The 230,686-nt window shown below is 57.2% G+C and carries 181 protein-coding genes, 1 tRNA gene and 33 pseudogenes (1 of these 215 cut by a window edge); 122 read left to right on the top strand and 93 right to left on the bottom strand.

The window, feature by feature from the left end:
- Together AC1ECK_RS10155 and mdcH are read left to right on the top strand one after the other, a co-directional pair.
- A protein-coding gene (locus AC1ECK_RS10155; RefSeq protein WP_480318492.1) for an AEC family transporter crosses the window boundary here: on the top strand, nucleotides 1-447 show its end. It extends 510 nt beyond the left edge of the window; 447 of the gene's 957 nt are visible here — the last part of the coding sequence; the start codon falls outside the window, past its left edge; its stop codon occupies nucleotides 445-447.
- Between the two features lie 77 nt (nucleotides 448-524).
- Complete coding sequence (gene mdcH / locus AC1ECK_RS10150; RefSeq protein WP_480318490.1) at nucleotides 525-1,457, top strand: malonate decarboxylase subunit epsilon; 933 nt, start codon at nucleotides 525-527, stop codon at nucleotides 1,455-1,457.
- 40 nt (nucleotides 1,458-1,497) lie between these two features.
- Here mdcH and AC1ECK_RS10145 read toward each other — a convergent pair whose 3' ends face one another.
- The 6 genes from AC1ECK_RS10145 to AC1ECK_RS10120 form a co-directional block, all read right to left on the bottom strand.
- The gene (locus AC1ECK_RS10145; protein ID WP_480318488.1) at nucleotides 1,498-2,628 is read right to left on the bottom strand and encodes an ABC transporter permease; all 1,131 of its coding nucleotides are present in this window, start codon (nucleotides 2,626-2,628) and stop codon (nucleotides 1,498-1,500) included.
- Between the two features lie 6 nt (nucleotides 2,629-2,634).
- Nucleotides 2,635-3,771: an ABC transporter permease gene (locus tag AC1ECK_RS10140; RefSeq protein ID WP_480318486.1), complete on the bottom strand. Its 1,137-nt coding sequence runs from the start codon at nucleotides 3,769-3,771 to the stop codon at nucleotides 2,635-2,637.
- Entirely contained in the window at nucleotides 3,768-4,721 is a 954-nt protein-coding gene (locus AC1ECK_RS10135) for an ABC transporter ATP-binding protein (protein ID WP_480318484.1), read from the bottom strand. The genes AC1ECK_RS10140 and AC1ECK_RS10135 overlap by 4 nt, the downstream gene beginning before the upstream one ends.
- Entirely contained in the window at nucleotides 4,718-5,662 is a 945-nt protein-coding gene (locus tag AC1ECK_RS10130; RefSeq protein WP_480318482.1) for an ABC transporter ATP-binding protein, read from the bottom strand. Before AC1ECK_RS10130 ends, AC1ECK_RS10135 begins: the two co-directional genes overlap by 4 nt.
- On the bottom strand, nucleotides 5,659-6,672 hold the full coding sequence (locus tag AC1ECK_RS10125) for an HlyD family secretion protein (RefSeq protein ID WP_480318480.1): 1,014 nt from the start codon (nucleotides 6,670-6,672) through the stop codon (nucleotides 5,659-5,661). Before AC1ECK_RS10125 ends, AC1ECK_RS10130 begins: the two co-directional genes overlap by 4 nt.
- A 63-nt stretch (nucleotides 6,673-6,735) precedes the next feature.
- Nucleotides 6,736-7,914, bottom strand: a complete 1,179-nt coding sequence (locus tag AC1ECK_RS10120) for an alkene reductase (protein ID WP_480318478.1) — start codon at nucleotides 7,912-7,914, stop codon at nucleotides 6,736-6,738.
- 324 nt (nucleotides 7,915-8,238) lie between these two features.
- Here AC1ECK_RS10120 and AC1ECK_RS10115 point away from each other — a divergent pair, with 324 nt between their 5' ends.
- The 3 genes and pseudogenes from AC1ECK_RS10115 to AC1ECK_RS10105 all read left to right on the top strand — a co-directional run.
- Nucleotides 8,239-8,367, top strand: a complete 129-nt coding sequence (locus AC1ECK_RS10115) for a hypothetical protein (protein ID WP_480318476.1) — start codon at nucleotides 8,239-8,241, stop codon at nucleotides 8,365-8,367.
- A complete protein-coding gene (locus AC1ECK_RS10110) occupies nucleotides 8,364-8,894 on the top strand; it encodes a flavin reductase family protein (protein ID WP_480318474.1) in 531 nt (176 codons plus the stop codon). Before AC1ECK_RS10115 ends, AC1ECK_RS10110 begins: the two co-directional genes overlap by 4 nt.
- A 96-nt stretch (nucleotides 8,895-8,990) precedes the next feature.
- Nucleotides 8,991-9,380: pseudogene (locus AC1ECK_RS10105) on the top strand (DDE-type integrase/transposase/recombinase); the annotation flags it as partial.
- 86 nt (nucleotides 9,381-9,466) lie between these two features.
- On the opposite strand, the gene AC1ECK_RS10100 reads toward AC1ECK_RS10105, so the two are convergent.
- Nucleotides 9,467-12,766, bottom strand: a complete 3,300-nt coding sequence (locus tag AC1ECK_RS10100) for a hybrid sensor histidine kinase/response regulator (protein WP_480318472.1) — start codon at nucleotides 12,764-12,766, stop codon at nucleotides 9,467-9,469.
- Between the two features lie 364 nt (nucleotides 12,767-13,130).
- Between AC1ECK_RS10100 and AC1ECK_RS10095 the strand changes: the two genes are divergently transcribed.
- From AC1ECK_RS10095 to groL, 8 genes are all read left to right on the top strand, one after another.
- Nucleotides 13,131-13,670 (top strand): fimbrial protein, encoded by a 540-nt coding sequence (locus AC1ECK_RS10095; RefSeq protein ID WP_480318470.1) that lies wholly within the window; start codon nucleotides 13,131-13,133, stop codon nucleotides 13,668-13,670.
- 101 nt (nucleotides 13,671-13,771) lie between these two features.
- Nucleotides 13,772-14,533, top strand: coding sequence for a fimbria/pilus periplasmic chaperone (locus tag AC1ECK_RS10090; RefSeq protein ID WP_480318468.1), 762 nt, complete (start codon nucleotides 13,772-13,774; stop codon nucleotides 14,531-14,533).
- A gap of 137 nt (nucleotides 14,534-14,670) precedes the next feature.
- Nucleotides 14,671-17,235, top strand: a complete 2,565-nt coding sequence (locus tag AC1ECK_RS10085) for a fimbria/pilus outer membrane usher protein (protein WP_480318466.1) — start codon at nucleotides 14,671-14,673, stop codon at nucleotides 17,233-17,235.
- A gap of 93 nt (nucleotides 17,236-17,328) precedes the next feature.
- Entirely contained in the window at nucleotides 17,329-18,282 is a 954-nt protein-coding gene (locus AC1ECK_RS10080; RefSeq protein WP_480318464.1) for a fimbrial protein, read from the top strand.
- A gap of 100 nt (nucleotides 18,283-18,382) precedes the next feature.
- Nucleotides 18,383-19,060 (top strand): response regulator, encoded by a 678-nt coding sequence (locus tag AC1ECK_RS10075; RefSeq protein WP_480318462.1) that lies wholly within the window; start codon nucleotides 18,383-18,385, stop codon nucleotides 19,058-19,060.
- A 357-nt stretch (nucleotides 19,061-19,417) separates the two neighbouring features.
- Complete coding sequence (locus AC1ECK_RS10070) at nucleotides 19,418-20,083, top strand: HAD-IB family hydrolase (RefSeq protein WP_480318460.1); 666 nt, start codon at nucleotides 19,418-19,420, stop codon at nucleotides 20,081-20,083.
- 534 nt (nucleotides 20,084-20,617) lie between these two features.
- Nucleotides 20,618-20,908, top strand: coding sequence for a co-chaperone GroES (groES, locus tag AC1ECK_RS10065; RefSeq protein WP_007178996.1), 291 nt, complete (start codon nucleotides 20,618-20,620; stop codon nucleotides 20,906-20,908).
- 53 nt (nucleotides 20,909-20,961) lie between these two features.
- A complete protein-coding gene (gene groL / locus AC1ECK_RS10060; RefSeq protein ID WP_480318458.1) occupies nucleotides 20,962-22,602 on the top strand; it encodes a chaperonin GroEL in 1,641 nt (546 codons plus the stop codon).
- A 162-nt stretch (nucleotides 22,603-22,764) separates the two neighbouring features.
- Here the strand turns inward: groL and cysC are convergent, their stop codons facing one another.
- From cysC to AC1ECK_RS10045, 3 genes are all read right to left on the bottom strand, one after another.
- A complete protein-coding gene (gene cysC, locus AC1ECK_RS10055; RefSeq protein ID WP_480318810.1) occupies nucleotides 22,765-23,379 on the bottom strand; it encodes an adenylyl-sulfate kinase in 615 nt (204 codons plus the stop codon).
- Nucleotides 23,380-24,276: 897 nt separating this feature from the next.
- The gene (locus AC1ECK_RS10050) at nucleotides 24,277-25,488 is read right to left on the bottom strand and encodes a chondroitin 4-O-sulfotransferase (RefSeq protein ID WP_480318456.1); all 1,212 of its coding nucleotides are present in this window, start codon (nucleotides 25,486-25,488) and stop codon (nucleotides 24,277-24,279) included.
- A gap of 230 nt (nucleotides 25,489-25,718) precedes the next feature.
- Nucleotides 25,719-26,579 (bottom strand): hydroxymethylpyrimidine/phosphomethylpyrimidine kinase, encoded by an 861-nt coding sequence (locus tag AC1ECK_RS10045; protein WP_480318454.1) that lies wholly within the window; start codon nucleotides 26,577-26,579, stop codon nucleotides 25,719-25,721.
- Nucleotides 26,580-26,862: 283 nt separating this feature from the next.
- Here AC1ECK_RS10045 and AC1ECK_RS10040 point away from each other — a divergent pair, with 283 nt between their 5' ends.
- From AC1ECK_RS10040 to AC1ECK_RS10005, 8 genes are all read left to right on the top strand, one after another.
- Entirely contained in the window at nucleotides 26,863-27,033 is a 171-nt protein-coding gene (locus AC1ECK_RS10040; protein ID WP_480318452.1) for a rubredoxin, read from the top strand.
- Between the two features lie 187 nt (nucleotides 27,034-27,220).
- Entirely contained in the window at nucleotides 27,221-28,618 is a 1,398-nt protein-coding gene (locus AC1ECK_RS10035; protein WP_480318450.1) for a FimL-related protein, read from the top strand.
- A gap of 200 nt (nucleotides 28,619-28,818) precedes the next feature.
- A complete protein-coding gene (locus AC1ECK_RS10030; protein WP_480318448.1) occupies nucleotides 28,819-29,397 on the top strand; it encodes a YqgE/AlgH family protein in 579 nt (192 codons plus the stop codon).
- Complete coding sequence (ruvX, locus tag AC1ECK_RS10025; protein WP_480318446.1) at nucleotides 29,394-29,834, top strand: Holliday junction resolvase RuvX; 441 nt, start codon at nucleotides 29,394-29,396, stop codon at nucleotides 29,832-29,834. The genes AC1ECK_RS10030 and ruvX overlap by 4 nt, the downstream gene beginning before the upstream one ends.
- A complete protein-coding gene (gene pyrR / locus AC1ECK_RS10020; protein ID WP_480318444.1) occupies nucleotides 29,821-30,345 on the top strand; it encodes a bifunctional pyr operon transcriptional regulator/uracil phosphoribosyltransferase PyrR in 525 nt (174 codons plus the stop codon). Before ruvX ends, pyrR begins: the two co-directional genes overlap by 14 nt.
- A gap of 60 nt (nucleotides 30,346-30,405) precedes the next feature.
- A complete protein-coding gene (locus AC1ECK_RS10015; RefSeq protein ID WP_480318442.1) occupies nucleotides 30,406-31,407 on the top strand; it encodes an aspartate carbamoyltransferase catalytic subunit in 1,002 nt (333 codons plus the stop codon).
- A gap of 27 nt (nucleotides 31,408-31,434) precedes the next feature.
- Nucleotides 31,435-32,712, top strand: a complete 1,278-nt coding sequence (locus tag AC1ECK_RS10010; RefSeq protein ID WP_480318440.1) for a dihydroorotase — start codon at nucleotides 31,435-31,437, stop codon at nucleotides 32,710-32,712.
- A 48-nt stretch (nucleotides 32,713-32,760) separates the two neighbouring features.
- Nucleotides 32,761-33,645 (top strand): lysophospholipid acyltransferase family protein, encoded by an 885-nt coding sequence (locus AC1ECK_RS10005; RefSeq protein ID WP_480318438.1) that lies wholly within the window; start codon nucleotides 32,761-32,763, stop codon nucleotides 33,643-33,645.
- A 24-nt stretch (nucleotides 33,646-33,669) separates the two neighbouring features.
- Here the strand turns inward: AC1ECK_RS10005 and AC1ECK_RS10000 are convergent, their stop codons facing one another.
- On the bottom strand, nucleotides 33,670-34,524 hold the full coding sequence (locus tag AC1ECK_RS10000) for a symmetrical bis(5'-nucleosyl)-tetraphosphatase (protein ID WP_480318436.1): 855 nt from the start codon (nucleotides 34,522-34,524) through the stop codon (nucleotides 33,670-33,672).
- 108 nt (nucleotides 34,525-34,632) lie between these two features.
- Here AC1ECK_RS10000 and AC1ECK_RS09995 point away from each other — a divergent pair, with 108 nt between their 5' ends.
- From AC1ECK_RS09995 to AC1ECK_RS09905, 19 genes are all read left to right on the top strand, one after another.
- Nucleotides 34,633-35,562: a GDP-mannose 4,6-dehydratase gene (locus tag AC1ECK_RS09995; protein ID WP_480318434.1), complete on the top strand. Its 930-nt coding sequence runs from the start codon at nucleotides 34,633-34,635 to the stop codon at nucleotides 35,560-35,562.
- 306 nt (nucleotides 35,563-35,868) lie between these two features.
- On the top strand, nucleotides 35,869-36,930 hold the full coding sequence (rfbB, locus tag AC1ECK_RS09990; protein WP_480318432.1) for a dTDP-glucose 4,6-dehydratase: 1,062 nt from the start codon (nucleotides 35,869-35,871) through the stop codon (nucleotides 36,928-36,930).
- Between the two features lie 10 nt (nucleotides 36,931-36,940).
- On the top strand, nucleotides 36,941-37,834 hold the full coding sequence (gene rfbA, locus AC1ECK_RS09985) for a glucose-1-phosphate thymidylyltransferase RfbA (protein ID WP_480318430.1): 894 nt from the start codon (nucleotides 36,941-36,943) through the stop codon (nucleotides 37,832-37,834).
- Nucleotides 37,819-38,370: a dTDP-4-dehydrorhamnose 3,5-epimerase gene (gene rfbC, locus AC1ECK_RS09980; protein WP_480318428.1), complete on the top strand. Its 552-nt coding sequence runs from the start codon at nucleotides 37,819-37,821 to the stop codon at nucleotides 38,368-38,370. Before rfbA ends, rfbC begins: the two co-directional genes overlap by 16 nt.
- A gap of 11 nt (nucleotides 38,371-38,381) precedes the next feature.
- Nucleotides 38,382-39,308, top strand: coding sequence for a dTDP-4-dehydrorhamnose reductase (gene rfbD, locus AC1ECK_RS09975; RefSeq protein ID WP_480318426.1), 927 nt, complete (start codon nucleotides 38,382-38,384; stop codon nucleotides 39,306-39,308).
- A 230-nt stretch (nucleotides 39,309-39,538) separates the two neighbouring features.
- The gene (locus AC1ECK_RS09970; RefSeq protein WP_480318424.1) at nucleotides 39,539-40,954 is read left to right on the top strand and encodes a mannose-1-phosphate guanylyltransferase/mannose-6-phosphate isomerase; all 1,416 of its coding nucleotides are present in this window, start codon (nucleotides 39,539-39,541) and stop codon (nucleotides 40,952-40,954) included.
- A gap of 1 nt (nucleotide 40,955) precedes the next feature.
- The gene (locus AC1ECK_RS09965; protein WP_480318422.1) at nucleotides 40,956-41,774 is read left to right on the top strand and encodes an ABC transporter permease; all 819 of its coding nucleotides are present in this window, start codon (nucleotides 40,956-40,958) and stop codon (nucleotides 41,772-41,774) included.
- 4 nt (nucleotides 41,775-41,778) lie between these two features.
- A complete protein-coding gene (locus AC1ECK_RS09960; protein WP_480318420.1) occupies nucleotides 41,779-42,555 on the top strand; it encodes an ABC transporter ATP-binding protein in 777 nt (258 codons plus the stop codon).
- A gap of 232 nt (nucleotides 42,556-42,787) precedes the next feature.
- Nucleotides 42,788-44,170: a phenylacetate--CoA ligase family protein gene (locus AC1ECK_RS09955; RefSeq protein WP_480318418.1), complete on the top strand. Its 1,383-nt coding sequence runs from the start codon at nucleotides 42,788-42,790 to the stop codon at nucleotides 44,168-44,170.
- Nucleotides 44,167-45,744: a polysaccharide deacetylase gene (locus AC1ECK_RS09950; RefSeq protein WP_480318416.1), complete on the top strand. Its 1,578-nt coding sequence runs from the start codon at nucleotides 44,167-44,169 to the stop codon at nucleotides 45,742-45,744. Before AC1ECK_RS09955 ends, AC1ECK_RS09950 begins: the two co-directional genes overlap by 4 nt.
- Nucleotides 45,741-46,862: a non-hydrolyzing UDP-N-acetylglucosamine 2-epimerase gene (wecB, locus tag AC1ECK_RS09945; protein ID WP_480318414.1), complete on the top strand. Its 1,122-nt coding sequence runs from the start codon at nucleotides 45,741-45,743 to the stop codon at nucleotides 46,860-46,862. Before AC1ECK_RS09950 ends, wecB begins: the two co-directional genes overlap by 4 nt.
- Complete coding sequence (locus tag AC1ECK_RS09940) at nucleotides 46,855-48,105, top strand: glycosyltransferase (protein WP_480318412.1); 1,251 nt, start codon at nucleotides 46,855-46,857, stop codon at nucleotides 48,103-48,105. Before wecB ends, AC1ECK_RS09940 begins: the two co-directional genes overlap by 8 nt.
- Nucleotides 48,102-49,235, top strand: coding sequence for a glycosyltransferase (locus AC1ECK_RS09935; RefSeq protein ID WP_480318409.1), 1,134 nt, complete (start codon nucleotides 48,102-48,104; stop codon nucleotides 49,233-49,235). Before AC1ECK_RS09940 ends, AC1ECK_RS09935 begins: the two co-directional genes overlap by 4 nt.
- 286 nt (nucleotides 49,236-49,521) lie before the next feature.
- A complete protein-coding gene (locus AC1ECK_RS09930) occupies nucleotides 49,522-50,946 on the top strand; it encodes a UbiA family prenyltransferase (RefSeq protein ID WP_480318407.1) in 1,425 nt (474 codons plus the stop codon).
- Nucleotides 50,943-52,265, top strand: a complete 1,323-nt coding sequence (locus tag AC1ECK_RS09925; RefSeq protein ID WP_480318405.1) for an FAD-binding oxidoreductase — start codon at nucleotides 50,943-50,945, stop codon at nucleotides 52,263-52,265. The genes AC1ECK_RS09930 and AC1ECK_RS09925 overlap by 4 nt, the downstream gene beginning before the upstream one ends.
- Complete coding sequence (locus AC1ECK_RS09920; protein ID WP_480318403.1) at nucleotides 52,262-53,002, top strand: SDR family oxidoreductase; 741 nt, start codon at nucleotides 52,262-52,264, stop codon at nucleotides 53,000-53,002. Before AC1ECK_RS09925 ends, AC1ECK_RS09920 begins: the two co-directional genes overlap by 4 nt.
- A gap of 67 nt (nucleotides 53,003-53,069) precedes the next feature.
- Nucleotides 53,070-54,008 carry an NAD-dependent epimerase/dehydratase family protein gene (locus tag AC1ECK_RS09915; protein ID WP_480318401.1) on the top strand — a complete coding sequence of 313 codons (939 nt, stop codon included), beginning with the start codon at nucleotides 53,070-53,072 and terminating at the stop codon, nucleotides 54,006-54,008.
- Nucleotides 54,009-54,021: 13 nt separating this feature from the next.
- Nucleotides 54,022-55,305: an NAD(P)/FAD-dependent oxidoreductase gene (locus AC1ECK_RS09910; protein ID WP_480318399.1), complete on the top strand. Its 1,284-nt coding sequence runs from the start codon at nucleotides 54,022-54,024 to the stop codon at nucleotides 55,303-55,305.
- On the top strand, nucleotides 55,302-55,724 hold the full coding sequence (locus tag AC1ECK_RS09905; protein WP_480318396.1) for a GtrA family protein: 423 nt from the start codon (nucleotides 55,302-55,304) through the stop codon (nucleotides 55,722-55,724). The genes AC1ECK_RS09910 and AC1ECK_RS09905 overlap by 4 nt, the downstream gene beginning before the upstream one ends.
- A gap of 635 nt (nucleotides 55,725-56,359) precedes the next feature.
- Here the strand turns inward: AC1ECK_RS09905 and AC1ECK_RS09900 are convergent.
- Complete coding sequence (locus AC1ECK_RS09900) at nucleotides 56,360-57,499, bottom strand: hypothetical protein (protein ID WP_480318394.1); 1,140 nt, start codon at nucleotides 57,497-57,499, stop codon at nucleotides 56,360-56,362.
- Nucleotides 57,500-58,221: 722 nt separating this feature from the next.
- Between AC1ECK_RS09900 and AC1ECK_RS09895 the strand changes: the two genes are divergently transcribed.
- Nucleotides 58,222-59,124 carry a class I SAM-dependent methyltransferase gene (locus tag AC1ECK_RS09895; protein WP_480318392.1) on the top strand — a complete coding sequence of 301 codons (903 nt, stop codon included), beginning with the start codon at nucleotides 58,222-58,224 and terminating at the stop codon, nucleotides 59,122-59,124.
- A gap of 455 nt (nucleotides 59,125-59,579) precedes the next feature.
- Here AC1ECK_RS09895 and AC1ECK_RS09890 read toward each other — a convergent pair whose 3' ends face one another.
- Nucleotides 59,580-61,121: a hypothetical protein gene (locus tag AC1ECK_RS09890; RefSeq protein WP_480318390.1), complete on the bottom strand. Its 1,542-nt coding sequence runs from the start codon at nucleotides 61,119-61,121 to the stop codon at nucleotides 59,580-59,582.
- A gap of 334 nt (nucleotides 61,122-61,455) precedes the next feature.
- Nucleotides 61,456-61,692 carry a hypothetical protein gene (locus AC1ECK_RS09885; RefSeq protein WP_480318828.1) on the bottom strand — a complete coding sequence of 79 codons (237 nt, stop codon included), beginning with the start codon at nucleotides 61,690-61,692 and terminating at the stop codon, nucleotides 61,456-61,458.
- A gap of 19 nt (nucleotides 61,693-61,711) precedes the next feature.
- Between AC1ECK_RS09885 and AC1ECK_RS09880 the strand changes: the two genes are divergently transcribed.
- The gene (locus tag AC1ECK_RS09880) at nucleotides 61,712-63,226 is read left to right on the top strand and encodes a glycoside hydrolase family 32 protein (RefSeq protein WP_480318388.1); all 1,515 of its coding nucleotides are present in this window, start codon (nucleotides 61,712-61,714) and stop codon (nucleotides 63,224-63,226) included.
- A 40-nt stretch (nucleotides 63,227-63,266) separates the two neighbouring features.
- Nucleotides 63,267-63,404: pseudogene (locus tag AC1ECK_RS09875) on the top strand (transposase domain-containing protein); the annotation flags it as partial.
- 1,128 nt (nucleotides 63,405-64,532) lie between these two features.
- Here AC1ECK_RS09875 and AC1ECK_RS09870 read toward each other — a convergent pair.
- Nucleotides 64,533-65,687: a phytanoyl-CoA dioxygenase family protein gene (locus AC1ECK_RS09870; RefSeq protein ID WP_480318386.1), complete on the bottom strand. Its 1,155-nt coding sequence runs from the start codon at nucleotides 65,685-65,687 to the stop codon at nucleotides 64,533-64,535.
- A gap of 133 nt (nucleotides 65,688-65,820) precedes the next feature.
- Here AC1ECK_RS09870 and AC1ECK_RS09865 point away from each other — a divergent pair, with 133 nt between their 5' ends.
- The 5 genes from AC1ECK_RS09865 to AC1ECK_RS09845 all read left to right on the top strand — a co-directional run bounded on the left by AC1ECK_RS09865 (nucleotide 65,821) and on the right by AC1ECK_RS09845 (nucleotide 69,309).
- Nucleotides 65,821-66,057, top strand: coding sequence for a hypothetical protein (locus tag AC1ECK_RS09865; protein WP_480318384.1), 237 nt, complete (start codon nucleotides 65,821-65,823; stop codon nucleotides 66,055-66,057).
- A gap of 319 nt (nucleotides 66,058-66,376) precedes the next feature.
- Entirely contained in the window at nucleotides 66,377-67,507 is a 1,131-nt protein-coding gene (locus AC1ECK_RS09860) for an IS481 family transposase (RefSeq protein ID WP_480318382.1), read from the top strand.
- Nucleotides 67,508-67,834: 327 nt separating this feature from the next.
- A complete protein-coding gene (locus AC1ECK_RS09855; protein WP_480318380.1) occupies nucleotides 67,835-68,740 on the top strand; it encodes an ISL3 family transposase in 906 nt (301 codons plus the stop codon).
- Entirely contained in the window at nucleotides 68,737-68,859 is a 123-nt protein-coding gene (locus AC1ECK_RS09850; RefSeq protein WP_480318378.1) for a hypothetical protein, read from the top strand. The genes AC1ECK_RS09855 and AC1ECK_RS09850 overlap by 4 nt, the downstream gene beginning before the upstream one ends.
- A 66-nt stretch (nucleotides 68,860-68,925) precedes the next feature.
- Entirely contained in the window at nucleotides 68,926-69,309 is a 384-nt protein-coding gene (locus AC1ECK_RS09845; protein WP_480318376.1) for a transposase, read from the top strand.
- On the opposite strand, the gene AC1ECK_RS09840 is transcribed toward AC1ECK_RS09845, so the two are convergent.
- The gene (locus AC1ECK_RS09840; protein ID WP_480318374.1) at nucleotides 69,255-69,551 is read right to left on the bottom strand and encodes a hypothetical protein; all 297 of its coding nucleotides are present in this window, start codon (nucleotides 69,549-69,551) and stop codon (nucleotides 69,255-69,257) included. The two genes, AC1ECK_RS09845 and AC1ECK_RS09840, sit on opposite strands and share 55 nt — an antisense overlap.
- A gap of 137 nt (nucleotides 69,552-69,688) precedes the next feature.
- Between AC1ECK_RS09840 and AC1ECK_RS09835 the strand changes: the two genes are divergently transcribed.
- On the top strand, nucleotides 69,689-69,961 hold the full coding sequence (locus tag AC1ECK_RS09835; RefSeq protein ID WP_480318372.1) for a helix-turn-helix domain-containing protein: 273 nt from the start codon (nucleotides 69,689-69,691) through the stop codon (nucleotides 69,959-69,961).
- A 132-nt stretch (nucleotides 69,962-70,093) separates the two neighbouring features.
- Here the strand turns inward: AC1ECK_RS09835 and AC1ECK_RS09830 are convergent, their stop codons facing one another.
- From AC1ECK_RS09830 to AC1ECK_RS09820, 3 genes are read right to left on the bottom strand one after another with little or no spacing between them, the layout of a single operon-like run.
- Nucleotides 70,094-71,941, bottom strand: a complete 1,848-nt coding sequence (locus tag AC1ECK_RS09830) for a hypothetical protein (RefSeq protein WP_480318370.1) — start codon at nucleotides 71,939-71,941, stop codon at nucleotides 70,094-70,096.
- 7 nt (nucleotides 71,942-71,948) lie between these two features.
- Nucleotides 71,949-72,341 carry a GtrA family protein gene (locus AC1ECK_RS09825; protein ID WP_480318368.1) on the bottom strand — a complete coding sequence of 131 codons (393 nt, stop codon included), beginning with the start codon at nucleotides 72,339-72,341 and terminating at the stop codon, nucleotides 71,949-71,951.
- A complete protein-coding gene (locus tag AC1ECK_RS09820; RefSeq protein WP_480318808.1) occupies nucleotides 72,334-73,257 on the bottom strand; it encodes a glycosyltransferase family 2 protein in 924 nt (307 codons plus the stop codon). Before AC1ECK_RS09820 ends, AC1ECK_RS09825 begins: the two co-directional genes overlap by 8 nt.
- A gap of 755 nt (nucleotides 73,258-74,012) precedes the next feature.
- Here AC1ECK_RS09820 and AC1ECK_RS09815 point away from each other — a divergent pair.
- Together AC1ECK_RS09815 and AC1ECK_RS09810 are read left to right on the top strand one after the other, a co-directional pair.
- Nucleotides 74,013-74,553: pseudogene (locus AC1ECK_RS09815) on the top strand (integrase core domain-containing protein); the annotation flags it as partial.
- Nucleotides 74,554-74,618: 65 nt separating this feature from the next.
- The gene (locus tag AC1ECK_RS09810) at nucleotides 74,619-74,915 is read left to right on the top strand and encodes an acyltransferase family protein (protein WP_480318366.1); all 297 of its coding nucleotides are present in this window, start codon (nucleotides 74,619-74,621) and stop codon (nucleotides 74,913-74,915) included.
- A gap of 553 nt (nucleotides 74,916-75,468) precedes the next feature.
- On the opposite strand, the pseudogene AC1ECK_RS09805 reads toward AC1ECK_RS09810, so the two are convergent.
- From AC1ECK_RS09805 to AC1ECK_RS09765, 9 genes and pseudogenes are all read right to left on the bottom strand, one after another.
- A pseudogene (locus tag AC1ECK_RS09805) lies at nucleotides 75,469-76,841 on the bottom strand (IS5 family transposase).
- 343 nt (nucleotides 76,842-77,184) lie between these two features.
- Nucleotides 77,185-78,063, bottom strand: coding sequence for a hypothetical protein (locus AC1ECK_RS09800; RefSeq protein WP_480318364.1), 879 nt, complete (start codon nucleotides 78,061-78,063; stop codon nucleotides 77,185-77,187).
- Entirely contained in the window at nucleotides 78,060-78,653 is a 594-nt protein-coding gene (locus tag AC1ECK_RS09795; RefSeq protein ID WP_480318362.1) for a histidine phosphatase family protein, read from the bottom strand. Before AC1ECK_RS09795 ends, AC1ECK_RS09800 begins: the two co-directional genes overlap by 4 nt.
- A 15-nt stretch (nucleotides 78,654-78,668) precedes the next feature.
- Nucleotides 78,669-79,724 (bottom strand): glycosyltransferase, encoded by a 1,056-nt coding sequence (locus AC1ECK_RS09790; protein ID WP_480318360.1) that lies wholly within the window; start codon nucleotides 79,722-79,724, stop codon nucleotides 78,669-78,671.
- A gap of 1 nt (nucleotide 79,725) precedes the next feature.
- Nucleotides 79,726-80,709 carry a glycosyltransferase family 4 protein gene (locus AC1ECK_RS09785; protein WP_480318358.1) on the bottom strand — a complete coding sequence of 328 codons (984 nt, stop codon included), beginning with the start codon at nucleotides 80,707-80,709 and terminating at the stop codon, nucleotides 79,726-79,728.
- A 142-nt stretch (nucleotides 80,710-80,851) separates the two neighbouring features.
- Nucleotides 80,852-81,919: a glycosyltransferase gene (locus tag AC1ECK_RS09780; protein WP_480318356.1), complete on the bottom strand. Its 1,068-nt coding sequence runs from the start codon at nucleotides 81,917-81,919 to the stop codon at nucleotides 80,852-80,854.
- Nucleotides 81,916-84,456, bottom strand: coding sequence for a glycosyltransferase family 4 protein (locus AC1ECK_RS09775; protein WP_480318354.1), 2,541 nt, complete (start codon nucleotides 84,454-84,456; stop codon nucleotides 81,916-81,918). The genes AC1ECK_RS09780 and AC1ECK_RS09775 overlap by 4 nt, the downstream gene beginning before the upstream one ends.
- Nucleotides 84,457-84,460: 4 nt before the next feature.
- On the bottom strand, nucleotides 84,461-86,617 hold the full coding sequence (locus AC1ECK_RS09770; protein ID WP_480318352.1) for a glycosyltransferase family 2 protein: 2,157 nt from the start codon (nucleotides 86,615-86,617) through the stop codon (nucleotides 84,461-84,463).
- A gap of 215 nt (nucleotides 86,618-86,832) precedes the next feature.
- Entirely contained in the window at nucleotides 86,833-87,801 is a 969-nt protein-coding gene (locus AC1ECK_RS09765) for a glycosyltransferase family 4 protein (RefSeq protein WP_480318350.1), read from the bottom strand.
- Between the two features lie 272 nt (nucleotides 87,802-88,073).
- On the opposite strand from AC1ECK_RS09765, the gene AC1ECK_RS09760 reads away from it, so the two are divergent.
- Genes AC1ECK_RS09760 through AC1ECK_RS09750 form a run of 3 tightly spaced genes read left to right on the top strand, consistent with a single transcriptional unit; the run spans nucleotide 88,074 to nucleotide 91,955 of the window.
- The gene (locus AC1ECK_RS09760; RefSeq protein WP_480318348.1) at nucleotides 88,074-89,033 is read left to right on the top strand and encodes a UDP-glucose 4-epimerase family protein; all 960 of its coding nucleotides are present in this window, start codon (nucleotides 88,074-88,076) and stop codon (nucleotides 89,031-89,033) included.
- A gap of 9 nt (nucleotides 89,034-89,042) precedes the next feature.
- Nucleotides 89,043-90,065, top strand: coding sequence for an MraY family glycosyltransferase (locus AC1ECK_RS09755; protein WP_480318346.1), 1,023 nt, complete (start codon nucleotides 89,043-89,045; stop codon nucleotides 90,063-90,065).
- A 12-nt stretch (nucleotides 90,066-90,077) separates the two neighbouring features.
- Nucleotides 90,078-91,955, top strand: coding sequence for a polysaccharide biosynthesis protein (locus AC1ECK_RS09750; protein WP_480318344.1), 1,878 nt, complete (start codon nucleotides 90,078-90,080; stop codon nucleotides 91,953-91,955).
- A gap of 48 nt (nucleotides 91,956-92,003) precedes the next feature.
- Here the strand turns inward: AC1ECK_RS09750 and AC1ECK_RS09745 are convergent, their stop codons facing one another.
- Nucleotides 92,004-93,104, bottom strand: a complete 1,101-nt coding sequence (locus AC1ECK_RS09745) for an MraY family glycosyltransferase (RefSeq protein WP_480318342.1) — start codon at nucleotides 93,102-93,104, stop codon at nucleotides 92,004-92,006.
- 194 nt (nucleotides 93,105-93,298) lie between these two features.
- On the opposite strand from AC1ECK_RS09745, the gene AC1ECK_RS09740 reads away from it, so the two are divergent.
- From AC1ECK_RS09740 to AC1ECK_RS09730, 3 genes are all read left to right on the top strand, one after another.
- On the top strand, nucleotides 93,299-93,685 hold the full coding sequence (locus AC1ECK_RS09740; protein ID WP_480318340.1) for a hypothetical protein: 387 nt from the start codon (nucleotides 93,299-93,301) through the stop codon (nucleotides 93,683-93,685).
- Between the two features lie 183 nt (nucleotides 93,686-93,868).
- A complete protein-coding gene (locus AC1ECK_RS09735; RefSeq protein WP_480318338.1) occupies nucleotides 93,869-95,527 on the top strand; it encodes a methyl-accepting chemotaxis protein in 1,659 nt (552 codons plus the stop codon).
- A 186-nt stretch (nucleotides 95,528-95,713) separates the two neighbouring features.
- Entirely contained in the window at nucleotides 95,714-95,986 is a 273-nt protein-coding gene (locus AC1ECK_RS09730; RefSeq protein ID WP_480318336.1) for a hypothetical protein, read from the top strand.
- 34 nt (nucleotides 95,987-96,020) lie between these two features.
- On the opposite strand, the gene AC1ECK_RS09725 is transcribed toward AC1ECK_RS09730, so the two are convergent.
- Nucleotides 96,021-97,247, bottom strand: a complete 1,227-nt coding sequence (locus AC1ECK_RS09725) for a glycosyltransferase (protein WP_480318334.1) — start codon at nucleotides 97,245-97,247, stop codon at nucleotides 96,021-96,023.
- A 292-nt stretch (nucleotides 97,248-97,539) separates the two neighbouring features.
- Here AC1ECK_RS09725 and AC1ECK_RS09720 point away from each other — a divergent pair, with 292 nt between their 5' ends.
- Entirely contained in the window at nucleotides 97,540-97,722 is a 183-nt protein-coding gene (locus AC1ECK_RS09720) for a hypothetical protein (RefSeq protein WP_480318332.1), read from the top strand.
- A gap of 88 nt (nucleotides 97,723-97,810) precedes the next feature.
- On the opposite strand, the gene AC1ECK_RS09715 is transcribed toward AC1ECK_RS09720, so the two are convergent.
- Nucleotides 97,811-98,035 carry a hypothetical protein gene (locus AC1ECK_RS09715; RefSeq protein WP_480318330.1) on the bottom strand — a complete coding sequence of 75 codons (225 nt, stop codon included), beginning with the start codon at nucleotides 98,033-98,035 and terminating at the stop codon, nucleotides 97,811-97,813.
- A gap of 117 nt (nucleotides 98,036-98,152) precedes the next feature.
- On the opposite strand from AC1ECK_RS09715, the gene AC1ECK_RS09710 reads away from it, so the two are divergent.
- From AC1ECK_RS09710 to AC1ECK_RS09695, 4 genes are all read left to right on the top strand, one after another.
- A complete protein-coding gene (locus AC1ECK_RS09710) occupies nucleotides 98,153-99,022 on the top strand; it encodes a GNAT family N-acetyltransferase (RefSeq protein ID WP_480318328.1) in 870 nt (289 codons plus the stop codon).
- A 360-nt stretch (nucleotides 99,023-99,382) separates the two neighbouring features.
- Nucleotides 99,383-101,452 carry an acyltransferase family protein gene (locus AC1ECK_RS09705; RefSeq protein WP_480318326.1) on the top strand — a complete coding sequence of 690 codons (2,070 nt, stop codon included), beginning with the start codon at nucleotides 99,383-99,385 and terminating at the stop codon, nucleotides 101,450-101,452.
- A 173-nt stretch (nucleotides 101,453-101,625) separates the two neighbouring features.
- The gene (locus AC1ECK_RS09700; protein WP_480318324.1) at nucleotides 101,626-102,111 is read left to right on the top strand and encodes an adenosine-specific kinase; all 486 of its coding nucleotides are present in this window, start codon (nucleotides 101,626-101,628) and stop codon (nucleotides 102,109-102,111) included.
- Nucleotides 102,112-102,219: 108 nt separating this feature from the next.
- Nucleotides 102,220-103,131: an ATP adenylyltransferase family protein gene (locus AC1ECK_RS09695; protein ID WP_480318322.1), complete on the top strand. Its 912-nt coding sequence runs from the start codon at nucleotides 102,220-102,222 to the stop codon at nucleotides 103,129-103,131.
- Nucleotides 103,132-103,148: 17 nt separating this feature from the next.
- On the opposite strand, the gene AC1ECK_RS09690 is transcribed toward AC1ECK_RS09695, so the two are convergent.
- The 4 genes from AC1ECK_RS09690 to AC1ECK_RS09675 are packed head-to-tail and all read right to left on the bottom strand — an operon-like array spanning nucleotide 103,149 to nucleotide 107,815.
- Nucleotides 103,149-103,880 carry an ABC transporter ATP-binding protein gene (locus tag AC1ECK_RS09690; RefSeq protein ID WP_480318320.1) on the bottom strand — a complete coding sequence of 244 codons (732 nt, stop codon included), beginning with the start codon at nucleotides 103,878-103,880 and terminating at the stop codon, nucleotides 103,149-103,151.
- Nucleotides 103,868-105,685: a branched-chain amino acid ABC transporter ATP-binding protein/permease gene (locus AC1ECK_RS09685; protein ID WP_480318318.1), complete on the bottom strand. Its 1,818-nt coding sequence runs from the start codon at nucleotides 105,683-105,685 to the stop codon at nucleotides 103,868-103,870. The genes AC1ECK_RS09690 and AC1ECK_RS09685 overlap by 13 nt, the downstream gene beginning before the upstream one ends.
- Nucleotides 105,686-105,688: 3 nt before the next feature.
- Complete coding sequence (locus AC1ECK_RS09680) at nucleotides 105,689-106,588, bottom strand: branched-chain amino acid ABC transporter permease (protein WP_480318316.1); 900 nt, start codon at nucleotides 106,586-106,588, stop codon at nucleotides 105,689-105,691.
- 33 nt (nucleotides 106,589-106,621) lie between these two features.
- Nucleotides 106,622-107,815, bottom strand: coding sequence for a branched-chain amino acid ABC transporter substrate-binding protein (locus AC1ECK_RS09675; RefSeq protein WP_480318314.1), 1,194 nt, complete (start codon nucleotides 107,813-107,815; stop codon nucleotides 106,622-106,624).
- A 366-nt stretch (nucleotides 107,816-108,181) separates the two neighbouring features.
- Here AC1ECK_RS09675 and AC1ECK_RS09670 point away from each other — a divergent pair, with 366 nt between their 5' ends.
- Both AC1ECK_RS09670 and AC1ECK_RS09665 read left to right on the top strand, forming a co-directional pair.
- Nucleotides 108,182-109,426 (top strand): D-amino acid dehydrogenase, encoded by a 1,245-nt coding sequence (locus AC1ECK_RS09670; protein WP_480318312.1) that lies wholly within the window; start codon nucleotides 108,182-108,184, stop codon nucleotides 109,424-109,426.
- Entirely contained in the window at nucleotides 109,423-110,199 is a 777-nt protein-coding gene (locus tag AC1ECK_RS09665; protein ID WP_480318310.1) for a maleate cis-trans isomerase family protein, read from the top strand. Before AC1ECK_RS09670 ends, AC1ECK_RS09665 begins: the two co-directional genes overlap by 4 nt.
- 78 nt (nucleotides 110,200-110,277) lie before the next feature.
- Here the strand turns inward: AC1ECK_RS09665 and AC1ECK_RS09660 are convergent, their stop codons facing one another.
- On the bottom strand, nucleotides 110,278-111,123 hold the full coding sequence (locus AC1ECK_RS09660) for an urea carboxylase-associated family protein (protein WP_480318308.1): 846 nt from the start codon (nucleotides 111,121-111,123) through the stop codon (nucleotides 110,278-110,280).
- A 206-nt stretch (nucleotides 111,124-111,329) separates the two neighbouring features.
- Between AC1ECK_RS09660 and AC1ECK_RS09655 the strand changes: the two genes are divergently transcribed.
- Together AC1ECK_RS09655 and AC1ECK_RS09650 are read left to right on the top strand one after the other, a co-directional pair.
- Entirely contained in the window at nucleotides 111,330-112,070 is a 741-nt protein-coding gene (locus tag AC1ECK_RS09655; protein ID WP_480318306.1) for a BON domain-containing protein, read from the top strand.
- Between the two features lie 103 nt (nucleotides 112,071-112,173).
- Nucleotides 112,174-112,611 (top strand): universal stress protein, encoded by a 438-nt coding sequence (locus AC1ECK_RS09650; protein WP_480318304.1) that lies wholly within the window; start codon nucleotides 112,174-112,176, stop codon nucleotides 112,609-112,611.
- A gap of 93 nt (nucleotides 112,612-112,704) precedes the next feature.
- Here the strand turns inward: AC1ECK_RS09650 and AC1ECK_RS09645 are convergent, their stop codons facing one another.
- The 3 genes from AC1ECK_RS09645 to AC1ECK_RS09635 form a co-directional block, all read right to left on the bottom strand.
- Nucleotides 112,705-113,826 carry a porin gene (locus AC1ECK_RS09645; RefSeq protein WP_480318302.1) on the bottom strand — a complete coding sequence of 374 codons (1,122 nt, stop codon included), beginning with the start codon at nucleotides 113,824-113,826 and terminating at the stop codon, nucleotides 112,705-112,707.
- Between the two features lie 28 nt (nucleotides 113,827-113,854).
- The gene (locus tag AC1ECK_RS09640) at nucleotides 113,855-114,418 is read right to left on the bottom strand and encodes a hypothetical protein (protein WP_480318806.1); all 564 of its coding nucleotides are present in this window, start codon (nucleotides 114,416-114,418) and stop codon (nucleotides 113,855-113,857) included.
- A 435-nt stretch (nucleotides 114,419-114,853) separates the two neighbouring features.
- The gene (locus AC1ECK_RS09635) at nucleotides 114,854-115,807 is read right to left on the bottom strand and encodes a LysR family transcriptional regulator (RefSeq protein ID WP_480318300.1); all 954 of its coding nucleotides are present in this window, start codon (nucleotides 115,805-115,807) and stop codon (nucleotides 114,854-114,856) included.
- A 550-nt stretch (nucleotides 115,808-116,357) separates the two neighbouring features.
- Here AC1ECK_RS09635 and AC1ECK_RS09630 point away from each other — a divergent pair.
- Nucleotides 116,358-117,479 (top strand): porin, encoded by a 1,122-nt coding sequence (locus AC1ECK_RS09630; protein WP_480318298.1) that lies wholly within the window; start codon nucleotides 116,358-116,360, stop codon nucleotides 117,477-117,479.
- A 174-nt stretch (nucleotides 117,480-117,653) separates the two neighbouring features.
- Here the strand turns inward: AC1ECK_RS09630 and AC1ECK_RS09625 are convergent.
- A pseudogene (locus AC1ECK_RS09625) lies at nucleotides 117,654-118,086 on the bottom strand (UDP-glucose 4-epimerase); the annotation flags it as partial.
- A 672-nt stretch (nucleotides 118,087-118,758) separates the two neighbouring features.
- On the opposite strand from AC1ECK_RS09625, the gene AC1ECK_RS09620 reads away from it, so the two are divergent.
- Nucleotides 118,759-119,127 (top strand): HVO_A0114 family putative DNA-binding protein, encoded by a 369-nt coding sequence (locus tag AC1ECK_RS09620; protein WP_480318296.1) that lies wholly within the window; start codon nucleotides 118,759-118,761, stop codon nucleotides 119,125-119,127.
- Between the two features lie 371 nt (nucleotides 119,128-119,498).
- On the opposite strand, the gene AC1ECK_RS09615 is transcribed toward AC1ECK_RS09620, so the two are convergent.
- Nucleotides 119,499-119,810: a helix-turn-helix domain-containing protein gene (locus tag AC1ECK_RS09615; RefSeq protein ID WP_480318294.1), complete on the bottom strand. Its 312-nt coding sequence runs from the start codon at nucleotides 119,808-119,810 to the stop codon at nucleotides 119,499-119,501.
- 220 nt (nucleotides 119,811-120,030) lie between these two features.
- On the opposite strand from AC1ECK_RS09615, the gene AC1ECK_RS09610 reads away from it, so the two are divergent.
- From AC1ECK_RS09610 to AC1ECK_RS09590, 5 genes are all read left to right on the top strand, one after another.
- Nucleotides 120,031-120,681: a hypothetical protein gene (locus tag AC1ECK_RS09610; protein WP_480318292.1), complete on the top strand. Its 651-nt coding sequence runs from the start codon at nucleotides 120,031-120,033 to the stop codon at nucleotides 120,679-120,681.
- A gap of 258 nt (nucleotides 120,682-120,939) precedes the next feature.
- Complete coding sequence (locus AC1ECK_RS09605; RefSeq protein ID WP_480318290.1) at nucleotides 120,940-121,737, top strand: CAP domain-containing protein; 798 nt, start codon at nucleotides 120,940-120,942, stop codon at nucleotides 121,735-121,737.
- Nucleotides 121,738-122,475: 738 nt separating this feature from the next.
- Nucleotides 122,476-122,760 carry a hypothetical protein gene (locus AC1ECK_RS09600; protein ID WP_480318288.1) on the top strand — a complete coding sequence of 95 codons (285 nt, stop codon included), beginning with the start codon at nucleotides 122,476-122,478 and terminating at the stop codon, nucleotides 122,758-122,760.
- A gap of 121 nt (nucleotides 122,761-122,881) precedes the next feature.
- On the top strand, nucleotides 122,882-124,828 hold the full coding sequence (locus tag AC1ECK_RS09595) for an AAA family ATPase (RefSeq protein WP_480318286.1): 1,947 nt from the start codon (nucleotides 122,882-122,884) through the stop codon (nucleotides 124,826-124,828).
- Nucleotides 124,829-125,001: 173 nt separating this feature from the next.
- Nucleotides 125,002-125,358 (top strand): hypothetical protein, encoded by a 357-nt coding sequence (locus AC1ECK_RS09590; protein ID WP_480318284.1) that lies wholly within the window; start codon nucleotides 125,002-125,004, stop codon nucleotides 125,356-125,358.
- Nucleotides 125,359-126,041: 683 nt separating this feature from the next.
- Here the strand turns inward: AC1ECK_RS09590 and AC1ECK_RS09585 are convergent.
- From AC1ECK_RS09585 to AC1ECK_RS09560, 6 genes and pseudogenes are all read right to left on the bottom strand, one after another.
- A pseudogene (locus AC1ECK_RS09585) lies at nucleotides 126,042-126,446 on the bottom strand (IS110 family transposase); the annotation flags it as partial.
- 116 nt (nucleotides 126,447-126,562) lie between these two features.
- Nucleotides 126,563-128,236, bottom strand: a pseudogene (locus tag AC1ECK_RS09580) (Tn3 family transposase); the annotation flags it as partial.
- A 37-nt stretch (nucleotides 128,237-128,273) separates the two neighbouring features.
- Nucleotides 128,274-128,924, bottom strand: a complete 651-nt coding sequence (locus AC1ECK_RS09575) for a hypothetical protein (protein ID WP_480318282.1) — start codon at nucleotides 128,922-128,924, stop codon at nucleotides 128,274-128,276.
- Between the two features lie 238 nt (nucleotides 128,925-129,162).
- On the bottom strand, nucleotides 129,163-129,831 hold the full coding sequence (locus tag AC1ECK_RS09570) for a hypothetical protein (protein ID WP_480318280.1): 669 nt from the start codon (nucleotides 129,829-129,831) through the stop codon (nucleotides 129,163-129,165).
- A gap of 844 nt (nucleotides 129,832-130,675) precedes the next feature.
- Nucleotides 130,676-130,879: pseudogene (locus AC1ECK_RS09565) on the bottom strand (ATP-binding protein); the annotation flags it as partial.
- Nucleotides 130,880-130,910: 31 nt separating this feature from the next.
- Nucleotides 130,911-131,645, bottom strand: a pseudogene (locus AC1ECK_RS09560) (IS3 family transposase); the annotation flags it as partial.
- A 691-nt stretch (nucleotides 131,646-132,336) separates the two neighbouring features.
- Here AC1ECK_RS09560 and AC1ECK_RS09555 point away from each other — a divergent pair.
- The 8 genes and pseudogenes from AC1ECK_RS09555 to AC1ECK_RS09520 all read left to right on the top strand — a co-directional run.
- A pseudogene (locus tag AC1ECK_RS09555) lies at nucleotides 132,337-132,939 on the top strand (sugar transferase); the annotation flags it as partial.
- A 232-nt stretch (nucleotides 132,940-133,171) separates the two neighbouring features.
- Nucleotides 133,172-135,571: a polysaccharide biosynthesis/export family protein gene (locus AC1ECK_RS09550; RefSeq protein ID WP_480318804.1), complete on the top strand. Its 2,400-nt coding sequence runs from the start codon at nucleotides 133,172-133,174 to the stop codon at nucleotides 135,569-135,571.
- A 6-nt stretch (nucleotides 135,572-135,577) separates the two neighbouring features.
- Nucleotides 135,578-136,786: a GumC family protein gene (locus tag AC1ECK_RS09545; protein ID WP_480318278.1), complete on the top strand. Its 1,209-nt coding sequence runs from the start codon at nucleotides 135,578-135,580 to the stop codon at nucleotides 136,784-136,786.
- A 138-nt stretch (nucleotides 136,787-136,924) separates the two neighbouring features.
- Entirely contained in the window at nucleotides 136,925-138,118 is a 1,194-nt protein-coding gene (locus AC1ECK_RS09540) for an O-antigen ligase family protein (protein WP_480318276.1), read from the top strand.
- A gap of 11 nt (nucleotides 138,119-138,129) precedes the next feature.
- The gene (locus tag AC1ECK_RS09535) at nucleotides 138,130-138,963 is read left to right on the top strand and encodes a glycosyltransferase (protein WP_480318274.1); all 834 of its coding nucleotides are present in this window, start codon (nucleotides 138,130-138,132) and stop codon (nucleotides 138,961-138,963) included.
- Nucleotides 138,960-140,093, top strand: coding sequence for a glycosyltransferase (locus AC1ECK_RS09530; RefSeq protein ID WP_480318272.1), 1,134 nt, complete (start codon nucleotides 138,960-138,962; stop codon nucleotides 140,091-140,093). The genes AC1ECK_RS09535 and AC1ECK_RS09530 overlap by 4 nt, the downstream gene beginning before the upstream one ends.
- A gap of 132 nt (nucleotides 140,094-140,225) precedes the next feature.
- The gene (locus tag AC1ECK_RS09525) at nucleotides 140,226-141,539 is read left to right on the top strand and encodes an MATE family efflux transporter (protein ID WP_480318270.1); all 1,314 of its coding nucleotides are present in this window, start codon (nucleotides 140,226-140,228) and stop codon (nucleotides 141,537-141,539) included.
- Nucleotides 141,536-142,453, top strand: coding sequence for a glycosyltransferase family 2 protein (locus tag AC1ECK_RS09520; protein WP_480318268.1), 918 nt, complete (start codon nucleotides 141,536-141,538; stop codon nucleotides 142,451-142,453). Before AC1ECK_RS09525 ends, AC1ECK_RS09520 begins: the two co-directional genes overlap by 4 nt.
- Before the next feature lie 107 nt (nucleotides 142,454-142,560).
- Here AC1ECK_RS09520 and AC1ECK_RS09515 read toward each other — a convergent pair.
- Nucleotides 142,561-143,389 (bottom strand): annotated as a pseudogene (locus AC1ECK_RS09515) (IS110 family transposase); the annotation flags it as partial.
- 235 nt (nucleotides 143,390-143,624) lie between these two features.
- Nucleotides 143,625-143,810 (bottom strand): annotated as a pseudogene (locus AC1ECK_RS09510) (IS6 family transposase); the annotation flags it as partial.
- A 271-nt stretch (nucleotides 143,811-144,081) separates the two neighbouring features.
- On the opposite strand from AC1ECK_RS09510, the gene AC1ECK_RS09505 reads away from it, so the two are divergent.
- Nucleotides 144,082-144,312, top strand: a complete 231-nt coding sequence (locus AC1ECK_RS09505; protein WP_480318266.1) for a hypothetical protein — start codon at nucleotides 144,082-144,084, stop codon at nucleotides 144,310-144,312.
- Here AC1ECK_RS09505 and tnpB read toward each other — a convergent pair.
- The 5 genes from tnpB to AC1ECK_RS09480 form a co-directional block, all read right to left on the bottom strand.
- Complete coding sequence (gene tnpB, locus AC1ECK_RS09500) at nucleotides 144,309-144,503, bottom strand: IS66 family insertion sequence element accessory protein TnpB (RefSeq protein ID WP_480318264.1); 195 nt, start codon at nucleotides 144,501-144,503, stop codon at nucleotides 144,309-144,311. The two genes, AC1ECK_RS09505 and tnpB, sit on opposite strands and share 4 nt — an antisense overlap.
- Nucleotides 144,500-144,922 carry a transposase gene (locus AC1ECK_RS09495; RefSeq protein ID WP_480318262.1) on the bottom strand — a complete coding sequence of 141 codons (423 nt, stop codon included), beginning with the start codon at nucleotides 144,920-144,922 and terminating at the stop codon, nucleotides 144,500-144,502. The genes tnpB and AC1ECK_RS09495 overlap by 4 nt, the downstream gene beginning before the upstream one ends.
- A 278-nt stretch (nucleotides 144,923-145,200) precedes the next feature.
- On the bottom strand, nucleotides 145,201-146,994 hold the full coding sequence (locus tag AC1ECK_RS09490; protein ID WP_480318260.1) for a flavin monoamine oxidase family protein: 1,794 nt from the start codon (nucleotides 146,992-146,994) through the stop codon (nucleotides 145,201-145,203).
- Nucleotides 146,995-147,773: 779 nt separating this feature from the next.
- Nucleotides 147,774-148,127, bottom strand: a complete 354-nt coding sequence (locus AC1ECK_RS09485; protein ID WP_480318258.1) for a hypothetical protein — start codon at nucleotides 148,125-148,127, stop codon at nucleotides 147,774-147,776.
- A 309-nt stretch (nucleotides 148,128-148,436) separates the two neighbouring features.
- Entirely contained in the window at nucleotides 148,437-149,378 is a 942-nt protein-coding gene (locus AC1ECK_RS09480; protein WP_480318256.1) for a LysR family transcriptional regulator, read from the bottom strand.
- A 137-nt stretch (nucleotides 149,379-149,515) separates the two neighbouring features.
- Between AC1ECK_RS09480 and urtB the strand changes: the two genes are divergently transcribed.
- From urtB to AC1ECK_RS09445, 7 genes are all read left to right on the top strand, one after another.
- A complete protein-coding gene (gene urtB / locus AC1ECK_RS09475; protein ID WP_480318254.1) occupies nucleotides 149,516-150,364 on the top strand; it encodes an urea ABC transporter permease subunit UrtB in 849 nt (282 codons plus the stop codon).
- A gap of 10 nt (nucleotides 150,365-150,374) precedes the next feature.
- On the top strand, nucleotides 150,375-151,460 hold the full coding sequence (locus tag AC1ECK_RS09470) for a branched-chain amino acid ABC transporter permease (RefSeq protein ID WP_480318252.1): 1,086 nt from the start codon (nucleotides 150,375-150,377) through the stop codon (nucleotides 151,458-151,460).
- Nucleotides 151,457-152,167, top strand: a complete 711-nt coding sequence (locus AC1ECK_RS09465) for an ATP-binding cassette domain-containing protein (RefSeq protein ID WP_480318802.1) — start codon at nucleotides 151,457-151,459, stop codon at nucleotides 152,165-152,167. The genes AC1ECK_RS09470 and AC1ECK_RS09465 overlap by 4 nt, the downstream gene beginning before the upstream one ends.
- Nucleotide 152,168: 1 nt before the next feature.
- A complete protein-coding gene (locus AC1ECK_RS09460; RefSeq protein WP_480318250.1) occupies nucleotides 152,169-152,867 on the top strand; it encodes an ABC transporter ATP-binding protein in 699 nt (232 codons plus the stop codon).
- Nucleotides 152,868-152,904: 37 nt separating this feature from the next.
- Nucleotides 152,905-154,125 (top strand): substrate-binding protein, encoded by a 1,221-nt coding sequence (locus AC1ECK_RS09455; protein ID WP_480318248.1) that lies wholly within the window; start codon nucleotides 152,905-152,907, stop codon nucleotides 154,123-154,125.
- Nucleotides 154,126-154,207: 82 nt separating this feature from the next.
- Entirely contained in the window at nucleotides 154,208-155,542 is a 1,335-nt protein-coding gene (locus AC1ECK_RS09450) for an amidase (RefSeq protein ID WP_480318246.1), read from the top strand.
- Between the two features lie 507 nt (nucleotides 155,543-156,049).
- Complete coding sequence (locus AC1ECK_RS09445; RefSeq protein ID WP_480318244.1) at nucleotides 156,050-157,384, top strand: helix-turn-helix domain-containing protein; 1,335 nt, start codon at nucleotides 156,050-156,052, stop codon at nucleotides 157,382-157,384.
- 4 nt (nucleotides 157,385-157,388) lie between these two features.
- Here AC1ECK_RS09445 and AC1ECK_RS09440 read toward each other — a convergent pair whose 3' ends face one another.
- Nucleotides 157,389-157,487: a hypothetical protein gene (locus AC1ECK_RS09440; RefSeq protein ID WP_480318800.1), complete on the bottom strand. Its 99-nt coding sequence runs from the start codon at nucleotides 157,485-157,487 to the stop codon at nucleotides 157,389-157,391.
- Between the two features lie 651 nt (nucleotides 157,488-158,138).
- Here AC1ECK_RS09440 and AC1ECK_RS09435 point away from each other — a divergent pair.
- On the top strand, nucleotides 158,139-158,759 hold the full coding sequence (locus tag AC1ECK_RS09435; protein WP_480318798.1) for a trimeric intracellular cation channel family protein: 621 nt from the start codon (nucleotides 158,139-158,141) through the stop codon (nucleotides 158,757-158,759).
- Nucleotides 158,760-159,102: 343 nt separating this feature from the next.
- On the opposite strand, the gene AC1ECK_RS09430 is transcribed toward AC1ECK_RS09435, so the two are convergent.
- From AC1ECK_RS09430 to AC1ECK_RS09400, 7 genes and pseudogenes are all read right to left on the bottom strand, one after another.
- A complete protein-coding gene (locus AC1ECK_RS09430) occupies nucleotides 159,103-160,176 on the bottom strand; it encodes a zinc-dependent alcohol dehydrogenase (RefSeq protein ID WP_480318242.1) in 1,074 nt (357 codons plus the stop codon).
- Between the two features lie 53 nt (nucleotides 160,177-160,229).
- Nucleotides 160,230-161,186, bottom strand: a complete 957-nt coding sequence (locus tag AC1ECK_RS09425) for a class I SAM-dependent methyltransferase (RefSeq protein WP_480318240.1) — start codon at nucleotides 161,184-161,186, stop codon at nucleotides 160,230-160,232.
- A 120-nt stretch (nucleotides 161,187-161,306) separates the two neighbouring features.
- Nucleotides 161,307-162,208, bottom strand: a pseudogene (locus AC1ECK_RS09420) (IS3 family transposase).
- A 239-nt stretch (nucleotides 162,209-162,447) separates the two neighbouring features.
- On the bottom strand, nucleotides 162,448-163,506 hold the full coding sequence (locus AC1ECK_RS09415) for a hypothetical protein (RefSeq protein ID WP_480318238.1): 1,059 nt from the start codon (nucleotides 163,504-163,506) through the stop codon (nucleotides 162,448-162,450).
- 801 nt (nucleotides 163,507-164,307) lie between these two features.
- Nucleotides 164,308-164,646, bottom strand: a complete 339-nt coding sequence (locus AC1ECK_RS09410) for an IS110 family transposase (protein ID WP_480318236.1) — start codon at nucleotides 164,644-164,646, stop codon at nucleotides 164,308-164,310.
- A 423-nt stretch (nucleotides 164,647-165,069) separates the two neighbouring features.
- Nucleotides 165,070-165,372, bottom strand: a complete 303-nt coding sequence (locus AC1ECK_RS09405) for a transposase (RefSeq protein ID WP_480318796.1) — start codon at nucleotides 165,370-165,372, stop codon at nucleotides 165,070-165,072.
- Between the two features lie 426 nt (nucleotides 165,373-165,798).
- Nucleotides 165,799-167,003, bottom strand: a pseudogene (locus AC1ECK_RS09400) (IS110 family RNA-guided transposase).
- 291 nt (nucleotides 167,004-167,294) lie between these two features.
- Between AC1ECK_RS09400 and AC1ECK_RS09395 the strand changes: the two are divergent.
- The 7 genes and pseudogenes from AC1ECK_RS09395 to AC1ECK_RS09365 all read left to right on the top strand — a co-directional run bounded on the left by AC1ECK_RS09395 (nucleotide 167,295) and on the right by AC1ECK_RS09365 (nucleotide 172,566).
- Nucleotides 167,295-167,498 carry an integrase core domain-containing protein gene (locus tag AC1ECK_RS09395; RefSeq protein ID WP_480318794.1) on the top strand — a complete coding sequence of 68 codons (204 nt, stop codon included), beginning with the start codon at nucleotides 167,295-167,297 and terminating at the stop codon, nucleotides 167,496-167,498.
- Between the two features lie 627 nt (nucleotides 167,499-168,125).
- Nucleotides 168,126-168,401 carry a hypothetical protein gene (locus AC1ECK_RS09390; protein ID WP_480318234.1) on the top strand — a complete coding sequence of 92 codons (276 nt, stop codon included), beginning with the start codon at nucleotides 168,126-168,128 and terminating at the stop codon, nucleotides 168,399-168,401.
- A gap of 22 nt (nucleotides 168,402-168,423) precedes the next feature.
- Nucleotides 168,424-168,685: pseudogene (locus AC1ECK_RS09385) on the top strand (IS6 family transposase); the annotation flags it as partial.
- Between the two features lie 328 nt (nucleotides 168,686-169,013).
- Nucleotides 169,014-170,006, top strand: a complete 993-nt coding sequence (locus tag AC1ECK_RS09380) for a glycosyltransferase (protein ID WP_480318232.1) — start codon at nucleotides 169,014-169,016, stop codon at nucleotides 170,004-170,006.
- Between the two features lie 49 nt (nucleotides 170,007-170,055).
- On the top strand, nucleotides 170,056-171,063 hold the full coding sequence (locus AC1ECK_RS09375; protein ID WP_480318229.1) for a glycosyltransferase: 1,008 nt from the start codon (nucleotides 170,056-170,058) through the stop codon (nucleotides 171,061-171,063).
- A 7-nt stretch (nucleotides 171,064-171,070) separates the two neighbouring features.
- Nucleotides 171,071-171,661, top strand: a complete 591-nt coding sequence (locus AC1ECK_RS09370) for a histidine phosphatase family protein (RefSeq protein ID WP_480318227.1) — start codon at nucleotides 171,071-171,073, stop codon at nucleotides 171,659-171,661.
- Complete coding sequence (locus AC1ECK_RS09365; RefSeq protein WP_480318225.1) at nucleotides 171,658-172,566, top strand: hypothetical protein; 909 nt, start codon at nucleotides 171,658-171,660, stop codon at nucleotides 172,564-172,566. The genes AC1ECK_RS09370 and AC1ECK_RS09365 overlap by 4 nt, the downstream gene beginning before the upstream one ends.
- Before the next feature lie 155 nt (nucleotides 172,567-172,721).
- Here the strand turns inward: AC1ECK_RS09365 and AC1ECK_RS09360 are convergent.
- The 7 genes and pseudogenes from AC1ECK_RS09360 to AC1ECK_RS09330 all read right to left on the bottom strand — a co-directional run.
- Nucleotides 172,722-173,069 (bottom strand): annotated as a pseudogene (locus AC1ECK_RS09360) (IS3 family transposase); the annotation flags it as partial.
- An 8-nt stretch (nucleotides 173,070-173,077) separates the two neighbouring features.
- Nucleotides 173,078-173,429: pseudogene (locus AC1ECK_RS09355) on the bottom strand (IS6 family transposase); the annotation flags it as partial.
- A gap of 62 nt (nucleotides 173,430-173,491) precedes the next feature.
- Nucleotides 173,492-173,709 (bottom strand): annotated as a pseudogene (locus AC1ECK_RS09350) (IS6 family transposase); the annotation flags it as partial.
- 222 nt (nucleotides 173,710-173,931) lie between these two features.
- Nucleotides 173,932-175,467 carry an EAL domain-containing protein gene (locus AC1ECK_RS09345; protein WP_480318223.1) on the bottom strand — a complete coding sequence of 512 codons (1,536 nt, stop codon included), beginning with the start codon at nucleotides 175,465-175,467 and terminating at the stop codon, nucleotides 173,932-173,934.
- 407 nt (nucleotides 175,468-175,874) lie between these two features.
- On the bottom strand, nucleotides 175,875-178,301 hold the full coding sequence (locus tag AC1ECK_RS09340) for a patatin-like phospholipase family protein (protein WP_480318221.1): 2,427 nt from the start codon (nucleotides 178,299-178,301) through the stop codon (nucleotides 175,875-175,877).
- A gap of 303 nt (nucleotides 178,302-178,604) precedes the next feature.
- Nucleotides 178,605-178,796 (bottom strand): mechanosensitive ion channel domain-containing protein, encoded by a 192-nt coding sequence (locus AC1ECK_RS09335; protein WP_480318219.1) that lies wholly within the window; start codon nucleotides 178,794-178,796, stop codon nucleotides 178,605-178,607.
- Between the two features lie 851 nt (nucleotides 178,797-179,647).
- On the bottom strand, nucleotides 179,648-179,929 hold the full coding sequence (locus AC1ECK_RS09330; RefSeq protein WP_480318216.1) for a transposase family protein: 282 nt from the start codon (nucleotides 179,927-179,929) through the stop codon (nucleotides 179,648-179,650).
- 199 nt (nucleotides 179,930-180,128) lie between these two features.
- Between AC1ECK_RS09330 and AC1ECK_RS09325 the strand changes: the two genes are divergently transcribed.
- Together AC1ECK_RS09325 and AC1ECK_RS09320 are read left to right on the top strand one after the other, a co-directional pair.
- Entirely contained in the window at nucleotides 180,129-180,749 is a 621-nt protein-coding gene (locus AC1ECK_RS09325) for a two-partner secretion domain-containing protein (protein WP_480318213.1), read from the top strand.
- A gap of 1,734 nt (nucleotides 180,750-182,483) precedes the next feature.
- Nucleotides 182,484-183,167, top strand: coding sequence for a DNA-binding response regulator (locus AC1ECK_RS09320; RefSeq protein WP_480318211.1), 684 nt, complete (start codon nucleotides 182,484-182,486; stop codon nucleotides 183,165-183,167).
- A 320-nt stretch (nucleotides 183,168-183,487) separates the two neighbouring features.
- Here AC1ECK_RS09320 and AC1ECK_RS09315 read toward each other — a convergent pair.
- Nucleotides 183,488-184,168 (bottom strand): annotated as a pseudogene (locus AC1ECK_RS09315) (helix-turn-helix domain-containing protein); the annotation flags it as partial.
- 345 nt (nucleotides 184,169-184,513) lie between these two features.
- Between AC1ECK_RS09315 and AC1ECK_RS09310 the strand changes: the two are divergent.
- Nucleotides 184,514-184,896: pseudogene (locus AC1ECK_RS09310) on the top strand (DDE-type integrase/transposase/recombinase); the annotation flags it as partial.
- A gap of 59 nt (nucleotides 184,897-184,955) precedes the next feature.
- On the opposite strand, the gene AC1ECK_RS09305 reads toward AC1ECK_RS09310, so the two are convergent.
- From AC1ECK_RS09305 to AC1ECK_RS09275, 7 genes and pseudogenes are all read right to left on the bottom strand, one after another.
- Entirely contained in the window at nucleotides 184,956-185,639 is a 684-nt protein-coding gene (locus tag AC1ECK_RS09305) for a response regulator (RefSeq protein WP_480318209.1), read from the bottom strand.
- 890 nt (nucleotides 185,640-186,529) lie between these two features.
- Nucleotides 186,530-187,171, bottom strand: coding sequence for a YeeE/YedE thiosulfate transporter family protein (locus AC1ECK_RS09300; RefSeq protein ID WP_480318207.1), 642 nt, complete (start codon nucleotides 187,169-187,171; stop codon nucleotides 186,530-186,532).
- Nucleotides 187,172-187,912: 741 nt separating this feature from the next.
- Nucleotides 187,913-188,224, bottom strand: a complete 312-nt coding sequence (locus tag AC1ECK_RS09295; RefSeq protein WP_480318205.1) for an H-NS histone family protein — start codon at nucleotides 188,222-188,224, stop codon at nucleotides 187,913-187,915.
- A 156-nt stretch (nucleotides 188,225-188,380) separates the two neighbouring features.
- Nucleotides 188,381-188,604 (bottom strand): annotated as a pseudogene (locus AC1ECK_RS09290) (IS256 family transposase); the annotation flags it as partial.
- A gap of 431 nt (nucleotides 188,605-189,035) precedes the next feature.
- The gene (gene folE, locus AC1ECK_RS09285) at nucleotides 189,036-189,668 is read right to left on the bottom strand and encodes a GTP cyclohydrolase I FolE (RefSeq protein WP_480318203.1); all 633 of its coding nucleotides are present in this window, start codon (nucleotides 189,666-189,668) and stop codon (nucleotides 189,036-189,038) included.
- Nucleotides 189,669-189,733: 65 nt separating this feature from the next.
- The gene (locus AC1ECK_RS09280) at nucleotides 189,734-190,207 is read right to left on the bottom strand and encodes a hypothetical protein (RefSeq protein ID WP_480318201.1); all 474 of its coding nucleotides are present in this window, start codon (nucleotides 190,205-190,207) and stop codon (nucleotides 189,734-189,736) included.
- An 85-nt stretch (nucleotides 190,208-190,292) separates the two neighbouring features.
- Nucleotides 190,293-190,691 (bottom strand): KTSC domain-containing protein, encoded by a 399-nt coding sequence (locus AC1ECK_RS09275; protein ID WP_480318199.1) that lies wholly within the window; start codon nucleotides 190,689-190,691, stop codon nucleotides 190,293-190,295.
- 177 nt (nucleotides 190,692-190,868) lie between these two features.
- Between AC1ECK_RS09275 and AC1ECK_RS09270 the strand changes: the two are divergent.
- From AC1ECK_RS09270 to AC1ECK_RS09260, 3 genes and pseudogenes are all read left to right on the top strand, one after another.
- A pseudogene (locus AC1ECK_RS09270) lies at nucleotides 190,869-191,496 on the top strand (IS6 family transposase).
- Nucleotides 191,497-191,877: 381 nt separating this feature from the next.
- Entirely contained in the window at nucleotides 191,878-192,468 is a 591-nt protein-coding gene (locus tag AC1ECK_RS09265) for a hypothetical protein (RefSeq protein WP_480318197.1), read from the top strand.
- 492 nt (nucleotides 192,469-192,960) lie between these two features.
- Complete coding sequence (locus AC1ECK_RS09260) at nucleotides 192,961-193,317, top strand: helix-turn-helix domain-containing protein (RefSeq protein ID WP_480318195.1); 357 nt, start codon at nucleotides 192,961-192,963, stop codon at nucleotides 193,315-193,317.
- A gap of 818 nt (nucleotides 193,318-194,135) precedes the next feature.
- Here AC1ECK_RS09260 and AC1ECK_RS09255 read toward each other — a convergent pair.
- The 3 genes and pseudogenes from AC1ECK_RS09255 to AC1ECK_RS09245 form a co-directional block, all read right to left on the bottom strand.
- Nucleotides 194,136-194,251: pseudogene (locus AC1ECK_RS09255) on the bottom strand (IS6 family transposase); the annotation flags it as partial.
- An 81-nt stretch (nucleotides 194,252-194,332) separates the two neighbouring features.
- Nucleotides 194,333-195,451 (bottom strand): bifunctional diaminohydroxyphosphoribosylaminopyrimidine deaminase/5-amino-6-(5-phosphoribosylamino)uracil reductase RibD, encoded by a 1,119-nt coding sequence (gene ribD, locus AC1ECK_RS09250; protein WP_480318792.1) that lies wholly within the window; start codon nucleotides 195,449-195,451, stop codon nucleotides 194,333-194,335.
- Nucleotides 195,452-195,890: 439 nt separating this feature from the next.
- A pseudogene (locus AC1ECK_RS09245) lies at nucleotides 195,891-197,067 on the bottom strand (IS3 family transposase).
- Nucleotides 197,068-197,593: 526 nt separating this feature from the next.
- On the opposite strand from AC1ECK_RS09245, the gene AC1ECK_RS09240 reads away from it, so the two are divergent.
- The 6 genes and pseudogenes from AC1ECK_RS09240 to AC1ECK_RS09215 form a co-directional block, all read left to right on the top strand.
- Nucleotides 197,594-197,670 (top strand) — tRNA-Ile (locus AC1ECK_RS09240).
- Nucleotides 197,671-198,294: 624 nt separating this feature from the next.
- A complete protein-coding gene (locus AC1ECK_RS09235) occupies nucleotides 198,295-198,552 on the top strand; it encodes an ATP-binding protein (protein ID WP_480318193.1) in 258 nt (85 codons plus the stop codon).
- 41 nt (nucleotides 198,553-198,593) lie between these two features.
- Nucleotides 198,594-198,773, top strand: coding sequence for a hypothetical protein (locus AC1ECK_RS09230; protein WP_480318191.1), 180 nt, complete (start codon nucleotides 198,594-198,596; stop codon nucleotides 198,771-198,773).
- The gene (locus AC1ECK_RS09225; RefSeq protein ID WP_480318189.1) at nucleotides 198,703-198,987 is read left to right on the top strand and encodes an ATP-binding protein; all 285 of its coding nucleotides are present in this window, start codon (nucleotides 198,703-198,705) and stop codon (nucleotides 198,985-198,987) included. Before AC1ECK_RS09230 ends, AC1ECK_RS09225 begins: the two co-directional genes overlap by 71 nt.
- A gap of 306 nt (nucleotides 198,988-199,293) precedes the next feature.
- On the top strand, nucleotides 199,294-201,009 hold the full coding sequence (locus tag AC1ECK_RS09220; protein ID WP_480318187.1) for a peptidoglycan D,D-transpeptidase FtsI family protein: 1,716 nt from the start codon (nucleotides 199,294-199,296) through the stop codon (nucleotides 201,007-201,009).
- 316 nt (nucleotides 201,010-201,325) lie between these two features.
- Nucleotides 201,326-201,520, top strand: a pseudogene (locus AC1ECK_RS09215) (DNA-binding protein); the annotation flags it as partial.
- 85 nt (nucleotides 201,521-201,605) lie between these two features.
- Here AC1ECK_RS09215 and AC1ECK_RS09210 read toward each other — a convergent pair.
- Nucleotides 201,606-202,318: pseudogene (locus AC1ECK_RS09210) on the bottom strand (IS6 family transposase); the annotation flags it as partial.
- A gap of 725 nt (nucleotides 202,319-203,043) precedes the next feature.
- On the opposite strand from AC1ECK_RS09210, the gene AC1ECK_RS09205 reads away from it, so the two are divergent.
- The 5 genes and pseudogenes from AC1ECK_RS09205 to AC1ECK_RS09185 all read left to right on the top strand — a co-directional run bounded on the left by AC1ECK_RS09205 (nucleotide 203,044) and on the right by AC1ECK_RS09185 (nucleotide 209,524).
- A complete protein-coding gene (locus AC1ECK_RS09205) occupies nucleotides 203,044-204,465 on the top strand; it encodes a hypothetical protein (RefSeq protein ID WP_480318185.1) in 1,422 nt (473 codons plus the stop codon).
- A gap of 235 nt (nucleotides 204,466-204,700) precedes the next feature.
- Nucleotides 204,701-204,796 (top strand): annotated as a pseudogene (locus tag AC1ECK_RS09200) (IS6 family transposase); the annotation flags it as partial.
- A 75-nt stretch (nucleotides 204,797-204,871) separates the two neighbouring features.
- Complete coding sequence (locus AC1ECK_RS09195; RefSeq protein WP_480318183.1) at nucleotides 204,872-205,477, top strand: transposase; 606 nt, start codon at nucleotides 204,872-204,874, stop codon at nucleotides 205,475-205,477.
- 828 nt (nucleotides 205,478-206,305) lie between these two features.
- Nucleotides 206,306-206,782, top strand: a complete 477-nt coding sequence (locus tag AC1ECK_RS09190; RefSeq protein ID WP_480318181.1) for a hypothetical protein — start codon at nucleotides 206,306-206,308, stop codon at nucleotides 206,780-206,782.
- A gap of 612 nt (nucleotides 206,783-207,394) precedes the next feature.
- Nucleotides 207,395-209,524, top strand: a complete 2,130-nt coding sequence (locus AC1ECK_RS09185) for a penicillin-binding protein 1A (protein ID WP_480318179.1) — start codon at nucleotides 207,395-207,397, stop codon at nucleotides 209,522-209,524.
- A gap of 149 nt (nucleotides 209,525-209,673) precedes the next feature.
- Here the strand turns inward: AC1ECK_RS09185 and AC1ECK_RS09180 are convergent.
- The 3 genes and pseudogenes from AC1ECK_RS09180 to AC1ECK_RS09170 form a co-directional block, all read right to left on the bottom strand.
- Nucleotides 209,674-209,895: pseudogene (locus AC1ECK_RS09180) on the bottom strand (hypothetical protein); the annotation flags it as partial.
- A complete protein-coding gene (locus tag AC1ECK_RS09175; protein ID WP_480318826.1) occupies nucleotides 209,823-210,008 on the bottom strand; it encodes a hypothetical protein in 186 nt (61 codons plus the stop codon). The gene AC1ECK_RS09175 and the pseudogene AC1ECK_RS09180, both read right to left, overlap by 73 nt.
- Nucleotides 210,009-210,675: 667 nt before the next feature.
- Nucleotides 210,676-210,909, bottom strand: coding sequence for a hypothetical protein (locus AC1ECK_RS09170; protein ID WP_480318177.1), 234 nt, complete (start codon nucleotides 210,907-210,909; stop codon nucleotides 210,676-210,678).
- A 769-nt stretch (nucleotides 210,910-211,678) separates the two neighbouring features.
- On the opposite strand from AC1ECK_RS09170, the gene AC1ECK_RS09165 reads away from it, so the two are divergent.
- The 4 genes and pseudogenes from AC1ECK_RS09165 to AC1ECK_RS09150 form a co-directional block, all read left to right on the top strand.
- Nucleotides 211,679-212,149 carry a D-Ala-D-Ala carboxypeptidase family metallohydrolase gene (locus AC1ECK_RS09165; RefSeq protein WP_480318174.1) on the top strand — a complete coding sequence of 157 codons (471 nt, stop codon included), beginning with the start codon at nucleotides 211,679-211,681 and terminating at the stop codon, nucleotides 212,147-212,149.
- Nucleotides 212,139-212,456, top strand: coding sequence for a phage holin family protein (locus tag AC1ECK_RS09160; protein WP_480318172.1), 318 nt, complete (start codon nucleotides 212,139-212,141; stop codon nucleotides 212,454-212,456). The genes AC1ECK_RS09165 and AC1ECK_RS09160 overlap by 11 nt, the downstream gene beginning before the upstream one ends.
- Nucleotides 212,457-213,021: 565 nt before the next feature.
- Nucleotides 213,022-214,437, top strand: coding sequence for a T6SS phospholipase effector Tle1-like catalytic domain-containing protein (locus AC1ECK_RS09155; RefSeq protein ID WP_480318170.1), 1,416 nt, complete (start codon nucleotides 213,022-213,024; stop codon nucleotides 214,435-214,437).
- Nucleotides 214,438-215,417: 980 nt separating this feature from the next.
- Nucleotides 215,418-215,639 (top strand): annotated as a pseudogene (locus AC1ECK_RS09150) (transposase); the annotation flags it as partial.
- 149 nt (nucleotides 215,640-215,788) lie between these two features.
- Here AC1ECK_RS09150 and AC1ECK_RS09145 read toward each other — a convergent pair.
- Complete coding sequence (locus AC1ECK_RS09145; protein WP_480318168.1) at nucleotides 215,789-217,501, bottom strand: ShlB/FhaC/HecB family hemolysin secretion/activation protein; 1,713 nt, start codon at nucleotides 217,499-217,501, stop codon at nucleotides 215,789-215,791.
- A gap of 892 nt (nucleotides 217,502-218,393) precedes the next feature.
- Here AC1ECK_RS09145 and AC1ECK_RS09140 point away from each other — a divergent pair.
- Nucleotides 218,394-218,587 (top strand): annotated as a pseudogene (locus tag AC1ECK_RS09140) (IS6 family transposase); the annotation flags it as partial.
- Nucleotides 218,588-218,654: 67 nt separating this feature from the next.
- On the opposite strand, the gene AC1ECK_RS09135 reads toward AC1ECK_RS09140, so the two are convergent.
- Complete coding sequence (locus AC1ECK_RS09135; protein ID WP_480318165.1) at nucleotides 218,655-221,012, bottom strand: ATP-binding protein; 2,358 nt, start codon at nucleotides 221,010-221,012, stop codon at nucleotides 218,655-218,657.
- Between the two features lie 7 nt (nucleotides 221,013-221,019).
- Entirely contained in the window at nucleotides 221,020-221,667 is a 648-nt protein-coding gene (locus AC1ECK_RS09130; RefSeq protein WP_480318163.1) for a response regulator, read from the bottom strand.
- Nucleotides 221,668-222,210: 543 nt separating this feature from the next.
- On the opposite strand from AC1ECK_RS09130, the pseudogene AC1ECK_RS09125 reads away from it, so the two are divergent.
- Nucleotides 222,211-222,851: pseudogene (locus tag AC1ECK_RS09125) on the top strand (IS3 family transposase).
- Nucleotides 222,852-223,206: 355 nt separating this feature from the next.
- Here the strand turns inward: AC1ECK_RS09125 and AC1ECK_RS09120 are convergent.
- On the bottom strand, nucleotides 223,207-223,428 hold the full coding sequence (locus AC1ECK_RS09120) for a hypothetical protein (RefSeq protein WP_480318161.1): 222 nt from the start codon (nucleotides 223,426-223,428) through the stop codon (nucleotides 223,207-223,209).
- A 188-nt stretch (nucleotides 223,429-223,616) separates the two neighbouring features.
- Here AC1ECK_RS09120 and AC1ECK_RS09115 point away from each other — a divergent pair, with 188 nt between their 5' ends.
- Nucleotides 223,617-224,072: an integrase core domain-containing protein gene (locus AC1ECK_RS09115; protein WP_480318159.1), complete on the top strand. Its 456-nt coding sequence runs from the start codon at nucleotides 223,617-223,619 to the stop codon at nucleotides 224,070-224,072.
- A gap of 83 nt (nucleotides 224,073-224,155) precedes the next feature.
- Here AC1ECK_RS09115 and AC1ECK_RS09110 read toward each other — a convergent pair.
- The 5 genes and pseudogenes from AC1ECK_RS09110 to AC1ECK_RS09090 form a co-directional block, all read right to left on the bottom strand.
- Nucleotides 224,156-224,425: pseudogene (locus AC1ECK_RS09110) on the bottom strand (IS110 family transposase); the annotation flags it as partial.
- A 147-nt stretch (nucleotides 224,426-224,572) separates the two neighbouring features.
- Nucleotides 224,573-224,686: pseudogene (locus tag AC1ECK_RS09105) on the bottom strand (IS5/IS1182 family transposase); the annotation flags it as partial.
- A 137-nt stretch (nucleotides 224,687-224,823) separates the two neighbouring features.
- Entirely contained in the window at nucleotides 224,824-226,260 is a 1,437-nt protein-coding gene (locus AC1ECK_RS09100; RefSeq protein ID WP_480318157.1) for a hypothetical protein, read from the bottom strand.
- Between the two features lie 1,357 nt (nucleotides 226,261-227,617).
- Entirely contained in the window at nucleotides 227,618-227,950 is a 333-nt protein-coding gene (locus tag AC1ECK_RS09095) for a hypothetical protein (protein WP_480318155.1), read from the bottom strand.
- Nucleotides 227,951-227,998: 48 nt separating this feature from the next.
- On the bottom strand, nucleotides 227,999-228,223 hold the full coding sequence (locus AC1ECK_RS09090; protein ID WP_480318153.1) for a transposase family protein: 225 nt from the start codon (nucleotides 228,221-228,223) through the stop codon (nucleotides 227,999-228,001).
- 194 nt (nucleotides 228,224-228,417) lie between these two features.
- Between AC1ECK_RS09090 and AC1ECK_RS09085 the strand changes: the two genes are divergently transcribed.
- A partial coding sequence (locus AC1ECK_RS09085; protein WP_480318151.1) for a filamentous hemagglutinin N-terminal domain-containing protein occupies nucleotides 228,418-230,686 on the top strand: 2,269 nt, incomplete at its 3' end.

The following is a 230,686-nucleotide window of genomic DNA, read 5'->3' as shown; positions in this document are numbered from 1 at the left end:
GCACTCGGACATTCGGTGCGCAAGCCCATCTTCGTGGGACCGATGCTGGGTCTTGTCGTCGCGCTGATCGGCATCAAGCTCCCGGTGCTCGTCGCAACGGCATTGGGGCCGATCACGGCGGCCACGGCCGGCATCGGCCTGTTCCTGACCGGCCTGATGCTGTCCGCCCAGGTGATCAAGATCGACGCCGATGTCACCTTCGGCGCGGCGGTCAAGAACATCGTGCAGCCTCTGCTGGTTTTCGGACTGGCGAGACTCTTTCACTTCCCCGCAACGATTGCCGGCCAGGCGGCACTGCTGACCGCGATTCCGGCCGGATTCTTCGGACTGGTGTTCGGCGCGAGCAGCGGGGTCCGGCCGCCCGTCGCCGGTGCAACGTTGCTCGTTTCTTCGATCTGCAGCGTTGTTACGCTGTCGATTGCGATCTGGCTGCTTGCTCCGAAATAACCCGAAGGTATGCGTATGCGACGGAAACGCCGATAGGGATACTGGATGAGCGACGTCCAACCCAACAGGAACGAATCATGATGAACATTGCATTTCTCTTTCCTGGGCAAGGGGCGCAAACGCCCGGATTTCTGCACCGGTTGCCGACACACCCTGTCATCGCCGCGACGCTTGACGAAGCAGGTGCCGTTCTCGGCATGGATGCTCGCACGCTGGATACCGAGGCGGCGCTCGCTTCGACGGTCGCGGTCCAGTTGTCGGGGCTGATCGCGGGCATCGCAGTGACGCGCGCGCTGAATGCCGAAGGAGTCGAAGCCGATGCGGTCGCCGGGTTATCGAGCGGCGCCTACACCGCCGCGGTCGCGTGTGGTGCGCTGGATTTTGCAACGGCGCTACCGCTTCTCAAGCTGCGCGCGGAACTGATGGAGCGCGCCTATCCGCATGGCTTCGGGCTGGCAGCAGTGGTCGGGCTGGACGAAGCGCGCGTGGCACGGCTGATCGGCGAAATCGACACAGGTGGACAGCCGCTCTATATCGCGAACCTGAATGCGCAGACACAGATCGTGTTGGCCGGCAGCGACGCGGCGCTCGAAGTGGGCATCGAGGCGGCGAAGCGCGCCGGTGCGAGAAAGGCCCAGAAGATGGCGGTCAGTGTGCCGTCTCACTGCGCGCTGATGGACGATGTCGCGGCGAGACTCAGCGAAGCGGTGGCCCGCGTCGAGATTGCGCGGCCGCGGATTCCCTACGTCGGGAATGTCGGCGCGCGTGTGTTGAGAGAGCCGCGGGACATCGGGCGCGACCTGTCGAGCAACGTGGCTCATACGGTGCGCTGGCACGATTCGATGACGGTTCTGTATGAAATGGGCGTACGCTATTTCTTCGAAGCGCCGCCGGGGACGGTGTTGACCGGGCTGATTCACGAGTCCTTCGACGACGCGAAGGCACGTAGCCTGACCGATACGCCGATCGAGACGATCGTCTATCTGGCAAGACGTGCCCGGTCGTACTGAGGTGAGCGTCCACCATCCCCCTGCGAAACGCTTTGCATGTTCAGTCGAGAGATTTGCGGAATCGCAACACGCTGATTGTCAGCATGACCACGCCCAGTAGACCCATTGCCGCGAGTTGCGGCCATAGCACGGCAAAGCCAACGCCTTTGAGGAACACCGAGCGCAGCACGACGAGAAAATAGCGTAATGGATTGATCAGCGTGATCCATTGCATGATTCTGGGCATGGCTGCGATCGGAAACGCGAATCCCGACAGGATGAAAAGCGGGTTGATGAGAAAGAAATTCAGGGCAAATGCCTGTTGCTGAGTGCGCGAGAAGGTCGACAGCAGCAAGCCGAGACCGAGCGCCGCCAGCAGGAAAAGCGATGCGCCCGCCAGCATGACGAGCAGATTCCCGACGAACGGAACGTGAAACCACCAGACGCCGACCGCTGTAACGAGCGCGACGTCGCCCAGACCGATCAGGAAGAACGGCACGGTCTTGCCGAGGATGAATTCGACCGGCCTGATCGGGCTCACCATGATCTGCTCGAGCGTGCCGATCTCCCGCTCGCGAACCACCGCAAACGCCGTGAGGCTCACTACCTGCATCAGCGAGAGCGTGCCGACCACGCCTGGAATGAAAAACCAGCGGTCGTCGATGGCGTCGTTGTACCAGGGACGCTCGCGCAGCGAGACCGCCACGGTGGACCGCGCCGCTCCGGCAGACTGGGGCCAGGCCTCGCTTGTCTGGTCGGTCTGGAATTGCGTGACGATCTGGCTGACGTAACCGAGCGCGATGAGCGCCGTGTTGGAATTGGTGCCGTCCACGATGACCTGCAACGGCGCGCTGCGGCCGTCGTTCAGATATTGCGAGAACCCTGCATGGATCACGATTGCCATCGTCGCATCGCCGGTATCGATGTCATGGGTGATCTCCCGTTCCGTGCCGGCATTGTCCACGACGTAGAATTTGCCGGTGGCGGCGAAGTGAGAGACAAGGCTGCGGCTTGCCTGGCTATGGTCGAGATCGAGTATGGCGAGACTCACATGATTGACTGTGAAGGTCGCGGCGTAACCGTAGACGATGACCTGCAGCAACAGCGGCACGATAAGCCGGAACATTGCCCAGCGGTCGCGCTTGAGTTCGAGAAACTCCTTCATCAGCATAACCTGCAGGCGGTCGAACATGACGGGCTAGTCCAGGTGTTTGTGGAAGGCACGGGCGGCCATCCAGATGATGGCGAGCGCATACACCGCCAGCGCAAGGATCGGCGCGGCAAGCTCGGCAACGGTGCTGCCTTTCAGGAACACCGCGCGCAGGATCGTGATGTAGTAGCGCGCGTAGACCAGCAGGGTCGCAGCCTGAATCGGCGCGGGCATCTGGTCGATCGCAAAGGTGTAGCCCGACAGCATGCTGGTCGGCAGCATGGTCAGCAGCAGCGCGACCTGGCTCGCGCCGAGCTGGCTGCGAATGTGGACCGAGACCAGATAGCCGATGCCGAGCACGACGAGCGTAAAGAGCGCGGTGGTGGCGACCAGCGTGACGATGCTGCCGCGAAACGTCACGCCAAACCAGAAGATTGTGCTGAGCAGGCAGAACGTGGCGTTCGCGAGACCGATCGCAAAGTACGGCAGCAGCTTGCCGAGCATCATTTCGAGCGCGGTGATCGGGGTCGAGATGAGTTGCTCCATCGTTCCGCGTTCCCATTCGCGTGAAACCGTTAGTGACGTGAGCTGCGCGCCGACCAGCGCGAGAATCACCGCGACGACCCCCGGTATGATGAAATTGCGGCTGTCCAGTCCTTCGTTGAACCAGACACGCGGTTCCAGATCGACCTGGCCGACCGTTTGCGGCTGCAGCCCATGCGCCTGGTTCCAGCGGGACTGGAATCCGGCGGTGGTCTGGGCGATTACGCCCTGCGCATAGCCAATGGCGATATTGGTCGTATTGGCGTCGGTCGCATCGAACACGGTTTGCACCGAGGCGACGCCGGTCGTCGTGAACACGCGCGAAAAATCGACTGGAATGGTGACCACGCCGGCACAGGTACCGCGGTCCATCGCGTCGCGCAGCGCGCGCTCGTTGTCCAGAGGGTGGACGGCCGAGAACCACTTCGACGAGACGAAGTTCTGCACGAGTTCGCGGCTGATCTGGCTATGTTCCTGGTCGTCGACGCACAACGGTATGCGTCTGATGTCCAGACTGACGCCATAGCCCAGGAGCACCATCTGCAGTAGCGGCATGAGCAGTGCAATCGCGAGGCTGCGCGGGTCGCGCCAGATCTGCAGCGTTTCCTTATAGGCCATTGCCAGCAGGCGTCTCAGGTTCATTGCGGATGGGCGCCTTTGTCCGTGCGGGAGACAATCCGCACAAACACATCCTCGAGGCTTGGATGGATGGCGCGGGGCGGTGTCGATTCGATGTGCCGTTGCGCCAGTCGCGCCACGAGCCCGGCTTCAGTCATACCGGTGCGCATCAGCACGTGCAGCCGGTCGCCGAAGATCGCGGCGTCGATCACATCCGGCGCCTCGCGTAACGCTGCAAGGGCGGCACCAAGCGGCGCGCAGACCAGTTCGAACAGATTGCCGCCGAGGTTGTGCTCGCGCAGGGCGCCCGGACTGCCGATCGCTACCAGCCGGCCCGCGTCGATCAGCGCAATGCGGTGGCAGTACTCCGCTTCTTCCATATAGTGCGTGGACACCAGCACGGTCACGCCGCTCGCGGCAAGTTCGTGAATCAGATCCCAGAAGCGCCGGCGCGCTTCCGGTTCGACACCCGAGGTCGGTTCGTCGAGAAACAGCACGGGCGGGCGATGCAGGATCGCGCAGCCGAGCGCGAGCCGTTGTTTCCAGCCGCCGGCGAGCGTGCGCACGAGCGTATCGTCGCGTCCCTCCAGTCCCGCCATGGCGATGGCGCGCCGGATCCGCTCGTCGATCTCGGGCCGGGGCACCCGGTAGATACCGCAGAAAAAACGCAGATTTTCGCGGCAGGTCAGGTCGCCGTATAACGAAAATTTCTGCGACATGTAGCCGATGTGGGCGCGCAGTGCTTCGGCCTGGGTACCGACATCGAAACCGGCCACTGATGCCTGTCCGGCGCTCGGCGAGAGCAGTCCACACAGCATGCGGATGGTGGTCGACTTGCCCGCTCCGTTGGGGCCGATGAAGCCGACGACTTCGCCTTTGCTGATGGACAGATCGAGGCGATCCACCGCGGTGAAGGTGCCGAACCGTTTGGTCAGGCCGCTCGCCTTGACGACGGGGTCCGCGGGATTGGTCATGCTGCGCTTCCCGACCCGACGAGGGCGACAAAGACATCTTCGATGCCGGGTTCGACAGGCGTAATCGTCGCGTAGGCGATTGTCTTGCCGGCAAGGAGGGTGCCCAGTTCCGGCGTGCGGCGCGCGGCGTCATCGACTCGCACATGCACGCGGTCGCCCATCAGCAATGCTCCCAGCACACCCGGCGCGTCGACGAGCGCGTCGTGCACCGCGCGCGGGTCGGGTGCGACGACGGCGAGCAGTGCCCCCGGCATGGCTTGCTTGAGCCGCGCGGGCGTGTCGCATTGGCGGACTTCGCCGGCATGCAGCAACGCCAGACGTGAGCAGCGCTCGGCCTCGTCCATATACGCGGTGGACAGCACGATGGTGACGCCGCTTTCACGCAGGTTGTACAGGATTTCCCAGAAATCACGCCGTGACACAGGGTCCACGCCGGTTGTCGGTTCGTCGAGCAACAGCACGCGTGGTGTGTGAATCAAGGCGCAGACGAGACCGAGCTTCTGCTTCATGCCGCCGGACAACTGGCCGGCCAGGCGTTGCCTGAACGGCACGAGGCCCGCCGCCTCGAGGAGCTGGCCGCTGCGCTCGCGCTGCGTCTTGCGCGGCACGCTGAACAGCTCGCCATAGAACGAGACGTTCTCGGCGACGGTCAGATCCTCATACAGGCCGAAGCGCTGCGGCATGTAACTGAGCGCCGCCTTGGCGCGCTCGGGCGCGGCCACCACGTCGATATCATCCAGCCGGATTTCCCCGGAATCGGGGCGCAGCACGCCAGCGAGCATGCGCATGATCGTGGTTTTGCCCGCGCCGTCCGGTCCGACAAGCCCGAAGATTTCCCCTCGCGCGATGTCGAAGCTGATGCCGCGCACGGCGTGCACGGTCCCGAAGCTGCGCACCAGCACGTGCGCGTGGATGGCTGGGATTGGCGGCGTGGTGCTCATTTTCCTGGCGCCAGCAGTGCTATCGACGCATCGGCGGGCATGCCCGGCAACAGTTCGTGGGTTGGGTTGTCGATATCGACACGAATCCGGTACACCAGCGTCACGCGCTCCGCGTGCGTCTCGACGGTTTTCGGCGTGAACTCGGCCTGCGGGGAAATGAAACTGATACGACCGCGATAGGTCTTGCCGGGATAAGAGTCGGTCGTCACGTCGACGGCCTCGTGCAGACGAACCTTGCCGATATCGGGCTCGTTCACATAGGCGCGCAGCCAGACATGGTCCAGTTCGTCGAGCGTAAAGATGGCGACACCGGCGCCCGCAAGCTGACCGAGTTCCGCTTCGCGCACGGCGATCACCCCGTCAAAGGGAGCGCGTAGCACCGTGTAAGACAGCATCACCTGATCGAGCTTGAGCTTTGCGTCGGCGGCGGCCTGGTTCGCGCGCGCAAGTGCGATGTTGTTGCGTGCGACTTCCACTAGTGCCTGATCGTGCGCGAGCGTGGCGGCGGATTGCCGCTCGGCGGTAAAGGCGAGATCGCGCGCCTGAACGGCGATTGCGTTGTTTTTCACAAGGGTTTCGTCACGCGCGAGGTCGAGTTGCTTTTCGGCAAGATCGAACTGGTCGCTGATGACGCTGTTACGAGCGGCGGCTAGTGTGCTTTCGTTTGCACTGATCTGCGCGGTTGTAACGTCCAGGTCGGTGCGGTCAATTTCGGTCTGCTGACGATACAGATGATCGTCGAGCCGTGCGAGCACCGTATCGCGTTTGACGTAGGCACCTTCGTCAAACGGTAGAAAGACAATCGGCGCCTGCACCTGAGTGACGCTCAGAACGCTTTCGTGCGCCTCGATGTTGCCGGATACGATGATCCGGTTGGCGTCCTGAGAGGGGCCGAACAGCGTCGGCCAGCGCCACGCGCCGTAACCTCCGATCGCGACAACGAGAAGCGCGAGCGCCAGCAGAACCTGCAGGCGGTGAGCCGATACCGTAGTGTGAAGTTTATCGAACACTGTTCTTTCGCGTTTTTGTTGTGACGAAACCGTTGGGTCATCCTCAATATCGGCGCCGCCGGATCATCTCGACGTGTCTGCGTCCTCGCTGCTGCCGTACGAGCTCCAGCGCCTCGCCGTGTCGCGCTCGGCCGGCGTCAGGGCCGGATAGTCGGTGTAGCCTGCAGCGCCGCCGCCAAAGAACGTCGCCCGGTCGGCAACGTTCAGCCGTGCTCCGATCCGCAGACGTTCCACGAGGTCCGGGTTGGCGATGTAGTGCCTGCCGAACGAGACGAGATCCGCGAGATTGTGCCGACGCGCGTTCAGCGCCAGTTCCAGGTCATAGCCGTTATTCGCCATGTAGAGTCCCTTGAACGATCGCCGCAGATGCTGGAAGTCGAATCCGTCCGGCTGCTCGCGCGGCCCCTGCGTCACGCCTTCGATGACATGGATATAGGCCAGACCGAATGCATTCAGTTGCCCGGCAACGTACCCATACGTTGCGGCGGGATCGCTGTCGAGAGCCGCGCCGTTGACGGGGCTGACCGGCGACAGACGAATACCGGTGCGCTCGCCGCCGCAGACTTCGGCGACCGCTTCGACCACTTCGAGCAGAAAACGCGCACGGTTTTCCCGCGAACCGCCATAGGCATCGGTGCGCCTGTTGGTGCTGTCGCGCAGGAACTGCTCGATGAGGTAGCCGTTGGCCGCATGGATCTCGACGCCGTCGAAGCCAGCCGCCAGCGCGTTTTGTGCCGCACGGCGATACTGTTCGACGATCTGGGGAATTTCCGCTGCATCCAGCGCGCGCGGTGTCGGGCAGGGCTGGAAGCCCGACGCGGTATAGGACGTAGCATCCGGTCTGAGCGCCGAAGGCGCGACCGGCAGCACGCCGCCTGGCTGCAAGGACGGGTGGGAGATCCGGCCGACGTGCCAGAGTTGCGGGAAAATCCTGCCGCCTCGGGCGTGGACGCCTTCTGTTACCTGCCGCCAGCCTTCGATCTGCATGTCGTCATAGATGCCTGGCGTCAACGCATAGCCTCTTGCAGTGGGCGAGATGTTGACGCCCTCGCTGATGATCAGTCCGGCCGAGGCCCGCTGCGCATAGTATTCGGCAATCAGCGCACCGGGGATGCCGTGTTCGTCAGCGCGGCTGCGCGTCAGCGGCGCCATGACGATACGGTTTGCCAACTGGGAGGGCCCAAGTTGAACCGGTTGAAACAGGTCACTGAGCGTCTGGGCCGTTTCTATCGTGCTTGCCATCGATCTCTCCTCGCGTGCCGCCCGGCGCGGGGCCGGATAGCGGTGGCCGGCAGCGCGTGCACCGGAACACCACGAGCGTAGACCGTCAAGGGCGGGCACCTTTGACCTTGGTCAACGAGGGAATCGATCAATCCACACAGACAAGCGTGTCGCTAGCCGTCGTCACCGGTGATTGACCGGGCTGAACACAATTTGATCCAACGCAAGTCAGGTGCAATCTGTCGAGCGTCTACTTGATAGGCGCGTGGCTTCCTTCCAAGCCATTTCGCCATCGAAAGTGACCGGGAAGCATTTGCTTTCCGGTATTCCTTGAGGAGAGTATTCATGCAGTCCTACATGACCATGACGGCGCTTCTGGCCGTCTCCACACTGCTTGCCGTTGCAACGTTCAGACGCATGACCGTCACCCGGATGACCACTCAAAAAATCGCGGCGCGGCGTCGGGCGCCGTGAAAGATCTGCCACTTGCCGACGTCTATCAGTTGCTGGAACCCGGTCCTGTTGTCCTGCTTACGACCTGTCATAACGGACGCACCAACGTTATGACGATGTCGTGGCACATGATGGTCGAATTTACGCCGCCGCTGGTGGCGTGTGTCGTCAGCCGTGCGGATTACAGTTTCGCCGCGTTGCGGGCGACCCGCGAATGCGTCATTGCCGTTCCGGGGGTGGAGCTTGCGCCGAAAGTGGTCAAGATCGGTAATTGCTCGGGACGCGAGATCGACAAATTCGAGACCATTGGTTTGACGCCACTACCGGCTGAATGCATCTCACCGCCGCTGATCGCGGAATGCTTCGCCAATCTCGAATGCAGGGTAGTCGAGACGCGGTTAGTGAACAAATACGACCTCTTCGTGCTGGAAGTGCTGAAAGCATGGAGGGATCCGCGTCAGCGCAATCCGAAGACAATTCACCATTGCGGATATGGTGTCTTCGTCGTCGATGGCGAAACGATCCGGCTGAAGTCAAGAATGCCGTGACGAATCACCAATCAGGATGGCTCTGTCAGGTTGATGGTGCGGCAGGTTCGCGACGCTATGATCGCCCAGTTGTGCCAAAGCGGTGCGACAAGGCCGCGGGCAAAGCGCTTTTTCAAACGGGTGCTGCGTTCCGCGGCCGCGCCGCGCAAGATTGTCACTGACCAGTTGCGCAGCTACCCGGCTGCGAAGGCGGAGATTCCGGCGCTGGCCGGCGTGAAGCACGTGTTCGTGAAGGTCGCGGCCCGGGTGAACAACCGGGCGGAGAACAGCCACCAGCCGACGCGCGAGCGCGAACGCCGCATGCGCGGATTCCGGGACCCGAGACGTACGCAGGCGTTCCTGTCGAGCTTTGGTCCGATCCGGCAGCATTTTGCGATCGGGCGACACCTGCTTCGCGCTTCGGCTTACCGCAGGCAGCTCGCCGTGCGCTTCGAATCGTGGCACACCTTCACCGGTGTCGCCCAGAATCCGTCTGCCACTTTTTGAATGGCTGTTGTACTTGCCAATGCTGCGGCCTGAGACCATTAACGTGACAAAGCCCGGAGGATAGTCCGGTGCCTGGCAGCTTTATTTTACTCAGCAAGCACACTACGCAACGCGGCTTCCAGCGAATACATCCCGTTTTGCAGCACGCGAATGCCGTCTTGCCGGATATCGTCTTCGAGCTCCGTGCATTGCTTCACAAGGTCGAGATAACGGAAGATACCGAGCTGGCCCTTGAGCGAATGCAGCTCGGCCAGCGCATCTCCTGCGTTTTGTTCCTGCACCGCCTTGCGAAGTAAAACAAGGCTCTCCTTGACCGACTCGTCGAACATGGCCCGCACATGAGGCGGGATGCTGCTCGCCGTTAGGAGCGTCGGCGTATCTTCCCTGGGCGCATCGAGGCGAACGCCCTTCGCACCGGCAACCGGCAGCAGCGCGTCGTATAGTTGGCGCAGCGAAAGCGGCTTGCCCAGTATCTGCGTGATACCCATAGCATTCAGACGCGTGACCTTGTCCGCTGTCACGTCTGCGGTAACAGCAAAGACGATCTGTTCAGGAATCCTTTGCCGTACCGCTTTCGCGAGTTCGTAGCCGCTTACGCCTGGCATCCCCAGATCTGTTAGCAAAACATCCCAGACGCCGGAGTTCAGTGCGTCCAGCGCTTCATCGGCATGCTTTGCGACATGGAACTTGCATTCCAGTGCTGCCAACTGCTCCTCGAACAGTTGCCGGTTTATCGGGTTATCTTCGACCACCAGTACGCGAAGCGGCCTGGCTGTCGGGTGTTGCTCTCTACGACTGACGAGCTTTGCCGGAGAAACCGCGTCGTCGTTTTCCTGCTCGTGCGGGGCAGTGCAAAGCTGCTCGACGGTCGCACGCAGGCCAGTCAGCGAATAGCACGACACGTCAAGGAACGTGCCGCTTTTTACCGGCTGAACGGGTCCATCCTGTCGGCACTCGACGATGGCCTTTGCCTGCTCGACGACACGATTCTCTTCTTCCGGCGTCCATGAGGCCCCGCTGCTGAAGACGATCAGCGCATCTGCGACGGACATCGCATCGTCGGGTATCCGGTCCGGATGCTCGTACCACGTCACTTCCTGTCCCCACGCCTCCAGATGCGGCATTGCCCACGCGCGCCATTCCGGCAGCGCCGACAGTGCGATCCACCGGCAGGCCGGCACCGAGGCTGGCGTCGCCGCGACCGACGGCACGAGCGGCAGGCATATGCGGAACGTGCTTCCGACGCCAGGCGTGCTGTCTACCTCGATGGCCCCGTTCATCACGCGGATGATCCGCTGGCTTAGCGTCAACCCAAGCCCCGTTCCGCCGAAGCGCCGGCTGATCGTGGAGTCACCCTGATGGAAAGCCTGGAAGATGGACGCCTGCTGCTCCGGCGACATGCCGATGCCCGTGTCTTCCACGGAGATGATCAACTGCGCGGCCGTGTCGCCCTCGCGCCGCACTCCGATCCGCACACTCCCCGCATCGGTGAACTTGATCGCGTTGCTGACAAGATTGCCGACGACCTGACCGAACCGGGTCGGGTCGCCGCATAGGGTCTGTGTGACCGGGAGGCTGCATTCGCAGAAAAGGCTGATGCCTTTCTTCGCGGCAAGCGGGGAAAATATGACGAGGAGATTCTCCACCACATCGATCACCCTGAACTCGATGGACTCGAATCGCATCTCTCCCGCTTCAATCTTCGAGAAGTCGAGGATGTCGTTGATGATCGCGAGCAGCCCGTTAGACGACTCCCGGATAATCGAAAGACGATCCCGCTGCTGGGGCGTGAGCTGGCCGCGTGCGAACAGTTCGAGATTCCCGAGAATCGCGTTCATCGGCGTTCGGATCTCGTGGCTCATCGCAGCCAGAAACGCGGATTTCGATGCGTTCGCGAGATCCGCTGCGAGCTTCGAATCGTGCAGTTGTTCTTCGAGCTGCTTTTTCTCCGTCACGTCGACGAACGACGACACGATCACATCCTTCCCTTGGTAGCGACCGAGAACGTTGCTGACGGAAAGGTGTACCGGCCTGCCGTCGCTCGTAGGCAGCGTGATTTCCGCCGCCGCGCCGGAATAGCCACCCGGCCCGTCGCGCTGCGTGATGACGGACGAAAACGGGACGCCGTCCGTTACGGCACGGGAAGCCGTTTCCGTCATCGCCGCATTGGCCAGCAGCGGCATCCTGGTCTCCGGCGAAATCAAGGCCAGCCCGGTGGTAGCCCGCTCGATCAGCGTGCGGCTTAGCATCTCGCTTTCGAACACGCGCCGGGATTGCCCGAGCAGCGGTGAAAGTACCTTCCGGTTGATGGTGAACAAGAGGATCCAGAGCACTGTGAGCACGGCTGCTGCAAAGAGCGTTTCCCGCAGGATCTTGTACTGGATGCTGGCAACCACGGTTTCCCGCGAAAAATGGTAGGCGAGTTGCCAGCCTGTCGTGCCGAGAGACTCCTGAATGACGAGATTGCCGTCGTCGGGGTCGCGCGAGCCGAACGGGAACAGGAGGTAAACCACCCGTGCGATGCCCGGCAAGGTTCGGCTGGGCGGTACGTAGGACTCGCCGTCTGCCGTCGCGATGACGGCACGGTCCGAGGCAACCAGCACAAAGCGGCCGTTGAACTGCGTCGCGCCCAGTGCCGACAGGATGTCCGATGGCTTCAGCCCCACCACCAGCACGGCAAAAGGCCGGTCGTCATGGAACGCCGTCGCCGCTATCCGGACCATGGTTTGCCCCGTCATCGGATTCGTGAATGGCGCAAACCATCGAACGGGCCTCGGCGCGGGCCTGTTCGCCGGTTCGTCCATCGGCACCTTCAGCCGGTCGAGCAACGCGCTTCTGTCGCTCCGTCCGACCGACGCCGGCATGGTAGCGTCCCCGGGTTGAACGACGGTCGCCAGCGGATCGGTCGTGCTGTAGAAATAGCCGGTCGGCGGACGGTCTTTCGCGAGGGCGTTCACGACGCGGGTTCGTATCAGCTTGCGCGACAGTTCGAGGTAGCGGCCGATTCGCTGCCGGTCCAGTTGTTCGCCGGGCAACCCGATCACCCGGTAGGCCGGCGTAAACCGCGTCGCTCCGACGTTTTCCACAAAGCCATTGTCGATGAATCGCTGGACGGAGGCCGCATCTGCGCGGTCGTCTTCTTCGCGCGCAAGTTCGGCGCTCGCCACCGCCGCCCGCAAGGTCGTCTCGTCGACCTGGAGCCTTGCTTCGAGCAGGTTCTTTGTTACCGCATAGGTCTGCCGCTCCTGGAGAATCGACTGGCGTATTTCGAATACGACGCTGAATGCGAGACCCAGCAGCAGAACTAGTGATGTAAACGCGCCGCCGCCGAAGAGCATGATCTGCTGCGAGTGGCGCAGTCTCGTCAGTGTTGTGGGGCTTGACATCGACTCTCCAAGTCGCCGTGAGGCTTTCTGTTATTGGCGCCTTTGCTCTGCACCTGGCAATCGCAAGCCATCGGCAGGCCGTGCGCAATGCAACGCGAATATCGGACCGGGCACCAGACGCATCCTCCGCCGCAGCGGAAAGCGGCGCGTGCAGGGCGGATGAATGCGCAACTCCTCATAGTACGACCCTCCATAGCGATCACGCGGGAAATAGCCTTCAGACAGGTCGCAGAAGAAATAGGACTAGTCCTATAAGTTCATTGGCGAATTTAGGAAGCGTTTTATTTCCTCCGAATGCCTCGCCGGGCAACATATCGCCTGTGCATTCGGCACATATCGAAACTATCAAGATTTAAATGACATCATGAAAAGTAAAATTCTCTTCACTGCCCTGTTACCTGTCGTTGGCGGACTCATGGGATTTGCCCAGTTGGCCCAAGCCGCGGACGGCACCATTGAAATCACCGGCAACATCACCGCGCAGACCTGCAACGTCACCAACGGCGCAAACGGCCTCGTGAACGTAGCGCTGCCCACCGTATCGACGTCCGCACTCAGCAAGGCAGGCGAAGTTGCTGGCCGGACTCCGTTCACCATCAGTCTCAGCGGCTGCGAATCGACAAGCGGCACAGTCGCCGCCAATTTCGAAAACGGCAGCACGGTCAACATGGAAACTGGCCGCCTGATGGTGGACAGCGACGGTGCGGGAAACGTCGAGATTGGCTTCCTGAACGATGCGCACGGCAAGATCGCTATCGGCGCGGCGGACCAGAACTCCAAGCCTGTCGCAATCGGCGAGGACGGCAAGGCCAGTTTGACGTATTTCGCGCAATACGAAGCCACCGGAGCCGCTACGGCCGGCGCAGCCAAGTCGCGCGTCCAATACTCGCTCACCTACCAGTAAAGCGCCGGCTACCTCGCGCCGGTCTTCGACACCCGTCCGATGCCGTTCGCCCACGTCGGCGTCGGGCAGCGAGGTCTTTCAGGACATCTTGGAGAGTTGCAATGAGTCTGATATCGCGAAATGCATGGATGGTCGTCGCGGCCGCCGCATGCTTTGCCGTTTCGCCGGCACAGGCCGACGTCGTGCTGGGTTCGACGCGCGTGATCTTTCCCTCGACCGAACGCGAGGTAACGGTTCGTGTAACGAATGAAGGCCCTGCGCCGAGACTCGTCCAGGCGTGGCTCGATACCGGCGACGCGCAGATGTCGCCCGATGACATCGAGGTTCCGTTCGTGATCACGCCGTCGATGTTCCGGCTGGACCCGAAGAAAGGACAGGCGCTACGCGTGCTCTATTCTGGCGCCCCGCTGGCGAAGGACAAGGAGACGCTCTTCTGGCTGAATGTGCTGGAAGTGCCACCGAAACCGAAGGCGGATTCGGACGTACCGAATCACGTCCAGCTTGCCTATCGCACGCGGATCAAACTGATGTTCCGTCCTGCCGGCCTCGCGGGAACGCCCGCAGAGGCTCCCGCGCATGTTTCGTGGTCACTCGCGCGTCAACAGGACGGCCGGTCGTACCAGCTCGAAGCAAGCAACCCGACGCCCTACTACGTGAACCTCGGGCACATCGAGGTGCGCGCCGGCGGCAAGACCTATCCGGTCGGTGCGGGCTTCGTCGCGCCCGGAGAAAAGCAGCGCTTTGCGGTACGTGATCTGGGCGAGCCGCCGCGGCACGACGCAACGGTCGAATACAAGGCCATCAACGATTTCGGCAGCAGCACGAGCGCTACGGCGCCGCTGCAAACGCCTGCAGCGCCATAACGATATCTCTCTAGCCAGAGCAAACATTCACACCCGCCACTGATATTTCATGTGTAGGTGTACGAAACACTTGAGCCAACAAGAAGATGCAACCGTTCCCGACAATCCAGGCGTCCCCGCAAGACGGATGCCTTCGCATGAAGCCGATCGCCTTCCTCGTGACGGCCGTCGTGCTCGCGTATGCACTTCATGCGCCAAACGCATGGGCATCGGCCGGTTCGACGGATCTGGCCAGTGTCGAGTTCAGTGACGATCTGCTCGTGACCGGAGGCGGCCGGTCGGTCGATGTCTCCCGTTTTGCGAAAGGCAACGCGGTCGCGCCGGGCACGTACAGTGTGGATGTGTTCGTCAATGGCGGCTGGAGCGGGCGTATGCGGATACCGTTCAGAAGCGTGGACGACCGAACCGATGCGCAACCGTGCTTCGATAAAGAATCGCTGGAGAAGATCGGCGTCGCACCCGACCACCTTTCCGCATCGGCTGTCGACACGCTCGCGTCGGATGCCGCGTGCGTGCGTCTCGATGAAGCCGTTGCCGATGCAACGGCAACCTTCGACTTCGGCGAGCAGCGTCTCGACCTCGGCATTCCGCAGGTTGCGCTACGCCGCTCCGCGCGCGGCGCTGTCAGCCCGGAATACTGGGACGCCGGCGTCACCGCAGGCATTCTCGGCTACGACTTCAACATGTATCGCTACGGCGGCAGCGGCGGCGCGCAGACGCAGGGCTACCTGGGGCTCGCCGCGGGCTTCAATGTCGGCCTCTGGCGGTTTCGGCACAACGGCTCCTATAACTGGAGTTCGACCGGCGGCAACCAGTATCAGATCATCTCGACTTACGCGCAGCGCGACCTGACGGCATGGCGAAGCCAGCTCACGATCGGCGAGTCGTACACGCGCGGCGACATCTTCGATTCTGTCGGGTATCGCGGCGCGAGCATCGCTTCCGACGACCGCATGCTGCCCGATTCGCTGCGCGGCTACGCGCCGACCGTGCGCGGCGTCGCGTATAGCAACGCAAAGGTGACGGTCCGCCAGAACGGCATGGTGCTGTACGACACCACCGTTGCGCCGGGTGCGTTCGAGATCGACGACCTGTACGGCACCGGGTATGGCGGCGACCTCGAGGTCACCGTACTCGAAGCCGACGGCCGCTCGCACACGTTCACCGTGCCTTACGCGGCCGTGCCGCTTGCGCTGCGTCCGGGCACCCACCGCTTCAGCGCGACGGCCGGCCAGGTACGCGACCTCCGCCTGTCCGGCAGCCCGGTGTTCGTGCAGGGCACGTGGCAACAGGGCTTCACCAACGCGATCACCGGTTACACGGGCATGACCGCCGCCTCCGGCTACGGTTCTGCACTGCTCGGCACGGCGCTCAACACGCCGGTCGGAGCGCTCGGGCTCGACTACACCCACGCGTACACCCACCTTCCCGGTCAAGGCAGCCAGAGCGGCGGCAGCCTGCGTCTGAGCTACAGCAAGCTGCTCTCGCAGACGGGGACGAACTTCACGCTGGCCGCTTATCGGTACTCGACCGGTGGCTACTTCAGCCTGAACGATGCGATGCTCGCGCGCGAACGCAGCGAACGCGGAATGTCCACCGTGCGGCAGAAGAGCCGGGCCCAGCTCACGCTGAACCAGAAGCTCGGTGCGAAGGGCGGCCAGCTTTATCTGACCGCCTCCATGATGAATTACTGGAATCAGGGCGGCGCCACCGTGAACTACTCGGCTGGCTATAGCAATACGTTCAGGACGCTGAGCTACAGCGTATCGGCGAGCCGGCAGTACGTCCCGTCGGGCGGAAACGATACGCTCATCTTCGCGAGCGTTTCCATTCCTCTTGGCAAGACGAAGCCCATGACGCTCTCCACGAACCTTTCGCGGGACAGTAGCGGCCGCGTCGCTACGCAGGCCACCCTGTCGGGCACCGCCGGGCAGGACAACGCACTGTCGTACAGCGTGACCGCGAACCACGCCACCGGCGCGGGCTACGCGCCGCAGATGGGCGGCAGCGGAAGCATGCTTTATCGCGGCCGGACCGGCGAGTATTCGGCCAACCTCGGCACGAGCACGGATCAGGCCTTGCAGGCCGGCATCGGCGTGCGCGGCGCGGTGGTCGCGCATCCCGGCGGCATCACGTTCTCGCAGCCGGTTTCCGACACCATCGGCATCGTTCAGGCTCAAGGCGCGGAAGGCGCGCGCGTGACCAGCGCGACAGGTGTGCAGCTCGATGGCAGCGGAATGGCGGTAGTGCCGTACCTGACGCCTTACAGCCTCAACGCGGTCGAACTCGACCCGAAGGGCTTGCCAATGGATGTCGAACTGCAGACGACGAGCCAGCAGGTTGCGCCGCGCGCTGGCGCGGTGGTCATGCTCAAGTATCCGACTGTGACGGGACGGACGGCCATCATTCGGGCGTTACGGCCCGACGGCAAGCCGCTGCCGTTCGGCGCCGCGGTGCTAGACGAGCAGGGCACCGAAGTCGGCACGGTCGGACAGGGCAGCAGGATCTTTGCACGCGGGTTGCAGGAGCAGGGCTTCCTGACAGTGAAGTGGAGCGAGAGCGAAGGTTCAGTGTGCCGGATCGCGTATGCGACGGATGCCGAAAAAGGGAAGAAACGGGATGCTGCGCCGGAGCAAATTTCCGCGAGTTGTATGGCGGTGGCGATGGAAGCGGCGATGCCGGTTTCGGAAGTGCGTGAGTAAGGAAGCTGCCGTCCTGAAACGGTGGGTACATCAGAAAAGGGATTTTGCGGAGAACGTCGCTCGCTCGGGGACGTCCCGCTCTGGAGCTGGTCAATGGCAAAAATGGTCAAATGGATATTGGGAGTGATCCTGCTTTTAGGTGCTGGCGTGGCCCAGGCCGGTGCCTGCTACACGAATATTCCGAATGCCTTTTATTTTAATTTCGGAACTGTCTATGTTTCACCTAATCTCCCGGTCGGGAGCACGGTGAAGTCACAATCGCTCCTCTACACACTGAATTGTTCCGTGGATGCCGATGAGTGGATGTCGGTTAGACTTTCCAATGTAGGGGACTTTTTTAGCAATCTTGGTAACGGGCTTGGCATTCAAGTACGGGTCGACAACGATGTTCCTCTGAATCTCCCAGCGAATACTGGCACGGATTTGATTGAGCGCGAACTGGTCATACCCGGCCGTTGGGTATACGCGGCTAATCTTATCGTCGACCTGGTAAAGACCGGAGAAGTTACTCCTGGGGACTCACTACCCTCCGGAGGGAGTTTGAGTTTGGCGAGTATTGCCAGCAACCCTGAGGACTCCACGCAAGGCGATCTGTTTCTTGGACCGATCAGCGTACAGACGTCTGCCTGCATCGTCACGACGCCGTCCATAAGCGTCCCGATGCCTGATGTCAAAGCATCGGACCTGAAATCGGCAGGCAATACAACCGGAAACACGGGCTTCAACATTGGACTGCAGTGTTCCGCCGGAGCGGCGGTTTATATGACGCTCACTGACGCAAGCGACCCGGGAAACACATCAGATCAACTTACCTTGTCGAATAGCTCGACGGCTGCCGGCGTCAAACTGCAGGTACTTCGTTACAGCGTACCTGTGCACTTTGGCCCTGATTCAGCCGACCCAGGAAGTCCCGGTCAATGGTATGTGGGCTCGTCCGGCACCCTGACAAACATTCCGTTGACGGTTCGATACATCAACGCGGGAACGGAACCGGTCAAGGCCGGGACCGTTCGCGGAGTCGCCACCTTTACGATGAGCTATCAGTAGCAGCGGGCAATCCGCGGGCGCGGCATCAGATAACACGTTCCCTGGCGAAGAGCCAGGGGGCACCTATACTGCAATTCGTAGTTTTCACTGGAGAGCAACAATGAGCCTCATCAGGATAGCGTTGGCCGACGATCATCCGGTGGTCGTTGCAGGCCTTCAACACAATCTGGCGAAGCTTCCCACACTAGAAATCGTCGGGCAGGGCAATGACTCCACGGAAATTGTCGAACTACTTTCCAGCAAGCCTTGCGACGTTCTGGTGACGGATTACGCAATGCCAGGCGGAAAGTATGGCGACGGACTCAGTTTTCTCCAGTTTCTCCGGCGCCTGTTTCCGACGCTCAAAATCATCGTGTATACGGCTTTTAACAATGCACTCATCCTGAACGAACTCAAACGAACAGGCGTGAATTCGATCGTCAACAAGTCCGCCGAGTTGAAAGATCTGATCGTGGCGATACACGCCGTTTATGGCGGCGTCGAATTCTTCGACCCGGACCCGCGACTAACTTCCGATCCGACCACGCAGCGCGGTTCGGGCGCCGAAGGTCTCGACAGGCTAACGCCAAGGGAGCTCGAGGTGATGCGGTTCTACCTGAACGGTATGTCGATCAACGAGATTGCCCACAAGCTTAACCGCGCTAAAACGACGATCAGCGCACAGAAAATGAGCGCGATGAAGAAGCTGGGCGTCGCGCGCGACGTCGATCTCTTCCGGCGTGCCCGGGAAACCGGCCTCGTCATCGCCGCGGAGAGCACGCCTAGCCCACAGTTATAAGAGCCGGCTCGATATCATCCGGGCGGCCTGAGCCCGATGTGGCGATGAGACCGGGCTGGCGTGAAGAGTTGATTTTCTTGCCTCATTTCGCTAGCGTGTCAATCCTTGCAAAAGTACTGGACTTCCTGTTGCTGGACTTGAAAGCAGCAGCGAGCGATTTTCGTCTGGAGCAAACGAAGCCGAAAAGATCGGCGCTCGATGCGAAGCAGCTATTCGCGCGTCGATGGCCGCCGGCAAGGTGGACCTTCCGCTCGCGGGTAGCGCGGTGACGCGATGGGCGGTTGTGGGGTACTCCAAACTATTCACGCGGCCGATCGCCCTTGGCTGGCTGCGGCGCTGACTGCTACTAACCAGGCAATGCAGAGCAATCAAATTATCGCTGCCTTCGATTTCGACGGCACCATCACCACGTCGGACAGTCTGCGTGACTTCGTGGCTTACGCGGTCGGTCGCGGCTGGTTCGCCGTTGGGGTCATGCACGCATCGCCATGGCTCATTGGCCTGCTGGCTGGCGTTTGCGATCGAGGCTCCGCCAAGGCACGTTTCCTTGCCGCGACGATTGGCGGCATGACTCAGCGCGAACTTGAGGAGGCAGCGCAGCATTATGCCGCTCGCCGGCTGCCGAACCGGATCCGCCCCGAAATGGCCGAGCGGATCCAGGAGCATAAGCGCCGTGGCCACCGGCTTGTGCTGGTCAGCGCGTCTCCCGCGCTCTATCTTCGGCATTGGGCCGCGGGCGCGGGTTTCGACGCGGTTCTCGCGACGGAACTCGAATTTCGCGACGACCGGTTCTCTGGCTGCTTCGCCTCACCGAACTGTTGGGGAGTGGAGAAAGTGCGGCGGCTGCAACACTGGTTCGCCGACGATTCGCCAGAAGTGCTGTATGCGTACGGCGACAGCCTGGGCGACCGTGAAATGCTCGCGCTTGCCGATCATGCATGGCTACGAGGAGTTGGCGCAATGCCTGAGATTGATGGATGGCAGGGCAAAACGTCGGCGCAGTCGACATGTGACGGCTCCTGAATCGCGTAGGATACGCAGGCCGTACTCGTGCCGTGCGCCGTTGACGCTCCCCTTCAAGATCCCCGAGCGTCAGCCCGTATTCCTCCATCTGGCTGCTGTTTTCAACCGACGTATTTCAGCGACGACGCTACCGAGCCAAGTCATGGCATAGGGGCTTTCCCTGGGTATCGAGAGCCGCTAGAACGCACGAACGAACGCCGTCAGATCGGGCGTATCATCGAACTTTGCGTGCAACGCAGTTGACCCCGGATTCGACTCCAATTCATTGTTTCTGATGGAAATTTCCCGCCGGGTTGATGGTTGGACGCGGCTCAGCAGTTCAGACTTATGTGAACAAAGTTCAAAGTCAGGTGAATCTCGAGACTCGACACCGACCCCCCCGTAAAAATTTCCCCCTCCCTTCCTTCTTGAATTTGTCACCGCCCGTCCATATAATTAGCACTCGCTGCACGAGAGTGCTAACAACATCGCCGGTTGGCTTGTCCAGCCGGGTTTTCTCAGCGTTCTTCAGTCTCAATCAAGAGAGGAGTATGTATGAACCTTCGTCCTTTGCATGATCGCGTGATCGTCAAACGTCTGGATCAAGAAACCAAGACCGCGTCGGGCATCGTGATCCCCGAAGCCGCAGCAGAAAAGCCGGATCAAGGCGAAATTCTGGCAGTCGGCCCGGGCAAGCGCGACGACAAGGGCGCACAAATCGCCCTCGACGTGAAGGTCGGTGACCGCGTCCTGTTCGGCAAGTACGCTGGCCAGACCGTCAAGGTCGACGGCAACGAACTGCTCGTAATGCGCGAAGAAGACATCATGGCCGTGGTGCAGAAGTAAGCGCAAAGCGCTACTTTCCCGGTCATATCCCAGAGAATTCAAGGAGTTGGAAGATGGCAGCTAAAGACGTCGTATTCGGTGATTCCGCCCGTGCCAAGATGGTCGAAGGCGTGAACATTCTCGCGAACGCTGTGAAGGTCACGCTGGGTCCGAAGGGCCGCAACGTTGTCCTGGAACGCAGCTTCGGCGGCCCGACGGTCACCAAGGACGGTGTGTCGGTCGCAAAAGAGATCGAACTGAAAGACAAGCTCCAGAACATGGGCGCACAAATGGTCAAGGAAGTGGCTTCCAAGACCAGCGACAACGCAGGCGACGGCACGACGACCGCAACGGTTCTCGCGCAATCCATCGTCCGCGAAGGCATGAAGTACGTCGCATCGGGCATGAACCCGATGGACCTGAAGCGCGGCATCGACAAGGCTGTCGGCGCAGCGATCGAAGAACTGCGCAAGATCAGCAAGCCCTGCACGACCAACAAGGAAATCGCTCAAGTCGGCGCGATCTCGGCGAACAGCGATTCGTCGATCGGCGACCGTATCGCTGAAGCGATGGACAAGGTCGGCAAGGAAGGCGTCATCACCGTCGAAGACGGCAAGTCGCTGCAAGACGAACTGGACGTGGTTGAAGGCATGCAGTTCGACCGCGGCTACCTGTCGCCGTACTTCATCAACAACCCGGACAAGCAAGTTGCTGTGCTCGACAACCCGTTCGTGCTGCTGCACGACAAGAAGGTGTCGAACATTCGTGACCTCCTCCCGGTCCTGGAACAGGTCGCCAAGGCTGGCCGTCCGCTGCTGATCATCGCAGAAGACGTCGAAGGCGAAGCGCTGGCTACGCTGGTTGTGAACAACATCCGCGGCATCCTGAAGACGGTTGCTGTCAAGGCTCCTGGCTTCGGCGATCGTCGTAAGGCCATGCTGGAAGACATCGCGATCCTGACCGGCGGCCAGGTTATCGCTGAAGAAACCGGCCTGACGCTCGAAAAGGCAACGCTGGCTGAACTGGGCCAGGCGAAGCGCATCGAAGTGGGCAAGGAAAACACCACGATCATCGACGGCGCTGGCGAAGCTGCCAACATCGAAGCACGTGTGAAGCAGGTTCGCACGCAAATCGAAGAAGCAACGTCGGACTACGACCGTGAAAAGCTGCAAGAGCGCGTGGCCAAGCTGGCCGGCGGTGTTGCAGTGATCAAGGTCGGCGCTGCGACCGAAGTCGAAATGAAGGAAAAGAAGGCACGTGTCGAAGACGCACTGCACGCAACGCGCGCAGCTGTGGAAGAAGGCATCGTGGCTGGCGGCGGTGTTGCACTGATCCGCGCTCGCACGGCAATCGCTGGTCTGAAGGGCGCTAACGCCGATCAAGACGCAGGTATCAAGATCGTTCTGCGCGCAATGGAAGAGCCGCTGCGCCAGATCGTCACGAACGGTGGCGAAGAAGCCAGCGTCGTGGTGGCAGCAGTTGCAGCAGGCAAGGGCAACTTCGGCTACAACGCAGCAACCGGCGAGTACGTCGACCTGGTTGACGCAGGTGTCGTGGACCCGACGAAGGTCACGCGCACGGCACTGCAAAACGCAGCATCGGTGGCAGGTCTCCTGCTGACGACCGACGCAGCTGTTTGCGAACTGCCGAAGGAAGACGCTCCGATGCCTGGCGGCATGCCCGGCGGCATGGGCGGCATGGGCATGGACATGTAATTTCGAAGAAGCCTCGCTCGCGGGGCTTCAGGCGAAACGCATGGGGAAGCGCGCTGCGAGGCGTACTTCCCAAAAAAGAAAACCCGCAGCGATGCGGGTTTTTTGCATTTCAGCGCCGGCGCGAGGCTGGACACGCTAATGGGCACTAATAGGCGTTTGGGCCTACTTCATCAAAACCGTCTCGCGCAAGTAATCGAAGACGCTCGACACGCTCGCCTCTTTGCTCTGATTGGCCGTATCTACATACAGATCCGGGTGGGTGGGCGGCTCGTACGGCGCCGACACGCCGGTGAACGCAGCGATCGCGCCTGCTCGTGCCTTGGCGTAGAGGCCTTTCGGATCACGCTGTGCGCAGTCGTCCACCGAGGCCGCGAGATAGGTTTCGACAAACCTATCGTGCCCGATGATCTCACGCGCCATGGCGCGGTCTTCGTCCATTGGCGAGATCAGCGCGGTAATCACGATCAGCCCCGCGTCGTTCATCAACTGGGCTACGTGGGCGACCCGGCGGATGTTCTCATGCCGGTCGTCCTTGGTAAAACCGAGGTCGCTGGTGAGGCCGTGCCGGACGTTGTCGCCGTCGAGCACGTAGCACGCGTGGCCGAGCGCCATCAAGCGGCGTTCCAGTTCATACGCAATGGTGGATTTTCCTGCCCCGGACAGGCCGGTGAGCCAGACTGTTACCGCCTTCTGCCGAAACATTTTGGCGCGATCGTCGCCATTTACCACACCGCCGACACGTTGCAGGAAAGGTTGTACTGGCTTCGTTGTGGCGATTGGTTGGCGTACTTCAGGGGCTGGTCGAGCGCCGTAGGTGTTGTCTGGGAAGTCCGGGTTGGCGTCTTGAAGAGAGGGGACGTAGGCGTTCGAATTATCCACTTTAGGGATTCCCACTCAGGTCGATGCCGGTTAAGGGGCTGAGGCGCCCTACCTCATTTTCGATGCAGTGGGAACGGATCGCGTGTGCTCGATCACATACCGGCGAATGAAACGGTAGGGTCCATCGGGGCATAAGCTGTAGTACATGCTTGCGACATTACAGTTCGTAAATTCTACTGTGTAATAAGTATTTCGGGTGTAACGTTTAATTACGCTTGTAATCCGGGTGTCAAAGAATCGTCCCGAAGCCCGCGTGCTATGGTTGGTGTGTGATCTTTCGTAAAGTGATGACTTGAACGCTAAGCAAATCAGCTGCAAGTTGCGATAGCTCTTCGTGCATTTGCCGCATCTCAGCACTATGTTGACGATTCGATAACGTTTGCTGGCGAAAGATGATGCTTTTTGGTGCAGCGCGGCCGAGGCTGACACGAGCGCGATATTTTCGGGGGAATTGGCGAGGGCGTAAGGTGTCAGTGTCCGATAAGAGCCTGTGGCACATGCGAAGCGAAGACTATCGACGATGTGGGCTGCACGGAATTAGCCAACGCCCCTACGCTGGCGAAAGATTCATGTTGGCATCGAGTAAGGTCGAGTGTGCCAGTTTACGCGGCGGAATTTAGCCATCCGGTCAATGCAAGTCCGTCGACAAGTCCTGAGCTTGTTCGAGCCGGCGAGTGCTCTGGTCCGGGTGGGTTCTGACCTCTGCTGATCCGCGTGCTCGATTGCCGTAGATTATCGTGCAGGCAAAGCGAAGGGCAAACGCGTCACTACACACAGCGTGGGGGCGCTGGAGCCTCAGATGCGGTGCCAGCCTTGTCGCCAGATCCCACTGTTTTGCAACGATTCCTGTGAATCTGCAATGGTTACGCGAAATCCTTCCAACGCTTGTTCTGGCAGAGTAATCGAAAATCCGGAGTGGCTCGTCTGATAACCTGCCTCATGAACGTCGGGCCTGTTCTCCCCGCTCCAGCCCGTTGCCACAACCTCATCTCCTACGCGGACCTCGAGCAAGACGGGTTTGTCCGGCTTGCTAAGATTGACTGCCCAACCACTCACCACGCCATCACGGACTGAATCGACAAATCCATCGTGCATATCAGATGTTTGCACGTGTTGAGTTTGTGCAAACTGGATGTATTCGTCGATGGGGCGGAGATCGAACCTACAAATCAGGCTGCGAATCTTCGAGAGGTAATCCGCATCGAATCCAAAGATTGTCGAACTATGGAGGTACGGATTTTCGAGCTTATTGATTTCTGCCTGTACCGTGTTGACCACTTCCATGGCTTTGGTGAAAGTGCTGCCTGCTTCCTGTACATCATGCGCAGCATCTAACGTGACATCATTTACGAGTTCATAATCGAGATGGTTCTGCTCGATGAATTTCGTTCTGGCAGACTCGCTCAAGACGGCTTCGTTTCGCGGTGAATGTTCCGTTTTGTTTGTTTCGAAATAAAACGGCAGTTTTAACCCCGCTTTGCCGCACAGGCGAAGAAGGAACTCGCTCATGTTCTCGCATAAACCGGCGACCTTAATGTGCTTGCGAAGATTGGCTCGAGCTATTTCCAGGCTGCTTGCGTCAGCCGTCGGTTGACCACTGAGCATGTGGACGAATAGATTTTTTCCGGCATACGATTCACTTATCCATTCGTCGAGTGAGATCTCTCCTCGCCGCACCAACGCTTCAACAGCCGAGACGCTGGCGCCGCGAGCAATTTCACCGTTCTTTCCGTTGAATGCGTACCAATAATGCGAGATTTGACGCGCGAGCGGATCTCGCAAAATGGTGCAGTAAGTCAGCGGTGTTTTCAGGCTTCGATGGATGCCATATGATTGGTGACCACCTCCAACGCCAGTTTCCCAAAGCCTCGCAAGGTTACTGTCCCAGCCTTGCCGATCCCATTCAAAATTAATGAATTGATCCTTTCCCTGATTTAAATCAAAAAATGAAATAACAGTGGATCCCCCACTCTTGGGTGGATGAATGAAAAAGATTGGAGGACGCATCGGATCAAGTTGCAAAGTGATAATTTACAAATTTTACACCGGACTGGACAAGGTGGTTGTAACACCTAATTACGGATGAAAGCAGGCTGGGAGTGTGCGTGGATTGGGCCGCGACGATAGACGAGAGAGGGCTTTCGCGGTGTCGCTCCCGTCCACTGTTGTGTGAGGGGGAAATGATAAATATCTCGCCCCTGTTGTCCGCAGTAGCGCTACTTTTAGAATCAAAACGCTCAATGCCGTGCCTCTCCCGGCGGCGCATCCTTGCCGCTACCGAGCGGCGTGTCTTCGTCGCTGCTGCGTGCCCAGAAGAACCGGTCCGGCAGATACGCACCCATACCAGGGCGAAACGCACTGCGCATCGCCTGATACAGATACTCCTGCGCTTCGCGCACCGCCTCGGCCGGCTCCTGGCCGTTCGCGAGCAGCGCGGCAATCGCCGCGCCGAGCGTATCGGTCAGGCCCATGATGCGGTGCGCGCCGCGGTCCCACATATCCTGGCGCAACTGGCCGTCGTCGCTGAACAGCGTATTGACGAGGCGGTGCGTGCCGGTTTCCGTGGACAGAATGTACTCGCAGCCCTGCGACAGCAGATGCGAAATTGCGGCATCGAGGCTTGGAGCCTCGGCGTCGCCATCCGGCTGGGCGAGCGCGAGCAGCGTAGCGTGATCGGCCACCAGCAGTGTGGTCTGCGGCGCGAGCAGGTCGGCAATCGCTTCGCGCAGTTCGTCGGCAGCGAGCACGTGTTCGTCGTCGAGCGTGAAGTCGGGGGCGAGAATCAGCGGAATGTCGTCGTAGTCGGCCACGACTTCGGCGATCGCGCTCACCACTTCCGCCCGCGTGGCGGCGCCTACCTTGAAGGCGGCAATGGGCATGTCTTCCAGCAGCATGCGCGCCTGGGTGGCGACGACTTCCGGGTCCAGCCCGGTAACTTCATCGCAGCTCGCCGAATCGCGCACGGTGTAGCCGGTCAGCACGCTGACGCCGTGGCAGCCCATGCTGGCTAGCGTCATCAGGTCGGCTTGCAGGCCGGAGCCGCCCGTCGGATCGGAGAGGCCGAAGGTGAGAACGATCGGAGGAGTGTCGCTGGGCATGAAAATGGTGGGCAGGAAAGGAGCGAATGTAAGCGCGCACTGGGCACGTAGTCGGCTCAATTATGCGGCCTAAAGTGCGCCTGGGGCGTTTTTTCGCATCCGCGAAGGGCTTTACGCACAGACTCGGGGCATCGCGCCGTATCTTGTCCGGTTCCTTGTCCGGCGTCGCGGGCAGCGCGCCGCGGACGCGTTACCATGGCGACTTTCGATTGCTAGGCATTGGGGCGGCAACACGGTACCATCATGGCTCTCGTTTCAACGCCCTTTTTGACGCGACACAAGAATGGAACATAGAAGCTGGATGTGCCTGATCTGCGGCTGGATCTACGACGAAGAAGCCGGTTTGCCAGATGAAGGGATCGCGCCGGGCACGCGTTGGGAACATGTTCCCATTAACTGGACTTGCCCGGAATGCGGCGCCCGCAAGGAAGACTTCGAGATGGTCCAGATCTGACCATCGGGAGAGTCGCGCGTGTCGGCGGCGGCGTGAGCGCGCGCGTCGGCCGTGCGTTGCTGCAGCGCGGCGCCAACCTGTTGGTGCGCTGTCGCAACGGTAGTTCGTCATCGTACTGTCGCGGGCTCGGGCGCTCCTTGGCGCGCACGGCCGTGCGCCGGCCTGTCAGTGTTCATGCCGCTTGCCCATGACCCCTCGATCCGCATCTTCCAGTTCTTTCGAGGCACTGCCGAACCCGCGTGGCGGGTCGGTGCGTTCCGCGGAACTCGCGCTCGCCGAAGCGCAGCTGGCGCTCGAGCAGCGCACCAATCCGGCGGCTCCGCTGTTGCGGGCAGTGCATGCGCTGCGCGAAGCGGGCTGGCTCGGCGCGCAGCGGCTGGCGGATGCGCTGCTGCTGGCGTCGCCGTTGACTGCAGTCGAACTGCCTGACGAGTCCGACGCGCGGCGCTTGTTCAACGCGGCCCTCAATGATTTGCGGGCGGCGATCGGGCGGCGCAATCTGCGCGAGCTGTCCTGCTCGCCCGCTCTCTTCGCGCATTACCACGCTCTCAACGCGCTGATTGCTCAGCACACTCCCGGCTACGCCGTCACCTTCGAAGATCTCGCGCTGGCCGCGAGGCCGTTGCCGCCGGTATCGTTCAGCGCGCAACCTGCGCAGCGGCTGACGCATTTGCGCGCCCGCTATGAGCGCGCCTTGCTGCCGGTGTTGCGGGCGCATTCGAGCGACGGCGCCGCCAGCGCTGCAGCCGCCGCGCTGACGCGCGCAGCGCTGGACGAACTGGATGCCTGCCTTGCCGAACTCGCCGGTCCCGATCCCTACGACTTCTGGCGTCTCGCTTCGGCGTGTGCTAACTCGCTGCGCGTGAGCGGTCACCTGGTCGGGGACGCGGACGCACGGCGTTTCCACGCGCGCTGCAATCTCGCGCTGGCCGATCATGCGCGCGGCTTGCCGTTGGCCTCGCGCTCGCTGGTACGCGCGACGCTGGCGCTGCTGTGGCGCGACTACGCCTTGTTCGGCGCGGCTGCCGAGGATGCCGAACCGGTCGCCTTGCTGCGCGACTATGGTTTGACGGTCGACTGGCACGTGGCCGGCACGCAGGAATCGGAAGCGCTGTGGGAGGAGGGCGCGGCGCAGGAACCGGGCTTCGGCGCCGGTTTGCGCGAATCGCGCACGCGCGAACTGGGGGTGTTGACCGTCAACGCCCATGCGTATGAAGATTTCCTGCAGACCGGAGATGCGGCCATCATCGCGCTCGCCGAGCACGCGCGGGGCACCGGTCATCCCGACAAAGCCGATCCTGGCGAAGCGCTGCAGGCGGGCGATGCCGCTTACCGGCTCGGCGCGGCTGCGTGTGCCCTGGGCCTCGGCCATGTTGCGCTGCTCGCGGACGCGCTCGGGCTGGCATGGCGGCGGCGTGCCTACGCTGGAATCTCGACGCCGGGCAGCGGCGCGCCGGACGCGGCTGCGCTCGAACAAGGCGCCGAAGCCTTGCGTGCCATGCTGCATACGATCGCCGCAGGAGTGGCGCCGCTGACTGCGGGCCCGGCTCTAGCCGCGCTGACACGGGCGATCGAGCAAGCTTGAGCGCACGGCTCCGGTTTGCGGAACAGCGACCCGGACGTCAATCTGGTGCATGCCCGGATGCGCATCCGAAAACCCACCGTTGGCAACGTGTAAGCGCGTGATAGAGTGGCAATATGATCCCCCGTTCATGGATCGCGGCGAACCTGACTGCCCACGCTCAAAGCCCGCCATTCCGCATCGTCTTTGCTAAAATCCGAACTATGTCCAAGAGTACCGATCGCATCAATCTGACCAACCAGTTCCTGATCGCCATGCCGAACATGGCGGACCCCACGTTTTCAGGAACGGTGGTCTACCTTTGCGATCACAGTGAGCGCGGTGCGCTCGGCCTCGTGATCAACCGGCCGACCGATATCGATCTGGAAGCGCTCTTCAGTCGCATCGATCTGAAGCTGGAGATCGAACCTCTGCTGCATGTCCCCGTGTACTTCGGCGGCCCGGTGCAAACCGAGCGTGGCTTCGTGCTTCATTACCCGAAGGACGGCAGCCCGTACACCTCGTCGATGTCGGTGCCCGGCGGCCTGGAAATGACCACTTCGAAAGACGTGCTCGAAGCCGTAGCGAGCGGCACCGGCCCGGAACGTTTCCTGCTCACGCTCGGCCACGCCGGCTGGGGCGCCGGCCAGCTCGAAGAAGAGATCTCGAAGAACGGCTGGCTCACCGTCGAAGCCGATCCGAAGATCGTGTTCGACGTACCGGCTGAAGAACGTCTCGAAGCGGCCCTCGCGCTGCTCGGCATTTCCCTCTCCATGCTCTCGGGCGAAGCAGGTCACGCATGAGTAGTCCGGCCGGACGGGCGGCAACGCTGCTGGCGTTCGACTATGGCGAAAAACGCATCGGCGTGGCGGTCGGCAACTCGCTGACCAAAAGCGCGCGACCGCTCGTGGTAGTACAAAACCGCAACCGCGAGTATCGCTTCGAGGCGCTCGGCAAACTGATTGCCGAGTGGAAGCCGGATGCGCTGGTAGTCGGTTTGCCGATGCATCCCGACGGCGCGCCTCACGAAATGACGCAACTCGCCAAACGCTTCGGCAACCAGCTCAACGGCCGCTTCAATCTGCCGGTGACGTGGGTTGACGAACGCTATTCGTCGGTCGAGGCGAAGGCCGAGATTCGCGCCGGCAACGGCCGCGCCGACATGCTCGACGCCGAAGCCGCCTGCATCATCCTCCAGCAATATCTAGACGGACTTTCCGACGATCATGAGTTCCCTTGACGCGGAGGCGCTGTATCGCGCCTTGCTCGAACAGATCCGTGCCGCGTACGGCGGGCAATTCAACGGCGGCCCCGATGCTGTCGGGCTGGCCGGCATCCATAGCGGCGGTGCGTGGCTCGCGCAGCGTCTGGCGCGCGACCTGAACGCCGGCAGCTTCGGCGTGGTCAATGTGGCGCTGCATCGCGACGACTATGCGAAGAAAGGCCTGCACGCGCAGGCGAGCCCGACATCGTTGCCGTTCGAAGTGGACAAGCGCCGCATCGTGCTGGTCGACGACGTGCTGTACACCGGCCGCACGGTGCGCGCCGCGCTGAACGAGCTGTACGACTACGGCCGGCCTGCTTCGGTGGAGCTGGCGGTGCTTGCCGATCGCGGCGGCCGCGAGTTGCCGGTGGCGGCGCGCTTCGTCGGTGGCGTGGTGGACGTGCCGGCCGACGCCACGCTCGTGCTCGCACGCGATCAGAGCGGCGGCGAGCGTTTCACATTTCATACCGAAGCACGCGCCGATTGAGCGCGACGTGCGCGCTCTGCCTGCCAGGGCGCACGTACTGAAAACCACTCAGGTCACCCCATGAATACCGCTACCCCGTCGCCGGACCGCTTTCGCTACGGCTTCCTGAAGGGCAACCCGCAGCTCACCAAAAACGGTGAGCTCAAGCATCTGCTGACCATCGAAGGCCTGCCGCGCAAGATCGTCACGCACATTCTCGATACCGCCGAGCAGTTCGTCAGCGTGACGGACCGCGAGGTCAAGAAGGTGCCGCTGCTGCGCGGCAAGTCGGTGTTCAACCTGTTCTTCGAGAACTCGACGCGCACCCGCACGACCTTCGAAATCGCGGCGAAGCGCCTGTCGGCGGACGTGCTCAATCTGAACATCAACGCCTCGTCGACCAGCAAGGGCGAGTCGCTGCTCGACACGATCAACAACCTGTCCGCGATGCATGCCGACATGTTCGTGGTGCGTCATGCATCGAGCGGCGCGCCGTACCTGATTGCCGAGCATTGCGCGCCGCATGTGCACGTGATCAACGCCGGCGACGGCCGTCATGCACACCCGACCCAGGGTCTGCTCGACATGTACACGATCCGCCACTACAAGAAGGATTTCACCAATCTGCGGGTGGCGATTGTCGGCGACATCCTGCATTCGCGCGTCGCGCGCTCCGACATTCATGCCCTGACTACGCTCGGCGTTCCCGAAGTGCGCGCGATCGGTCCGCGTACCTTGCTGCCGGGCGGCCTCGAGCAGATGGGCGTGCGGGTGTTCCACAACCTCGACGAAGGCCTGAAGGACGTCGACGTGATCATCATGCTGCGTCTGCAGAACGAGCGGATGAGCGGCGCGCTGCTGCCGTCGGCGCAGGAGTACTTCAAGAGCTGGGGGCTGACGCCGGAGCGTCTCGCGCTGGCGAAGCCCGATGCCATCGTGATGCACCCGGGCCCGATGAACCGCGGCGTCGAAATCGACTCGCAGGTGGCCGACGGTCCGCAATCGGTGATCCTGAATCAGGTGACGTTCGGCATTGCGGTGCGGATGGCGGTGATGGGCATCGTGGCCGGGAACAATGACTGAGACGACTGAGTACAACAAAGGCAGCGCATGAAGATTCATATTCAAGGCGGCACGCTGATCGACCCGGCAGCCGGCACCGAACAGCGGCAGGACGTTTTCATTGCGGCAGGCAAGATCGTCGCGCTCGGCGCCGCACCCGCGGATTTCCACGCGGAGAAGACTATCGATGCCACCGGCCTCACGATCGCGCCGGGCCTGGTCGACCTTGCCGCGCGGCTGCGCGAACCGGGCTACGAGCACAAGGCGACGCTCGAATCGGAAATGGCCGCTGCGCTCGCGGGCGGCGTGACAAGCCTCGTCTGCTTGCCGGATACCGATCCGGTGCTCGACGAACCGGGCCTCGTCGAAATGCTGAAGTTTCGCGCGCGCAATCTGGACCAGGCGCACGTCTATCCGCTCGGCGCGCTGACGGTGGGCCTCAAGGGCCAGGTCATCACCGAGATGGTCGAGCTGACCGAGGCGGGCTGTATCGGCTTTTCGCAGGCCGATGTGCCGGTGGTGGACACGCAGGTGCTGCTGCGCGCGCTGCAGTACGCCAACACCTACGGCTACACCGTCTGGCTGCGTCCTGTGGATGCGTACCTGGGCCGTGGCGGCGTCGCTGCCAGCGGGGCGCTGGCGTCGCGGCTGGGGCTTTCGGGTGTGCCGGTCGCAGCCGAGACCATCGCGCTGCATACGATCTTCGAACTGGTCCGCGTGACCGGAGCGCGTGTGCACCTGTCGCATCTGTCCTCGGCGGCGGGCGTCGAACTGATGCGGGCGGCGAAGGCCGAAGGCCTGCCGGTGACGTGCGACGTGACCGTGAACCATATCCACCTGATCGATCTGGATATCGGCTACTTCGACGCCCAGTTCCGCCTCGATCCGCCGCTGCGCTCGCAACGCGATCGCGAAGCGATCCGCGCCGGGCTTGCCGACGGTACGATCGACGCGATCTGCTCCGACCACACTCCCGTCGACGATGACGAAAAGCTGCTGCCGTTCGCAGAAGCGACGCCGGGCGCGACCGGGCTGGAACTGTTGCTGTCGCTGACGGTGAAGTGGGCCGAAGAGGCGGGCGTGCCGTTAGCCAAGGCGCTTGAGCGGATCACCGGCTCCCCTGCTGGGGTGCTGAAGCTGGACGCAGGGCGCATCGAAGTTGGCGCCAGCGCCGATCTGTGCCTGTTCGACCGCAATGCTCACTGGCGCGTGGAGCCGCGTGCGTTGAAGAGCCAGGGGCACAACACGCCGTTCCTCGGCTACGAGTTGCCGGCGCGCGTGCGCGCGACGCTCGTCTCCGGACACGTTGCGTTCGAACAGCGTTGAGCCCCCAGTTAACTTGCCCGTTACCGATAGACACGGAAAGCTGCAACCATGAAGCTCGCATTTCGCAAGGCCTGGTTGATCGTGCATCTGCTGCACGGCATGTGGACGGTGGCGACGCGCTTTCCGCGCGCGAGCGCCGCCGAGCGCGAAGCGCTCAACCGCGCGTGGTCGCTGAAGATGCTGCGGCTGTGCGGCATGCGCCTCGTGGTCCACAACGACAGCGCGCGGCTCGATGCCGGCGCGCTGGTGGTGGCGAATCACATCTCGTGGATCGATATCTACGTCATCAACGCGTGGCGGCCGACGCCGTTCGTCTCGAAGGCCGAGATCCGCAAATGGCCGGTGGTGGGCTGGCTCGCACAGCAACTGGGCACGGTGTTCATCCAGCGCGAGAAGCGTAGCGATGCCAGGCGGATCATGCATGAACTGTCCGACCGGCTGAGCGCGGGCGAGCTGATGTGCGTGTTCCCGGAAGGCACCACCTCGAACGGTCTCGCGCTGCTGCCGTTTCACGCCAACATGTTTCAGGCCGCGGTCTCGGCGGGCAGTCCCGTGCAGCCGGTCTGCCTGATGTACGAAGACGCGCAGGGCCGGCAATCGACCGCGCCGGCCTACATCGACGACGTTTCGCTTGGTCAGTCGCTCGACGCGCTGCTGCGCGGCGGCCCGCTGACCGCGCACGTGTATGTGGGTGAGGCGCTGACGCCGGGCGCCGACCGGCGCACGTTGGCGGCGCAGGCGGAGCAGTCGGTCGGGGCGGCCTTGCGCAGCCTGCAAGGTGCCGGCGCGCCGGCCCTGGCTGCAGCTGTGGCTCCCGCGCCCGGGAGCGGAACGGACACTGCGGCGGGTGTGACGAGGGCTGCGGATGCCGTGGCGTCTCAGGAAAAGCGGCTGATCGACGACGGCATCGATCAGCACGGACGCTCAGCTTAGCCTGGCCGAGCCAAGGAAGGCGGTCTACTCCGCCGAGGCGCGGCAGCCCGCGCATTCGACCTGGGTGAGGGTGCGTTCAGCCGGATTGGCCGAGAGCAGCACAGCGGACAGCTTTTCACCCCACACGCAGCCTGAATCGAGACCGATCAGGTTGTCGCGCATCATCAGGCCCAGCGCGGCCCAGTGACCAAACACCACGGTGATGTCGGCGGTCTTGCGCGACGGCACGTCGAACCACGGCATGAAGCCCGGCGGCGCCGAATTGAGGCCGCCGCTGGTGCTGAAGTCCATCACGCCATCCGAATTGCAAAAGCGCATGCGCGTGAGGGCGGTGCAGGTCAGCCGCAGACGGTCGATGCCCTTCAGACCAGGCTTCCACCGATTCGGCTCGTTGCCGTACAGACCCGCCAGCGTTTCCTTCCAGTTCGGCGCCCGCAGCGCGCGCTGCAGTTCGTCGGCCAGCTCCAGCGTCAGCGTCACATCCCATTGCGGCAATACGCCTGCATGCACCAGCAGCATGTCGTTCTCGACGTACACGAGCGGCCGGTGGCGCACCCAGTGCAGCAGGTCTTCCGCATCGGGTGCGGCGAGAATCTCGTCGATCGTGTCGCCTTTTTTCGATTTGCGAATGCCCGCGGAAACCGACAGCAGATGCAGGTCGTGATTACCCAGCACCGGTTTGGCACGTTCGCCCAATGCGATGATGTCGCGCAGCGTAGCGAGCGACTCGCCGCCGCGATTAATAAGATCGCCGGCGAACCACAACGGCGTGTCGGGCGACGGCGCGGCCTTGGCGAGCAGTTGCTGGAACTGGGTGCGGCAACCTTGCAGGTCACCGAAGGCAAGGGGTGCGGAATACGACGGGCTGGAAACGGTCATCTGGGGCGGAATCAGGTACGGACAAGCGGAGGAAGCTACATGGTAGCGTGACATAATAGCCCGATTGATGCGACGGTATTGCGACGCATCAGGCAATGGAGAATGTGGGTGAACGAAGCAACGACGAAGCCAGCGAAACACGCTGAACATCTGGCACGGACACTCGTTACCGGCGCCAGCGGCTTTACCGGCGCCTGGCTGATCAGCAATCTGCTGGCCAGCGGCCATGCGGTGACCGAGACCGTGGCCGGACAGGGCGCGCCGGAAACGCCGTCGCGGCGCCGGCTCGATATCACGTCGCTCGAACAGTGCCGGCGCGTGATCGACGAGGTGCGGCCCGATTACATCGTGCACCTGGCGGCCATCAGCTTCGTCGGACACGACGATCTGCTCGATTTCTACCGCGTCAACGTGCTCGGCACACTGAACCTGCTGCAGGCCTGCGCCGATGTTGGCCATACGCCGCGCAAGATCCTCATTGCGAGCAGTGCGAATGTTTATGGCAACGTCACCAGCGAGGCGATCGACGAGAGCTTCCCGGTGGCGCCCGTCAACCACTATGCGGCGAGCAAGGCGGCGATGGAATCGATGGCGCGAACATGGTTCGACCGGCTGCCGATTCTGATTGTCAGGCCGTTTAACTATACCGGCCGGGGGCAGAGCGCGAATTTCCTGGTGCCGAAGATCGTCGAGCATTTTGCGCGGCGCGAACCTGAGATTTCGCTGGGCAATATCGACGTGGCGCGGGATTTTTCGGACGTGCGGTACGTGGTACGGGCCTATGAGGCGCTGCTGGAGTGCCCGGCCGCCGGCGAGATTGTCAATGTTTGTACCGGGCAGCCTTATACCTTGCGCGAGATCCTCGCGATGGCCAGCGAAATTACCGGGCATGAATTGCAAATTCGCGTCAATCCGGCATTCGTGCGGCCGACGGACGTGAAGGTGCTGGTGGGGGCACCCGCCAAGCTGCGCGGACTGGCGCCGGAGGTGGAGGCGATCGGGTTCAGGGAGACGCTGGGTTGGATGCTGGCGGCTTGAGGGGATTTTCCTCAGATTAATCTCATTGGAACCGATTGCCGTGGAACCAGCGGGGGTCACGAGCAGTTTTCTCTATTTTTCCTGCATTCGTTAGCGATCCTTGTCAAGCTGTTTCAAGTTGTTAGGGCTCTGGTTTTTACCTGCCGCCGCTTTATAATCGGGGCATCATAAAATTTGAGCTTTTGAGCGCCCGTTTTAATATAGGACGCAGCCGTAAGGTAATTAGAAGCGTCGCAAACCAACCATACGGGTGACCGGATCGACACGTCAGGTCGCATCGGCTACGAACATCTAGAAAGGAACTCCATGATCCTGGTAACGGGCGGTGCCGGCTTTATCGGCGCCAATTTCGTGCTTGACTGGCTGAACGCTTCGGACGAACCGGTCCTCAATCTCGACAAGCTGACCTACGCAGGCAATCTGCGCACGCTCAAGTCGCAGCAGGACAACCCGAAGCATGTGTTTGTGCGTGCCGACATCTGTGACCGGGCGGCGCTAGACGCGCTGTTCGCTGAGCACAAGCCCCGTGCCGTATTGCACTTCGCCGCTGAGAGCCACGTCGACCGTTCGATTCATGGCCCGGCAGACTTCGTACAGACCAACGTGGTCGGCACGTTCACGTTGCTGGAAGCGACCCGCTCGTACTGGAACACGCTGAGCGACGCGGACAAGGCAGCTTTCCGCTTCCTGCACGTCTCGACCGACGAGGTATTCGGCTCGCTGTCGGCGACGGATCCGCAGTTCTCCGAAACCACGCCGTATGCACCGAACAGCCCGTATTCGGCAACCAAGGCCGGTTCCGACCACTTGGTCCGCGCGTACCACCATACGTACGGCCTGCCCACGTTGACGACGAACTGCTCGAACAACTACGGCCCGTACCAGTTCCCTGAGAAGCTGATTCCCCTGATGATCGCCAACGCGCTGGCAGGCAAGCCGCTGCCGGTGTACGGCGACGGTCAGAACGTGCGCGACTGGCTGTACGTGGGCGACCACTGCAGCGCGATCCGCGAAGTGCTGGCGCGTGGCGTACCCGGCGAGACGTACAACGTCGGCGGCTGGAACGAGAAGAAGAACCTCGAAGTCGTGCATACGCTGTGCGACCTGCTCGACGAGCAGCGTCCGAAGGCCGCCGGTTCGTACCGCGAGCAGATCACGTATGTGACGGACCGCCCCGGTCATGACCGCCGTTACGCGATCGATGCGCGCAAGCTCGAGCGCGAGCTGGGCTGGAAGCCGGCCGAGACTTTTGAGACAGGCATGGCTAAGACGGTGCGGTGGTATCTCGACAACCAGGAGTGGGTTGACGAAGTCGCTTCGGGCGAATACCGCAAGTGGGTTGAGACCAACTACGCGCAGCGCGCGTAAGGGCAACGTCATGGCGCGCAAAGGCATTATTCTCGCGGGCGGTTCGGGTACGCGTCTGTATCCGATTACCCACGTCGTATCGAAGCAACTGCTGCCGGTGTACGACAAGCCGATGATCTACTACCCGCTGTCCACGCTGATGGTGGCGGGGATTCGCGACGTGCTGATCATCTCCACGCCGCAGGACACGCCGCGCTTCGAGGCGATGCTCGGAGACGGCAGCCAGTGGGGCATGAACATCCAGTACGCGGTACAGCCTTCGCCGGATGGTCTCGCCCAGGCGTTCATCATTGGCCGCGAGTTTGTGGGCAACGATCCGTCGGCGCTGATTCTCGGCGACAACATTTTCTATGGGCACGATCTCGCCAAGCAGCTCGATCGCGCCAATGCGCAGGAAGACGGCGCCACGGTGTTCGCGTATCACGTGCACGACCCGGAGCGTTACGGCGTGGTGGAGTTCGACAAGCAGTTCCGTGCGCTTTCGATCGAAGAGAAACCGGTTAAGCCGCGTTCCAACTATGCGGTGACGGGGCTGTACTTCTACGACAAGCAGGTCTGCGATATCGCCGCCGATATCAAGCCTTCGCCGCGTGGCGAGCTCGAGATCACCGATCTGAATTCGCGCTATCTGTCCGCCGGCCAGTTGAACGTCGAGATCATGGGGCGCGGCTATGCGTGGCTCGATACCGGCACGCATGATTCGCTGATCGAAGCGGCAACCTTCATCGCGACGCTGCAAAAGCGTCAGGGGCTGGTGGTGGCGTGCCCGGAAGAGATTGCCTACCGGCGGCAGTGGATCGACGGTGAGCAACTGTCGGCACTCGCCAAACCGCTCGCGAAGAACGCCTACGGCAAGTATCTGCAAAACATTCTTACGGACCAAGTCGCATGGCCATCCAAGTAACCGCAACGGCGTTGCCGGAAGTCAAGATCATTGAGCCGAAGGTGTTCGGCGATGCGCGCGGCTTCTTCTACGAAAGCTTCAACGGACGCGAGTTTGCCGAACATGTCGCGGTGGGCGTCGAGTTTGTTCAGGACAACCACTCGCGTTCGGCGAAGGGTGTGCTGCGCGGTCTGCATTATCAGATCGAGCACGCGCAGGGCAAGCTGGTGCGTGTCGTGGAAGGGGAGGTGTTTGACGTTGCGGTGGATATTCGCAAGAGCTCGCCGAACTTCGGTAAATGGGTTGGCGTGATTCTGTCGGAGGAGAACCATCGGCAGTTGTGGGTGCCGCCGGGGTTTGCGCATGGGTTTGTGGTGCTGTCGGAATCTGCGCAGTTTCTTTACAAGACCACTGACTATTGGTACCCGGAGCACGAGCGTAGCATCGTCTGGAACGATCCGGATGTCGGCATCGAGTGGCCGATTGATTTCGAACCGCTGCTGGCTGCGAAGGATGCGGCTGGGAAGCGGTTGGCTGATGCTGAAACGTTCGCCTAGGAGATCGTCGCATGAGTGCGCATGATGCGAAACGGACGATTCTCGTCACCGGCGTAAGCGGCCAGGTCGGCTTCGAGCTCGCGCGGACGCTGCAAGGGCTGGGGCAGGTGGTCGCGGTCGACCGCACGACGCTGGATCTGTCCAATCTGGATCAGGTACGTGCAGTCGTGCGTGAGGTTCGCCCAACGCTGATTGTGAACCCTGCCGCTTATACCGCAGTCGACAAGGCGGAGAGCGAGCCCGAGCTCGCGATGCGCATCAACGGCGAGGCGCCGGGCGTACTTGCCGAAGAGGCCGGGAAGCTTGGTGCTGCGCTGATCCACTATTCGACGGATTACGTATTTAACGGCGATAAAGACGGCACCTACAGCGAAGACGATGCGACCGACCCTCAGAACGTGTATGGGCGAAGCAAGCTGGCGGGTGAGAGCGCAATCGCGGCGACCGGCGTCAATCATCTGATATTCCGGACGAGCTGGGTGTACGGCACACGGGGCAAGAATTTTCTGCTGACGATGCTTCGCCTCGGCGCCGATCGGCCTGAGTTGAAGGTCGTTGCCGATCAGTTCGGTGCGCCTACGTGGAGCAATACCATCGCGACGCTGACCGCACACGCGGCCGCACAAGCGTTGGCCGCCGGCGACGCCGCGGCCTGGTGGCACGAGCGCAAGGGTGTTTATCACCTGTGCGCCGGCGACGTTACGACGTGGCACGGTTTCGCATCAGCGATCTTTGAGCTTGCGGACCTAGAAGCGCGCCCCACGGTGTTGCCCATCCCGGCATCCGACTACCCGACGCCGGCTAAGCGTCCGTTCAACTCAAGGATGTCGAACGAGAAACTGGCTCGTGTGTTCGGCCTCGCTGCCCCGCATTGGCGTGACGCTTTGCAGCTGTGTCTGACAGATGCGTTTCCGAAATCTCCGGCGGCCCGCTCTTGATCTCCTGAACTTGATAGGAGCGGGACCTTGCTTCAAGTGGCTGCGCCCGCGCTAGCTGAGGTGTGCAAAAGGGGCAGGGGTAGAATATTCAGTATGCGACGACCAGCAGGCAGGAGTTGCATGTGGTTGCCGGGGATCCGTCTGGGTCGAGTTATCAGCCTGTTTGAGGATGGTGCGGACCGTCGATGGGCGGCGCATTTGCCTGGTGAGCAGGATACCGAGGGGACTCTGTGAGTTTGTTGCCAATTATCCTGTGTGGTGGAGCGGGTTCGCGGCTCTGGCCGGTTTCGCGAGAGTTGCATCCTAAGCCGTTCATCCGTCTTTCGGACGGGGAGAGCCTGTTGCAGAAGGCTTTCCTGAGGGCAGCCGCGTTGTCCGGCGTGAAGGAGGTGCTCACGGTAACGAACCGGGAGCTTTTCTTCAAGACCGAGGACGATTTTCGCGAGGTTAACGCGAAAGGATGTGCGACGTCTTTCATTCTTGAGCCTTTCGGCCGTAATACGGCTGCAGCGGTGGCTACAGCTGCCTTACATACCGCGAAAGTACACGGCGAGCAGACAGTCATGCTCGTGCTCGCCGCAGATCATCTCATTGCTGACCAGAAGGCATTCGCTAGCGCCGTTGCTGCTGCGCAAAAACTTGCGCAGGCGGGCAAGGTCGTGACCTTCGGGATGCGTCCTGAGACACCGGAGACCGGCTACGGGTATATCGAGGCGGATGGCGAAGCGGTGGTGCGTTTCGTCGAAAAACCATCCTTGGAAAAGGCTCGCGAGTATCTTGCATCGGGCAAATTCCTGTGGAACTCGGGGATGTTCTGCTTTACCGCACGCACGATTCTGGATGAGATGAAGCTGCACTGTCCGGAAATCCTCAGCGCGGCTACCGAATGCATGGCGAAATCGCCTTCCGCTGAAGGCAAGGACGGCGCTCAGGTGCGGCTCGATCCGGGCAGTTTTGGGGCAGTGCCTGAACTGTCGATCGACTACGCGGTGATGGAGAAGTGCGAGCACGCCGCAGTGGTTCCCTGTGATATCGGCTGGACGGATGTCGGCTCCTGGACCGCGCTCAGTGATCTGTCTCCGCCTGACGGCAGCGGTAACCGCGTGGAAGGCGAGGCGCTTCTGGTGGATGTAAAGAACTGCTACTTGCGTGGCGGTGCGCGGATGATCGGCGCTGTGGGCGTCGAGAATCTGATCGTCATCGATACGCCCGACGCGTTACTTGTCGCAGACAAGGAGCGGGCGCAGGACGTGAAGCAGATTTATGCGGAGCTGAAGACGCGCGGTCACGAAACCTACAAGATACATCGCACAGTGCACAGGCCGTGGGGTACCTACTCGGTGCTCGAAGAGGGCCCCCGCTTCAAGATCAAACGCATAGAGGTCAAGCCGGGCGCGAGTCTCAGCCTGCAAATGCATCATCACCGTAACGAGCATTGGGTTGTGGTGAGCGGCATGGCGAAGGTCGTCAACGGCGACAAGGAGTTCTTCGTCGCGACCAACGAGTCGACCTATATCCCTGCCGGCCATAAGCATCGCCTTGAAAACCCAGGGGTGGTCGAGCTTGTGATGATTGAAGTGCAGAGCGGCGAGTATCTGGGCGAAGACGACATCGTCCGCTTTGATGACATTTACGGACGTACATAAGATGGATATTGCATTTGTAAACGACACCGAGGACCTGACCCGGCACAACGAACATGACGATCTGCTGGTCGGCATGAAGTCGGTGCGGGTTTGGGGAACGTTGGGTTGGCATGACATTCGTCAACGGTACCGCCGCTCCGTGCTTGGGCCCTTTTGGTTCACGCTTAGCACCATCATCATGGTGGTCGTGCTTGGTGCGCTGTATTCGACGCTTTTGCATCAAGAGATTGCCCAGTATCTTCCGTACCTCGCGGTAGGTTTGGTCGTCTGGGCTTATTTGGCATCGGTCGCGAATGAAGGATGCATAGCCTTCATTGGCGCGGCTTATCTGATCAAACAAATTCGTCTGCCACTCACGATTCACGTGTGCAGAATCGCATGGCGCAATTTTGTGATCCTGTTGCACAGCCTGCCGGTGGTCGTTGTGTTGCTGTTTGCCTTCGGACACTGGCCGGGTTGGGAGTTCGCCCTGGTTCCACTGGCTCTTTTTTTACTCCTGTTGCACGGTGTCTGGCTTGGCGTAACGCTTGGTGTGCTGTGCGCCCGGTTTCGCGACATCCCCCCTATCGTGGCCAATCTGATCCAGGTGGTGTTCTTTTTCACCCCCGTCATGTGGTCACCGGAAATTCTGAAAGATCGCGCGTGGGTTGCCGAGTACAACCCGCTCTATCATCTGATCGAAACGGTCCGTGCACCGCTTACTGGTCGTCCGACACATTGGGAATCGTGGGCATGGTCGATCGGCTTGCTGATCGTGGGTTTTGCGTTTGCGCAGTTTCTGATGCAACGTTTTCGTAACCGCGTTCCTTATTGGCTTTGATATCGTGAGTTCTTCATCGATTACTGCTCGTAACATCTCCGTCGAATTTCCGATCTATGAGAACTCTCATCGTTCGTTGAAAAAGGCGGTGCTTAACCTTACGACAGGCGGACGCATTGGCCAGGACGCAGGTCGCCATTCGATCGTCAAGGCACTGGACGATCTGAGCTTCAGCTTCACAGAGGGGGAGCGGGTCGGTCTCGTTGGGCACAACGGGTCGGGCAAGACTACTTTGTTGCGGACCTTGTCGGGCGTATATGCACCGGTTCGCGGTGAACTCAAGGTCCACGGCAAGATCGCGTCACTACTTGATGTTTCAATGGGCCTCGATCCCGACGCGACCGGCTTCGAAAATATCTATTTGCGGGGCATTCTCGACGGGCTGAAACCGGCGCGCATCAGGAGCAAGATTGACGAGATTGCCGATTTCAGCCAGCTCGGCGATTATCTGAACTTGCCGGTTCGGACTTACTCGAGCGGGATGATGTTGCGGCTGGCATTCGCCATTTCAACAAGCGTCGAAGCAGACATTCTGATCATGGACGAATGGTTGAGTGTCGGTGACGCTGAATTCAGTGTCAGAGCGGCTGAGCGTCTGGAGAGCCTGGTTGGGAAGGCTGCGCTTCTGGTGGTGGCATCGCATGACCCGAAATTGGTCGCCCGTGTCTGTACCCGTAAGATTTCGATGGTGCACGGGAAAATGATCTCCGATGAAGCAGTGATTCCACCCGAACCGACCGATGAGCCGTTAATCAGCACCACCTCGCGGGTGCCGCACTGATGGCAAGGTTTTGTGCTGGACTCGTCGCGTTGCCGCTAGGTTTGACGCATAGACTTGGGTCACGACGAACGTCAGAGCAGTAAGGCCGCTGCATTCTCCTCCACAACGGAGCGCGCGTTTCGATCTTCGAGAAACATGCTCGCTTCAATAAGTGTGTACCGCTGACTTTGCGATCTCAACCGGGGTGGCTTGGTCAGTGGACGTCAGACAGGCGCAACAAGGTTCGAATTTTATGCGAGCTAATCATCCGTTCCTTCGTTACTCAGAGTCTTTGCTGGTGTGGCAGCCGTTTCGCACGCTCAAGGGTTTCGCGGGTGGCTATATCGCTTATCCCATTGCGGAAAGCAAGGAAAAGCGCAGCGTCCGTCCCAAGATTGCCGAGTTGCGGCAGCACTATCAATTATCCGTGCCGGAGCGCCGCCGCATTGCGCTGGACCGGCTGGCTGGGATGCTTGAATTCGCGGGCGCACAAGTTCCGTACTATCGGGACCTGTTTGGCGCGAAGCAATTCGATCCGGCAAAGGTAAGGCAGGACGCGCGTTACTTGGAAGAGCTTCCCTATCTGACAAAGGACATCATTCGCGAGCAGGGCCCGCGCATGCTGTCGGGGCCGCTCGAAGCAGGCAAGCATCACGCGTGTAAAACCGGCGGCTCGACGGGCCTCGCATGCACGATCTACTACGATCAGGAGGGTGCCGACTACTCGTCGGCGGTGACCTCCTATGCGCGCGAACGTATCGGCAAGTTACGTCATCGTTCGGAGCTTCACTTTGCCTGCCGCTTCCCCGATCAGGTGATCCCTGAATGGCCGTCGCGCGAAGACTTCAAATGTTTTGCGATGAACCGCAGCAACATTTTCTTCGATCGTATCGACGACCAGGGTCTGGAGGAAATGTGGCAGACGCTCAAGCGGCGCAAACCCTACCTGGCGCATTCGCATCCGTCGACCATGTATGCGCTCGCCTGCTACGTGCAGCGCAAGTACGGCGGCGGCAAGGCGTTCCGGGTGTTCGAGTCGAGCGGCGAGTTGCTCGAGCCGTATGCACGCGAAGCCATCGCATCGGCGTTGCGTTGCCGCGTGATTGACCGCTATGGCCTCGCCGAGCTCGGCGTCATGGCCTATGAACTGGATGGACACGAGGGCGGTTTCCAGATTCTCGAATCGGAAGGTTGGCCGGAAAGCCGCCTGTCGGAAGGGAATCCCGACGGGGCGCACGAACTCGTATTCACAGGTTTTCGTAACCGGCTGATGCCGCTGATTCGTTACGCAACGGGTGACCTTGCGCGAGTCGAAGAGAATGAGAAGGGCTTCTTCCTGACGGACGTGGTCGGCCGTATCCATGACATTGTGCCAATCAACGGCGTGGCGCACCCCACGCACCATATTCAGGACATGCTTGATCACCGTGTTGGAGGTATCCAGGAGTTCCAGATCGATCTGCGAACCACTCCGCCCACACTGCGAATCGTGCTTGAGCCGTGGGCGAATCCAGAAGAAACGACCAATAAGCTGCGCAACTACTGGCAGGACGCTTTTACGATTGCTTACGTTGGACACGACGATCTGGTGCGCGTCGGTAGCCGGGCCAAATTTCGCCACGTGGTGACCGCATGATTGGAATCCTGTTTTCGGGAACATCGACCGAAGCCGGCCAGTATGTGTTGGCAGCGGTCCAGCGCTCCGTTAGTGCGACCCAGGCACGGGCGATTTCGCGCAGCGTGTTGCGTTCAAACGCACCGGACCTGGTCGTCGCTGTCGACGCGCCGGACGGCTGGAGTGCGGACCTGCTCGCATGGTTGAGCGTGCGACCGCGCAAGCTCGTCGTGTTCGGCCGGATGCCGGCAGCGCTCGCGGACTATCTGAACTACCAGGTGTCGGAGTTTCCGGTCGGGTTGGAGGGCGCTAGCCGCAGCGAATCGGCGCCTTCGGGCGAAACGCGTGAGAGTGCCGCGGAGGTGCGTTATAGCGAATTGGCGAAGGCATTGGGTGGCCAGCCATGGCATCGCCCGTTCGAACGATTCGACTTCACCGACGAGTGGAACAACCTCGGTTTCGGCGCGATTCGTAGCGACGGCTCGATTTGGGCAGTCGCGCAAGCCGCCCATGTGCCCGCCAACGCCGAAGTCGCGGCTGTTACCGTAACCGGAGAGCGGCAGTTCTCGTACGCCGCGTTGTGGGACGTCGGCGCCTCAAGTGTGCTGTGGTTCAACCGTCCGGTCGGCCCGTGCGACTCGTTCGAATGGCGAATGGTCGAGAATTTTGTGTCGGGCTACCGTTCGGACGCGTTGCCGTGTCAACCAGTGCTGAGCGAGTTGCCGTGGGGTTACGACGCGGCTATCACCTCGCGGCTCGATTGTGACGAAGACGTCGAGTCGGCGCGTCCGTTGTGGCAAACCTATCAGCGCCTGGGTGTGCCTTTCACGTTGGCGGTTCACACACAGAACCTTGCTCGCGAAGAACATCACGGCATTCTTCGTGAGTTGCTGGCAGACCGGCAACAGGGCGCGGTGCTGTCGCATACGGCGACTCATGCGCCCAACTGGGGCGGCAGCTATGAACACGCTCTCGCGGAGGGCGGTCATTCGGCGCACTTGATCGAAGCGGTGACGGGCGTCCCGGTTCGTTACGCGGTGTCGCCGTTTCACCAGTCGCCGCCCTACGCAATGCGAGGTCTCGTCGACGCTGGTTACGAAGGCTGCATCGGCGGGATCATCCGCAACGATCCGGAGTTTATGACAGCGCGTGGCGGCGCATTGGCCGGATTGCCGGCAGGCTTCATCGGGCACAGTCAGCAGTGCATGTTGCATGGTGAATGTATGCTCAACGAGGGCGACAGGCTTGCCATTTTCAAGCGGGCTTTCGACTACGCTTACTCCACCAATACGCTGTTCGGCTATCTGGACCATCCGTTTTCCGAGCGCTATGCGTACGGCTGGTCGGACGAGGCGTCGCGCATCGACGCCCACGAAAAATTCATCGAGTACATCAGAAGCAGGGCCCAAAATCCTCTCTTCATGCACGAGGAAGCGGCGCTCGATTTCCTCAAGTTCAAGTCACTGACTCAAGTATTCGAAGAGGGTGGCGTATTTCGCATCGAGACTCCGTCCGGCGACGCGACGCCACTTACGCTAGGCGTCGAATTTCGCGGGGCGCATGTTCAGGTTGAGGCCGGGAAGCCATTGCAATGAAAGTCATGGTTGTCATGGGCACGCGCCCTGAGGTCATCAAGCTCGCTCCTGTTGTGGCAGCGTTGCGCGCCGAGGTCGAAACGATTGTCTGCTCCAGCGGCCAACACAAGGAGATGCTCGCTCAGGCGCTTGAGTTTTTTGGCATTGAACCGGATATCAGCCTTGACGTGATGACCCCGGGCCAGACGCTTAACTCGCTCTCTGCGCGACTGCTGTCAGCACTCGATCAGGCTATGGAGCAGGCGCGTCCCGATTGGGTACTGGTCCAGGGTGACACCACGACGGCTTTCTGCGCGGGCCTTGCAGCGTTTCATCGGGGCATTCCGGTGGGGCACGTGGAGGCCGGACTGCGTACTGGCGATTTGACGAGTCCCTTCCCGGAGGAGGCTAATCGTAGTTTGCTCAGTCGGGTCGCGACGCTTCATTTCGCACCGACTGAGCTTGCGCGCCAACACCTGCTGAGCGAGGGCGTTTCTGCGGAGCAGATCGTAGTCACAGGCAATTCTGTGGTGGATTCGATTGCGGCCGTGCGCAGTAGCTGGCAACAGACGCCGCCGGCCAGCCCGCTGCCGGAGTGGAATGGCAAGGAGAAGCAGCACATTCTCGTGACTTGTCATCGCCGTGAGAATTTCGGCGATGTGTTGCAAGGCATCTGCCGAGTGCTACGCGATATGTGCCAACGATACAGCGATTACCGTTGGGTCTTCCCGGTTCATTTAAATCCAGCAGTGCGTGGTCCTGTGCTTCGCGAGCTTGACGGCATTGCGAACCTGGCCTTGATCGAACCGGTCGATTATCCGACCAGTCTTTATCTGATTAGCCGCAGCGCGCTGGTGGTCAGCGATTCGGGCGGCATTCAGGAAGAGGCGCCGACCTTCGGTGTGCCGGTGGTCGTGATGCGCAATCACACGGAGCGGCGCGAAGGCGTGGATGCGGGCTTCTCGACGCTGGCCGGTCAGGCGGCGGAGAGCATCGAGGCCGCCGTCGTGGCATGGCTCGACGATCCGTCGCGTCGACAGGCGCTTCGTAACCGTCCGAATCCGTACGGCGACGGTCTGGCCTCGCAGCGCATTCTCGATAGCTTGCTGGGTCGTCCGGTTGAGGTGTTCAGTGGTTGAGCGGGAGGACGATGCGGTTGCCGCCCGAGACTGCGTGCTGTTTTCGACGGCGGATTGGGACGAACCCTACTGGACTAACAAGCAGCATACGGCGAGTATCCTGGCCGAACGCGGCTGGCGGGTGCTGTATGTGGAGAGCGTCGGTTTCCGGTCGCCGAAGGTGGGCAGCGGGCGCGACTGGGCGCGCTTGTGGCGTCGCCTGTGGCGCGGCATGCAGTCGCTCGTGCTTGGCCCACCCCGGCGCGCGGAGAACATCTGGGTGCTGTCGCCGCTGATGGTGCCCGCCAAACACCACTGGCCGATTGTGCGCGCGCTAAATCAGGCGCTGCTGCGCTGGTCGGTTGGCCGGTTTGCCAAATCGCATCGGTTCATCGAACCCGTCGTTTGGACCTACCATCCGTTCATGCTCGATGCAATTACGACGCTTGCGCGCGGACCGCTCATTTATCACTGTGTCGATGATATTGCTGCGATACCAGGCGTTGACGTCGTGGCGTTCGGCAATGCCCAGAAAGCGCTGCTCGCGCAATGCGAAGCGGTGTTTACGACCGCAACGTCTCTGAGGGAGCAATGCCTGCAGGACAACCCGAACACCTATTATTTCGGCAATGTGGTCGACGCTGGGCACTTCGGCCAGGCGATCGAAGAAGGGCCGGTGCCTGCGGAACTGGCCGCGATCCCAGAGCCACGGCTTGTCTATCACGGCGTATTGTCGGATTTCAAGGTGGACTTTCCGCTGATCCTGAAGACCGCACAGGCGCGGCCCGAGTGGCATTGGGTCATTATCGGTGAGCAACGGGAGGGGCAGCGCAGCGAGTTGTTGGCGCAACTGTCCCAATTGCCCAACGTGCACTTGCTTGGGTATCGCAGCTATCGGAGCTTGCCGCAGTATTTGCGCGCCATGCAGGTTGGCGTACTGCCGACCTTGCTGAACGAGTACACCCGTTCGATGTTCCCCATGAAATTCTACGAGTACCTGGCGGCTGGTCTTCCCGTGGTTTCGACTCCGCTGGACTTCGCGAAAGAACCGCATGCCGGACTTGAGGTAGGCGGCGATGTCGATGCGTTTGTTGCGGCCATCGAGGCGCAGCTGCGGCGCGGCAAGCTGACGGCGGAGCAGGCACGTGTGGCGGTGGGCGAAAACACGTGGCAACGTCGTCTCGACAAGATGCTCGCCATCACCTTCCATACTGGCGACCGGAACGACCCTGGTAAGCCGACCTCGTTGGGCGCGGCTGCATGAAGGTTCTCCACATTTACCGTACCTATTTCCCTGATCCGCCCGGTGGTCTGCAAGAGGCCATCCGACAGATCAGCCTGTCCACGCGCGCGCGTGGTGTCGATGCGCGGATTTTCACGCTTTCACCGAATCCGATACCGAGGGATCTCCAGTACCCGGAGGGTATCGTGACGCGTTCCCGATCATGGGCGGCTCCCGCTTCGTGTGATCTTGGGGGCTTCGATGCGCTGCGGCAGTATCGGGCGCAGGCCGACTGGGCCGATGTCTTGCACTTCCATTTTCCGTGGCCATTTGCGGATGTTCTGCACTTGCTCGGGGGCAAAAAGAAACCCTCGGTCATGACCTATCACTCGGACATTGTGCGTCAGCGCGCTCTAGGCTACGTTTATGGACCTCTGATGCGCTCCACCTTACGATCGATGTCGGCTGTCGTCGCCACGTCGCCCGAATATGCGCGCACTAGTCCAATTCTCTCGAGCGTGGTCCAGCCGGAGCGGGTCAAGACGATCCCGTTGGGAATAGCGGACTATCGCGATGAAATGATCGACGGTGCGGACGAAGCTGATTTGCCAGGTCGGCTGATGATCGGTGACGAGCCGTTTTTTCTCGCCTTGGGTGTGTTGCGCTACTACAAGGGCTTGCACACATTGATCGAGGCTGCGCCATCGATCGGGGCAAAAATCGTGATTGCCGGATCCGGGCCGGAAATGAGCAATCTATCGGCCCTTGCCAGGGAGGTCGGGGCCTCCAACGTCGTGCTGGCCGGACAGGTTTCGCATGCCGAAAAGGTGGCATTGCTCAGGCGCTGTCGCGCTATGGTGCTCCCGTCACACCTACGTTCCGAAGCGTTTGGCATGGTGCTTGTCGAGGCTGCGATGTTTGGAAAGCCCCTTGTGTGCTGCGAAGTCGGCTCGGGAACCTCGTACGTCAATGAGCACGGCGTGACGGGATTTGTGGTTGCCCCCGAGAGTTCGGAACAATTGAAAGAGGCCCTGAACACCCTCCTGGCCGAGGATACCCTAGCTATGCGGATGGGGCTCGCGGCGCGCGAGCGCTACGAGCGTCTATTTTCCGGTCCCGCTTTGGGACAAGCATACGAGGCACTGTATCGACAAGTATTGTCTGCTGAGTAACGGTGCGCCTACAGGATTGACGTATATTCCGCTGGGTCGGCCGTTGGGACTTTTGCTGTGTTGGGGGGCGTTCTTTCCATGGCAAATCGAAAGCGTCCTGTTACACATTGCTATAATTAGAAAGTCTTTCTTGCCTATTTGCAGTAATAGACGGAAAGGGCAGGCTGTGAGGCTGGAGGGATCTTTGACGGAGCGACCACAGTGTGCAATTCCGCCGCGGTTCGAAGCCTCGGCCTGTCTTTGGCGACCCGTCTGCCTATTCTGACGCTTCAGCGGATAAACTTGTATGCAATGCAAAACACTGGCTGTGGATCTCGACGGCACATTGATCCAGTCGGACATGCTGATCGAGTCAGGCTTCGCGTACATCAAGAAGCAGCCTCACCGTTTTTATCGTCCGTTGATGTGGCTTGCGCGCGGCGGTAAAGCGCATCTGAAGGCGAAGCTCGCCGAATCGACCAACGTCGATGTTACAAGCTTGCCGTACAACGGGGAAGTGATCGCGTGGCTAAAGCGGGAGCGCGAATCCGGGCGTTCAATCGTTCTCGCCACCGCGAGCGATTCGCGCTATGCAGAAGCGATCTCCGGGCATCTTGGTCTCTTCGACAAAACGCTCGCCACAGACGGCAAGACCAATCTCTCTGCCGACAAGAAGCGCGACGCGCTCGTGCGGGAATACGGGGATAAGGGTTTCGACTACGCGGGAAATTCCCACGACGATCTATCGGTCTGGCGGGCTGCGGAGCGTGCCTATGTCGTGAATTCATCAAGACGAATCGAGCGCAAGGCTCAGGCAATCGGCAACGTCGAAACTGTCATCGATACGCGTAAGAGTTCGCTGCGCATGTGGGCTAAGGCCTTGCGTGTGCACCAATGGCTCAAGAATCTGCTGATCTTTATTCCGTTGCTGGCGTCGCATCAGGTATCGTCGCTGTCCCTGGACCTGCGCGGCATGCTCGCATTTGTTCTTTTCGGCCTATGTGCGTCGAGCGTCTATCTGCTCAATGACCTGCTCGACCTCGATGACGACAGACATCATCCCACCAAGCGGCGCCGTCCGTTCGCGTCGGGTTCGCTGTCGATTGTCTGGGGCATGGCGGCGTTTCCGGTCCTCGCAGTCGGTGCTTTTGCCGGAGCGCTCCTCTGGCTCCCGTTGCGCTTCACCTTGGTCCTCGCTGGCTATTACGTGCTAACGATGGCCTATTCGTTCCTGCTGAAACGTCGCGTGATGCTGGACGTAGTCGTATTGGCGATGCTTTATACCGCGCGAATCATCGCGGGAACGGCAGCGTTCAAAATGACACTGACCTTCTGGTTGTTGGCATTTTCGATGTTCCTGTTTTTGAGTCTGGCGCTTGTCAAACGCTATGCGGAACTGCATGCAACACGGGCGGCGGGGCGGGCGAAAGCGCGGGGCCGCGGCTATGTCGCCGACGATCTGTCGATGATCGCACCGCTTGGCGCTGCGTCCGGTTATCTCTCGGTGCTGGTGCTGGCCATGTACATTCAGGATGGCAATACCATGCACCTGTACCGCCATCCGCAGGTGATCTGGCTCGCTTGTCCTCTGCTGCTTTACTGGATCAGCCGCACATGGCTTATCACGCACCGCGGGCTGATGCATGACGATCCGGTTGTCTTTGCAGCGAAGGACCGCGTTAGCCTCATGGTTGTTGCTCTGATCGGTCTCGTGTTCTGGTTGGCGATATGACGGCCAACACGGTTCAGTCGTGGGGGCGTTACCCATATCATCCGCAGGTTGCACATCCGGTGGACTGGCGCGATCAATTGCCGGTTGCATGGACGAATGTTGCAAACGCCAACGGAACAACTCTGGCGTATGGTAATGGCCGCAGCTACGGGGACAGTTGTCTGGCTGCAAGTGACCATGTCGTGCATACACGGCGGATGAACCGCTTTCTGGCTGCCGACTGGCAAACCGGGGTGCTGCGTGCAGAGGCGGGCGCCACGCTGGACGATGTTCTTCAGTTGGCTGTGCCTCGGGGCTGGATGTTGCCGGTTACCCCAGGGACGAAATTTGTCACTCTCGGCGGCGCAGTGGCCAACGACGTTCACGGCAAGAATCACCACGTGCGCGGCACCTTTGGACGTCATGTGCGCCGCTTTGAGTTGCTGCGCTCCGAGCGCGAGCCGCTCGAATGCTCGCCAACCGAGAATGCCGAATATTTCGCCGGATCGATCGGCGGGCTGGGGCTCACCGGTGTCATCGCGTGGGTGGAAATCCAGTTGATGCCGATTCGCTCGAGCCGTGTGTCGGTGAAGAGTATCCGCTTCGACAATCTCGACGAATTCATTGCACTGTCTGACGAGCTCGACAGCCAGCATGAATACAGCGTCGCCTGGATCGATTGCCTGAGCCGAGGCGCGTCGCTTGGGCGCGGCATCTTCATGGTCGGGGACCATGCTCAGGACGGTGGGCTGGATCGCCCGTCTAGGAAGACGCGCACGGTACCTGTAACACCACCGATCTCGCTGATCAATCCGTTGACCTTACGTGCCTTCAATGCGCTGTACTATAACCGTCAGCAAAGTAAGGCTGTGGAGAGCGAAGTCGACTACGACAGCTATTTCTATCCGCTCGACAGCTTGCTCGAATGGCACCGGATTTACGGCAAATGCGGGTTTCAACAGTATCAGTGCGTCGTGCCTCAAGCTAATTCGCGCGACGGCATGCATGCAATACTGGAGGCGATCGGAGCGAGCGGGACGGGTTCTTTTCTGGCCGTGCTAAAACGTTGTGGCGAAGTGACTTCACCCGGGTTGTTGTCTTTTCCGATGGCGGGCGCGTCGCTTGCACTGGATTTCCCGCAGCAGGATGAGCGAACTCTCCACCTGTTTGAGCGGCTCGATGCAATTGTCCGGGAAGCTGGCGGACGACTGTATCCAGCGAAGGATGCGCATATGTCGGCAAGCGATTTTCAACGCGCTTACCCTGCATGGCGGGACTTGGAGGCACTGCGCGATCCGGCGCTGATGTCGCGTTTTTGGCAACGAACAACACAAACATGAAAAGAGTCCTGATAGTCGGTGCGACCTCCGCGATTGCCGGCGCGTGTGCGCGCCAATGGGCGTCAGAAGGCGCGACGCTGTTTCTGGTGGGACGGCAAGCCGAGCGCCTTGAGCAAATCGCTGCGGACCTCGTGGTGCGCGGCGCGAAGACTACGACGCCCTACGTGCTCGATATGAACGACTTTGACGCACATCAGCCAATGCTCGATGCCTGCGTGGCTGCACTGGGTGGTATCGACATTGTCTTGATTGCACATGGCACCTTGTCGGATCAGAAGGCGTGCGAGGCGGACGCGAAGGTAGCATTGCGCGAACTTTCGACCAACGGTTTGTCCGTGATTGCATTGCTGACGCCACTGGCGAACCTGATGGAAAACGCAAAGAGCGGCGTGATCGCGGTGATTTCGTCGGTGGCTGGGGAGCGAGGACGGCCCTCGAACTATGTCTACGGAACCGCGAAAGCGGCTGTTACGACGTTTTGTGAGGGGCTGCGCGCACGGATGTTCAAGGCTGGTGTGCACGTGTTGACGATCAAGCCGGGGTTTGTCGATACACCAATGACCGCGGGTATGCCGTTGCCTGGTCCGCTCGTTGCAACCCCTGAGCGTGTGGCGAACGATATCGTGCGTGCGATCGCCAAGAAGAAGGATTCGATTTATACGCCCTGGTTCTGGTCTGGGATCATGTTGATCATTCGATCGGTACCAAGGTTCCTATTCAAGCGCGCGTCTCTATGACCCGCCGTTCGGTGATGGCCTTTCCCAGGCCGCTCGCCATTCGACGATTAGCTTTAACGACAGATTAATGAACGATACTCGCATCATTCTTCCCGGTGGCGCAGGTCTGGTTGGTCAGAACCTTGTGGCCAGACTCAAACAGCGTGGATACACGAACCTGGTCGTGTTGGACAAGCATCGCGCCAATCTCGAGGTGTTGAGAAGCGTGCATCCGGACATCACGATTGAATACGCCGATCTTGCTGAACCGGGCGACTGGTCGCGTTATTTCGATGGCGCGGAAGTAGTCGTGATGTTGCAAGCGCAGATTGGCGGTCCCACGATCGAGCCGTTTATTCGCAACAACATTACGTCAACCGAACGGGTGCTCGACGTCATCAAGCAATACAAAGTGCCCTATACCGTGCACATCAGTTCGTCGGTGGTGAATTCCGTTGCCGACGACTTTTATACGGATACGAAGAAGAAGCAGGAAGAGATCGTGCTGACATCCGGCATCGAATGCGTCGTGCTGCGCCCAACGCTGATGTTCGGCTGGTTCGACAGAAAGCATCTGGGCTGGCTGTCGCGCTTCATGCAGCGCGTGCCGGTTTTCCCGATTCCGGGCAGCGGTCGTTACATGCGTCAACCGTTGTATGCGGGCGATTTCTGCAACGTGATCATCAGTTGCATCGAGTCCCGTATGCGCGGCCAGGCGTTCAATATTACCGGGCTCGAGCGGGTGGACTACATCGACATCATCCGGCAGATCAAGCGAGCCACCAAAGCTCGTTGCGCGATCGTGCGCATCCCATATGGTCTTTTCTATGTCCTGCTGAAGATCTACGCCTTGTTCGACAAGAATCCGCCGTTTACGGCTGATCAGTTGAAAGCGCTTACCGCCGGCGACGAGTTTGAAGTGATCGATTGGGAAGGTATTTTCCATATCAAGGCAACGTCGTTCGCGGATGCTATGGACGAAACCTTCAACGATCCGGTTTACAGCCAGATCGCGCTCGAATTCTAAACTGAAGATGAGCATGGAAAACGAAAAAATCGCCGTACTGGGCGCGGGTCCGATGGGTCTCGCAGCCGCGTATCAACTGGTCAAGGATGGCCGCAAGCCTGTGATTTTCGAGGCGGATGATCGCGTTGGTGGCATGGCCGCGTGTTTCGACTTTGGTGGGCTGTCGATCGAGCGCTATTACCACTTTCACGCGATTTCTGATCATGCGTTCTTTGAGGTATTGCGTGAACTTGGTATCGAAGACCAAATGAAGTGGGTCGAGACCAAGATGGGTTACTACTACCAGGGGCATGTGCAGGCCTGGGGTAACCCGATCGCGCTGCTCAAATTCAAGGGACTGAGTCTGACCGCAAAGATTCGCTATGGTCTTCACGCGTTTCTGTCGACCAAGCGCAATGACTGGCGTCCTTTGGACCACGTCGAAGCGTCTGGTTGGATTCGCCGCTGGATTGGCGAAGAAGCATGGGAAGTGTTGTGGCGCAAGCTGTTCGACTACAAGTTCTACGACTACGCGTACAACCTTTCGGCTGCATGGATCTGGAGCCGTATCCGGCGTATCGGCCGGTCGCGCTACGATTTGTTCCGGGAGAAACTCGGCTATCTTGAGGGTGGCTCAGACACGCTGCTCGAAGGCATGCGTCGCTATATCGAGGCGAATGGTGGTGAGTTTCGTTTGCGGTCTCCCGCGCAAAAAGTGGTCATTGAAGACGGTGCGGTCAAAGGCGTAGTGGTCGACGGGCAAGTGCTTGCCTTCGATAAGGTCATCAGTACGATTCCGCTGCCGTACGTTCCGCTTGTCATGCCGGATCTGCCGGCAGAACTGTTGACAGCGTTCAGGAGCGTAAAGAACGTGGCCGTGGTCTGCGTGATCGCGAAGTTGAAGAAGGCCGTGACGCAGAATTTCTGGCTGAACGTTAACGATCCGGATATGGATATCCCCGGAATCGTTGAGTATACGAATCTGCGACCGCTTGACGAGCACATTGTCTATGTCCCCTTCTATATGCCGGGTGAGCATGCAAAGTACCAGGAGGCTGACAGCGTGTTCATTGACAAGGTGAAGCGGTACCTGATGCGGATTAATCCAGCCTTGACTGAGGCCGATATCATTGATGTTCGTGCCAGCCGTTACCGCTATGCACAGCCCATCTGCGAACCGGGCTTCCTTGACCGCTTGCCTCCGATTCAGTTGCCGGTGAAGGGCCTGCTCGTCGCCGATACGTCTTACTACTATCCTGAGGACCGTGGCATCTCCGAGAGCATTGGGCTCGCGCGGAAGATGGCGCGAATGGTATGACGGTCGCTCGTACTGGTATTGGGGGTGGTTTGATGTCGCCACGCTTTCTGAAGTTCCTGGTGGCTGGGGGTGTGGCCGCGGCGGTCAACTTTGGAAGCCGGATAGTGCTCAGTCGCTGGCTGCCGTTTTCAACGGCGATCGTGCTGGCTTATATCGCGGGGATGATTACGGCTTTCGTGCTGACGAAGATGTTCGTATTCACTGAGAGCGTTCAGTCGACATCGAAGTCGGCAGGGTTCTTTGTTTTGGTCAACCTGGTCGCTGTGTTACAGACTTGGTTGGTCAGCGTGATTCTCGCGTATTACGTGTTGCCCTGGATGGGCGTGACTTGGCATACGAGGGAAATTGCGCATTTTTTTGGCGTGATCGTGCCGGTTTTTACGAGTTATGTGGGGCATAAGAAGTGGTCGTTTCGGTGAGTTGCGAATCGTGCGATTTGCGGCGTTTGCCCGAAAATCCAGTATTTCAGTTATTCACGGTCTTACGAACTACGTCAAACTTGCGCAGATTTGCAACATAACTTGAGTGATTTGGCTAAAAGCGGTCCACGTTTTGATCGGCGCCTTGTGTAGGGCTCGATGCCGCGATGATTGCGGGTGCGCCAGCAAATCCCAGAGCTAACACCAGTCGCACCCCGTGGAAGTTGATTAGGTCAGATCTCGACTGATACCGTTGGTGGTTGCGTGGGTGTTTCCTAAAGTCTTGGAAACATGAGTAGGGCGCCCCTCGCGCCAATCGTCATGCTTCCAAGTTGACGTGGCTATCAGCGTGAAGTTTCCCCTGATTTGATGGGTGTAGGTAATTGCAAGGTTCGTGCAGCGTTTACGTTCCAGAGACATCGTCTTTTGATTTACGGTTGCCTTGGTGAGGCGCTCAGTATTAGGCGGACGTTTAAATTTTTTCCTAAAGAAGAGTGAAATGACGATCAACTTTCGGGCGATGTGAGATTTGAGCGCCGAGCCGCTTGTTGTAATCGCGGCTCTGATAGTCGCTGGATATTGTGTTGTCGTGGTGGAGCGCCTCATCTGCAAAAATGAGGTGAAACACCGTAAAGTCAACGCGAGATAGATACTTTCCAGTTGGGAGGTACAACAATTTCGTAAGACGTCGGCATCGCAGAAATCTGCCATGAACCCCACTGACTGAACTCGAATTGAGATGCGCTCGCGAGAGCTATCAAAACTGCAAAAGCCGCAGCAGCGTAGGCGATAGACTTACTTCGAGCTGTGTGGAAGGAAAGCATTGACGCCCACCAGAACATCAGTAATGGGATGTAAAGGTAGCGACTTCCGGTTCCATGCCAAGAAAAGTTAGGCGTGTAATACTCGGTGCGATGTGCGCCAAGCGCCCATATGACAATTCCTGCTGTACAGAGAAAGGCTCCCACGGACACCGATTCACTTCCGACGATCACCACAGTGAGCCACATTGCCAGAGGAACAGCCGTCCACAATGGGGCATCGCCAGGCAGCAGGTCTGAGAACAGCTCTTTCGGAACGCGGTGCGCCCAGTCCACAGGCCCTGGTGCATGCAATGGCGCCGGATATTTGTGCATCATCAGCGCCTGAAGTGCAACGGATGCCGTAAAGCTGGCGAACCATATAATCTGACCGCGGCTCAGAGAACGGATGCGATACGCTGCCACCACGAACGAAGGCCCCCATAGAAGCACACCGAATGGACCGGTCAGTCCGATAGCGGCACTCGCTAGCGCCCGTGGCCAGATGCGTTGCGGTGCTTCAAACAGGCATTGCCAGAGCAGGACGAGCAGTAGAGGAAACACGATCCATTGCAGATTCGTGATGGACAGGAACACTTCTCCGTTCTGCGGGACCAATACCGGTGTTAATCCCATGAGCAGTGCCAAGGCCGACGTGCGTATTGTGGCCGCGATATAGGCGCCAGAGGCTGCCGTGATCAGAAGGCTTGCGGTGCAAAAAATCCATGGAGCCCACTGGATTGGGGTCAGTATGAATTGGGCGTAGGCAATGAATCGAGGTAATACGTGCAGATAGCCGTTGTATGTATGAAAGATCGAGTGCTTTCCGAGCGTGTGGGCGTCGAGCATGAATACACCTGCATCCTCAGCCCACAGGAAGCCGTTCACAAGCCTCTCGGGTGCTCGATACCAGAGGATGGCGATGGACAGAAAAAAGGCTAGAGCGGCGCGGGCGCGTGGATTTGTAATATTCATGAGCGCGAAGATATCAAACCATCGCGGCCACGTCTATCCAGGGCCAACGGTGAGCGATGGTGCTACTGCGTGTTCCTGATGAGTGACCACCGTTTCGGGAACGTGACCGAGCGGACCGGAAGGCAGGTTTCCCGTTGTGCAGAAATCAACCATGCGAGCCTTGCTCGCTGGACTTTGCCGGAGAGAACATACCCGCGCAACGGATGAACGCGCGCATGGTCAAGGACGTCTTATGAGTTCAATTGGACGGTGGCTTCTCCACGATTGGATCGCCGTATCGCTGGGGATTTCAAGACCGTGGTAACGAAGTCCGCCGGCCTGGCCGGTGTCGCTGGGCTGGATTGTGTGAGCGCCTGCGACATGGACGAAGGTGAACACGAGCGGCGGTTGCTCGGCACATCCACAGGAACAGCCGCCTACGCGTAGCTTGACCACGGGCGGATCCACTAGGAACTGTGGGGTAGAGGCGTGAAGCTCACAGCTTTATCGTGGCTATGGGCGTATCGAGCCACGCATTCACGTGTGCGACGCCGGTCGAGACGAAGGGGGGCCGGCTGGGCGACATGCACGCGTTAACCTTCTATGGCGGTGTACTGCTGGAGGATCTTTGGGATAGCGTGGGCCAAAACATTCCGTGGCTACACGCCGCGGTCAAAGCTTTCGACAAATTACCCAACGGTAAGACTTGGGGGTAATATGCGTAGCGTCGAGAATCTGGAGCTATGCAATTGAACGAAACACAGCTGGACCACTACACAGAAGAGGAGCCGAGCCCCAAGCTTGCCTTCGAAATATTCGAAGGCGCTTGGTCGTCGAATATTCCAGGATTCGGATTCGGCAAAAGTGCGCTTTTCGAGGATGTTCGTGTCCGATGGCTGGAACAGCACTGTGGGGGATTTGCGGGAAAGACGATACTGGAGCTTGGGCCCCTCGAAGGCGGTCACACTTACATGCTGTCAAGAGGCGGCGCCAAAAAAATCGTCGCTATTGAATCGAATTCAAAGGCGTTTCTAAAGTGTCTGATAGTGCAAAACGCGTTCAAATTTGAGGCCGATTTCCTGTATGGAGACTTTCGAAAATCGCTTGCAAAGCGAGACCAGAAATTCGACTTGGTTTTTGCCTGTGGCGTGCTCTACCATATGACCGACCCGGTCTCTCTCTTGGAAGATATGGCGCATGCCGCAGACTCCCTGTGTATCTGGACGCACTACTATGATCCCGAGGTTGCCAAGAAGAACGAGCGGATGAAGCGCCACTTGAGCAACACTCCTACCGTCTCAGAATTCCATGGCAGGACAATCAACACCCACCGGAACGAATATCTCCAATTCCTGAACGATCCGAAATTTGCAGGTGGAACTGCGCCGTATAGTCAATGGATGACTCGCGAGAGTTTGCTTGGAGTTCTCGAAGATCTAGGAATGACTATTGTCATAGGAGCCGAGGACGATGATCATGCCGCTGGACCATCGATACTGATCTATGCGACACGACTTTCTGGATACGATGAGGCATCATATCTTGCCCGTAACCCTGACGTTGCACAAGCCGTCGAAGGTGGTCAGTTTAAGTCAGGGGCTGAGCATTACATTCGCTTTGGCAAGAAGGAAGGTCGAGTCCTATAGGTTTTCCTGCGCAGACGATGCTGGCAAGCACGATCCCTGTCGAGGCGAGGTGTGCGTCGCGACGGCGGCGCTAAGCAATTACCCTCGGCGTCGAAGGTTTGTAAGTGCCCGGCCATCCTTGTAATTGTTCACGAGTTTTCAAATCTGAAGTACAACGTAAGCGGCCAGCAAACCCGTCTTGACAGATTGGGTTAGTCGGTGGCCACAGGCGGATTTGTTGACCGCCTACGACGCCACCGCAGCTTCGGGGGCAACGCGATGGTCGAAAGCGATACCCTCGGTCCTTCAGGTTTTCAGTAAGCGGGCTTTAAAGTCAATTCTTGCGAGACGACATTTTTTCTTCGATAGTGTTCACTTGCCTACCTATTTGGGGTTTAAGTGAATACCATGCCTCAAAACCTTCAACACAGCTCAAGACGGGATGGCCGGGCCCTTACTTTAACTTATGGCGCAGTTCACTTCGTCGCTAGGCGTGGGTAGAAGTAAAGACCGTCAACGTGCGCGGCACTAATCAAGCTGCCTTGGGGCGACGTAGATACAAGATAACGTGTCTTGGCTCGACCGAGCTCATCTGCTGTACAACGGGCTTGCTGGGTGAAGACAATTTGCCAGTTCTCCGCGATACAGAACGGCACAGAACCTCGGCGCTTTGCGTAGGCTTCGATGCCAACCAGAGTTGTCCACAGACGCTCCCAATTCGATTGACTGTCGAGATCGAACACTAGTGGGTCGTTTCCGATCTGTTGTATCGCAGCGTAAGCGGAAGGAATCTCAGGGTCGTTGTATTGGGCGGCGTACTCTGGCGCTTGGTGGATTCGAGTGGCCGTAAAGACGCTTGCTAACAAGCAAACGAGTGCCGTCGCAAGAAAGCCACGTTGGGTTGTCAGGTACCCGATAGATCGCGCCAACAAAAGCACAACGGCGAATGCAGGAGCCGAATAGTAGAAGATGCCGATGTAGGTGAACGAGAGGTTATCGACACCAAAGACCGCATAGAGCAGAAAGGCAATTGAAGCACTGACCAAAGATAGCGCAATCGCTCGATCCGGATCGAGGTGATGCGAAGTTTCGCCTGTCGCACTGCTCGTCACGAAAACTAGGCAGACGGCAGCCCCCAACAACAGGCCGAACAAACCGTTGTTCCAGAAGAGTCCGACGAAGTGTATTGCGTCGCCGAGACGGTTCGGATGATGAGTGTGTCCAAAAGCTGCGTACTGTGCAACAGGCCCGGGAAAGTGAATGATGGTTTGTACGATCAGTGGGGTGAGAAATATTAGTGCGATTGCCACTGCAGGCAGGATCACACATGAATTCGTCGAAAAATATTCACGACTCAGCACCCAGTCTCGCCTTTCAATGCCACCGGTCATGTGCAGGCCAGTATTTGCCGCGAGCGCGCATAGAAGCATGATCGCTGAGATACCGACAAAGGACACGTGCCCATTCACGAGAAACCCCCAACTGATGGCCAACAGGATGAGTCCGTCCCTGCGTCCCATGATCAAGGTTGCAATTGCGACTGTGAAGGTGGCGAACGGGAAGTAGTAAAGATGTGGAAACCAAGGACCCAAGAACGCTTGAAAGTTAAGGTAGCCGGTGGTACCCACAAATAGTGCGGTCGTAAGGATGCCTCTGGAAATCGACGCTTGCAGCCGGCACATAAGCTTACCGATCGATGTGATCCAGAAGGCGGAGAGCAGTGCGATAGCAAGTATTTGTCCCGAAAGCGCTGAGCCCACGATTCGGGTGAGATCAAAAAACACGATCTCACCAGCCGCTAGCACATAAAGAAACACAGGCCCGGGGTGATTGAAACCAACTCGAGAATAGTTGCCAACGAGTAGGTGGAGATGCTTGGCATCCTGTATGAGCAGCGAATTTGCAGCAAAGTCGCCTACCTCATAGAGTTGGTTGGATGCGAACGTTTTCCCGAATGCAATAATGAATAGCGCAATGCAGATCGTGGCAGCGAAGGATGCCAAAAGTCTTTTCGGCACGAGGATTCCTTGACTCATATTGTTTGACTAACCTACTGCCTCTTGACATACAGCTTGGAGGATGGAGTGTTCGATTCCTCTGGGCAGATGGGCCGGCTTTTGAGGGGCCGGTGCTCGATGGTTGCGGGTGTGCCGGCAAATCCCAGAACTATCGCTAGTCACACCTCTTGTGTTGGTTCGAATGCGTCTCGATTGAGACCATTGGTGGCCGGTTTGGGTGCTTCCCAACGGTCTAGGAAACATGGATAGGGCACCCCTTACGCCAACCCAACCGTATGCACCTAGGCTGACGTGACTGCTAGTGTGAAGTTTACACTGATTTGATGGGTGTGCTCTATACGCTGGGTGGGCTGGCTTGCAGACGTATAACGTAGTGGTAATTTCCGGCTATGATCCACGCGAGCGCAGATTCAATCAGCAGGCCGGGCGGGATGATGCGCGTCGGCGCTGGCGTGACCTTGACGCCTAGGTCGCGGGACGGGCAGGTGTATTTGAAGCGCTGATACTGGATGACGCCAGAGGTGGCGCGAGTAGTCTGAAAACGGTCTGCTATGATCGCTGCGATCTTCATGTCCGCAGCGAAGCCACAAATGAACATTGCGCAAATGCTTTTCCGGGCCGTGCTCATCACCGTGCTTTTCGCATCGGGATGCGCACATGCACAGATGGACCATCCGACCTATCACTTTGCTCCAATACGCGGCTGGATCAATGATCCCAACGGGCTCATTCAATACAACGGTCAGTATCACCTCTTCTACCAGTTTTATAACGGTGGATGGGAACTAAAGGACGGTCGCTATAGGGATCCATTGGTCTGGGGGCCGATGCACTGGGGCCACGCAGTCAGCAAGGACTTGGTGCATTGGCAGAATTTGCCTGTCGCGTTGTCCCCGGACAAAATGGTGAATCAAACGGACGTTCAAGGGATGATCTTTTCGGGCAGCGTTGTTTTTGATCGAACTAATACCAGCGGTTTAGGAACACGGAGGCATCCGCCGCTGGTTGCAATATATACGCTTGCTGACACCTTTGGACCCGGCAGTGGTCAGCGACAGGCAATTGCCTACAGCCTGGATGGCGGCACCACGTGGACAAAATACGCCAAGAACCCAGTGCTTCCATATAACAACACCGATACCTTCCGCGATCCGCAGGTCTTCTGGTTTGGGCAGAGCGTCGGTTGGGCGATGGTCATTTCTTGCGGAGACCATGTTTGCTTTTACAACTCTCCGGATCTGCGGCATTGGACGCACGTAGGAGACTTTGGTCAAGCTGAAGCGAGGATAGGGATTCCATGGGAATGTCCGGATCTGTTCCCCCTCGAAGTTATGCGAGATGGAAAAATTGAGACGAAGTGGATCTTGATTGTGAGCGTCCAGCATGGAGCGCCGTCCGGCTCATTCGGGAATCGATATTTTGTCGGGAGCTTCGACGGGAAGGTTTTTACAAATTCTGCGCCCCCGTCTGACGTGAAATGGCTCGATTACGGAAGTGACTTTTACGCAGCCAAGACATGGATCCCAGAGAGTAGTTCGCTTCAACATAGAGTACTGCTTGCCTGGATGGCAAACTGGGAGTACGCCAAAGAGACCCCCGCTTCGACATACCGTGGAGAAATGATTGTCCCGCGCGAACTTTCTCTACGTTATGGTGATTCTGGCTACTTTTTGGAGCAACAGCCAGTGAAGTCTGTACAGTCGATGCTCGCGCGAGATCGTATCGTTGTGAAGACTGACGCGATGCGGGGAATCCAAAGATTCAAGACGAAAACGGCTCAAGAAATTGACGTTGATATCCCTGATAGAAAGGCAGATCCCACTGTCACTGTGAACTTATTTGATACCGGGTCGAGGCATATCGCGTTGAGGCTCGTTCCATCTACCTCAACGGTCCAGATTGATCGTCGCGGCTATGATGGCTATCAGTTTCCGACTGATAAGACCCCTTACAACATCCCGGTCGTCGCAGACCATGGTCGTATCCGATTACAGATCCTGCTTGATCGGGATTCGTTCGAGCTTTTCGTGGATGGTGGTCGCGAGACGTTCTCAGGGCTTGCGTTCCCAGCAAAGCCAACGTTCGCGACGATCTTTTCTTCGTGACGCCTGTTTCGTCTTTATTGCGCCGGGAATTCGGACAGGTCAGGCCCGTAACGTCGAGCCCTACGCATACCTCGTGGATCTGCTAACCGAATTGCTGCAGCGTGCACCGGATGCCGATGTCACCGACCTGTTGCCCTTCAACTTCGCGAAGCTCGCAGCTGTCGCACGTCTCTCTTGATTCAACCCGGGCATTGGTGTTAGCGTCGATGTAAAAATGACCCACCGGGTCAGATTTCAACCGGCGTTGACACATGGTGCGAAGGTCATCGATTGACGTGTTGTCGTGAGGTGCAATAGGTATACGCTAGATTGCGCGCTTACCTTGAGCAGAGCCTGGTAGGTAACTTTGCCTGTGGTGTCTTTACCATCCTGGGGGATCAAATTCGAGGGGAGAGGTAAGCGAGCTTACACCTCAGACCTAGACACGTGTCTTACACGAGACCGTGAAGCCGCCTTGAAAGGAACCGATGTACGGCTGAGTGATGAAGTTGTCGGTGGCGGTTACAGTCCTCCAGTCGAATCTCCGACCGAGCAGGCTGTATCGTGACTGGTTCGGGTAGCGCCGGTCGAAATGGCAGCGCTTCACAGGCGCTAGCTCACTTGGCCTAAACCTCCGACGAGTCCTTTTCGACGGGCTTAGTGGGGTTATCGTTGGAGTCGTGATGTGGTGTTCGAACAAGGCACAACCACACCACTAACATAAAGGCCCACAACCAATGCATGTGCATCTCCGCTCCATCGCCAACTTACCTATAGATCATAACTGGCGACGAACGAAGATAGATTTCAGCGTGGGCCTTATCTCTTACCTTGAACTACACGTCTTGCGGTAAAAATTCAGTAAAGAAACCGTAAATTTCTATCAGACCGTAGCGGGTGTCCAGCGATGAAGTGGCAACGTTGAGCGGCTTCACAAAACCATGCTCATCGAGTTCTATCGCCAGGAAGCTCTACGACTCGATCGCCCCCCTGCAGGCCGATCTGGCGCTTGGCTTGACCAGTACAGCAATGAGCGCGAACATCAAGGGCCATGATGCTATGGCAAGACGCCTATGCGTACCTTCCTCGGCACATTTGAACTCTCTAAGGAGAAACTGATTCCTCGCTGATCACCAAGTGGCAAAATACCTGCCGACCGAATTGCTGAACTGACTGAACTCACACCTCTGTCAGAGGAAATTGCGAGCAACTTCGACGAACTGAAGGGATGGATCCGGCATCGCGACTGGAAGATCGACAAGACTCTCGTTTATCTTCGCAAACGCTTGCTGGCGCTCGCGGCGTTCTGAGCCGCGAGCTAACGCTATTATTTCAGCGATCGCCCCTCTTTGTACCCGTGCATTCGATAATGGGTATAGGCATCCAGACCAGCTTCTGCGACGTCGGGATTGGCCTTCAGATAGCTCTCCGAATCAAACTCACCCGGTACGCGGCCCTCGTATCTTCCAGTCGTGAAGTAATGGTGTCCAGCGTCCCATCCCGACTCTGCAACGTCCGGATTTGATTTTAAATATCCTTCGGTATCGAACTTGATGTTCATGACCGATGCTGGCATACCAACCAGATCGTGGTAACAGGTGCATCCCTGCGCAAAGAAATGGCACACCAGTGCTTTTCGGCTTACCTGCTTTGTATCTCGCAGTTTGCTACCGCCATGCAGGAGGTTGGCATGCCACAGCAGCACATCCCCTTTTTTGGGGAGAAAGTAACTGGTTTCAAGCTTGTGCTTGACGATCAGATCCTGAATGGCCGGCTCGTAGATGCTGCGATATGCCTGATAACCAACGTCGAACGGAATGCTCAGATCGTCGGCCATCAAGTACGGCAATTTGTGGCTACCGGGGTGATAGACGAGCGGACCGGAGTCGGGGTGGATGTCTTCGAAGGCAATCCAGTTTGCCACCAGGTATCCGGTGGGATAGGTTGACATGTGGATCGAGTCGGAGTGTTGCAACTGCTCGCTACTCTTGTGGCCGCTGATGGTCTGATACGGCAGTGCACGCGTGCCGAGCAGAAGACTAACGATATCGCCCATTTTCTCGTCGAAAAGCATCTTCTTTATCTTATCGACGGAGAAATGAGGATTGAGAACGCGACCGGGAATGGTATCGCCGTCGAACAGTGGTTCATGCGGCGGTTTGACCTTTCCGGATGCAATGTCGGCCTCATACTCGGCCCATGTGGCATCAAGCTGTTCATGGCTAAAGAAGCCGTTGAGGATAACGTATCCATCGCGCTCCCACTTGCGGCACAGCTCAGCTTCTTCTTCGGTGATTTCCTGTGCGCGCAGTCGAGCATCAATCTGCTCGTGTGCATCCGGACGGTCGAGCCACGGATAAGGTCCAGAGTCCGGAAAATCCTTGTGACGGAAATTTTGAGTTGCAAGGTTTACGGGAATAATCGGAGCCACGGTACGATCATAGAATCGCTGTAGTTGCTCTTTCTTGGTTTGGTCGTTCACGATGAGTTTTTCAGAAGGGTTGCAGCCACATTAATTAGTAATCTTTTCGAGGCGGGCGGAGCTTATTTTTCTGAATATAACAGAAATTTACGGGTATCCGGTTTACGCGGTTGATTCCCGATGAGGTGCGCCGATGGAAATGCCAAACCTACAGCCTGGCGATCGCGTAACGCGGAGTTTCAACGCCCCAGGCGGATACGGGTATGTGATCCCCGTCGCAGCCGTCGTGCTGAATCTCACTGCGTCCCGTGCGCGAATTGCGGTCGCGCCAAAGATCAACGGTGAATGGGTTCGGGAAGAAAAGACCGTTTCACGTGAGAAGCTGACACCGCGCCTTGTTGCGGTGGAAGTTCTCGGCGAAGTCAACTAGGTAGAAGCAGCATGTCAGCGACGTACTACACGGACTGGAAGGCAATCGATTTCGAGCGGGCGAGGAAAGTCATTGAGCGCGGTGGAAAGTTGTTTGCGCTGCCTGGTTCGTTCTATCGTTGCGGCGGCTCGTACCGGCGAGGCCTGTCGACGAAACGGGGAGCGTGCTATCTCGTGAGCGACTACGTTTTTCGCGGTTTGGAATGCATTGTTGATCCTGCGACCGGTGAGTACCTTGCTTGTATAGACCGGGGACATAGCTGACAGGTGTGCGGGGACATGGTTGACACTTCCGGGTATCAAAACGCCCGGTCCCGACCATGCCCTGGAACGCAAGAGACACCATGAGCCTCCGACAGGAATTTGTTCATCTGGCCAGTCACGACACGCTGACGATCACCGAGTTGTGCCAGCGTTTCAACATCAGCCGGCAGACCGGCTACAAATGGCTCAAGCGTGGCGGGAACGCGCTGTCAGACCAGTCCCGGCGCCCGGCCACCAGCCCCCTGAAGACTCCCGCTGCGATGGAGCAGGAAGTGGTACGGCTGCGCCAGGCACATCCGCGCTGGGGCGGGCGCAAGATCAGCCGGCGCCTGCAGGATCTGGGCTTTGAGGCGGTGCCGCAGCCCAGCACCGTGACCGGCATCCTGCACCGGCATAACCTGATCCTGCCGGCCGATTCAGCCATGAGCGAACCGTGGAAGCGCTTTGAGCACGAGCAGCCCAACGTACTCTGGCAGATGGATTTCAAGGGGCACTTCGAGACGCTCCAGAAGCAGCGTTGCAGTCCCCTGACGGTGCTGGACGACCACTCGCGTTTCAGCATCCTGCTGCGTGCCTGCGGGCCGACAGACACCGCGACCGTGCAGGCGGGATTACGTGAGGCGTTCGGGCATTACGGCCTGCCGTTGCGCATCAACACCGATAACGGTTCGCCGTGGGGTTCGCCCGGCAGTCCGGGGCAGCTTACCGAACTGGCCGTCTGGCTGATCCGGCTGGGTATCCGCATCAGCTACAGCCGGCCGTATCACCCGCAGACCAATGGCAAGGATGAGCGGTTTCACCGTACGCTGAAGGCTGAAGTGCTGAACGGAAGAAGCTTCGCCACGCAGGAGCACGTGCAACAGGAACTGGACCGCTGGCGCACCGTGTATAACTGCGAACGCCCGCACGAGGCGATCGGCCTGGCCACGCCGGTCAGCCGTTACAGGCCCAGCCCCCGGGCGTATCCATCGATCCTGCGGGAACCTGAATATGGCCCGGACGACGTGGTGCTACGGGTCAAGTCAGATGGCCAGCTACGCTTTAAAGGCCAGAAACTCAAAGTCTCAAACGCACTTTATGGCCTGCCGGTTGCGGCATGCGCGAAGGTGGGCGAAGACGGTGTATTTGAATTCTGGTTTGCCCATCACCGCATCCTCACCCTTGACCTGAGGAACGGGAATCACTGACCATAAAGTGTCAACGATGTCTCCGCACGTCTGTCAACCATGTCCCCGGTCTATACACTTGCTACAACCAAATGAGCGGAAACGGGTACCACGGGACGGCGGCATTCCTTCTTAGTCCGATACTGCCGGAAGGATACGGGGGATTCATGAAGCCGCACCTGGGGCAATGCTCTGTGTGCAGTCGACGCTTGGTGACTGAGTTGAAGTTCGGAAACGGAACGTGCGGTGAGGTTCACCTGTGCGAAGCGAAACGCAAGGAACTTGCGATAGAGGACAAGCAGTGCGCGACTCGACGCCGCTGCGGTTCCTTTGCGCCGGCATCGGGTGATGCATGAGGTCCACCATGACGAAAGCCATGCCAGACGGACGCAGCAGTATCATTCCGTTCCCCGCCACCTCGAACAAGAACATGCCCGCGAACAACTGAACCTGGCTGCCTATGTCGTTTTGGTAGTCGATCACGACGACCATAATTACCACGTTAGCGTCCAGGTCATCCAGCCGCCTACGCATTGCCCGATTTGCAACTCTGACCGCTTGGTCGGCTTCGGCCGCCGCGAGCCGCTCGTGCGCGATCTGCCGATGCACGGCCGACGCGTCGGGATGTACGTAGGCACGCGCCGCATGCGCTGCCAGGCGTGCATTAAGACCTTCAGCGAAGCGCTACCCGACGTCGACGAGAGGCGGTCGATGACAGCACGCCTCGTAGCCTGGATCGGCAAGCAGGCGATCAAACGGACGTTCGCCAGCCTGGCCGAGGAAGTCGACATCAACGAGAGCACCGTGCGTTCGGTGTTCCGCGACTACGTGAGCGGGCTGCAAAAGCACATCAGGTTCGAGACGCGGAAATGGATGGGCATCGACGAGATCCACCTGATCCGCCCGCGCGGCGTCATCACGAATATTGCCAACAACACCATCGTCGAGTTGCTGCCGAACCGTAACAAAACGACCGTAGAACGGTACTTCTACGGGCTAGAAGGCTGCGACAAGGTGCAGTACGTGGCGATGGACATGTGGCGTCCGTATCGGGACGCTACGCGCGCCGTGCTGCCGCAGGCGACGATTGTCGTGGACAAGTTCCATGTCGTCCGGATGGCGAATGACGCCATGGAGTCGGCCCGCAAGGCAATTCGTGCCAACCTGACGACCAGCCAGCGGCGCGCCTTGATGCATGACCGCTTCGTACTGCTCAAGCGCGAGCGAGACCTGACCGATCAAGGCGGCTGTTGACGGACGGCTGGACGAAGAATTACCCGCTACTCGGCGACGCTTACAGACTCAAGGAAGCCTTCTATGGGATCTACGACAGCGCCACGCCGGGCGACGCGCACGACGCTTACGGCCACTGATTCAAGTCGATCCCGCACGGCTTGCACGGGCGCTTTGAGCCACTGACCAAGGCATCCCATAACTGGATGCCGGAGATTCTGACGTATTTTGAACATCCGATCACGAACGCCTACACCGAGTCGCTGAACAACCTGATCCAGGTGATGAACCGGCTCGGCCGGAGTTACAGCTTCCACGCCCTGCGGGCGAAGATCCTGTTTGCTGAAGGCGCGTTCAAGCGAACGAACAGTCGGCCGAAGTTCGAGCGGCGAGTCAAACCGCGCGAGGTGAACGACATGTTGCGACACGGCTTGCTGGATGACGCGATGGGTATGGGCCTTGCAGACCTGCTGGTGGTCGACAAGCCAGCGAAGGAGCCGCGCGCTCGCCCGGCATCAACACACGATCCAAAGAACTACGGCGTGGACATATCAACACTGGCGCGGCTGATTGAAGAAGGCAAGATTTGACCCGTTTCAACCACGAAATACGGATACCCGATATTTTCACATGCGTCGGAGACCACGGCGTTCTGGTCGATGCCCATGAGGCCGAATACTGGTAGCCACTGCACCGGGACTGCCATCGGCTCTACTCGCCCGCCCTGCACCGTGCCGGCGGGCAGGCCATGCTCGATCACGGCGTTGATTGCCGCGACCTGAACATGGTAGCTGCTACTGGCTTCTGCGATGCAGGCTTGAGGTGCAAGCACGGGTCAAGGGCTGCTCTGAATTCCGTATAATAGTAACTATACGGAATTTGCAAAACAAAACTTGTACTAGAGCAAATTTTCGTCGCATTCGTGCGACGTCCCGATTGCGACAATATGGCCGATGAACTCCGGCCAGAATGCCCAGAGAGAACAGCAAGAACTTTGCCTTCGGTAGGGCTTTGCGACGTTTGCGCAAAGGCAAGCACACGACTCAGCACGACCTGGCTGTGTTCGCACGTCTGGATAGGACGTTCATACCCCTGCTCGAACGCGGTGAAAATTCCCCGTCTCTGCGTACCATGCTTACCCTGTGCCGAGAACTCGACATAACGCTCACGGAAATGGCAGAGGCCATTGAGGCCGAACTATCGGAACGGGCGGCGGAGAATGGCCCCACACGGTTCGCATGACACTGGGAAGCTCGCCCCTCCTGAGGGCCACGAAGCTCCTTTCGTCACCTTGGTTTTCCAGTGCCCCAAGTAAATCCGCGCCGCGTTCGCCAGCTAGTCGAAGGCGATAGCGCGAAATCATTGAGATATCGCTTACTGGAGCTCTATGCGGCACCATTGATATGGGAATACGCCCTGCCCCACGTAGGCGCGATGCTGTGTGCACGAGCCCGCGTCGACCGTAAAGCCGTGCCGCTCCAAGATCGCCCTAGCCCCCTCCACGAGGCCGGCATTATCGTTACCAATGTCGCGCACGTCGTCAGCGCGCAATTGCAAGTGACACACGCTGTTGTCCCCCCTATGCCGTATCCAGTCGACCGAGGCGTGCAGACGCAGCCGCGCGATCGCGAAACGCATAGCGTTGCAGCCCTGCACACTGTCTCGGAGCCCCAGTTGGCCCGCAAGCGTGTCCATCTTCGCAACGTTCTCGATACGCCAGTTGTATTTGCCCTCTATTACCCCAAAGGCGGGGCCGCCTCGCGCGCGGACCATGTCATGGACATGCTGATCATAGAGCGGCGTGAATGGGAAGCTACCGTCAATCTGGGTGAATGCCAAAGTCGCCGGAAAGAACTGCGCAAGCCATCCCCATGCGGGGTTACCACCCACGAGAACCACAGTCGCTCTCTTCGGCTGCGCGATTGCCGGTACGTCGGCGCTATACGCATGCCATGCCCACCGCTCATGCCCCCAGGTCTCGACGCCACCCGCGAGCACGACCAGCGTGGCCGCGGAGAGCAGCCAAGCTGCCGCGCGCCTCGCGTGTGCGTAAGGTATCGCCTTGGTCAACAGCAGGTATACGACAAGGGGCGTCAGTGTCTCGATGGGGACGATATAGCGATAAATGCTGAAGACGATCATCCACAGCAGATAGCCGATCGCGACGAACCCGATGACATAGCGCGCCTTGCCGTCAAATAGAGCTTTATCCGGCTTGCGTAGGAGCCCCGCCGCGCGGGCTGTCGCCACAGTCCAGAAAAGCACATATACGAGCGGCCAGATGATCTGATGGAGCCGCGCCTGGCCGACGCGTTTAGAGTCTAAAGAGAAATAAAACGGCCATAGCAGGTATTCCGCGGGGTTTGTCGGCAACCAGGACTTGTCCGACACGCCCACTGACGGCGTAAGCGGATTCGGAAAAACGGAGCTGAACTGTGGGAAAAACGGATTGCGAAACGTGTCCCACATCTCCACCATCCACGGGCCACCTGCAGCGACAAGGCCAACAAGAGCGCCGACGCCGAAGATGAAGGCGACTCGAATCCGGAATTCAACCGTGCCCGGCACAAGCAGAAGTGATATGCACAGAGCAAGCGCATAGGTAGCATTCGTGAGCTTGAGCCCCATGCCAAGTCCGGCTAGGAGCCCGGCCGTCGTCGCTACGCTGATCGAACCGATCCGTTCCCAGCCGCGCAACAGCACGAGCAGGGATGACAGGATGAGCAGCGCCGTCGTATCGTCGCCCATCGCGTTTCCAACGCCCGAGAGGAAGTTCGCTGTCAGGACGCCTGCGATGGCGAGCAGCAGCGGCACTCTGTAGCGATCCTCTTCGGGAAGGTCGGCCAGCACACGCCGGATAACTGAATGCAGAAGCGGGAAATTCAACCCGTGCAAGGCACCCAGCGCGAAGCCGATGAGCGGAGCCGGAAGCCACTTATACAGGAGGAAGATTGCGGTATCGAGTGCAGGGTTAAAGTATGATTGCATTCCAGCGGCCGCAAAGTCCAGATGCAGCTTGCCATGAAGCAGAGCAAAAGCGTTATAAAGGTGGTAGTTGAAGCTGTCCCAGTTGCGGTCCTGTCCGAGCAGAAGCGACCAAAGACCGAATAGCAGCGGTACCCATATTCGCGCGAGCGTCGTTGTCCGGGACGAATTCAGGTCTATCGATTTAACGCGTCGCCAGAGCGACACTCCTTGCAGTGATTGTTCCGTTACGTTCATATGATGTTCAACGGTGTTTGAAGACCCACAGTTTTGCGCCGACGAAGTTGACGACAAGGCCCGCGATTGAGCCAGATGCAACGGAGATGAGTGGCAGGAACGGCATGCCCCGCAGCGAGAATACGGCGGCCGAGTACACCGCATAGTTGACAGTCCCACCCGCAGCCATCGCGAGCAGGTATCGCCACCATTCCAGCCACAGCGAACCATCTGCCGGCGCAAAGGTGAAGCGTCGGTTGATCTGCCAAGTGCAGCATACCGCGCACAGAAACGAGACGGCCCGGCCGAGGAAATAGCCGAGTCCGATCGCCAGACACCCGTACAACACGCCGGCGTCGACGGCAAAGCCGGCTACGCCCGCGACGCCGAACCGTAGGAACTCGCGATGCGCGCTATTCACGGGACTTCCGGCCCGGCGCGGGCACGCGCAGATATGCAAAACGCTTCGCCTCAGAACGTCCACGCGTCACGGTGTCGAGCACGATCCCACAGACGAGCAGTATTGAGCCGAACAGCATAAGTGCGGCGCACAACAATGCCGTCGGCAGGCGAGGCACGAGCCCCGTTTGCAGATATGTGTCCAGCAATGGCACCGCGAGGATCACGGACAACAACGCGCAGACGACGAAACCGATCGAGAAGAACAGGAGCGGCTTCTCGGCCTTGAACAGGCGCAGGATCGTCATCAGTATCCGCACTCCATCGCGGTACGTGTTCAGCTTGCTCTCAGAACCTTCCGGCCGCGAACGATATACGGTCGGCACTTCAGCCACTGGCATGCGCAGCTCCAGCGCATGCACGGCGAGTTCCGTTTCTGTTTCGAATCCTGACGAATGCGCTGGGAAGGACTTCGCGTAGCGACGGGAAAACACCCGGTAGCCGGACAGCATGTCGCTGAAGGTGCGGCCAAAAATCGCCGCTGCAAATCGCGTGAGCAGGACATTGCCGAACCTGTGGCCAAGTCGGTATGCTGCCTCTTCGTTGGATTCGCGTGCTCCAACCACCATGTCGAGCCCCTCATCCAGCAGCAGCCCCACTAATTGCGGCGCGACCGTCGCATCGTACGTATCGTCGCCATCCACGAGCACGTATACATCTGCCTCGACGTCGGCGAACATGCGACGAATGACGTTTCCCTTGCCTTGATAATTCACCGCACGGACCGTCGCGCCACATCGCGCTGCGACCGCCTTCGTCGCGTCAGTCGACTTATTGTCGAAGACATAGAGGCGCGCGCCCGGTAGTGCCGTACGAAAGCTTCCAATCACATTGGCGATCGTCTGCGCTTCGTTGTAACAGGGAACCAGTACGGCCACATGACCGAAATCGTTATCCAGTCGGTGACCTGGACTATCGAAAAATTGTGCTTGCACGTTGAACGCGGTCCTTCGTCGTTTCTTGCTGTATTTGATCGAAGCTGGCTCGATCACGGATTTATCCAGTTCTTGGCGTATGCTTAGCGATGACGCTGACGTTACCGCAGTCCTCTCTTCGGCATGCCGGCCCAACGTCGTGGCTAACGCATAATCATCGAATGTTTCGCATTATCTCAGAGCCGCATGCCGCGAGCCCCACTTGTAGCCTCGCGCCTTTCGACGGCGTTACAGGCGCACGTCCCACCGCGCGGCTCCTATGCGACAGCGTTAATCGAAAACGCAGCGCCATATTGCCACGGTGCGCCTCGTATGCCAAAAGCGATCGACACCCCTTAATCGGGAAGACTGCCGTGCAAGATCGCGATTGGGGATGCTTACGCATCTCCTGTCGCTCCATCACCGGCTCATGCTGACATGCCGTTTCGGTTCGGCCCTGCGGGAGAGTGGCAACTTGCCGATTTTGCGCCATCGCAAAAAAAGCCAGGCAATTGCTTGGCCAAAATCCCCGAGAGGCTGCGGGGCTTGAGAGACGGAAGAATTTACCTGCCAAAAGGGGGCTTGCTGCGCTAAGATCTGGCGCAAAAATATGCTTTGCTCCTATTTGGTCCGGCGCGTCTAATACTACTATGTGGGTCGGTCAGCGCAACACGCCCGTTCTGGATGGCACGCCTCTCGTCACCGAGTTGCGAGAACTGGTTGCCGATCTACCTATATATGGCTACCGACGTGCATGGGACGGGATGCGCTAGGCCAGCCTCGTGTCGATGCAAAATGGGTTATCGAGTCATGTGTCGCTACGGCCTGCTGCCCGAACGCGCCCAATTTACGCGTCGGCGGGATGCTGTGGACAGGAGCAACGTCCGCTGGAGTTCGGACGGTTTCGAATTTCGCTACGGCGACGGTGTCCTGTTTTAAAGGCCGATAGCGAAATCGAATGACTCAGCGACAACAGTTCCTGCGGCATTGCTGAAGAGACGCTCACGTTTTCGTAGCAAATCGGTTTGAAACCCGTCACGACACGCCGGTCAGGAGTCCGTAGAGCAACGGGATGGCCGAGAGCTTCGTCAAAACGATGAGGAGATGGGAGGTTTCGTGTATACCTAAGCCGGACGCGAGAACGGCATTGCAGAGCTTGGCCATCGCGTTCCACTATAACGAGTCGCGTCCGCACAGTGCCTGAAATACCGCTCACCACGTGAGTTTTGCCAACTAGCAAATTCACCAACCGAAGCATGACTGAATATCCGGTCATGCTGAGGCATGTCCAAGTTGAGCTGAATTAAATTTTACGGAGTGGTCAAATGCTCGGCGTTTATCGCCTCATCTTATCGATCATGGTCGTGGTCTCTCATCTTGGAGAGGGACCTGCTTGTATCAGTCAAATTGGAATATTTTCAGTATTTGGCTTCTACACCGTCTCAGGATTTCTGATCACACTGATACTGAGGAACAACTACGCCGCAGACTCATTGGGTTACTGGAAAAATCGCTTCCTCAGGATTTACCCACCATATTTCGTGATTGCCGCTGCAACGCTCGTATGCCTCTATGCGACACCTGATCCGCAGGCTTTTCATCCGGTCTGGGTAGTGAGCTAGCGATTTCAGGACTGGCTCGGAAATTTCGTTATTTTCCCGTTCGTCGCCGGGGACGAGCGCTTCCGGATCATTCCTCCCGCGTGGTCGGTAGCGGTGGAAATCGTCAACTACTTCCTGCTTTGGGCGTTGATCGCGCGAAACAGGACGACAACTTTCTGCGTACTTATGCTCTCCACCGTGTGGCACGTATTCTCGCTCGCACATGGTGCGCCATGGAGTGATCGCTACTTTCCCTTCTATGCAGCGACGCTACCTTTCTCACTTGGCGCTAGCATCTACTGGATCAGGGACGGTAGTTATCTGAAATGGAACAACCGCTCTTATGTTATCGCCACTGCCATATTGGCAGGCCTTTCAGTGACGAATACCGCTCTTGCAGGCTGGTTCGGAGGAACATCGGGGCGCCATTTTAATGCGTCTACGCGAACACTATTTTTATGTTCCTGCTTGTCGCCGTTTGCTCGAAGATTTCGCCGACAGTTAAACTACGTCGCATCGACAAGTGGCTCGGCGACTTAGGTTATCCTGTTTTTCTCGTACACTGGCTCGTCGGCTACGTTTTGTCGATGGTGGCCTTCCACAGTGTCGTTACACGCGGATAGGCGTTTGTCGCTGCTTCTCTCCCAGCTGTTTTCGTTTCGTCTCTAGCGATTAATACGATGACGAATATCGTCATAGAGCCGGTCAGAAATGCAATTTGTGGCCGGCGCCGCAAAGCACGGCATTGATCGCATCACCCAGCGTTCCCTTCAGCCAGTTCCTGTCGAGTTTGCCATCTGCCTTCATATGACCGATCGCTGGCTCGATCGCGCTGCGCCGCCGGATCATGGCGCGCAGCGTTCGCGTGATGCCACGCCGCAGACCGGGGTGGTAGACCTTGACGCCATCCGGTTCGGCGCCCCGATAGCCACGATCGACGATGGCGATTTCCGCTTTGACGTCACTGAGAATCGCCGCCTGCTCCAGCGCTTCTTCCAGGGTATGGCCGTCATACGGGTTGCCGGGCATCGAGCGCGCGCCCACCACCAGTCCTTCCCGGTGCGTCGTCGTGATCGACACTTTCACCCCGAATTCGTACGGTGTTCGCGCTTTGCCTTTCGCCAGACACTCGACTTCCGGTGCGTGCAGCGCATACAGCTTGTTTTTGTCCTTCGTCTTCTGCGTCAGGATCCGTCTGGTTCGGGCGATCAGTTCCTGCAACTCTGCCCGCTTGCCACCAGCTACCGCGCCGAGTTGCCGCTCGACATCGCGCATGACCCGACCCACGCGTGAGCGCAGGGTACGCAGCGCCTTTCCCATCCGCCGGTATTGCTTCGCATGTGCGTAGCGGCCGATCTGCGTGGCCAGGCGCGGCGCCTCGCGGTTGTAGTTCTGCCGCAGTTTCAGGCCGTGCCGCGCAGCGGCCTTCACCAGATGTTCACGACAACGCTCCAGCAGCCGCGAGTCAGTCGGATGTGCAATCGCCTTTGGCATCACAGTTGTATCGACGATGACCCGCTTCGCGCTCGACGCCTTGATCACGCCGGCACGCTTCGCCGCCTCGATCGTCTCGGCGAGCAGTTCCTCGACGCCGGCTTCGCCAAGCCGTTTGCGCCACCGCGTCAGACTCGATGGATCGATCGGCGGGTCGGTCTGCAGATACGTCTCGCCCGTAAAAACCTGCCAGTACGGGTTTTCCACCCATTGCCACACCACATCCTCATCAGACAGGTCGAAGGCGTGCTGCAGATACAGCAGACCGGCGATCAGTCGCGGTGATGTCGCTGGTCTGCCTTTACCCGAGACAAAGCTCGCGCTCATCGAAGCGCCGAGCCGTTCCCAGTTGATCAGCTCGGCCAGGCGTACCAGCGGGTGCTTGAGGTTGATCTGTTCGCGCAGCGGATGCCGGAACAGATCCTTCTCCGCTACAGGTGCCTTTGGACCCATCTGAACCTCGTCAGAATTTGCAGGCTTCACGCAGTAATATGCCTGGCCTCTGCAATTCCAACAACACGATTTCTATCGGCAAGCCCCGCTGCTTAAGGCTCCACGGATTGTTCAGGACGGACTGATTAACGTCACTCGGCTAACGCCGAGTATTCTGGATCTGACTTGGACGTTTCCTATTCGCGATCAGCAGCCAACCACCGGGTTCGATGGCAACACCACCGGATCATTGGGGGAATAGGGGCTGATCACATAATATGTCTTGTATATTGAGCGTAACCTGGCAGAGCAAATTTGATATCGCTCAGTGTCGCCGCATTCGCTTGCTTTGGCGATAATTTGGTCAATCCATCCGAACCGGATTTCCCGTATGGGGATGTGGCCGAGTCTCATAGAAATCGAAGAAGTGCTTCTGCCATAACGCACATACCGTGTCCATTTGATCCACTAATCGTGTATCGAAGGTGCCGGACGCGTCTGCGTCGTCAATCTTTTTCCGCATGCGCTCAAACAGCAATTTTTCAAAATCGTTAATGCAGTAACCGGATACCTCTTGCATGCTGAATGGGTAAGCTGCTCGGGCCAGTTCAGGATGCAGCGACATATAGGTGCTAAACAGCCGTTCGACGATGAAGGGTAGGAGCGGCGCTGGGTCGGTGTGGGTAGTGTCAAGCATAGCGGCGCGCGCCGCTTCATGGGACGGATCATCTTCGAGGAAGTCGGCAATCGGAATCAAGACGCCGCCGACATATTCGTCCCAAAACCGCTGCGATCCTACCCAGAAATTGCAGTACGCTAGCAACCCCGGCCCGTGACGCGGCGTGTCACCAATCGTCCAGTGCAGCCCGCTGGCGTCTAGGAGTGTCTGCGCTGCCTGCGTCAAGCCAGGATGCGCATGCTCACCCTGCATCCAGACGTTATACGACCAGTACGCAAGCTGTGGAAACGGATTGATGAAGCAGACATCCGAGCTCAAATGGTTTCGCACAAAATCGATAAACGCTGCGCCGGAAATCTTCGATTTCAGAGTGAACTTCGGCGAAAACACGCCAGTATAGTCGTGCCGAAGATGCTCACCATTCCGGTACATATCGATCAAAATCTTGAATTCGCGCCACTCGGGGCGCGAATTGTCCTCGCGTACCAGCGGCAGAAACTCGCCGCAGGTCAGCGTCTGATCGGGTGAGTAGATCGGCTCGAATATCGCGACGGTTTTGCTCATACGTGACCTGCACGTTCGAGGCAGAAGCGATTCAAATCGGCGCGCCACTTTAGATAGGTAAATGACGCGTTCGGCACAGTGAAGCTGGGATAGTGGGTTTCGATCGGAACCGCCAGGAGGTGTTGGACTACCACGCTGATCGGGCCACCATGCGCGACCGCAATGATCAATCCTGTTTGTTGAGTCTTCGGCAGAACCTCTGAATTGACCCACGCCTGCACCCGCTCGGCCATATCCAGATGCGATTCACCTTCTTCATAACGGTTTCGGATGTCCTTGTTGAAATCCGGAAACGACCGATTGAAGTCAGCTTCGAGCCACGATCCGTATTTACCGGGATGTGTCTCTGCGAGCCGCGCATCGAACGTCATGGGCGTTGACTCGCCGAACACCAGTTCGGCTGTCTGACGTGCTCGTGCCCATGGGCTGCAGTAAATCTGCGCCGGCTCGAAGGCGAATCTATCGAGCGTAGCTGCGAGATTGATCGATTGGGTCTTGCCGAGCTCGGTTAGACCGTCCTTGTCGGTCGAGATCAGTAATCCTTTTTCATTGGCAACCGATTGGCCATGCCTGATCAATAAGAGATCCATAATAGTGTGCCCTGTTTAGACTGGATTCTCGCCTCTCACGAGTTCAAGAAATGTCTTTGCCGGTCCGGCGAGACCGAATCTCTCGTGAGCGTCGTCATAAGCTTTGCGCCGCAACGAATTGCGCAGTTGCTGATCCTGATATAGCTCTTCCATCGCGCTGGCCCACTCTTCCGCAGTGTTATTCACGAGGAGACCGGTATTGCCATGCGAAACTGCCTCTTCGTATACAGGCGATCGTGAATAGATGCCGGGGATGCCTAGGCTGCCATAGTCGATGTATTTGATGCACGACTTGCAGCTGTTGAAGAACAGCGCATCGGGATCCTCACGTCCGCCTAGTGGCACGATCGAGAACATATAACCTGCGTCCCGAATGGCGGCCTTATACGCTGAATTCTCCAGAAAGCCCTTTGAGACTAGCCGCGGAATTCGTGACATCTCGGGGAACCCATCGCCCCAGAATTCAAAGGCAACATCAGGATGCCGCTGCAAGAAATCGATGATGACCCTGAAAAATTCCTTCCTGAACTGGACAAGCTTGATGCCATCCGTGTTCGAGAACAGGATCTTCGGCGGGTTCGCTTCATGCCAGCTTGATGGGTCAGACGGCAGTGCCTGATGATCGAAGCCGTTGGGGATGACGACAACCGACGGCCTGATTCGCCGCAACTTGTTTCGCAGGGTTTCGTTCGAGACAGTGGCAATCGACGCTTGCCGGATGAGCCAGGTGATGTTTGCCAACAAGTCGTCGTTCAAATCGGTGACGCTGTACATCGGCAAGTCTATGATCCAGTCGTCCATATCGTAGATGGTGCGCAGTCCAAGATCGTTGGCCATACGCATCACGTCGGTGGCACGGTTCGAGCTATGCTTGTTGAACAGCACAGCATCGAAACGCCGCAACTGCCCAACAGTCACGTCGCTTTCGACAATCTCTTCCCACTCAAGCATCCCGTTGTTGGCCATGTAGCCTAGAAGCGGGCCAAAGCGGGCAGCGATCGACCGTGACATCAGTCTGTCGTGGGAGAGCGAGATTCGCTGAACAACTAGTAGACGCGGAATCTTCGGCATTTCAAATACTTTCTCGTGCAAGCAGGTCGGCGATTTGCGGGCCGATGATCGATGCTGAATGACGTGCCATCACGCGGTCATAAGTCGTTGCTACCTTTGCATCGCGGTCGGGGTCGTTGATCGCGCCCGCGATCGCGGATGCTATTGAGCTCACGGAGTCTGTCGATGTGTACCACACGCCGGCTTCAAAATGCTCTCGCTGCCAGGGGCCGTCGGACATGATCAAGGGCTTCTGCATGATTGCGCCCTCTAGGCTCGACCGGCCTGGCGGATCGATACTCGGCTCAACCATCACGTTGCAGTTGGCAATGATCGATCTGAGCAGGGCGCTGCAAGGCTGGACGAACGGCAGAAAGCTGATGCCAGGATGAGCTTCCGCGACGCATTGCCGATAATAGTCGTCGTCACGCGCGCCTCCTACAAACAAACCATCTAGCTTAAGCTCATTCAAGGCCCTGATCGTGTTTAGCTGATTCTTGATTGGCTCGATCAGGCCTAGACACAGTGCGAAGTCGGTACTATTTGAAACCGTCGACAACAGATCTTTGTCGGGCTGCGCCAGAAAACGGTTCGATACGCAGGTGGGCAGGACTTCGATTTTCTCTGCTGGCACCTGAATGTATTGCGTAAAATTTTCGAGTTCCGCGTGCGACTTGAATAATAGCTTGTGCGCGATACGCGTAATTTCCTGAATGCGCTCGACCTCACCGGCCGGAATGGGGCCGAGCCACCAAACGTTTGGCCAGAGGAAGATGCGCTTGTTTCTGATTGCCGCTTCACGCAATATGGCGTGGCTGTCGGCATGCACAGAGAAATGAATCACACCGTCGTAGAAGCTGAGTGGACGGCTACCAATACCGTAGATGTCAGTATGGACGCCAGACGCCTTGAGAATCTCGGCAACCTGCACGAGTTCCGATTCGCCACCGCCACTGACGGTAAACGCGGTGCTGTAGGTCGTCAGAATGAATTTGAGTCCGGTCATACGTTTCTCCCCGATACGCCAGCATCAACAAATGCGAGGATGCGGTCTTCGCCGAAGGGAGCACGCGACCTGACGCCCTGCACGAGTCGGACCTTGTCTCCGCGCGCGGGGAGAGGTGTACAGAAACTGTTCAGCAAAACAATCATGGCGCGTCAGCTCCTCGAAGGGCTCGGTCGAAGACCTTCTTCCAATGCTGCGAGGACGCGAGTTCCAGTAATACGCTTGCCCGCGAGCGCGCGCGGTGTGTCAACGCGTCCCAGCGGGAGGCATCATTGTGTAGCGCGATAATCTGATCGGCTATATGGTCCGGTGTTTCGCGTTCGCCGATGACCAGCCCGGCATCGCTTACCACTTCAGCGGCTGCATGACCGGCCCGTACCACTGCGGGAATACCGCGGTACATAGCCTCGAGTGCGGGGATGCAAAATCCCTCATGGCGGCTCATCGAAAGCAGCAGCGAAGCGCGGTCATAGCTCGACAGCAGATCTGCATCGTCGACCATTCCCGTGAAATCAATACGAGTCAGCACACCCAGCGCGCGTGCACGTTGGAGGAGGAATTTGCTGTAGTCGTAATTCGGCATACTGCCGACTATTGTCATCGTTGCGTCGAGACCTCCATCGACTACCCGGGCGAGTACATCGATGGCATCTTCGACTCGCTTGTGCGGCACAACCCGACCAAGCACCAGCATCTTTAATGTAGTCGGGTTGCGGTGTTCGATCGCGTTGTTCCTGAATGTCGGCAAGCTTTCGAAGACAGGGGGGATGATCACAACACTCGAAACGTCGACATAGGGTACGAGATCGCGAGCCACGTGCATCGAGTTGGCGATGATGACATCGAACCCTGCCAGCTGTGGCAATTGCTTCATCGCCAGTTCGCAAAGGTCGGCCGTTACAGGTTCGAACTCACGCAATAAAGCCGGATCGGTGACCCCGTGGAAATAACAAATCTTTCTGCACGGCAAGGCTAGTAGCCGATCCAGAAGTGGGTCGACGATCGAATAGCTAACAAACAGCAAATCTTTGCTTGTCGCCTCCGAAAAAAGCGATTCAATCGGCTGCACCTTCGATACTGAGGTATCGAAACGTTGGGCGTACGTTTTTGAATCCCACCCTGAATGCTCGGCCATAGCAGCTAGCCCGAGACAATGGTTGCCGACGGCGTCGCCTTCGAAGATGTCGGGTGCACAGATCAGCAGTCTCATCGTTCGTTCACCGACTGTCGAATTTCATCCAGACGTTGCGCATAGGCGCGTGCCACCGCCGCCATCGAATAGTCTTTTTCGATGCGCGCACGACCCGCCTTGGCAATACGCTGGCGCAGGTCTGCGTCGCCGAATACACGCGCAATCTGGCTGGCGGCAGTCCCTACGTCAGGATCACACCAGTATTGCCCCTCATGGAACATATAGTCTCCGGGGCGTAGCGGTACCAATTCGCCGTCGACCAGAAACGCGGTCTGTTCGTCGCAAAAATCGACGTTGCCCGAGAAATTGGTTGCGACGACAGGCTGGCCCAGCACCATCGCCTCTGCAATGACGCGGCCAAAGCCCTCGCTCCGATGCAGCGAAATATAGGCATCGCAGCACGCCATGAAATCGATCGTGTCCTGCCGGTCCAGCCGCTCGGAAACGATATGGATGCGATCGTCTGCCGTCGCGAGGTCGAGGACTTGTCGCCACGTAGGATCGTCATCGCGGGCGTTCATTGCCTTGATGACAAGACCGACACCGATGGTTTCCTTCGCGAAAGCCTGTTTGAATGCCATGATCCCTGCCACGGGATTCTTGCGTGTCATCCAGGAATTCCCGTCGAACATCAGATAGAACAGGAAGTCGTGCTCAGGAAGGTTGTAGCGCTTGCGGTCAATCTTTTGCGGTGCTGGAACGACCACCGCCATGGGCATGTGCCGCACTTTGGTTTGGTCAAACCTCGCGTACACGGCCTCCACGAAGCGGCTCTGGGCCCAGATCTCGTCCACGAACTCGTGAACTTGCCCGAACGCGCTCGGCCAGTGAGGCAATTCCCACGGCCACGCCCCGATCCTGTAGGTGTCAGACTCAATCAGTTTGCGGCCACCCTCTAGGGTCAGCCGCACCATTTCGGGCGGCGGCAGGCAGAACAGACTGACTTGATACGCGAGGTCGTTGCGCAGCAGATGGTTGGCTGACATGTCGAGCCGAGGTGGTCCGCTCATGGGTGCGTTGATCAGTGCGGCCTCGAAACCGCCGAGTTGCATCGCCTGTGCGGCCATCCGGGCGTCCTCGCCAAGCCCAAGCACGCCTTGGGGAAAGCCCACGATGTTTACGCCGAACGGCCGTGCTGAAATGCTTGCCTGTTGGTTCCTGCTCAATTCGAGGGCCTGCTCGCGTACCTCGGCTGGGACGAGGCGAAGGTGTCGGAACTCTGGGTACTCACTTCTGCCATGTGCTTGCCACCATGAGATAAGCGCCAAGGCACCCTGGGTAGTGCAGATGTCGAAAGCTGTAGTCAAATCGGGGCGGCTCTCACGGATCAAGAGCAGGAGCCGGGGGAGCGCCATTGCTGCGGCAGGTGCGCTCTCGATTAACATCAGGTCGCTCAGGCTTTCCTGGAGTTTCCATTGGAGGCTCGGATATTCCCGTTGGCCGGACCCGATCCACCACTGCATCGCACTCAGTCGACCCTGAAAGGTTTCGAAATCGTATAGCGATTGAAGATCCGGCCGGCTGTCGACCAGGTGTGGCAAAAAATGCGGTACACGGAAAAGTCCTTGCTTGTCCCCGTCGTCGAATTCATTGAGCCGGTCAAATATCTTCGCCGTTGACCAGTCCAGACGGCGGTATTCGCGTTTGCCGTGCACGTCCCACCAGAGCAGCATGGCGAATCGGCCATGAAAGCTACCAAGATCGATCTCGTGGCTCAGATCCGGTCTGCTCGCGACGAGTGGCGCGAGAAAACGCGGAATATCGATCAGTGTCCCGTTCTCATCCTGCACGATCTGGTTCAACTGGTGGATGACGGGCGAGGTTTGCCATACCAGTCTTGGGTACTCGAATTTGCCGTGCTCGTCCCACCAGACCAATGCGCCGAAACGCCCAGCAAACGTGGTCATGTCCAAGCTGGCGCGTAGGTCATGGCGGCTATTCACGAGCAGTTCGAGGAATGCCGGAACGCTGATCAAGGTTGCCGATTGCTCGCTGCCCAACTCGTTCAGGTTGTCCCACACCGAGTTGGGTGACCATGAGAGCCGGGGATATTCAAACTGACCGTGCGTTTCCCACCAGCTTAATGCGCCCAGTTGTCCAGAGAAGGATCCAAGATCGATATGGGCGCGCAAATCCGGTCGCGCGTTCACGAGCAGTGCAATGAAGCGTGGCAGCCGCGCACGAGTCGGCCCGATCACTATATCGTTACCAAGCAGCGTATCGAGCAGCGATTTTTCGTCCAGAATATCGAGGCCGTTGCCGGCAAGCCAGAAGCTGATTGCACGCGGATATTTGTCGATCAACGTCGCTGGATCGAATTCCGTCGCATACGCAACCTCTGATTTATTCAGCACCCACTCGAAATCCGGATAGTCGCGCTCGCCGTAAGCCTTCCACCAGAAATACAGCGTTATCCGGCCTCCAATGGTCTGATGTTCGAAGGACGCAAGGTCGGACCTGAACTTCAACAGGAAATAGATTGCGTTAGGGAGCGCAAACAGCACATCGGGAGATGGATGCCGACATTCCGTTGCCCAGTCTTTTGTTAGTGACATGGTGTTATTGAGCCTTCGCAAGACGCGGATTCATTGTCATCACGAATTCTGTCGAGTCGATGGAAAGATTCGGAGAGTAGTACGGGTCGTTCCACAATGCGTCGCCCCAGCGCTTCTTTACAAAGTCGATTTCATTGACGAAGCGGGCCGCCTTCTCCGGCGTATCTTCATAACCGCGCGAGGCGGATTCGTGATGGTACAACTCGGCAAATGGAGTCCATACGTTGCGATAGCCTGCTTCACGTACGCGCAGGCAAAAATCGACATCGTTAAAGGCTACGACCAGGTCCTCGTCGAGCCCACCCACTTCACGATAGATGCTCGTGCGGATGACCAGACACGCCGCCGTGACCGCGCTGACCGCATTGCGCAGGACAGCCCGGCTGAAATACCCCGGTGCATTGCGTGGCAGGTACTTGTGGCCGTGGCCGGCCAATCCACCCATGCCGAGATACACGCCCGCATGCTGGATCGTGTCGTCAGGGTAGAGCAACTTGGCACCCACTGCACCGACGCTGTTTTGCAGAGCGATGGAAACGAGTTCGCTTAACCAATCCGGAGTGATGACTTCGATATCGTTGTTCAGCAGACAGACGAGTTCGGCCTGACTCGTCAGCGCAATGCGATTGTTAAGCGCGGAATAATTGAATGGAGAATCGTCACGAACCACTCGAATGCGGGAATCGCCTTCATAGCTTTTAAACAGATCAAAGGTTTCAGGTTTCTCCGAGCCATTGTCGATGATCGTAATCAGGTAGTTCTGGTACGTAGTGCGCTCCCTGATGGAGTCGATACACTGCTTGACCAGGTCGGCCGCGTCGCGGGTCGGGATGATGATTTCGACAAGTGGCTCTTTCTCAGGCAAAGCGTAGACGACCCGCTGATACATCACAGCATCGTCGGCAGATTGCACTTTCGCTGCGATATTGCAGCGCGTCAGGTGCTCCTTGATTGCCCGGCTAGCGGCAATCACCGCGTAGGGCTTCGCATCCGCACTTGACGCGGTACTTTCAGGCGTTACGCGCCAGTGATACAGCACGCGCGGGATATGGCGGATTCCCTGAGCACCAATCGCTTCCATCACACGAAGCGCAAGATCGTAGTCTTGGGAGCCCTCCAGCCCCTCACGGAATCCACCGATCTGCTGAAGGATAGACGTTTTGTACACGCCGAAGTGCGAAACCATGTTCTGGCCAAGGAACAGGTCGTAATTGAAATCGCACTTGAAATATGGCTCGTATCGACGACCATCGACTGTGATCTTGTCCTCGTCGCTATAAATCAGGGCGGCTTGTGGATCCTGCCGGATCAGGTCCACAACGTGGTACAGCGCTAACGGATGCAACTCGTCGTCATGGTCGAGCAGGCCAGTGAACTCGCCGGTGACCAATGCCAGCGCACTATTGCTTGCCGCACTTATATGGCCATTGGTCTGGCGATATGTCACCTTGATGCGCGGATCACGCGCCGCATATTCGTCCAGCGTTGCTTTCACATGGGGCTGCGTGGACTTGTCGTCCGCAATGCAGAGCTCCCAGTTTGTATAGACTTGCTTAATTACTGAATCGATTGCCTTGCGGAGGTACTCGTCGGGCGAGTTGTAGGTAGGCATCGCCAAGCTGATGAGCGGCTGATAATCCCATGTCTTAACGGTATCTGCCAAGCTCGAATAGCGATCCGGCGCCACCTCGTTGAGTGTTATCCAGTTCTCGTAGGTAGCCGCGAGCGCGGTGCCGGATGCCGCGGCTGCATCAATCTGCGCAAGTGCTGCATCGTTTGCCTCGCCGAATGGCAGAGAATGCTCATCGACGACCAGCGCGAAGTCTTTCAGTGAGAACTGCCCTGCAAATGCGATGGGATCAAAGCGCGCCGCACGGAGCGTCCATGGGAACGAGATGGTTTGGTTCACCTTCCCGCTGGTGTCTACGCGCAGCCAGACAGCGGCTTGTTCCGACATGCCGTCGCCATTGTCGACATAAATCATGCAAGGTGTCTTTGGCATCGTGCTTGTCTCAAGCAAAAAAGACAGGTGCACCGTGCGCCCGCGCATGTTTTCCCAACCCACAATGGCAAACTGCGGATCGTTTGTCGTCGCGGTCCATTGGTATGCAGCACCCGAAAATGCTTCAACGTTATTGAGCGGTTGCAGTTCAAGTTTCATGTTGGATGACGGGCTGTAGATATATCTATGATGGACGGCATTATCGAACGCTAAGCAGGCACGCATTAGAGGCAATGTCGAACGACGTGCAGGTGATGCATCCTGACGGGCACCTCTGGCCAATCAGTTCAAACTGTGGATCGGCGTCGTTCGCCGATTCGGGATCCATGTAACCCTGATTAGGCGCGATGTTGTGAATGTAAAAAACTCTAAGATCATTTCGTCGATAAGGATGCGTAAACTTCTTTCAACGGCGAGAGCACGGCTTGCCAGTGGAGATTTCGTTCAGGCCGCGCAGCGGCACGTTCAATTGTCAACGCTTGCCGAATTGACTGCGCGATGCTGGCGATGTCTTCTGGGGAGAGATAGGCGACATGATTCCCGAAGTATTCTTCCGTCGAGCCTACGCGTGTGACGGCGATACGCGCTCCGGCCGCATGCGCTTCGAGTGCTGCGAGCCCGGGTGTCTCGAGGGTGCTTGGCAAACAGAATACCTCGCATGCAGCATAGGCTGAGCGCAGGAGTTGCGACTCATGCGGCAGGGGGCCAAGGTATGTGACCTGGCTGCCTCCCGCTTCGAGGCACGCACGGGCATACTCAGGGTCACGCTGATGGCCGATCAGCACCACCTTTAGCTTCGGAATAGCCTTCATTGCATGCATGAGCGCCAACTGGTTCTTGCGCGGCTCAATATTGCCGACGTTCAGCAGGAATGGCTCGCGAATATTGAAGTGGTCGCGGAAAAGCTCCGGCGACACCGGCTCGTAGAACATCTCTTCGACGCCGTTATAGACCGTGACGAATTTCTCGCGGGGCAATTGGAATACCTGCGCAAGCGTCTCACACTCGATGTCGGAATTCGCCACCACGCGATCGGCCAATGAGAACTGATGCCTGATCTCGTCAATCGGATAGAGATGCTTGGTTGCCTCAGTGACCCATAGACTGGAGGACACAACAAGCGGCAAGCCTAACTGCTTGACGAAATTGCAGAAATGTACCGATCCGCCGACGCATGAGAAAAAGTGCACCACGTCGTGATCGAGAAAACGCGGATTCCATTGATCGAATAGCGTGACATCTACGCCGTGTGCGGGAAGATGTTTGCGATACGCAAGTAGCTGTATCTCCCCCCCGCCGGGTGTGTGGAAGGCCATAGGGTACGTTGCAAACAGCACTTTCATAATAGCTTTATATGCTCGAACTCTTAAACTTCCCGGCAACGCTTGCCATGGAGATAACCCGCTTACAATATGCGGCCCGGACTTATGGCGATTGTGCCGCCCTCGACCATACAAATGCCGTATTGTACCTTGCTTCGTCTACCATTCCGGCCGTGCCCCGAGGGCATGTGCGGGTTCCAGACGCGTGATGGGATCGCACGGTCTACGCTGGACGCCAACTGGCTCGCCATGCCTAAAAGTACACATCCTGGTCGCCCCACGCAGATAGAGTTATGAGTCGAATGGTTTTGATTACCGGCGCCAACGGTTTCGTCGGCAAGGCAGTGTCTAAAGCATTGCTGCAGCGCGGAGACAGCGTCACCGGTCTCGTGCGTCGTCCGCAAACGACCGCTGAAGGCGTCAGCGAATGGCTCTTCGATGCGAATGACTTCGAGGGCATTGACGAACGGTGGCCGGCTACGCTGCACTGCGACTCGGTCATCCACCTCGCGGCCCGAGTCCACATGATGCACGAAACGACGGTCGATCCGCTTGCGTCCTATCGCGCAACCAACGTCACAGGCACGCTGCGGGTTGCGCAGGCGGCCCGCAGCGCGGGCGCCCGGCGTTTTGTTTTCGTCAGCAGTATCAAGGCGGTCGGGGAGGACAGTGCTGGTCGACCGATCAGCGAGCGCGATGCCCCTGCGCCCCGCGACCCCTACGGTATTTCAAAGCTCGAAGCCGAGCAGGCACTGCTGGAATACGGTCGCGCGTCCGGCCTTGAGATTGTGATCGTCCGCCCGCCGTTGGTCTACGGCCCTGGCGTGCGTGCGAATTTCCTGCAACTGATGCGAGCCATCGCAAGTGGAGTGCCGCTACCTTTCGGAGCCATTACAGCGCGTCGCAGTCTTGTCTTTGTTGATAATCTGGCTGACGCAGTTGTTCACTGCGTGTCCAACCCGCACGCTGCCGGTCAGACTTTTCATGTTACGGACGGCCGCGATCTGAGTGTCGCCGAGCTAGCTCGTGCGCTAGCCAAACAACTTCACGTGCCGGACCGCCTGTTACCCGTGCCGGTGCCGTTGCTTCGCCTTGCCGGACGTCTGACCGGGCGCTCGGTTCAGGTCGACCGGTTGATCGATGAGCTTTTGCTCGACAGTTCCCACATCTGCGATGTACTTGGCTGGCGTCCCCCATATACCGTTGAGCATGGCCTGCTGGAGACAGCAACCTGGTATCGCTCGACACACTGAATCGACCTCATGCCGTTCGACTTACTATCTGTCAGCTTCATCGTGCGCCCAGTTATCTGTGCTTTGATCGCCGCTTGTTTGTGTGGCGGGATTATCTGGGCGCTGCTTAGAACGGGCCTCGCATGGCGTCTGGCAACCGACATCCCAAACGACCGCTCTCTGCACACCCGTCCGACGCCGCGTGTGGGGGGCTGGGGCATTGTGCCCGTAGTGGCGCTTCTGATCTGGATAGCTGCACCTCGTCTTTGGTTGCCGGCGCTCGAAGCGGTGCTTCTTGCCGCTTTGTCTCAAATTGACGATCGTCGAGGCTTGCCTGCGCGCGTGCGCTTTGGCGGACATGTCGTAGCAGTTGCCGCGTTGCTGGCCGCTTACCCGGCGGATGTTCCATGGTGGGTGCTTGTAGTTATTGGATTTTTACTCGTCTGGCTGGTCAATTTGTACAATTTTATGGATGGTGCCGACGGGCTCGCGGGTGGCATGGCGCTATTCGGCTTCGGTGGTTATGCGCTCGCCGCTGTAATTTCTCCTCACCCGGATTGGTTCCTCGCTATAGCTTGTGCATCGGTGGCGGGCGCCGCCGCCGGTTTTTTGCTGTTTAATTTCCATCCGGCCCGGATTTTCCTTGGAGATGCGGGCTCGATTCCATTGGGTTTTCTGGCAGGTGCTTTCGGCTACTGGGGCTGGAGAAATAATGTTTGGCCATTCTGGTTTTCTGCGGTAATTTTTTCTCCGTTCATTGGTGACGCCTCCGTAACTTTACTGAAACGCCTCGTTCGTGGGGAAAAATTTTGGCAGGCGCATCGTGAGCACTATTACCAGCGGATGGTGCAATCCGGTCTGGGTCACGCATTTACCGCGCGAATTTGGTATTTGTTTATGATGGCGGGCATAATGCTTGCAACCTGGGCGATGGGCTTTGCTCCCGCCCAACAATGGCTTGTGGTTGGTGTTTGGGCCATTGTCCTCGTGGTGGCTGGAGTTTACGTCGACTTGCGCTGGCGTCGTCACTTGTCCCGTTCTGAGCAACCCTGAGGTTCCGCGCATATGAAAACCTTTAAAGCCCGGTGGCTTTCGTTCAGTGCGTTCATATTCGACCTGTGTGCAGTCCTCGTCGCTTGGCTGCTGGCGTACGTAATTCGCTTCAATGGCCCGGTACCGACCGCGTTCTGGGACAGCGGTACGCATGCGTTGATGTGGGTACTCGTTATTTACGGCGTGATGTTTCGCAGCTATGGCCTGTATCGCGGCATGTGGGTGTTTGCCAGCCTGCCGGATCTGGTGCGAATTGCCAAAGCGGTTTGCGTCGGCGCGGTCGTGGTTGTTATATGTTCGGTGCTACTGCAGCCGCAGCCGGTTGTACCTCGTTCAGTCCTGATTGTGTCGCCGTTGCTTTTGTTTCTGGCTATGGGCGGTTCACGCGCCCTGTATCGCGCCGCCAAGGAGTTCTACCGGTATGGCGGACTGGTCGGGCAGGGTAAGCCGGTGCTGGTGCTTGGTGCAGGGACGGCGGGCGCAAGTCTGGTTCGCGAACTCAAGCGCTCAGGCGAGTGGCGTCTTGCGGGGCTGCTGGACGACGATCCGGTCAAGCAAGGCCGGGAGATTTACGGGTGCCGCGTTCTGGGCCTAATCAGCGACTTGCAGAAGATTACGAGCGATTTGAAGGTCGAGCACGTGATTATTGCGGTGCCGTCGGCTTCGGTGGAAGCTCATCGTCGAATTGCCACACTGTGTGTGCGAGCAGGCGTACGTGCGATGGTTCTGCCCGCGCTCACCCCGCTTACTCAAGGTCAGGCCTTCCTCTCGCGGGTCCGCCAGATCGATCTGGAAGACCTGCTAGGCCGTGAGCCGGTCACGATCGACACCGCCCACGTGGATGAGCTGCTAAGAAACCGTGTCGTCATGGTAACGGGTGCCGGCGGTTCGATCGGTTCGGAGCTTTGCCGACAGATTCTGCGCTTTGGACCTGCCCAGCTGATAGCGTTCGACGTTTCCGAATTCTCGATTTATCGACTCAACGAAGAGCTCAGCGACAAGTATCCCGAAGTGTCGGTCGTACCCACGATCGGCGACGTGAAAGACTCGCTGCTGCTGGATCAGGTAATGGGACGCCACTGCCCCCACATTGTGTTTCATGCCGCGGCGTACAAGCATGTTCCGCTCATGGAAGAGGTCAACACCTGGCAGGCGGTGCGCAACAACGTGCTGGGTACCTATCGCGTAGGGCGTGCCGCGATCCGTCACGGCGTTGCACATTTTGTGCTGATTTCGACTGACAAGGCGGTCAACCCGACCAACGTCATGGGCGCAAGCAAGCGACTCGCCGAGATGGCCTGTTCAGCACTGCAGCAGAACAGTGGGCGCACTCACTTCGAGACAGTGCGCTTCGGCAACGTGCTGGGTAGTGCGGGTAGCGTGATTCCCAAGTTTCAGGAGCAGATTGCGCGTGGCGGCCCAGTGACGGTCACGCATCCGGAGATCACTCGCTTCTTTATGACCATTCCTGAGGCTTCGCAACTGGTCTTGCAGGCATCTTGCATGGGACAAGGCGGCGAAATCTTCATTCTGGACATGGGGCAGCCGGTTCGGATTGCAGATCTGGCACGCGACCTGATTCGCCTTTACGGCTTTAATGAGGAGCAGATCCGGGTGGTATTCACGGGCCTGCGACCTGGTGAGAAGCTCTACGAGGAGCTCCTCGCATGCGACGAGACAACTACGCGCACTCCACATCCCAAGCTGCGTATCGCCCGGGCTCGGGAAGTTTCTCAACATTTGCTGGATGATCTGCTGCCGTGGTTGATGCAGCATCGTGTACCCGGAGATGATGAGGTGCGAAGGGATTTGCGCCGGTGGGTGCCTGAATACCAGCCAACGGCAACGCCAGCTCTACGCAGCGTACAGGCCGCCATGCGTGCGTCGTAGGGATCGCTACGACGCTCAAGTAAAAAAGGCGCCTAGGCGCCTTTTTTGTTACCTCCGCCCTTTCCGCACCACCAACCACCTAGGCGATTTGAACCGCACAATACTCACATACAACCAGACATAAGTCGCCGCAAACACCATCACAAAGCAGAACAGGTGCAGCGTATGCCGCCAGAACAACGTCGCCGGAATCACAGCCACCAGGCACAGTAACCAGAGGTAAGGTGAGGTCAACGAATTGCGCCGCGTCAGCTCCCTTGCCGTCCTCGCTCCCACTGCCCAGTGCATCAACCGCTTATACACCAGCATATGCAGGTGCACGCCGTCCGGAATCCCAGGCGACATCCCACGAATGAACTTCTTCCGGTAGATCGAGAAGCACGTCTCGAAGATCGGGTACATGAACAGCAGCACCGGATACCACGCCGATACCTCGCGGTTGCGCATCACCAGCAGGATCGACAGTTCGGCGAGCATGAAGCCGATGAAATACGCGCCGCCGTCACCGAGAAAGATCAGACCGGCCGGAAAATTCCAGATGAAAAAGCCCATCACCGCGCCCATCATGATTAGCGACGCGGACAGCACGACCGGGTCGGATACCTCGAAGGCCACATAGGCGAGCGAGGCGAACATCATGAACGCGACCATCGAGGCGAGCCCGTTGAAACCGTCGATGATGTTGACGGCATTTGCTAGCGCCGCGACAGCCAGCACAGTGACCGCGCAAGAAATCACCGCATACGACAGCAGAAAATCGAGCGGCGGCACACTGATGCGCGTCACTGCGATATGCAGCAGGAAGTAGGCGAGGGCGGCTGCGGCCATGGTGCAGACGAGCCGTGCGAGCGGCGAAACCCGCTTGGTCAGGTCTTCGACGAGTCCTGAGCCGAATGCCGGCAGGCCACATGCCACAAGACCCAGAATCCCACCGGAGACGGCGGGATAGGCATGATGCAACTGCAAGGCCGACACCACGAGCCCGACCAGAATGCCCGTTCCGCCGATCCGCGGTACGGGTCGTACGTGAAATTTCTGTACGCCGGCGAGGTCGGTGTCGGTCGAGAATCTTTCATGCAGATGCGCATAGCGCACGATCAACAGGGTGACCAGCAATGAGACGAGAAACCCGAGTGCGAAACTAAGCATGAAAGTGAGCCTGAGCGAAGACGCCGAATTATACAAACGAAACGCTCAGGCCTCGAAAAGCCGCCTGCCGGGGTCTAAAGTCTCAATGAACGAATCCTTCGGCGGGCCGCCAGGCGGCCCTGTGCCGCTCGGCTGAAAAGAATCGGCGCTTCATTCATACTGCTAGTCTTTACTTCTAGGATTAAGCGACTCGCATGTTCGGCAAGTTGACCATTGCTTTCATTCTGTTTTCTGTTGCCGACGGCGCCTTCGCCGATGGCTATGCGCGGCCCGTCGTAATGACCGGCGTCACGCAGATGGCGGATACCGCCGAGCTGCATTTCGACCCCACCCCGGCGGATACCGGCACGCTGGTCATTCACGGCGATCACTCGAAAATGCCCGAGCAGACCTATCGGTTCGTCTACAACGTACCGGCCGAGCAACACGGTGCGGTGGACCCGGCCGTTAACATCAATTTCAGCGACAAGCAGACGCTGACCATCCTGTGCGATCCGCGCTCGGATAACTGTATGTCGACCGGGTACGTGACCTTGGGGTCGAGTACGTTCTCCATGCTGTGGAAAGTCACCCAGCAATAACGCCGCCTCCGGTCCCAAATAGTGACCCTGTAACACCCCGTAGGCCGGCCCCCGCAAACCCTTGCCTGTCATGGATTCCCCCTATCCAGCTCAAGTCTCGAAAGGCCGATAACCCGGAAGGGGCAGAGTGCGAACGGGGATCCCTGGGTTCGCGCTGCCCGGCCAGGACGTTACGGAGAGACAATGCTAAATCACATCACCATTCGGGGCGGGTTGACGCTGGTCATCGGCGTGTTCGTTGCGTTTTTGCTAACCGTGATCGGAGTCGGCTACGGCGCGCTCAAGCTGGCGAGCAACGGTTTGCAGGACGTACAGCGCAATTCGGTGGCACTGACGCATCTGAACGCGAGTTCTGCGAAGCTGCTGCAGGTGCGGCTGGCGCTCGGCAGCTACGAGACCTTGTTCAGTGTCGGCAAGCAAACCGACGATCTGCTGCCGGCGGCTCACAAGGTGCTGGTCGAATCGAACAACGACTTCCGCACGTATGCAGACGGCCCCTTCAGCAGCGACGAGGAGGCGCAGCTCGCCCACGCCGTGGCGACGGCTCGCACGGCGCTGGTTGACCAGGCCATCGAACCCGAATTCAAGGCGCTTGCCGACAACGATTTCAATACCTTCCGCAATATCCAGGGCGAAACCGCCAACCGTTTCTACGCCAGTTACGCGAAAGCGATCGATGCGCTCGAGCAACTGGAAACCGGCAACCAGCAGCGTCAGGCCGACACCGCTACCTCGCGTTTTCGCATTGCGACGCTTCTGTTCGGCGCGATCGGCGTGATTTCGCTTGTGATCGGAGTGATGGCGCGCGTTGGCCTCTCGGCTGCCGTCATCAAGCCGGTCAACCAGACCATTCGCCATTTCCAGCAAATTGCGGCGGGCGATTTGACGATCGCTGTGAAGGGGAAATCGCGCAATGAGATGGGGCAGTTGCTCGGCGCCCTCACGCAAATGCGCGACGGCCTCGTCGATACGGTATCGAAGGTGCGCGGCAGCACGGGCTTGATTACCCAGGGCGCCAACGAAATCGCCTCCGGCAATGCCGATCTGTCGCGCCGCACCGAACAGCAGGCGGCTGCGCTGGAGCAGACGGCGGCGAGCATGGAGGAGCTGTCTGCGACGGTGAAGCAGAACGCCGACAACGCGCAGCAGGCCAACCGGCTCGCTCATGGCGCTTTGGAGACGGTGACGCGCGGCGGCAGCGTGGTGGGTCGGGTGACTGAGACGATGGAGGGCATCACGGCTTCTTCCCACAAGGTGGCCGAGATCATTGGCATGATCGAAGGGATTGCCTTTCAGACCAACATCCTTGCCTTGAACGCCGCCGTCGAAGCGGCACGGGCCGGCGAGCAGGGACGTGGGTTTGCGGTAGTCGCCTCGGAGGTGCGCAGCCTCGCGCAACGCTCCGGCACGGCTGCAAAGGAAATCAAGGAGTTGATCGGCGAATCGGCTACCAAGGTCGAGCAAGGGGCGTCGTTGGTGAATGAAGCCGGCAAGACGATGCGCGAAGCGATGCAGTCGGTCGAGCGTGTGACGGGCATCATGGGCGAGATCGAAGCGGCGGCGCTCGAACAGAGCGAAGGGATCGCTCAGGTGAACAAGGCGATTACCCAGATCGACGAAGTCACGCAGCACAACGCCGCGTTGGTCGAAGAGGCCGCTGCGGCCGCGAAATCGCTGGAAGAGCAGGCGGCCGTGTTGAGAGACGCGGTGGCTGTATTTCGGCTTGAGGAGGATGGGGGGCACTCAGCGACAGTCGCGGGCACCGGATCGATTCGGTCAAACGCCGGCAACCCGTTGTCCGAAGCGCTCTCTCATTCTTCCCTCACGCTGCATTCGACATAACACGTTTGTCGTTGTGCACAGGTAAGGCTGGAGTTTTGATTCGATACACATTTCGACGATTTCAGCCTATACAATCGCGTTGTCTAAGATTGTTGGTCCCTGTCCGCACAAAGGCGTAAGGCGCTCGCGTATCGACGAGCGCCCAGGCTGCGCGGGTTATCACATGCCTCGCCTTGGAATACTGTTATGAAAAGCAGCACGCTCCTGGCAAGCATCGGCTTGCTGTCCGCATGCACCGCTGTCTCACCCGTCGACTCGCGTCAAGACGGTCATCTGGCGGTGACGAGCCGGGCTCGCTGGAGCTTGACGTCCTGGAACCATGTGAAAAACGTCGGCGTGAAGCACGCAGCCGCGTACTGCAAAGCCCAGGACAGGCAGTTGCACGTTGTCGCAGTGCATACCCAAGGCGTAATGGGCGTGACCGACGATATGGTCGAGGTGGTGTTCGATTGCTATTGAAGCGCGGCCGGTTCTGACTTCGGCCTGCCGTCTGTCAAGCCGCTGCGGTTGCTTCAATAAACGCCATCAGGCGGTCGTTGCTTTCCTTGATGCCGTAATAAGCCGCACGGGTTTGGGCTTCGGCTGCCGCAGCATTGCGCACCGCGCTGTCCGTCAACAGCCTCTCCATCGCATCCGCCATCGCACCGGCATCGCCAACCGGCACCAGTGCTCCAGCCTTGCCGCCATCCAGAATCTCCCGCGGGCCGGTCGGGCAGTCGGTTGCGACAATAGCCTTGCCGATTGCGAGCGCTTCCAGTAGAACCATCGGCATCCCTTCGTATTTCGAACTCAAGACCAGCACCGATGCGCCCGCCACGATGGGATGCGGATTGTCCTGGTGGCCGGCAAAATGCACGCGGGCGCCTATACCCAGGTCGCGTGCCAGATTCTCCAGTTCTTCGCGGTAGGCACCGTTTCCGACGATCACCAGGTGTTCTTCAACGGAGTCACGCTGCAACAACTCAGCATAGGCTCGCAACAGGGTTCGGTGATCCTTTTGAATCTCGTCGAGACGGGCGACCGACACAATGTAGGGCGCGTCGTCGGGCGTGAGCTTGATCGCGTCGCGTGGTGCAGCGGCGCGTTCGCGGATCGACGCGATATCGAGCGCGTTCGGCAGCACGATCACGCGCTCGAGCTTGCCTTCGAAAATCCGCGCTGCTTCGTCGGCCATATGTTGATTCAACGCAGCCACGCCATCATAGCGCCGGTATTGTTTGAGAAGCCGCTGCACCTTGCGAGGCCTGCCGCCCAGCCGAGCCTCGAAGCTAAAGTGATTCACGCCGAGCCAGGTCACGCCGAAGCGCCCGGACAGGCGTCGCAACGACATGTCGAAATCGACGATCACGTCAACATCTTGCGCGAGCTTTGATATACGTTCCGCTACGTGCGGCCGCACGGCCAGCGTGTTATGGACGTCGCGCGCCACCCGCCCCAGTTTGCTCAAACGCCGCTCGTAGCGTTTTGTCTGGAAATACTTCAGCCACGGACGGTCCACCAATACCTCGACCTTCACATCGGAAGGAATCAATGCGCGAAAACGGCTTTCGAGAGCCGGTGAGCTATGCATTACAGATAGCGCGACTTTAAAGCGGTTCCGGTCAAGAATGCGCAGCCATTGAATAATGGATGACTCAATGCCACCGTCGTTGAAGTCGGTAATGTGGAACAGAACGCGGACGCGTTCATCGGCTGAAACGAGGCGGGCATTGGCGGACATACGCTTGATAGAGCAGGCTGCAAGGCAATGTAAGACTTTAACATTGCGAGTGCCTTGACGGGCGGGGCAATTTGCCGGGCGTCGCAGAATTCGGACAGAATTCCCTGTTGTAATAGACGTGTCGAATTTGGATGGAATGGAGAATTACCAGTCAAAATTCGCGGAGTCGAGGGGGCAGCGGATGGCGCAACCGCTATGCCGTCAATTTCGATCTGCGATTGTGCGGCCGGCAACATTGCCGATCCGCGCGGCGTGCACAATGTGATCTCGTCTTCACCACGGGGCACACGCCATGGAAAACGCAATCTACTGGCAAGGTCGTCAGGTTGGAATCGAGTGCGATGGCCAAATCTTATGGTTTTCATCGGCGCCGAAAGAGGCGATCGACGCATACGGGCCGCAGGCACTTGCAGCGGGCAAACCATTGATCGAGAACGACTGCATCGCTCGCAACCTCTTCAAGGTTGCCAGATAAGATCTCGGGAGATCCGATCTCGCATGATCGCAATGTCGGGAACGGCCTAAAAAGCGCCGTGACCGCTGCTCAGGCACAAGCCAATAGATTAGTCTTCCGAAATATAAATCGCGATGGCCTGAGGATGGCTGAACTGAAACGTGCAGACTCTCGCTGCGCGTACATCGAGGATAAGCCGGTCGAGCAGATCGATTTCGCGCCGTGCAGATGCGCGGTCCTCATCGCGCATGGCGTCAATCTGCTCTAACGAGCGGCGGCGTCGATCCAACAGGTATGCGACGGCGCTGGCTCGCTGCATAAAGAAGCGCTCCATTCGGCATGCATGTCCATCATTGTTCAGACAAAAACATAGCATATCTACGGTGATGGTGTACTCTAGGTTGGACGCTTTGCCGCGGGCACGCGCGGCGGGCCGCTGCGAGAGGCGCCCATGATTCCGACGATTCCAACCCCTCCCATACCTGACGAGTTCGCCGTCCGGGTCATGACGCCGGCCGAAGTTTCCCTCTCGCTCGACTGGGCTGCAACGGAGGGCTGGAACCCCGGCAAGCATGACGCACCCTGCTTTAGAGCGGGTGACCCAGGCGGCTTCTTCATCGGTGTTTTGCGGGGCGAGCCGATTGGCTGCATTTCGGCAGTTGTCTACGACGACGCTTTCGGCTTCATTGGCCTTTACATCGTCAAGCCCGAATTCCGCGGCATGGGGTTTGGCTTGCGCCTCTGGCAACACGCGGTGGCTTACCTCGGCAATCGCAACATCGGTCTCGATGGGGTGGTCGCACAACAGGAGAACTACAGGAAGTCGGGTTTCAAGCTCGCCTACCGGAATATCCGCTTCCAGGGCACGATCTCAGGCGAAGCCTGCTCCGACCTCAAGGAGGCCGCCGCGCTACCCCTCGACCAACTACTCGCCTATGACGCGCGTTTCTTCCCGGCGCGGCGCCCGCAATTCCTCGCGCACTGGGTGGGGCAAGCCGACGCGGTCGCGCTGGCGGCCGTCTCCGAAGCTCGCATCACGGGCTACGCGGTCCTGCGCGCGTGCCGGGAAGGGTACAAAGTGGGCCCGCTGTTCGCGGACGACGAACAGATTGCCGGACACTTGCTTGACGCACTGGCCGCCAGATTCCCACCGGGGCAACTCATCACGCTCGACGTTCCGGAAATCAACCCGGCCGCTGTCGCGCTGGCCGAGCGGCGCAGCATGACCCGTGTCTTTGAAGCGGCGCGGATGTACACGAAGGCCACACCCGCGATCGAACTCGAGGGTGTCTTCGGCGTGACTACCTTTGAGCTTGGCTAGTGATTAAATGTGCCGTGCCAAGTATGTTTCCGATGTCGCCATCTTGCACGCCATCATCCTGAATTGATGAGTGGTTCGACGCCTGCCAGTGTGTAAATCGCTCGCTTGGCAGCGCCAGCGATCCGAACCCATCCGCTCGATCCCGAACTCCGCTCAACACGCGAGCAACTTCGCCGCCGCCGGATCCGTATAGCACGAAGCCACATCTGGCGGCCGCAGCTTCCGGGCAAGGTATCATCCCACTCTTTTGCTTACGGATTATTTTCTTCCGTTCAGCGAAAACGCAGGAAGAGCGTTGCCAGAGCCCCGGGACACCCCGTACCCAGATGGTCTCCGGTCTCCCTGCATTATCCTTACTGAATGCTACAAAAAATAATCCTCGATCAGAGGATCTGGATCCATGCTGCCACTCGCAACCAGACTCGCCACCTCTCCCCCGCTTATCGGCCGGACATTGACGGCCTTCGGGCTCTTGCCGTTCTCGCCGTGATGTTGTGTCACGCAGGCTATACGGCGTTCGCGGGTGGATTCACAGGCGTGGATGTGTTCTTCACGATCTCAGGTTTCGTCGTCACAACCTCGATTCTCGGCGATCTTGCTGCGGGCACGTTTTCCTTCAAAGGCTTCTACGCGCGCCGCGCGAAGCGTCTCGCTCCCGCGTTGTACCTGATGCTAGCAGCGACCTTCGTTTTCAGTCTGCTGTTCTGTTTCCCGGATGACACGTTTCATCTGGCGAAGAACATTCTCGCTGTCTCCACCATTACGTCGAACATTTTTTTGTCGAAGCAGACGGGTTACTTCGACCCGGCAGCGGCAGATCAACCTCTTCTGCATACCTGGTCGCTGTCGGTCGAGGAGCAGTTCTACATCGTGCTGCCGCTGCTACTGGTCTGGCTGTATCGCAAGGCCCGGCACTGGCTCGTGCCGGCTTTCGCCGTACTAGCCGTGCTGTCGTTCGCCTGCGCACTGATCGAGGCGCACCGCGGCACAACGGGCGCCTATTATTTCGCCCAGAATCGCGGCTTCGAATTCCTGCTCGGCACCTTGCTTGCGCTGTTCGAGTTCAAGCGTACGGCGGGGCGGTCGCGCTGGTTCGACGCAGTGTTCGTTGCTGGTATTTCGGTTGTTCTGCTGGGGGTATTGGGACTCAGCAGCACTTCACAATTCCCCGGCATAGGTGCAATCATTCCGTGCGGAGGAGCACTGCTCATTATTTTCGCCGGTCGCCGTTCAACCGGCCTCGATCGCATCCTGTCGAACGGGCCAGTGGTCTTCATCGGCCGCATTTCCTATCCGATGTACTTGTGGCACTGGCCGCTGTACTTCGCGGCTCGCCAGCTCGGCTTGGCGAGCACGACCGGCTACGCCATGGCGATCCTGGTCGCCACTGCACTATCAGCGCTGACCTATTGGTATGTCGAGGGCGCCGCGCGACGCAGCGCAATGCCGACACGCAAGGCTTTGCTCTGCTTCCTCGCCATTCCGCTGGCCGCTTCGGGTGCGCTGGCAGCGACCGGCAAATTGACGGACGGCTTCCTGTTTGCGTATCCGGCCAAGATCCGCGATGACGTTCGTTGGTCGGGCGACTCGTTGTTCGATATGCCGCGCGGCAAGAAATGCTGGTCGCAGGTGGCGGTCACGGATGAAAAGGCCTGCTCGCTGGGCAATCCCGAATCTGAAGATAAAGCGATTCTCTGGGGTGACTCCCACGCGTATCACCTGATTTACTTCTTTGACCGTCTGGGCAAAGCCAGAAACATGTCGATTCACGACGTTGGTTTCACGTTGTGCCCTCCCATCGAAAACGAGCCAGCGAAACCTGGCAACATGGCGTATCTGGATGACCATCTTCATTGCGTCGCGCATGACAAGGCCGTGATGAACTTTGTCATGTCGCGGCCGGACATCCGGACCGTTTTCATGGCGTCGGCCTGGCAGAACTATCAGAACCTCGCCACCGGTGCTCAGGCTGCGCCCAACGGTCACGGCTTCCTCCCGGGTGAACTCGAGGGCGATTTGAACGACACCATTGCGAAGCTCACGGCCGCAGGCAAGCACGTGGTGCTGATGAACGACGTGCCAATGATTCCGATGGAGTTGATTAACTGCAACTTCAAGAACGATCTGCTATTCCCGGTGCATCGTCGTGCCTGCCAGTTCGACGCGAGCATTGCACGCGCGCAACACGCGCCGATTGGTGCGATGTTGGAGCGATTGAAGGTTCTGTATCCACAGGTCGAAATCATGCATACCTATGACGTGCCCTGTACGGCGACGGTGTGCTCGCTCAACTTCGACGGGCTACCGATCTATCGTTACGACGACTATCATCATCTGAGCGCTGCTGGTAGTTCGCTGCTGTTTCCGAAGTATATGGCACGCCATCCCGGTGAGCTGGATGCTGTGTTGCGTGGTAGGGTAGGGAAGTGAGTAAGGCGGGGAGCTTCAGCATCCGCTCTCGCTTCCACTGATGCCCGATTCATACTAGGCTATGAAGATAGTCAACGCAGCCGCCGTCTCGCGCACCCGCATGCCAAACTGACGCCGCCCGCCGCCGACCTTCCGTCTCCCAGTGTGTTTCCCGCAACACAGCGAGGCCCAACATGGAATTCCTCACGGTAACAATCGCCAAACCCGAAGCGACCAACTTCGTCCTCGGGCAATCTCACTTCATCAAGTCGGTCGAGGATCTGCACGAGGCGATGGTGGGCACGGTGCCCGGTATCAAGTTTGGTCTGGCCTTCTGTGAAGCATCGGGCAAGCGTCTAGTACGCCGCTCCGGTACCGATGCCGGCCTGATCGAGTTGGCGTGCCAGAACGCCATGGCCATCGGTGCGGGACACAGCTTCGTGATTTTTCTGGGAGATGGCTTTTACCCAGTCAATGTTCTGAACACGATCAAGGCCGTGCCGGAGGTGTGCCGGATATTCTGTGCCACCGCGAATCCCACCCAGGTTCTGCTCGCCGAAACGGATCAGGGGCGCGCTATCCTGGGTGTCGTCGACGGCGCTGGGCCGCTCGGAGTGGAAAACGAAGAGGACGTTCAATGGCGCAAGGATCTGTTACGTGCGATTGGCTACAAAGCGTAGGCGCTGAGGCTTTCACCGCGGGGCTCGTCCGCCGGAGCCTGATCTCGCCAGCCCCCGCGTGCGCGACGGGTCGCGTTGTTCGTCTTCACGTGATGATTCTGGCGAACCATGGAACGCCTACTCCTTAAACCCGGCACCCTGTGGCCGGCTATCCTGCGTCAAACGGAGCATGCGCTGCGTTGTGGTGCGCTGCAGCCAATCGATACCACCGAGGAGCTAATCGAAGACGCAGGCATGCGCTTCGTCGTCCGCCAGGTCTCGAGCCTTGCTCGCAAGGAAGCAACCCGCCAGACGAGCAAGACCAAAGTGGCGGAACGCAGTGCGGTCAATCCTTTCCTTCCTTATGACCCAGACCTCTTTGTTGCCGATCTCTCGGACACACATGTCGCCTTGCTCAACAAGTTCAATGTCATCGACCATCATCTCCTGATCGTCACCCGTAGTTTCAAACGTCAGGAAGCGCTGCTCGAACTGGCTGACTTCGCAGCGTTGGCCGCCTGCATGGCCGAGTTCGATGGTGTTGCTTTCTACAACGGGGGCGCAGCGGCCGGAGCGAGCCAACCACACAAGCATCTGCAGATGGTGCCGCTACCGCTTGAAGGCTCGAAGGCGCGTCTGCCGATTGAATCCGTTCTTGCTCACGCGCGCATGGAAGGTCAGGTCGGTACGATACCTGCGCTGGACTTTCGGCATGCATTCGCCCCTCTCGAACTGGGATCTGCCGCCTCGCAACCTGCAGCGCAGGCAGCATTCGATTGCTACTGTGCGTTGCTTGAAGCGGTCGGCCTGCGGGCGATCGAGACGAACGGCGAGCCGCTCCAGTCGGCGCCCTATAACCTGCTTGTCGCGCGTCGCTGGATGCTGCTTGTGCCGAGATCCGTCGAGTGTGTCGAGGGCGTTTCGGTGAACGCGTTAGGGTTTGCGGGATCGCTCTTCGTGCGCAACGCTGCGCAGATGCAGGTCATCAAGACGCTCGGCCCGATGACGGTGTTGCAGCGCGCCGCAGTTCCGGCCGTCTAAAAGATTACGCAGGGGTATCACTCCGGGGCAAGCGCACTGCCGCCCAGATACGCTGCGCGGACCCGATTATCCTGCGCCAGTTCGTGCGCCGCGCCGGCGAGCGCGATGCGGCCGCTTTCCAGCACGTAGGCGCGATGCGCAATGCGCAGCGCCTGGCGCGCGTTCTGCTCGACAAGGAGGATCGAGGTGCCTTGCTTGCAGATATCGGAAATCATGCCGAAGATCACGCGCACCAGCTTCGGCGCCAGTCCCATGGACGGTTCATCGAGCACGACGAGGCGTGGCCGCAACATCAGGGCGCGTGCGATCGCCAGCATCTGCTGTTCGCCGCCGCTTAGTGTTCCCGCCAACTGGCTGCGTCGCTCGCCGAGGCGCGGGAAAGTCTGGTAGACCTCCGTGATTCGCTGTTCCAGCACCGCGCCGTCGCGCCGGATCAGATAAGCGCCGAGCCGCAGATTTTCCTCGACCGTCAGCGCTCCGAACATGCGACGGCCTTCGGGCACATGCCCGAGCCCCAGCGCCACGATCTGGTGGGCGCGCAAGCCGGTGAGCGGGTGCCCGGCCATCATGATCGCTCCCGCGCGGGGGCGAACCAGGCCCGAAATGGCGCGTAGTGTCGTGGTCTTGCCGGCCCCATTGCTGCCGAGCAGCGCCACGATCTCGCCCTCGGCGACCTCCAGCGAGACGCCGTGCAACACCTCGACGTTCCCGTAGCTCACATGCAGGTCGCTTATTTCTAGGAGTCCCACAGCGATTTCTCCCCGCCGGCATCGTCGGTTGTTTCGTCGGCGTCGGCTGTCCCCAGATAGGCGTCGATGACACGCGGGTCGGCCTGGATTTCGGCTGGCGTTCCCTCGGCAATGATGATGCCGTGATCCATGACGATGATCCGGTCCGACACACCCATCACCAGCATCATGTCGTGTTCGATCAGCAGGACGGTCACGCCGAGATCCCGGATACGCCGGATCAACTCCATCAAGGCATGCTTCTCGGTCGGGTTCATTCCCGCCGCCGGTTCGTCGAGCAGCAGCAGATGCGGGTTGCTGGCGAGCGCACGGGCAATCTCCAGTCGGCGCTGATCGCCATACGGCAGGTCGGCGGCGCGTTCGCCCGCGCGCGCCGCAAGGCCGACAAAACCGAGCCAGCGCAAACCTTCCGCCGCGTGATCCGCTTCCTCGGCGCGAGCGGAGGGCAATGCCAGCAGTTCGGTGACGAGCGGTGTGTGGAGTCGGTGATCCATGCCGATCAACACGTTTTCGAAGGCCGTCATGTTGGCGAACAGGCGAATTCCCTGGAAGGTACGCGCCATCCCGGCATGGACGATGCGATGCGGCACACCGCCGGCGAGCGAGGTGCCGCGCCACAGCACCTCGCCGCCGGTCGGGCGGATCACGCCGGTGAGGCAGTTGAACACCGTTGTCTTGCCGGCCCCGTTAGGACCGATCAGGCTCAGAATCTCTCCGTTGCGCACTGTGAAGCTGATGCCGCCCAGCGCCAGTACGCCGCCGAAGCGTCGCTGCATGTTGCGCACCTCGAGCAGAACTGCGTCGGCGATATTCTCGCGGGGCCGCGGCGTTTCGGGGCCTGCACCACCTTTGGCATCAATAGGCGGCAGCACCACGCGCCGCAGCGGCGCCGGCCACAGCCCCTGCGGCCTGAGCAGCATGAGGATGACGAGTCCGATCGCGAAAGCAAAAATGCGCCAGAGGTTGAGAAACCGCAGCATCTCAGGCAGGCCCGCGACGATGACCGCGCCGAGTATGACGCCCGGAATGCTGCCGCGGCCCCCGAGTACGACGACGATCAGGATCGTCACGGACTGCAGATAAGTGAAGCCGGTCGGGTCGATGGTCCCGAAGCGTGCGGCGAACAGGCTGCCAGCCAGACCGCCGATCAATGCGCCCATCACGTACGCCAGCATCTTGACGCGCAGGGTCGGCACGCCTACCGCTTCCGCGGCCGCCTCGTCCTCGCGGATGCTGGTCCAGGCGCGCCCGAGCCGCGACTTGCCGAGCCGGATGGCAAACACCAGCACCAGCACGAGGAACGTGATGCCCAGTTCGTAGACCGCCCGCGGCGAGCTGATTTCAAAACCGAACAGGCTCGGACTGGCGATGCCGTAGATACCGTTGGGGCCGCCCGTGATGTTGAGATTGGTGGCGACGATGCGCGTGATCTCGCCGAAGCCGAGCGTGACGATGGCCAGATAGTCGCTGCGCAGGCGCAGGGTAGGGTAGCCGATGACGATACCCGAAACCCCTGCAAACGCGAGGCTAAACGGCAGCGTTTCCCAGAACGAGAAGTGCAGCAGCGTTTCCAGCAGCGCGGTCGTGTAAGCGCCAATCGCAAAGAAAGCCGCGTATCCCAGATCGAGCAAGCCGGCATAACCGACGACGATATTCAGCCCGAGTCCCAGGATCGAATAGGTGGCAATGGTCAGGCCGACATCGACGAGATAGTTGCTGGCGATAGCCGGCAGCCCCGCGGCGGCCACCAGAAGCGCGACGCCCGCAGGGCGAGACCAGCGCGATGCCGCCCGCGTAGTGCTCATGAGCTACATTCTCTCGACGACGCGTTCGCCGAACAAACCGGTCGGCTTGATCACGAGTACGCCGATCAGTACGCCGAACACGAGCACGTCGGTCCACCGCGAAGAGACATAGCCGGCGCCGAACGATTCGAGCAGGCCGATCAGGATGCCGCCGGCCATCGCCCCCGGAATATTGCCGATGCCGCCGAGCACCGCAGCGGTGAAGGCGCGCAGGCCGAGCACGAAGCCCATGAAGAAATTGATCTGTGTGTAATAGAGCCCTTCCATGACGCCTGCCACGGCGGCCAGCGCCGATCCGAGGAAGAAAGTGAGCTGGATCAGCCGCTCGACGTCGATGCCCATCAAACGCGCCGCGTCCTGATCGATTGCCAGGGCGCGCATCGCGGTGCCGATGAAGGTGCGGTGAACGAAGAAATATAGCCCGAGCATCAGCGCAAAGCTGGCCGCGATGATGCCGATCTCCGCAAACGTGATCTGCACGCCGTCGAAAAAGAGTCCTGCCTGGCTGAGCACGTGGGGATAAGTGTTGAAACCGGCCCCATAGATCAGCAACACGCCGTTTTCCAGCGCCAGCGAAACGCCGAGTGCCGTGATCAGAATGGACAGCCGCGGCGCGCGCAACAGCGGTTGGTAGGCAATTCGCTCGATTGCGAGGCCGAGCGCGCCCGTGACGGTCATCGCGGCCACCAACGCGATCAGCAGCGCGAGAGCGAGCGGCAGGTGCGCCGCGGCCAGCACCGTCAAGCCGGTCCAGCCGATGAACGCCCCCACCATGAACAGGTCGCCGTGTGCGAAATTGATCAGCCGGATGATCCCGTAGACCATCGTGTAGCCGAGGGCGACGAGCGCATAGAACGAGCCGATCGTCAGCCCTTCGACAACGAACTGGAGGAAGGTGCTCATGGCGGGGCGGGCCGAATCGGGCTGGGAGCGGGTCTATTTCATCGCCATCCAGTGTCCGGCGGCATCCTGCCTCTGATAGGGCGCGAAACTGTCGCCGCGAACGATGATGGTGATGTACACCGCCACGCTGCGATCGCCCTTGGGGTTAAAGCCGATCGTCCCGGTCGCGCCCGCGTAGTTCGAGATCTTGTGCAGCGCGGCCGTGATTGCGGCAGGCGTCGCTGACTTCGCGTCCGCGATCGCTTTCGCCGTCACGCCGACGGCATCGTATTCGTAGACCGAATACGGTCCCGGCCCTTGCCCGTAGGCCTTCGTATAGTCGTCGACGAAGCTGTGCGCGCCGCTCAGGAACTGCGCGAGCGGCGCAGTCGTAATGATCATGCCGTCGGCCGCCGGGCCCGCCGTCTTCATGAGCGTCGGGTCGTTGGTGCCGTCGCCGCCCATCAAGGTCATCTTCAGCCCCAGTTGCCGGGCTTCCTTGACGATCAGGCCGGCTTCGGAGAAGTAGCCGGTGTAGTAGATCACGTCCGGCTTCAGCGAGGCGACATGGGTCAGGGTTGGTGAGTAGTCCATCTGACCGGGCGTGATCGCGTCGTCGTAGACGACGTCGACACCGTCCTTTTTCAGGGCCTCCACGGTATTGTCGGCGAGGCCCTTGGCATAGGTCGTGTTGTCGTTGATCACCGCCGCGCGCTTCACGTGCAGCGAATTTTTCATGAAACTGGCCGCAAACGGTCCCTGCTCGTCGTCACGGCCGATCGTCCGGAAGACGTTGTCGTAGCCCATTTCGGTCAGTTTGGGATTGGTCGACGCGTCCAGCACGTAAGGAATGCCGGCGCGGTGAAAGGTCGTCAATTCCGGCAGCGCCGCACTGGAGCAGTAACCGCCGGCCACGGCGACGACCCCAGCGTCGACCAGCTTCTGCGCCGCCTGCACGGCCGTCTGCGCGTCGCAGGCGTCGTCCTCGGGCACCAGTTCGATCTGCATGCCGAGTACTCCGCCCGCCGCATTGACTTTGGCCGCGGCAAGCTTGGCGCCATTGAGAATGTCCGTGCCGGCATTGGCGGAACTGCCCGACAGCGGCACCGGCACGCCGATCTTGATGGTCTGGCTTAGCGCCGAACCGGGGGCCATGCCGGCGAGCAGGGCCCAGGCGGTCAACGCCGCGATTGTGGTTCGCCGCAAAACGCAACCCGCAACGGGCGAGCCATTCTTCTGATCAATCATGTTAGTGACTCCTTAGTTATTGTGAAAGGAATCGACCGGGTCCGCCACGCGGAGCAACCGGCGACATCAGAAAACGTTTGGAAACGCGGCTCGCATGCAAGTTGTAAGCGGTCAGGTCGAGTGCCTGACTATCGGACTCCGCAGCGCTACCATAAAAGTGTTTTTTTCATGATAGGTCCCGCCGCACATTTGGGCGGTATAGGGTATGCGCGTATAGAACACCATACAAAAAGCGGCGGCAACTTCGCATTTTCTGAACGGCAGGCGGCTTTGCATCGGACAGCTTTGCATGGGACCAGAGTAAGCGCTAAAGCGCCAACTCTGATCGACAGCTAAAGCGCCAACTCCGGTCGACAGGAGTCAGGCATGAAAACGGTTGTGCTGGGCGGCGGCATCGCGGGCGTTACGGCGGCGTATTACCTCGCGAGAGACGGCCGCGAGGTGACGGTAATCGACCGCCGGCCCGGCGTCGCGCTCGAAACCAGCTTTGCCAACGCGGGTCTCGTCGCGCCGGGTCATTCGTACACGTGGGCGTCGCCGCGCACGCCGAAAATCCTGCTCAAATCGCTGTTCGTCGAAGGTCAGGCGCTGCGGCTCAAGCTCAACGCCGACCCGCACATGTGGGCCTGGTGTCTCCAGTTCCTGCGCAACTGCACAGCCGAGCGCTCGCGCCGCAACACCACGCGCAAGGTGAGGCTTTGCCGCTATGCACAAAGTCAATTGCAGCAACTGAGCGCTGCCGAGCATCTGGAATACGACCGCATCAGCCGCGGCCTGTTGTATCTCTATCGCGACGAAGCGTCTTTCGCGCGCGGCACGCAGAACATGTCGATCCTCGCGGACAACGGACTGCCGCTCGAAACGCTGGATGCGGCACAGGTCGTGGCGCGCGAACCGGCGTTTGCCGGGGCGCGCGACAGGATCGCCGGCGCGATCTATTGCCCGACCGACGAAAGCGGCGATGCGCATCTGTTCACCCGGGCGCTGAAAGAGGTGTGCGAGCGCCTCGGGGTGCGGTTCGAGTTCGATACCGCGATCAGCGCGATCGAGGCGTCCGGCGATCAGGTCATCGGCGTGCGTACGCCAGCCGGACTCGTGGGCGGCGACGAGTTCGTTCTGGCGCTCGGTTGCTGGTCGCCGATTTTGGCGCGGCGGCTCGGTTATCGGCTGCCGGTGTATCCGGTAAAGGGCTATTCCGCCACCTTTCCGGTTGGGCCGGAGCACCGTCCGCCGGAGCTGGGCGGCGTGGACGAGAACAACCTGGTGGCGTGGGCGCGCTTTGGCCAACGGCTGCGCTTTACCGCGACCGCCGAATTCGCCGGTTACGACACGCGCCACACACCCGCTGACTTCGGGCCAATGCTACAGGCCGCCCGCGAGTGGTTCCCGGACGGCGCCGACTATGGCCGTCCCGCTTACTGGGCGGGTTTGCGTCCGATGACGCCCGAGGGCACGCCACTGATTGGCCGCATGCGGCACCGCAACTTGTATCTGAATACGGGGCACGGACACATGGGATGGACCATGTCGTGTGGAACCGCAAAACTGCTGGCCGACATCATGGCCGGTCGCCAGCCCGAACTCGACATGACAGGGATGACACTGACATGAGCACGATTCCTTCTCAGGACGATACGTATGTCAGGCTCGATTTCGCAATGGACGACGGCATTTGCCGGCGCGCCGCGATCGGGCTGGTGGTGCTCGCCACCGATCACACGATCGAACACGAATGGCGCAAGCTGCTGACGCAAGATGGCGTAGCGTTCTACGAGAGCCGCATACTCAACTCGCCGGACATCACGCCCGAACGGCTCGTCGAAATGGATGCGCGCATCGCGCCGGCGGTGGCGCTGATCCGGCCTGGAGAGCGCATCGATGTGGTGGCGTTCGGTTGCACGTCGGCGTCGATGGTGATCGGAGAAGAAAACGTCTTCGCGCGCATCCGCGAGGCGCGCCCAGGCGTCGCGTGCACCACGCCGATTACCGCTGCGCTTGCTGCACTGCGCGCACTCGGCGTGCAACGCGCCGCACTGCTGACACCCTACGTGCGCACGATCAACGACTACATGCGCGGCTATATCGAGGCACGCGGCGTGCATATTACGCGCATGGCGTCGTTCGAGCATGCCAACGACAACGAGGTCGCGCGGATCGACAAGGTATCCTTACAAGCTGCGGTCGAGCGACTTGGACAGAACCCCGACGTGGAAGCGGTTTTCGTCTCGTGCACCAGCTTGCGTATTGCCGGCTTCGTTGCAGAGCTTGAAGCGGCAATCGGCAAGCCGGTGATATCGAGCAACTTCGCGATGGCTTGGCACGTGTTGCGGCTGGCGGGTGTGGAAGACCGCGAGCCGGGGCGTGGGCGGCTATTTGCGCTGTAACCGGAAAATACCTTGCGACGCTGGGATTCCTGAAGCCGTAATAGTGCTGGCGCTGCCCACGCTATGCCACCCCCAATCTCATTTCCATTCCGGCTGCTGCAGCGTCATCCCATGCTGCCCTTTATATGCAGCGACCGCAGGCGGCGTCCAGCCGTCCAGCATCTGCGGTGCGAGCCGGTAGATTTCGATGCCGAGCGGCCGGCACACCTCCAGTGGATCGCGCGCATCCGGTCCCCACATAGGCAACGAGAGATCGCCGCCCGGACAGGTCGACAGCGCGCACAGCAGGTCGATTTCCGCGAAAAATTCGAGGTAGTCGCCCTTCTTTGCCGGGCATGCCTTCATGAAGTATTTGTCTTCGAGATTGAGGCCCGTGCACTGGAACACGTTGAGCACGTCGTGCACGTCGTATTCGGTCAGTCCGTATGGGGCGATCGCGCGGGTCAGATTCGAGTGGCAGTGGAAATGAAAGTCCTCGCCGGTCAGCATGCGGTTGACGTAGGGATCGCAACGGGTGCCGAGCAGGTCGTGAACCCGGCCGCCATGTTCGTCGACGCCGTAGCCGGCTAGGCTGTCGTCGATGATCGTCACCATCGGCCGCAGGAACGGTAGCGTCGACCAGAGCCGGTCGAAGGTGCTGACGTGCGCCTGCTGTAGCTGGCGCGTCCGCGATGCCCACATCCGCTCGCGCGGGTTATGCTGGTTCCACATGTTCAGGTCGGCTACCTGCGGACCTTCGATCGTGACGATCCGGAACACATGGCCGGCCGGCACCGTCCAGGCTTGACCTGACCTGATCGGCACGACGATCGATTCAACCAGCGTGCGCGTGTCGTGCTGCGTTGCGATGCGCTGATAGAACGTCTTGTCGACGTCGAGTGCGGAACCCTTGGTGGACTGGTAGGCGGCGGGGTAATTCAACATGGCGGAGGCTCCTTTATCTGGCCGGCGGACGGCTCGCGCAGAGGGACGCCGCCGTTTCGCTGTTGATCCCTGCGATCCTGGCAGGACGCCTGCGGCCCAGTGCCTATAATTGACTGAGCGGAGCTGGCCGATTCACAGCGGCGCCAGCTTCGCGAGGCGGTCCATCGGATGAACTGCTCCATCAGATTTCTTGCGGGAGGCGGATCATGCAAGGCGGAGACGCGGTCTTGAAGCAGGTGCTGGCGGCTTTCGAGCACGAATCGCACCTGAATCTGCACAATCATCCCATCCATATGAGTTTCAGCGGCGGCGCCCTGACCGTGGCGGGCGAGGTGCCGGATATCGCGTCCAAGAAACGCATCGTCCGCCTCGCACACGCTTTCAACGGCGCGGCGGAGCTGGTGGACCGTCTGCGCGTGAGAGTCGAGCCGCCGGTCGGCGATGGCGCGCTGCGGGACCGGGTCTGCGAGCGGCTTTTACAGGCCGTGGACTTTCGCAACTGCGTCATCTGCGCATGCGTCAAGGGGCAGGTGGAACTGCTGCGCGGCGCCATGGACGAGGCCGGCAATGGCGATGGCAGCGGCGCCGTCGAGGTCACCGTTCAGGACGGCGTGGTGACGCTGACGGGACAAGTGATCAGCCTGTCGCACAAGCGTCTGGCCGGCGTGCTTGCCTGGTGGGCCGGCGCTTGCCGCGAAGTGGTGAACCTGCTGGATGTGTCTCCCGCCGAGGCAGACAGCGACGACGAAATCGCCGAAGCCCTGCACCTGGTGCTGGAAACCGATCCCTGTGTGCGTGCCGAGCAGATCGTGATCAAGTCGCAGGACCACAGGGTGACGCTCGAAGGTTGGGTGTCGAGCGAGGCTGAGCGCAGGCAGGCGGAACAGGACGCCTGGTACCTCGATGCGATCGACCAGGTCGTCAACCGCATCGATGTGCGGGCCTGATAGAGTCCGTTGAATTTCATGCTCATTGCAGGCTGACATGGCCTGAGCGGCAGGCCCCGAACAGGATGTCAACGTGTACACGCCTGGCCGCGGGGAGAAACGTATGTTCAAGCACTTGCTCGTGTCGACCGACGGCTCGGTCCTCTCGGAAGCCGCCATTCAGATGGCAGTCGCGTTCGCCAAGGAAAGTGGCGCCAGAGTCACGGGGCTCCATGTCATCCCGGAGTTTCACGTTCTCGCGTACGGCACGGAAATGATCGCCGACGAAGAGGATCGGGTCATTCAGTCCGCCCGACAGCGCGCCGATGACTACCTCGCGGTTTTCACCAAGGCGGCTGCGCAAGCGGGCGTCGAATGCGCGACGGTGGCGACGAGCCACGCCCACCCGTATGAGGCGATCATCAACGTTGCCGGAGAACGAGGCTGCGATCTCATCGTCATGGCGTCGCACGGGCGGCGCGGCATGCGCGGCCTGTTGCTCGGCAGCGAGACGCAGAAGGTCCTGACGCATAGCCGGATTCCGGTTCTCGTGGTCCGCTAGCCGGTGCAAACCGGTGAACACGGCACAGCGTGATTCACTCGCAGCCCAGGTTGGATGTCTGCGGACGTCCAACCCGGGTGCGCAAGCGGATCTTCAGAACAGGTGACGAATGCCGATCTGCACGCCGGTTTCGCTTTGACCCGCGCCCGGTGTCAGGAACGATCCGGTGGTGATGCTGGCGCCGGTCATCTTGAACTGCGCCGTGTTGGAGTTGTTCAGCCTCGACACGACACCGTAAAGTCGCGTCGCCTTTGACAGATCATAGTTGACGATGCCGCTGAACTCGCGTGCCGTGTTGTCCAGCGAAGAACTATCGGTGATGAACGCGTACCCGGCGCCCACGCTCAGGAAAGGACTGAAGCGGTAGTCGGCGGAAAACGACCAGGTGTTGTGGTAGTTGCCCGCGACATTGCCGACCGGACCCACGGTCGGGTTGTATTTCCCGGCGGGGTTGGACAAGGCATTTCCGGTCGTGGCCGAGATGATGTCATTTGCCCTGAAGAAGCCGAGATAGACTTTCCCCCACCCATAGTCGACGTTTCCACCTGCCATGATTTCCTGAACACGAACGGTGTTCGTGGCGTTGGCTGCGTTCAGATAGGCCAGTGCAAGATACACCGGGCCAAGGTTCGACTGGACGCCGACCTGGTACACGGCATTTCCTGCCAGTGTCCCCACTTGCCCTCCCACCGAATAGTGAAGCTCGATCTGGGTGCCCGAAATCTTCGGCGAGATATAGGCAATGTCGTTATCGACCCGGGCTTGCCAGTTGGCAAAATTGTTATACCCGGAGCCATACGTTGCGGCACTGAACGCGTCCAGATTGCCGCTCCAGGCGAACATGGGCGTGTTTTGGCGGCCGAACCGCACTTCACCGTACGGCGCCGAGATACCTACCCATGCTTGCCTGTCGAAGAACCGGTAGGAATTCTGTACGTTGCCGGTGCCCGGATCGAAACCGTTCTCGAGGTCGAACGTGGCGCGGTATCCGCCGCCAAGATCCTCGGTCCCGCGTATCCCCCAACGGCTGGTGAGTTCACCATTGTTCCCGAGGGTGGTCAAAGACGTGTTTTTTCCACCCACCTTGGTCGACTGGTAGCCCACAAACTCGTCGAGGACCCCGTATAAAGTGACTGATGATTGAGCTTGCACCTGTTCGGCGGATATCGCTCCAAGCGTCAATATAGTAAGCAGTGCTATTTTATGTGGATTCATTTTTCTCGTCTCCTCTTGTTTTGGCGCGTCAGACGGGATTCGCCGGACTGCTCCCCGGCTGCGGCGCCAGCAGTCTCTTCACGGTCAGAGCGAGCGGTACGGTGAAGCAGAAGTGCGACATGAAGCCGCCAATGATGACGTTTGGATCGTAATAGTTTGGGTGATTGTCCGAGGTGATCATGATCGCCACGTGCATCACGATCCAGGCGAGGATGGCGTAAAACAACGCAACGAAAGTCGCCTCATAGCCGCGTCGACGGAAATATGGCCAGATCAACGCAAACAGGATGCCCCAGCCAATCGCGAAGAAAAAGTGAATCGCTGTCCCCAGCAAATAAGCCCAGATGCCGATCGCTTCCTGAAAAGCCTTGCCGAAAACCAGGCCGGTGGCATTGCGTGGAATGCCCGCCAGAGGCATCAGGTGCTGTGCCCCAACCCAGATCAGGGCTTCGTAAATCCAGATGCACACTGCGCCGGTCAGGCCACCGATCGCGCCGGCACGAAGGATTGCGCCTGGATACGGCTTGTCTGACGCACTCGACGTCGAGCCCTTATCGACGTCACGACCGCTGATGCTGAAGTTGCCACCCATGTTTACTCTCCTCTCCTCAAGAAACGCACATAGCGAACCCGATGCCGCGAGCGGTTCAAACCACTTCGCGTGCCGGACGTCTTCATTGGATATGTTGTTATCGCTGAGCGACCACGCGAGGTGGTCTGTTGGGACGCCAAGATATAAAAAACGAGGAGCGTGTCGAAAGTTGGGGTTAACCAGCCGGGAACCGCAAGAAATCCCGGACCAGCACCCGTTTTGTGCTTGCCGCCGGATGATGTAAGACGCGGGAAGCCTTGCCCTGTAAGGATCCGTTGGTATCCCGAAGCTTTGGCGAATGCGTACGGCAGGAACCATGCGTCCCGCTGGTCATAAAAGAATCAGATGGCAAAAGAACGAAGTCGCAAGACCCCGGCAGCGTTCCATGGGGGCGCGACTTGCCCAGTCACTTGGCGTGCCACGCACGGCACTGCGTTATGCGCTCAGGATCTGGCCGTATCCGAACGCCGCGAGCTCCTGATCCTGTGCATCGAGCGAAAGCGGCACTTGTTCCCGCAGGAACTCGACGAAGGTCTTGATCTTGGCGTCGAGATAGCGTCTCGATACATACAATGCGTAGACATTGTTTGCGCGCAGACGGCGCTCCGGCAGCACACGCACGAGGCTGCCGTCGCGCAACGCCGGTAGCGCGACGGCGATAGGCAAGGGCCCGATGCCCATGCCTTCGCGAATGGCCTCGGCCAGCGCTTCGGCGACATTGATGGTGAGCGGCGTGGGCCTGGCATGACGAAAGACCGCTTCGTCCGCGCCTTCGAAATGCCATCGTCCGAGCGGCACATCGGGTAGAACCAGTTGCAGGCAGGTGTGTTTGTGCAGATCCGCGAGGTTCAGCGGCGTGCCATGCCTTTCCAGGTAGCGCGGAGAAGCACAGAGAATCGTGTAAACGCTACCGAGGCGTTGCGATACCAGGGCGGAATCAGCCAGTCCCCGCGCCACCACGACCGAGACGTCGAAGCCTTCTTCGACCATATCGGGCACCCGTTGCGCCAGTACCAGTTCGATCAGCACTTCCGGAAAGCGTCTGTTATACCGGGCAATCAGCGGCGCCAGATGATGCTGGCCAAAGCTGGTCGTCGCATGAACCCGCAGCTTGCCCGACGGCTGGCCACCGGTACCCGTCGCTTCCGCTTCCGCCAGATCGACCTGAGCGAGAATCTGTTCGCAATGCTGCAGATAACGTTCACCGGCCTCGGTCAACGACATGTGCCGTGTTGTTCTGTTGAGCAGACGTGTATGCAGCCGGGACTCCAGGTCGGTGATCGCCCGCGACATCTGAGGCGTGCTCACGGAGGCGAGCGACGCAGCCTTTGTGAAGCTGCCGGCCTCCACGACTCGAACGAACATCCGCATGCTGTCCAACGTGTCCATCGTAATCCTGACCACAGAACAAGGTTGACGCTTCGGGAATCGACCCTTTCGAAAACTTACCCGATTGTATCTTGATGGCGATTTCTTATATTGATGCGAAATCTATCAAAACAGTTTTGCATTAATGGAAAAAATGGTGATTCTAAATTGAATGTCATCAGAATTGTAAAATATCTATTTCTAAATTGGAAATTAAGTTCTCGTCGAAATTGCGTAGGCCTTCGATTGTTGGTGAATACAATAATCGCTTGTTTCCGGATTTCATCCTAATCGCCACAATGTGGAAAATTTCATTGATTCAACTCGCGAGCGTCCTGTTATGTGGAAAGGTATGGCCCGTGGCTGGGCGATGACATGGGGAGTTGCTTTCAATCTGTTTATGTTGCGGCTTGGAAGCGTGGCTTAAAGGCAGTCTGGATTGTTGTGTCTGGCGAAATGAATTTTGGTAGACTGGTAACCAAAGTAGTAAAAGAAACCCAATTAAAAGTAGTTTTGCTCCGCCCATTGGGTGGACTGCTTCCTTTAAAACGGTATGGAGGAGATGATGAGAGTGAAGAAGTCTTTGCTTGCCGCTGCGTTGATGTCGGCAGGCGTGGTCGCGCACGCGCAAACCAGTGTGACCTTATATGGTCGCCTGGATGCCGGCATCGAGTATATAAATGGCTTGCCGAACAATGCCGGCACCGGTTCCACCTCGCGCTGGCGGCAGGAGAGCGGCGACTGGGGGACAAGCCTGTGGGGTATCAAAGGCTCAGAGGACCTGGGTGGCGGAAACAAGGCCGTTTTTCAGTTGGAAGGCGGGTTTAGTACTGCGAATGGCTCGTTTGGTCAAGCAGGTTCCATTTTTGACCGGATTGCAAATGTCGGTCTGTCCAATGACCAGTTCGGTACGATGCTGTTAGGGCGCCAATTGCAGATCGCCAACGGCGACTGGGATTTCGATCCCTTTGGCCAGTCGAACTGGTCGTCGGCTTCGCTGGTTCGAGGCCGCAACTGGGAGCACACCAGCAACAACGTTTCGTACCAGTCGCCGAAACTCTATGGCTTCGACATGTACGGCCAGTATGGCCTGTCGAACTCCACAAACTGGAATGCCGGCGTGCCGGGGGCAGCAACCGGCCGTACCGACGGCCTGCAGCTCACGTATACCAATTCGTTGTTCCAGTTGCGTGGCATCTATGACGAAATTCGCGATCCGCTCAACGGCCAGCTCGACAATCCGTTCACGGCCTCGCGTGAATACTTTGTCGGCGGCAACCTGTTCCTCGGCCGCTTCAAGGTGCAAGCCGCTTATACGGCTGAGCGCACCTCGGGTGGCGTCGTCACGCCGGCAGGTTCGCCGACGGAGCCGACTACCGCCGATCTCGAATGGGGCGGCGTGACGTGGCAAGCCACGACGGCAGCCGCCTTGATTGCCGCGGTCTACCACGTGAACGCGAACAACGGCGGCGGCAACGCAACCATCTATACGGTGGGCGGCACCTACAACCTGTCGAAGCGGACCTTGCTCGATTTCCAGATTGCGACCGTGCGTAACAGCAGCACGGCCAACTTCGGTCTCGATGCCAACAATGAAGGTCCCGGCGGCCTGAGCGACGGTGTGTACAACGAGAACCCGCTGCAAGGTCATACTCAGACCGGCGCATACGCGGGGATTCAGCACTCGTTCTGACGCCACGTCGCAGGGGCAGTCGGGCGGCTGGTTCGTTTCACGTTGCCACGAGAGGCACGTCCTGGCGCCATGCTGCAAAGCATGGCGCCGCTTTTTGACTGCTGCCCGGCCTAGGCGGCGCTTGCCCGGGGGAAGCCACCTGGCAGGCCGGGCTTCCGAACGGCCCGCTGACGGTCAGGTCGCGTTAAACCCCCGCGGATTCTTCTCCTGCCACCGCCAGTGATCCGCACACATGCGCTCGATCCCGAACTCCGCTTGCCAACCCAGCAGCTTCGCCGCCGCTGCCGGGTCCGCATAGCACGAAGCCACATCGCCAGGCCGCCGCGCCACGATCTCGTACGGCACCGGCCGGCCCGACGCCTTTTCGAACGAGCGCACCACATCGAGCACGCTATACCCCTGGCCCGTGCCCAGATTCACCACGAAGCTCGCGTCGTGCTTCGACAGCGCGTCCAACGTGGCCGCGCGCCAGATCGATCCCTTGGATGAAGTCGTGCGCGCCGATGCTATCGGGTGTCTTGTAGTCTCCTCTGAATGAGCAGTTAGTCACCCGGGGCGCATGCCGCATCACGTTGTTTGGAACGTCAGCCGTATCTTCCTCAATCAGACTGCGCCCGCCAGTATTAATAACTGGAGCCGCGTCGACTTGCATTGGTCGAGTCATGCGTAAAACTAGTTTTGTGATTTCGCTCCCCGCCCGCGCAAATCACAATCAATTTAACGCAACTCTGGAGAACGCTCATGCAAGACCGACAACGCTCCCTGCAATGTGCTCTTTGTCGACGATCTCATTGCGATGCGACTCGTCCGAATCGCTAATTGCTCGACGGCCTACGTATATTCGTTTCGATCATGGCGTTCGCGCTGTCGCTGGTTGCCTGATTTCGGTGTGTATGGAACATCGAAAGGCAGCAGTCGGAGATCGGGACGATAGGCGCTGGCGCAATGTACATGCTCAGGCCAGGCTTTCTGCTGGACTTCAGTTGTCCCGAGACGAATTGAACGTCGAGTCCTCCAACTCACCTGCGACTGCTGTAAGCATGTGTGGCGGCGCGATTCGCGATAGATCGTCGCTGACATCTTCCGGCTGGCTGGTCTTGAAAATTTCCGTGCGACGCCCCTGCGTCGTTCCCACGGAATATGTCTGGACCGTTTTGCGTAGCACCTTGACATCAGCACGAAAACGTATCCGGTTTGCGCTCGCCAGCAATCCGGGGCGGCGCCAACGCATCAGGAATTCGCCGCACTCCGGCGTGCATCATTCCATAGAGAAACGACCATGAGACTACTTACGCTTCAGACGGTTTCATCTAATTGCACGCAAGAACGGATGGAGAGGATCTCTGTCAGCCGATATCCCGGTTCCATCTCTATATTCTTTGAGGAGCCCGAGAGTTTGCTTAAGGCAATGACGGTAGATCGCATCCAGATCATCCGGCTGCTGCGAGACGTGGGACCTTTGACGGCAGATGCGATTGCCGAGAGTCTTGATCGCGACAAGGTGATGGTGCGCCGCGATCTGGAAACGCTTCTGGACCTCGAAATCATTGATCTCGAATGTGACGCACGTTACCTGTTTGATTTTGATGATATCGAGATCCGACTACAATTCGCTGCGCTTCCTGAACAAATGGGGGACCACAATTGAAGACAGCCGCGTGCGCGATCACATTTGCACTCGATACTTTTGGGACCATGCGGCGCAACCGTCTGGAATACACATCGGTGTGGGAAAGCGGGATGCTTCCGTCAGGCGCATTCATCGAAGTTGAGAGCCGGTACCTCATTAGCGCTCCCGGAGGCGACATCGATATGGACGGATTCACGCGCAAACCGGCTCATTGAGCGGTCTGTCTTTTCCCGTATGACGCCAAAGGCAACGTTGCCGGGCGGTTCATGGCTTTCGATAGCCGCGCCGGACGCGTCGCGGTATTTATTGGGAGGCAGTATCTCGACAAATGGTGTTCTGTCGCTGTACTAACGTACGCCGCGATGACGCCACGGCTGTCTTATGTCGGACTACTCGCTACGGGCAATCTCAAGGAGTCGAGCCCGCGCTTTGCGCGATAGCTTGCTCAACAGGAGGATCAATTCTGCCAGCTCGTCGTCGTCGGCGTAGAAGTAAGCCACGGGTACAGACAGCACTGCTGCAAGTTTGCGGGCAAACGGATAGTCGACCTTGTGAATGCCCAGTTCATAGCGGTTGATACGGGTGCTGGCCACGAAATCATCGAGGCCTGCGTCAATGCCGAGCTGCTTTTGTGACAACCCGGCACGGAGGCGCGCTTCCTTCAGGCGCGCTCCGAAGACAGAGTTCCCGGTCGCCAGCATATATAGCCCCGTATTGACAGGGCTACGAATATCGTAGCAAACTTGCATGCGCGATACTACGAAGTTCGTAGTTTTTCGCGGGCAGACACTTCGTGGGGTGCCAGATCAGAGTGAAACCGGCGGCAATCTGCTGCCAGGCCAACGATCGAATTGCAGTCAGATATAACAAGGGCCAGCCATTCCATCGGGAACGGGCTGGCCGGTCAACACTCGGGGCAACATGAAAAAAACAGTGATCCGCACTGCCATCGTTGCAGGTGCGTTATGGATGACGGGGTGTAGTGACAGGAATGCGGCAAACGAGGCCAACTTCAAGGCGGCCATAACCGAGGGCGTCAGGACACAGAAAGCGTGCCTCTCGCTAGATGGTCCACAGGCCAACCTTGCACAGGGCATTCCTGTTGTTCTTGCGCAGGGACATCCTTCCGATGATCAGGTTATCGCACAGAAACCCCTGCTCAAGGCGCTCGCGACGGTTGGACTGGTCACGCTGCATGTTGTCTACAAGGAGCAGCCAGGCCTCCCGATGTTTGGCTCCTACAAGGCGCCGTTCATCAGGATTGAGGTGTCCGACAAGGCGAAGCCCTATTTCCAGAATGTGCCTGCCAGCGGACCATCCCTGTGCTTTGGCCGCTTCGTTGTTGACTCGGTCGACCGGTTTTCCCAGCCATCATCCGCGACGGAGCGGACCGTTTCGCAGGTGGAATACACCGGGCACCTCGAGGACTTTCCCGACTGGACCCACGCCCCCGAATTGATAGCGCAGTCTGAATGGCTGCGCGGAATCACCACTCCCCGGAAGTTCACGGACAAGGCAGTCCTCGTTCTGACCAACAAAGGGTGGGAGGACGAGCGCGTGGCGGGTTTATGACATTGAAGATGAATGGGGATAACAATGAAAGGTACGATTACGAAGTGGCTGTTCGGCGGTGGCGTCACTGCGGTGCCCCTGATGTTGCTGCTTGCTGCATGCGGTGGTGGAGGCGGAAGCAGTAACCCGACCAGTGCCGCGTCTGGAGCGAGTTCCGCGTCCCCTGCATCTTCGGCGCCGGCCAGTTCGGCTAGTGCAACCATCGCGGCTACGACCGCCAGTACACCAGAGTACGCATCGGGCAGTGTTGAGCTCGCCATGCTCAACACGCTCAACCAGGCCCGTCAGGCCTGTGGCTTTCCAGGACTTCAGGACAACACGCTCCTTGACAAGGCCGCGGCCGCTCACGCGCAGTACATGGGCCTGAACAATGCGGGAGGCGACAGCGAGACATCCGGCAATGCCGGTTTTACCGGCGTAACGTATCAGGACCGGGCCGTCGCAGCAGGCTTTCCATCCGGCGCGGGCGGGGCTGGAGTCAGTGCGGCGGACTACTCGGTCCCGGCCCTGACGAATACCCAATATGGCCAGAATCTCGTCAACGAGTGGCTTGCCGGGGCATACCACGGCCCGGCTGTGCTCACCCCGTCTGGAGTCGTCGGTGTCGGTACCTACCAGACGACCTACAACGGCTACCCGGAGGTGTGGGGGTCCATGAGCCTGCTGAACACGACCTTCGGGCACACTTCCAGTAATTCCCCGCTGACCTATCCATGCCAGGGCGTGACCGGCGTCTTGTATTCGATCGTGGGTGAGCAACCCGCGCCACCGAACACATCCGGCAGTTGGGGCACACCCATCGCGGTGGTGGGCAATACTACCGATACGATCACCCTGACCGCAGGAACGTTGACGGCCCCGGGCGGAACGGTCATCAACCTGCAACTCCTGGATTCGGCCAGCGACCCAAACCGGATCCTGCAGCCGTACACGGCGTCTGCCTACCCCACGACACCTCTAAGCGCCAGCACCGCTTATACGGCGTCTATCACCGGAACGGACAATGGGGTGCCCTTTTCACGCAGTTTCAGCTTTACCACGGCTGCAAGCGAGTAATCCGGATAGGAGAGACGAAACCGCGGATGACCAGGATTGACCGGTCTTGGCGCCCACCAGATCTGGATGCAACCGGGAACGTAAACGACTCCCCGTCGTTCCTCACAATCTTGTCGGATACCTAGGCAAGACTCTCCGCCTTTCCCGCACCTGAGCCATTGACTCAGCCATATCGTGGATCTGGCTGAGTCGCGTATCCGCACGTCGTTCCTATCAGGCGTGGTTTGTTGCTTTTTCCTCTACTACTCAACCCCTGGTTGCATTGCTTCAACCACGTGCGATTCTGGCTTCGTGTTCCCGCTCAAACAGGCGGAGACATAGTGATCGGGGGGGGGGGCGCATGCACATGCCTGGTGTGCCCAGTAGTTGTCCGATCTTTCGAGCAGGCGCGCGTGGTGCGCGTCGACGCAACCTCACGCGGTTGGCCATGTTGACACGAAAGACCGGCTGGTCAACGTCTGCGCACCTGGCGCGTCTGCATTTTTGCGGATCAAGGGTCAATCCTGTGGCCCGACCTTCACAAGGACTGGAAATGAGCAACACCAAACCACTGTGCCGAATCTTTCTGGATGAAGTCCGGGAATGTCTTCTCGACTATGTCAGGCCGCTGATACACCTCACCCGATGGATACGCCAGTGGCGTCGGAGCCGTGAGTGATCCTGCCCCCCCCCGAGCGACCCCGTTCCGCCACAGAAAACTGTGGCGGCGATCGACCAGATTCACTATTGGAACTGCAAATGGGAATCAAACGTTTCACCTTCGAAGCTAACGGCGAGGAGGTCATTCAGGTAACGGACGGCCGGGTTACCGGCTATGTCGCGGCCTCCATTTCGCTTGACGTGCTTCAGGCCTGGTATCGGCACTTCACCAGACGATGGAAGCACGGGAGCCGGCTCAAGTTCCGTGTGCGGCTGGGAAAACGTTCCAGATCAAAACCGGCTCGCCTACGCACACGCCGGCAGCGCCCGCAGAAGCGCCATCGTGGCCGACTGCGTTACTGGACCGATGCGCCGCGCCGGTAGCGCATGCGCTGGCCTGCACCTATTTATGTGCCCCTGGGCATGACCTTGTGGCAGCGTGTCCCGCATCGCCGGTGTCGATCGCTGTCCCGAACCGCCTTCGGACCAACTTCCTAGGATAAAAATGAACCAACTTTACACGCCGGTGTTGCTCATCGTGCGCTGGACGTTTGTGGGGATGTTTGTGGTTGGGGTCATGGGATCCCTTCACGCTGGTTTCCACGTGGGAGCGGACCAGTTTCACGTACTACTGGTTTGGACTCTTCTGGCGGCGGCCGCCGTATGTCTCCAGAATCCGGGGAGCGACCGCTGGATCGGGGCAGCTTTCCTTGTATTCAGCATGGGCATGCTGCGGCTCGTGTTTGCATTTAACGTGTACAGCGCATACGCCATCGCCATCTGGAGTATTGCTGCGATCGGCATGATCATGCGGCGTCGCCATCTGGCCGCGGTGGCCAGTTCATCAGAGCGTACTGTGAACGGCGGAGCCGTGGTGCAGGCCACGCGTCACCCGGCCCAGCCACCTGCACCGGAGTACTCGTTCAGTCAGAACGTGCGACGTGCCCGTTACTCGTTTGCTGATCTTGTCGGCATGAGCGACACAAAGAAGCGCCTCTCCGCAGCGGGGAAGACCATCATCGGGAACGAGGGGTCGAAGCGCAACGGCATCCTGCTCTTTGGCGAGCCCGGCAACGGCAAGACGATGTTTGCCGAGGCGCTGGCTGGCGAGCTCAATGTACCGTTCTTCCCTGTCACGTATGGCGATGTGGCGTCGAAATGGATCAATGAGACACCGCAAAAGATTGAGGCCGTGTTCAGGCAGGCCCGTCAGTTTGGTCGGTGCGTGCTGTTCCTCGATGAATTTGACTCTTTCGTCAAGGACCGCGATGCTGCTCATGCAATGGACAAAGATCTGTCCAACGTCATGCTTACGGGCATCAACAGTCTTCACGGTACACAGGTCGTGCTGGTGGCGGCCACCAATTTCGTCGACAACCTGGATTCCGCAGCGATCCGCGAGGGGCGCTTCGATTTCCGCGTTGAAGTCCCGCCTCCGGACCTCGAAGCTCGCCGTGCCATCCTGCGCAAATCCATCGGCGAAGCAGTCGGCTATGGCATGATCGACAGTCGGCTCGTCGCGAGCCTCGCCATACGATGGGAAGGTTTTAGCGCAAGCCGTCTCGCCAGTCTGGGTGGGCCGCTTACCGATATGCGGCGTGACGGCCTAATTGGAACCGGCCGCGTCACGTTCGATCATGGCATGCAGGCCATGCGTCTGTTGCAGGGGCGTCGTGGCCGGCTTCCGGAAGGCGTCAAGTCCGTTGACGAGATCATCATGCCCCCGGCTTCCCAGAATGTGCTGCGTGACCTCGCATTCAGGATGAGGCAAGTTCACCGGTTGGAGCAGATCGGTGGCAGCCTGCCCACCGGAATTATCTTCTTCGGGCCGTCCGGAACCGGCAAGACCCAGGCGGCGATGGCGCTCGCCCAGGCGAGCGGGTACGCTTTCCTCAGGATGACCGGCACCACCCTCATCGGTAAACCCGACCTGTGGGACAGACTGGTGCGTGAGGCGAAAGATATCCGCCCGGTCATCGTCTTCATTGATGAGGCGGACGACGTTCTCCTGAAGCGCCGGTACTCGAACGTCCCGTCACTCACCGCCAAAATCCTGACCACGCTTGACGGAGCCGATGGCCGGATTCGTGACGTGATCTACATCGCGGCTACAAACCATTATGACCGGCTCGATAGTGCGGCTGTCCGAGGCGGTCGGTTCGAAGAAAAGATCCGGTTCGATGTACCGGGGCGTCAGGCGATGAAGGCGTATGTAATGTCCAGCCTGCAGAAGATATCGGATCAGCGCTACACGATCCTGAGCGGTGTAACCGAACGCTGCCTGTCCGTTCTCGCTGGCCGCTCGATCGCGGACGCCGACGCCGTGCTTGGCCGGGCAGTCAACCTTGCCGCTGTTCGTGCGCTACAGGAAGACGCAGCCGAGCTTCGTCCGGCCGATATCTCTGTCGCAGCCCAAGCGGTATTCACTGACGGAATCGGCGCAGTAAACTGAGCGAAGAACCTGTTTCTTCGCTGCAGGACCAGAAGGCAGAACGGTGACCGCAGTGCATCTAAATTTGCATTGCTAATCGATTGATTTATCCTGGAATAGAACTGAATCAAAGGCGCGGAAAGATCCAGTTCCCATTCAGCAAGTCTGAGATGAACCACTTACAGGAGAACAGCATGAAACGCCAGAACAACAAACCCGACCTCAGGATCATTGACGAAAGCTTTAATCTTCCGCAGCCCGTGGTCGCGATACTGAATCTCGTCGGCTACATGACCATGGCTCTGCCATTTTCCACGATCCTGATCGGTCTCTTCCTGGGAATGTGGGGCGTGAACCAACTGAGCGACGTCATGGCAGTCACGCTTCCCGGCTGGACTGCCTTGGTGGTCGGTGTGGCCAAAGGCATCAAGCTGCTCATGATGCTTATGGCTGCCCGTACGGTCTTTTTGACGCTGACCGTTTTGCCGCCCTTCCTGCCGGACCTTATTGAGTTCGTGCGACGCGAATTTCGCAAAGACTTTGACCTGTAATTGTTCATCAACGACGACGAGAGACGCTCATCGTCTCTCCGTCAGAATATGCCACATAAGTTCAAAGATTTACGGGGGCTCGTCTTTTTCAGTCCATCGCGTGGCCCATTCATCGAGTATCTGGGCTTCTGCGTGGCAATCGCCGAGGCGGCTTGGCGATGCACTCACAACAACGGATATACGCATGGAACTAAACGAAATGACTCTGAGTGTCGACATGTACCTAGATACGTATGTCGGGGCCGTGATCAGTGGCGATTGCAGAATGGTACCTAAACAGAGGCAGAACGCAAAATAATTCCATGTCAAATGGCCGATGGTTTATCTTAACGGTGAAGGCTGCAGATCTCGACGGATGTTGGTCGTTTCGTTATTAATTGGCCATATACTTGGAAAATGGAGATCTTGTCTTCTTGTTAGCCGAAAATTTTCCGATTAAGGTTTCAAAGGCGGGGGGAGGGATTGGTATTTGGCAATACCACAGCAGGATAAGCTTGCGCTGGATATTTTCCGGACAGCAGTAGCGAGAAGAACCCAACCGAGAGCTGGGTTTGTCCGCAAGCGTTGGGTCGCTGTCGTCCGGTTTGTGGAATTCATGGTAGTTGAGTGTGCAGTACAGTCGATCACGGACACGATCTCACGTGATCTATCCAGATCTCCTCCACGCTCCCGTATCATTGCCCCACGCGCGCGGATCGGGCACCGGCCCAGCCGAGCCGCTTACGGTGCAGCGCCAACATCGCCTGTTGCGTCTCGGTCTTCACAGCGACCGGCTTGCCTGGTTGCTGAACGGCAAGCCAGATGGCGCGTGCGTCAGCGGCATCACTCTTGTTGCGGATGCTGAAAGCCTTGGCGAATTCCGCTGGTATCAGTTTGACTTCGTGCCCTATCTTGATTAGCTGCCGGGCCCAATGATGCGTACCTCCATATGCATCCATTCCGATGAGACACGGCGCACGATTCGCAAAGTGTTCAAGAAACATCGCTCGCTTTATCGGCTTGTTCACGATCACTCCGCTTTCCGGATCGACATAGTGCACCTGGAAAACCTGCTTGGCGATATCAACGCCTACGGCCATACTGTTCATTGTGGATCCTCCAGTCACCGGGAAATGCGTGCATTTTCCACCTGGGCACATCGATGCCATTGGCACGTGAGGATCCACCGCCCTCGCGCTCATGGGCGGGACGAGTTCATTTCATTCTTGCTGCTGCCCCAGAATTTCGGCAGCGCGAATTGATTGTAGGCATCGATTACCTTATAGAGCCGCTCTTCCGTGGCGTGCTTCAGATTGAGCAAGGCGACTCGTTTGCGGCTGAGGCCTTTGATCGAGCGCGCTGTTTGGCTGGGGTCGAGATTGCATCTGTAGCAGAACAGCGTACTGATGAAGCGCTTGCGCTGGTCGTCGATCTTAGTGTCGAATCCAGATAACGACCCGAACAGTTTATGGAACTTGAGCCACTGCTCGGTTTCAGCGAGAAGATCCAGGATACTGATCGGTGGCATTGACGCGGTGATAGCCTGATCGATCAACGTGCTGTCGGGTGACTCGGGTTTCTTGCCCTGCTTGTGAATGTGAATGATCAGCCCGTTCGCATCGATCTCGATGCTGTCGTTTTCCGGGAATCGCGCGTTGGTCTCGTCGAGCGCAGCACTGAGCTGTTCATGCAGATTCTTCGTGAAGGCCTTGCCTTCCATGGGTAGTCCGACGATTTCACAATAGCGTGGCAGCTCGCGCCGGAATTCTTCATTGGATACCTGATGGATACGGTAATCGTCGAAACGGTCGCTGTCTTCCACATAGAGATTGCCCGAATTGAGTTCGCGCATGATCTGCTGGAGCGCGCGCAGTTCGAGGGAACACCGATATAGAATGTAACTGTCGCGGCCGTGTGGAAAGACGGCTTTCTCCCATTTCTCTGGCAATCAGTCCAGCGGTAAGTTCGCAAGATCGTTGTCGGTCAGCAGCAGATATTCGCAGTGTGAGTTGCGGAGACCCTTCAGCCACGTGAGCGAAACCAGCACCGAGCGGTTCTGGGCGTTCGATTGCCGTGGCAACACGTTCAGACATTGAAATAACAGAGAACGCTGCTGACGGTATGGCACCGGCATGAACGGTAAATTGAAACTGCCCGCATAAGCGATGAGTTTGTTGCATTGCTTGAGGGATGAGGTCGGCTCACCGAGCGCTTCGCGAATCTTCGATAGCCGCTCGCGTTCCGGAATCTCTTTACCTTGCAGGATTTGCAACATGTTCCGGAATTGCCCGGCGAGACTTTCCAGTGCGTCTGCGTGCGCGAATTGATATTTCTGCAACCGGGTCTTGGCGTAGGACTCCAGCTTGCGCATCACCTTGATGAAGATCTCGGCGACGTCATCAAGCGCCTTCTGCAATTTCGCCTGGATGAACAGCAGGGTGAGCGCATAGCGCTTGGCTGGCCTGAGCGATCGGAACTCCGCTACGTCGAGGGCACGTGCCTCAATCACCAGTTGGGTCCGCTTGCTCATGCAAAGCATCGCCAGTGCCTACGGCAATCCATCGGCGAGCTCGCGCAGTGCACGCATGTGTTTGAGGAAACTCGCGATCGCGCGCACGGAAGGCCGCTGCGGTTCGCGTTTCAGCTCATCCCGGCTCGATTTTCCGGCTCTGGCGGTAAGGAGCACATCGATTCTCGCAACGAGTGATGTGTCAAGCACATCCGCAATAGACCAATAGATCGTTTCGTTGACGTCCGCGCGGGCCTGTACAGCAATACGCTGCAGCGTTGCCAGCGACGGGAGCTCGTAGCGATGGCGAACGAGCTCCTCGATTAGTACATTGGTGATATCAGGCAGTTCGACCTTCGTTTTGGCTTCCTCATGTGCAAGATCGGTCAGTCATGCTACCTGCTCCTGTACGGAGATCGCCACTTTTTCAGGGAACGATGCCCCGGGCCACGCATGCCTGATCAACCGCTTCTAGGAACGCCGAGCGCCCGCCTCTACGGGAAAAAACGCACGTGACATAGTCGCACGCCTCATTGATTTTTAGTTTTTCAATCCCACCAATCAAGAGGCTCAACGGGCTCATTGGGACTGTTCCCGGGTGAAACCCGAATCGGGGGTGGTCAGTCGGGATGCCATCTGCGATCCTGAAAAATACGTCGGACAGGATGGTACCAAGCGATGGAAAATCTGGCGTGGCGATGAGCAGTTCCGGGTGGCGGAATACGATCTTCGGAATGAATTCGACGCGAATGGCATTCAGCCGCTGTGCAGGCATTTCCCAGCACTCGTGGAATCCCCACGCTAGCATGGAGCTAGTTTCAATCCATTGGGTTGAATGGCGATGTTTGAATACGCAGGCCTTGGCTGGAGGGCGGTCCTCACACTCTGGCAGAATCCGTGATTCGAATGGGGAGGGAGGTCGTTCAGCAAAGTGTATCTGGTCGTCAGCCGCGATCGCACGCTCATATGCCTCAGGCAATGGGCCGATCCCATGTTCTCCATCCAGATGAATGACGAGGGTGTCCAGGACATAGAGAATTTCGGGACTTGCGTGGTGCACAAGGCGTGTGGCAATCATGATTGTTACTCCAGGTAATATGAATTGCTGAATCGGATCGGAGAATATCTTTCTCTCCTGGAGCCGGCAAGGTGTGTGCTTTTAGAGGACACCTTGCCGGGCGGTGTTGACTAGGCACCGGGCGCGGCGGGCGTGCTCAATGCGCTGATGTCAGGCTATGCAGGCGCGGCTCATCTGAACCTCGCTGCGGGAGGCCATTGAGCTGCAGCTGGACGAGGACATTTTCGATATCGATGCGTCACGCAAGGAGTGAGCGCTGTGCGATCAGCTTGGTTGAAATGTCCCTCAGTGTGCGCTCGTCTTCGCCACGTTCGCGGGCCTGCCCGAGCAGGACCTGGAAGTCAGTTTCGCCCTTCAGGATTGCTGCGACTGCAAGCTGGTGATCGCAGACGCGTGTGAAAGCTGCCGACTGACTAAGCACGGCCGCGGGCGGGATACCAGCGTAGTGCTCCTCCTTCAGGCAGGTGAAGAGATGCTGGTATGCGACGTCTATCGGTTGTTCAGGCGGCGCTTGTACGGCAAGAATACGCGCATGGTCGGGGGCCACGCCAGCTCGTGTGAGGCCGTCCAGCGTTTCGATCAGCCGTTCCTGCGAGTCTTTTTCGCTTGTTGTGGTGAATACGACTACTTTGAAGTCCTGGATTGTTCCAGGGCAGTCGTTCACGAATTGGATGAGCATGTTCGAAGCGTCGGAAGTGACCTGCACGACGCAAGTACCCGATGAAGCTGCAACCGCAGCATAAATCTGGTCGGGTTGCTCCGGGCGCAAGCGAACGGTGTCTGGTCCCGGAGGCGCCGACGTCTTGCGCGAATCGACGATGTGGAGCAGGCCGCCAATCCCTGCCTGGACAAGGCCGCCGACGCAGCGTTCTGCCGGGTCTTGACTGCTGTTGAAGTGCCTGTGCATGCTGGTTCTCCTGTTGTCGAACAAAGATGGTTCGGGCTGGCCGGAACTTCAAAGTTTCCTGTGATTGACGAGTACATTTGTTAGTGAGGGCCTGCCACTCCAGACCACTCTCTTGACCGACCGGTGGCGGTTTTTTCAGGCTGGATTCGGACTGCGAGTGGCAAAAATCCAGTCGCAATTCCGTCGCTGTTCAGCGTATGGCCTCGCACTTGATAGACCATTCTGTTTTTTCCGCGAGCAAGTTGGTATAACGCTAGTTTGCACCAATCGCAGATGTGTCCCGGTTCGAAAGGACAGGGAATTTGGGCTGTTTTTGACGCCAGGTTTGGGCAACTGCGTTGGTAAGCCTTGGGGGCGAACCGTATATTGGAATGTGTTGCAGGGCAGCTTCACTTCGCTACCGCCGCTTACGCTTGAATGCTGTTGTCGGTGGACGGACCGGTCGTGTCTTGACGACTGCACATCTGAGAAGTTGCGGCAGTCTGTTATGTGTGCCGCCGCTGTTTTTTCGTCGGACGAACTGACGCTGCAACGTATCAGGCCCAACTCCCGTGCCCTACAACCCGTCGCGGGAATGGAACGGTTGCGCACGAAAAATCCTTTATGAAGCAATGGCACGTTTGTCTCATCGTGCGACAAGGCATTGTCAGGCATGCCTTCCGGAGAAACCGGTGGCGACAATCGGCCAGTAATCCGTCTTGACCGGCTGGGTAGACAGCGTCAAGCAGCACGGCCGGTCAGCGACAACTATCTTGGCCGGTCAACGGGTCGTTGTCGCTGGCTATGAGGTCATATTTGACGTTGCTCCTTCGTAGTTGTCGTTGGGTAAGCAGGCCACGGTGAGTTACTGCGTAGCGTTGCCGTCATCAGGCAGTTGACCGCTAAAAGGGTTTGCAGCGTTGTCGTCGTGTAATTGACGCCGCCGTGAGTTCTGTTTGTCGCCGGCCTTTCGGCGGCGGTAGCTTTCGACGTTGAGCTCGAAGATCGTCGAGTGATGCACAAGCCGGTCGATGGCGGTGACCGTCATGCCGGGGTCGGGGAACACATCTGGATTTGCCCCCGTGCCTCCGGACACCATCTCACACTAAGGTCGATGAATCGGTTCTCCGCCGGAACTCGCGCGGTGAGCGGTATTTCAGCGCACTATGCGGATGCCTTTCGTTGTAGTGTTCGAACGCGACAGCCAGATTGCGTACAGCGGTCACCGCGTCAGGTTTCGGCATGAACGCGACATAGTCGCGCTTCATCGTCTTCACGAAGCTTTCTGCCATGCCGTTGCTCTGCGGGCTACACACGGGCGTCGTTAGCGGCTTCAGACCTATGTCCGAGGCGAATGCGCGAGTCTTTTCGGCAATGTAGCCCGAGCCGTTATCGCTGAGCCATTCAATTTGCGCAGGTGCCTTCCGAACATTCCCGAAACGATGCTCGACAGCCGCCAGCATGACATCACGCACCACGTCACCGCTGTGACCGCCGGTCGTCGCGGCCCAGTTCATGGCCTCGCGATCTCAGCAGTCAAGCGCGAAGGTCACACGCAGTGGCTGCCCGTTATCGCATCGAAACTCGAAGCCGTCGGAGCACCAACGCTGGTTGCTCTTTAGCACCGCGACCTTGCCGTCATGCCGACGCTCGATGCGCGACCTCGCCGGCCTCCTGTGAAGCAGCAAATCGTGCACGCGCATCACGCGATAAACACGTTTGGCATTCACCGGAGCCTCACATCGAGATTCCCGCGCGCTTCGCAACAGACCCCAGACGCGTCGATAGCCGTAGCTCGGCAAGTCAGCAACGAGCAACCGGATTTCGTCAACGATGCCTGTATCGACCGGTTGAATCCGCCGCCATCAAGGGAAACTTTGCCTTGCGGACCAGAAAATGACGTAGTGAGCGCGAGTGATCCATTGAAAGACATCCCTCGTGCTCCAGCGTCGACAACCTCGATTCGCTTGCGCTCCGTGATTGCCACGTATCGATCGCAAAGTAAGCTTGACTTACGGCACGTCATTTTCTGTAGCGGAGTGCTAGTTCGCTCATCAAAATGGCAACGCTAGCAATCCAAAAAATTGAATCCTTATTCGCGGTAAAGAAAGATCAAGGGTGCAGATCTGAGCGAAACCAAGATCAAGCAGCAATATTAAAGAACAACGCCATCGAAAGAGATGAGAATTGTCTTGGCGTGATGCGGCGCGTAAATATTAAGCATTACTGATTTGTGAGTTAGCAAGACGTTTCTTGTGGCAATTTGCGGGGGGGGGGGGGGGATAATGCAAAACGGGCTAACCCAAAAGATGGCTCATCCCCGTTATCGGCAATTGGGTGGGGGCGAATCCCGATTCCGTTAAATGGATGCTTAGGTTTAACTCGGAGGCAAGGAAGAGGTGTTGCATTGATATGACCAAGATTGGTGAACTTATACCGGTGTCTGGTTCCTCGCATATTGATTTTGGCTGTGCGTCTCAGTGGTGCGATGAGCTTCGAAATATTTATTTGGCCCGTTGGTATATTCGCTTCGCGAAACGGTGCTTTGACGTGGTGGGGGCGCTAGTGATTCTGCTACTACTTTTTCCATTGTTGCTGTTTATTGCGGGGGTGGTAAGCAAGGATGGGGGCGGCGCGATATATGGTCATGTTCGCATTGGGCGACATGGGCGCTCTTTTCGTTGTTACAAGTTTCGCTCGATGGTTGTCGACGCAGATGTGGTGCTCTGCGAAGTGCTTTGGCGCGACCCGGGGGCTCGTAAGGAATGGGAGTGCAGCGCCAAGCTCAAGAGCGATCCTCGCATTACGCCGCTCGGTCGGTTCTTGCGGCGCACGAGTCTCGATGAACTGCCGCAACTCTGGAACGTGTTGCGTGGTGACATGAGTCTTGTCGGTCCGCGGCCAATCGTCGAGGCGGAACTTTCTCGCTATGGTGGCGACAGTTTTTACTATCTGATTGGACGGCCGGGAATGACGGGGCTTTGGCAGGTTAGTGGGCGAAGCGATGTTGGCTATTCAGCGCGCGTATCTCTTGATGTGTGGTATGTGCGCAATTGGTTATTCCGGCGAGATATCTCAATTCTTCTCAGGACTGTGCGAGTGGTTTTCGGGCGTAATGGAGCCTATTAATTGACGCGTGTTCAGAGATTTCTTGGTTGGTGTGTGGTGTGGGAAGGTTTTTGGGTGAGAGGGTCGCGCGTTGGGTGTTAGAGCGGAGCAAGCTATTTTTAATTGCCAGGGAATGTCGTTGTTCAAACCAGAAATGCGATTCGCGAGACTGCAGATCCTTCTGCCGGAAACGCGCCACGGATACACGATCGCGAGCCGCTTGCTGTTGATTGCGGTGACAGTCGCGCAGGCAATGTTCCCAGTGACGTCATTTGCGCAGAATGATGGTGCGTCTTATCCACCGATTCCGCCGTGGGTGCAGGGCGGCCCGAGCGCGGCGAGTAGTGTCGCCGTGGCGCCCTCACTCACGCAAATGCCGTCGGCCAGTGCCATGGCGGCGCCGTCGCTGAACGTGCCGAGCATGACGTCGCTGAATGCGGGCGCGCCGGGCGGCAACTCGATCGGCGCGAACGACGTATCCAACCCTAACGATATAGGCGGCGTGTCGTTGTCACCCGGCGCTGGCGACGCAGTGACGCGGAATGCATCGCCGCTCGGAAAGATGGGTGCTGCCGCTGCGCCGGGCATCGAGCCCGAGCCGCCGACTGCATTCCAGCGTTTCGTCGCCGACACGGCCGGACAGCGGTTGCCTGTGTTCGGGCAGAACCTGTTCACGAGCCCAAGAGTCGACATATACGCACCGGTCAACAACGTGCCCGCTCCCAGTGACTACGTTATCGGACCGGGTGACGAAATCCAACTGCAAGTGTGGGGTGGTGTGGACGGTAACATGCGTCTGAACGTCGATCGCAACGGACAGGTCAACATTCCGAAGGTGGGCGCAGTGACCGTTGCCGGAGCGCGGGCTTCCGAGTTGAGTGGTGTGCTGAAGCGCCAGATCGGCCGCGTGTTCAGCAATTTTCAGGTGAGTGCGACGCTCGGGCAATTGCGTTCCATTCAAGTGTACGTAGTCGGCCATGCCCGACACCCGGGCGCCTACACGGTGTCGAGCCTGTCGACGCTTGTGAACGCACTTTTCTCGAGTGGCGGCCCGGCGCTCGACGGCTCGATGCGCGCGATCCAGGTGCGACGTGGTGGTCGCCTTGTCACGACGCTCGATCTCTATGGGTTCATTACGGAGGGCACCGCTGACGGCGATACTCATCTGCTGCCAGGCGACGTGATCGTGATTCCGCCGGCAGGTCCGCGCGTCGCGCTGCTTGGTGCGCTCGACACACCTGCGATCTACGAGCTGAGAGCGCCTTCTGAACCGCTCGGGCGGGTTCTAGGTTACGGCGGCGGCACGACCGCGTTGACCAGCACCGACAAGGTGACGATTGAGCGCGTCGCCGACCCGATGCTCGACCAACCGTCGCGTCGTGTGGAGGAACGCCGGCTCGACAAAACGGGGTTGGCAAGTGCGGTGAGGGACGGCGATGTAATTACGCTGCAGCGGATCAATCCGTCGTTTGCGAATGCCGTGACATTGCGCGGCAACGTAGCGATGCCGCTGCGCTATCCGTACACGCCTGGGATGAAACTTTCCGATCTGCTGCCGGAACCGGCTGCGCTGCTGACGCCCGATTACTTCCGGCGCAAGAACGTACTTGTGCAATTGGACCAGTCAGACCGTCCGGCTGCCGGCGTGCAGCTTTCGAAGGAGGCTGACCATGTCCGGAGCCTCGTCGACGAGCCGAACTGGAATTACGCGGTGATCGAGCGGCTGGACCCGAAGAGCCTGACCACGCAGCTGATTCCGTTCAACTTGGGCGCGATTGTGCACAAGACGGATCCGTCGCAGGACCTGAAGCTGCAGCCGGGCGACATAGTGACGGTCTTCGGGAAGCGGGATATGCGGCTGCCGCAGGCGGATCACACACGGCTGGTGCGGGTGGAGGGCGAAGTGCTGGCGCCGGGGGTGTACGAGTTGCAGCCGGGGGATTCCGTGCAAGGCATCTTGCGGCGCGCCGGAGGGCTGACGGCGCAGGCGTATGTTTACGGCATCGAGTTCACACGCGAACAGACCCGCGAGGCGCAGACGAAAAATCTGGAGGCGGCCATCGCTCGTGCTGAACAGCAGTCCGGCGCGAAGCTTGCCGCGGCAATCGTGAACCTGCCGACATCGACCGATAGCAAGGGGGTGCAGGATCAGATGGCGCAGGAACAGAAGGCGCAGCTTCAGCGGCTGCGCGAACTGAAGCCGTCGGGGCGAGTATCGTTCGAACTGTCTACAGACGCGCAAGGTATCGGCGACCTTCCGGACCTGTCTCTAGACAATGGCGATGCGATTTACATTCCGCCGCGCCCGTCGTTCGTCTCAGTCGTGGGGGCAGTCGACAACGAAAACGCGCTGATCTGGAAGCCGGGGCGCACGGTTAGCGACGCAATGCGCGTGGCTGGTGTGCAGGCAGATATAGCGGAGCCTGATGCGGTCTTCGTGTTGCGCGCGGACGGCAGCGTGGTGAATCGAGATTCGACTCACTGGTTGAGTTCGTTTGAGTCGACGACGCTGATGCCGGGCGATACGATCGTGGTGCCGGAGAAAATCGATCCGCGTTCAAGAATGACGAAGTTCATCGCGGGGTTGAAGGATTGGTCGCAGGTGCTCGCCAACTTTGGCCTTGGCGCGGCAGCTATCAAAGTGCTCCAGTAACTCGTCATGAACGATATGCAAGTTAATCATACGAGCACGCAGTGCGCCTCGAGCGAGCCGTTGCACGCTACCGGACGTAGCATCGATATCGTCGAGGTGCTTGTCGCGCTCGGCGAGCAGAAGAAGCGTTTGTTTTTCGCGACTGTGATTGGTGCGTTGTTCGGAGTTGCGGTGAGCTTCGTGTTTCCGGCGCTCTATACGTCCACAACTGTACTATTGCCGCCGCAGCAGCAACGAAGCAGCCTTAGCGCCATGGCAGAGTTGGGCGCACTGTCGGAACTCAGTGGTGCGGTAGGCATCAAGACGCCCGATGAAATGTACGTAGGATTTTTGAAGAGCGATTCAGTCGCGGACGATCTTGTCAAACGCTTCAATCTACGTGATCGATACGACGAAAAACTCATGCGCGACGTCCGGGACCGCCTACGGCATTATGTATCCGTCACGAGCGACAAGAAGACAGGTTTTATCACAGTCGAGGCTTCGGACCGTATTCCGGAATTTGCAGCGCAACTCGCGAACGCCTATGTCGACGAGCTACGTCTTGCGCTGGATCGGCTCGCAGTGACAGATGCCCAGCAGCGTCGCGTGTTCTTTCAGCAACAGATCGCCAAGACGCTGGATCGACTCGGCGAAGCGGAGATTGCGTTTGACGAAGCGCGTCGTAAATCAGGTGTGGTCAGCTTGGATGGACAGGTTGCGAATACGATTAGGACGTCGGCGGAACTGCGCGCGCGTATTGCCGCGACACAGGTGCAACTGCAAGCGTTGCGGACCTACGAAACCGACGGGAACCCCGATGTTCAGCGCGCGCTTGCAACGATCGACGCCATGCAGATGCAATTGCAAGCGTTGGAGCAGGGCGGCAACGATGCCGCGCAGGGTGCAGCAAATCGCGACTCGTCCGCGCTTGCAAACATTCGGGCCTATCGTGAGGTGAAGTACCAGGAAGCGATGCTTGATCAGTTGCGCAAGCAATTGGCGCTTGCCCAGGTAGATGAAGCGAAGGAGGGGCCGCTCGTGCAGCAAATAGACGTCGCAGTCCCTCCGGAAAGGAAGTCATGGCCCAAGCGCTCCGTCTTTGGGGTGATTGCTGGACTGGTGGGCCTGCTGGTCGGCATTGCGCCGATCGTTGTCCGCCAAGCTTTGAGCACAAATCAGCACCTGCTCGACGACCTGTCGAGACTAGGCAGAGCATGGCGACTAAAGCGTTGAATGTTTGATGAGCCGAGTCGATTTCGATTCAGGCGCCGAGGCGGCGTCTCGGGGAGCGCTGCAGCGGCGATGCGTCGATTACAGCTTCCTCGTGTGTAGCCGCCGCAGGCTTGGACGGGGCGGGCATCGCAGCCTTGAATGTATCGCGTACCTGTTAGATTGTTGCCTTATTTCATGATCGGCCTTTTCTATATATTGCTGTCGCTCCAGAACCTGACGCTGCTGCCGATCGGAGAGAACGGATTCAAGGCCTTTCATGTCGGAGTGGTCATACTCTTTCTGGCTGCTCTCGTGCGACTCCGCAAGACGCGCGATCTCGCATTCCTTTATCGCTACCTCACCGTCGTGATTTGTGTTTCGCTGATCGATTATGTTAGTGAGCCTGCGAACGCACTGATCGCAAACTACGTCCTCTGTTACGTCCTTGTATTGTCGGTCAATTCCCTGTATGCAGAGGCTGACTACCGATCATTACTGAAATCGCTCCAATGGGGGGCGATTGCTATTCTCGCCATTTCAGGTACCAACGTCCTCCTCCACTTCAGCGAAGTGAGTGCCGTCCAGTCCATTGACGCGGACGAAGGAGTTCGGCCTGAACTCCCCTTTCTTGTCTACGCTGGTGGCGCGAATCTGGAGGCTTCGTGGATTGCTCTTGCAGGCGCTTTCTTTGTGCGCGAACGGCGCTTAGGCATGCTCTACCTTCTGGCTTCGATTTTCATTGACTATAGCTTCATATCTCGATCAGGTTTTATTGCGACCATCCTGATTGCGGGAGTATGGTTCTATCATAATATCAAGTCAAAGAAGATTTGGATATTTGCGGCACTGATCGCTATATCCTCTGTCGGCGCAGTGAGCAGCGACACACTAACATCGTTTGCTTTATTCGATCGCTTCTCGAATATCGGCAGCGAGCCAGGGAGTCTGGGGCGTCTCTTGATGTGGTCTTATATACCTGAGGCGATTATGAAGCGTCCATTTTTTGGATATGGCGCGGGCAACGCAATCACTGCTACTCAAGATCTGGGCTTCGGTGGACTTGAAAATAATGTCCATAACTATCTTTTTCACAACGTGCTCGAGTTTGGACCGATGGGTTTGATTTGTTGGTTGCTAGTTGCTCTCGGTGTTGTTGGCATCCGCGGAAAATCGGAACTAAGAATATATTTCTGTGCTTTCTTCGTATTAAGTATGTTGGAGTTCCGTGGTGCTGAGCCACTGCTCTATTTTGTATTGGCAGTGCTGATCGTCGGAAGGCAGCCTAACCGCAGAGAGCAGAATCTGCTAGCAGGGCAGTCAGGAGCGCCTGATTTGACGGAAGCTTGCAGTTAAAGCAAAAAGTCATGAAGAAATGTTGTGTATTGATTCCCTACTACAATGCGGGCGACGCACTGATTGCCGCCATTTCGTCAATTGATTGCGCGATAACTTTACCTGAAGTCATCGTGGTGGATGATGGAAGCACGCGGCTGCGCGCGAAAGACGTACTGGACCGGTATGGGGGGGCATTAGCTATCAGGCTCGTTGAGTTGACAAAAAACGTAGGAATCGAGAATGCTCTCAATGCTGGATTATTGGCATACGGTCGTGAATACGAATTTATCGCGCGGCTTGATTGCGGAGATCTATGTATCAACAACCGCATTGCCAAACAAGTGGCAATGCTTGAAGAAAATTCGCATATTTATTTGGTGGGAAGCTGGGTTGAATTTGTTAATGCGGAATGCGTAATGCAATACGAGCTTAGGCATCCGGAAAGATTTGAAATTATCAAGAAAAAGATGTTTCTGAATCCGACGTTCACACACCCGGCTGTCATGTTCCGTAGCTCAGTCCTCGATTCAGTGGGGTTATACCCGACGAATTTCAAAGCGGCGGAGGATTACGCGTATTTTTTTAACATCATCTCCAGGCATGAGGCGACAAATATTCCGGAGTCACTTGTCCGTTGTTTGATCGATCTGCATGGCATTTCTACGAAGAAAAGAAAGATACAGATCATCAATCGCATAAGAATAATATTGACAAATTTTGAGCCAGATCCGTGGGCCATATACGGCCTTGTGCGTTCGATGATTCTATTGATGACGCCGCGCAGTTTTACCGTGTTCCTGAACTCCATACGGAGCCGACTGGCAGGCGGACACCGACCCGTAGCGGGGGCGCCGCGTCGATGAAAATCATGCACATTATCGAGGCGACCGCGACGGGTACGCTCTCCATGGTCGCGCTCCTAGCGAACGGGCAGGCCGCTGCGGGACATGCAGTTGAGGTTATCTATTCTTTGCGCCCAGAAAGCCCGAAGGAGGTTTCTGCAATGTTTCACGCTGAAGTTTCACTTAAGAATTTGCAGCTTTCCAGTTCGACTGAAAAGCTGTTCGGGTTTTTGCGCATCCGCCGTACTCTGCTCGGCTCGGAGCCCGATGTTGTGTTCATGCATTCATCATACGCGGGATTTATTGGACGTGTCGCAGCGCTAGGCGCATTGATCAAGACAAGGTTTTACTATATTCCACACTGCATCTCGTTCATGCGCGCCGACGTCTCGAGAATAAAGAAGGCGATGTTTATCCTGTTGGAGAAGATCGCATCGCTGAAGCGCTCGGAGTTTGTCGCATGCTCCAGAAGCGAGCGCAACGAAATCGAAAAATATATTCGCTTTCGTGATTGCCGACTCATAGAAAATGCAACAGATTTCAGTAAGGCATTCAAATGGAGAGAACGTCTCGAAGGGGCGCCTCATATCATTGTGACGACGGGGCAGATCCGACGGCAAAAGGGCCCGCGGCAGTTCGCTCGTATTGCGGCCGCGGCGCGAGAATCACGGTTGAATGTCTCGTTTGTCTGGATCGGGGATGGCGAGCCGGAGTTTCGTTCAGAACTGGAAGCATCGGGCGTGCTTGTCACTGGCTGGATGTCGCGATCGGATGTCATTGAGCGACTCAAGCAAGCGCACGTTTATATGTCTACCTCACATTGGGAGGGCATGCCGGTTGCCATGATAGAGGCGATCGGAGAGTCTCTGCCTGTTGTTGCATCAAACTGTGCAGGAAATGTCGACGTCATAGATCACGGACGCACCGGTTTGCTATTTGATGATATTGCAGAAGCGAACTTGGCTCTCCTTTCTCTCATCGAATGTCCGCAGTTCGCGCGTGACCTCGCGAGTGCCGCGTGGACTGAGTCGCGACTCCGCTTTGATCGTAAACGGTATCTGGCGGAATTTTCAAAGCTCATACAGCCATGTGCTCACGAGGATGGTGATAGCAGGAAAGTATCTGCCGGCCCAGGATCGATTGTGCATTGATGGAAGCTGAGTTATCGATGGGATACTCAGAATGTCACGTCTTCGCTAAAACGTCACAATGCCCTAGAATGCTGTGGCGCGCATTTTGGGGGGGCAGCAATAATTGCGCTTGCAGACCACGGATTTACAGATATGAAAGCACTGTTTGCTGGAGCGCACGCCGGAGATCATAATTTTCAACGTATCCTGACGAATATCGGGTGGTTATGTTTCGAGCGTTCCTCACAGATTGCCATCGCTGTGCTGATCAGCGGCATATTCGCGCGCTATTTTGGGCCAGAAGTCTTTGGAAAGTGGCAGTACGCTAATACGTTGCTTGCTGTAATCATACCGGTCACGTGGGTGTGCGGCGCTGAGATTCTCGTTCCGACGATGGTCAAGGTTTCTCCGAGCGAAATTGGTGTCGTGTTAGGTAGCGCCTCCGCGTTGCGGATGAGCGTGTCGTTCGTCGCACTGCTCTCGACATGGGCCTGCATATGGATGCATCTTACAGATCCTGTGGTCGGCTCGATTCTGGTTGGGTTGGCGGTCTCGATGCTTTTTCGCGAGCCAATTGTCGGCGTGATAAATGCGTGGCTACAGAGCATTACGTTTGGCCGCCCTCAATTGTTGGCGAGCGTACTCGCGGCGGTAGCGAAGGCGGTCGCCGTTTATGCACTAGCGCACATGTCTTTCGGAGCACCATGGTTTGGCTGGCTCTGGGCGCTGGAGTCAGCTGTGATCTCCAGCGCGATGGTGGTCTATTTCCGCTCTCGTCACGGTGGTGCGCTTGGTTGGAGTGTGGATAGGGGTTTGCTTCGGCAGTTTGCAAAATCCGGCCTTGTTTTCTGGCTCGGTCTAGTTTGCATGTATTTATTTCTAAAGACTGATCGGCTAATGCTCGCTCGCGAAGTGTCATTCGTCGAATTAGGAAGGTACTCAGCAGCACAGCAGTTGAACGAGAGTTGGATTGCGGTGACGTTGATGCTTGCGCAAACGGTTGCGCCGTCCTTTGTTTATCGCGTCCAACAAGTCGGACAATTGCGTCGCAATATGATTAGACTGTTCGCGATGACTATCGCATTAATGAGCGTTGGCGCCTGTGTATTGGATTTTCTAGCGCACACCATTGTTACGAAAATCTTCGGGCCGGCGTATCTAGAGTCAATAAGGATTTTTCGCTTGGCCGTCTGGCTCGCATTGCCGGCTGGCTTAGAAACGATGGGCAATCTCGTCCTATTAAAATATCAGGCGAAATTTGTCGTGCTGGTAAAGTGGGTCATCGCTCTCGCTGTCGCGTATTTCATAAATCGTTGGTCGATTCCCCATTATGGTTCGGACGGAGCGCTCATGGGTCTTGCGTTGGGATACGTTTCTGCACTATTCGTCAACGTAAGTTATATAGTGTTGCGCCTTCGCGCAAAGCGAGAGCAACAAGAAGTGACCAAAAAAAACGGAGAACAATGAAGATGCCGTTGGTTACAGTCCTGATGCCGGTCCATAACGGAGAAGCGTTTCTGCGACTGGCAATTCAATCGATACTTGATCAAACCTTCAGGGACTTTGAGTTTCTGATCATAAACGATGGATCGATCGATGGTACTGCTGAAATTCTCGCCTCCTTTGAGAGCACAGAAGGGCGTGTGCGCGTCATAGCACAGCAGAACGCAGGTATCGTCGCTGCCCTTAATCGAGGGATGGTTGAAGCTCGTGGCGTCTATCTTGCTCGAATGGACGCAGACGATATCGCGGATCCTAGGCGTATCGAGTTACAACTTAGGGAATTTGAACGCGACGCGCATCTCGTTGCGTGTGGGACCGATTTCATCAAATTTGGCGTAGCGACGCGTAAGGTCAAGATGCCGAAGACTGATGCGCAGTGCTATCTGTTTCAGTTGATCAAGCCATGTTTTGCTCATCCGAGCGTCATGTTGCGCATGGATGTTGTGAGAAAGAATGCGCTCTCTTATGCGTCTGACTACGCATACGCGGAGGATTACAAGCTATGGTCGGAGCTGGCTCATTTAGGGACGTTTCGTAATATTTCACGTCCGTTGTTACATTATCGGTTGCATCCCAACCAGATCGGGTCTACGAAGATATTACGTCAACGGGCGATTCACCTCCGTGTTGCCACAGAGAACTTTGCGCGTTTCGAGGTTGCGGTCGATTCGACGGAACTTGAGGCTTTCCTATGGCCGACCGGAAAGGGAGTTCAGGATGCGGTGCGTTATCTTTTGCGTACGAGTCGATTTGTCGGCTCCCTGCTTATGCATCGGCAACTCCGAGATGTGTACTTTTTGCGTGTTCTCTCGCGGGTATTTCTCGCGAATTTGTTACGCGCAGTTTTCAAATCGGTTTCGATGCAGAGCTATCGTTGAAAGTGGTGTGCGCGTCGCCGGGCGGAGGCAGGAGAAGGCGGTGGCGATTGAAGGAGAATGTTGCTTCCCACGGTAACACTTCCTCAATCGAACTCCACCACCATGGCGCTGGTCAGGACCGGCCAAAGAGGGTGTGCGTGCACCAGGCCTTCAGCGTCCTCGCGTTGCTTGCGCAAGGACGCGAGTTGCTGGGCAAGACGCGGCATGACGATGGTAGCTGCCTGAGTACCGGGCACGATCACAGCCTGTTCGCTGAGCGCTTGGACGATTTCGGCAGCTAGGCTCTTGCCCATGCGAGGTGCGAGTTTGGTGAGGCGGTTGGCGAGTGTTTTCTCGCTGGCTGAGGCGAGCTCGGCGGGTGACGGGTATCGCTCAAGCAGATCGAGCACGGCCGGATGGTCGAGGCGCGGCCCCAGGACCCGTTCCAGCGCCGGATGGATCTGGGTGAGCAGACCTCCGAATGCGGTTGCTGGTCTGCGTGATCTGGGCTGCGAGGTCGTCGTCGAAGCCGCACAGCATGGTGAGTTCGGCGAGTGGTTCGTCAGCCAGTCGAAGTGAGCGCAGCGTATGCGGCATTGAGCGCGCAGCTTCAGCAATGATGGCGGCATCGCGGGCATCGGTCTTGGTTTCACCAGCGTGCAGGTCAGCGATGCGGCGCATAGCCAGACCCGGTAGATATGTGACCAGAATACCTTCATCACGGACGACTGCCGCGGGCAGCGCGCCAATGGTGGCGGGCTGATCGACGACGAACAGAAGTTGGCCGTGTGTCTTGAGCTCCGTAACGAGCGCGCGCAATTTGGCTTCATCGTTGGGCAGCGCCTTGTTGTACAAGCGCTTTCCGTTCCGATCGAGAGCGACGGCATGATGGTGGCCTTTGCCGACATCGACGCCAACGAATACATCGACGGAGCTATGTTGTTGGTTTTCTTGCATCGAAGGTTTTGCAGGTTGAGCGGTTTGGTCTGCAACAACGGTGGCAAGTCTTGGCATCCACGTTACGGACGGCCTCAAGATACTCCGGCCGAGCCCCTATTAGCGATCACCAGCTAACCACCAGGCCCGGTGACAACCCTCCCCGGATCATGACTGCGACTGGGGCGAGAATCATGGCGGGCCTGGCTGGCCAAATCCTCAATTGTCGAGGAACGAAGATAGTAACGGGGGCGAAGCGGTTCCAGCGCTTGACGAACTCCGGCGTAAAACGCTTTACCCAGCGCATGATCGTCGTATGCGCCAGCGACAAACCCCGCTCGGCCATCATCTCGACAAGATCGCGCAGACTGAGCTTGTAGCGAAGGTACCAGCGCACACACAGAACAATGATCTCCCGATCAAAATGCCGTTCATCGAACATCCCCTCCACACCTTTCCGCTTGCTTATCTCCGGCCACCGATTGATTAGATAATCACTTTAACCGATCCAATAGATCTATTTGCGCCAGAACCCAGGGCATCATAGGACTTCGGCCCGTGTATGGAAAATTCTGTCCTGCCTGGAAGTTTGCAGGCCGCATAGAACAAGAAAATTCGTGCAGGTAACCTGGTTGCGATGCGCTTAAAGTTGGAGCTAACCAATCGGGGATAAGCGCATGTGACACGTTTCAGTTGCAGGTGGACTCTCCGGGGTGCCCGAATGGTTTGCTGATGATTATCGGCGCATGCATCATGCTGACAGCCAGTTCGACTTATCCGATTCCGGCTCGTCGCTTTGTGGTGATGCTGTTAACTTTCCCGTCTTTTGTTTTGATGCGAAATGGCGGATTTCGGTTGTTTCAATCTGGAGATTTGTGATCTTCTCGCCATCGGCCTGCGGCCAGATGAAGCGGCCGCGTTCCAATCGCTTCGACAGCAGCTAGAGCCCGTCGTCGGTAGCCCAAAGCAGCTTCACGAGATCGCCTCGACGTCCGCGGAAGATGAACACGTGGCCACCCAGCGGATTCTCCTCGAGCGCCGCCTGTACCTTCGTGGCAAGGCCCCGGAAGCCGCGGCGCATGTCCGTGACGCCCGCCGCAAGCCAGATGCGGGTGCCGGCCGGTAATGTAATCACTTCAGGCACTCCTGCAGGAATGCTTCGGCGCGCTCGGCAGACAGCCCACGAATCCGCACGAGCCGTTTGCCGACCTCCACTTCAATTTCGCACACGGGCATCGGTGCGGGAACACCGCTTATCACCTTTGACGTCGTGTTTCCTGTCGGCTGTGGCGCCGGCAGCATCAACGCGGAATCGATCACGTCAACTCTTAGCAACTCCGTGCCTGTCATGGCCGATGGCGCAGCTTCCAGTACCGGCAGCTCCAGCTTGCCTTCCCGATATTGCTTGCGCCACCCGAACACGACGTTGGCGTTGATGTCGTGCCGCCGCGCGACGATCGACACCGACATGCCTGGTTCCAACGTTTCCCTGATCACTTGCTGCTTGAATTCCCGCGCATATGTGCGATGCGCCGGGCGCGCTGCATTCGGCATAGCTGACCATCTCCGTCAATCTAAACGCGATGATCGTGCGCCGGGAAAATCAGCATCGGGAAACGGTCGGGCCGAGTCGCTTACAGTAGATCCGCTCTTGTAGCACTATCACTTGTGTCGAACTCTATCGTTCGTTCACATTCGTTTATCAACGATTTTCTCGGGAGGCACGCCGGGCGCCCACTACGCCCTGCGCGCCCAGGTCGCTCAACCCTAACTGATCTAAAATTAACGAGGGGTTGGGGCGCTCGAAATTTCCCGGTTAAATTACTTGAAATTTATTGCGGCTTGAAAATCTCCCATTTATCCAGTGGCCCAGTACTTTGGAACGAAGTTCCTCCAAATTCTTTAACAATGGCATTGACTGCATTCAGACCTGTCGTAATCGCACCCTCGGCCCATCCCCCAGTCCACGAAATATCATCCCCAGCGAGGATAAATCTGCGTTGCTCAGGTGTAGATGACTCCGCAAATCTGGAGAATAGTTGTCGCTGATATTTATAATGACCGGGAAGGTTGTTTTTGAAGGCGCCAATATAAAATTTATCAAGATCCCATGCAACAGAAATGTAATCCTTGTTGAGATGCTCATCCAGTTTTATATTGGGATAAATTTCTTTCAGAGCCATCAGTCCTTTTTGTGCTCGCTCTTCAGGAGTGAAAGGTAAAAATTTTAGGGCATCGTCGTTCCATGTGTATGTCAGACATACCGCAGCCTTTCCTGCGTAGTTTAGGAGATACGTCCCTCTGGTCAGGCGATCCGAAAGAGTTGTGCTCATCACATATTTTTCTGTCGTCGGATCTTTTTCTGTCCAGAATGCGGTTTTTGCCGAGACGAAAGTTTTGCCTGATTGCATATAGTGCGTATATTCGATTGCTTCCCATGTATCCTCATCAAGCAGTCTTCGCATTTTTGCACCCAGTTCCGATGTGTCTCGCATCATCTGGAGTACACGTACATGTGGTGTGTATATAACTGCATCCATTGACACTTCATGCATCTTCGTATCTTTGCTGATATATCTGATTGTGTAGTTTTTGCCGATTCTGTCATAGGCAATATCATGAACAACGTTGCCGTAAATATCAGATCCCGGATCTTTCAGGAAGAAATCCTTCGCAATGGACTCAAGGGTCTTTGTGCTGATCTGATGTGACGTGCGAGTCTGAAATACAGCATCTTCAAAATCAACTGGATTTTTGGTAAATAATCTCTTCGGGAGAGTATCGACACCATCCAGGCATAGTTTGTGGTTCGACTCCATTTCGGAATAGGCGACTCTAAGCAATTCGAGAAAGGAGTTTGTGTAATTGGTATTCCAACCTCCAGATCCAAATCCAACCTGTCCGAAAAGTTCTATTTCTTCAAAGCTCCATTTCGCATTTTCCACAAGCACTTGATGAAAGCTTTTGTTATCCCAGCCATCATCTAAAAGATTTTTCCAATGTTCCTTTATCTTCGCAACATTTTTTTCTGGATCGGAAAGGTATTCCTGCATCTTGTCAATCAATATCGGTGGTGAATTTAGAAAATTTTTCCACTTTTCGGAAAGTTTCTTATATTTTTCCTGTAGTGGATATTTTTCATTATTGACGTCATAATAATCAGGATTGTCGCGATAGTGGATGAGAGTTCCGGGCGATGCTTTTGTGCCTGGGTTGGGGAAATCGGCCATATTGGATATCATCCCGACTTTCTCGAAATAATGGAAGAGTGTTTTGCAGCTCGGCGGAAATCGCATGGCTCCTAATTCTGCAATGCTATCATTTGTTAATTTATGGGAATACATTCGTCCTCCGATTCGTTCGCTGGCTTCGAATATAATCGGTTCAAATCCGGCGCGCAGTAATTCATATCCCGCCACGACTCCACAAATTCCTCCGCCTATGATGGCTATGCGTTTTGAATCTGCATCCACTGGTCCAGAAAAAGGAGTTTTTAATTGTTTTTTGGCATTATCTAGAAATTTAGCGTAGTCAAACGGAAAATCAGGCATTGCTGCTGTTGTGTTGGCGACTGGATTCTCTGCGCCGGAAGCCGGTGCGATCATGGAGGGTATGCTAGCTGACATGATATTTGTTCCTTAACCAAGTGTGAAAGTTATGTTACGTAGGCTGGTGCGTTCTGACTCCTGTCCCAATGCGTTGGGGCAGTGGTAACAGCTTGCCTCCAGCGAAACAGACTTCATATCGCGAACCTTTTAAGTTCACTTCATCAGATACTGATGCTTGGCCGTTGGGGGACGAGCAAGCCTATGCTTGTACGGAGGCGGCGAAACTCTTTAGCGGGGTGGGATATTGGGCATGGTACACACGCGGAAGAATTGATGACAGTCTTTCAGGCGAGTGCGCTATGGCTGAAAATCTCGGGCTGAATAAGCTGCGGTCCGATGGCCGAGGCGTGGGCGAAGCGGTTGTGTAGGTGGTCACGACTCGTGGCAGCGTCCGATTACCGGATGCGTTGGACGGGAGGGCGTTCGTGCGAGAAGCGAATTGTGCGTTCGACGTTGATAATCAGGTGATATTGTTCCCCAGCAGTGACTAGGGCAATTGTTGCTGGTAATCTGCTGAGGCTGCGCTGTTGGTAAATTTGCCTGCTGATCGCGAGTGGTCGACCTAGTGGTATCGGCACAGAGAGGTAGTGGTCGGTCGCGATAGCGAAGTACTTGGGGAGGGCCCGCGACCAGTGAATCTCTGCGAGTCTACACACAATAAGTGACGAGCGAACAGTCCCTTGCTACGCAGCAATAGGATGCTTGCCAATATTGTCGATGGTACGACGCGACGAATTCAGTGCAAGACTGAAGGCATTCTTGATGCGCCTCGATGCGTTACGCATATCTGCCCCGTACTAACGTCGTAGTAACACATCCGCGCTGCGAGCGGCGTCCTCAGGCAGTGCATCCTCGGCTTCATTGTGACTTAGGTCGCCGATGCATGGAATGCGGATCATCGCGGTCGGGCAATGTTTCGCGACGCGAATCGCATCATGCCCCGTGCCGCTAACGATTTTCTGGTTCGGATAATCGAGCGTATCGTCCACGCAGGTTTGGTCGAAGGGTGTTGGCAGGCTAATCCAGTGCCGACTGATCTTTGCTGAAACCCTGCGTTGTGTGGCGACGGCGCGGAAGCGAGCGCATGTCTCGCCTTCCATCTCCATGATCGAGGCGTCGGCCGGATGGCGGAGATTAACCGTGAACGCCACGTCTCCGGTGATCGTGTTACGCGATGGGTTGATTTGCTTGAGACTGCAGTGTAAGTCGGGCTGCGACGCGAGTGAGTCAAACGTGGCGCTGGCTCGAAACTCAAGCCAAGCAAAAACTCGTTAGCTACCACGAACCATCGTTGAATCACCTGGCGCACTAGGTGCGACGCAATCTGTCCTGCTTGCCTTCTCAACCGGTGCCATGCGCGGTTTGGCTACAATTCAGCACGTACAACATCGCATCGTCATCGGCCTTTAGTGCCAAGGGGGAACGCTTCGCTTATGATACCCGGGTATAACCGAACCCCGTCATATCGACGTTCCGATCTGGAATGGCTCGCACCCGAGTTCCGCACGTGTGGCGATGAGTTGCCGGATGAAGGCGTTCAACAGATTACTTCGCGCTCCCTTTTTTGTGATCAGTTCATAGAGGGACCAATAGCCAATTTTGTCCGGCAGAATAGGGCGAATTTCATCGGGCATCGTCCAGTTTTTTGCATAGTGGTCGGGTAGGTATGCAGTGTACTTTCCAGACAGCACAAAGTTGACTAGGCCTTCCACCGCCGAGGCTGAAGCTCCGACGCGAAAATTTCGTTCAAATTCAGGAATCTGGGCGCTGGAAACGTACCCCCGTGCAGCGTGCTCTGAAGCCAGGACATCTTCAAGCGTCAGGTTGTCAGGTGCCTGCTCAAACAGGGGATGACCTCGTCCGCAATAGAGGTTCATGTGCGACGTAAAAAGTGGTTCAAAATCCAAGCTTTGCCGCCGGGTCGGAAAGAACCCGATTCCGAGATCGCAGGCACCATCGAATACCATCTGCTCCACGTCGTTGGGGGTCACGACGTAGAGAATTACCTCTGCATCACGACCGTCTTTCTCCTTGAAATCACGAATGGCCTGATGCAAGCGGAAGGTCGGGTTGAAGATGGAATTATCGATCACACTGATGTGGAGCCGTCCCGTTACCCGCCCCGCCGCAGATGCAACCGATGATCGGAATTCGTCCATTGAACGAAAGAGCGTCTGGCAAGACTCATGGACCGCTTTGCCTTCATCAGTCAACCAGAAGCCTGAGCGGCCGCGGTGGCAGAGTCGAAAGCCCAAGCGCTCTTCAAGCTGCCTCATTTGCATGCTGATGTTCGCCTGACTGACATTCAGCGCCTCCTGGGCGGGGGCGAATCCGCGATATCGCACCACGGTCATGAAGACGCGCAGCAGGCGGAGGTCCACGTCTGACACGGCACCGATCATATCACCTCCATACTTCAGGAAAAACTGAAGTGAAAGTAAATAACTTACTATAGATCGAGATAATTTCGCGTGCAACCATGCAGTAACTCGCTACCACCACGACGTATCCTCCACCGTGACGGGAAAAGGAGCCAACTTTGTCAGCTTTTATCGCATTGGTGCTCAACGGACTAACGCTTATTTGCATCCTGATGTTGGTTGCTCTAGGACTGGCCGTCATTTACGGGCTTATGGGGGTGATTAACCTCTCTCACGGTGAATTCATCACCGTGGGGGCTTTCTTTTTGTCTTTGGTGCAGGGGCTCGGTGGGAGCTTCTGGCTGGCGCTGGTCCTCGTGCCACTGGTGGGTGCGCTGCTCGGTTTTCTGGTCGAGCGAATGCTAATCTGTCACCTGTATACGCGACCTGAAGCAACCGTTCTGGCCACTTGGGGGCTCAGTCTGATCATTCAGCAGTTACTGCAGTTGATCTTTGGGGCAGCTCCCCAAAAGGTAACAACGCCGTTGACGACAACGGTCCAGATTCTGGGGGCTGTATATCCTGTCTACCGGCTCGTACTGATCGGACTTGCGGTGACGATCATCGCTGCGTGCTATGTGCTTATGCGCAAAACGGCCTTTGGCCTGGATCTGCGTGCCATGATTCAAAACCGTGAGATGGCCGATGCGTTGGGAGTAAACACGAAGCGTGTGAATACCATGGCTTTCGTATTGGGTGCGGCGCTGGCGGGTATTGCGGGAGTGTTGATTGCGCCACTCACCGCCGTGGTTGCACAGATGGGTGTCAACTATCTCGCTCGTTCTTTCTTCGTCGTGATTGTCGGCGGTGCAGGCAGTATTCCCGGCGTGATAGCTGGTAGTACGGTTGTCGGAGGCTCAGAGACTCTCCTTGACTACGTTATCCCGTCGACGCTCTCGCAGGCACTCGTATTGGTGTTTGCAATTGTTATCGTGCGCCTTCGTCCGAACGGTCTGGTATCTGCTTAACCATGAGATCATGATGTCCAGATCAAACTTCCCTTCAGTTCGTGCGCAGACGCTATCGCTGATCGGTACGTATACTTTCGTTGCGATCCTCATTGCATCACCATACCTGTTTGACTATTACACTGTTTCCCAGATCCGGGACGCCCTTTTGTTTGCAATGCTGGCGTTAGGGTTGGATTTTCTCTGGGGAAAGACAGGCATCCTTAGTTTTGGTCACGCTGCATTCTTCGGTGCGGGTGCCTACGGCGTCGCTGCTGTCTCGGCTCACGCAGGTCTGGACCCGGTAGTCGCACCGTGGGTTGGGATTATCGTGGGTTTGACCATGGCCGCCCTGGTCAGTCTGATTGTCGGCTATTTCCTGATTTACAGCGAGGTGCGAGGGCCATACTTCGCGATCGTGACATTGGCGCTCGCCGTGATTGCGGACCATATCGTGGTGGGTTGGTCGAGCATGACAGGCGGCAACGCAGGTTTGCTGGGGATACCACCTTTGCAATTCCCTTTGATTGGAGGTTGGGCGCCGTTGGGTCCGAACGGCCAATACTGGTTCATCGCAAGCGTCACTGGCTTGACTGCCTTCGTGATCTGGAGCTTATGTCGAAGACGCTATGGAATGATCCTGTTGGCGATGCAGGATAACGAGTTGCGGGCGCGAGCGCTTGGACACGATACCTCATTGCATCTGCTGGTTGTGTTCGTCGCGTCAGCTGTGATTGCCTCCATTGGGGGGGGGCTTTATGCGACTACCGTCGGTTTTGTCGCGCCGGATTCCATTGGATTGGTATTGTCCACTCAAGCGATCATATGGGTTGCAATCGGTGGGCGCGGCACGCTGATTGGACCTATTATTGCAACGATACTGGTGATATGGTTGGAACAAAAGGTAAGTAGCTTCGATACCAAACTCTGGCCATTGATTATTGGCACAATCTTCATTCTCGCGGTCTTTGTTTTTCCCGACGGGATTCTGCCGAAGCTCGGACGAGTGGTCGATAGAATTCGCCCGCCGTCTCCCGATGGAGATGCTCACGCAACAAAAGGTCCGATCGGGAAAAGTGTCCGAGAGACTAGTGGTGAAGAGGGGTTGTGGAAATGAAGGCGTTGCTATCGGCGAACCATGTAAGCAAGCGATTCGGCGGCGTCGTGGCAGTCAAAGATGTCACGATTGAGATCGCTCCTCTGGAGGTTAAATGCATCATTGGCGCGAACGGTGCAGGCAAGAGCACGCTTTTCAATATCCTGTGTGGCTCGATCAAAACAGATACTGGCAGGCTCCTGTTTGAAGGAGAGGATATTTCGAGGTTACCGTTGCACCGATTCTCGAGAATCGGGATCGCACGGAAATTTCAGATCCCCAGTGTTTTCAATTCGCTGACCGTTGAGCAGAATCTGTCGATCGGGCTGACTCGGAATATGACGAAAGTCGACGCCTGCGAACGTGTGGAGCAGGTTCTATCGCTTATCGGCCAGGATCACCTGTGCCGTCAATTGGCCGGTAACCTGGCTCATGGCCAGAAGCAATGGCTTGAAATCGGAATGGCATTGGTGGCGAAGCCAAAACTGCTACTTCTGGATGAGCCGACGGCAGGCATGACGCCAGACGAAACCCAACGGTCTGCTGACTTGATCTTGCGCATGGCGGCCCATACTGCCGTGGTTGCTATCGAGCATGACATGAGTTTTGTTAGGGCGCTCGGTTGCCACACCTACGTTATGCATCAAGGAAGGTTATTGGTGGATGGTCTGTTTAGCGATATAGAGCGAAACAGCCTTGTTCGAGACGTTTATCTAGGCAAGGCATGAAATGATCGAGATAAAAAATCTTCAGGCAGGGTATGGCACTATACCCGCGCTCCACGACGTTTCGTTCGCGATAGACAGCGGTGAAACACTTGTCTTGCTCGGGCGCAACGGCGTTGGGAAAACAACATTGCTCAGAGCCCTCATGGGTATATTGAAGCCCACGTCCGGGCAGGTTCTGCACAAAGGTATTGACATCACAGGCTCGGCTCCACATGAGATTGCGCGCGCAGGTATCTCCTATGTTCCGCAGGGCAGAGGAATATTTCCGAAGCTGACCGTTGAAGAGAACCTGCTTGTGGGGCTTCGTGCCCGGCGAGACAAAAAGAAAGCTATACCGCCTGAAATCCTCGATTATTTTCCGATCCTTCGCGAGCGGTTCTCCCAGCTGGGAGGAACATTTTCTGGCGGCCAGCAGCAGATACTCGCTCTTGCCAGAGCGCTTTGCGGAGCACCAGACGTTTTACTCCTTGACGAGCCGTCAGAGGGTATCCAGCCGTCGATTGTCCAGCAGATAGGTGAGTTGATCAGGACATTCAACAAGGATCTTGGCCTGACCGTGTTGCTGGTCGAACAAAACCTGGAGCTTGCACGGCAAGCCGCCGCGCGATGCCTCGTTATGTCCAGAGGACGTATATCCGGGGCGCTGGATATGAAGGATCTGCATGATGAAGAGAAAGTCTTTGAAGCGCTTGCAGTTTGACCATTGCCAAGACCCGATTGATGGAGAGGGGAAGTAAATGTCAGATAACCAGTTCGATAAACCCAACAACGGAATCCAATCGCAGAAGCGGCGATCGCTGTTGAAGGCCGGAGGGGGCCTCGCAACGCTAGCTAGCGCAGGAACGCTTGGATTCCCGGGGTTGTTGTTTGCAAAGGACAAGGTCAAGATTGGTTTTCATTCGGCTCTCACCGGTCTGGAGACAATCCTCGGCGAGACGCAGCTCGCATGTTTCAAGCTTGCCGTCGAGGAGATCAATGCTGCGGGAGGCATTGGTGGGCGAGTGGTCGAATATGTTGTGGAAGATAACCAGACAACAACGCGCGGTGCCATCGACAAGACCCGAAAATTTATCTATGAGGACAAGGTCGACGTCATCATCGGCATGATCACCAGCTTGGAGCGTCAAGCGACGTTAAGCGTGTCAGCGCCAGCCAAGAAGCTGGTGATCTATCCTACCTACTATGAAGGCGGTGAGTGCAATCGTTATCTGGTCTGTACCGGGCAAATTCCCAATCAGTCTGTCGATCCCCTCGTTCCATGGCTCAAAAAGAATGTCGGAAAGTCGGTATATATCGCCGGCTCCGACTACATTTGGCCTCGCAAGACTTCCGACGCAATCGAAGCTGCCTTTGTCAAGATGGGGGGCACGGTGTTGGGGAAGGAATTCTTTCCGTTTGGCACGCAGGATTTTGCCCCGGCACTCGATCGCATCCGTGCTGCGAAGCCCGATGTCGTATGGGAACTTTTCGCCGGCGCCGATGCGGTGTCGTTCGTGAAGCAATTCGCGAGCTTCAAACCCGGTGGTCGCCTTGTCAGCAACGGAATCGACGAACTCTTCACAACCTCTGTTGGCGGTTCGGCAGTCGAAGGCCTGATCGCAAATCAATCATATTTCACAACACTTGATCTGCCTGCGAACAAAACGTTCCTTGAGAAGTATCGTGCGAAAAACGGTCCGACTGCATTGGTCAATGCGATTGCCGAATCCACCTACGTGGGGACTTGGTTATACGCAAAGGCGGTAGAAAAAGCGGGCAGTACCGAGACAGAAAAGGTGATCAACGCGTTACGTTCGGTTTCCTTTTCGGCTCCCCAAGGTGATGTGCGCCTGAATGCGTCGAATCAGCATTTGATCGCCAGCAGTATTGTGGGATCTTGCCGCAAGGATGGGCTATTTGACATTATTGAGAACTTCGGGCCGATCAATCCGCTTGTTCCGGAATGTAGATTGGCTTGAGAAAAATTTCATTCAATTGCGTTGTTTGGCCGGATGCGCGAGTGCGCACGCCGTCATGCTCATCTGAATAAGTCGTAACGTCGTGACATATCTCTCCTCATCTATCTTGGCGCTGCGCGAAAGTATCATCCGAGGCGAGCTTTCCGCAGAGAGTCTTTGTAAGGCTGTGCTTGGACGTATTGCGGTTGTCTCTCCCCGGGTGGGGGCGATGTGCGACGTCACGGCAGCTTCCGCACTCGAGGAGGCTATCAAGATTGACCGCGCGGTTGCGCAGCGTGAACCGGTCGGTAAACTCGCTGGAATTCCGATTGCCGTCAAGAGCAACATTGATACGGTACCAGCGATTTGCAGCGCTGGGCTCCCCCATCTGCAAAACTATCGTCCGATTACGGATGCGACGGTTGTTGCTCGTGTCCGGAACGCTGGAGCAGTTGTCATCGGCTCGACCGAGACGGATTGTGGTGGGTTCGGTGTCGTGTCGCCGGGTGTTTTGAATCCGAGCTTTCCGGACAAGATCACGGGAGGATCAAGTGGTGGGTCCGCCGCGGCAGTGGCTGCAGGCTTTTGTAAAGCAGCTATTGGGACTGATACCGGAGGTAGCGTCCGCATTCCTGCAGCTTGTTGTGGAGTCATCGGATTTAAGCCCACACGAGGGAGAGTTTCTACCCATGGCGTCCTTCCGCTCGCGGGTTCGGTCGATCATGTTGGAGTTCTGGCGTTATCGGTTGGCGACATACGATCGGTGATGGAGGTGATCGATCCTGCCTTTGCTTCGATGTCACATGAGAGGCAATCCCGCATGCCTGTTATAGGTATTGCAAGGGCATATGTCGCTGATGCTTCGCCGACCGTTGCAGATATGTTCGGTGAGCTGATCGAGCGGTGTGCGACTCTCGGTTACGGCATTCGTGAGGTAGATGTGCCTCGGCCAGATGAGATTATCGGAAGCCACCTGGTTCTTTCGCTGACGGAGGCAGCGTGCTTCCATCTCGACAACAGGACTGTGCAAATTGACCTGCTCCCGGGAGCTGCGCGCGAAAGCCTTCTGCGTGGCCTGGAATACAAGGGTTACGAATATTTTCACGCGCTTCGAGAACGGAAGAATTTTGTGAACCGGATGCAGGAGGTGTTCTTGCAGGTGGACTTTGTCGCGCTCCCGACCATACCGGTTCTCCCTCCCGACCGGGATAGTTCAGTCGAAGTTGTTGACAATGCCAAAGTGAATCTGCTCGAGGCATTGATTCGATATACAGCGCCGTTCAATCAAAGTGGTCATCCTTCTTTGGCAATGCCATGGCGGCCACCGGGGCAGCACGAAGTCGCCAGTGTCCAACTCGTCGGTCCGTTAAATTCTGACAGTCGGCTGCTTGATATGGCGGAGTTTCTGGAGCAGCGGATCAATGGGTTTGGAAAATGATTTCACTATTGAAAAGGTAACGGTTTATTCATTTCGCATGCAGCGGAGTACTTGTGTAGCAAACGCGATCGAACATCATTCGTAAGCTCTATGTTGGATCCTCTGTGGTTGGCATGAACGCAAGACGCAAGGTTTCCGCGGTCCAGAGAACACGCAGGCATTTTCCTCACGCTTTGGTTGGATTCATCACCATTTGGCGTTACCGCGACACTGGATGACGGCAGTCCACTATCGTGCACAACTCGCTGCGCGTTTGATGGAGTGGGAAGGTGGGAGAAACATACAATTCTGAAACGCTATTAATAAGGATGACTTATTTTACAGGTGATTCGAAATCAATTTTTCTCAGCTCGACAATGCCATTATCTTCTGCCAGATAAAGGGCCTTAGAGATATGTGGCTATGGGATTTGTGCAAGTCTCGGACCTTGGTTCAGTGTGTGCTCCGGGATCCTGTTGATTCCAGATGCGATGGCGAGCGTAGCAACGTTTCAGAGGCGGCTAGACCATGAGAGATCATCAGATTCAGGAGCATCGGCTGGATAGTAACGACCGGGACGAAATCAGCAGTTTCATCCGGTCAAGATATGCCGACAATCGCTTTACGTCGCTAGGTGCCACGAAAAGCACCTGCACCATGGTCGGGCTTGAATGGCATGGCGTAGCGATCTATGACGTCAATCACGAAGAGCCATTTTCCCTGTCGTTCGAAGACGGGCGAGGCAACTATTTGATTATGTCATGCAATCGCGGCAGATCAACGTTCACTAACTCTGAACGGCGCGCACAATGTATGGCAGGGGATGTCATGCCGATCTCGCTATCTGGGAGCGCGTCATGTTTGACTCAGGAGGAAAGGTTTGCTCATCTTTCGATCGTTGTCGATGCAGGGAAATTCTCCGGCTTCATGGCGCAGTGGATCGGTCATCCGGTTACTGAACCGATAGAGTTTGACCTCCAGCCATTGCCTCAACAAGCCGCCAGACAATGGAATATGACGGCGAATTGCCTGCATCAGATGATGCTGATGCAGCCGCTACCGGACACAGCGGCTCAGGCATTGATCGAACATATGTTAAAAATACTGGTGATGGGACATCCCAACAGCTATAGCTCCTTTCTTTGCAGCGACCACTATGTTGAAGAGCGGTATGTGCGGGCCGCGGTTAATATGATCATGAAGGATCCGATACGATGGAATACCTTGATCTCGATCGCGTACGAATTAGGATGCTCGGCGAATGCGCTTGAAAAGGGAATTAGGCGCTTGACTGGTCACAATGCCATCGAGATCTTTTACGATGCCCGGCTGACCTGCGTCAACCGCACGTTGGCTAGAGGAGAAGGGGGAAGTTTCGTCAATACGCTACGGGCATACGGGTTTTCCGTCTCAGAGCGTTTTGTTCAGGACTATAGTCTTCGCTTCGGAGAGCCTCCCAGTGCAACGTATCGACGAAATCCTAATGCAGAGGATGTCGGCTCCATCTCGTTTTCGCCCATGGACGCCATGTGCGAGCAGTCGATCAATCGCTTCATTGATGCCTCACTCGGCCAGCCCATCAGCCTCGCCGATCTTGCGCAACTTCTCGGCATGACTGAGCAAGCAACCATCACGGCCTTCAAGAACCGGTTCTCGCGAACACCCATGCAATACGTTGTTGAGAGAAGGCTGGAGCGTGCACGATGGCTACTGAGTGATACTTCGGCCAGTATTCTCTCAATCGCACTCGAAACCGGATTCGGCACCCAGAGCTACCTCACGACGACGATGAAGAAGTATCTCGGCACTACGCCACGGCAGGTAAGGGCCTCTGCTCGCACGTCCGACACCGGATCAAGGTAAGCGTTCAATCACGCTTGCAGTTACCCACTTCGGCATACGCAATCCAAGTTTCGCCCGCGTCTGTCGGCCCTGCGAGAATGATGTCCTGTGCATTGTGGATCAAGTCAAAACCAGTGAGCGTCGCGACGACGCGCCGATTCGACGACCATACCAAAGCGCTCTTCGAACGACAGACTCGCCTGTTACTCGAGCGCGCGAGCCATGCCGTCGAGCTTCAGGTGGTTCACGAAGTCCCGCGCCGCTGTGCAAGCTCGCAGGGGCGCACCCAAGGCGACTTTTGCTCACGGACGCTGTGATCGAAGGTGGCCGGGCAAGCAGATTCACCTGACGAAAAACTAGATGACGCAGACGGCCGCGAATCCGACTATCAGAAGCATCACGGTAGTTGCTGTTACGAATCCTGTGATGAAGCAAAGGATAGATGCGGCATTGGGGTCTATATACCTGAGAATGGCTTGATTGCCCGAATTCGCATCGTGTCGGTGTCACTGGGAAGCGTCTTGTCGATAACGGGCGTTTAGTGTGGCATGGTTGGCACTTCTCTGTGTTATTTTCGTCCCAACTCATTCATGCACGAGTGCGAAGTCTTGAGTCCGTTGTTGGTGTCATGCGATGGTGCGGCGTCTGCCTAATGTCGAGGCGGCGCGGTGATTGTCATGCGTATCTAGGGGGGGCGTCTTTTCTTGAGGGAAGACGTGCTGCCATCCCTTCTGTGAGCAGGAAGGTCTTTTTTGCAAGAGGGCAGATCATGTGGTTGCATGTTATCTATATTATCGCGATTTCAGCGGAAGCCATGTCGGGCGCCTTGGTCGGCATGAGGCGTGGATTTGACCTGATTGGTCTGTGTGCAATCGGAATGGTCACGGCGTTGGGCGGCGGGACTGTTCGCGACGTCTTGCTGGGACACTATCCGCTCGGCTGGGTCGCGCATCCGGAATATCTGATTTTCACGATCGGCGCGGCCTTGCTGACCGCGCTCGCTGCGCATGTGGTGGTACGGATGCAGCAGGTGTTTCTGATGGTCGATGCGATTGGTCTCGCGGCCTTTGCCGTTATCGGGTGCAGTGTTGGGGAGTCGCTGCAGGTGCATCCGGGTATTGCGATCGTTTCAGGCGTGGTTACGGGCGTGGCGGGTGGCGTGATGCGTGACCTGTTGTGCTGCGAGGTTCCCTTAGTGCTGCGCAGCGAATGTTATGTCAGTGTTGCGCTTGCTGTGGCTGCGATTTTTATGGGGCTCGAAAGACTGGGCGCGAGTTTTGATCTGGCTGCGCTTGTGGCGATCGTGATTGGCGTCGGTCTGCGTGTGCTGTCGATACGGCTGAACTGGAGTTTGCCCCGTTCGCTACAGGGTAAGCGCAGAGGGGGATTTCAGTGAGTCTACCGTTGTCGTGGCGACAATCTTGAGGGTCTATCAGAGGACTCTTGTTTTGTTGATGGAGTTGGTTGAATAGGATCGCTTAAGTGCGTTTATCACTTTGGGCGTAAGGTGGAGTAAAGATGGTCTCGTGAGTGGCATGGAAATTATTTATCGTTCAATGCTTGCCGACTTGATTCAGTTTAGGCGATTCATGCGTTTTCACACACTCTCGACCGACATGCGCCCTGACTGCGACCGACTAATTGGTTTGCAATTGTGAAGGCAAGCCAACAAATTCCCCCGCCCGAGTCGAGCGACTACGTACTGATATTGCCGGCATTGATCTGGGCCTGATATTTCACTACGTGTGAACCTGAACCTTGATGGACTCCGAACTTTTGTCGCAAGCTAAGCGGAAAGCTTCTTGGATGTCGTCCAAGCACAGATTGTGCGTGATCATCGCGCGCAGCATGTCGCCCTTGCGCGCAAGCAGATCGATAGCAAGCGCGAAGTCGTGTTCATTGTCATTGCAGCCGTAGCAATTAGGCAAATGGATTGTTAGCTCCTTGATGTGAGGCGCGATGATTTCAATACCTTTGAAACCGTGCTCGAAGGCGCCGAGCACGCCGACCTGACCAAGCGGGCGAACGAGCTGACATGCGAAATCGAATGTGTCGGCTGTTCCTCCGACGGCTTCTATTGCATAGTGTGCACCCAATCCGTCTGTCATCTTCTGGATCATGCTGACCGCTTCCGCGTGATTGGCCGGCAAGATGGCGGTGGCGCCTATTGCCAGTGCCGTTCTCGCCTGAGCCTTATGTCTTGCCACAACATAGACTCTTTCGCTACCTGCGTCCAACGCGGCAGTTGCCGCCGCGAGACCGATCGTGCCTGCACCAACAATGACTCCGATCATGCCTGGTGCGATGCGCATTTTGCGGCACGCGTGGATGCCAACAGCAATCGGTTCGACGATCGCACCCAGATGATCGTCCACTGCGTCAGGCAGAGGAAAAACGCCTGCCTCTTTCGTGCGGACATATTCGGCAAAACCTCCGCCGAATGGAAATTCACGGGCACGGCAGTGAATCGGAGTACCGAGTTTGCAGTATTCACAGATGCCGCAGGCCGTCCCGAGTACCATGTCGATCGTGACTCGCTGACCGATGCGTACTCTCGTCACGTCTGTACCTGTTTCGACCAAGGTGCCGCTCAGTTCGTGACCGCCGGGAAAGCTCTGATGAGCGTCGGCATTTCTGTAGGCATGCAGATCGCTGCCGCAGATGCCGGCATTCGCAACCTTGACAATGACAGTGCCGGGTAGCAATTCCGGTATCGGTATGCGAGCTACGGTCATCGCGCGAAGCCCGTTCTGCAACGCGGCCCGCATGGTTGCGCCTTCGGTGCGATGCGCCAGCTTTTTCGTCGAGGTCATCTGTCGATCTCCCAAGATGCTATAAAAAGTAGTAAAAATATAGAGCGGCGCGCTTAGCGAGTCTTTCTAATCCAGAAGCTTGCGCCGGGGTTGCGCATGAATAGCGGCATCCGCTCGTTCATCAAGGCAGCGTGAAAGTAGCCCATGAACGTATTCATGAGTACAACTTCGAAAGCGTTGTTGTACTGCAGGAATGCGCGCAGAAGATAGGCTTCATTCCAGGCGCGGCCTTCGTAGATCCATTGGGGAGGGTACTCGAGCGGAAGGAAAACGTCGTGGAAATGGATGTGAACACCTTGGGCTAGCATTGGCAGTATTTCGAATACGATCCGGTTGACGTCACTGCCGATCTTGCTCACATGTGAGGAGTCGACAAACAAGATGTCGTTTTCCTGTAGTTCAGCGAACACCGAAAGGTCGACCTCTTGGACCTGTGACCTCACAATTTTCGAAGTCACTTTGTCTTTTTCCGTGAGAAGCGACAACAACCGCTCGCTGTTCGGCTCGACAAAGGTGCACTTGATCTGACCGTCGAAAAAGAGGTCGTTCGTATCGAGAGAAACGGCGGAGGAAAATCCCGAGCCGATTTCGACAATGCGGCGTGGTCGCAGATACCGGATCATGCAATACAACGACGTTGCGTCACCGTACGAGAACATGACGTTTTCGAAATAAAAGCGCAGGTCAGCTTTCTTGTGCGGATCGAATGGCATTTCGCCGTAGTATTTTTCCGCGAATTCCTCCACGAGTCGAACCTGCTCCGGCTCCTTGATGTCGATTCCGGGCAACGTGCGCGAAATATTCCCAAAGAGGCGCGCCTCGTCTTTTCGGACGTCTGGGATAGAGGGGATCGGAGAATAGTAATGGCCCGGCGGTACGTCGCCTAGGTTGGAGAAATGTGGGACGTGAGTGCGAAGCTCCTCGCGGTACTTGTTCCGTTCGAATATAAGGTTTGCTACTTCCGGATATTGCGCTGCTAGTGAATTGAGAAATTCTGTCGATATGGACATCAGGCATCTCCTGCGATGGGCTATTGCGATGGTACTTCCCGGGTGGGATCCGAACGTTAACGACCAAGCTTGTTAGACTTATCCGATTTTTGACCCTGTCTCGTTTCCACGTATAGCAAGTCATGCGATGATCAACGCGGCCTCGTAGTCGACAGGGGTAGGTGTGCAGGCGTTGTCGATTGTAATAGCCTTCGATCCAGTCGACGATGTCCAAGGAGCTTGGGCACGTGTTTCATAGTGGGCCTGATAGATTCTTTCGACTTTCAGCGTCTTGAAGAAGCTCTTCATCGTAGCGTTATCCCACGCATTCGCGCACCGGGCTCATCGAGATGTTTAACTTGAAGTCGGCGGCCTGTTAGATTCGGCGCCACCGGCAGGCGATGCGTCGAATCCGTCGTGACCCGCTTGTAGATCGGGCGCAGCCCTTGGAGTTGCAAGCTGCGACGTACGCGTTCTGCGCTCGCCAGCTGACCCTAGGCATGCAACTGCCGCATGATATGAGGACGGCCGTAGCTGCCACGACTCGACCGGCGGATGATGGCAGCGACCGTGGCGTCCAAGGCTGCATTGGCCTGAGCGTGTGCGCCTAAGCCACGCCGAGGCCATTGGCCGCTGCGCGACACATCAACTATTCGGTACAAACGACTGACGCTGTACCGGTCGCGGTAAGTATCGATCCTGGCGTACTTCACCGCGCCCCCTTCGCGAAGTACACCGTTGCTTTTGAGAGAATTTCGATATCGAGTTTCGCGCTGGCCAAATCTTGGCGTAGCCGACTGTCTTCCGCTTCCAAAGTTCACTAATCGGCGAGCTGTGCGTGCCGCGACCACCTCATGACCACCCGCCTCGCCAACGCTGTCGGGGGGGGGGGGGCGACTACGCCGCCTCCAGTTCCCTAAAGTCGCGACTGGCCCCCCGAGCCGGCGCGCGGCTTCATGCTGACCGACTGATTCTGCAAGCCCGCTGGCCTCGATTTTGGACTCGTCCGTGTATTGCTGTTTCGGCGCGGACTTTTCTGACATGAAACCCCCCGTACATACAGGAAATTAACAAAATTCCTGCTGTACGCGAAATCGAGGCATGGTTACCCGAGATCTGGGTATTTCGGAGCAGGAGCTTCGCAACTGGATGAGGGCGGAGCAAGTGGTCACGCTGAACGGCATGAGAGCAGATGGAGCGGTGCTGTCAAGTTGTTATCGCAAACTATTCACGCCAACTTGACGGCACCGACCAATGGGTGTTGCCACCCAGTAGCTAGCAACTAGCGGATGCCATACAGTCGGAATGTTCCCCTGACAACATTAGCATCCTTGGCGGGATCGGCATTCGTAGGGGCGCTAAAGAATAAGCGGATACAGTTATATGGTTGGCCCACCGTGTCGACCACGCAACCCCCTTCGCTTCGCGCGTTGTCGCCATTGCTCAGTGCGGCTACGGTATCCATCATAATGTGATGGCTAGTGTCCTTCTGAGAGGGCTCAAACATGTGAATCCTCCCTGAAACAGCTGTCCGCTTTAGACTGCTTTGCCCGCCCTGCAGGGTAATTGCGACTGCAGCTTTTGCGTCCTGTATAGAGTTTGAATTGCCGAGGCTACCTGTTTGATATACCCCGAGCGCGTAACCGTCTTTCTTCCATGTGAGGCCATTGTCATAGGAAATTTGCATCATGAAATACTGATCGGTTGTACTGTCTGTGCGTACCGTGCTGAATTCCAACTCATAGTCCAAGTATCCGCCAGGGAGCTCAATTTTCACTTCCGACATCTTACCGCTGACATCGAGTCTGGATAGCACCTTTTTGCCAGTATAAGCAAGAAACCGTTCGATGAACGCATCATCAGTTATTTCTGTTATTGATTTTTTAACTCTTTCATCTAGTTCGCTTTGTGATATGGCTGTATTGAGACCAGCTTTCACTTGTCCTTGGAGGGCTGTAAATTCTGTAAGATCGACCTTCTTCGCCAAATCTTTTTCGGTAACACCCAGGGCGACATGGATGGTATCCTGTAAACTAGCCGCCCAAGTATTAGCTCCGGTGACGGTCAGCACTACCGATTCCCCATGCTTCAGTGCATTCTTACCCTCCTTCATCTTATTGATTGTGCCGCTACTAGCCTCCTTCAACGCTACCTCTCCTTGGCCGGCGTTATATAGCAGGAGAAATGATCCGATCTTCGCTGCTACGGCTTTGGGCAGTGTGGCAGTAATGTCAGTGTTACTGTTGAAAGTAACCTGCTTGCCGAAATTTTCTTCGGCGATCGCTCCTGTCTGGGTTATTGGAGTGTTGTTGATGGAATCTAAATCTGCCAGAAGTGCCATGCTAGGTCCTTAAATGGTTGCTTAATTAATAAGTGTTCACAATATCGCCGCGACGACCGCTGTTTCAAACATCACATGATTCTGCGCCTCCACACGTAGGCTACTGAGTCTTTGCAATGTCTATGCCTAAGCAAGGTATGGCGAAAGACACCTACAAAGGACAGAAAGCTTTATTTAAGAGTGTCATGGTACGGCGTCGCTTGATATAGGATTTGTCTTGCATGCATTTATCAATGATGGGCACTCGTCGGTAGGGATGGCGCGGAGGGTCGCCAACGGTCAGGCATTTATATGCTATGGAAGTGGTTTGCGAGTCGACTTTCGTCCGTTGTGCGGGGTCAGAGTCTTGTCAAGTGGGGGACATTGCTGGCTAGAGAATTAAAAGACCTATTTAGGACGGGCCTACGGAACCCGCGCGACGCTGATCGTAAAATCAGCCGTATGGCTGTTGCTCGCCGTCTTGCGATTGCGCTGTGGCGCTATTTGCAGAATGGCACAGTACCTGAAGGTGCTCAGTTAAGCCTTCGCAGGAAGGAGGAAACGGTTTGTGACCCAGCTACGCAAGTCAAGGCGGTCTGTTGTGCACGCGTCCGTGGGAAGTCCTGGTTGCCGGTAGCGTAACCGGTTGAAAGATGGGGCGCGTGCCCGGGAAGTATCTGGGCGAGGAAGGAGTTGGTCACACCAATGGCCAGCGGATGGAAGGTGAGTGCAGACCTCGAGTCTCATGAGCGCGATGATCGGCCTCAGATCGGTCACGCAAAGGTGTGGTGGGTCTTGAATGTAAACAACGTTTCCTTGTGGCTAACTGCAGTTCATAAAATTGACAAATGGCTCTTCATGGAAGGGCTTCCCCGTTCCGAGGCTGCGGCGGAAACCTCGAGTTGGCATCCATGTGGCGGGACGAAGTAGTTGCGAACACTCATCGGCACCAATGAGAGCGCGCAGCCTGGCTTCGTCGTTGGGGAGCGCCTTATTGTGCAGGCGTGTGCTGTTCCGACCCAGTGCTACGGCGTGATGCTGGCCTTTACCAACGTCGATACCGATGAAGATATCGATGGCTTCATGTTGTTGGATTTCCTGCATCGGAGTTTGTGCAGGCTGAGCGGGTTGGCCTGCAACATCGGTGGCAAGTCTCAGCATCCACGTTACGGACGGCCTTGGAATATCCCAGCCGAGCCCCTATTAGCGATCATCGGCCACCCACTAGGCCCGGTGACAACACGCCCTATAAGGGCCTCCTCATTATTGCAAGTCGTGGTTTAGCGGTTCATGCGTTTGGCTCCTGCTTTTGCTGTTACGGAGGCCAACAGGAACATGGGCCGGCGACTGGGGCAGACTGCACGCCTATAAGCGGCCTTATGGGGCAGGTGGTTGCCGGGCCCGGATAGTAACCGCACAGCAGGACTCCATCCGGATCGCGGCGAATACATGCGATGTAGCGCCTGAGGGGTGTTCGAGTTCGCCTACTGCCGGTCTGACCTGTCGTTCTATCCTTACCTGTTGCGTCTTCGACTACACATCAATTCATGGTGAGGTGGAAACCTTCCGCTTTCGCGGGAGGTTTCAGGAATCCGTCGCCATTCTCGTGCGGACGAGCGCGTAAGGCGAATCGAATTGCTCGCCCCTAGTCAGTACGGCCCACAGAATTCGTGCGTGCTTGTTGGCCGCTGCGATCAGGGGCTTGTAGAAACCCACACGTGCTTGCAACTGGACGATCCGGCGCGAGGGCCGGTCGTTGCGTCTATGGTTCGTTATGGCCGTGGAGCGTGCGTCCTGAAACAGCAGGCTTCTCAGATAGGCGTCCCCTTGTTTTGTGATTCGCCCGAGCCGCGACTTGCCGCCGTTGCTGTTCTGTCTGGGCGCGATGCCGCAACCATGTGGCCATCTGCTGGCCGTTCTTGAATTGCCTGGCGTCGACCACCGTTGCTACTGCAGTCGATGTCGTGAGCCGACCGACGTCGCACATCCCCATGCAACGTTGGGCTTGCGGGTCGTGAGCGGCGTGTTCGGCGATCTGTCTTTCAAGCCACGCAATTTGCTCATCCGGCACCTGGCATTGCGTCCAGCCACGCATCAACGCCAGGCGCGCGGGTCCTGCCAGCTCGTTGTTGCCGTCCTCAACGTGCTTGACGAACTGCTTGCGTAATAGTCAGTGCCTTGCGGCAGGAACACGTCAAACTCGGCTAGCAATCCGCGCATACGATTGATCAATGCAGTGCGCTCTTCCGCGAAGCCTGTTCGCATGCGGTGCAGCACCAGCACGCTTTGCTGGGGGAGGGGCTATGTCCTTCGTCAAGCGTTAGGGGCTGACTTGGGTTGGTAAATGGTTCCGTCGCGCAGCATGGCAAACAGGACGTCACAGCGTCGCCGAGTCAGAGCGATAAGAGCCTGGTTGTGCCGTTTGCCCTGCTGGACCTTGCGCGCGTAATAGGCGCGCGAGATCTGGTCCCGTAGTGCAGCGAAAGCGGACAGGAATAGGGCGCGCTTGAGAACCTTGTTACCGCGCCGGGATGGATGCTCGCCCCGGATGGAAGAGCCGGAGCGCCGAGTCACTGGTGCTAGGCCAGCGTAGGCTGCGAGGTGAGCGGCCGAAGCGAAGGCCTTGTGCGCACCTCGGTCAGGAGTCTGGCGGCGGTCCTGACGCCGACTCCCGGCATGCTGGTCAGGACCGGCCAAAGAGGGTGAGCGAGAACCAGACGCTCGACTTCGGCGGCGACCTCGTCGCGTTGCTGGCGCAAGGCGGCGAACTGCTGAGCCAGGCGCGGCATGACGATGGTGGCAGCCTGGGTGCCGGGCACCGTGACGGCCTGCTCGCCAAGTGCCCGAACGATCTCGGCTGCCAGGCTCTTGCCCATGCGGGGTGCGAGCTTGATCAGCCGGTTGGCGAGCGTCTTCTCGCCGGTCGCCGCAAGTGCGGCGGGCGACGGATAGCGTTCGAGCAGATTGAGCACAGCGGGATGGTCGAGGCGGGGGCCGAGCACCCGCTCGAGAGCGGGGTGGATCTGGGTGAGCAGGCCGCGGATGCGGTTGCTGGTTTGCGTGATCTGGGCAGCGAGATCGTCATCGAAGCCGCAGAGCATGGTGAGTTCGGCGAGCGGTTCATCGGCCGGTCGCAGTGAGCGCAGTGTGTGCGGCATCGAGCGAGCTGCTTCGGCGATGATGGCGGCGTCACGGGCGTCGGTCTTGGCTTCGCCCGCATGCAGGTCGGCGATGCGTCGCATCGCTAGGCCGGGCAGATAGGCAACCAGTATGCCTTCGTCCCGGGCGACTGCGAGCGGAAGAGCGCCGATGGTAGCGGGCTGGTCAACGACGAACAGGAGACGACCGTGCGCTCTGAGTTCGGCGATAAGCGCTCGCGGCCTGGCCTCGTCGTTCGGCAGCGCCTTGTTGTACAGGCGTTTGCCGTTGCGGTCGAGGGCAACGGCGTGATGCTGGCCTTTGCCGACATCAACGCCGACGAAGACGTCGATGGTGTCGTGTTGTTCGGATTCTTGCATTGCAGTTTGTGCGGAGTGAACAGGTTGGCCTGCAAAAACGGTGGCAAGTCTCGGCATCCACGTTACGGACGGCCTGGAATATCCCGGCCAGACCGCTATCAGCGATCACCAGCCACCCACCAGACCCGGTGACAACCCCCCCCCGGATCATGGATGCGACTGGGGGTAGCAATCATGCCGGGTCTGGCTGGCCAAAGCCCCGATCATCGGGGCGCAAACATAGTAACGGGGCAAAGGGCTGGAGTTCGTCAGCAAGGAGCTCGATGCATGGACGCATGAAATGTGTAGTTCATCCGACCGTCCAAGCCAGTGGATAGCGCCCATATCGACAGCTTCAACGGTTGGCTATGCGAAGAATGTTTGAACCAGCATGCGTTCGTCGGTCTCGATGATGCTCGCAAGAGAATCGAAACATGTGTGCGGACTGCAACTCGGTGCGCCCGCATAGTGCCTTGGGGCAACTGGTGTCGGACCAATTCTGGCAACTGCTATTAACCGAAAAACGGTGAGCCTACTAACTTTCGAAGGTGTGCTCGGCGGGATAAGGTCTCATCGGGCTGAAGCCGATTAATTTTCTCTGGGCGAGACTATTCTTGTTCCATTCGTCCTTTCTGGGTGGCACTCTTAAATTAATGTGGCAGTTTGCTGTTGAGAAGGGTGATTGTGGGTTGCTGCGGCAGTGATTTGGTTTCATCTGTCTGGTGCTGGGTTGATGTGTCATGGTCCAATAGTCTTGGGTGTCTCAAAAAGGAGGGGCTCCAGTTGAGGTGGGAAGTGGGCAAGCGAAGCGCCAGCTATGGCAGTCGCAGAATGGTCTGTGCATTCCGCACTAAGGCCGTGCGATTGGTCGCTGCCGCGCCTGATCGCTGATGCGCAACTGGTCGTGGTCCGGCCGCGAATGCGCTGCTGCTGCAAGCCGACGGTGAAGATCTGGTGGCGCTCACCCTGCTTGGGCGTTGGTTTGAGTTCCTATTGAACAATCGGGTGCGGGCGGGTGATGTCGCGTACGTGAGAACGCCTCGGGACTGCTCCTATCTGGCCAGTAGTCGCGCTTCAGTGCCTGTATTTGGCTTGAATTCTTGTCGTTGCGTAAAAAATGTGGCCATGATTTATATAGGAACGATGAACCAGTCACTTCCAAGTAATATTGTGCTCTTGGGTCAATGGCCGCTGCACGTGCATGACTCGTTTCGTTGTGCGCAGATTCGTGTGATGCTGGACACGGTCATGATCGATGCTCTGAGCGAGTGGCGATGTGCGCCGTGCAAGACATGGGATGACATCAAAGCGCTTGTGCTAAGCCAGATGTCGACACTGGATAGGCTTTATCCAGAAGCAGGAATTTTTGATGTAACTGTGTGGCGGGTTGTGGAGCAGTTCTTCGCGGGGCGGTGTTAAGTCCAGCGCGGGGCTGATTAGAATGTCGGGGAGAAAAAAGAAAAAGAACAGATCACCTCGGCATGGGTTGCGTTTGCTTGTCGCGGTTGTTGGCTGCGCAGTACGCTGGTACTGCCGCTTCAATCTGAGCCTGCGTGACATCGAAGAGTTGCAACTTGAGCGTGACGTGCGAATCGGTGTGTCAGTGGTGTGGGTGTTTGGGTGTGCAGTTTGCGCATTGCGCGGGAGCTACTCGCGGCAGGCCGGGCACTAGGTGGCATCTTGATGAGGTGTTCGTGAGGGTCGGCGCGCGGGTCAACATGGGTGCTCTGCGGGGTAATCTCGTATCGAGGTAGCGGAAGGCTGCAATGCAGTCCATCGCCAAACACCTCTCGGCGTGACCACGTTGATCGTGGCGGTAACCGAAACATTCCGGACCGTCTCGCGAGGACACTGTTCAAGCTTGGTCGCGAAACTTGTGCGACCACGGCTTACCTAGTGATTTGGCGTAAAGTTTGAGGCCTACCGATAAGCGATTTGGGGCCTGTTTCACTGATAGCCGCAATCATCGCTGCCCATGCGCACAGCGCCAGTACTCGCGACACTGAACGAACTGGGATGGAGCCAGCAATAATGCATTTCAAGATTCTCCTGACCACTCACAGTACCGCGTTCATGACGAGTGGCGGTGGTGAGTCGGAGCTCGTGCAGATTGCTGAACTGCTCAACGATGTTGGTGTCCAGGCCGACATTTATGGGATCCGTAGCCGACCACTGCGCTTTTACGATACTGTGATGCATTTCTCCGTTCATGCAGACGGTGAAGCGATTGTTCGCGAAATCGTCCGTCATGGCAAAAAACTTTTTCTCTGGCCGAATGTCTGGTGGCTGCGTTCGCTTGGCGCAGCCGAAATTGCCCGGATCGAAGCCATGGCCCAGCATGCGGATCGTCTGCTGTTCAAGTCGGTTACCGAGTTGGATCATTTCAACGCGCGCATCACGGTCGATCCCGGCAAATGCATCGTGGTCGGGGCTGGCATATCTGACCGACTCCTTCTGCCTGCCGATAAAGATTTACTGCCCACGGTTTGCGAAGTGTCGGACTATGTTCTGTGTCTTGGCCTGATCGAACCGGTCAAGAACCAGCTCGAACTCATCAGAGCGCTCAATAGTCTTGAGGTCAATGGCTTGATGGTGGGCGGATTTAGGGACGAGGAATACTACAAGCAGTGCGTCTGCGAAGCGCATCACGGCATTCGCTTCCTGCCGTTCATGCAGCCTTGCAGCGCAATTCTGAGGTCCGCGCTGGCCAACGCGCTGGCGGTGGTGGAGCCGAGCTTCGATCCACCGGGACGCTCGTGCCTTGAAGGCGCGTTCATGAAGAAGCCACTCGTCCTGGTAGATGGAGATTGGCAACGCGAACACTTTGGTGACAATGTTTGGTACGCCGCCTCCACGAACGCGTCAGATATCGCTTCCGCCATCCAGGCCGCGTTGGCCAACAAGGGGGAGCAGGACGAAAAGATCGAAAGCAATTACGAACGCGTCTATGCACGACACTCGTCGGGCACGGTAGCAACAGACTTAATCAGACATCTGATCGATGCAGTCCCCGTACATTCCTAAGATTCCCCGTCTGCTTGTAGTTCATCGGCGCTCCATGACAGATGGGCGAATGAAGTCTCGCACGATTGGTGCGAGATTTGTACCTTTGCTTTCGTACATGCAGCGGCATCAGCTTATCGAATGGGAGCAGATATCGGAAGAGGAAGTCGGGATCAACCATCTGCATCGCTTCGACGTGGTGTTGTTCAACAAGCATGTGTCGAATCTGTCGTTAAAGATCATGCGCATGGCGAACGAACTCGGTCTCCACACCATCTACGATCTGGACGACTGGCTGCTCGATCTGCCGTCGTGGAGTGTCCTCGAAATGAGCGAGGATGGGTTTTGCAACATTTTGGCCATGATTCGCGAAGCGAGCGTAGCGACTGCATCGAACCAGTTGTTGCAGGAGCAAATGCGCAAAGTGCGGCGTTCAGATGTACTGATCATTCCAAATGGTTTCGATCACCAGGCTTTTGACCTCTCACCTGAGCTCTGGATGGAAAATCAGCCACCGAAAATAATCTTCTCCAATCTCGATGGCGTCAAACTGATCAATTTCAGAAAAAATTTCTTCGCGACGCTCTGCGGTTTCCTGACGCGATACGAAAGCGTATTGATTGATTTCTGGGGTGATCCGTTTCCGGAGCTGAATTCGATTCCTCGGGTGATGCATCGCGGGAGTCGTGGGAATATCAAGTACAAGACGGCCATTCGCGACGAAGGCTATATTTTCGCGATTGTTCCACTCGGTGCGGAGGAAGATCCCGACACGCTGTTCTTCAACTCATGCAAGTCGCCGATCAAATATGCGGACTACGGAAGCCTCGGAATCCCCAGTATCTACTCCGATTGTCCGACTTATCGGGAAAGCGTGAGGCATCGCGAGACGGGATACATCGCCTCGAACAATGCCGAAAGCTGGCAACGGGCGCTTGAAGAAATGCTTCATGATTCAAATCTTCGGCAGACGATTCGCGTCAATGCGTATGCCGACGTAATCGACCGGTTCAGTGTCCGGCGTATTTCCGACATGTTTCTGAAAGCACTGCCCGCCCCCATGTCCTCACGCAGCTAGGCTCACTATGGATCTTCTTTTAATTCGCCACGGCCAATCGTTTGGCAACGTTTCCGGACTGCTGAATTCAACCGAACAGGACGGCTTGACGGAACATGGCATGCAGCAGGCTAGGAAGCTTCGTTCACTAATGGAAACCCTCGGGCTTATTCCTGACCAGGTATTTTCCAGTCCGTGGCTGCGTGCGCTGCAAACCACGGAAGTGCTCTTCAAGGACAAAAGCGATTGGACTGTCGATAGTCGTCTAGGCGAAACCAATGCCGGAAAGTTTGCGGCGTGGAAAGCGGAGGATTTCCGCCTGAGCTTCCCCGAATGGGGGAAGCACCTGTCGGATCGTTATGAAGGAGGGGAGTCACACCTCGACTTGGCTGCGCGCTCCGTCAATTGGCTCGAGGAGGAGTTCCTCCAGCATGCGGATACGCCAGGCTTGATGGCCGCGGTATGTCACGCGGGTCCGATATCGATGATTTCCCAGTACCTTCTGAGCATTCCGCTATCGAAGTTCCCGAATGTGTTGGTGCCGAATGCTTCCATCACGGTATTCCGGCAAAACGAGCAGACAAAGAATTTCTACCTTCACATCGCAGGGTTGTCATGAGCGAATCCATCAAGATTTTTGAGCCGATCTATGCGCCGGCACAGGTTCTCTCTGAGAAATCTTTCTACCCGCTAGTGTTGCGTAAAAATACTCATGCTGCTTGGCGTGAATTCTATATTCTGGTCGACATGTACCGGAAGGGAATGCACATGCAGCAGAAGTTCACAGGGCTGTTTTCTCCGAAATTTTCGCTGAAGGCGCGTATCGACGGTAATCGGTTTCTCGCATTCGTGGAAGCCAATATTGATGCCGATGTTTGCTTCATTAACCCATTTCCTCAACTAGCCTATTTTTCGTTCAACGCCTGGATGCAGGGCGAGCATGCTCATCCTGGGCTGGTGGAGCGTAGTCAACTACTCCTCGACGCGTGCGGGATTCCTTGGACGCTGCGTGACGTGCCTCGTCAGGCGGCGGACACGCTGTGTTATTGCAATTTCTGGGTGGGCACGGAGTCGTTCTGGGAGAACTATGTCGGCAAGATTTTGCTCCCGATTGCCAGCTTCCTTGAAACGCAGGGCGACGATGAAGCTGCGCGTGCAGTCCTGGAGCCAACAGTCCACTCGGATGACGCGCCGTTTCTGCCATTCGTGGCTGAGCGTCTGTTCAGCACATATCTTTCGTTGAATCCAAACTTGAAGATCGCTGCGTACCCTATTGAAGGCGACAACGTTCTTGACTATTGCGTTAGCGATTTCGAGAAGAGTATCGTGAGATATATGCAAACGCCGATCGATGCTGCGGATAAGGAAGCTGCCTTTCCGGTCGGTCAGATTGCGCTGATGGATTTGTTGTGCACGCTTTCGCAGAAGTATGTTCGTGCGCACTTTTCGTTCAACCTACATCCACATACCGGACAGCTGATCGATTTCGACAAGAAGGGTAAGCGGTCAGCAAATCCATCTTGACGGGTTGAGCTAGCCGACGCTCACAGTTGGTTGCCAGCGATGCGGCAGCAATGCCGAGAGGTCGCTGGGAGCTAGCGTTGAAAGTGGTGTACGCAGCGTAGGGATGAGGCAGGAGACGACGGTGGTAGGGGATGCGGAAAGAATCTTGGACTGGTTTATGCTGCAATTCCGAGGCTCTCCCGGTATTCGAGCGGGCTGAGTAAGCCGAGCGAGACCCTTGATCCTCTTTGCGTTATACCAGCGAATACAGGAGCCGACTACCTCAATGAATTGGTCAACAGTGGTAGCCTGCCAGTTCCGGGAATAGAACAATTCCGTTTTTAACCGCCCGAAGAAGCCTTCGCAGGCCGCGTATCATGCGAGCAACTCTTGCGCGACATCGAGCGAATCAGCCTTGCGTCGCGTATCCGCGAGAGCCATCCGGGCCCGCGATCGGAGTGGATCACAGGCCGGTCGTTGCTGTTGACCATCGTCTCGATGCCAGCATCCAGCATGGTATCTACACAGTGGTCTTGTCCCGATGGGCGTGTAGCAGAAAGTCAATGGCATTACCGTTCTTGTCGACGACCCGGTAAAGATACCGCCATTCGCCCTTGACGCGAATGTATGTCTCGTCCATCCGCCAGCTCTTTCCGACTGGCTACTTTGCGGCGGCGGAACGCCTTCTCCAGCACCGGCAACAGCTTGATCGCCCAGCGATGCACGGTCGAATGATCAACGCAAATGCCACGCTCGGCGACCATCTCTTCAATGTGATGAAGGCTCAGCGGATAGGTCACCCAGTGTACGCACATCAGGATCACATCAAGCGGGTAATGCAGGCGCTTGAGCACTCGGGCCACCGCCGGATTCAACGTCGTCATCAAGCTTTCAACCGTTCATGTTGTTCCGCACATCATAGTGGATCGTCTTATTGCAACAGATCCTTGCGCCGCACTGCTTCTGCACGCCGGGCGAAAGCGGCGCCAAACCTGTCGCACCAGCAACGGATTGCCTCGTACGTCACCACCACGCCGCGCTCGGGTAGCAACCTCCCGATTCGCGCAGACTCAGGTTGAAGCGGAAATACCAGAGAACGGCGCAACTGATGATGCTACGCGCGGGGAAGCACTGGCCGTGGAAAAGCGACTTCATTCTCTTCATCGCCTTATTTTGCCGCACGGTGATCGTCAACCTGACAACGCCCTTGAGGCTTTCGAATCCGTGTCTTACCCCCGACTCCTTTAGCTGATCCGAGACACTCCAGATCAACGTGACGTTTTGTGTGGCACTGGCTTCCAGTGGAAATTGTCTCCAGCCTACTTGCGGGGAGGCGAGGAGGCATCCTATTACAACCCCCCTCACAGGTTTTTTTGAACTGACCTCTTACAGGGTGGGTGTAGGTTTTGCGGCCGGACTGACGGCAAGCCAGTGATCCACGAAGCGTTTTATGGACATGGGCTGATCGAACAGATACCCTTGCAGATAGTCGATACGATGCTGAGCCAGATAGACTGCTTGTCTTTCTGTTTCAACCCCTTCCGCAATTGTTGTGACGCCAAGGCGCTGGGCCAAGTCAAGAACATTATCGATGATGTGTTCGGACAAAGCCTCCGAACCAATCCGGCTAACAAAACTTTGATCGATCTTAATCAAATCAACTTTTAACTTCCGCAAATAAGCCAGCGTGGCCTGCCCTGTGCCGAAATCATCCATCGCAAATTTCACACCGATTTGCCGGAGTTGAGCAACAATCTGATTGGCCGGTTCATGAGTGGGTAACACGTCGCGTTCTGTAATTTCAAGGACAAGGTCGACCCGGCCAGTCGGAAACGAAGCCAGAAAGCGCGTGCACTCCTCGACCAATGCTATATCGTCGAAATTCCGGGCACTGACATTGAATCCGACATGAAATCCGGGAGGAAGCTGTGCTGCGTGCGGAGATAAGGCATGTGCAGTTTGCTGCATGAGTAAGTAGGTCATCGGAACAATGAGGCCAGTTTCTTCTGCAAGCGGAATGAATTGCGTTGGCGGAATCAGCCCGCGAGGGTGCTGCCAGCGAACCAGCACCTCACAGCCGGTCAAGCGAAAATCGTCGCTACGTACCAACGGCTGGAGAAACGGTACAAACTCTTGCCTGTCAAGGCCTCCGCGCAGCAATGACTTTAATGTCCGACGTTGCCCATTCCACCAGTATGTCGCAATACCGATGAGCACCGCCAATACGAGAAAACTCGGCAATACCGGCGCCGCATAAAAGAGGATGGCCGCTAGGTCGAGGGGCGGAAGGGCGGCTGTAAGTAGATGATAACCATACCTGCTGCTTGACGGACCTTCAGTTTGCCCTTGCTTTGGGACCAGTCGGCCTTCTGCATCGATTTCATATGCTCCAGCGACAAAAGTGACACGAGAGGGTTCGCGCTGGCTATCGAGTATGTTATATAAATAGTAGCCGTCGATGCTAATCAACACCGACCCCGCTGTGCTGGATTTGCGGTATACAAGAAACGGGTGGTTCGGCACCTGTGTTGTCCCCGCGATCAGGAACAGGGAGGACATCTCAGCGAGCTGGCTGGGTGCACTAGCTCCGCTCAACGAAGTGCAATAGACCAAGTTGCCACGAGCCAAATCGATACTCCCCACGTTGGGCGTAATCATGAGTACACCGCGCAAGCGGTGAATTGTATCGTCGTCGCAGGGACGTCCCACAGTCTGATAAAGGCTGGTCGCTGCACGGTCGGCATTCACAAGTAACCGATCAATTTGCCGGGTAATATTGACGACCTGAGTGTGTTGGCGCTGCTGCATCGCGTAACGAGCTTGCCATGCGGCGACAAGAATCCCGCCAAGCAAAACCAGCAATGTGGTGCCCAGAGACCATCCGATACGCGTCCTGACGTCATATCCAAGTTCCGAATACATAAATCTCCTAGGAGTATTGTCAACTTGTTCGGTAGACTGACGAGCGAGGGCGACTGGAATGGGTAATCGATCGGCTTAAGCGGCCATGCGGACTCACGAAACCCTTTCCTAGGTCGCGAAAGCTTGGACGCGTGCCTCGCGTTTGTGCTGCGCGTTGCGGTGGTAGCAGCAGCCAATGAACAGACTGGAAACCTGTCCATGAGCAGGGGTGAATCGTTGCAGCCGGCGCGCCGACTCGAAACGCCGCCTCATCGATGGTTCAACGGAGAGGGACGCTTTCTTCATGCCACATTATATTCACCGACTTCTGCAAACAACCTGACAGTACCTCTACTCCGGGCTCGTCAACTTGACAGCGTCCTCCATGCTCTTATTCTAGCCTTCTCCTCGTTGAAGCTGACATGCCGTCAATATGTGTGACCGAGCTGGATGTAGAAGTTGTGGCTTCCGCCAGGCGCGAACGCCACACCCAGATAGATCGGTCCGAACGAACTGGTCGCGCTGGTAAAGAACGTGATGCTTCGTTTGAGTGGTCCGCCGCTGCTTTGAATATCGTTGTCCCAGACGTTGCCGGCTTCGAGGCTCAGGCCGGCATATAACGCGTGGATAGGTGAGACGGTAAACGTCGCCAGTTGATTCATGTACGTGACCTGACCGTAGAGCATCGAGTTGCCTGCCAGCTGATCCACCGCATAGGCGGACAGATGCTGGAACCCGCCCAGCATGAAGCCGAACGGATTGACCGGGTTGGTGTTCTCGAAGTCCTTGCCGGCCTCGATACTGGCGTTGATGCTTTGACGGCCGTAGCTGGCGGCCACCAGGGCCTTGCCGTAGACCTCGGTGAAGGTGTTCTGCGGTTGCGCGAACAGCGACCGTTCCCCGCGCAGCTCCAGGTAATAGCCCTTGCGCGCGAACAGCGGATCGTCGAGCTGGTCGATGACGAGACGCGCACGTGCCGTGAACTCGCGGCCGTAGATGTCGGGATACTCCAGCTGGAGATTGCCGTTCTGATCGTAGTACTGTCCGTTGTATTGCGGCGATGCAAAACCATGCGCATACGCCACACCCACCCGGAAGTCGCCCAGGTTCGCGAGCGGCAGGCCGAAGTCGAGGCCGGCGCGCTCCGTCTGCTGCTGGTACTGCGTGAGCTTGATATACGGATCGTCCTGGAACACGTTCGCGTAGCTGCGCTGGAACTCCACATAGGGCGCGACGTAGTAGCCGAACGAGTACGAGAGTAGCTGGCGCAGCTCGGCGTGCAGCGCGAGCATGTCGTTGCCCACCGTGCCGTCGATCAATCCTTCGAGCCCCGATGACGTCAACCATGGCCGGCGGTAGCCCACATGCAGGCGGAAACCGCCTTCGTTCGAAGAGCTGGCCGACAGGCCGAGCCCGAACAGCAGGAAGTTGGGTCCCCACGACTTGTCCTGGGCATCGACGATCAGGGTGTGCTGATCGCCGTCGCTGACCAGCCGCTGCGTCACGTTTTCGAAGTCGCCTGCCGTCGTGAGTGCGAGCAGGTTCCTGTTGAGCGCTTTCGGATCGTAGAGATCGCCGGGGTGGACGTGCAACGCCTCGACAATGCGCCGCTCGGGTACGGCGCCGTGCGAATGCACCACGATGCGGGTGATCCGTACCGGTTTCGCCGCGGGCGTCATGTGCGCGGCGCGCCAGGCGGCGTATTGTTCCGGCGTGAGCGCGAGGTGCTGCAGCCTCGGCAACGCGGCGCGGGCGGCGGCTTCTCCGGCAGCAATCGCCTGGGGGGCGTTGGCGAAGTCAGTGAAGCTCAACGGCCCGAGCGCCGGTTCGATCAGCACGTCGTCGGCGCCGAGCTGTTCGCGCTGGCGCGCCACGTTCTGATGAATCAGGATGCCGATCATCTGCTGCATGACGTCGGCCGGGGAGGCGAGTGCGTCGAGCGATCGCAGCGGCGAGCCGATGTCCACTGCGATCACTTCCTGCGCGCCCATCTCGTGAGCGGTTTCGACCGGCAGATTGCTGACGAGGCCGCCGTCCACCAGCGTGCGGCCGTCCACCACGGTCGGAGCGAACAGGCCCGGTAGCGCGATGCTGGCGCGAATGGCCTGTGGCAGCGAACCGTGGTCGAGCACCACCTTCTGGCCGGTTTGCAGATCCGTGGCAATCGCGCGGAACGGGATCGGCAACAGGCTGAACGAGGTGTCGCCCGGCACGGCCGTGGTCCAGTCCTGCAGCAAGGCCTGCAGGCGATTGCCTTGCACGAGCCCCACCGGCAAGCGGAAGCCGTTATTGCCGAAGCCGGCCGAGAGGCTGCCCGCGTAGAGCTGCCCGTCTTCGCGTTGCGACTGGGGCAGATCGGCGCGCTCGGTTACGTCGAAGGCGATATCGGCCAGGTTGATCTGGGCGAGGCGCGTTTCCATCTCCTGCGCAGTCATGCCGCTCGCATACAGGCCACCCACCACCGACCCCATGCTGGTGGCGGCAATGCAGTCTACCGGGATGCGGTTTTCTTCGAGTATCTTCAGCACACCCAGGTGAGCGTAGCCGCGTGCGCCTCCGCCGGACAGCACGAGCCCGACCGAGGGACGGCCTGCCGGTCCGCCCGCCACGGTGCAGGCGGTGTCCGCTGCATGGGCGGATTGCAGCAAGGCCGTCACGCCGAGTACCAGCAGTGCAGTCGTGCAATGCAAGCGGTGTTTCGGATGGCTGGGCCTTATGTATGCCGCCGTTGCTGATTGTTTTTGGCTCGCCAACGCTCGGATCATCCGCTTCACGACTAGAGGAAAAACCGAGAGATCACATTTCCATTGCATTACGAGGTGTTGCTCGCAATGCAACACGATGACACATTCCATCCACCGAAATCCATCCTCGATTGCCTTACGGACCGCATGGAATCTTGGCAAGTGGTTGAAGAGCGCCCCATCATGAAGATCGAAGCATTGTTCACGAGGTTTGCAGATACGATTTGTCACGAATTTCGGGGCTGTTGGATAGTTTTTGCGGGCAACGCGCTTTGTAGTCCCACGCTTAGCATTCGCACCATACAGGTCATGTAGTCCCCCCGGGTGCGAAAAAATCTGCTCAGCGATACGAACCATACTCTCCGGAGCGCCCAGCGCCGCCGGCACATCGTCCCCGTACCGTATAGCAACTACTCACGCAATCCGTCTAACCGGATTGCGTGAGTAGTTGACGACTGACTTGGCCTGGACGAGGCTGTTCGGAACGAAAACACACACGTTGTCGGAGCATTTGATACGTGTCGAGAAGAGGCCAATTTCTTCGACTGTCCCGAACCCGGCGAGCCCGGAACACTCAATTACATAGCCGACATGCGCATGGAGCAAAAGCAGCGCCCGCGATGTCCTGGAGTGTCCCCTGTAGTGCGAGCTCGATAACGAGCCCGGCTGCGCCGAGCAATATCAGAAGATTCGCCGTCTGCACGCAGTGTCGCATTGCTCAAAACACTGGCGCCAGCGTAATATCTTCCCGGATGCGAAGCGCAACATTGCGCACCAGACGTGCGCCGATTCTGGACGGTCTCCAGCTGGCGAAGAATACAGATAACGCGATGCAAAGCCTGCTCAGGCCTGCCTGTATGGCCGACTATCCAAGGCGGCTGATATCCGGCCAGTCGGCTGAAAGTACCATTGTGGACACTCAGGCGGCATACTGGAGGGTAAGCCGTGCATCGAAGCTGTAAGTCCGTCAGAGACGGGCTCCATCGGGGTATCTCTGAGTACTGATTCTATGTTTTGCGATGCGCACCGGATACAGGAATATTCCTGTATCCGGTGCGATCATTGATAAGTTGCCGGGAGCAGTGAACGGCGCCCGCAGAACACGCTGGCCAGAAAATCAAGCTTCCTAATGAGAAATTTCTCAAAGTCGTTCGGGGTGCGCTGCCTTACCTCTCGGCACCTATCGCGTCAGCTTGGGTCTAGGGGGGGCAAGGCAACTTCTGTCTGGACTCGTCCCATCGCCACCGAACGTAGCCCAGGCCGGCGATGCGGGGCATCGAGCAGTTCCGGGATCGTCGTGATTTCATTCATTGGATTTTTCCGCCGTGCGCAGTTGCCCGGGGGGGCACCCAGCCCGCAGCCATAGGCCGAAGAAACCAGGTGGATGGCCTGTTCGCCACGGTGATGCGAGCTGCGCGCCGTCTTGCCGTCGATGGTCAGCGCCGGGCACGCGCTGCTCATCTGGCGGATAAAGCATGCTTCGAACTGAGCGGTGAGAAGGCCCACCCGAAAGTATCATGAGAAGGAATACCTTGCTCAAGGGGAATATGGCGGCGTAGCCAGTCGAGCTTCTCTTCGTCCCGCAGTTGGATGGCGCCCCAGTTGTTCGTGCCGCAGAGAATCGCGCACAACGCCACCACCAGCATTTCAGTCAGATCGTAAACAGGCGTGCGGCTGCGTGGGTCGCGCAAGTTGCCAAGCGCTTCTTCGATGCTCAGGATTCCTTCGTCTTCTATCATTTGTGCCACGCAAAAGATAGAAGTAAACCCGCAAAACATCCTTGCTTACAAGTCCCTGTGTAAGTGCTTGATAGTTAGCGGCCCTTCATGCAATCGCCCTAGGCTTTTGAGGTAATAAAGCACAAAGCAAGACGTTTCTTATATCTCTTGGTTGGGGGGGGAATCATGGTCATGATGATATTGATCGCTTATTGCTGATATGAAGTCAAATTTTCTCACTTTCTTTCGTTTCCTGTTCCACCGTCGTCGCGCAAAGCCGGTATCGCCTTCGCGGCTGTTGCTCGCGTTGTCTTTCCGTGTTGCATTGGTTGTGGCGTCGGCTAATGCCGTGGCGGTTGGTACTGGCAACGTGGTTCAGGGTAAAGCCTCCATTCAGGGTGGCGCAGGGGCGCCAGTGACGACGATTAACCAGTCAACAGCTCAGGCGGTGATCAACTGGGACAACTTCAATATTGGCGAGCAGGAGTCGGTGACGTTCAATCAGCCGAATGCGAACTCTGCCGCATTGAACCAGGTCATGGGCCCGGATGCGACGCAGATCATGGGGGGGGCGCTGAAGGCCAATGGCCGTATCTTTATCGTTAACCCGAGCGGAGTGATATTTGGTCAGGGGGCGCAGGTTGACGTGGGTGGGTTGGTCGCGTCTTCACTTGGCATCAATAGCAACCTTCATGGAGGGCAAGGGCACGCTGAGCTTTGCCGCGGGTTCGACGCAGCCGGGGCTGGTGCAGGTGCAGGCCGGCGCGAAAATTACGGCGCAATCATTTGTGGCATTACTCGGCAACTCAGTATCGAATGCGGGGACGATCACAGCGGGTGAGGATCCGAACGCGGCCGGCCGCAGCATCTCGCTGGTGGCAGCGAATGCCGCGACGATCCAGGTCGGTAACTGGAATGTGGTGATTGATAAGCCGGCAATGAATGCGCTGGTGGAGAACTCGGGCAGCCTGGTGATCGGTGAATCGCAGGCGGACGGTTCGATCCAGTTGAATGCGGCTGGCACCAACGCTCTGATGGGGGTGTTGCTGAGCAACACGGGCACGATCACAAACCAGAGCGAAGGGGAGGATAGTTCCACATCCCTGATTTCTTCTGCGGGCATCTCCGTTGGTGGGCAGATTAATGCAGCAGCAGGCGAGGTCAACATTCTGGGGCGAGACATTTCGCTCTCCGGTGATATAACCGTCGGTAACGAAGGCGCTTCAACTTCGGCTATCGTTAATATTGGCGATTCCTCAACGACCAATACTGTAACGCAAGCCGTGGATAGCACGGTGACAGCGAGCGGGCTGGATTCGTCGATCAGTATTGCTGCGCAGAACGTGTTGGCATTATCAGGTGCGCTTCTGGCGCCAGACGGACAGATTGCGTTGGCGGCGAAAATCTACAATGTTCCCTTGTTGGTGGCGATAGGGAGTTGCCAGGAGTGCGTGAGTTTCGATCCGTCCGGAGTTCAAGTTTTAACGCAGTTGACAAGCTCGCTTGGGACTGTATACGCGGAAGATGGTTCTGCCGTGTACCTCGGACAAGATGGCAGGTTTTATTCGTCCAATGGTGTGCCCCTCGGTTTTGATGCTCCTTTGTACTTGGATCAGCAGGCAACAACGTACGCTGGAACTGTGCAGAGCGCACTTGTGGACATGGGGGGATGGGACACAGAGCTATAACTATGCTTCCGCTTCCCCCTCCACTACAACACCAACAAAACAGATGCTGGTGCCAAGCAAGCTTGATCTTGCAGGACTCGCAGGACATGGAAGCGAACGTATTTGTGTATGGATGGAAGGTACAGCTTGGAAAATACAGCTTGGAAAAAAATGCTCGCGCACGCGGCGCGAGCATAAAGGGGTCGAAGACTGCAGGCTATCCCGAATGGAATGGCCTACGGTCCATGGTTATTAGCGCACAAACATCATCCTGGTGTGAATGAGAAATTTCTTGACGTGCGGTGAAACATGCGATTCGCGTGCTCCTGCCGTTCACGTCTCTCCGGCAAAAAAACACCGCGGGAAGGGTGGGTGAAAGATGGCGACGGATGAGGCGTCCGTCCTGGCTAGCTGGGAGAGACTTCACCTACGTAGCCATCTGACCGATACAGAAATTTTCCTGCCACGTGTGACTTAGCATCTTCGAACGACTGTTGGCCAGAAAAAAACCGTAGCCACCAAGGAAGGGTGCGGCAGATGAGCCTCTCTCATCAGAAACGCCAGAATGGCCCACCGGTCTGTGTGCCCGGCTCCCAGTTGTGTTCATTGCCGCGCGGTTCGTCGCGTGCGTGTACGAGTCCTTGGCGTGGGCGGTCAACATCATCCGCACTGCTTCCCGAGTGACTGGGGACATGCCGAGCTTGTTAGGCCAAAGTCTCAATCGTTGAAAAGGGGGCAGAATCTCGAGGGGGCACGGTGGTTCTGGACATCTCAATTTTTCGAAAAATTATTGAAATAAATCTAAAGATATCTGGCTGGGCTTAAATAAAATTGAAGTGTACGGGACAGGAAGCATTGGTGCTATTGGCGGTTATCTGCGTACTATTGCAACATCTCGAGGAGGGGGTATGGGATATCCACTGTTACGTGCATTGCGAATTGCGGTGTTCGACAGCAGTCCGGTGACGGCCTTGGGGTTTGCCTCATACTTGCAGGGCAATCTCGGATGTCAAAATGTTCGTGTGCTTTCGGGGGCGGACGAGTTGCTTAGAGTCGCTGGCGGAGGAGATGTGGATTGCGCTTTGGTAGATTACGTATTCGAGCGCAAGAGTGGGCGCTGTGGTAGTGATTTGATAAGGGATGTCAGGAGTGCAAGTGAGGGCGTAAAGATCATTGCTACATCAATCCATTTCTCTGACATCGTAGTAAATGCAAGCCTAAAATCTGGCGCGAATGGGTTTTACGGGAAGGGTCAGAGTTTGGCGGACCTTGCAAGTGCGATGATGCGAACTGTAATCGGCAGCAAAAACACATATCAAAGTGAGAGAAACCCTCGACAGGGGGGGCGTGCATTGTCTCCATGCGAAGCGGATGTTTTGTTGGGATGCATTGAGGGTTTAACCATAGCGGAAATTGCAAGAAAAAAGGGGAAGAGTGTTAAAACCGTTAGTGGGCAGAAAAGATTGGCATACCAGAAATTGGGAATATCGAGCGATTTTGAACTGTTTAGAGATGAGCTGGGACTTGATGTTTCGATGTGGAACAATATTCGTCATACATCAGGAAATGCATTGTTGTGCGATAGTGTTTGATTGCATCCGCAAAGGTGTAAAATGGCGCGCGTTCAATATGGTAATCAAGTCAGTCTTAATTGATAGGGCCGGGGCTTGGAAAGCATTTTCTGGATCGTGCTCTGAAGGAGTGGGCTTTTTAAATTTGTATGGTTCGTGATTTTGAGAGCATGACGAGAATCATAATCGTCACCTCGGGAGATCGTCAGCGCTTCCGTATGCTCAAAGCACGCTCGAAGGATTCAAAGCTTGCCGATTCGCACGTGCTTGACCGATGACGAAGTCGCGTGGTTCACCGTGCAGCACTTCCGCTTCCCCGGCGTGGAAGCGACGGTCGGGGGGCGGTTGTGCGAGAGCTTCACGCCGAGGCGGATCAGCCAGATGCCCGGTGTGGTGAGCTGTTCTGGCTGCGAGGGACTTCTCCACGGCGCGTCGTTGTCGGCAAGCCAGTAACGACGGAATGCCTCGTGCAGCCGTCGGGGTACGGCCTGCGTGTCGGTTGGCCCGCACGCACGCATCGAGCACGATGCTGAAGCGCGAATGGTCATTGAGCACCGTTAGCGGCGAGCCGCACCGTCCATCGGCCAGTTCGATCCAGCCCTTGAAGTCCATCTGCCAGAGATCGTTAGGCTGCGCATGCTCAAAGCGCTGCCAAGGCGTAGCTGCCTGCGACGCCTGGGGTCCGATCAGGCAGTGCCGATGCCATGGTACGCGTGGTGGTGGGCACCACCGGTTCGCCCAGATCGCGTAGGCGCCGCTCAAGCTTGCGTCTCCCCATCGATGTTCGCTACGCAAGGCAACCACATGCTGCTCAACCTCAGCGGCGGTGCGGCCTAGACTGAGTGAACGGTCCTGCAGACCGGCTTTCTGCGCTGCTGGTACCGCCTGAGCCACTTGTAACCGGTCTTCGCTTCGCGCTGATGCCGTAACGCTGGCAACCTGCGCGGGTTGACGCCCTCCTGTAGGGCCAGTTGAACAAATTCCAGATGTAGGTTCATGGTGTCTCTCGGGTTCCACCACATGGTCGACTCCGGAAAAAACGCTTCTAGAGTGTTACCCATGTCCCGGTTCCATACATTGATCAATTGAATTTTGTACGGCCGGCTATATACGTGCCTTGATACTTCCAGATCTGTTAGCGAAGGCAGGTGATTTGCCCTCATACATGCTCAACGGGTAAAAAAAGCCAGCACCGGGAAGGTGCTGGCAAACGGGGTTTCGACTAGGACTGCGTCCGTATCCGGGTAGGGCACGGACAGCCATGCAGCCCGACAAGATTAGACCGTGACAGCACGCTTGGTGGATATGGGAAATGTCTGCCGCCTGAGCTTGAGATGGCGGTTCTTTAGCCCGGCTCCTGCGCGGCCATCAGTTGCGCAGTACGCTGGTATTACCGCTTCAATCTGAGTTGCCTGACATTGAGACGTTGCTGCTCAAACGCGGCGTGACCGGTGACTTACGAATTGGTGCATCTGTAGTGTGAGCGTTTTGGCGTGCGCGAGAGCTATTCGCGGCATCTCGATAAGTTCATGCTGAAGCTGCGTGGTCAGCACGTAAGTGCTGTGGCGTGCAGTCGATGAACACGGCATGAATCTCGATGTACTGTTGCCGAAACGTCACGACAAGGCTGCGGCGAGACGCTTCTTCATGAAGATACGGCACTCACTCGTACCCGGCGCCCAGGAAGATCGTCACCGGCCAGTTGCGCCGCGATCCGGCAGAGAAGGTGCAAGTACGCGGACTGGCCGGCAACACATCGTACGGCACAGCACTTCGAACCATTGAAAAATACCCTCTGGCTTTTATAAACTAGTTACGTATGCAACGGGTTGCAGGATCACATATACGCTCATCTCTAAATAATTCGAAATCACTTGATATCCCAAGCTTTTGATAGGCAAGTCGTTTTTGGCGACTAACCGTCTTTATGCTCCGCCCCTTGCGTCGCGCAATTTCCGCAACCGTTAAACCATCCAGGCAACCCAGCAGAACATCTGCTTCACATGGAGAAAGTGATCGCTGCCCGGGAATTGCGTGCACAGCCGCTTCTTTAATAATGTTATTCGCACGTGCGCCCCGTGAGACGCGACTTATAAGCTGCAGCAAATCATTCAAACCACCTTTTTTTCCATAAAATCCATTGGCTCCAGACTTAAAGCTGGAAGTCATTATAAGCTCTGAAACATGCGACGATGTAACGATAATTTTTATTTCATGATAAGTGTTCTTTATTTCTTTGATCAATGCATTTCCACACAATCCTTCTGCGCTTCCCGTTTCGCAATCTAATAGCACGATATCGACAACATCAATCTCCAGGAGAGCCAGTAATTTTGCGGAATCGCTATAGACCCCTGCAACGTGACAGCCTGCATTTTTCGACAGATAAGCTGCAAAGCCGAGAGCAGCGACCGGGAAGCTATCTAGAATCGCCACCCGTAAGGGACGCGGCATCATGTGAGCCATATTAACCATAAAATCGTAGGCTTTCAAACCAAGCCGCCATCGACAAGTGAGTTATGCACTCTTAACCAGACCTTTCGACTCGATGCCCGGACCTGACTACTTACTGTTTATATAAATTTCATCTATTCATTTTATTTCCGTCTGCATCTCTGCTCGGATAAGGAAGTAATAAACTCCCTTCCCTTTTTCGTTAACTCTACGCCTGCTCCTCTCCTTGATGGCCTAACCAAGCCGCTATCCAGAAGTTCTATAACAACGTGCCAGCCTATGATCGGTTGAGGCAGATCTTCGTCCAGAGCAAGATACTCCAGCGTCCACGCGGCCGATCCAGAAAGAAAAATATGGCCTCCCATGACATCTGCCTTCATATCCTTGCCTCTGCTCTGGCTAGCATTATTTTTCAATTTGATGAGTCCCAGCTGAAAAATTCAGCCATAAGACGCTCCCAGCAGGATTTTTACCAATGCTAGTGATAAGCATCGTTACGACACATGAAGCACATATTTAATAATTGGCGCAGCGAGTGAACCTTGCCTGATAACATCGTCGTTTCGATCCCTTCTACAGTTTCCCTGCCATGTATCAGATACGATGCTAGGTGAAGTAATTGGCTAAATCTTTCAAATTCCCACAATTTCTCAACACTTGGCGCAACGCCCATGAAAGAAAAATTCTCGTCGCCTCGAAACTCAATACCGGAAAATGACGATATCAAGCTCAGCGCGGGGCTGGTGAGTCGAACCAGAACAACCCAGAAGTCCCTGTGTGGGCTGACGGCCAGAAGTCGATGAGATCGACAGCGTGCACGAATCCTGATTCTCCTCCACCGTCAGCGCCTGCCGGATAGCATGGTCTTCTCGTTGACCGACTGGCCGCAAACGTGTACCAGCAACGCTGTCGAAAAAAGCACAGATGGCTCATAGCCAGCCATGCAGGCTGCCCGAGACGACGCCGCTAAAATATGCGCCGATATTGCAGCCAAACGAGAGCCTCGCCCCGTATCTGAGCAGCAAGCCGCCACCGATGGCTGCTACCAGTGAGCCGCGCGGGATGCGCCAACTCGGCTCAAAGTGGCCAGCGAATGCGGATGCCGCTAGTGCGCCAAGCATGATTGCGATGTTCATGATCGTCGTCACGTCGAACGACAGTGGCTCAAACTGCATGCCGACACCGAAAAGAAACGAGCGGATCACGAGCGCGGTGCCGGAGGGCAAGACGTGTCCGACCACCGGGTGGCCAACTGATAGCGCGGGAAAGAACAGCACGACGCCCAGCGCGAGCATGAGCATGAGCATGAGCATGAGCATGAGCATGAGCATGAGCATGAGCATGCAGGGCGCCACGTCGATCCACGATGAAGTGGCGCCATGCGAAGGTGAAGCCAAAAGCTGCGTGCTAGAACACGAAACCAAGCAGAGCGCCGACCACCCAGAGGGCCGCTTGCTGACGGTTGCATCGAGATAGACGGCACCTGCGAGGAAGGCGAGTGAAGCGAGGGCAAGCACTCCTGCATGGTACCTAGAGCGCGGCGCGACGGGCGGCGCGGAGACATCGGACATGGACACGCTCCGAAACGAAAATTAAATGACAAAAGTGCTCATGCACATGTGCGACATCCACCAAGCCTCGTACTAGGCCTCTGTGCGTCAAGCCGGGGCCGTATGCAAATCAAGACACTCACTACCTAGTGGCGACGCAGTGTCTTTTCACTGGTCCTCTCCGCGCCAGACTGGTCAGATTAAGTCACAAGGACGGCCCGATGGATGCGCGAAATTTCTCGAAACTCGGGCAAATGGCTCGGAAACGGGAATATCAAGTTAGTTGAATTGACAATTCCCCGTTTTTCACGCGGTTCAGAGGTAGAAACTAAGCGGCCATCGCCAGCCGGTGTTTGGGCGTAAATCCGCTTAGGGCCATGTTCGGGCGGCCGCGATTGTAAATCCACATCCAGTCTGTCGCGAAACGCCGCACGTGATCCATGCGCGTTGTGCAAATACAGTCCTCCCAGTGGTACTACGACAGTCATGTGATGATCCAGTGAATTCCTGCTCACGTCATAGTGGACGGAAAGACGATGGGCACGAAGATGGACGAAGTGGGTACGCTGGCGTCGAGCGGATTGACACCTGCGAATCCGCTCGACGCATATAGCGTCTTCAGGGCATGACCATAGTCAATCACGTCGCGTCGAAACCTGCGAGATAGATCTGTTTGCAGCGTCCGGCTACGGCGACAGCATCGCTCTCGAACTCGGTCCAGCCTACCGGTTTGCGCCTCAATCGACAGGCGACTGTGTTCGCTTAGTTGTTCACTGCGACTGGCCCAACCAATTCCTTGATGCGAAAGTCTTCAAGGTCCTTGCCTTTGAGCCAACTCGGCTGCCGACCACGCCCGCTCCACGTGTTACCCGTCTCCGGATCGCGAAAGCGGGGTGCGATGCTGTGGGTTTTCGGTTTGCGCAGACCGCGGAACACATCGTTGGGCGTAAATCCGAAATCGGAGACGATTTTGCGGATGCCATCGAGAGCGACCGTCGCCTCGGCGTTTCGTGCACGTTCTATTTCGGCGTCTAGTTTCTGCCGCAGTGCAAGCAGTTCCTTGTAGGTTGTCACGGTTGTGCTTCCCCTTTCGTTGTAGGTGGTTATCGATCCTTGGCAATGTCGCAGCGGGAGAATCGTCGGTGCTGGATTTCCAACTCGCTCCCGGCATCGTTACTTTGCCCCGTGCCCGCAAAGGGCAATTTTGTTTGGAATGGCCTGTGCCTGATGCACCTTGACCAGCATAGGGCCCGCCGCCGTAAGGATCTCGTGCTCTGGCGGGTAGTCGTTACGCACGACGACCCGTCGGCCATCTACTGCCTTTACATTCGAATACTGCTAAAGCATTGCCACCAGTTCCGCTCCGATTGTCTGCTGGATGATCCGTCGCACCCCTTGTGTATCAGACCGGATGTGCTCTCAAATTGCATCTCTGCTGTTTGTTTCCTGCACATGTTTCGCCATGGTGGTGGAGTTCGATTGAGGAAGTGTTACCGTGGAAAGCAGCATCCTCTTTTAATCATCACTGCCTTCTCGTGCCTCCTCCCTACGTCGCGCGCACCACTCTCAACGATAGCTCTTAAATGCAGTGGACGAAGCATGGTCCGCCCAATAAGTCCCTTCAGTTCGGCATCGCCAATACGATAGTCGCTATCGAAATGCTTGATCGACCGGCGTTTTTCCACTGCTTCAATAACCTGCATAAACAAGTCCTATGGTTGAAAAGGTGGCGCATGTCGCCGTGCGTGAACACCATGCGGGATTGCCCGTAGGATGTCAGGTTGTGTCTTCGGCTATAGCGGTGACGCATGTATTGCGATTGCTACAGCGGCGGGACGCGTGGTCGGTGGATTTGCAGACCACTATGCTGGCCGGTCGTATTGGTTTAACGTTCGATGGTACGCAGGAATTCGTTTCGCGCTTGGGCATTGTGCTCGAATTCGCCTGCGTAGCACTGAGTGATAACACGTTCGTCGCCGCGTCGGTTTTCACCCATCAGTAGACACAGTTGCTCAGCTTCAATCAGGCAGGCTGCTCCGCGCGCCTGACCGCAAATGATTAAAGCATTTGCGATCTCATCTGTTATCCATTCCTGGTACGTATAGCGATGACTGATTGCATCGATCATCCGGGCGATACGACCAAAGCCGTGAAGCCGTCCATCGGGGAGATAGGCAACATGTGCTACACCACGAAACGGCAATAGATGGTGAGGGCACACGCCATGCACGGCAAGGCTGCGAATAATGACCATATCGCGGCGAACATCCTCAAAGCCCCCGCCAAGTGCCTCAGCAGGATTCGTGCCGTAGCCGTCCAGCAACCGCTTCTGCCAGAGTTCCCGTACACGTTGGGCCGTGCCGCGTGTATGTGTCGTGTCTATTTCGATGCCACTTGCCTCAGGCATGTGCACGACAGACTGCTCAAACGCAGCGACGTCGAATGGGCGAACATGCCGGATGCCGATGCCGGACAGGTTTTGTGGGGCTGAATGGCCATGATTGTCAGAAAAGGGCATCGTGCCTCCACGATATTGAATTGAATGGCTGCGACACTCCTGTCACGATGAACAGGTTATTCACTTCACACCTCTTTACCAGGCATTAGCTCGATCATCCGGTTGTCGTTACAGCCTCTTGCCCGGCAAACGATACAGGAGTAACTGCGCAGATGCTTCCCCTGACGCAGGTGAAATTCGGACTGCAGAGTCGAGCGTATGCCGCTGTCGTAGCATGGACCGCAGAGGTATCTGGCGTGGATGATGCGGGTGAACTCAGGCGGTATATTCCGCACTGACTGTATCGGACTGCACTGCTGCGCCTCTGCGGCCTGCCGTTCAAGCTGGGCGACCTTCGCCCTGAGTGCATCGAGCTCACCCAAGAGCGTTGTACAGTATGTGCGCGCCTGAATAAGATTCATCTGGCCAGTTATGATCGTGCCTCTCAGCTGCGTCACGGTGGTTCGCGCCAATGCACTCAATTTTCCTTCCAGCAGATCTTGCGCAAGACTAATGCTTGTGCGAAGACTGTCAAATGCATCCTGAAGTACGTCATTCATTGGTCAATCTCCCGAAGGGAAAAGGCAGTAATTTCACATCAGACAACAGCAGCTTCCAAAAGAGTGTCGCTATGGCAAGGAGCGGTTAGGCTGCAGTCGCTTCGGCGTAGCGCGACTCGATGTGTGTCGCAAAGAACTCGTCGGGATAAGGGTTGGTTATGAGTTTCCGGTACAGTTCTGCCGGAACGCAGACATAGCGTCGGCAACTGTTATCAGCAAACCGGAGTTCTAGGGCCTGCAGACCATCGACGTAGGCTGCAGAACGGACTTTGACGCCGGGGAGCGAGATGTGCGAAGGTTGCGGAAATTTCGATGGAGGCAAGTCGTAGTCACTGGCGCTGGGATGAGCAATGCCATACATGTGTCCGAATTCGTATCGGTCGGATTCTGCGATGCGTTCAACGAAGACTCGGTGCAGATAGCGGCCAAGCCATTCGAGGACCCCAAAGAGTCTGGCCGTAATTATTGAAGAAAAGTGTCGCATGTGTTTATCCCTCAGGCGCAAGATTCCACTTTGGACGATGTGCAATCGAGTTGTCTCCGGGAATCTTCTTGTTTGTGTGGTCTGCTAATTTCCACGCTTAATGGCAATCGCAAGTCCTCGGACTGGTCAGCGTGATGGTGCTGTCAGGTTGCGTAATTCAACGGATAAGATCGTGCGATGAAGAAATCGCAATCGCTCTATCATGGTCACCGTTTCCCGGCTGGTGTCATCAGTTGCGCCGTTCGATGGAATTTCCGTTTCCAGTTGAGCCATGCGTGACATGGGAGAACTGCTTTTCGAACGCGGCGTGATCGTGGCATGCGAGACGATCCGATGCTGATGTGACAAGTTCGGTAAGGGCTTTGCTCATCGAGTGAAGGCGGTGCGACGCAAGCCACGTAGTGCGTGGCACGTCGACGAGCCTGGCGCAGGACTCGACATAAAAGCGGCACGATAAAGCCGTTGCCAAACGTCTTTTCAAGCGTGCACTGCTGTGTTCGAGCGCGGTTTCCGCGCAAGGTCGTCACCGATCAGTTGCGCGGCTATTCGGCGGCAAAAGCCGGGATCCTCGAACTTGCCAGCGTGAAGCACTTGTGTCGCCCGACTGAACAACCGCGCAGAGAATAGTCATTAACCGACGCGTGAACGCGAGCGTCGCATGCGAGGCTTTCGCGACCCGAAACGCACAAAAGAATTTCTCTCGCGCTTTGGGCCGATCCGGCAACATTTCGCGCCCAAGCGGCATCTGCTGTGCGCTTCACTTTATCGCCAGCAACTTGCTGCCCGGAGCCTTGCATGGCGCTAATTCACCGAGCTCACCCACGATCCGTCGAAAGCCTTCTGATCTGGCGACAAAGCTGGCAAAGGAACCCGAAAGATGACGAAGAGAACCCGACGCATGCACTCAGCGGTGTTCAATGCGAAGGTGGTGCTGGAGAACGATTTTTTAGAAGGCGGGCTCACCAAGGCGGGATTGCTGGGCGAAAAGCGATGATTGACTGTACACATGCGCTGCCGGTTTCGCGGCAGACGCGGCTGGTTGGCATCGCGAGATCGAGTACGTATTACCGACCGCAACCAGTGAGCGAATCTGCTCAATTGTTGAGGCGCCGCATCGACGAACTGCGCATGGAGTTCCCGTTTGCCGAGGTACGGATGCTGGTGCGCCTGCTGCGCCGGGAGGGCCATGAAGGAAGTTGGTCGCCGTCGCGTGAGCGCGCTGATGAAGCGCATGGGCGACGCTGTACTGCAAGCCGGACACGAGTCGGCGCAACGCGCAGCACAAGGTCTGGCTGTACCTGCTGCGCGGCATGAAGATCGACCGCGCCAATCAGGTGTTCGCACTCGACACGACGTACATTCCGATGGCGCGCGGCTTCGTATATCTGACAGCAGTGGTGAGCTGGGCGAGCCGAAGATATTCCCGCGCCGTGTCACCATTACGCTGGAGGCTGTACATGCCGTCGAGGCGCTGGAGGATGCGTTCTCCCGCTACGGGCTGCCGGACATCGTGAACACTGATCAGGGCAGCCAGTTCACGGCGGGCGTGTTCACGCAGGCCGTGCTCGGACGAGGCGTGCGGCTGTTGATGGACGGCAAGGGAAGCTGGTGCGACAACGTGTTCGTCGAGCGGGTGTGGCGCAGCACCAAGTATGAAGAGGTCTACGCTGAAAGCGTACGAGTCGGTCTGCCATGTCCTGAGCTCCATCGGCAAATACATCGAGCTGTACAACCAGAGACGGCTCCATTCGAGCTTGGCGGATCAGGCGCCGGATGAAGCTTACTTCGCGACGCTGCCTGCGATCAAATCGGCGGCATGATTGCCTCGGATGTTCCACTTAAAAATCTCAGAAAACTGTCCGAACGAGTGAGGCCGCCTCTCGCCCGCCGTCGTGCCCCCTCACTTTCGGCAAGTTGACAATGCCTGCACAACCAGTTCGGCAATGTGACAACGCCCTGCAGAGTGATGTGAAGCTGCGGCATTTTCGGCGTTTTGGTGCCGGAGAGAGAAATTTCTGATGGCTAAGCGAAAATGGGTTGCTTATTATTGTTCTTCTCAAATTGAGTTGTGTGATCGACTTTCATTTGCTTGCTCCTCTTCAGTAGAAAATAGTGGTGGATCTTCATTGTAATCATTCGATCTGGCGTCATCGGAATCTCGATGGATATTCCTCTGGGGCAGCTAGCTTAGAAGAGCTGCTAGAAGGAGAGTTTGCGGGGGGTATAAGAAAATTCTACTGGAAATACAATTGCTACTGGTGAGCGGCGCATGAGCAGTGATGGGCGGAAGTTGTTAAGTGAAAACGAATTGAAAAAGGTGGTTGAATATGTCGGAAATAATCTTGACGCGAATCTAAGGGTGGCTAATCTGGCAGCAATGATTGGTATGCGTGTAAATGATTTTTACGCAAAATTCAAGAATACATGCGGCATAACGCCATTTCAATATGTTATCGATGTGCGATTGAGTAAGGTGTTGTGGCTGCTGGCGAATACGGACGAGTCGATCATGCTCATCGCCTTGGAATGTGGCTTCCGGTCACAGAGTCACCTGACAACCATGATGAAAGGTAGATTCAACGAAACCCCCTTGCAGTATAGGCGCCGCTTCAAGTTCGGTGTGTAAGACATAGTTTGCAGTCGGCTTTGTTTGCCGATAAATCAACGCTTGTATGGAGTGGTGCAGCAAATTAAAGGTGGGTCAGAATCTTCTAGCGGAAATTCTAGATGAATTGGGTAAATATTATAACTTTCGTTTCGGCTATAGAGAGAAGAGGGTGATGAAACTGAATGAGGTGCAGAGAAAGAGGTTGATTAAATCTGCGGAGCTTGGTCCTAATCATATCGATTCCGTGATAAAGAAGCTGAGGGCTGAATGCCCAGATGCATTTCATACAGATGTGACACTCGAAACGCGGAGATTTCACCACCAGCCTAATGCTGACATTCCTTGCTGCAACTCGTCCTGAGCGGTTCTTGAAGCCGTACTATTGTGTATAAACTTTCGCAGTATATAAATCAGTTGACCGCATTGTCGGCTTGCTGGTGGTATTCGTTGTCTTTGTGTGTGTTCGACATAAGTCAGACGACTGTCGACGGAAGATATTTATCTAGACTATCGCGCGTCTGGTGACTTAAGTCAATTGATCTTTCGTGCACCGTGCAGTCGGGTGCCTCTTTTCCCTGATGGGGTAACGGTGGAACTATCGGGCTGTGCCGTGCAATGAGAGCGTCGATGAAGACGCTGAACCGAGTGTTGGCCGAGGCACGGAAGCGCCTACACTATCCGCCCGAAGGAGATGGCGAAGTTGGCGGGAAAGGGCTGGGTTCCAACAATAAAATTAGGCAGCCTGATTAATTAGGAATTTTGCACGTCTGCCCGGTTGTACCGTGCAAGTAAATGCGCGGTGAGTTATGCCAACTGCTAGAGACCGCGACCACCCGGTGTCTGGGTAAAGTGATGTGTCGACGAATCGGGCCGAAGCGAGAGAGAAATGTCTGGGTTCGCTGTGCTGACGTTCACGCCCACGCGTGGGCTGATGATCGTTTTCGACGCGGTTCAATGAGTTGTAGGCGTTGTCATGTTGCTGAATTGGTCGTGTAAGATCGCGCGATGAAGAATGAGAACGCAAAATCGCGCTTTACCGCGGCTTTAACGTGACAGGGTTGGAAGTAGGATGCGGCGCGAAGCGCGCCAGAATCCGCAGGTCGTCGCCAATCCGGTCGACGGCGTGGAAGTTCAGTAAGACACGGCCCTCGAGCGTCGGCGGTGCGACGAGGTTGAACATGCTCATCGAATCGGTACCGAGCAGGCTCGGCGCCAGATAGACCAGCAGTTCGTCGACGCAGCCTTCGCGCAGCAGCGAGCCGTTCAGCTTGTAACCCGCTTCGACATGCAGCTCATTGACGTTGCGTTCGCCGAGCGCCTTCAACATGGCCGGCAGATCGACCTTGCCCGCCGCATTCGCCATTTGCACGATTTCCGCGCCCCGATCGCGTAGCGCGTCGGCGCGTTCGGCGTGACGTTCGTCGAGGTTGCCGCAAAAAATCAGCGTCGGCGCACCGGCCAGAATCTGCGCGGTGGGCGGCACGTCGAGCTGGCTGTCGATCAGCACGCGTTGCGGCTGGCGCGTCGTCTCGACGGCGCGGGTCATGCGTGGATCGTCTCCCTTGACCGTGCCGATACCCGTCAGAATCGCCGACGCGCGGGCGCGCCACGCGTGGCCGTCGGCGCGCGCCGCCTCGCCGGTGATCCATTGGCTCTCGCCGGACGGCAAGCCGGTGCGGCCGTCGAGCGTGGCCGCCACTTTCATGCGCACCCATGGCCGGCCGCGCGTCATGCGCGAGACGAAGCCGATGTTCAGTTCATACGCTTCATTAGCGAGCAGGCCACAGCGCACTTCGATGCCGGCATCGCGAAGCATCCTCAGGCCACGTCCTGAGACCTGCGGGTTCGGATCTTCCATGGCCGCCACCACGCGTTCCACTTGCGCCTCGATCAGCGCGTTTGCGCCGAAGTGGCTGCACGGCTCAAGCGTGACGTAGGCGACCGCACCGCGTAAGTCGTGGCCGCGCGCATCCCTTATAGCCCGAATTTCAGCGCAGTCTCGACTGGCCGACTGTGTGAAGCCTTCCCCGATTACCACATCGTTCTTAACCAGCACGCAGCCGGCGCGCGGACTCGGGTCGATCATATAGGCACCGCGCGACGCGAGGGTGAGTGCACGTTCCATTTGAAGAAAATCGGTTTGCAAGAACATGTGTTTCCAACTCATCGACGTCACCTGAGAGAGTGAGTAACAACAGCGGTAACATATCGCGAGCCTATATTGGCAGTTCAAATTTAAACACCGGAAAAGTCTTGGCTTGACTACCCGGAGGGGGGCACTCAGGCGTCTGAACGTGGAGGTGGCTCTGATTGTGGAGTTGGTCCTGTAACTCGGGACATTCGGATACGGTTAGATTGATGATGCAGCGGTTCACCGGAACTCCCCGGGGAGATCGGTATTTCAGTGCCTTATGCTGGGATTATTTTAAAGGCCTCGGGCGGATGCGAGAGTGCCGCTAGCACGCCAGGTGTGTGATCCACACACATCGTTTTAACTAAAATGAAGCGATGAACCGCGAGATTGCGATTCGGTTTCGTATGCGCGCGGTGTGGCTCGAGACTGACCCTGTCTCGTTTCCACGTACAGCAAGTCATGCGGCGATCAACGCAGCCTCGTAGTCGACAGGGGTATGGAAGTCGATTGAGGTGTGCAGGGGTTGTCGATTGTAATAGCCTTCGATCCAGTCGACGATGTCCAGGCGTGCCTGGACACGTGTTTCATGGCGGACCTGATAGATTCTTTCGACTTTCAGCGTCTTGAAGAAGCTCTCCATCGTAGCGTTATCCTACGCATTCGCACACCGGCTCATCGAGATGTTTAACTTGAAGTCGCGGCCTGTTTCCGGTAGGCACGGCTTGCATATTGGCTTCCGCGGTCGGAATGTAGCAGTAGCCCCGGTGCCGGTTTGCGTTGCCAGCACGCGCTGCGCAGTGCCTGGCAGGCCAGGTTGGCGTTGATTCGCTTGGACATCGACCAGCCCACGATGCGCCGGCTCGCCAGATCCAGGATCGCCGCCAGATATAACCGGCCTTCGCCGGTCCTGACGAACGTGATGTCGCTGACCCATGTCTGATTGGGCTGCCAGCCGTCGAAACGACGATCAGGCAGATTCGGCGTCACCGGCAGGCAATGCGTCGAATTCGTCGTGACCCGCTTGTAGATCGGGCGCAGCCCTTGGCGTTGCCGGCTGCGACGTACGCGTTCTGCGCCCGCCGGCTGACCTTGGGCATGCAACTGCCGCATGATATGAGGACGACCGTAGCTGCCGCGACTCGACCGGTGGATAGCGGCGACCGTGGCGTCCAGGGCTGCATTGGTCTGAGCGCGTGCGTCTGGGCCACGCCGACGCCACTGGCAATGGCCGCTGCGCGACACATCAACTATTCGGCACAAGCGACTGACGCTGTACCGGTCGCGGTAGGTATCGATCCAGGCGTACTTCACCGCGCCCCCTTCGCGAAGTACGCCGTTGCTTTTGAGAGAATTTCGATATCGAGTTTCGCGCTGGCCAAATCTTTGCGTAGCCGACTGTTCTCCGCTTCCAGTTCACTAATCGGGCGAGCTGTTTGTGCCGCGACCGACTCATGACCACCCGCCTGGCCAGCGTCGTCGGGGCGGCGACTACGCCGCCTCCAGTTCTCTAAAGTCGCGACTGGCACCCCGAGCCGGCGCGCGGCTTCATGCTGACAGACTGATTCTGCAAGCCTGACGACCTCGCCTTTGGACTCGCCCGTGTCTTGCCGTTTCGGCACAGATTTTTCTGACATGAAACCCTCCGTACATACAGAAAATTAACAAAATTGTTGCTGTACGCGAAATCGAGGCATGGTCACTTTTGCCCTGAACTCCACTGAGTGCGTCCGTCGGGTTCTCTTCGTCATCTTTCAGGTTCCTTTGTCAGCATTATCGCTGGCTCAGGCCTCGGCCAAAATCACTTATCCGACTGTCTGGGTTTGCGCGGTCACCTCTCATCCGGCAGGCGCAAGAATCACAACGACTGCGACGATGGAAATGCCGTAGATAAATTTCATAACGTAACAAATTAGCGAAAAGCATCAAATCTGCCCTGACAACAGGAGTGGGCAGCGACTCCTCTCGCAAGAAATTTCCTATTGTCGATCGACTGCAAGCTGAATACATTTGGGTTGCAAGTTGATATCAAAACGTTTTTCACGACAGGCGTCGCGGGTTAGACGGTCGAGCAGACGAGCGACTCGCTTTTTGGAAGGTCAGTCGACGACTGAGGTTGGCTCGTGAGCGCGGCTCTTTTGATAGCAATTGTGCAGTCTATCAGGGCCCGTAGCTCAGTCGGTCAGAGCACTCGACTCATAATCGATCGGTCGCCGGTTCGAGCCCGGCCGGGCCCACCAGTTGTGTTTGCCGTCTGTATCTGTCAAAGCCGAAGGGAGAAGGATGTTCGTGGGAAATCGTATCCGGCGCTGTGGTTTGTCTTATTTCCAGCGTTAGCCTATCTACTGTGGCACTGGAGTTGCTGATGATTATCTGTGCTGGTGTAATCCGATTTATTCGGCGACGTTGCCTACTTGCGCCTTATGCGGCACACCGGTCGACCGCTATCGGCTTGCTAGTGGCATTCGCTGTTTTTGTCGCCAGCATTGGTGTGCTCGACATGATCAGCCAGACTGTTGGTGGGCGATTTCCAGCTTATTGCATTAACGCGGTCAAGTAGAATCTGTCGAGCGTCAATGCATGACAACAAAGACGAACGCACCACACGTGATGCTACCATTTGCCTAGCCTACTGTTTGCACGTGACCGGAGGCACTTAGGCAACTTGCCATTCTTGACTTTCGTTGTGCTGGCAACAGTCATGTTTTGCGAAACTCCTTGGCCCTTGTCTGACGTCAGTTTTTCCTAGACTGATAATTGCCACCAAGGCAGACGTGAGTCCAATATGGCATGCTTGATCCTGATGGATATTTGGTGCGCCCCGGTTTACGCCCAACTTGAGAAAACGGCCCGATGTGAGTCCTGTGGCAGGAAATTGGAGCGAACTCACCGGTCTGCATGGGGGCGACATGCTTGAGCAGCGCGACTGCCAGGCCATCGACGGGCAGCTCGCCCGCGCCAGTTTCGCGCTGGGCGAGACGCTCGAGGGTTTCAACTTCGACCTGTTGCCCAGGCTCAATCGAGCGCACATTCACGATCTGGCCACGGGCCACTACATTGACGAGAATATCTGCATTCTGATGGTCGGCCAAACGGGCATCGGCAAGTCGTACTTGGCTTAAACCCTAGGTCACTGCGCTGCCCATCAGGGGGGGGCGACGTATTGTTCATCACGCAGGCTGGCCTGCTCAAGAAGCTGTGCGCGGCGCGTGCCACAGGCCTTTACGAGCGCAAGTTCCAGCAGCTCGTGCCCTTGCCCCTGTTGATCATTGATGACTTCGCGCTCAAACCCCTTCATCCCCCCCGACGAAAATTTCCACGATTTGATCGCCGCCAGGTATAAGAGGGCTGCGACGGTCTTGGCTTCAAATCTCGACTTCAGCAAATGGGGCGATGCGTTTACCGATAACCGCATTCTTGGCGCTGCCACGCTTGACCGGCTACGCCACGGCGCCTATCGGGTAGTGATCGAGGGTGAGAGCTTTCGCAAGCCCAAACCAGTGCCTGAAAATAGCGGAAACGCCATTGAAAAATCTAGCATAAAACCGCATTCTTGAGTCCCTTCGAAATCGCGCTTCGGGCCACTCCTGGGGGCTTCACTTATGCTGATCATCACCGGTTAGATTGCGCCGATCCGCGACATGAGGTGCGTTGTCCTTGCCAGCAAGCAACCGACTCGCCTTTGATCAAGAAAAGTCTTGCTTCGATTCGGGGTGGAATGCTGTTACCCTCTAATGCCTCGCTAGACTCGCTTCCCAATTGCGCCATAATGGCAGCTTCCGTTGGAAGCGTCAGTGCTGGGGATTTGTTCTGGGTCGCAGCTCGCTCGCTGTAGTGTCAAGGTTTAAAATCATATCGGCCGAATGAGAAAGGATAAAAGTAGTTCAGCTGTTTCGGTAATTCATAGTCCCGTGTTACGAGAAGATTTGCCAAAATGGCGTTCAAAATTTGTCGTTTTTCTCATGTTTTGTGCGTTTGCGGCTCTGGCCGCGCGCGCATTCTGGGTACAGGTGGCGAATTGTGATTTTTACATCGGCCAAGGTGAGAAGCGGTATCAGCAGACAATAAGACTCGGCTCGATGCGTGGTTCTATCTTGGATCGTAACGGCGCACAATTGGCAGTGAGTTTGGTTGCAAGTGAAGTCTGGGCCTATCCCGGACAGGTCGAGGAGGGGGCATATGCTCCACTCTCTCGGCTGCTTGGCATGTCTTCGGTCGAATTGCGACGGCGCTTGGCAGTCGGTCATTCATTCGTATTGCTTAAACGTCAGGTGGACGCAGCGACGGCGGCATGTATTGACAAGCTTCATCTTGTTGGCATCAGGCAGACATATGGATCGAAGCGCTACTATCCGGAGGGTGAGTCAGCTGCACATATTGTCGGTTTTACTGATATTGAGGATCACGGGCAGGAGGGGATCGAGCTTTCAGAGGATGGGGAACTGTCGGGTGCATCGGGTCTGCGTCAGGTGATACGTGATCGACTTGGCCGAGTCGTCGCAGATGCGCATCCATTTGTGCCGGCATTGTCAGGAACGACACTCAGACTGACGGTTGACCGCCGGATTCAGCAGTTCGCGTACGCGCGATTGAGGGAGGCAGTGGAAAAAAATCGAGCGGAGGCTGGCAGTGTCGTCGTGCTCAATGCGACTAACGGCGAGATTCTTGCGCTGACGAACTATCCTGCTTTCGATCCCAACGATCGCAGGAACCTGACCGGCGGGCAGCTGCGCAATCGAGCGTTGATAGATACGTTTGAGCCCGGCTCGACAATCAAGCCCGTAATTGTCGCCTTGGCGATCGATGAGGGAAAAGTGCAGCCGCAGACAGTCATTGACACGAATCCTGGCACATACCGGATAGGCACCGCGGTAATCCACGATACATCGAACCACGGTTCAATAACGGTTGCGCAGGCGCTGCAGATGTCGAGCAACATTGCACTTGCCAAGCTTGCTCTTGGTTTGTCTCCCAAAACAATTTGGAGCAGGTACGAGGAATACGGGATTGGTCACGCTCCCAATCTACCGTTTCCTGGGGTCGCTGCCGGTCGGTTGCGCCCCTACATTCGTTGGCAGCCAGTAGAGCAGGCAACGATGGCGTATGGCTACGGGATCTCGATGTCGCTACTGCAGCTTGCGGAGGTTTATACCGCGTACGCGGGCGATGGTACGTTGCATCATGCATCGCTGGTGAGTTCGGACAGCGGGCTCGCTACGCGTCGTGAATTTCGCGTCACGACACCGTCGACCGCCTCCGCAATTCGCACGATGCTGGAGATGGCTGTTGGTGAGGCTGGAACCGGTCGCGCTGCGCGTGTTGACGGTTACAGGGTCGGCGGAAAAACAGGTACTGCTCGCAAACAAGTCGGTCGGTCATACGCGCAGGGGCGCTACCGTGCACTGTTTGTCGGAATGGCGCCAATGAGCAACCCACGTGTTGTCGTGGCCGTAATGATTGATGATCCGCGCGGAAGAAGTTATTACGGGGGCACTGTCGCAGGTCCTGTATTTTCCGCTGTAACGGGTGACGCACTCAGAGTGCTTGGTGTGCCGCCTGATATTTCGTCAAAACATTGACATCCCCGTAATTTCACTGCAGATTACGACGGTAGCGCGATCCAGGCGCGACAAGGGTTTGCGGTCTGCCCCTAATAATATATTTAATAAAATAAAATGGTTGTTGTCTGGTCTTTTTGTGTTGCCTGAGAAACAGTCTGGTGGGGCTTATGTCACCGTCAGGTGCTTTGGCTGGCGACATGGCGCATGTTTGGCAGCGATAATTCGAGTTATCGTCGATAGATAAGTTGAATTCATTTTAAAAGTGGTTTTATAACGTTATATGTGTGTGAAATAATAACGCCGAAGTGACCCTCTTCCCTGCCAGGAGTCCACCATGCCCCGTCCGTCCGCCGTTACCCCTGAACAGATCCGTTCTGCTGTGCTCTTGATGCTCGCCGACGCAGGCGATGCAGAGCCTCCCACCAGCGAACGCTTCCGCAAGGTCGTATCGGTCCGCAAGCTCCGCGCGCGGCTCGGTGCGGGCGATCCGGCGACACTTGCGCGAGCGCTGAACGCGATCGAGACCGAGGGGTGTTGTCAACTTGGCGGAAGCTGACGGGGTAAGATGGAAAACGAATCGGCATCCTTATTAATATGTGAACGATGGCAGCATCGACTACCGTCCAATGATTCCACGCTGCAAGGCGCGCCTTGAGTTTGGTGCGATGGGACTGCGCCGTCATGCGGTGGCGGGATAATGCAAAGTGTTGACGGATCGGACCGAAGCTGGATAGAAAAACCTGCGTGCGAAGCGGATCGCAAAATCCGCTCATGGCGGGCTCACGGCGACGCGTAGGTTGGTGACTGTTCTCGGCACGGTTATTCACTCGTGCAGCCGCCTTCACGAACACGGGCTTGGCACCCGCGAGTTCTGCGATGTCTGCCTTCGCCGCAGGGTAACTGCGCAGTAGTTGGTCGGTGACGATTTTCCGGGGCACGGGATTCGATCAAAGCACATGCTTGAAGAAGCGTTTGGCTGCGGCCTTGTCCCGGCGCTTCTGCAGAAGCACATCCAGCTCGGCGCCGCATTCATCCAGGGGGCCCTCCACAGCACGTAGGGCTCGCCGCGCAGCTTCACGAATACTTCGTCCAGATGCCACGTGCTGCCGGCCTTGCGTCGCACCGCCTTTGCGCGCCCTGCGAAGGCGGCTCCGAACTTGTCGCACCAGCAACGGATTGTCTCGTAGGTCACCACCACGCCGCGCTCGAGCAGCAACTCCTCGATATCACGCAGGCTCAGGTTGAAGCGGAAATACCAGCGAACGGCGCAGCTGATGACGCTCGCGGGGAAGCGGTGACCGTGGTAAAGCGACTTCGTCTTCTTCATCGCCTCATTAACGCTCCGTGCTCGCTAACCTGACAACGCCGTTCTGGATGTCACCTTCAACGAAGATCAGTGCCGGGCTCGGCTTGAGAATGCCGCGCAAAACTTCGCCGTTCTGCGGTGCATTGCCACCAACCTCATCAGGCGTGATAACTCCACGAAAGCCGGTATCAGGATCCGGCGCCTGAAAGCTGGGGCCAGCGACGACTACCGCGCGCAGCTACTGGGCCTGAAAACCCCGGGGAAAAACCTCGTAAGTCCTTGAGCCGAAGCCGCAATTTCTTCGTGCGAAAGCCCTAGTCGCTCAACCGTAAGAGATGGCAAAGCAAGAGCAATCTGATTGCGTCGAAATCACTGCTCGCGTAACGTACGATTCCAGCGCTCGAGCTCGCCCTCAGGCGCATAGGGTCGGCAATACACCAGCCGGATCGCCGGTTGCGCGCAGATTCTCAGCAGCGTCTACTTGATCTCGCCACTAGGTGGCGGAATGGCGCGGGTTGTCGAGCAAGTCTGTGGCTAGGTGATTTGCGCAGGGGCTTTGCAACCACCGAATGATTCTGGCGGTGCCCATATGAGAGTCCGGGGAGCGGTGGCAGCATGGTGGAGCAAGGGGAGGGCGTGCATGGCTGTTGCCCTTGACCTTGGTGCGACTTCAGCTAGCGCTGTCTTCGCTTGGATGCGTAGTGTGGCTCGGCTTCGCTGAGCCCTTTGTGTCTCAGGAGAAAATCATGAAGTGGTTCGCCATTACACTTGAAAACAGAAGCCCATTTACTTTAAGGTTGGATAATTCTGCTGTAGTCGAAAACGAGAATGAGGGCTGGTGGGAGGAGCTGCCAGATACGGTCGAACCATATGACTCTATCTATATGGAGATCTTGAATGATGAGTCATTATCGCCCGCGGACCATGTCTCAGCTCAAATCCCCTTTGAGATCATTGGCCAAGATGAATTGTTTGGTCGAATCACGATATTCGCTAATGCTAGGAAGGGGCAAATAGCAACTAACGAGTTAAAGGTTGACGTTGCACCAGATTCAATCGGTCGGCAAGATATTTTGATGCTTTGCGATGCGCTTGAGGATGAGAAGAGGAATAATTCGTCAGGAAATTCGAGCACTAAAAATTATTTAGTGTATTTCTATTCTCCTGGAGTGAGAGAATATACCGCTGAAGCTTTCTCTTTTCAGTGGCACTTAGGTGCTCGCGGTGAAGATGCTGATGCTAAAATCAATGAAAAAGGAGAGGTTGAGCTTATTTTTCGTCACCCAAAGACATTAACAAAATTCTCTAAGCAAATATCCTACGTTAATCCTTTGGATGGAAAAAAATATCCACGCCAAGGTGGAAAAAAAGTCATTGCAAAGGATAGCGTTGAAGAAGGTGCCACGCTGTCAAGTCTTTCTTTTGCGAAGAAATATACCGGAGAAGATATACAGTTTGATCTTGAGTTTTGGGAGCCCCGCGGATTCACTGAGCATCATTCATTCACGCTGATTCGCGCTGTCTCGAAAAATTTTTCGCTGAAGGTTGCGGATGACCAAGCATTTACCTCTACCCATATCGGTAGTTTTCCTAGTGGGGCAACAATTCAGGTATTGAACCAAGGAAAGCCTGCTGGAGCGGGGATACCTGTTTATTGCACGATTGATCCGGGCACCACCACTCTGCAACTTGCCAGAACTGTTGTGAACACGAATGATGAGGGCTTGGTGAGTATATCGTTTGATGGTGGATGGGAAAATCGTGCCGGGATGGCTACGGTCACTGCTAGGGTGCTCGACGACGTTGGGGTGGCTGCATCGACGACTTTTGAACGTATGATCTTTGAGGCACGAGAAATAGAAATGGAGCAGAGGGAATCATTCACGATTGGTCAGTCCCCACTCAAGATTCTAGCTAAAGTCTTGGATGAGTCTGGTGCTGGTGCTCACGGGGCATCAGGTGTTATGGTGAATTTTAAAATCGATAGCGGAACAACGGGACTAAAGCTCTCAGCTAATAGTGCAGAAGCAGATGCGCATGGACGTGCAGTCGTTTATGCAGACGGGGCAACTGCTCCTGGTGAGGCTAAGGTGACAGCCAGCGCAGAATATGCCACGTTAAATCCGGAATTCGCGATTTGCAGAATAGCGGTAAAATCGCAGGCATAATTGGCGTTGGTAGGTTGGTAGGTTGGTAGGTTGGCAGGTTGGCAGGTTGGCAGGTTGGCAGGTTGGTAGGGCCATCTCGTCGGGGGCGCGCAGACTATTCGCCTCCGATGAGAGGGTTTAAATCGCGCGCCATGTTACGTCTGCTGACGAAACGCTTCGACAAGCCGGGGAGTTAGATCCTATGTGGCACGAGGGCGTTGTCAGGTTAGCGAGCACGGAGCGTTAAAATGAGGCGATGAAGAAGACGAAGTCGCTTTACCACGGTCACCGCTTCCCCGCGAGCGTCATCAGATGCGCCGTTCGCTGGTATTTCCGCTTCAACCCGGCTTTGTTCAGGAGGGTCCTTGCGCGGCGACCGTAGGTCCGGTAGAAAGAGCTCGGTGACCTATCCGACTGGCGAGCTTTCATGCCTTACAAGGCGAGACTGAAAACTGGCGAATCGCGCAAACGGCCCAAACCGGCCTATACGGTAACGAACGCGCACGAGTACAACGAGAGCCTGAAGCGGCGCGGGCAGCTCAGCCTGTACTGCCCCGAGGGCGACCTGAAGCCGTTGTTCATCAACGATACACCCTGCCAGCAGGGCGTATCGGGCCAGTTCCGGACGTACAGCGATGCGTACCTCGAACTGATCTTTATGTTCTACCGGCTGTTCGGCTGGGGCATGCGGCAGATCACCGGCCATATGCAGGAATTCTGGGCGCTGCGCAGGCTGGACATCGCGGTGCCGAGCTTCGGGTTGCTCAGCGAGCGGTTTAGCACGCTCGAGGTTCAGGTCAAACAGCGCTGCCAGCGCGTCGCCGATTGCCTGTCCAGAGGCGAGGCAATCAGTCTGATCGTTGACAGCAGCGGCATGAAGTTTGGCCGAGCCAGCGAATGGTATCGGCAAAAGTACGGCCGCGATGCGAGCCATACGCCGTGGCGCAAGATGCATCTGTCGATCGATCTGGAGATGAATGTCCAGCAGATCGCGATCACCGAGGATCACGTCTCCGACGAGGGGGGGGGCTGAATGCGGTGCTGACAGTCGACGCCAACGTCGACTGCGTGATCGCAGACGGCGCGTATACAGCATTGCGCAGACCGAGGCGTGGTCAGCCTGCGGCGTGCTGGCACGACCATCTCGTTCGGTACATCAAGGACAAGGGCATCCTGCATTCCGGAACAAATACGGGTGCGGTCAGCGCGCACTGGTCGAATCACAGATCTCGCGAATCAAACGCTGCATCGGAGCGCGACTGCTGACGCGTCGACTTGAGTCTCAGCAGCGCGAGGGGGTAATCATCGGCAACCTGCTGAACCTGTGGAATTCGTTCGGCAGGCCCGTTTGCGTCAAAAATTCATAGTTGCGTCCACAACCAAGTGGATTCCAACCCTCTTGAACAAAGCCATTCGACGCTGATGTGTGCTGCTTATCATTCATTGTGGGCAAGAATTTTCTTGGGTTGCGCCCGGGATATTTCCCATAGAGGGAGCGTTAGATGCTAGGCGAAAATACAGTTCGTTTGTTCGCCCATCAAACCTGTGTCGCTCCGCGCGTTTTTGCGCATGAAACGGACTCCGATCCGTCCTAGCGATGGCGACAATTTCTTGCAGAGGAGCGAAGTGAAGATGCTTTCATGTCTATTGTTGTGACCTCGCGCTGTTGCTGTGCGCCCTCGGCCTGCTTCACGGGGTGCACGAAATATTGGCTTCGGAGGGGGCTGGTCCACCGGCACCGGAAATCTCCCATCAATAATCCGCAGCGCGACGCCCGGTCCTTGTTCTGACGAGGGGACGGGGCGGTCTTGTAAGGAAAGAGGATTTTCCTGATCCACCCTCACGAGGAGACCAACTACGGATGGCACGTCGTTCAAACGGCGGCAGTCGGCCGCTTTGCAAAACCATGTTGCTGCCGCTTCAGGGCGTCCACATTCGGTCTTTGCAGCTCAAACATCATATGGCTCTCGCCGCAGTCCGGGAGGGCCACGGCGAGGCGGCACAAATCGCGATGCTCCTGAATGCCCTGTATCTGTCGTTTTACCTGCGCGATGCCAATGGCGAACCGGATCTGGCTCTATACCAGGAGGCTGACGCTGCCCTTCAGGCCTACATCGACCGCGCAGAGCAGAGCGAGCGATTCCTGAGTTGTGGTGAACGGGCCGCGCTGGAGCGACTGCTGATGGTCCACGATGCACAGCTTGAGAAAGTTCCCATGCATCGCTACGTCGATGCGTGGGAACTCCTCGACGGGTTTTCCCGCTCGGGTGGCCATTCGCCCATTCCTGCTGCATCTGTAGTCAAGCATGGTCCGTCCCGACGCAACGATTCGGGGTAGACATGACAAAAGGGGCTCCGGTCTGAACTGGCGCCTTACATCAGTCGGTTCCGCGCTAACTGCCTCCTCATGCTTTGCAGCAGTAGAACTGGCCCGCGTAGGGGGAGGTGCAAACCCGCGGACTTCCGTTTCGGTCTTTGCGTAGCGCGGCGTCGAGTCATGTTTCGTAACAGACATTTCTGATACCGCTGAAACGGACACTTTCTTATTCTCTTGTGTTCTATCGAATAGTTTCAGGAAAGAAGGCTGTGAGCTTGTCTGCATTAATCGATGCCGCGCATATTTGTGTCCTCTCCAGTTCGGCCGCCAATCCGAGTGAGCTGCGCAGGCCCCGGAATCTCCGGTACAACGAATCTCCGGTACAACGTGTGGCGCGACATGGAACGACTGGGGCATGTGCCGGCATGGCTTGCAGGGCAGGACCGCCCCGAATCCTGATCGACGACGGCAATGATTGACGAGGTTGCGCGGCTAGGTCCGTTGGCAAGCAGGTGACGCAGGCACCAAGGCTTATACCACTTTGGCGCGGTCACCTCGACAACGCGCCGTTCGTCCCGGAGCCGACATCCTGTAGGCCGCACGCCGGGCCACCACATCGTTATAAGCTATCCCATGACGCAGGCGACTCCGCCCATGCTTCCCGCGCCGCGACCCCGCTCCCGACGCCTTCGCTATCTGCGCATGTTCGCAGGCGTACTGCTCGGTCTTGCGGTCGCAGGCCTTGCAACGGGTTCGTTTCTGATTGACCGGATCTGGCAGCAGTTGCCGGCCGTCGACCATCTCTCGACCTACCGGCCGGCGATGCCGCTGCGGATCTATTCGCGCGACGGTGTGCTGCTCGCGGAGTACGGGCTTGAGCGTCGCGAGTTCACTCCGCTCGAGCAGATTCCGCTGCGTGTGCGCCACGCGCTGCTCGCTGCGGAGGATGCGCATTTTTACAAGCACGGGCCAGTCGATTTCGGCGCGGTCGTGCGTGCGACGCTGACCAATCTCGTCGCCGGACATTCAGCACAGGGGGGCAGCACGATCTCGATGCAGGTTGCGCGCAACTTCTACCTGAGCCGCGAAAAGCTTATGAGCCGGAAGCTAACCGAAATGCTGTTGGCGTACAAACTCGAAATGAGTTACAGCAAGGACAAGCTGCTCGAGCTATACATGAACCAGATTTACCTGGGAGAACGTGCCTATGGATTCGCGGCAGCGTCATCAATCTATTTCGGCAAGCCGCTCGATCAACTGACGGACGCCGAGGCTGCGGTGCTCGCAGGCCTGCCTAAGGCGCCGTCGGCGTTCAATCCGATCGTCAACCCGGTGCGTGCGAAGGAGCGCCGACAGTACGTGCTGCGCAGGATGCGCGAGAACGGCTACCTCGACGCTGAGGCCTACCGGCAGGCGCTTGACGCACCGCTCGTGCTGGCCGGCACACCGCCACCCGGGATCGTCGCAGCACCCTACGTTGCGGAGTACGCGCGCCGCATGATGGTCGAGCGTTATCACGATGACGCGTATACGCTTGGCTTGGACGTGAGAACGACCGTGATGATGCGCGAGCAGCTCGCTGCCGAGGCGGCGCTGCGTCATGGGGGGCTCGACGCGCAGATGCGTGCTGGGGCGAAGGCCGGGTCGGCCGCTACGCTGGAAGGCGCGCTGGTCTCGCTCGATGCACATACGGGCGATATCCTTGCGCTCTCGGGCGGCATGGATTTCACGCACAATCCGTTCGATCATGCGTGGCAGGCGTACCGGCAGCCGGGCTCGAGTTTCAAGCCGTTCGTTTATTCCGCAGCGCTTGAGAAGGGCTATTTCCCAGGAACGCTGGTTGATGACACGCAGCGTACGTTGTCGAAGGAGGAAACCGGTGCGAACAGCTGGCGCCCGCGTAACTATGCGGACAACTACGAAGGCTTTATCTCGATGCGGCGCGGGCTCGTGCGCTCGAAGAATGTCGTCGCGGTGAGCCTGATGCAGGCCGCGCAGACGTCGTTCGTGCAGGGGCACGCGGTCGCCTTCGGCTTCGACAAGGTGCTTAATCCAGCCTCGCTGACTCTCGCGCTCGGCGCAGGCACCGTAACGCCGTTGCAGCTTGCGAGCGCTTATTCGGCCTTTGCGAACGGTGGCCTGCGCGCCGCGCCACGGCTGATCCAGAGCGTGCAACGGCGCAACGGTGACGTGCTGTTCAGCGCGCCGCCGCCGGCGCCGGTCCGCGCAATCCCGGCGCGCAATGCGTTCGTTATGAATAGCATGTTGCGCGATGTTGTGCGCAGCGGTACCGCGCGCGGCGCGTTGTCGCTGGGGCGTGCCGACACGGCCGGCAAGACGGGTACGTCGAACGACGCGAAGGACGTGTGGTTTGTCGGCTACTCGTCGGGCATCGTGACGACTGTGTGGCTTGGCTATGACGTGCCGCGCAGCCTCGGCAGCGCGACTGGTGCGACGCTCGCGTTGCCGGTGTGGCTGAGCTACATGAAAGTCGCGCTCGACGGACGTACAGCTGTCGAGCCTACTATGCCGCCCGGACTCGTGCTCGCCGACGGCGACTTCGTGTACACGGAGTACGCGATGAGCGGAAAGTGCGTCGAAGCGCCGCCGCCCTTCATCAGGACCCGGTACGTATGCGGGCAGATGTCAGGGGGCGGAGACCCAGAATCGCGTGACGACCGAATCGACAATCCCGTGACACCTGCGCCCGTGGACACCGCAGAACGGGCACGAGTACTAGATCTGTTTCGAACCGAAGATTGATGGGCGACCGGTACATGCGGTGCATACTCCGCACCTGAAGGTTTTATCTTGCCGTCGGCATCATGCTGCCACCGAGCAGGATGGCGCGTGCAGTGAAAGTTCTTGAGGCCCATCATCGGCCGCGTTCGGAGTTTGATGGCACAGAGGTCCTGCTCAACAACATTGCTCAGGTGCTTTTGCTGACAGATCTTGAATGGTTGCTCACCGGTGACGTTGATAGCCTTGAGCGCGGCTAGGCTCGCCTCACTCTTATCGATCGTCGCCGTCTCAGATACGCTGATCTGGGTGATCGCCCTTTTTATGTAGCGGTGCGCAGCAGGAAACCGACCGTGTTGTTTTCCTTTTCGACGACGCGGCAAAAGTGTTGCCACTCACCGTTGACCTCGATGTGCGTCTCCTTCCATTCGTCAGCTTTTCCCGACCAGCTGTCCGTGTGTGCCGCCGGAACTTCTTTTCCAGCAGGGGCTGCAGCCTCAACGTCCATCGATGAAGCGTCGAATGATCGACTGCCAAGCCCCGTTCGACTGGGTGATGCGGCCGTTTAGATACACGCCTGAAGGCCGTATTCATCTCGGGACTCATCGTTCACATCGTTAATCCCCACTCGGTCAGCATAGCCGACCGCCTTGCTGCGACAGAGCCCTGCGCACATCGTTCGAATAAAGCCTTTGCACAAAAAATCTGCGACCTGTAGTTAGCAAGGAGAAAAATTGCTTCAGTTGACCGACTGCGCCCCTATTGCATATTACCCTAGCGTAGCCCGGGCTTTGGGCAGTGTGAACGCAGCCCTGTTACTTTGCCTGCTTCTCTCCCATCAACCCATCGTGCCAGATAAGCTGGGTATCCATAAGTCAACTGAAGAACTACGCTACGAAACAGGGCTTTCATACGAAGCACAAAGAACTGCGCGAAAGTTGCTTAAAAAATTGGGGTTACTGGTAGAGACGCACAAGCGTCTGCAGCACAAGATTCACTATTGGGTTGACGGGGTTGCGCTCCAGCAGATTATCGGCGAAAAGCGCGCCAGGGCATCTTCTGATATTGAATCAGTAGACTTCAAAAATCCAGACTCCCGAAATGGGGAAAGCCCATTTCGGAGCGACCAACTTATGTTGCAGTCAACGATACCCTTACAATCGGCTCCTGAAGTATCAGTTGTACACGCCGAAAGTCGCACCAAGGGTAGGCTTCGAGGGTTTCAACATAAGGTCGCCACACGAGGTTTCGACTCGTGCGCTGATCGCTTCGGGCTGGGTGTGCCAGTGCCGATTGAGCCAGGTAGCGCCCAGGCTGAACGACATCGGGAACCAGTTCTGTTGACTCAACGAGATCTCCCCCTCGATGTTTGCGTGGATTGGTCTCAGGTTCTTTTCCAGCTTGGCCATATCGGCTACTCCTCACTTAGCGTCGAGCGGCTAACGGGGATCAGCCACAGCACACTCATGGGGTGGAAGAACAGCGGAGTTCAACCCAATCACGCTAGAGGCGAACACTTGATTGCTCTTTGGTCCAAGGCCCTCGGGCGGCATCGAGACATGTTGCCAATGCGTCGAATTAGCTACTCGCGGGGGACAATGTCGCGCCTGCATCCGTGAGAGAGTATCCATGTGTCGACTTGCTCCAGCCCTGCATTTTCGATCAATGGCCTTTCACCGATTTCCCTCATGGGTTCACTAGCCCGCCATGTGCTGCTCGAACTGAACTGGGGTAAGGAAGCAGGAACCGGTATCGACGGCCGCGCGTTCAAATTCGTCAGTTAAGTGTCCTGTCGTCCTGCTCATCCCGTCCTCTTCAGGTTACTTTGGCTTGACGGATGTGTCCGGGAGGACGAAGGCTACATCGTCATTCTGTCGAGGGACGAGTAGATCGGGATACGACTGGCGCAGCAATTTGTCGGGAAGTCGACACCGCTTATCGGGCACTATGCGACTTCGCTTCTAGGCAAAGCGACGCATCGCGGGGTATATCCGTTGCTTATACTTCAGGATCTGAACTATCGCCTAAAACACAAGGCGCTGATTGGAGTGGTGGTTAATCAAAGGACATCGAAATACGCATGTAAACATGTACATTTCAGAACCAGCGAACCTGGAGCGCAGTTACGAATCGACCGCGGCTATGGTTTTCATAGAGAATTATGCATAACTTACTGAAATGAAACTATCAAGAAATTTTACTCTGCATGAAATGACGGCGAGTGCTACGGCACGCAAATTACGCATCAACAATTCCGCACTTCCATCCGTCATAGTGAATATGGAAAAAACAGCCGAACTGCTGGAGCAGGTGCGTACGCTACTCGGCGGTGCCGTCATTGTGTCATCAGGCTATCGATCACCTGCTTTGAATCGCGCTGTCGGAGGTGCGGCTACGAGTGCTCATGTGCAAGGTCTTGCGGCAGACTTCACTTGCCCAACGTTTGGCAATCCGCTTCAAGTATGTCGAAAAATAGCGACCTCAGACATTGACTTTGAACAGCTTATATTCGAAGGCGATTGGGTACACATTGCAGCCTCAGCCATAGGAACCAGAGCGCGGCGTCAAATTCTTACCGCGCATTTTTCCGACAGCGTCGTGCGCTATTCTCCGGGATTGCCTGAGCAAGGGGGCGACCATGCAGTTTAGTGTTCACGAGAGAGAATTACTTACGCTGATTTTGTTAGGCGCTGCGATTGGACTTGGCAAACTATTTGTCGGAGGCGCTCGCCTCACCGTGCGGGAAACTCTTGGCCAGATGATAGTCGGCGCGGGATTGGCAACAAGCGCAGGCACGGCACTCATCATGTTCCACGACCTGCCTCCCACCGCGTTGGTTGGCGTAGCAGCCTTGATTGGCTGCGGTGGCCAGTCCACTTTCGAAGCGGCGATTCGCCGCTACCTGGGACGCTCGTCATCGACCGGAAATGGCGAAAATGACTCGGGCGCTGCCTGACCAGATCATGTCGTTTGCGTGAGCGAGCCGAGGTGATTCACTGGCTGTTGGGTGACAATGCATGAGAAAGCCCATACGCGATGTCAGGTACGACAGAGGCCTTACATATCCGGTTCGACTCAGCTAGTTCACCGGTACAGGACAATTCTGACAGAGCATCAAAAAAGCTGCCTGCGCCACTCAGACGTTTCCGTTCCAAGCTGTATTGGTCGTGGAAACTCGTGATACGGACTGCATGGTCAATTGCTGGACAAATGCCTATCCAGCTTACGGTTTTCGACGTGAAGTTCAGATAGTTGTATTTATCGCGATTCCTGCCTAGTGACAACACGCTATCCCTTGGCGAAACCGCCGCTCTTCGGGTCAAAGGGAGATGGATGGCAAAGGCGTACCTCGTGACGAGGTTGGGCTTCCCAAGGATGAGTGAAGGCGGTAACGAAAGTGGAGTAGCAGGTGAATTTTTCAATCGTGCAATAGAATGATAGGTGGCTCCCTGAAAACGTCGATTCAGGTTTCCTAAATATCCTATGGGGCCCCGTGTGATTCGCAAGATAGGAGAATAACGATGCAGAGTCAGGTAACCGACGATGCGATGCATTTCAAACGGCCGTGGTTTAGTTTCTTCTTTGATGGTACAGGAAACAATCGCGAGCTCGATGAGCCGCAACAAATGCTTTCCAATATTGCCCGTCTGTTCTTAGGGCACGTTTCTGATAAGTTGTCGCTTATTGTGCCACTGTATTACCCTGGAGTCGGCACGCGACTCGATGGAGATGATGCTGGCTGGCTGGCGAATATACGCGATAGCGAAGTGCTGGGCGGCGGCGTTGGGTTGGGCAGTGATGCGCGTCTTATTAAGGCGGAGGCAGATTTCCGTCAGATGTTGCAAGGCAATCACAAAGTGGGGCACATCGATGTCGCTGTGTTTGGCTTCTCGCGTGGCGCGACGCTCGCGCGTGCGTTCGTAAATCGCCTGCTCGACAAATGCACGATCAAGGATGGCGTGCCACACTGGCCGTGTCCAGCAGCGGTTGACGGTAAGCTGGCCCCGCTGCATTTCCGCTTCCTCGGGTTGTTCGATGCGGTCGAGTCAGTCGGCTTGCCGGCTCGCAATCTTTCCGGCCTGCACCTGCAGGTACCCTATTACGTCAAGCGGTGCGTTCATTTCGTCGCAGGTCATGAACTGCGTGCCTGCTTTCCGCTCACCCCTATGCACAGCGGCAGCGCATGCTGCAAAGAAATCGTGCTGCCCGGGGTGCACTCCGATGTCGGCGGAGGTTACGGTCCCAACGAGCAGGCTCGCTCCGATCTGCTCGCACGCATTGCACTGAATCTCATGCGCCAGGAGGGGACAATCTGTGGCGTGCCGTTCACGGCCCCAAAGCTTACAGATAAAAAGGTCAATGACCTGTTCGAGTATACCGAGGACGTGAAGATACTGTTCGACGAATACATGCGCACGGTGGACGCAAGAGGCTCGCTGGAACAGCGGATACTAGCGCATGTGCGCTTCTATTACGGCTGGCTGAAGATACGCTTCGGCCAGACCGCGCGTGATATTTACAAAGACGTATGCCCGACCGACGCGGCGGTCCAGACTCAGCTTGAACTGATTCGACAGTTTCACGACCGACTGGAGAACGACGCCGACACGATGAACTGGCGCGTCTGGCTGACTCGTTTGTGGAAGACTGACCGCAGCGAGTACGAGCGCGTGGTCGCGACGGCTGGTGGCGATCGGGAAATGAACAGGCCTCTTTCCGAGCAGCAACTGGCCTATTGGGATGCGTGGCTAGATCCGCCGACGCTTTCGCCCAATTTGATCCGCTTCTTCGACCAGTACATACACGATTCGCGCGCTGGATTTCTCAGGATCGACGTTGGCAGCTATCTCCTCCCGCGCCAGATCATCGGCGAGCCGAGTGCACAAGCCACGGCAACTCAGTTTGGGGCGTCATCCGTGCCCCGGGCGGACGACTGAAAATTCAGATTTGTTGGGTTGGTCGAAGATGAGGCGCTCCATTGCGATAAGATTCGGTATCTTTATTATGTGATTTCGACGCTATTCATCCTGCGCAATTGCTCGCCGCTGCCCGGCACCAGAAGGCCTCACTTGAGAATCTGCGCGCATCGATGGTGGTGCGGGCTCAGTTCTTTTTCGTGTCTTCCGGAATGTGCACGAACACGCGCAGTAGTTCTTCGGCGCCGTCGGGACGCGCGCCTGACCAGATCAATTGCCAGCCGCGCGACGTCGCGAGCGAGCACAGACGTCGTTGGCCGCGCGAAGAGCATCGTCCCGTCGGCGGTTGCGAACGCGCTGCGCGCACCCGGTTCGGTGAGCTGGGCGAAGCAGGCATCAACTCTGCATAGGCTCATGTGCTTACCAATGCACAAATCCTTCCCCCGCTGACTATTATTCCAATACTCGCTCGCGTGTGCGGAAGCGATCAGTCGATGACGCCTCTCTCGAGAGTTGATGTGGGAGGCGTTTTTCCCAAGCGGCACTGATTTTTAGCCACGCTTGCGGATGAGGTACGAGCATGGATGAAGGAGTACGAGATTCGCGGCTGAGGGTAAAAGCGTAACCGATGTCGAACGGGTTAGTGTATTGATTTCTTCATCCGACAGAGGCTCTGAAACGCGACGCCCACCCCATACTTGCAGACATATTGGACGAGGGTCATCGGGATGCTGCGTTTCCCAAGAGACTTCCAGTGAGTCGCCTGATGGGAATTCCAGAACGAGCGAGTCCACGGTAAGGGGGGCCAGCTGACCCGACGGATCCTGGATATATGCTTTGATCTGTTTTGGATCGGCCATGTTTACTCCGGTGAATGTAAGATGGTGGTTAGTGGGGTTTGTCAGTAATTTCGTGTTCGAGGCATATGATGCTCTCAAGGAGAACGTATGCCACGCAAACCGAAAACGCCGCCGGCAATCTTGCTGGCGATTCCGACCGAACTGCTTGAGCAGTGCGGCACGGAAGTCTCGCCCGACTTCATCAGTTCCGTGACTGACGAAGTGATGGCCGAGGTCTCTGCCCAGCAGGCCCGGCCGCTAGAGCCGATGTATCCGGTCGTGTTCTTCGATGCGTTGCGGGTCAAGATTCGCGAAGACGCCGAGGTTCGCAACAAGGCTGTCTATCTGGCGCTGGGCGTGCTGTCCGATGATTCGTGCGATATCCCCACAATCTGTGATCGCGCGCCCATCTGTCGGTTGCCGAACCGAACTCCGGTTACCCCAGCGCTGCTGCGGGCCTAGCGATATGTGGATGATGATTTACAAGGGCAGGGAAATTGTCTTTCGCCGTGGCTTCTACCTGGGTTGTACTCTCAAAAGCTGTAGCTCAGTGACACCCACGTCCAAGTCTGCGGCTGGCTGTCTAGCCCAAGCGCACTGCCTCCCACCCGTTTCGCCAGGCTTACCGACACCGTGGCCGAGCGCCACGTCGCGTCCAGTCCGATACCCATGCCCTGCAGGTTGACATTGTTCGGTTGTCCCTGGAGCTGATCGTGACGCAGCACCCCCGTGCCCGCGTCATAGAACACATATGTGTTCATTGGTACCACCGGCACGGGCAGCCGCCATCCCGCCGTTGCCCGCATCACGATCCCAGCATCCACCGACACGAAGTCCGAGCTAAACGCGCGTACCGCCGAGGGGCCTCCCATCACCATCCGCGCCGAGCTATCTAGGTTTTTGAATGCGTATTGCGACGAGATGTCGATCTGCAGGTACGTGCTTCGGGTCAGCTGTTGCATCCGCGATAGGCCCAATTCCGCTTTCGTGTAGCCTCCAGCGGTCTGGCTGCCCGCCGCGTCCTGCTGTGCGAACAGCGGGCTGTCAAAGCGAAGGATTCCGTACGTGAGCGTGAGCGACGCACGGCTTGCCGCAGTTCGCCCCAGCAGACCATCCTGCAGGTTGCCGTACAGCATGAACGCAAACGCGTCCGAGTTGCGCTGATTCTCAAACCCCACCTGGTTGTCCCGGTACAGGCTGTGGCTGTACGTTACCCGGGCCGACAGGTTCCGCTCCTGCTGGCGCACGATCGGATAATTCAGGTACGCGGACCACACGTCCGCCGTCCCGTCGAACTGGCCCTCGTAGACGCCTCCCAAGTCGTACTGCAGGCGGTTGTAGCCCATCCCGCCTCGCAGCCCGGCAGTGCCTACCGGAAAGTCGTACGTTACCCCGCCCAGTGTCGAGTCACCACTCTGCAGGTTGAACGGCAGGCCCGAGACGTTTAGCCGTAGCGCGTCGCCCCAGCCGAACGGACTGCTGATGTCCAGCAGCGCCCCTAGGCGCGTGCGACCCGAGGCCCGGCTGCCGTAGTTGTCAAGCGATGTGTAACCGCTCAGTAGCGGCGCGGACTGCACCTCCATGTCAACATTGACGGTGCCGTTAATCTCGCCGCGCGACAGGCGCGGACGGGCCGCAGCCACCCCCGGAGTGTCATTAATCAGTAGGCTTGCGCGCTCCAGGCTGTCCGTATCGTCTGGGTGGGTGCGAAAGCGCACCATCATCCCGTCGAGCAGCGCGTCGCTTACGCGGCTGTGGTTTGACAGGCCGATGTGGCCTGCCTTGCCCTCCACGATGATGAACCGGATGTTGCCGTCCCGCAGGCTGTCTGAAGCCACCGAGGTGAAAGTGAAGCCGTACCCGTGTGCCCGGTACAGGTCACTGATCTGGTCGGCCATCTGTTCCAAGTCCTGTTCCGACACATCCTGACCGATATAGGACTGCACAGCCGCCTCAAGTTCCTCTTGACCGAGCTTGTCGTTACCGGTAAAGCGCACGGATTTGACGTGGTAGCGCTTGCGCACTTCTCCCGGCTGTACTCCGGGCAACCCTCCCGGGGCGTTGCCCGGCGGGCTCAGCTCACTCGATTCCGAGCGTCGCTGTTGCAGAATGTTTCCGGCATTAGGCACCGTTGCCGGCGGCAGCCGGAGTTCAGTTGGAGGTGGCGGTGTTTGTGCCGCACATTCGGTGGCCATCACCATGATCGCTACGGCCACTGAACTCCATCCCTTGGTTTTGCGTGCCATTGAAAAGCAATGTGTTCTTTCCATTCTGAATGAAATTTGTGATTACACATTGCCGCCCAAGGATGCTGCCGGAGCACGAGGCCAAGATAGGCTGCGAGATGACGCCTGCTAATAAAAGCGTGCCAAATATGCTATCAGCGCAGTTGCCGTCAGCAGACCAATGCTGGGAATCTCAGCATTGGTCTGCTGACTGACCTCGTTGTTCCGGTGCCACTGGTGGGATCTGTGCTTTCTATTACATCGATCTTGCGATTGATCTCCAGCATGTCGATTGGCTATTGCCTGAGCACGCCGGGCAGCCCGTTCGTCGCGTCCTCGGCCAGTGTGTCAAGTGTGCGGCAGGATCAGGCCGTATTCGTCCAGCAGGCCATGCCTTTCTGCATAAGCGCTCTGGGATCTTTCAGGAGCGATAGGGATAGAATCAACTTATTCTTCGGGAATTTCCATAAGAATGGTCTTGTGCTTTCGGTTTCTTGATCGTATTCACATTGCGTGCGGCGGCGCCAATTGCTGAGCAATCCAAAATAAACGTTACGCAGCGGTATCTTGATGTTCGGGCGTAAGCACCCGGTAAAGGCACCGTGGAGCGCTATCAGGCAGTAGCGGGTGTCCAGCGATGCGGTGGCAACTGGGCATTCTCCAGCAATTTCAGCTACCGCTGACGCCCATCTAGGAGCCATACACCACGCCAAGGAATGCACGTTTATTCATCAGGGGGCACGAGAAATGTCCTGTGTGGACGGCGCGCGACGGCACGGACTGGGAAGGTAATCTTTCCAATAAGAACGCGCTCTGGGTCAAGAGGAGGCCACTTCGAGCGTCGTGGCCTACGCGACTGGATCTTTTGCGTGGGCAATGCCAAGTTTGTCTTAGCGCCGGTTAGAATGTGTGGATGAAGAAGAGCCGATCGTCCTGTCACGGTTTCCGTTTTCCAGTCGCCATCATCAGTGTACCGCTTGCTGGTATTTCCGCTTCAACCTGAGCCTGCGCGATATCGGGGAGTTGCTGCTCAAGCGTGGTGTGGTGGTGACGTACCAGGCAATCCATTGCTGGTGTGACAAGTTTGGAGCCACCTTGCCCCGGCGCTTTTGCAGCAGTGCGTCGAGCCGAAAATTCCTTGAAGGGAAGCAGGATTTTTCTCCTCTAAATTTGTTTAAGGCTGAACGGTGGATGTTATTTTTTGGGAAAGTTTGATTAATTCATTTTCCATGATTTCCCACTCATATTCAGGCCAACGTGTTTCGATGGCGTCGATGAATTGAACTATATCTTTAGCGCCGATGCCAAGTGCTAATCCTTTCAGGCGATGAAGATGAAATTCTGTCATGCGGCGATCCTGTTGGTGAGCATGAAAAATCAAGCTGGATAATTCTTTTTTAATTTCATTCAATAGCATCGATCTAGGTGAGTCTCTTGCATTCTGGAGTGGCGGGAACTTTACCGATGCGGTGGCATTTTGCTCGTCGCGTGTGTCTGGGATTTCCAGCCAGAGGCGAAGTGTTTCGACAAGTTTGGTCAGACGGATTGGCTTCGAGAGGACGGTATCGATCCCGGAGTTCATGCACCGACTCAGGTGTTCAGGGCCAACATCCGCGGAGATTCCAACGATTGGTGTGTCCTTGTACATGTCTGCAGACCGTATAGCTTTGGCTACGTCGTGTCCGGACTGATCAGGGAGGTTGCAGTCCAGCAGGATTGCATCGAAATGGCACAGTTTGATTGCTTCAAGTGCATCATGTCCTGTGCCGACAATCGTCGACGCTATTCCAAGTTGATCAAGTTGGCTTCTGAGAACAAACTGATTAGCGGGGACATCTTCAACAACCAGCAAGTGCAAATCGTTTTTAGCCAAAGATTGATCGGTGAAATTATCGCCGGCTTGCTGATCGCTGGTTATCCTTTTGATCGGAATCCAGAACTGGACTGTCGTTCCTTCTCCAGGTGTGCTTTCCAGTGTGAGTTGTCCATGCATTGCGCGAGAGAGTTCTCTGCATATCGTTAGGCCCAGCCCGCTTCCGCTGTTGCCGCGATTTGCTCCGGATAATTGTGAGAAGGATTTGAAAAGATGCTTCATTTCCCCCTTGGAAATACCGACTCCCGTGTCGCTTACCTGAAAGTGAAGATGGTCGTCATTTGACGTGTGCTCGACAAATACCGTAAGCGCTACTGAGCCGATTTCAGTAAACTTAACGGAATTGGAAACAATATTGCTCAGAATTTGCTTGATCCTGATCTCGTCAAGCAGCATTTGGCCGTTGACGTCATGACTGATCGAGATGAAAAATTCAAGTCCTTTTTTGTTGGCTTCGATCTGAAATGCTGGCGATAAAGAATCCAATAATTTCTTGATGTCGATGGGCTGCCGCTCGATCAGGATTTTTCTTTCTTCAATTTTCGAATAATCGAGAATATTGTTCAGCAATGTAAAAAGAAAATCTGCTCCATTTTTTGCGACTCCAATAAATTCCTTCATTTTTTGGGGGTCGGTCTGAATATTTGCGAGCTCTATCGAGGACAGGATATAGTTGAGTGGCGTTCGAATCTCGTGACTCATTGTCGACAGAAATTTTGCTCTTTGCTCTGCGTTTACCATTGCGATGCGCCGTGCGCGCCATGTCTGGTATAAGATTGAAACCAGAAATACGATAATCAAGATTATCGCGACTATGCGTGATCCATAGTACTTGATTAACGCCGATGTCGAAGGTTTTCCGTAGTCAACCGATTCGGTCCATGTTTCTTGAATCTTGTCCGATTCCTCGGCGCTTATCGTTGATATGGATTTCTGAATAATCGAGCTAAGCTCCGGTTCTCTGACGTTTGTTCCTATGCGCAAGGCCACCGGTAATTTTTGGATGATGCCTCCAATGAACAGCGACGAATTGTATTGCTGGCGAATCATTGGGTGCAAGATAGGCTCAGGACCAATCGCAACGGTGGCCTGGCCAGACGCAACAGCATTTAGTGCGTTGCTGGTACTGTTGTAGAGGGCGAGTTTAAGATTGGGGTAGTGTCGGCGTATCCATGCTTCATACGCGCCGCCGCCTCTAATTGCAATTATGTCGCCGTCAGAGAAATCTGAAAAATCGAAGAAAATCCGGTTCTTTGCATTTGTGACCACTACAGTGGTGGCAACAAAATAGGGTGCGGAGATTGCCATGTGTCCAACTGCTGTGTTAGGTAATTCAAAATCAGGCACGCCCGGGAGTAAATCTATTTTTCCGTTAATAAGATTTTGTACTGACTGCTTCCATGATTCGGTGTAGACAAATTCAAGTTTCAGGCCGGTGATATTAGCGATGTGCTCGAGGTAGCTTATTGTCAGGCCAGACGCTTTGCCATTTTCGGAATATTCGATCGGCTGCCAATGAGGGTCAATCGAGAAGCTAATAACTGGATGTGAGTGAATCCAGGCCCGCTCAGCGGGTGTAAAGTTGACGTCACTGGCATTGACTGTTTTTGTCATAATCAGTGCCGTTAAAATAAGGGATCTTGTAAAAGTCAAAAACATTTTCTTTCTATTTTAGAAGATGTTTTATACTGAATAATTCGGCATCGCTGGATATGCCAAGTTTTCGATAGGCTGACTGTTTGTGTCCGCTAATGGTTTTTCGATTTCTTGCGAGCTTTTTCGAAATTTCGGAAATCGACATTCCTATTAAAAAAAGCTCAATCACTTCTCGTTCCCGATGAGTGATGCCACGGAGAGTTGGGATTTCGTGAAGTGGTTCCCCGTCATCAACTGGTTTTGAGGCGTTTGATGTATTGAAATTATGAAGTTGCAAGAGGTGCTCCGGTACGTATTGTTTGCCGGATAGTATTTTTCGTATCGCAATCGCAATATCATCAATTTTACTTCCTTTCGAACAAAAACCATCCGATCCTGCATTTAAGGCTAGTGCTACGATGCTCGGTTTTGCGTGGGCGGTAAACGTCAGAATCTTGATGTCTGGATACTGTCTCTTTAATATTCTGGTCAATGTATGTCCATCCACGTCATCCGGATGCAATTCGAAGTCCAGAAGAAGAACGTCCGGAGTCTGAATTTTCAGGGCGTTGAGTAAATCACGGCTTCTCGTATAATGTCCGATGATCGATAACCTAGGGATCTCCCGAATTACCATCGAGATGCCATGTTGGACGATGTAGTGATCGTCTAGAATCATGATGGTCGCGTTTTTTTGCATCGAGGCTTCACTGGGTGAGGCAGTCATTTTTCTGGAACGGAAAGCAAGCCGATATTGATTCCCTAGTAGTATTGCTATTGGCGGACGTGTTCGAGGAGATAAAAATAAAAATGCTTATGAATTCTCCGTGGCCAAGGTCGGGAAAGGAGAAGTCTGATTGGGTAGTTGCGGTCGGCATGTTGGCCTATCTACGGTCGTGACATTGACGAACGAGGGGCGACAGATTGCGCAGAAATGTCGGTGGTTATCGCGGAGTTTGCCGATGCCCTCAGGAAATTTTGGGATGCTTTGCATCGTGCCCTCAAATAAAAGGGTGAACCCAAAAATTTTTCTAAAAACATCTCATATTTTGCCTTATGGCGTTGCGGGGGGGAATGAGAAATGTCTTGTGTCTTGTGTCTTGTGTGTTGTCGGGGCTACTAGCAGTTGGTGATCTGCTGTAGAAATCCTAGGCAGAATTGAATGTTAGTGTTTGGAGCAATTTTCCCAATTGGAACGGGAGGTTGGTCATGACAGTACTCGGTGGAGCGGATCGTGGCGGCACGTAAGCAGGCCGGGTTGGGTATGCCGGTGGCAGACCTGGTTTGGCAGTTGGGCATTTCCGGGCAGACGTATTACCGCTGGAAAAAAGCTATACGCGGGCTCCGAGTCGAATCAGGTTCGTGAACTGAAGCAACTCTAGGGGGAGAATGCACGGCTCAAGAAGTTGGTCGCGGAGCTCAGCCTGGATAAGGCCATCCTGCAGGATATCGCCACAAAAAAGTGGCTCCGCCAGCGCATCCGCGAGATCGCCCGGGTCTGTGTGCGATACGGATATCGGCGCGTCCACGTGCTGCTCAAACGCGAAGGCTGGCACGTCTGCCGCAAGCGCGTCTATCGGCTCTACGCTGAAGAGCAGTTGCAACTACGCTCGAGGTTGCCTAGGCGACGCAAGATGGTGGTTTCATGCCACGCTGCAGATAACGGCAGCGGGTTCTCTGGCCGTCTGCTGGACATGTGGGCGTACCACTACAAGGTACAGATCGACTTCAGTCGGCCGGGCAAGCCGACGGACAACAGCCTCAACGCGAGATCGAGGTTTGGCGCCGGGGCTACAATGAGACTAGGCTTTCAATGACTTGACACCGAATGAATTCGCCCGGCAGCATTGCCTTCGACCGTAGGTTGAGGGCTCATAAAGACCCGAAAACTAACGCTGCATTCTGTCCAGAAAACCGGAGCGGTTCAGGTCCCGGCAGTTCCACTTATCCGGCTGTCCGAATTTGAGCGACCACCTCTCTCGTTCATCGTGTGCATCTGTCCATTAAAAATTTAGATGGACACGATCCTCGCCTTCGAGTCTTACGCAATCAAGATGACTTCACCGGGTGCTTACTACCGATTCATCTTCCATCATGCCCCACCCACCGTCGGTAAGTTGACGAGGCCGCCCAAGAGCATTGGGCGGCAACGGCGCACCTCTAAAATATAGGAAAGGTCTCACGACAACCGCGAGAAGCCGAACACTGATACCTGCACTTATGCCACGTCAATCAGCTGTATCGCCATGCGTCTGCCAAGCTCCGCCATCTCGTCACGCGCGCCCCGGTCCATGAGGACGCCGGTTGACAGTGGGACGCAACCCGACCACACCGCGTCATCCTTCGCGATCGCCCATCGTGCGCCAAATGCACCCTCGCCTGCATCGAAAGGCGTGAAGTCGATGAGGTAACCCTTATAGCGAATGACGTAGCCGTCCATCGGTTATGTCTCCCGCCCCATAGGTCAAGGCACGGTGCAGGTTTGGCCTACTAACCACTAACCGATGATCCTCGCAAGTCTGCTCTCCGTACATAAGAAATATCTTCAAGCCTGCAGATTTCATGGGGCCAGTGCGAAACCCGGGAAAGTGATCCTTTCAGATATTTCTGAAGCAGCAGGGCCGCCCGATGAACTCGGACCGGGCATTGTGGCTGTGGCGCATTGCCGGCCTGCAGGTTCCACGCAAGCGTGTGTCGTTTCGCGCGGCCCCTAGTCGCACCCAGCGAGGGTGGCACGGCACGTCTGGGCGTACCTTCGTATTCGACGCGTCTCGCGCTCTGACTAAGGGACGGAGTTTGTATCGCCACCATCCTGAAGTGGGTTGCGCAGAACGGCATGGACATGGCGCCCAGCGGTCCCGGCAAGCTTTGGCAGAACGGCGCGGACGAAAGCTTCAATGGCAAGTACAGGGGCGAATGTCTGAGCCGTTTCGGGCTCGCACGCAAACAAAGGGCGTTATCGAGCAGTGGCGACGCTACTACAATGCCGTTCATCCGCATTCGAGTCTGACATACCTGATGCCCGACAAGTCCAGGCAGCCGTATTGTTCAACTGAAGCCACCGAGGCCGCTCTCCAAGATTGAACTGGCCCGAAGAAATCCGGCAGGTGACTTCGACATCACCTCATTTGAGAATTTGCACGACTTTAGTCTCCACGCCAATCTCGACCAGTGGTGGCGGGCTGATCGACGACGAACAGAAGTTGGCCGTGTGTTTTGAGTTCGGCAATGAGAGCGCGCAGTTTGACCTCATCGTTAGACAGCGCCTTGTTGTACAGGCGTTTTCGTTCCGGTCGAGAGCGACGGCGTGGCGATGGCCTTTGCCGACATCGACGCCGACGAATACATCGACGGAGCTATGTTGTTGGTTCTCTTGCATCGGAGTTTATGCAGGTTGAGCGGATTGGCCTGCAACATCGGGCGGCAAGTCTCGGCATCCACGTTACGGACGGCCTCAAGATGCTCTGGCCGAACCCCTGTTAGCGATCACCAGCCACCCACTAGGCCCGGCGACAACACCCCGGATCATGGAAGCGACTGGGGGCGAGAATCATGCTAAGCTTGGCTAGCCAAAGCCCCGATTATCGGGGCGGGAAGATAGTAATGGGGGCATCTTTGCTCATCAGCGTCAGGTCCGGTGCCGCAAAACTCGATTCTCCATCAGATACGTCGCTCGGGTAAGGTTTGCGTTTTTCCATCTACCCAGGTTACCAAGCCTGAGCTGAAGTTCCTAACATGGCCTAGAAGGGGAGGACACGACTGCAATGTCTCGCCCTTACCGACAAGCTTAATTGCTCTCAGCGATTGACGACCAACCTGAAACAGTACTGACCGCCTAAGACTGCTTTACGTGAACTTTAATCGTCGCAACATTCGATACCTGTTTGCCACGAATTACGACGTACTCCACAACAAATATCCCGTCTTTCGCGGCCACAGGTTTGAAGTTGAATTCTCCTGATGGGCTCACCGTAATTACAGCAAATTCCGGTGTCGGCACTGTAATTAGTTTGACTGCGTCCGGTGCGCCCAACGCTTCGGCCAGCAGGTTCGGTGGTTGGTTCAACGTTCCACCGACCCAGACAACCTCATCATAGTCCTGCGCTTTCAGACTGCGAGAAACGTTGATCGTTATGGGTTTACGCTCTGACACCCCAAATTCATTCTTCAGGGTATACCAGTAAAGGACCGCGCCACGATAACCAAGCGGCGCCGTGTAATCTAGCAGAATCCTATTGCTGTCGGCTCTGATTGTGGCAACTCCCCTGTTATCACTCACTGAAGGCTGACCTGCGCCTCCTTCCTTGCTGGTGAAGAGTTCCGCCCCGGAAATTGTCTCTCCTGCTTCATCCGCTGCGAGGTTGAACGAATGCGGAGTTACCCTACCGGCAGCAAGCACATCGTTTATGTCCAATTCAAAATGCTGTGCCGACGCGTGCGGCCGGGATGCTTTTGAAGCGGCATCTTTCGCGATTTGCTCCACTGTCGCTAGTTGCTTTTGTATCGCCTCGAGTTGGGAAAAATTAACGGCATCATGACCTTTTGTGCCGTTTGCAACCTGTGCCAGCACACGGGCGTTTGAGTTGCCCCCCGATAAGTCGATTCTCTGCACCTGTTTTTCGTGTTCGCCAGCACCCAACAGCAATGTTGTGCCGTCACTACTCAGCGTGAACGCGTCTTTACCGTCTTTACCGTCTTTACCGTCTGAACCAGAAGATCCTGTCAGCCCTCTCAACCCCTGAGGTCCTTGGCTGTTCGAGATTTTTCCCATCTCTGTGCTAACGTAACGCGCAACTTGGTTCCCGGTCACTGCAAAGTGATTATCCGTGGAAATAGCTACGTTCTCGGGTAGCCCCGCCAAGTTAGCATTCTCTGCTTCCCACTGCTTCTTGGTACGTGACCATAGAAGTGAATATTCCGCCAAACCCCGCGCATAGACAGCTAGCGCCGCCATGCAGTCCGTAATGCGATTTGTATCGGTACCACCCTCTCTTTGACATTGAGACCATATCCTACCTCTGGTGTCGAATGCCTCATAAAACGCATCTCTGGTCGAAGGTGACGAAGAGTAATCTTTATGAAACAGATAGTATGCGGTCCACATCGCTGTGATGTAGCCCTCTTCAACTTGCGAGGTTTGTGGGCCGATAAATTCCTTCCACGTGAACTCCGCGTAGCTCATCTGCATTGAACCGAGCAGAGTTCCAATAAAAATAACAGCTGCCCGCATAAATCGACCTATTGAAAAATGGAAATTCGAAGTATTAATCACAATATCTCCTCGACAAGAAAAAATTTAACCATGAAAATAAGAGGAACTTAAAGGCGGTTTTTGCGGAAATTCCAGAGGCTTGTTTTATGTGTGTGTCCCAAGCTTTACTGGGGCCAGTTACATACTCCATATCATTTCTGCAGTGGATTTTTAAATTTCATGCTTCGATGGGGGAGTGGACCTGACGCTCATGAGAAAAGATGCACCGAAATGCGACCCGAATTGCGCGAGCTGTTCAGCGCGCGCCGCGCTGGATAGTGCGAGTCGGCGTTGCGTGGTGTATGTTTCCGACCAATTTCCCACAGTGGGAGCTTACCCATCAACAGACTCAACGCTGGATTCGTATGGACTGCTTCGAAGTGACGGTGAGCGACGGGCGCACGGCGATGCGTGTGGTGTACTGGTGATATGGTTAGCCAAGCATCGGGATTCTCGACGGTTGCACGTTGCAGTCGACCGGCGAGAGGGGGCCGCGTGCGGGATATGAAGGTTATAACCGCAAGCGCGGCTGCAAGGTTCACATGGCAGTGGACACGCTGGGCAACTGTTCGCAGCTCATGTGAAACCAGAGAATGAACAGGACCGGGCACCCGCGCGGCAAGTTTAGCAGGCCACGGGACAGAAAGCAGGAATCGCGTTCGATTACCAAGACTACGCAGCCGAGGAGCCGGCAGAGGTGGCGCACGACGAACGCATCGGGCCTTTGCGTGGTTAAGGTGCCTGATGCAGAAAAGAGCTTTGTGCCGCTGCACCAACGCTGAATGCTTGAACGCAGCTTTGGCCAGCTTACTCGCTTCCGGAACTTGACGAAGAATGGCGAAATCTTGCCTAGACTCGGTTTCATCGTCGTTGCTATGCTTATTCATTTCGCAAACCTTGGCAATAGTTTCTAGCGGACTCTAGCCTAATGCGCATGGCACAAATCCATCCGCTTCGTCAAGAAGCTTTCATCAACGATGGCTTGGGCACCAGAGGAGATGTCAAAACGATTCCTTTGTCGACCAACTCCAGCGTAAGGCGCTTTACTCGGTTCGAATATGGCTTGAGCCCAGCCTCAAACCATATTCGAACCGAGTGCACAGACTAATCTTATCGTGAAGGTGTACATAGCAATAAGGATCGCCATTCAGAATCGACCCTCACCACACCTTTCTTCCGGGTCCTCGTACGACCTGCCTGTAAGAAAGGCGGTGCCTAATCACGGTTGCTTAGGACAACCCTGATCGCTCTCCAAGGCGAGCGCCGTAACTTCCGCGGTCCACCGACTTCATGCCTCTCATTAGGCCACACTCAGTTAGTTGCTGCCTATGAGAATGCTCTCATTGGCGTTATATGGAAAGCAATATTAGGGGCTTAGTCAATTTGACGGTGTAGAAGAGCAGTAATAAAAATAAAAGTCGCCTTCGCCGTCCACGACTTTCTGCGCAATACGCTGCTGGCAGCCCATCGCATCGATAGGGGCAATCGCCCCCTTGAGTTGCGGGGCATCGAGCGGTTCCGGGGCTACCCTGATTTCATTGGATTTTTCTGCCGTAGGCAGTTGCTTGAGCACCGCACCCAGCCATAGGCCAAAATTAGGTGGATGGCCCGCTCGCCGTGGTGATGCGAGCCGTGCACCGTCCTGCTGTCGATGGCCACCACCAGGTCGGCCAGTGTCGGGCTCGCGCTGCTCACCCGGCGGATAAAGCATATTTCGAACTGCTTCGAACTGAACAACGAGAAGACTCGCCCGAACGTATCATGAGAAGGAGCGCCCCTGCTCAAGGGGAATATGGCGATGCGGCCAGTTGAGCTTCTCTTCGCCCCACAGCTGGATGTTGACCCAGTTGTCTGCGCCGCAGAGAATTGCGCACAACGCCACCACCAGCATTTCAGTCGGATCGTAAGCAGACGTGCGGCTGCGTGGGTCGCGCAAGTCGCCAAGCGCTTCTTTAGTGCTCAGGATTCCTTCGTCTTCCGTCATTTGCGCCACGCAAAAGATAGAAGTAAACCCGAAAAAGCTCCCCGCTTGCAAGTCCCTGAGTAGGTGCTTGATAGTTCATGCAATCGCCCTTGGTTTTTGAGGTAATAAAGCGCGAAACAAGACATTTCTTATGTCTATTTTGTGGGGGGTGGGGTAAATCATAGTTGTGATGTTGTTGATCGCTTATCGTTGATATGAAACTAAATTTTCTCACTTTCTTTCACTCCCTGTTCCTCTGTCGTCGCGGAAAGCCGGTATCGCCTTCGCGGCTGCTGCTCGCGCTGTTTTCTCGTGTCGCATTGGTTGTGGCGTCGGCTAATGCCGTGGCGGTTGGTACTGGCAACGTGGTTCAGGGTAGCGCCACCATTCAGGGTGGCGCAGGGGCGCCGGTGACGACGATTAACCAGTCAACAGCTCAGGCGGTGATCAACTGGGATAACTTCAATATTGGCAAGCAGGAGTCGGTGACGTTCAATCAGCCTGCTGCGAACTCCGCCACATTGAACCAGGTCATGAGCCCGGATGCGACGCAGATCATGGGGGCGCTGAAGGCCAATGGCCGTATCTTCATCGTTAACCCGAACGGAGTGATATTTGGTCAGGGGGCGCAGGTTGACGTGGGTGGGTTGGTGGCGTCTTCACTTGGCATAAATAGTAACGATTTCATGGCGGGCAAGTGGAGCTTTGCGGCGGGCTCGACTCAGCCAGGGCTGGTGCAGGTGGCGCCGGGTGCGGAAATTACGGCGAAATCATTTGTGGCATTGCTCGGCAATTCAGTATCGAATGAGGGGACGATTACTGCGGGCATGGACCCGAACGCGGACAGCCGGGGTATTTCATTGGTAGCGGCGGATGCCGCGACGATCCAGATCGGTAACTGGAATGTGGTGATTGATAAGCCCGCAATGGATGCGCTGGTGGAAAACTCGGGCAGTTTGGTGGTCGGTGAATCGCAGGCGGACGGCTCGATCCAGCTGAATGCATCAGGGCGTAATGCGCTGATGGGAGTTCTGCTGAGTAACACCGGGACGATTTCTAATCTCAGCCGTGGCGTGGGCAGTGAGACGTCGCTAGTGTCGACGGGCAGCACGCAGGCGGGCGGCGAGGTGAGTGCGCTGGGTGGCAAGGTTGCCATCGGTGGTAACGATATCTATCTGAGCGGCAACGTGACGATCGGAGATGCGAAAACGGTTGATCCGGTGTTTGTGGAGATTGGCGGCACGGAGACGCAGCAGGTGACGCAGGCGGAGTCGAGCACAATCATGGCGATCAGCCAGTCGGATGCACAGATCAATATCTCGGCGCAGAAGGTGTTGGCGCTCTCGGGGGCGCTGTTGTCGCCCAATGGGGCAATCTCGCTGGCGTCGACGATTCTGGATACGGGACTGCTGCTGCCGGTCGCGGCCCAAATCAGCCTGTATGGTGTGGAGGTGCTGGCGGAGTTGCCATTGAAGACCGCGGACGGCCTTGTTGTATATCTGGGTAAGGATGGGAATTTCTATTCGTCGAATGGAGTGCTGCTGGACCCGACGGCCCATCTGTATTCGCAGAATGATCAAGATCTGGTGGATGTTGATGACCAAGCTGTAGCGTCGGCGGCGCCTAACCAAGGCAAGGATGTGTCATCCCTGTTCAAGGAGCAATTGATCCAGCTTGATTCTCAGGGTCAATTGCATGACTCGGTGTCCGGCCAATTGCTGGCTGATGGAACGGAAGTCCACTTGAAGAGTGCGGAGGCGAATGAAAGAGCATTCATTTTTCAGATTGAAGGGAAAACCGTTATTTCAATCTGGACTCCAGATGACTTTCGCGATGGGCGGACAAATTATCTATCTGTTTTTATGCCCGATGGCCAGCTTCAAGTGTTGAATCAATATTATCTGGCTATTCTGCCTGATGGTTCGCATCATTTGGTAAGTGCAGTCACGGGCAAGATTGTTCATCCGCCGAAGGGCCCGATAGATATGACGGCCACGAATGTATTTGCAGATGATCCAGGCAAGGTGGCGGTGCCAGAGGTACGGAAAAACGAAAATCGATCCTCCTCGAGAGGAATACTGGCCCTCGTGGAGAAGTTTAGTTATGTAGCGGTTCGGGATAGCAACGATATCGCGCGTGAGGACGCTCGTGAGGAACTGCGTATTGCGATCTCGAATGAGGTAGATGACGATCGCAAGAAGCTGATCCAGGAAATGAGTGATTCCGGTCGTCTGTTAGGTAAGTATGCGGCACGGACCTGGCTGCAAGGGAGGAGTGATGAGGATAGCCTGGCACATGAGCTCAGAGACGTGCTCAGCGTGCGGCTCAGCGATACCGAGAAGCAAACGGTGATGGCTAAGCACTCCGCGATGGAACTGGACAAGATGGTCAACGGTGTGCCGGGACTGGATGGGCGGATCATGCGTCGCCAGTTCGACAAGAAGGATCTGAAGGCTATCGAGGCGCAGGTGATGGCGCAGGTCC

The organism is Paraburkholderia sp. SSBN10T, assembly GCF_056619545.1.
Note: the sequence above shows the minus strand (reverse complement) of the source record. Positions and strands in the feature narration are given on the sequence as shown.

What these genes read in the sequence shown, in the direction of transcription:
- AC1ECK_RS09115 (WP_480318159.1), top strand. Translation starts at nt 223,617, where the DNA reads ATGAACTCGGACCGGGCATTGTGGCTGTGGCGCATTGCCGGCCTGCAG.
- AC1ECK_RS09445 (WP_480318244.1), top strand. Translation starts at nt 156,050, where the DNA reads ATGAGAGATCATCAGATTCAGGAGCATCGGCTGGATAGTAACGACCGG.
- AC1ECK_RS09765 (WP_480318350.1), bottom strand. Translation starts at nt 87,801, where the DNA reads ATGAAAGTGCTGTTTGCAACGTACCCTATGGCCTTCCACACACCCGGC.
- AC1ECK_RS09810 (WP_480318366.1), top strand. Translation starts at nt 74,619, where the DNA reads ATGCTCGGCGTTTATCGCCTCATCTTATCGATCATGGTCGTGGTCTCT.
- AC1ECK_RS09345 (WP_480318223.1), bottom strand. Translation starts at nt 175,467, where the DNA reads ATGTATTCGGAACTTGGATATGACGTCAGGACGCGTATCGGATGGTCT.
- AC1ECK_RS09730 (WP_480318336.1), top strand. Translation starts at nt 95,714, where the DNA reads ATGAAAAGCAGCACGCTCCTGGCAAGCATCGGCTTGCTGTCCGCATGC.
- AC1ECK_RS10050 (WP_480318456.1), bottom strand. Translation starts at nt 25,488, where the DNA reads ATGCGTCCTCCAATCTTTTTCATTCATCCACCCAAGAGTGGGGGATCC.
- AC1ECK_RS09455 (WP_480318248.1), top strand. Translation starts at nt 152,905, where the DNA reads ATGTCAGATAACCAGTTCGATAAACCCAACAACGGAATCCAATCGCAG.
- AC1ECK_RS10075 (WP_480318462.1), top strand. Translation starts at nt 18,383, where the DNA reads ATGAGCCTCATCAGGATAGCGTTGGCCGACGATCATCCGGTGGTCGTT.
- AC1ECK_RS09260 (WP_480318195.1), top strand. Translation starts at nt 192,961, where the DNA reads ATGAGCAGTGATGGGCGGAAGTTGTTAAGTGAAAACGAATTGAAAAAG.
- AC1ECK_RS09800 (WP_480318364.1), bottom strand. Translation starts at nt 78,063, where the DNA reads ATGAGCAAAACCGTCGCGATATTCGAGCCGATCTACTCACCCGATCAG.
- AC1ECK_RS09710 (WP_480318328.1), top strand. Translation starts at nt 98,153, where the DNA reads ATGATTCCGACGATTCCAACCCCTCCCATACCTGACGAGTTCGCCGTC.
- AC1ECK_RS09620 (WP_480318296.1), top strand. Translation starts at nt 118,759, where the DNA reads ATGAGACTACTTACGCTTCAGACGGTTTCATCTAATTGCACGCAAGAA.
- AC1ECK_RS09320 (WP_480318211.1), top strand. Translation starts at nt 182,484, where the DNA reads ATGGGATATCCACTGTTACGTGCATTGCGAATTGCGGTGTTCGACAGC.
- AC1ECK_RS09650 (WP_480318304.1), top strand. Translation starts at nt 112,174, where the DNA reads ATGTTCAAGCACTTGCTCGTGTCGACCGACGGCTCGGTCCTCTCGGAA.
- AC1ECK_RS09695 (WP_480318322.1), top strand. Translation starts at nt 102,220, where the DNA reads ATGGAACGCCTACTCCTTAAACCCGGCACCCTGTGGCCGGCTATCCTG.
- rfbA (WP_480318430.1), top strand. Translation starts at nt 36,941, where the DNA reads ATGGCGCGCAAAGGCATTATTCTCGCGGGCGGTTCGGGTACGCGTCTG.
- AC1ECK_RS09195 (WP_480318183.1), top strand. Translation starts at nt 204,872, where the DNA reads ATGCCTTACAAGGCGAGACTGAAAACTGGCGAATCGCGCAAACGGCCC.
- AC1ECK_RS09715 (WP_480318330.1), bottom strand. Translation starts at nt 98,035, where the DNA reads ATGGAGCGCTTCTTTATGCAGCGAGCCAGCGCCGTCGCATACCTGTTG.
- AC1ECK_RS09910 (WP_480318399.1), top strand. Translation starts at nt 54,022, where the DNA reads ATGGAAAACGAAAAAATCGCCGTACTGGGCGCGGGTCCGATGGGTCTC.
- AC1ECK_RS09145 (WP_480318168.1), bottom strand. Translation starts at nt 217,501, where the DNA reads ATGGCACGCAAAACCAAGGGATGGAGTTCAGTGGCCGTAGCGATCATG.
- AC1ECK_RS09495 (WP_480318262.1), bottom strand. Translation starts at nt 144,922, where the DNA reads ATGCCGAATGCAGCGCGCCCGGCGCATCGCACATATGCGCGGGAATTC.
- AC1ECK_RS09780 (WP_480318356.1), bottom strand. Translation starts at nt 81,919, where the DNA reads ATGAGACTGCTGATCTGTGCACCCGACATCTTCGAAGGCGACGCCGTC.
- AC1ECK_RS09185 (WP_480318179.1), top strand. Translation starts at nt 207,395, where the DNA reads ATGACGCAGGCGACTCCGCCCATGCTTCCCGCGCCGCGACCCCGCTCC.
- AC1ECK_RS09265 (WP_480318197.1), top strand. Translation starts at nt 191,878, where the DNA reads ATGAAGGAAGTTGGTCGCCGTCGCGTGAGCGCGCTGATGAAGCGCATG.
- AC1ECK_RS09835 (WP_480318372.1), top strand. Translation starts at nt 69,689, where the DNA reads ATGCCCAGAGAGAACAGCAAGAACTTTGCCTTCGGTAGGGCTTTGCGA.
- AC1ECK_RS09920 (WP_480318403.1), top strand. Translation starts at nt 52,262, where the DNA reads ATGAAAAGAGTCCTGATAGTCGGTGCGACCTCCGCGATTGCCGGCGCG.
- AC1ECK_RS09900 (WP_480318394.1), bottom strand. Translation starts at nt 57,499, where the DNA reads ATGAATATTACAAATCCACGCGCCCGCGCCGCTCTAGCCTTTTTTCTG.
- AC1ECK_RS09705 (WP_480318326.1), top strand. Translation starts at nt 99,383, where the DNA reads ATGCTACAAAAAATAATCCTCGATCAGAGGATCTGGATCCATGCTGCC.
- AC1ECK_RS09370 (WP_480318227.1), top strand. Translation starts at nt 171,071, where the DNA reads ATGGATCTTCTTTTAATTCGCCACGGCCAATCGTTTGGCAACGTTTCC.
- AC1ECK_RS09640 (WP_480318806.1), bottom strand. Translation starts at nt 114,418, where the DNA reads ATGGGTGGCAACTTCAGCATCAGCGGTCGTGACGTCGATAAGGGCTCG.
- AC1ECK_RS09755 (WP_480318346.1), top strand. Translation starts at nt 89,043, where the DNA reads ATGCCGTTCGACTTACTATCTGTCAGCTTCATCGTGCGCCCAGTTATC.
- AC1ECK_RS09865 (WP_480318384.1), top strand. Translation starts at nt 65,821, where the DNA reads ATGGAAATGCCAAACCTACAGCCTGGCGATCGCGTAACGCGGAGTTTC.
- AC1ECK_RS10140 (WP_480318486.1), bottom strand. Translation starts at nt 3,771, where the DNA reads ATGAACCTGAGACGCCTGCTGGCAATGGCCTATAAGGAAACGCTGCAG.
- mdcH (WP_480318490.1), top strand. Translation starts at nt 525, where the DNA reads ATGATGAACATTGCATTTCTCTTTCCTGGGCAAGGGGCGCAAACGCCC.
- AC1ECK_RS09740 (WP_480318340.1), top strand. Translation starts at nt 93,299, where the DNA reads ATGTTCGGCAAGTTGACCATTGCTTTCATTCTGTTTTCTGTTGCCGAC.
- AC1ECK_RS09680 (WP_480318316.1), bottom strand. Translation starts at nt 106,588, where the DNA reads ATGAGCACCTTCCTCCAGTTCGTTGTCGAAGGGCTGACGATCGGCTCG.
- AC1ECK_RS09205 (WP_480318185.1), top strand. Translation starts at nt 203,044, where the DNA reads ATGAAGTGGTTCGCCATTACACTTGAAAACAGAAGCCCATTTACTTTA.
- AC1ECK_RS09610 (WP_480318292.1), top strand. Translation starts at nt 120,031, where the DNA reads ATGAAAAAAACAGTGATCCGCACTGCCATCGTTGCAGGTGCGTTATGG.
- AC1ECK_RS09645 (WP_480318302.1), bottom strand. Translation starts at nt 113,826, where the DNA reads ATGAATCCACATAAAATAGCACTGCTTACTATATTGACGCTTGGAGCG.
- AC1ECK_RS09425 (WP_480318240.1), bottom strand. Translation starts at nt 161,186, where the DNA reads ATGTCCATATCGACAGAATTTCTCAATTCACTAGCAGCGCAATATCCG.
- AC1ECK_RS09670 (WP_480318312.1), top strand. Translation starts at nt 108,182, where the DNA reads ATGAAAACGGTTGTGCTGGGCGGCGGCATCGCGGGCGTTACGGCGGCG.
- AC1ECK_RS09490 (WP_480318260.1), bottom strand. Translation starts at nt 146,994, where the DNA reads ATGTCAGCTAGCATACCCTCCATGATCGCACCGGCTTCCGGCGCAGAG.
- AC1ECK_RS10120 (WP_480318478.1), bottom strand. Translation starts at nt 7,914, where the DNA reads ATGGCAAGCACGATAGAAACGGCCCAGACGCTCAGTGACCTGTTTCAA.
- AC1ECK_RS09480 (WP_480318256.1), bottom strand. Translation starts at nt 149,378, where the DNA reads ATGATCGGTGCCGTGTCAGACGTGGACCTCCGCCTGCTGCGCGTCTTC.
- AC1ECK_RS09280 (WP_480318201.1), bottom strand. Translation starts at nt 190,207, where the DNA reads ATGAATGACGTACTTCAGGATGCATTTGACAGTCTTCGCACAAGCATT.
- AC1ECK_RS09935 (WP_480318409.1), top strand. Translation starts at nt 48,102, where the DNA reads ATGAAGGTTCTCCACATTTACCGTACCTATTTCCCTGATCCGCCCGGT.
- AC1ECK_RS10015 (WP_480318442.1), top strand. Translation starts at nt 30,406, where the DNA reads ATGAATACCGCTACCCCGTCGCCGGACCGCTTTCGCTACGGCTTCCTG.
- AC1ECK_RS09685 (WP_480318318.1), bottom strand. Translation starts at nt 105,685, where the DNA reads ATGAGCACTACGCGGGCGGCATCGCGCTGGTCTCGCCCTGCGGGCGTC.
- AC1ECK_RS09460 (WP_480318250.1), top strand. Translation starts at nt 152,169, where the DNA reads ATGATCGAGATAAAAAATCTTCAGGCAGGGTATGGCACTATACCCGCG.
- AC1ECK_RS10010 (WP_480318440.1), top strand. Translation starts at nt 31,435, where the DNA reads ATGAAGATTCATATTCAAGGCGGCACGCTGATCGACCCGGCAGCCGGC.
- AC1ECK_RS09700 (WP_480318324.1), top strand. Translation starts at nt 101,626, where the DNA reads ATGGAATTCCTCACGGTAACAATCGCCAAACCCGAAGCGACCAACTTC.
- AC1ECK_RS09220 (WP_480318187.1), top strand. Translation starts at nt 199,294, where the DNA reads ATGAGAAAGGATAAAAGTAGTTCAGCTGTTTCGGTAATTCATAGTCCC.
- wecB (WP_480318414.1), top strand. Translation starts at nt 45,741, where the DNA reads ATGAAAGTCATGGTTGTCATGGGCACGCGCCCTGAGGTCATCAAGCTC.
- AC1ECK_RS09830 (WP_480318370.1), bottom strand. Translation starts at nt 71,941, where the DNA reads ATGAACGTAACGGAACAATCACTGCAAGGAGTGTCGCTCTGGCGACGC.
- AC1ECK_RS10045 (WP_480318454.1), bottom strand. Translation starts at nt 26,579, where the DNA reads ATGCCCAGCGACACTCCTCCGATCGTTCTCACCTTCGGCCTCTCCGAT.
- AC1ECK_RS09955 (WP_480318418.1), top strand. Translation starts at nt 42,788, where the DNA reads ATGCGAGCTAATCATCCGTTCCTTCGTTACTCAGAGTCTTTGCTGGTG.
- AC1ECK_RS10090 (WP_480318468.1), top strand. Translation starts at nt 13,772, where the DNA reads ATGAGTCTGATATCGCGAAATGCATGGATGGTCGTCGCGGCCGCCGCA.
- groL (WP_480318458.1), top strand. Translation starts at nt 20,962, where the DNA reads ATGGCAGCTAAAGACGTCGTATTCGGTGATTCCGCCCGTGCCAAGATG.
- AC1ECK_RS09885 (WP_480318828.1), bottom strand. Translation starts at nt 61,692, where the DNA reads ATGAAGATCGCAGCGATCATAGCAGACCGTTTTCAGACTACTCGCGCC.
- AC1ECK_RS09570 (WP_480318280.1), bottom strand. Translation starts at nt 129,831, where the DNA reads ATGCACAGGCACTTCAACAGCAGTCAAGACCCGGCAGAACGCTGCGTC.
- AC1ECK_RS09760 (WP_480318348.1), top strand. Translation starts at nt 88,074, where the DNA reads ATGAGTCGAATGGTTTTGATTACCGGCGCCAACGGTTTCGTCGGCAAG.
- rfbB (WP_480318432.1), top strand. Translation starts at nt 35,869, where the DNA reads ATGATCCTGGTAACGGGCGGTGCCGGCTTTATCGGCGCCAATTTCGTG.
- AC1ECK_RS09720 (WP_480318332.1), top strand. Translation starts at nt 97,540, where the DNA reads ATGGAAAACGCAATCTACTGGCAAGGTCGTCAGGTTGGAATCGAGTGC.
- AC1ECK_RS09470 (WP_480318252.1), top strand. Translation starts at nt 150,375, where the DNA reads ATGATGTCCAGATCAAACTTCCCTTCAGTTCGTGCGCAGACGCTATCG.
- AC1ECK_RS10005 (WP_480318438.1), top strand. Translation starts at nt 32,761, where the DNA reads ATGAAGCTCGCATTTCGCAAGGCCTGGTTGATCGTGCATCTGCTGCAC.
- AC1ECK_RS10100 (WP_480318472.1), bottom strand. Translation starts at nt 12,766, where the DNA reads ATGTCAAGCCCCACAACACTGACGAGACTGCGCCACTCGCAGCAGATC.
- AC1ECK_RS09745 (WP_480318342.1), bottom strand. Translation starts at nt 93,104, where the DNA reads ATGCTTAGTTTCGCACTCGGGTTTCTCGTCTCATTGCTGGTCACCCTG.
- AC1ECK_RS09590 (WP_480318284.1), top strand. Translation starts at nt 125,002, where the DNA reads ATGAAACGCCAGAACAACAAACCCGACCTCAGGATCATTGACGAAAGC.
- AC1ECK_RS09520 (WP_480318268.1), top strand. Translation starts at nt 141,536, where the DNA reads ATGAAGATGCCGTTGGTTACAGTCCTGATGCCGGTCCATAACGGAGAA.
- AC1ECK_RS09775 (WP_480318354.1), bottom strand. Translation starts at nt 84,456, where the DNA reads ATGTCACTAACAAAAGACTGGGCAACGGAATGTCGGCATCCATCTCCC.
- AC1ECK_RS09905 (WP_480318396.1), top strand. Translation starts at nt 55,302, where the DNA reads ATGACGGTCGCTCGTACTGGTATTGGGGGTGGTTTGATGTCGCCACGC.
- AC1ECK_RS09795 (WP_480318362.1), bottom strand. Translation starts at nt 78,653, where the DNA reads ATGGATCTCTTATTGATCAGGCATGGCCAATCGGTTGCCAATGAAAAA.
- AC1ECK_RS09750 (WP_480318344.1), top strand. Translation starts at nt 90,078, where the DNA reads ATGAAAACCTTTAAAGCCCGGTGGCTTTCGTTCAGTGCGTTCATATTC.
- AC1ECK_RS09845 (WP_480318376.1), top strand. Translation starts at nt 68,926, where the DNA reads ATGCCGGAGATTCTGACGTATTTTGAACATCCGATCACGAACGCCTAC.
- folE (WP_480318203.1), bottom strand. Translation starts at nt 189,668, where the DNA reads ATGCCCTTTTCTGACAATCATGGCCATTCAGCCCCACAAAACCTGTCC.
- ribD (WP_480318792.1), bottom strand. Translation starts at nt 195,451, where the DNA reads ATGTTCTTGCAAACCGATTTTCTTCAAATGGAACGTGCACTCACCCTC.
- AC1ECK_RS09770 (WP_480318352.1), bottom strand. Translation starts at nt 86,617, where the DNA reads ATGAAACTTGAACTGCAACCGCTCAATAACGTTGAAGCATTTTCGGGT.
- AC1ECK_RS09130 (WP_480318163.1), bottom strand. Translation starts at nt 221,667, where the DNA reads ATGATTCTAGACGATCACTACATCGTCCAACATGGCATCTCGATGGTA.
- AC1ECK_RS09275 (WP_480318199.1), bottom strand. Translation starts at nt 190,691, where the DNA reads ATGCGACACTTTTCTTCAATAATTACGGCCAGACTCTTTGGGGTCCTC.
- AC1ECK_RS09880 (WP_480318388.1), top strand. Translation starts at nt 61,712, where the DNA reads ATGAACATTGCGCAAATGCTTTTCCGGGCCGTGCTCATCACCGTGCTT.
- AC1ECK_RS09465 (WP_480318802.1), top strand. Translation starts at nt 151,457, where the DNA reads ATGAAGGCGTTGCTATCGGCGAACCATGTAAGCAAGCGATTCGGCGGC.
- AC1ECK_RS09530 (WP_480318272.1), top strand. Translation starts at nt 138,960, where the DNA reads ATGAAAATCATGCACATTATCGAGGCGACCGCGACGGGTACGCTCTCC.
- AC1ECK_RS09135 (WP_480318165.1), bottom strand. Translation starts at nt 221,012, where the DNA reads ATGTTTTTGACTTTTACAAGATCCCTTATTTTAACGGCACTGATTATG.
- AC1ECK_RS09155 (WP_480318170.1), top strand. Translation starts at nt 213,022, where the DNA reads ATGCAGAGTCAGGTAACCGACGATGCGATGCATTTCAAACGGCCGTGG.
- AC1ECK_RS09660 (WP_480318308.1), bottom strand. Translation starts at nt 111,123, where the DNA reads ATGTTGAATTACCCCGCCGCCTACCAGTCCACCAAGGGTTCCGCACTC.
- AC1ECK_RS09855 (WP_480318380.1), top strand. Translation starts at nt 67,835, where the DNA reads ATGCATGAGGTCCACCATGACGAAAGCCATGCCAGACGGACGCAGCAG.
- AC1ECK_RS10145 (WP_480318488.1), bottom strand. Translation starts at nt 2,628, where the DNA reads ATGTTCGACCGCCTGCAGGTTATGCTGATGAAGGAGTTTCTCGAACTC.
- AC1ECK_RS09175 (WP_480318826.1), bottom strand. Translation starts at nt 210,008, where the DNA reads ATGGACGTTGAGGCTGCAGCCCCTGCTGGAAAAGAAGTTCCGGCGGCA.
- AC1ECK_RS09535 (WP_480318274.1), top strand. Translation starts at nt 138,130, where the DNA reads ATGAAGAAATGTTGTGTATTGATTCCCTACTACAATGCGGGCGACGCA.
- AC1ECK_RS10035 (WP_480318450.1), top strand. Translation starts at nt 27,221, where the DNA reads ATGACCCCTCGATCCGCATCTTCCAGTTCTTTCGAGGCACTGCCGAAC.
- AC1ECK_RS10085 (WP_480318466.1), top strand. Translation starts at nt 14,671, where the DNA reads ATGAAGCCGATCGCCTTCCTCGTGACGGCCGTCGTGCTCGCGTATGCA.
- AC1ECK_RS09090 (WP_480318153.1), bottom strand. Translation starts at nt 228,223, where the DNA reads ATGACGGAAGACGAAGGAATCCTGAGCACTAAAGAAGCGCTTGGCGAC.
- AC1ECK_RS09415 (WP_480318238.1), bottom strand. Translation starts at nt 163,506, where the DNA reads ATGGCACTTCTGGCAGATTTAGATTCCATCAACAACACTCCAATAACC.
- AC1ECK_RS10080 (WP_480318464.1), top strand. Translation starts at nt 17,329, where the DNA reads ATGGCAAAAATGGTCAAATGGATATTGGGAGTGATCCTGCTTTTAGGT.
- AC1ECK_RS09325 (WP_480318213.1), top strand. Translation starts at nt 180,129, where the DNA reads ATGAAGTCAAATTTTCTCACTTTCTTTCGTTTCCTGTTCCACCGTCGT.
- pyrR (WP_480318444.1), top strand. Translation starts at nt 29,821, where the DNA reads ATGAGTTCCCTTGACGCGGAGGCGCTGTATCGCGCCTTGCTCGAACAG.
- AC1ECK_RS09615 (WP_480318294.1), bottom strand. Translation starts at nt 119,810, where the DNA reads ATGCTGGCGACCGGGAACTCTGTCTTCGGAGCGCGCCTGAAGGAAGCG.
- groES (WP_007178996.1), top strand. Translation starts at nt 20,618, where the DNA reads ATGAACCTTCGTCCTTTGCATGATCGCGTGATCGTCAAACGTCTGGAT.
- AC1ECK_RS10095 (WP_480318470.1), top strand. Translation starts at nt 13,131, where the DNA reads ATGAAAAGTAAAATTCTCTTCACTGCCCTGTTACCTGTCGTTGGCGGA.
- AC1ECK_RS09790 (WP_480318360.1), bottom strand. Translation starts at nt 79,724, where the DNA reads ATGCCGAAGATTCCGCGTCTACTAGTTGTTCAGCGAATCTCGCTCTCC.
- AC1ECK_RS09915 (WP_480318401.1), top strand. Translation starts at nt 53,070, where the DNA reads ATGAACGATACTCGCATCATTCTTCCCGGTGGCGCAGGTCTGGTTGGT.
- AC1ECK_RS09165 (WP_480318174.1), top strand. Translation starts at nt 211,679, where the DNA reads ATGAAACTATCAAGAAATTTTACTCTGCATGAAATGACGGCGAGTGCT.
- AC1ECK_RS10000 (WP_480318436.1), bottom strand. Translation starts at nt 34,524, where the DNA reads ATGACCGTTTCCAGCCCGTCGTATTCCGCACCCCTTGCCTTCGGTGAC.
- AC1ECK_RS09380 (WP_480318232.1), top strand. Translation starts at nt 169,014, where the DNA reads ATGCATTTCAAGATTCTCCTGACCACTCACAGTACCGCGTTCATGACG.
- AC1ECK_RS09170 (WP_480318177.1), bottom strand. Translation starts at nt 210,909, where the DNA reads ATGGCCAAGCTGGAAAAGAACCTGAGACCAATCCACGCAAACATCGAG.
- AC1ECK_RS09735 (WP_480318338.1), top strand. Translation starts at nt 93,869, where the DNA reads ATGCTAAATCACATCACCATTCGGGGCGGGTTGACGCTGGTCATCGGC.
- AC1ECK_RS09120 (WP_480318161.1), bottom strand. Translation starts at nt 223,428, where the DNA reads ATGGACGGCTACGTCATTCGCTATAAGGGTTACCTCATCGACTTCACG.
- AC1ECK_RS09725 (WP_480318334.1), bottom strand. Translation starts at nt 97,247, where the DNA reads ATGTCCGCCAATGCCCGCCTCGTTTCAGCCGATGAACGCGTCCGCGTT.
- AC1ECK_RS09575 (WP_480318282.1), bottom strand. Translation starts at nt 128,924, where the DNA reads ATGATTGCCACACGCCTTGTGCACCACGCAAGTCCCGAAATTCTCTAT.
- AC1ECK_RS09225 (WP_480318189.1), top strand. Translation starts at nt 198,703, where the DNA reads ATGACTTCGCGCTCAAACCCCTTCATCCCCCCCGACGAAAATTTCCAC.
- AC1ECK_RS09095 (WP_480318155.1), bottom strand. Translation starts at nt 227,950, where the DNA reads ATGCTTTATCCGCCGGGTGAGCAGCGCGAGCCCGACACTGGCCGACCT.
- AC1ECK_RS10070 (WP_480318460.1), top strand. Translation starts at nt 19,418, where the DNA reads ATGCAGAGCAATCAAATTATCGCTGCCTTCGATTTCGACGGCACCATC.
- AC1ECK_RS10030 (WP_480318448.1), top strand. Translation starts at nt 28,819, where the DNA reads ATGTCCAAGAGTACCGATCGCATCAATCTGACCAACCAGTTCCTGATC.
- AC1ECK_RS09190 (WP_480318181.1), top strand. Translation starts at nt 206,306, where the DNA reads ATGGCACGTCGTTCAAACGGCGGCAGTCGGCCGCTTTGCAAAACCATG.
- AC1ECK_RS09330 (WP_480318216.1), bottom strand. Translation starts at nt 179,929, where the DNA reads ATGATAGAAGACGAAGGAATCCTGAGCATCGAAGAAGCGCTTGGCAAC.
- AC1ECK_RS09410 (WP_480318236.1), bottom strand. Translation starts at nt 164,646, where the DNA reads ATGCTGAGACTTGCCACCGATGTTGCAGGCCAACCCGCTCAGCCTGCA.
- AC1ECK_RS09930 (WP_480318407.1), top strand. Translation starts at nt 49,522, where the DNA reads ATGCAATGCAAAACACTGGCTGTGGATCTCGACGGCACATTGATCCAG.
- AC1ECK_RS09655 (WP_480318306.1), top strand. Translation starts at nt 111,330, where the DNA reads ATGCAAGGCGGAGACGCGGTCTTGAAGCAGGTGCTGGCGGCTTTCGAG.
- AC1ECK_RS09605 (WP_480318290.1), top strand. Translation starts at nt 120,940, where the DNA reads ATGCTCAACACGCTCAACCAGGCCCGTCAGGCCTGTGGCTTTCCAGGA.
- AC1ECK_RS09525 (WP_480318270.1), top strand. Translation starts at nt 140,226, where the DNA reads ATGAAAGCACTGTTTGCTGGAGCGCACGCCGGAGATCATAATTTTCAA.
- AC1ECK_RS09635 (WP_480318300.1), bottom strand. Translation starts at nt 115,807, where the DNA reads ATGGACACGTTGGACAGCATGCGGATGTTCGTTCGAGTCGTGGAGGCC.
- AC1ECK_RS09675 (WP_480318314.1), bottom strand. Translation starts at nt 107,815, where the DNA reads ATGATTGATCAGAAGAATGGCTCGCCCGTTGCGGGTTGCGTTTTGCGG.
- AC1ECK_RS09600 (WP_480318288.1), top strand. Translation starts at nt 122,476, where the DNA reads ATGGGAATCAAACGTTTCACCTTCGAAGCTAACGGCGAGGAGGTCATT.
- ruvX (WP_480318446.1), top strand. Translation starts at nt 29,394, where the DNA reads ATGAGTAGTCCGGCCGGACGGGCGGCAACGCTGCTGGCGTTCGACTAT.
- AC1ECK_RS09545 (WP_480318278.1), top strand. Translation starts at nt 135,578, where the DNA reads ATGAACGATATGCAAGTTAATCATACGAGCACGCAGTGCGCCTCGAGC.
- AC1ECK_RS09895 (WP_480318392.1), top strand. Translation starts at nt 58,222, where the DNA reads ATGCAATTGAACGAAACACAGCTGGACCACTACACAGAAGAGGAGCCG.
- AC1ECK_RS09540 (WP_480318276.1), top strand. Translation starts at nt 136,925, where the DNA reads ATGTATCGCGTACCTGTTAGATTGTTGCCTTATTTCATGATCGGCCTT.
- AC1ECK_RS09965 (WP_480318422.1), top strand. Translation starts at nt 40,956, where the DNA reads ATGGATATTGCATTTGTAAACGACACCGAGGACCTGACCCGGCACAAC.
- AC1ECK_RS09390 (WP_480318234.1), top strand. Translation starts at nt 168,126, where the DNA reads ATGAACCAGTCACTTCCAAGTAATATTGTGCTCTTGGGTCAATGGCCG.
- AC1ECK_RS09340 (WP_480318221.1), bottom strand. Translation starts at nt 178,301, where the DNA reads ATGGAATGTGTCATCGTGTTGCATTGCGAGCAACACCTCGTAATGCAA.
- AC1ECK_RS09785 (WP_480318358.1), bottom strand. Translation starts at nt 80,709, where the DNA reads ATGACCGGACTCAAATTCATTCTGACGACCTACAGCACCGCGTTTACC.
- AC1ECK_RS09925 (WP_480318405.1), top strand. Translation starts at nt 50,943, where the DNA reads ATGACGGCCAACACGGTTCAGTCGTGGGGGCGTTACCCATATCATCCG.
- rfbD (WP_480318426.1), top strand. Translation starts at nt 38,382, where the DNA reads ATGAGTGCGCATGATGCGAAACGGACGATTCTCGTCACCGGCGTAAGC.
- AC1ECK_RS09160 (WP_480318172.1), top strand. Translation starts at nt 212,139, where the DNA reads ATGCAGTTTAGTGTTCACGAGAGAGAATTACTTACGCTGATTTTGTTA.
- AC1ECK_RS10040 (WP_480318452.1), top strand. Translation starts at nt 26,863, where the DNA reads ATGGAACATAGAAGCTGGATGTGCCTGATCTGCGGCTGGATCTACGAC.
- AC1ECK_RS09860 (WP_480318382.1), top strand. Translation starts at nt 66,377, where the DNA reads ATGCCCTGGAACGCAAGAGACACCATGAGCCTCCGACAGGAATTTGTT.
- AC1ECK_RS09550 (WP_480318804.1), top strand. Translation starts at nt 133,172, where the DNA reads ATGTTCCCAGTGACGTCATTTGCGCAGAATGATGGTGCGTCTTATCCA.
- AC1ECK_RS09665 (WP_480318310.1), top strand. Translation starts at nt 109,423, where the DNA reads ATGAGCACGATTCCTTCTCAGGACGATACGTATGTCAGGCTCGATTTC.
- AC1ECK_RS09595 (WP_480318286.1), top strand. Translation starts at nt 122,882, where the DNA reads ATGAACCAACTTTACACGCCGGTGTTGCTCATCGTGCGCTGGACGTTT.
- rfbC (WP_480318428.1), top strand. Translation starts at nt 37,819, where the DNA reads ATGGCCATCCAAGTAACCGCAACGGCGTTGCCGGAAGTCAAGATCATT.
- AC1ECK_RS09375 (WP_480318229.1), top strand. Translation starts at nt 170,056, where the DNA reads ATGAAGTCTCGCACGATTGGTGCGAGATTTGTACCTTTGCTTTCGTAC.
- AC1ECK_RS10115 (WP_480318476.1), top strand. Translation starts at nt 8,239, where the DNA reads ATGCAGTCCTACATGACCATGACGGCGCTTCTGGCCGTCTCCACACTG.
- AC1ECK_RS10135 (WP_480318484.1), bottom strand. Translation starts at nt 4,721, where the DNA reads ATGACCAATCCCGCGGACCCCGTCGTCAAGGCGAGCGGCCTGACCAAA.
- AC1ECK_RS09950 (WP_480318416.1), top strand. Translation starts at nt 44,167, where the DNA reads ATGATTGGAATCCTGTTTTCGGGAACATCGACCGAAGCCGGCCAGTAT.
- AC1ECK_RS09300 (WP_480318207.1), bottom strand. Translation starts at nt 187,171, where the DNA reads ATGTCCGATGTCTCCGCGCCGCCCGTCGCGCCGCGCTCTAGGTACCAT.
- AC1ECK_RS09365 (WP_480318225.1), top strand. Translation starts at nt 171,658, where the DNA reads ATGAGCGAATCCATCAAGATTTTTGAGCCGATCTATGCGCCGGCACAG.
- AC1ECK_RS10130 (WP_480318482.1), bottom strand. Translation starts at nt 5,662, where the DNA reads ATGAGCACCACGCCGCCAATCCCAGCCATCCACGCGCACGTGCTGGTG.
- AC1ECK_RS09430 (WP_480318242.1), bottom strand. Translation starts at nt 160,176, where the DNA reads ATGACCTCGACGAAAAAGCTGGCGCATCGCACCGAAGGCGCAACCATG.